The organism is Pseudomonas sp. MF6747 (genome assembly GCF_963890955.1).
Classification (GTDB): Bacteria; Pseudomonadota; Gammaproteobacteria; order Pseudomonadales; family Pseudomonadaceae; genus Aquipseudomonas.
In genome coordinates this window covers 57672-288357 of the sequence record NZ_CAWPSZ010000002.1, presented here as the reverse complement: position 1 = coordinate 288357, position 230686 = coordinate 57672, and the positions used below count along the sequence as shown (strand labels likewise).

Annotated in this window: 192 protein-coding genes, 3 tRNA genes and 4 pseudogenes (2 of these 199 only partly in view); 100 read left to right on the top strand and 99 right to left on the bottom strand. The window is 59.9% G+C overall.

Annotation, left to right across the window (positions count from 1 at the left end; translation table 11 throughout):
- From AACW30_RS03620 to hutC, 17 genes are all read right to left on the bottom strand, one after another.
- Positions 1-1559, bottom strand: the 5' portion of a protein-coding gene (locus AACW30_RS03620; protein ID WP_106577762.1) for a glucan biosynthesis protein G. 226 nt of this gene lie to the left of the window's left edge; 1559 of the gene's 1785 nt are visible here — the first part of the coding sequence; its start codon is at positions 1557-1559; the stop codon falls past the left edge of the window.
- A 267-nt stretch (positions 1560-1826) separates the two neighbouring features.
- Positions 1827-2264 (bottom strand): D-aminoacyl-tRNA deacylase, encoded by a 438-nt coding sequence (gene dtd / locus AACW30_RS03615; protein ID WP_078740275.1) that lies wholly within the window; start codon positions 2262-2264, stop codon positions 1827-1829.
- The gene (pip, locus tag AACW30_RS03610; protein ID WP_200624292.1) at positions 2261-3232 is read right to left on the bottom strand and encodes a prolyl aminopeptidase; all 972 of its coding nucleotides are present in this window, start codon (positions 3230-3232) and stop codon (positions 2261-2263) included. Before pip ends, dtd begins: the two co-directional genes overlap by 4 nt.
- Positions 3233-3336: 104 nt before the next feature.
- Positions 3337-4278, bottom strand: a complete 942-nt coding sequence (locus tag AACW30_RS03605) for an alpha/beta hydrolase (RefSeq protein WP_200624291.1) — start codon at positions 4276-4278, stop codon at positions 3337-3339.
- Between the two features lie 154 nt (positions 4279-4432).
- Positions 4433-5380, bottom strand: a complete 948-nt coding sequence (locus AACW30_RS03600; RefSeq protein ID WP_200624290.1) for a choline ABC transporter substrate-binding protein — start codon at positions 5378-5380, stop codon at positions 4433-4435.
- 243 nt (positions 5381-5623) lie between these two features.
- On the bottom strand, positions 5624-6424 hold the full coding sequence (gene hutG, locus AACW30_RS03595) for an N-formylglutamate deformylase (protein ID WP_200624289.1): 801 nt from the start codon (positions 6422-6424) through the stop codon (positions 5624-5626).
- Between the two features lie 12 nt (positions 6425-6436).
- Positions 6437-7642, bottom strand: a complete 1206-nt coding sequence (gene hutI / locus AACW30_RS03590; RefSeq protein ID WP_200624288.1) for an imidazolonepropionase — start codon at positions 7640-7642, stop codon at positions 6437-6439.
- Between the two features lie 15 nt (positions 7643-7657).
- The gene (locus AACW30_RS03585; RefSeq protein WP_200624287.1) at positions 7658-9067 is read right to left on the bottom strand and encodes an amino acid permease; all 1410 of its coding nucleotides are present in this window, start codon (positions 9065-9067) and stop codon (positions 7658-7660) included.
- 181 nt (positions 9068-9248) lie between these two features.
- A complete protein-coding gene (hutH, locus tag AACW30_RS03580; protein WP_106577493.1) occupies positions 9249-10787 on the bottom strand; it encodes a histidine ammonia-lyase in 1539 nt (512 codons plus the stop codon).
- A gap of 41 nt (positions 10788-10828) precedes the next feature.
- Entirely contained in the window at positions 10829-12352 is a 1524-nt protein-coding gene (locus AACW30_RS03575) for an HAL/PAL/TAL family ammonia-lyase (RefSeq protein ID WP_200624301.1), read from the bottom strand.
- Between the two features lie 143 nt (positions 12353-12495).
- On the bottom strand, positions 12496-13320 hold the full coding sequence (locus AACW30_RS03570; protein WP_106577492.1) for a quaternary amine ABC transporter ATP-binding protein: 825 nt from the start codon (positions 13318-13320) through the stop codon (positions 12496-12498).
- Positions 13317-14168 (bottom strand): ABC transporter permease, encoded by an 852-nt coding sequence (locus AACW30_RS03565; protein ID WP_058411854.1) that lies wholly within the window; start codon positions 14166-14168, stop codon positions 13317-13319. Before AACW30_RS03565 ends, AACW30_RS03570 begins: the two co-directional genes overlap by 4 nt.
- A gap of 72 nt (positions 14169-14240) precedes the next feature.
- Entirely contained in the window at positions 14241-15206 is a 966-nt protein-coding gene (locus AACW30_RS03560) for an ABC transporter substrate-binding protein (RefSeq protein WP_106577491.1), read from the bottom strand.
- A gap of 69 nt (positions 15207-15275) precedes the next feature.
- Complete coding sequence (locus AACW30_RS03555; RefSeq protein ID WP_200624286.1) at positions 15276-16733, bottom strand: purine-cytosine permease family protein; 1458 nt, start codon at positions 16731-16733, stop codon at positions 15276-15278.
- Between the two features lie 143 nt (positions 16734-16876).
- Positions 16877-18547: a urocanate hydratase gene (gene hutU / locus AACW30_RS03550; protein ID WP_200624285.1), complete on the bottom strand. Its 1671-nt coding sequence runs from the start codon at positions 18545-18547 to the stop codon at positions 16877-16879.
- Positions 18548-18951: 404 nt separating this feature from the next.
- Entirely contained in the window at positions 18952-19512 is a 561-nt protein-coding gene (locus AACW30_RS03545; RefSeq protein WP_106577489.1) for a HutD/Ves family protein, read from the bottom strand.
- Positions 19509-20219, bottom strand: a complete 711-nt coding sequence (gene hutC, locus AACW30_RS03540; protein WP_232000148.1) for a histidine utilization repressor — start codon at positions 20217-20219, stop codon at positions 19509-19511. The genes AACW30_RS03545 and hutC overlap by 4 nt, the downstream gene beginning before the upstream one ends.
- Positions 20220-20366: 147 nt before the next feature.
- Between hutC and AACW30_RS03535 the strand changes: the two genes are divergently transcribed.
- Positions 20367-21731 (top strand): formimidoylglutamate deiminase, encoded by a 1365-nt coding sequence (locus tag AACW30_RS03535; protein ID WP_200624284.1) that lies wholly within the window; start codon positions 20367-20369, stop codon positions 21729-21731.
- Positions 21732-21862: 131 nt separating this feature from the next.
- Here the strand turns inward: AACW30_RS03535 and AACW30_RS03530 are convergent, their stop codons facing one another.
- Positions 21863-22432 (bottom strand): lipocalin family protein, encoded by a 570-nt coding sequence (locus tag AACW30_RS03530; protein WP_106577487.1) that lies wholly within the window; start codon positions 22430-22432, stop codon positions 21863-21865.
- Positions 22433-22462: 30 nt separating this feature from the next.
- Entirely contained in the window at positions 22463-22717 is a 255-nt protein-coding gene (locus AACW30_RS03525; RefSeq protein ID WP_017849914.1) for a hypothetical protein, read from the bottom strand.
- Here AACW30_RS03525 and AACW30_RS03520 point away from each other — a divergent pair.
- Positions 22716-22883 (top strand): hypothetical protein, encoded by a 168-nt coding sequence (locus AACW30_RS03520; RefSeq protein ID WP_200624283.1) that lies wholly within the window; start codon positions 22716-22718, stop codon positions 22881-22883. The genes AACW30_RS03525 and AACW30_RS03520 overlap by 2 nt on opposite strands.
- Before the next feature lie 10 nt (positions 22884-22893).
- Here the strand turns inward: AACW30_RS03520 and AACW30_RS03515 are convergent, their stop codons facing one another.
- From AACW30_RS03515 to AACW30_RS03500, 4 genes are all read right to left on the bottom strand, one after another.
- Positions 22894-23904, bottom strand: a complete 1011-nt coding sequence (locus AACW30_RS03515) for a class 1 fructose-bisphosphatase (RefSeq protein WP_053253909.1) — start codon at positions 23902-23904, stop codon at positions 22894-22896.
- A 96-nt stretch (positions 23905-24000) separates the two neighbouring features.
- Positions 24001-25344 carry a DUF3999 domain-containing protein gene (locus tag AACW30_RS03510; RefSeq protein ID WP_200624300.1) on the bottom strand — a complete coding sequence of 448 codons (1344 nt, stop codon included), beginning with the start codon at positions 25342-25344 and terminating at the stop codon, positions 24001-24003.
- Positions 25344-28892, bottom strand: a complete 3549-nt coding sequence (locus AACW30_RS03505; RefSeq protein WP_200624282.1) for a DUF2339 domain-containing protein — start codon at positions 28890-28892, stop codon at positions 25344-25346. Before AACW30_RS03505 ends, AACW30_RS03510 begins: the two co-directional genes overlap by 1 nt.
- Positions 28893-29062: 170 nt before the next feature.
- Positions 29063-31513, bottom strand: coding sequence for a glycogen/starch/alpha-glucan phosphorylase (locus AACW30_RS03500; RefSeq protein ID WP_200624281.1), 2451 nt, complete (start codon positions 31511-31513; stop codon positions 29063-29065).
- Between the two features lie 236 nt (positions 31514-31749).
- On the opposite strand from AACW30_RS03500, the gene AACW30_RS03495 reads away from it, so the two are divergent.
- Entirely contained in the window at positions 31750-32184 is a 435-nt protein-coding gene (locus tag AACW30_RS03495) for a YkgJ family cysteine cluster protein (RefSeq protein ID WP_017529542.1), read from the top strand.
- A gap of 192 nt (positions 32185-32376) precedes the next feature.
- Here the strand turns inward: AACW30_RS03495 and typA are convergent, their stop codons facing one another.
- The gene (typA, locus tag AACW30_RS03490) at positions 32377-34197 is read right to left on the bottom strand and encodes a translational GTPase TypA (protein WP_003217997.1); all 1821 of its coding nucleotides are present in this window, start codon (positions 34195-34197) and stop codon (positions 32377-32379) included.
- 139 nt (positions 34198-34336) lie between these two features.
- A complete protein-coding gene (gene thiI, locus AACW30_RS03485) occupies positions 34337-35791 on the bottom strand; it encodes a tRNA uracil 4-sulfurtransferase ThiI (protein WP_106577484.1) in 1455 nt (484 codons plus the stop codon).
- 334 nt (positions 35792-36125) lie between these two features.
- On the opposite strand from thiI, the gene glnA reads away from it, so the two are divergent.
- From glnA to ntrC, 6 genes are all read left to right on the top strand, one after another.
- The gene (gene glnA, locus AACW30_RS03480; protein ID WP_034117297.1) at positions 36126-37532 is read left to right on the top strand and encodes a glutamate--ammonia ligase; all 1407 of its coding nucleotides are present in this window, start codon (positions 36126-36128) and stop codon (positions 37530-37532) included.
- Between the two features lie 276 nt (positions 37533-37808).
- Complete coding sequence (locus AACW30_RS03475) at positions 37809-38228, top strand: cupin domain-containing protein (protein WP_119738108.1); 420 nt, start codon at positions 37809-37811, stop codon at positions 38226-38228.
- Between the two features lie 128 nt (positions 38229-38356).
- A complete protein-coding gene (locus AACW30_RS03470) occupies positions 38357-38893 on the top strand; it encodes a chorismate mutase (protein WP_200624280.1) in 537 nt (178 codons plus the stop codon).
- Between the two features lie 129 nt (positions 38894-39022).
- A complete protein-coding gene (locus AACW30_RS03465) occupies positions 39023-39649 on the top strand; it encodes a hypothetical protein (RefSeq protein WP_169368016.1) in 627 nt (208 codons plus the stop codon).
- A 232-nt stretch (positions 39650-39881) separates the two neighbouring features.
- Positions 39882-40967, top strand: coding sequence for a nitrogen regulation protein NR(II) (gene glnL / locus AACW30_RS03460; protein ID WP_016979130.1), 1086 nt, complete (start codon positions 39882-39884; stop codon positions 40965-40967).
- Complete coding sequence (gene ntrC / locus AACW30_RS03455; RefSeq protein WP_016979129.1) at positions 40964-42400, top strand: nitrogen regulation protein NR(I); 1437 nt, start codon at positions 40964-40966, stop codon at positions 42398-42400. The genes glnL and ntrC overlap by 4 nt, the downstream gene beginning before the upstream one ends.
- Before the next feature lie 555 nt (positions 42401-42955).
- Here the strand turns inward: ntrC and AACW30_RS03450 are convergent.
- Positions 42956-43396, bottom strand: a complete 441-nt coding sequence (locus AACW30_RS03450; RefSeq protein WP_200624279.1) for a hypothetical protein — start codon at positions 43394-43396, stop codon at positions 42956-42958.
- On the opposite strand from AACW30_RS03450, the gene AACW30_RS03445 reads away from it, so the two are divergent.
- Complete coding sequence (locus AACW30_RS03445) at positions 43395-43850, top strand: tRNA (cytidine(34)-2'-O)-methyltransferase (RefSeq protein WP_003171120.1); 456 nt, start codon at positions 43395-43397, stop codon at positions 43848-43850. The two genes, AACW30_RS03450 and AACW30_RS03445, sit on opposite strands and share 2 nt — an antisense overlap.
- 124 nt (positions 43851-43974) lie before the next feature.
- On the opposite strand, the gene secB is transcribed toward AACW30_RS03445, so the two are convergent.
- The 3 genes from secB to AACW30_RS03430 are packed head-to-tail and all read right to left on the bottom strand — an operon-like array spanning position 43975 to position 45166.
- Entirely contained in the window at positions 43975-44454 is a 480-nt protein-coding gene (gene secB / locus AACW30_RS03440) for a protein-export chaperone SecB (protein ID WP_106577478.1), read from the bottom strand.
- A gap of 42 nt (positions 44455-44496) precedes the next feature.
- On the bottom strand, positions 44497-44751 hold the full coding sequence (grxC, locus tag AACW30_RS03435) for a glutaredoxin 3 (RefSeq protein WP_053253893.1): 255 nt from the start codon (positions 44749-44751) through the stop codon (positions 44497-44499).
- A gap of 1 nt (position 44752) precedes the next feature.
- Positions 44753-45166 (bottom strand): rhodanese-like domain-containing protein, encoded by a 414-nt coding sequence (locus AACW30_RS03430; protein ID WP_078740246.1) that lies wholly within the window; start codon positions 45164-45166, stop codon positions 44753-44755.
- Positions 45167-45317: 151 nt separating this feature from the next.
- On the opposite strand from AACW30_RS03430, the gene gpmI reads away from it, so the two are divergent.
- From gpmI to AACW30_RS03410, 4 genes are all read left to right on the top strand, one after another.
- On the top strand, positions 45318-46844 hold the full coding sequence (gene gpmI, locus AACW30_RS03425; protein ID WP_200624278.1) for a 2,3-bisphosphoglycerate-independent phosphoglycerate mutase: 1527 nt from the start codon (positions 45318-45320) through the stop codon (positions 46842-46844).
- A 258-nt stretch (positions 46845-47102) separates the two neighbouring features.
- Complete coding sequence (locus AACW30_RS03420) at positions 47103-48398, top strand: murein hydrolase activator EnvC family protein (protein ID WP_106577475.1); 1296 nt, start codon at positions 47103-47105, stop codon at positions 48396-48398.
- Between the two features lie 30 nt (positions 48399-48428).
- The gene (locus AACW30_RS03415; RefSeq protein WP_106577474.1) at positions 48429-49745 is read left to right on the top strand and encodes a S41 family peptidase; all 1317 of its coding nucleotides are present in this window, start codon (positions 48429-48431) and stop codon (positions 49743-49745) included.
- A gap of 1 nt (position 49746) precedes the next feature.
- A complete protein-coding gene (locus tag AACW30_RS03410) occupies positions 49747-50520 on the top strand; it encodes a divergent polysaccharide deacetylase family protein (RefSeq protein WP_119738116.1) in 774 nt (257 codons plus the stop codon).
- Between the two features lie 280 nt (positions 50521-50800).
- On the opposite strand, the gene AACW30_RS03405 is transcribed toward AACW30_RS03410, so the two are convergent.
- The 6 genes from AACW30_RS03405 to hisB form a co-directional block, all read right to left on the bottom strand.
- Entirely contained in the window at positions 50801-51556 is a 756-nt protein-coding gene (locus AACW30_RS03405) for a substrate-binding periplasmic protein (protein WP_200624277.1), read from the bottom strand.
- Positions 51557-51622: 66 nt separating this feature from the next.
- Positions 51623-52393, bottom strand: coding sequence for an imidazole glycerol phosphate synthase subunit HisF (gene hisF, locus AACW30_RS03400; protein WP_003171107.1), 771 nt, complete (start codon positions 52391-52393; stop codon positions 51623-51625).
- A gap of 9 nt (positions 52394-52402) precedes the next feature.
- Positions 52403-53140 carry a 1-(5-phosphoribosyl)-5-[(5-phosphoribosylamino)methylideneamino]imidazole-4-carboxamide isomerase gene (gene hisA / locus AACW30_RS03395; protein WP_057025453.1) on the bottom strand — a complete coding sequence of 246 codons (738 nt, stop codon included), beginning with the start codon at positions 53138-53140 and terminating at the stop codon, positions 52403-52405.
- A gap of 39 nt (positions 53141-53179) precedes the next feature.
- A complete protein-coding gene (locus AACW30_RS03390) occupies positions 53180-53437 on the bottom strand; it encodes a DUF2164 domain-containing protein (RefSeq protein ID WP_169368014.1) in 258 nt (85 codons plus the stop codon).
- Positions 53438-54076, bottom strand: a complete 639-nt coding sequence (gene hisH / locus AACW30_RS03385; protein WP_106577469.1) for an imidazole glycerol phosphate synthase subunit HisH — start codon at positions 54074-54076, stop codon at positions 53438-53440.
- Complete coding sequence (gene hisB / locus AACW30_RS03380) at positions 54076-54669, bottom strand: imidazoleglycerol-phosphate dehydratase HisB (RefSeq protein WP_003218037.1); 594 nt, start codon at positions 54667-54669, stop codon at positions 54076-54078. Before hisB ends, hisH begins: the two co-directional genes overlap by 1 nt.
- A 220-nt stretch (positions 54670-54889) precedes the next feature.
- Here hisB and AACW30_RS03375 point away from each other — a divergent pair, with 220 nt between their 5' ends.
- Entirely contained in the window at positions 54890-56146 is a 1257-nt protein-coding gene (locus AACW30_RS03375) for an MASE1 domain-containing protein (RefSeq protein ID WP_200624276.1), read from the top strand.
- 45 nt (positions 56147-56191) lie between these two features.
- A complete protein-coding gene (locus AACW30_RS03370; protein WP_119738120.1) occupies positions 56192-57529 on the top strand; it encodes an HdeD family acid-resistance protein in 1338 nt (445 codons plus the stop codon).
- Positions 57530-57589: 60 nt separating this feature from the next.
- On the opposite strand, the gene AACW30_RS03365 is transcribed toward AACW30_RS03370, so the two are convergent.
- Positions 57590-59251, bottom strand: a complete 1662-nt coding sequence (locus tag AACW30_RS03365) for an OFA family MFS transporter (RefSeq protein WP_106577466.1) — start codon at positions 59249-59251, stop codon at positions 57590-57592.
- A 326-nt stretch (positions 59252-59577) separates the two neighbouring features.
- Here AACW30_RS03365 and AACW30_RS03360 point away from each other — a divergent pair, with 326 nt between their 5' ends.
- From AACW30_RS03360 to AACW30_RS03345, 4 genes are all read left to right on the top strand, one after another.
- Positions 59578-61794, top strand: a complete 2217-nt coding sequence (locus AACW30_RS03360) for an AsmA family protein (protein ID WP_106577465.1) — start codon at positions 59578-59580, stop codon at positions 61792-61794.
- A complete protein-coding gene (gene mutY / locus AACW30_RS03355) occupies positions 61791-62858 on the top strand; it encodes an A/G-specific adenine glycosylase (RefSeq protein WP_106577464.1) in 1068 nt (355 codons plus the stop codon). The genes AACW30_RS03360 and mutY overlap by 4 nt, the downstream gene beginning before the upstream one ends.
- Positions 62855-63127: an oxidative damage protection protein gene (locus AACW30_RS03350; RefSeq protein ID WP_124416203.1), complete on the top strand. Its 273-nt coding sequence runs from the start codon at positions 62855-62857 to the stop codon at positions 63125-63127. The genes mutY and AACW30_RS03350 overlap by 4 nt, the downstream gene beginning before the upstream one ends.
- 103 nt (positions 63128-63230) lie before the next feature.
- Positions 63231-63306, top strand: a tRNA-Phe gene (locus tag AACW30_RS03345).
- A 146-nt stretch (positions 63307-63452) separates the two neighbouring features.
- Here the strand turns inward: AACW30_RS03345 and AACW30_RS03340 are convergent.
- Entirely contained in the window at positions 63453-65060 is a 1608-nt protein-coding gene (locus AACW30_RS03340) for an ArnT family glycosyltransferase (RefSeq protein ID WP_169368013.1), read from the bottom strand.
- A gap of 87 nt (positions 65061-65147) precedes the next feature.
- Positions 65148-66113, bottom strand: coding sequence for an arsenic resistance protein (locus AACW30_RS03335; protein WP_200624275.1), 966 nt, complete (start codon positions 66111-66113; stop codon positions 65148-65150).
- Positions 66114-66283: 170 nt separating this feature from the next.
- On the opposite strand from AACW30_RS03335, the gene AACW30_RS03330 reads away from it, so the two are divergent.
- Both AACW30_RS03330 and AACW30_RS03325 read left to right on the top strand, forming a co-directional pair.
- On the top strand, positions 66284-67192 hold the full coding sequence (locus AACW30_RS03330) for an alpha/beta hydrolase family protein (protein ID WP_200624274.1): 909 nt from the start codon (positions 66284-66286) through the stop codon (positions 67190-67192).
- 72 nt (positions 67193-67264) lie between these two features.
- Positions 67265-67678: a hypothetical protein gene (locus AACW30_RS03325; RefSeq protein WP_106577459.1), complete on the top strand. Its 414-nt coding sequence runs from the start codon at positions 67265-67267 to the stop codon at positions 67676-67678.
- A gap of 141 nt (positions 67679-67819) precedes the next feature.
- On the opposite strand, the gene gabP is transcribed toward AACW30_RS03325, so the two are convergent.
- On the bottom strand, positions 67820-69211 hold the full coding sequence (gene gabP / locus AACW30_RS03320; RefSeq protein ID WP_119738131.1) for a GABA permease: 1392 nt from the start codon (positions 69209-69211) through the stop codon (positions 67820-67822).
- 554 nt (positions 69212-69765) lie between these two features.
- Between gabP and AACW30_RS03315 the strand changes: the two genes are divergently transcribed.
- The 5 genes from AACW30_RS03315 (at position 69766) to AACW30_RS03295 (ending at position 73928) form a co-directional block, all read left to right on the top strand.
- A complete protein-coding gene (locus tag AACW30_RS03315; RefSeq protein WP_106577457.1) occupies positions 69766-70539 on the top strand; it encodes an ABC transporter ATP-binding protein in 774 nt (257 codons plus the stop codon).
- Positions 70540-70552: 13 nt separating this feature from the next.
- Positions 70553-71305, top strand: a complete 753-nt coding sequence (locus tag AACW30_RS03310; RefSeq protein ID WP_003187758.1) for an ABC transporter substrate-binding protein — start codon at positions 70553-70555, stop codon at positions 71303-71305.
- 73 nt (positions 71306-71378) lie between these two features.
- Positions 71379-72071 (top strand): ABC transporter permease, encoded by a 693-nt coding sequence (locus AACW30_RS03305; protein WP_119738133.1) that lies wholly within the window; start codon positions 71379-71381, stop codon positions 72069-72071.
- Positions 72071-72760, top strand: a complete 690-nt coding sequence (locus AACW30_RS03300; protein ID WP_106577455.1) for an ABC transporter permease — start codon at positions 72071-72073, stop codon at positions 72758-72760. Before AACW30_RS03305 ends, AACW30_RS03300 begins: the two co-directional genes overlap by 1 nt.
- Positions 72741-73928, top strand: coding sequence for a methyltransferase (locus AACW30_RS03295; RefSeq protein ID WP_200624273.1), 1188 nt, complete (start codon positions 72741-72743; stop codon positions 73926-73928). Before AACW30_RS03300 ends, AACW30_RS03295 begins: the two co-directional genes overlap by 20 nt.
- 240 nt (positions 73929-74168) lie before the next feature.
- On the opposite strand, the gene bcsQ (AACW30_RS03290) is transcribed toward AACW30_RS03295, so the two are convergent.
- Positions 74169-75074, bottom strand: coding sequence for a cellulose biosynthesis protein BcsQ (bcsQ, locus tag AACW30_RS03290; protein WP_106577453.1), 906 nt, complete (start codon positions 75072-75074; stop codon positions 74169-74171).
- 186 nt (positions 75075-75260) lie between these two features.
- Positions 75261-76142 carry a cellulose biosynthesis protein BcsQ gene (bcsQ, locus tag AACW30_RS03285; protein WP_442793503.1) on the bottom strand — a complete coding sequence of 294 codons (882 nt, stop codon included), beginning with the start codon at positions 76140-76142 and terminating at the stop codon, positions 75261-75263.
- 420 nt (positions 76143-76562) lie between these two features.
- Between bcsQ (AACW30_RS03285) and AACW30_RS03280 the strand changes: the two genes are divergently transcribed.
- The 13 genes from AACW30_RS03280 to AACW30_RS03220 all read left to right on the top strand — a co-directional run bounded on the left by AACW30_RS03280 (position 76563) and on the right by AACW30_RS03220 (position 91002).
- Positions 76563-76796 (top strand): DUF2790 domain-containing protein, encoded by a 234-nt coding sequence (locus tag AACW30_RS03280; RefSeq protein WP_179678381.1) that lies wholly within the window; start codon positions 76563-76565, stop codon positions 76794-76796.
- A gap of 127 nt (positions 76797-76923) precedes the next feature.
- A tRNA-Thr gene (locus tag AACW30_RS03275) sits at positions 76924-76999 on the top strand.
- 172 nt (positions 77000-77171) lie between these two features.
- Positions 77172-78494 (top strand): tyrosine-type recombinase/integrase, encoded by a 1323-nt coding sequence (locus AACW30_RS03270; RefSeq protein ID WP_054896623.1) that lies wholly within the window; start codon positions 77172-77174, stop codon positions 78492-78494.
- A 910-nt stretch (positions 78495-79404) separates the two neighbouring features.
- On the top strand, positions 79405-80385 hold the full coding sequence (locus tag AACW30_RS03265; protein WP_054896624.1) for an integrase domain-containing protein: 981 nt from the start codon (positions 79405-79407) through the stop codon (positions 80383-80385).
- On the top strand, positions 80382-80672 hold the full coding sequence (locus tag AACW30_RS03260) for a hypothetical protein (protein WP_054896625.1): 291 nt from the start codon (positions 80382-80384) through the stop codon (positions 80670-80672). The genes AACW30_RS03265 and AACW30_RS03260 overlap by 4 nt, the downstream gene beginning before the upstream one ends.
- Before the next feature lie 323 nt (positions 80673-80995).
- Positions 80996-81277, top strand: coding sequence for a hypothetical protein (locus tag AACW30_RS03255; RefSeq protein ID WP_054896626.1), 282 nt, complete (start codon positions 80996-80998; stop codon positions 81275-81277).
- Positions 81278-81322: 45 nt separating this feature from the next.
- Complete coding sequence (locus tag AACW30_RS03250; protein ID WP_054896627.1) at positions 81323-81895, top strand: restriction endonuclease subunit S; 573 nt, start codon at positions 81323-81325, stop codon at positions 81893-81895.
- Between the two features lie 3 nt (positions 81896-81898).
- Complete coding sequence (locus AACW30_RS03245; RefSeq protein WP_054896628.1) at positions 81899-83422, top strand: type I restriction-modification system subunit M; 1524 nt, start codon at positions 81899-81901, stop codon at positions 83420-83422.
- Entirely contained in the window at positions 83412-84638 is a 1227-nt protein-coding gene (locus AACW30_RS03240) for a restriction endonuclease subunit S (RefSeq protein WP_054896629.1), read from the top strand. Before AACW30_RS03245 ends, AACW30_RS03240 begins: the two co-directional genes overlap by 11 nt.
- Positions 84638-85474, top strand: coding sequence for an HAD family hydrolase (locus AACW30_RS03235; RefSeq protein ID WP_054896630.1), 837 nt, complete (start codon positions 84638-84640; stop codon positions 85472-85474). Before AACW30_RS03240 ends, AACW30_RS03235 begins: the two co-directional genes overlap by 1 nt.
- 33 nt (positions 85475-85507) lie before the next feature.
- The gene (locus AACW30_RS03230; protein ID WP_054896631.1) at positions 85508-88783 is read left to right on the top strand and encodes a type I restriction endonuclease subunit R; all 3276 of its coding nucleotides are present in this window, start codon (positions 85508-85510) and stop codon (positions 88781-88783) included.
- Positions 88780-89556: a M48 family metallopeptidase gene (locus AACW30_RS03225; RefSeq protein ID WP_054896632.1), complete on the top strand. Its 777-nt coding sequence runs from the start codon at positions 88780-88782 to the stop codon at positions 89554-89556. Before AACW30_RS03230 ends, AACW30_RS03225 begins: the two co-directional genes overlap by 4 nt.
- Positions 89557-89982: 426 nt before the next feature.
- A complete protein-coding gene (locus AACW30_RS03220; protein WP_325167554.1) occupies positions 89983-91002 on the top strand; it encodes an acyltransferase family protein in 1020 nt (339 codons plus the stop codon).
- Between the two features lie 351 nt (positions 91003-91353).
- Here AACW30_RS03220 and AACW30_RS03215 read toward each other — a convergent pair whose 3' ends face one another.
- The 3 genes from AACW30_RS03215 to AACW30_RS03205 are packed head-to-tail and all read right to left on the bottom strand — an operon-like array spanning position 91354 to position 92958.
- A complete protein-coding gene (locus tag AACW30_RS03215; protein WP_200624270.1) occupies positions 91354-92064 on the bottom strand; it encodes an SDR family NAD(P)-dependent oxidoreductase in 711 nt (236 codons plus the stop codon).
- A gap of 31 nt (positions 92065-92095) precedes the next feature.
- Positions 92096-92746 (bottom strand): DsbA family oxidoreductase, encoded by a 651-nt coding sequence (locus AACW30_RS03210; RefSeq protein ID WP_200624269.1) that lies wholly within the window; start codon positions 92744-92746, stop codon positions 92096-92098.
- Complete coding sequence (locus AACW30_RS03205; RefSeq protein ID WP_119738148.1) at positions 92743-92958, bottom strand: tautomerase family protein; 216 nt, start codon at positions 92956-92958, stop codon at positions 92743-92745. The genes AACW30_RS03210 and AACW30_RS03205 overlap by 4 nt, the downstream gene beginning before the upstream one ends.
- A gap of 198 nt (positions 92959-93156) precedes the next feature.
- Between AACW30_RS03205 and AACW30_RS03200 the strand changes: the two genes are divergently transcribed.
- A complete protein-coding gene (locus AACW30_RS03200; RefSeq protein WP_200624268.1) occupies positions 93157-95286 on the top strand; it encodes a M48 family metallopeptidase in 2130 nt (709 codons plus the stop codon).
- A gap of 73 nt (positions 95287-95359) precedes the next feature.
- Here the strand turns inward: AACW30_RS03200 and AACW30_RS03195 are convergent, their stop codons facing one another.
- A complete protein-coding gene (locus AACW30_RS03195) occupies positions 95360-96676 on the bottom strand; it encodes an OprD family porin (protein ID WP_200624267.1) in 1317 nt (438 codons plus the stop codon).
- Between the two features lie 414 nt (positions 96677-97090).
- On the opposite strand from AACW30_RS03195, the gene AACW30_RS03190 reads away from it, so the two are divergent.
- A complete protein-coding gene (locus AACW30_RS03190) occupies positions 97091-99178 on the top strand; it encodes a TonB-dependent receptor (RefSeq protein ID WP_200624266.1) in 2088 nt (695 codons plus the stop codon).
- Positions 99179-99261: 83 nt separating this feature from the next.
- Here the strand turns inward: AACW30_RS03190 and AACW30_RS03185 are convergent, their stop codons facing one another.
- From AACW30_RS03185 to AACW30_RS03175, 3 genes are all read right to left on the bottom strand, one after another.
- Positions 99262-99474, bottom strand: coding sequence for a hypothetical protein (locus AACW30_RS03185; RefSeq protein WP_106577435.1), 213 nt, complete (start codon positions 99472-99474; stop codon positions 99262-99264).
- 234 nt (positions 99475-99708) lie between these two features.
- Positions 99709-100815 carry an agmatine deiminase gene (gene aguA / locus AACW30_RS03180; RefSeq protein WP_200624265.1) on the bottom strand — a complete coding sequence of 369 codons (1107 nt, stop codon included), beginning with the start codon at positions 100813-100815 and terminating at the stop codon, positions 99709-99711.
- Positions 100816-100936: 121 nt separating this feature from the next.
- Positions 100937-103840: an aminotransferase gene (locus AACW30_RS03175; protein ID WP_200624264.1), complete on the bottom strand. Its 2904-nt coding sequence runs from the start codon at positions 103838-103840 to the stop codon at positions 100937-100939.
- Positions 103841-103991: 151 nt separating this feature from the next.
- Here AACW30_RS03175 and rfbB point away from each other — a divergent pair, with 151 nt between their 5' ends.
- The 4 genes from rfbB (at position 103992) to AACW30_RS03155 (ending at position 108808) form a co-directional block, all read left to right on the top strand.
- A complete protein-coding gene (rfbB, locus tag AACW30_RS03170) occupies positions 103992-105074 on the top strand; it encodes a dTDP-glucose 4,6-dehydratase (protein ID WP_106577432.1) in 1083 nt (360 codons plus the stop codon).
- 61 nt (positions 105075-105135) lie between these two features.
- Complete coding sequence (locus AACW30_RS03165) at positions 105136-106944, top strand: sensor histidine kinase (RefSeq protein ID WP_106577431.1); 1809 nt, start codon at positions 105136-105138, stop codon at positions 106942-106944.
- Positions 106941-108326 carry a sigma-54-dependent transcriptional regulator gene (locus AACW30_RS03160; RefSeq protein ID WP_119738161.1) on the top strand — a complete coding sequence of 462 codons (1386 nt, stop codon included), beginning with the start codon at positions 106941-106943 and terminating at the stop codon, positions 108324-108326. The genes AACW30_RS03165 and AACW30_RS03160 overlap by 4 nt, the downstream gene beginning before the upstream one ends.
- A gap of 26 nt (positions 108327-108352) precedes the next feature.
- A complete protein-coding gene (locus tag AACW30_RS03155; protein ID WP_200624263.1) occupies positions 108353-108808 on the top strand; it encodes a thioesterase domain-containing protein in 456 nt (151 codons plus the stop codon).
- 348 nt (positions 108809-109156) lie between these two features.
- On the opposite strand, the gene cysQ is transcribed toward AACW30_RS03155, so the two are convergent.
- Both cysQ and nudE read right to left on the bottom strand, forming a co-directional pair.
- The gene (gene cysQ, locus AACW30_RS03150; protein WP_200624262.1) at positions 109157-109993 is read right to left on the bottom strand and encodes a 3'(2'),5'-bisphosphate nucleotidase CysQ; all 837 of its coding nucleotides are present in this window, start codon (positions 109991-109993) and stop codon (positions 109157-109159) included.
- The gene (nudE, locus tag AACW30_RS03145; RefSeq protein WP_106577427.1) at positions 109990-110556 is read right to left on the bottom strand and encodes an ADP compounds hydrolase NudE; all 567 of its coding nucleotides are present in this window, start codon (positions 110554-110556) and stop codon (positions 109990-109992) included. Before nudE ends, cysQ begins: the two co-directional genes overlap by 4 nt.
- 87 nt (positions 110557-110643) lie before the next feature.
- Between nudE and yrfG the strand changes: the two genes are divergently transcribed.
- A complete protein-coding gene (yrfG, locus tag AACW30_RS03140; protein WP_106577426.1) occupies positions 110644-111306 on the top strand; it encodes a GMP/IMP nucleotidase in 663 nt (220 codons plus the stop codon).
- A gap of 139 nt (positions 111307-111445) precedes the next feature.
- Here the strand turns inward: yrfG and lysM are convergent, their stop codons facing one another.
- On the bottom strand, positions 111446-111886 hold the full coding sequence (gene lysM, locus AACW30_RS03135) for a peptidoglycan-binding protein LysM (protein WP_200624261.1): 441 nt from the start codon (positions 111884-111886) through the stop codon (positions 111446-111448).
- A gap of 131 nt (positions 111887-112017) precedes the next feature.
- Between lysM and AACW30_RS03130 the strand changes: the two are divergent.
- The 4 genes and pseudogenes from AACW30_RS03130 (at position 112018) to AACW30_RS03115 (ending at position 117069) form a co-directional block, all read left to right on the top strand.
- Positions 112018-112900: pseudogene (locus AACW30_RS03130) on the top strand (LysR family transcriptional regulator).
- A 97-nt stretch (positions 112901-112997) separates the two neighbouring features.
- A complete protein-coding gene (gene fdhD / locus AACW30_RS03125) occupies positions 112998-113837 on the top strand; it encodes a formate dehydrogenase accessory sulfurtransferase FdhD (protein WP_200624260.1) in 840 nt (279 codons plus the stop codon).
- Positions 113834-116182, top strand: a complete 2349-nt coding sequence (locus AACW30_RS03120; protein WP_200624259.1) for an FdhF/YdeP family oxidoreductase — start codon at positions 113834-113836, stop codon at positions 116180-116182. Before fdhD ends, AACW30_RS03120 begins: the two co-directional genes overlap by 4 nt.
- Positions 116183-116589: 407 nt before the next feature.
- On the top strand, positions 116590-117069 hold the full coding sequence (locus AACW30_RS03115; RefSeq protein WP_145159820.1) for a glycine zipper domain-containing protein: 480 nt from the start codon (positions 116590-116592) through the stop codon (positions 117067-117069).
- Positions 117070-117216: 147 nt separating this feature from the next.
- Here AACW30_RS03115 and AACW30_RS03110 read toward each other — a convergent pair whose 3' ends face one another.
- Both AACW30_RS03110 and AACW30_RS03105 read right to left on the bottom strand, forming a co-directional pair.
- Entirely contained in the window at positions 117217-117648 is a 432-nt protein-coding gene (locus AACW30_RS03110; RefSeq protein WP_106577420.1) for an acyl-CoA thioesterase, read from the bottom strand.
- 21 nt (positions 117649-117669) lie between these two features.
- Positions 117670-119607, bottom strand: coding sequence for a RecQ family ATP-dependent DNA helicase (locus AACW30_RS03105; protein ID WP_200624258.1), 1938 nt, complete (start codon positions 119605-119607; stop codon positions 117670-117672).
- A 293-nt stretch (positions 119608-119900) separates the two neighbouring features.
- On the opposite strand from AACW30_RS03105, the gene AACW30_RS03100 reads away from it, so the two are divergent.
- From AACW30_RS03100 to AACW30_RS03090, 3 genes are all read left to right on the top strand, one after another.
- Positions 119901-120089 (top strand): YhfG family protein, encoded by a 189-nt coding sequence (locus tag AACW30_RS03100; protein ID WP_106577418.1) that lies wholly within the window; start codon positions 119901-119903, stop codon positions 120087-120089.
- Between the two features lie 1164 nt (positions 120090-121253).
- Positions 121254-121610 carry a DUF1493 family protein gene (locus AACW30_RS03095; protein ID WP_119738185.1) on the top strand — a complete coding sequence of 119 codons (357 nt, stop codon included), beginning with the start codon at positions 121254-121256 and terminating at the stop codon, positions 121608-121610.
- Positions 121611-121770: 160 nt separating this feature from the next.
- Positions 121771-122634, top strand: coding sequence for a DMT family transporter (locus tag AACW30_RS03090; RefSeq protein WP_234452575.1), 864 nt, complete (start codon positions 121771-121773; stop codon positions 122632-122634).
- Between the two features lie 56 nt (positions 122635-122690).
- Here the strand turns inward: AACW30_RS03090 and AACW30_RS03085 are convergent, their stop codons facing one another.
- Complete coding sequence (locus AACW30_RS03085) at positions 122691-124232, bottom strand: phosphoenolpyruvate carboxykinase (protein ID WP_119738189.1); 1542 nt, start codon at positions 124230-124232, stop codon at positions 122691-122693.
- Positions 124233-124411: 179 nt separating this feature from the next.
- On the bottom strand, positions 124412-125314 hold the full coding sequence (gene hslO / locus AACW30_RS03080) for an Hsp33 family molecular chaperone HslO (protein WP_106577412.1): 903 nt from the start codon (positions 125312-125314) through the stop codon (positions 124412-124414).
- Between the two features lie 125 nt (positions 125315-125439).
- On the opposite strand from hslO, the gene AACW30_RS03075 reads away from it, so the two are divergent.
- A complete protein-coding gene (locus tag AACW30_RS03075; RefSeq protein ID WP_200624257.1) occupies positions 125440-126243 on the top strand; it encodes a phosphatase PAP2 family protein in 804 nt (267 codons plus the stop codon).
- A 136-nt stretch (positions 126244-126379) separates the two neighbouring features.
- Here the strand turns inward: AACW30_RS03075 and AACW30_RS03070 are convergent, their stop codons facing one another.
- Positions 126380-126787, bottom strand: coding sequence for an RNA-binding S4 domain-containing protein (locus AACW30_RS03070; protein ID WP_119738196.1), 408 nt, complete (start codon positions 126785-126787; stop codon positions 126380-126382).
- Positions 126788-126903: 116 nt separating this feature from the next.
- On the opposite strand from AACW30_RS03070, the gene rimA reads away from it, so the two are divergent.
- From rimA to rimK, 3 genes are read left to right on the top strand one after another with little or no spacing between them, the layout of a single operon-like run.
- Positions 126904-127683, top strand: a complete 780-nt coding sequence (gene rimA / locus AACW30_RS03065; protein WP_200624256.1) for a S6 modification regulatory phosphodiesterase RimA — start codon at positions 126904-126906, stop codon at positions 127681-127683.
- Between the two features lie 13 nt (positions 127684-127696).
- Positions 127697-128179 carry a retropepsin-like aspartic endopeptidase RimB gene (gene rimB, locus AACW30_RS03060; RefSeq protein WP_094950878.1) on the top strand — a complete coding sequence of 161 codons (483 nt, stop codon included), beginning with the start codon at positions 127697-127699 and terminating at the stop codon, positions 128177-128179.
- Complete coding sequence (gene rimK / locus AACW30_RS03055) at positions 128176-129081, top strand: 30S ribosomal protein S6--L-glutamate ligase (RefSeq protein WP_025855543.1); 906 nt, start codon at positions 128176-128178, stop codon at positions 129079-129081. Before rimB ends, rimK begins: the two co-directional genes overlap by 4 nt.
- A gap of 138 nt (positions 129082-129219) precedes the next feature.
- On the opposite strand, the gene AACW30_RS03050 is transcribed toward rimK, so the two are convergent.
- Together AACW30_RS03050 and ompR are read right to left on the bottom strand one after the other, a co-directional pair.
- Entirely contained in the window at positions 129220-130533 is a 1314-nt protein-coding gene (locus AACW30_RS03050) for an ATP-binding protein (protein ID WP_106577408.1), read from the bottom strand.
- A 116-nt stretch (positions 130534-130649) separates the two neighbouring features.
- Positions 130650-131390 (bottom strand): osmolarity response regulator transcription factor OmpR, encoded by a 741-nt coding sequence (ompR, locus tag AACW30_RS03045; RefSeq protein WP_053255745.1) that lies wholly within the window; start codon positions 131388-131390, stop codon positions 130650-130652.
- Between the two features lie 356 nt (positions 131391-131746).
- Here ompR and AACW30_RS03040 point away from each other — a divergent pair, with 356 nt between their 5' ends.
- The 8 genes and pseudogenes from AACW30_RS03040 to AACW30_RS03005 form a co-directional block, all read left to right on the top strand.
- On the top strand, positions 131747-134071 hold the full coding sequence (locus AACW30_RS03040; RefSeq protein WP_119738198.1) for a Tex family protein: 2325 nt from the start codon (positions 131747-131749) through the stop codon (positions 134069-134071).
- The gene (locus AACW30_RS03035; RefSeq protein WP_106577406.1) at positions 134071-134454 is read left to right on the top strand and encodes a PaaI family thioesterase; all 384 of its coding nucleotides are present in this window, start codon (positions 134071-134073) and stop codon (positions 134452-134454) included. Before AACW30_RS03040 ends, AACW30_RS03035 begins: the two co-directional genes overlap by 1 nt.
- A 214-nt stretch (positions 134455-134668) precedes the next feature.
- Entirely contained in the window at positions 134669-136252 is a 1584-nt protein-coding gene (gene gshA / locus AACW30_RS03030; protein WP_169367993.1) for a glutamate--cysteine ligase, read from the top strand.
- A gap of 252 nt (positions 136253-136504) precedes the next feature.
- On the top strand, positions 136505-137482 hold the full coding sequence (gene tauA, locus AACW30_RS03025) for a taurine ABC transporter substrate-binding protein (RefSeq protein WP_106577404.1): 978 nt from the start codon (positions 136505-136507) through the stop codon (positions 137480-137482).
- Positions 137483-137500: 18 nt separating this feature from the next.
- Positions 137501-138280 (top strand): taurine ABC transporter ATP-binding subunit, encoded by a 780-nt coding sequence (gene tauB / locus AACW30_RS03020; protein WP_119738202.1) that lies wholly within the window; start codon positions 137501-137503, stop codon positions 138278-138280.
- The gene (gene tauC, locus AACW30_RS03015; protein ID WP_106577403.1) at positions 138277-139113 is read left to right on the top strand and encodes a taurine ABC transporter permease TauC; all 837 of its coding nucleotides are present in this window, start codon (positions 138277-138279) and stop codon (positions 139111-139113) included. The genes tauB and tauC overlap by 4 nt, the downstream gene beginning before the upstream one ends.
- Before the next feature lie 11 nt (positions 139114-139124).
- Positions 139125-139961 carry a taurine dioxygenase gene (tauD, locus tag AACW30_RS03010; RefSeq protein WP_200624255.1) on the top strand — a complete coding sequence of 279 codons (837 nt, stop codon included), beginning with the start codon at positions 139125-139127 and terminating at the stop codon, positions 139959-139961.
- Between the two features lie 746 nt (positions 139962-140707).
- Positions 140708-140782 (top strand): annotated as a pseudogene (locus tag AACW30_RS03005) (hypothetical protein); the annotation flags it as partial.
- Between the two features lie 127 nt (positions 140783-140909).
- On the opposite strand, the gene mgrA reads toward AACW30_RS03005, so the two are convergent.
- From mgrA to epsC, 4 genes are all read right to left on the bottom strand, one after another.
- Positions 140910-141947 (bottom strand): L-glyceraldehyde 3-phosphate reductase, encoded by a 1038-nt coding sequence (gene mgrA, locus AACW30_RS03000; protein ID WP_106577401.1) that lies wholly within the window; start codon positions 141945-141947, stop codon positions 140910-140912.
- A 109-nt stretch (positions 141948-142056) separates the two neighbouring features.
- Complete coding sequence (locus AACW30_RS02995) at positions 142057-143406, bottom strand: OprD family outer membrane porin (protein WP_200624254.1); 1350 nt, start codon at positions 143404-143406, stop codon at positions 142057-142059.
- A 237-nt stretch (positions 143407-143643) separates the two neighbouring features.
- Complete coding sequence (betT, locus tag AACW30_RS02990; RefSeq protein ID WP_164487965.1) at positions 143644-145605, bottom strand: choline transporter BetT; 1962 nt, start codon at positions 145603-145605, stop codon at positions 143644-143646.
- 413 nt (positions 145606-146018) lie between these two features.
- Positions 146019-146945 carry a serine O-acetyltransferase EpsC gene (epsC, locus tag AACW30_RS02985; protein WP_200624253.1) on the bottom strand — a complete coding sequence of 309 codons (927 nt, stop codon included), beginning with the start codon at positions 146943-146945 and terminating at the stop codon, positions 146019-146021.
- Positions 146946-147111: 166 nt separating this feature from the next.
- Here epsC and AACW30_RS02980 point away from each other — a divergent pair, with 166 nt between their 5' ends.
- The 12 genes from AACW30_RS02980 to AACW30_RS02925 all read left to right on the top strand — a co-directional run bounded on the left by AACW30_RS02980 (position 147112) and on the right by AACW30_RS02925 (position 159134).
- A complete protein-coding gene (locus AACW30_RS02980; RefSeq protein ID WP_106577397.1) occupies positions 147112-148107 on the top strand; it encodes a D-cysteine desulfhydrase in 996 nt (331 codons plus the stop codon).
- A gap of 281 nt (positions 148108-148388) precedes the next feature.
- Positions 148389-149183: a cystine ABC transporter substrate-binding protein gene (gene tcyJ, locus AACW30_RS02975; protein WP_106577396.1), complete on the top strand. Its 795-nt coding sequence runs from the start codon at positions 148389-148391 to the stop codon at positions 149181-149183.
- Positions 149183-149848 carry a cystine ABC transporter permease gene (gene tcyL, locus AACW30_RS02970; protein WP_106577395.1) on the top strand — a complete coding sequence of 222 codons (666 nt, stop codon included), beginning with the start codon at positions 149183-149185 and terminating at the stop codon, positions 149846-149848. Before tcyJ ends, tcyL begins: the two co-directional genes overlap by 1 nt.
- Before the next feature lie 3 nt (positions 149849-149851).
- Positions 149852-150598 carry an L-cystine ABC transporter ATP-binding protein TcyN gene (tcyN, locus tag AACW30_RS02965; protein WP_106577394.1) on the top strand — a complete coding sequence of 249 codons (747 nt, stop codon included), beginning with the start codon at positions 149852-149854 and terminating at the stop codon, positions 150596-150598.
- A gap of 381 nt (positions 150599-150979) precedes the next feature.
- Entirely contained in the window at positions 150980-151765 is a 786-nt protein-coding gene (locus tag AACW30_RS02960) for a hypothetical protein (protein ID WP_124416174.1), read from the top strand.
- A 187-nt stretch (positions 151766-151952) separates the two neighbouring features.
- Positions 151953-153194: an SfnB family sulfur acquisition oxidoreductase gene (locus tag AACW30_RS02955; RefSeq protein WP_200624252.1), complete on the top strand. Its 1242-nt coding sequence runs from the start codon at positions 151953-151955 to the stop codon at positions 153192-153194.
- Between the two features lie 24 nt (positions 153195-153218).
- Complete coding sequence (locus tag AACW30_RS02950) at positions 153219-154412, top strand: SfnB family sulfur acquisition oxidoreductase (protein ID WP_200624251.1); 1194 nt, start codon at positions 153219-153221, stop codon at positions 154410-154412.
- Complete coding sequence (locus tag AACW30_RS02945) at positions 154412-155764, top strand: LLM class flavin-dependent oxidoreductase (protein ID WP_200624250.1); 1353 nt, start codon at positions 154412-154414, stop codon at positions 155762-155764. The genes AACW30_RS02950 and AACW30_RS02945 overlap by 1 nt, the downstream gene beginning before the upstream one ends.
- 142 nt (positions 155765-155906) lie before the next feature.
- Positions 155907-156722: a MetQ/NlpA family ABC transporter substrate-binding protein gene (locus AACW30_RS02940; RefSeq protein WP_200624249.1), complete on the top strand. Its 816-nt coding sequence runs from the start codon at positions 155907-155909 to the stop codon at positions 156720-156722.
- A complete protein-coding gene (locus tag AACW30_RS02935) occupies positions 156719-157834 on the top strand; it encodes a methionine ABC transporter ATP-binding protein (RefSeq protein ID WP_200624248.1) in 1116 nt (371 codons plus the stop codon). Before AACW30_RS02940 ends, AACW30_RS02935 begins: the two co-directional genes overlap by 4 nt.
- Positions 157824-158468, top strand: coding sequence for a methionine ABC transporter permease (locus AACW30_RS02930; RefSeq protein WP_056858169.1), 645 nt, complete (start codon positions 157824-157826; stop codon positions 158466-158468). Before AACW30_RS02935 ends, AACW30_RS02930 begins: the two co-directional genes overlap by 11 nt.
- A 39-nt stretch (positions 158469-158507) precedes the next feature.
- On the top strand, positions 158508-159134 hold the full coding sequence (locus tag AACW30_RS02925; RefSeq protein ID WP_106577387.1) for a class I SAM-dependent methyltransferase: 627 nt from the start codon (positions 158508-158510) through the stop codon (positions 159132-159134).
- A gap of 106 nt (positions 159135-159240) precedes the next feature.
- On the opposite strand, the gene AACW30_RS02920 is transcribed toward AACW30_RS02925, so the two are convergent.
- The 4 genes from AACW30_RS02920 to AACW30_RS02905 form a co-directional block, all read right to left on the bottom strand.
- Positions 159241-161436, bottom strand: coding sequence for a glycoside hydrolase (locus AACW30_RS02920; RefSeq protein WP_200624247.1), 2196 nt, complete (start codon positions 161434-161436; stop codon positions 159241-159243).
- Between the two features lie 116 nt (positions 161437-161552).
- A complete protein-coding gene (locus AACW30_RS02915; RefSeq protein ID WP_106577385.1) occupies positions 161553-164606 on the bottom strand; it encodes an efflux RND transporter permease subunit in 3054 nt (1017 codons plus the stop codon).
- Positions 164603-165673 carry an efflux RND transporter periplasmic adaptor subunit gene (locus AACW30_RS02910; RefSeq protein WP_200624246.1) on the bottom strand — a complete coding sequence of 357 codons (1071 nt, stop codon included), beginning with the start codon at positions 165671-165673 and terminating at the stop codon, positions 164603-164605. The genes AACW30_RS02915 and AACW30_RS02910 overlap by 4 nt, the downstream gene beginning before the upstream one ends.
- The gene (locus tag AACW30_RS02905; RefSeq protein ID WP_200624245.1) at positions 165670-166752 is read right to left on the bottom strand and encodes an efflux RND transporter periplasmic adaptor subunit; all 1083 of its coding nucleotides are present in this window, start codon (positions 166750-166752) and stop codon (positions 165670-165672) included. Before AACW30_RS02905 ends, AACW30_RS02910 begins: the two co-directional genes overlap by 4 nt.
- A gap of 121 nt (positions 166753-166873) precedes the next feature.
- Here AACW30_RS02905 and AACW30_RS02900 point away from each other — a divergent pair, with 121 nt between their 5' ends.
- Complete coding sequence (locus tag AACW30_RS02900) at positions 166874-168034, top strand: AAA family ATPase (RefSeq protein ID WP_200624244.1); 1161 nt, start codon at positions 166874-166876, stop codon at positions 168032-168034.
- Positions 168035-168962: 928 nt separating this feature from the next.
- Here the strand turns inward: AACW30_RS02900 and AACW30_RS02895 are convergent.
- From AACW30_RS02895 to AACW30_RS02845, 11 genes and pseudogenes are all read right to left on the bottom strand, one after another.
- The gene (locus AACW30_RS02895; RefSeq protein ID WP_200624243.1) at positions 168963-169814 is read right to left on the bottom strand and encodes a transporter substrate-binding domain-containing protein; all 852 of its coding nucleotides are present in this window, start codon (positions 169812-169814) and stop codon (positions 168963-168965) included.
- Complete coding sequence (locus AACW30_RS02890) at positions 169811-170587, bottom strand: amino acid ABC transporter ATP-binding protein (RefSeq protein WP_200624242.1); 777 nt, start codon at positions 170585-170587, stop codon at positions 169811-169813. The genes AACW30_RS02895 and AACW30_RS02890 overlap by 4 nt, the downstream gene beginning before the upstream one ends.
- Positions 170584-171243 carry an amino acid ABC transporter permease gene (locus AACW30_RS02885; protein ID WP_032884905.1) on the bottom strand — a complete coding sequence of 220 codons (660 nt, stop codon included), beginning with the start codon at positions 171241-171243 and terminating at the stop codon, positions 170584-170586. Before AACW30_RS02885 ends, AACW30_RS02890 begins: the two co-directional genes overlap by 4 nt.
- On the bottom strand, positions 171224-171889 hold the full coding sequence (locus AACW30_RS02880) for an amino acid ABC transporter permease (protein WP_106577379.1): 666 nt from the start codon (positions 171887-171889) through the stop codon (positions 171224-171226). The genes AACW30_RS02885 and AACW30_RS02880 overlap by 20 nt, the downstream gene beginning before the upstream one ends.
- Before the next feature lie 430 nt (positions 171890-172319).
- On the bottom strand, positions 172320-173102 hold the full coding sequence (locus AACW30_RS02875; RefSeq protein WP_200624241.1) for a MetQ/NlpA family ABC transporter substrate-binding protein: 783 nt from the start codon (positions 173100-173102) through the stop codon (positions 172320-172322).
- A gap of 124 nt (positions 173103-173226) precedes the next feature.
- Positions 173227-174168 (bottom strand): sigma 54-interacting transcriptional regulator, encoded by a 942-nt coding sequence (locus AACW30_RS02870; RefSeq protein ID WP_106577377.1) that lies wholly within the window; start codon positions 174166-174168, stop codon positions 173227-173229.
- A 49-nt stretch (positions 174169-174217) separates the two neighbouring features.
- Positions 174218-174799 carry an alpha/beta hydrolase gene (locus AACW30_RS02865; RefSeq protein WP_119738240.1) on the bottom strand — a complete coding sequence of 194 codons (582 nt, stop codon included), beginning with the start codon at positions 174797-174799 and terminating at the stop codon, positions 174218-174220.
- Positions 174800-175106: 307 nt separating this feature from the next.
- A complete protein-coding gene (locus AACW30_RS02860) occupies positions 175107-175508 on the bottom strand; it encodes an ExbD/TolR family protein (RefSeq protein ID WP_106577375.1) in 402 nt (133 codons plus the stop codon).
- A 1-nt stretch (position 175509) separates the two neighbouring features.
- A complete protein-coding gene (locus AACW30_RS02855) occupies positions 175510-176232 on the bottom strand; it encodes a MotA/TolQ/ExbB proton channel family protein (RefSeq protein ID WP_106577759.1) in 723 nt (240 codons plus the stop codon).
- A gap of 51 nt (positions 176233-176283) precedes the next feature.
- Complete coding sequence (locus tag AACW30_RS02850; RefSeq protein WP_200624240.1) at positions 176284-177105, bottom strand: energy transducer TonB; 822 nt, start codon at positions 177103-177105, stop codon at positions 176284-176286.
- Positions 177106-177501: 396 nt separating this feature from the next.
- Positions 177502-178354 (bottom strand): annotated as a pseudogene (locus AACW30_RS02845) (LysR family transcriptional regulator).
- 110 nt (positions 178355-178464) lie between these two features.
- Here AACW30_RS02845 and AACW30_RS02840 point away from each other — a divergent pair.
- The gene (locus tag AACW30_RS02840; protein WP_200624239.1) at positions 178465-179664 is read left to right on the top strand and encodes a CynX/NimT family MFS transporter; all 1200 of its coding nucleotides are present in this window, start codon (positions 178465-178467) and stop codon (positions 179662-179664) included.
- Here AACW30_RS02840 and AACW30_RS02835 read toward each other — a convergent pair.
- Positions 179635-181926, bottom strand: a complete 2292-nt coding sequence (locus AACW30_RS02835) for a TonB-dependent receptor (protein WP_442793502.1) — start codon at positions 181924-181926, stop codon at positions 179635-179637. The two genes, AACW30_RS02840 and AACW30_RS02835, sit on opposite strands and share 30 nt — an antisense overlap.
- A gap of 179 nt (positions 181927-182105) precedes the next feature.
- On the opposite strand from AACW30_RS02835, the gene AACW30_RS02830 reads away from it, so the two are divergent.
- Positions 182106-183050 (top strand): LysR family transcriptional regulator, encoded by a 945-nt coding sequence (locus AACW30_RS02830; RefSeq protein WP_200624237.1) that lies wholly within the window; start codon positions 182106-182108, stop codon positions 183048-183050.
- A 189-nt stretch (positions 183051-183239) separates the two neighbouring features.
- A complete protein-coding gene (locus AACW30_RS02825; RefSeq protein ID WP_200624236.1) occupies positions 183240-184847 on the top strand; it encodes an alkaline phosphatase family protein in 1608 nt (535 codons plus the stop codon).
- Positions 184848-184972: 125 nt separating this feature from the next.
- Here the strand turns inward: AACW30_RS02825 and AACW30_RS02820 are convergent, their stop codons facing one another.
- Positions 184973-185878 carry a TauD/TfdA dioxygenase family protein gene (locus tag AACW30_RS02820; RefSeq protein ID WP_106577368.1) on the bottom strand — a complete coding sequence of 302 codons (906 nt, stop codon included), beginning with the start codon at positions 185876-185878 and terminating at the stop codon, positions 184973-184975.
- A gap of 182 nt (positions 185879-186060) precedes the next feature.
- On the opposite strand from AACW30_RS02820, the gene AACW30_RS02815 reads away from it, so the two are divergent.
- The gene (locus AACW30_RS02815; protein WP_106577367.1) at positions 186061-186981 is read left to right on the top strand and encodes a LysR family transcriptional regulator; all 921 of its coding nucleotides are present in this window, start codon (positions 186061-186063) and stop codon (positions 186979-186981) included.
- 97 nt (positions 186982-187078) lie between these two features.
- On the opposite strand, the gene AACW30_RS02810 is transcribed toward AACW30_RS02815, so the two are convergent.
- A complete protein-coding gene (locus AACW30_RS02810) occupies positions 187079-188080 on the bottom strand; it encodes an ABC transporter substrate-binding protein (RefSeq protein WP_119738252.1) in 1002 nt (333 codons plus the stop codon).
- A 289-nt stretch (positions 188081-188369) separates the two neighbouring features.
- Here AACW30_RS02810 and AACW30_RS02805 point away from each other — a divergent pair, with 289 nt between their 5' ends.
- Genes AACW30_RS02805 through AACW30_RS02795 form a run of 3 tightly spaced genes read left to right on the top strand, consistent with a single transcriptional unit; the run spans position 188370 to position 192405 of the window.
- A complete protein-coding gene (locus AACW30_RS02805) occupies positions 188370-189968 on the top strand; it encodes an ABC transporter permease (protein WP_200624235.1) in 1599 nt (532 codons plus the stop codon).
- Positions 189965-190780 carry an ABC transporter ATP-binding protein gene (locus AACW30_RS02800; protein WP_106577364.1) on the top strand — a complete coding sequence of 272 codons (816 nt, stop codon included), beginning with the start codon at positions 189965-189967 and terminating at the stop codon, positions 190778-190780. The genes AACW30_RS02805 and AACW30_RS02800 overlap by 4 nt, the downstream gene beginning before the upstream one ends.
- Before the next feature lie 14 nt (positions 190781-190794).
- On the top strand, positions 190795-192405 hold the full coding sequence (locus AACW30_RS02795; protein ID WP_124416152.1) for an arylsulfatase: 1611 nt from the start codon (positions 190795-190797) through the stop codon (positions 192403-192405).
- On the opposite strand, the gene AACW30_RS02790 is transcribed toward AACW30_RS02795, so the two are convergent.
- A complete protein-coding gene (locus AACW30_RS02790; protein ID WP_200624234.1) occupies positions 192377-193456 on the bottom strand; it encodes a fatty acid desaturase in 1080 nt (359 codons plus the stop codon). The two genes, AACW30_RS02795 and AACW30_RS02790, sit on opposite strands and share 29 nt — an antisense overlap.
- Positions 193457-193557: 101 nt before the next feature.
- On the opposite strand from AACW30_RS02790, the gene AACW30_RS02785 reads away from it, so the two are divergent.
- A complete protein-coding gene (locus AACW30_RS02785; protein WP_106577361.1) occupies positions 193558-194562 on the top strand; it encodes an AraC family transcriptional regulator in 1005 nt (334 codons plus the stop codon).
- Between the two features lie 1136 nt (positions 194563-195698).
- Here AACW30_RS02785 and AACW30_RS02780 read toward each other — a convergent pair.
- Together AACW30_RS02780 and AACW30_RS02775 are read right to left on the bottom strand one after the other, a co-directional pair.
- Positions 195699-196064: a response regulator gene (locus AACW30_RS02780; protein WP_119738264.1), complete on the bottom strand. Its 366-nt coding sequence runs from the start codon at positions 196062-196064 to the stop codon at positions 195699-195701.
- Positions 196065-196102: 38 nt separating this feature from the next.
- Entirely contained in the window at positions 196103-196789 is a 687-nt protein-coding gene (locus tag AACW30_RS02775) for a Crp/Fnr family transcriptional regulator (protein ID WP_179610123.1), read from the bottom strand.
- An 83-nt stretch (positions 196790-196872) separates the two neighbouring features.
- On the opposite strand from AACW30_RS02775, the gene AACW30_RS02770 reads away from it, so the two are divergent.
- Positions 196873-197400 (top strand): Mpo1 family 2-hydroxy fatty acid dioxygenase, encoded by a 528-nt coding sequence (locus tag AACW30_RS02770; protein WP_200624233.1) that lies wholly within the window; start codon positions 196873-196875, stop codon positions 197398-197400.
- Positions 197401-197520: 120 nt separating this feature from the next.
- Here AACW30_RS02770 and AACW30_RS02765 read toward each other — a convergent pair whose 3' ends face one another.
- The 6 genes from AACW30_RS02765 to dibA all read right to left on the bottom strand — a co-directional run bounded on the left by AACW30_RS02765 (position 197521) and on the right by dibA (position 203892).
- Positions 197521-198501: a sulfate/molybdate ABC transporter ATP-binding protein gene (locus tag AACW30_RS02765; RefSeq protein WP_177042302.1), complete on the bottom strand. Its 981-nt coding sequence runs from the start codon at positions 198499-198501 to the stop codon at positions 197521-197523.
- 3 nt (positions 198502-198504) lie between these two features.
- A complete protein-coding gene (gene cysW / locus AACW30_RS02760) occupies positions 198505-199377 on the bottom strand; it encodes a sulfate ABC transporter permease subunit CysW (RefSeq protein WP_003218139.1) in 873 nt (290 codons plus the stop codon).
- Between the two features lie 13 nt (positions 199378-199390).
- Positions 199391-200209, bottom strand: coding sequence for a sulfate ABC transporter permease subunit CysT (gene cysT / locus AACW30_RS02755; protein WP_003218141.1), 819 nt, complete (start codon positions 200207-200209; stop codon positions 199391-199393).
- Between the two features lie 200 nt (positions 200210-200409).
- Positions 200410-201420 (bottom strand): sulfate ABC transporter substrate-binding protein, encoded by a 1011-nt coding sequence (locus AACW30_RS02750; RefSeq protein WP_106577355.1) that lies wholly within the window; start codon positions 201418-201420, stop codon positions 200410-200412.
- A gap of 75 nt (positions 201421-201495) precedes the next feature.
- Entirely contained in the window at positions 201496-201678 is a 183-nt protein-coding gene (gene oscA / locus AACW30_RS02745; RefSeq protein ID WP_003170956.1) for a sulfur starvation response protein OscA, read from the bottom strand.
- 303 nt (positions 201679-201981) lie between these two features.
- Positions 201982-203892, bottom strand: a complete 1911-nt coding sequence (gene dibA, locus AACW30_RS02740) for a phosphodiesterase DibA (protein WP_200624232.1) — start codon at positions 203890-203892, stop codon at positions 201982-201984.
- 165 nt (positions 203893-204057) lie between these two features.
- On the opposite strand from dibA, the gene desA reads away from it, so the two are divergent.
- Together desA and AACW30_RS02730 are read left to right on the top strand one after the other, a co-directional pair.
- Entirely contained in the window at positions 204058-205242 is a 1185-nt protein-coding gene (gene desA / locus AACW30_RS02735; protein WP_119738268.1) for a delta-9 fatty acid desaturase DesA, read from the top strand.
- A 326-nt stretch (positions 205243-205568) separates the two neighbouring features.
- Positions 205569-206570 (top strand): sensor domain-containing diguanylate cyclase, encoded by a 1002-nt coding sequence (locus AACW30_RS02730; RefSeq protein WP_106577352.1) that lies wholly within the window; start codon positions 205569-205571, stop codon positions 206568-206570.
- 53 nt (positions 206571-206623) lie between these two features.
- Here AACW30_RS02730 and AACW30_RS02725 read toward each other — a convergent pair whose 3' ends face one another.
- The 3 genes from AACW30_RS02725 to gabD form a co-directional block, all read right to left on the bottom strand.
- On the bottom strand, positions 206624-207826 hold the full coding sequence (locus AACW30_RS02725; protein WP_119738270.1) for an HDOD domain-containing protein: 1203 nt from the start codon (positions 207824-207826) through the stop codon (positions 206624-206626).
- A gap of 139 nt (positions 207827-207965) precedes the next feature.
- Positions 207966-209243, bottom strand: coding sequence for a 4-aminobutyrate--2-oxoglutarate transaminase (gene gabT / locus AACW30_RS02720; RefSeq protein WP_106577350.1), 1278 nt, complete (start codon positions 209241-209243; stop codon positions 207966-207968).
- A 180-nt stretch (positions 209244-209423) separates the two neighbouring features.
- The gene (gene gabD, locus AACW30_RS02715) at positions 209424-210866 is read right to left on the bottom strand and encodes an NADP-dependent succinate-semialdehyde dehydrogenase (protein ID WP_124416146.1); all 1443 of its coding nucleotides are present in this window, start codon (positions 210864-210866) and stop codon (positions 209424-209426) included.
- 371 nt (positions 210867-211237) lie between these two features.
- On the opposite strand from gabD, the gene AACW30_RS02710 reads away from it, so the two are divergent.
- From AACW30_RS02710 to AACW30_RS02670, 9 genes are all read left to right on the top strand, one after another.
- Positions 211238-211314: transfer RNA gene (locus AACW30_RS02710), tRNA-Arg, on the top strand.
- A 167-nt stretch (positions 211315-211481) separates the two neighbouring features.
- Positions 211482-212717, top strand: a complete 1236-nt coding sequence (locus tag AACW30_RS02705) for a tyrosine-type recombinase/integrase (RefSeq protein WP_200624231.1) — start codon at positions 211482-211484, stop codon at positions 212715-212717.
- Positions 212718-212999: 282 nt separating this feature from the next.
- Entirely contained in the window at positions 213000-213839 is an 840-nt protein-coding gene (locus AACW30_RS02700) for a hypothetical protein (protein WP_234452573.1), read from the top strand.
- Between the two features lie 100 nt (positions 213840-213939).
- On the top strand, positions 213940-214221 hold the full coding sequence (locus AACW30_RS02695; protein ID WP_200624230.1) for a helix-turn-helix transcriptional regulator: 282 nt from the start codon (positions 213940-213942) through the stop codon (positions 214219-214221).
- A complete protein-coding gene (locus tag AACW30_RS02690) occupies positions 214218-214523 on the top strand; it encodes a hypothetical protein (RefSeq protein ID WP_200624229.1) in 306 nt (101 codons plus the stop codon). The genes AACW30_RS02695 and AACW30_RS02690 overlap by 4 nt, the downstream gene beginning before the upstream one ends.
- Positions 214524-215052: 529 nt before the next feature.
- Positions 215053-215337, top strand: coding sequence for a hypothetical protein (locus tag AACW30_RS02685; RefSeq protein WP_003175982.1), 285 nt, complete (start codon positions 215053-215055; stop codon positions 215335-215337).
- The gene (locus tag AACW30_RS02680) at positions 215334-215606 is read left to right on the top strand and encodes a DUF3077 domain-containing protein (protein ID WP_200624227.1); all 273 of its coding nucleotides are present in this window, start codon (positions 215334-215336) and stop codon (positions 215604-215606) included. The genes AACW30_RS02685 and AACW30_RS02680 overlap by 4 nt, the downstream gene beginning before the upstream one ends.
- Positions 215603-218491 (top strand): DUF927 domain-containing protein, encoded by a 2889-nt coding sequence (locus AACW30_RS02675; RefSeq protein WP_200624226.1) that lies wholly within the window; start codon positions 215603-215605, stop codon positions 218489-218491. The genes AACW30_RS02680 and AACW30_RS02675 overlap by 4 nt, the downstream gene beginning before the upstream one ends.
- A gap of 90 nt (positions 218492-218581) precedes the next feature.
- Positions 218582-219439, top strand: coding sequence for a hypothetical protein (locus tag AACW30_RS02670; RefSeq protein ID WP_200624225.1), 858 nt, complete (start codon positions 218582-218584; stop codon positions 219437-219439).
- Positions 219440-219633: 194 nt separating this feature from the next.
- Here the strand turns inward: AACW30_RS02670 and AACW30_RS02665 are convergent, their stop codons facing one another.
- The 4 genes and pseudogenes from AACW30_RS02665 to AACW30_RS02650 form a co-directional block, all read right to left on the bottom strand.
- Positions 219634-223071, bottom strand: a complete 3438-nt coding sequence (locus AACW30_RS02665) for an NACHT domain-containing protein (RefSeq protein WP_200624224.1) — start codon at positions 223069-223071, stop codon at positions 219634-219636.
- 225 nt (positions 223072-223296) lie between these two features.
- Positions 223297-225942 (bottom strand): AAA family ATPase, encoded by a 2646-nt coding sequence (locus AACW30_RS02660; RefSeq protein WP_200624223.1) that lies wholly within the window; start codon positions 225940-225942, stop codon positions 223297-223299.
- Positions 225943-226620: 678 nt separating this feature from the next.
- Positions 226621-227169: a hypothetical protein gene (locus AACW30_RS02655; RefSeq protein WP_200624222.1), complete on the bottom strand. Its 549-nt coding sequence runs from the start codon at positions 227167-227169 to the stop codon at positions 226621-226623.
- Positions 227170-227248: 79 nt separating this feature from the next.
- Positions 227249-227320, bottom strand: a pseudogene (locus tag AACW30_RS02650) (TetR family transcriptional regulator); the annotation flags it as partial.
- 345 nt (positions 227321-227665) lie between these two features.
- On the opposite strand from AACW30_RS02650, the gene AACW30_RS02645 reads away from it, so the two are divergent.
- Positions 227666-227887: a hypothetical protein gene (locus AACW30_RS02645; protein WP_200624221.1), complete on the top strand. Its 222-nt coding sequence runs from the start codon at positions 227666-227668 to the stop codon at positions 227885-227887.
- A gap of 242 nt (positions 227888-228129) precedes the next feature.
- On the opposite strand, the gene AACW30_RS02640 is transcribed toward AACW30_RS02645, so the two are convergent.
- The 3 genes from AACW30_RS02640 to AACW30_RS02630 all read right to left on the bottom strand — a co-directional run.
- Positions 228130-228717, bottom strand: coding sequence for a hypothetical protein (locus AACW30_RS02640; protein ID WP_200624220.1), 588 nt, complete (start codon positions 228715-228717; stop codon positions 228130-228132).
- Positions 228714-229286: an RNA polymerase sigma factor gene (locus tag AACW30_RS02635; RefSeq protein ID WP_106577344.1), complete on the bottom strand. Its 573-nt coding sequence runs from the start codon at positions 229284-229286 to the stop codon at positions 228714-228716. The genes AACW30_RS02640 and AACW30_RS02635 overlap by 4 nt, the downstream gene beginning before the upstream one ends.
- Before the next feature lie 142 nt (positions 229287-229428).
- On the bottom strand, positions 229429-230686 hold the 3' portion of the coding sequence (locus AACW30_RS02630; protein WP_200624219.1) for a vWA domain-containing protein. Its footprint extends 383 nt past the window's final position; only the last 1258 of its 1641 coding nucleotides appear in the window; its start codon lies off the right edge, out of view — the gene reads right to left on this strand; the stop codon is at positions 229429-229431.

Below are 230686 nucleotides of genomic sequence, written 5' to 3'. Positions count from 1 at the left end.
GACGCTTTCTCAGGCTCCGGCTGCGGGATGTCCTGGACCAGGGCTGCACGCATTTCAGTCGGTTTGCCTGCGTCCTTGATCTTCATCCGCAGGGTCAAGCGCCAGCCTTTGGTGTGTTCGTTGTAACGCACGCTGTTTTCAACGATTTCGGCATTGTCGCCGACACTCACCTGGCTGCGCACCGCGGCGTCTGCCGGCAGGGCTTTGAGGGACGGGCCCTCGAAGTCAACCAGGTAGGCCACGCTGCCGTCCGGCTGACGGATCAGGTTGGACTGCTTCACGTCACCGGTGGAGCGCAAGGTTTGCTTGACCCAGGCGCTGTCGGCCGGGTGCAGGGCTTTCTCGTCCATGGTCCAGTGCAAGCGGTAGCTGATGTCCAGCGGCTCGCCGACTTTTGGCAGCTCGGCCGGGCTCCAGAACGCAACGATGTTGTCGTTGGTTTCATCGGCGGTCGGAATCTCTACCAAATCGACGGAACCCTTGCCCCAGTCGCCTTCAGGCTCGATCCAGGCGCTTGGGCGCTTGTCGTAGTTGTCGTCCAGGTCTTCGTAGTGGCTGAAGTCGCGGCCGCGTTGCAACAGGCCGAAACCACGCGGGTTTTCGATGGTGAAGTTGCTGACCGACAGATGTTTAGGGTTGTTCAGAGGGCGCCAGATCCACTCACCGTTGCCGGCATGGATCGACAGACCGCTGGAATCGTGCAGTTCACGACGGTAGTTGAGCACCTTCGACGGCTGGTTCGCACCAAACAGGAACATGCTGGTCAGCGGGGCAACGCCCAGTTTGCTGACCTTGTCGCGCAGGAACATCTGGGACTTGACGTCGACAACGGTGTCGGTGCCAGGGCGCAGGGTCAGGCGATAGGCGCCGGTGGCGCGTGGGGAGTCCAGCAAGGCGAAAATCACCAACTGCTTTTCACCCGGTTTTGGACGCTCGATCCAGAATTCGGTGAAACGCGGAAACTCTTCACCGGACGGCAATGCAGTGTCGATCGCCATGCCACGGGCCGACAGGCCATACGACTGGCCTTTGCCGACGACGCGGAAGTAGCTGGCGCCGAGCATGGTCATGATTTCGTCTTGCTTGTCAGGCGTGTTGATCGGGTACAGCACACGGAAACCGGCATAACCCAGCTGTTCAGTGGACTTGGGATCGTATTTCACGTCGCCGAAATCGAAACGCGTCGGGTCGTATTTGATTTCCTGAACGGTGTCGGCGGTGACTTCGTTGATTTTCACCGGCGTGTCGAAGTGCATGCCCTGGTGATAGAAGGACAGCTTGAACGGTGTGTTTTGATCGGCCCACTCGGCTTTTTCGTTACGGAAACGAATCTTCTGATAGTCGGCGAATTTCATTTCGCGAAATTCGTTCGGCAGATTGCTGCGCGGAGCTTCGTATTTCTGCCCGGCCAGCTCTTTTGCCTTGGCCGACACATCATCCAGACTGAATGCCCACAGTTGACCCGCGCCGAACAGGCAAAACAGGGCGGAGCCCGTCACCAGTGCGTTTCGTAACCGTTTGGCAGACAATTTTGGTGCATTACAGGGACTAACAATCACGAGCAACCCTCGCCGAAAACAGATCAAAAAACCAACGGCCAGCTATCTATATGCCAGGTTGGCGAGCATTGTTCCGACTCCCTTGGGTCAAAATGATTCCCCATTGGTTTGTCGGACAAGTCTCTACCTAAGTCAAAAATGGACCAAACAATGCTGATCCCCGTAGCGCGCGATTATCTAGTAGCCCGCGAAACAACGCATCAGGGACAACGAAGTATTTGTAGCGAAACCCTGCGTTTTTAGGCATTAACGTCGTTTTTAATACATTCATGTCTGTAAGAGGAAGGTCACAGGGCCATCATTGACCAAATGCACCTGCATATCCGCCCCAAAACGCCCTGACGCCACCTTGCCATGCAATTGTTGCGCTTGTAACAGCAAGTGATCAAAAAGCGCTGCTCCCAGCGCCGGAGGGGCCGCGGTGGAGAAGCTCGGCCGCAGGCCGCTTTTGGTATCCGCCGCCAGGGTGAACTGCGACACCAGCAGCAAACCACCGCCAATGTCCTTCAAGGACAGGTTCATCTTGCCCTCGTCATCACTGAATACCCGGTAGTTAAGCAGCTTGTGCAACAGTTTGTCGGCGCTCTCTGGGGTATCTGAAGGCTCAACGGCGACAAGCACCAGCAAACCCTGGTCAATTGCGCCTACGACCTCGCCCGCCACCTCGACGCGGGCGCCACGCACCCGTTGCAACAGGCCCTTCATGCTTCTTCTGGCGGCAGATCAAGCAGGCGCCGTGCCATTTCGCCGGTTGCACGCACCAATGCATCGGTGATGCCGGGCTCGGAAGCGGCATGCCCGGCCTCGCGGATCACCTGCAGCTCACTGTTGGGCCACGCCTGATGCAGCTCCCAGGCATTGTCCAGCGGGCAGATCATATCGTAGCGCCCGTGAATGATTACGCCAGGCAAGTGGGCGATCTTGTGCATGTCGCGAATCAGCTGGTTGGGCTCCAGGAAGGAGTTGTTGGTGAAGTAGTGGCACTCGATACGTGCGATCGACAGCGCGCGCTGCGGCTCGGAAAACCGCTCGACATGCTGCGGGCTCGGGCACAGGCCCAGCATGCGGCCTTCCCAGCCGGACCACGCCTTGGCAGCGTGCATCTGGGCGATCTGATCGTTGCCGGTCAGGCGTTTGTGGTACGCGGCGACCAGGTCGTGACGCTCATCCGCCGGGATCGGTGCCAGGTAGTCTTGCCAGTAATCCGGGAACATGCGGCTCGCGCCTTCCTGGTAAAACCAGTGAATGTCCTGGTCGCGAGCCAGGAAGATTCCGCGCAGGATCAGGCCATGCACGCGCTCGGGATGGGTTTGCGCGTAAGCCAGCGACAGGGTCGAGCCCCAGGAGCCGCCAAACAGCACCCACTTTTCGATGCCCAGGTGTTCGCGAATGCGCTCAAGGTCGGCGACCAGGTCCCAGGTGGTGTTGTTTTCCAGGGTGGCGCGAGGTGTGGAGCGTCCGCAGCCGCGCTGGTCGAAGGTGACAATGCGGTACAGGTTCGGATCAAAGTAGCAGCGGCTCTGGGCGTCGCAGCCGGAGCCTGGGCCACCGTGAATAAAGACGACGGGCAAGCCTTCGGGGGAGCCACTTTCATCGACGTACAGCGTGTGGGTGTCATCGACGGCCAGATCGTGCCGGGCGTAGGGTTTGATCTGCGGGTACCAAGTCTGCATTGCGCGCTCCGTAGGGTGTCGGGTTCATCCCTGAGGGGACGTCTATTATTTTTGCCGTCTGGCATCATAAACCCGAATTGTGCAATGAGCATGTCCTTGAGCACTTAGACCTGTGTCAGCCCTTCGCTCCCCAGGCAGCGCCGCACGTAGCCCAGCAGATAGTCGTAGAGCTGATCCACCTGCGCCACGTGGCCGCGCGCGCGCAAACAGCCGTGGACCAGGCCTTTGCCGGGGTACAACACAACCTCCACAGTCGCCGCCCGCAGGCGTTCGGCATACAGCATGCCGTCATCGCGCAGCGGGTCGAACTGGGCCACGGCGATCAGCGCCTTGGGTAAACCGCTGAAGTCCTTGGCCAGCAATGGCATGGCATAGGCCGAAGGCGTGTCTGCGCCCGGCAAGTAGAGCGCCAGGTAGCAGTCGGTGTCGGCGGTGCTGAGCAAGGGCGCATCCCTGCAGTCGCGGCGCGACGGCAGGTCCGCCGCGCCGCCCAAACCTGGGTAAATCAGCACTTGGGCGCGGGGCAGCGGTTGGCCGTCATCGCGCAAACCCAGGCACAACGCCGCGGCCAGATTGCCGCCCGCGCTGTCGCCCACCACCACCAGGCGCTGCAGGTTGATCACGTGCGGCCCCTGCCCGGCCTGGATGGCCTGCCACACTGCGCGGCAATCCTGGTACGCCGCCGGGAACGGGTGTTCCGGCGCCAGGCGGTAGTCGATGGCGATCACCAGTACTTCAAGCGTGCTGGCCAGTTCGAAGCAAATGAAGTCATGGGAATCCAGCCCGCCGACCACCCAGCCGCCGCCGTGCATATAAAGGAGGCATGGCCAGCCTTCGATTGGCGTGGGCGCCGAAGGGAGATAGCTGCGCACGCCGACTGCACCGAGGGCAAAGTCAGAGACTTGCAGCCCTTCTGGCTTCGGCGGGGTGAATGCCTGGCACATGCGGTCGTAGTTGCGGCGCAAACCTGCGAGCGACGAGTCGTCGCTGCTGAAAGATTCGGTTTTAGTGACGAAGGCCGCAAGCTGCGGAGAAATCGGATACATGCGCAAATATCCCTAATCGCTGTAGATCAAGTGCGGGAGCGGGCTTGCCTGCGACAGCGGTGTGTCAGCCACTTGTGAATGACCTGATACACCGCCATCGCGGGCAAGCCCGCTCCCACATTTGCCCTGTGTTGTTTGAGCTACCGTGCCTGGCTTAGGGTTTGAGGCTGGCCTTGACGGCCGCGACGCCATCGCCGCCATCAAACGCTGCTACCCCAGCCAGCCAGCGCTGCAAATCCTCCGGATGGTCGCGCAACCATTGCTTGGCCACGTCCTGCGGCGATTGGCGCTCCATGATCGGCACCATCAACTGACTTTCCTGCGCGGCGGTGAAGGTCAGGTTTTCCAACAGGCGGTTGGCGTTCGGGCAACGCTCGGTGAAATCCGGCGCCGTCACGGTGGACACCGTGGCCCGGCCTTCGTCAGCCCCAAATACATCCTCGCTGCCGGTGAGGTAAGCCATTTTCATGTTGATGTTCATCGGGTGCGGGGTCCAACCGACAAACACGACAAACTCCTTGCGGTTTACCGCACGCTGCACGGCCGCGAGCATGCCCGCTTCACCGGAGGCAACCAGCTTGAAGCCGCCCAGACCGAAGTGGTTGGTGTCGATCATTTTCTGGATATCGGTATTCGCGCCGCTGCCGGGCTCGATGCCGTAGATCTTGGCACCCAGCTTGTCCTTGAAACGCGCAATGTCGGCAAAGGTTTTCAGCCCGGCATCGGCCACGTATTGCGGCACCGCCAGAGTGGCCTGGGCGTCAGACAAGCTGGGCGTATCGAAGACCTTGACCTGCTTGGCGGCCAGGAATGGCGCGATGTTGTTGTCCATCGCCGGTTTCCAGTAGCCGAGGAAAATATCCAGGCGCTTGTCGCGGATGCCGGCAAAAATGATCTGTTGCACAGCGCTGGTCTGTTTGCTGTCGTAGCCCAGGCCATTGAGCAACACGTCGGCCATGCCGGAGGTGGCGACCACGTCAGTCCAACTGACCACGCCCATGCGCACGGTTTTGCAGGAGGCCGGTTCCGCAGCCATGGCGTGCGCACTGAGCAGTGCGGCGCCGGTGAGGGTCAACAGGCAACGGTTGAACAGTCTTTTCATGAAAAGAGGTCTCACTCGGCAGCGTTATTGTGGGAAGTGGCGTCTGACGCGCCCTATCCACAACATTACCCAGCGGGACTTCGGTGAAAGCGACCTGTGGCGACCGGCAATTGCACTGCGGCGACTGCGAGGCCTCATCGCAGGCAAGCCAGCTCCCACCTTTACACCGCATTCTCATGTTGGAACTCGGCCAAATGTGGGAGCGGGCTTGCTCGCGAAAGCTATTTCAGCAGTACCGAAAGTCTAACGGTAGTGCTTCTGTCCCCAGGCCAACACCCCTTCCAGCAACTGCTTCAACACCACCTGGGTCGGTTCAGCCAAGTCAGGGCGATACCGAAACGGCTCGACCTCTTCCATATACGTGCTCTGGCACAACTCCAGCTGCACCGCGTGGATGTCCTGCGCCGGGTCGCCGTAATGCCGGGTGATGTGCCCACCCTTGAAGCGCCCGTTGAGCACATGGGTGTACTGCGGATGCGCGGCGCAAATCGCCTCCAGCTGGCTGGCCAGCTCAGGATCACAGGCGGCGCCGTTGAAAGTGCCGAGGTTGAAGTCCGGCAGCTTGCCTTCAAACAGGTGCGGGATCACCGAGCGAATCGAGTGCGCATCAAACAGCAGCGCGTAGCCGAACTCGGCCTTGAGCCGCGCCAGTTCCTCTTGCAGGGCGCGGTGGTACGGCCCCCAAATCTTCTGCAGGTAGGTGGCGCGCTCCTCGGCGGAAGGCTCCAGGCCTTTGCGAAATAACGGCACGCCGTCGAACAGTGTCGCCGGGTACAGCCCGGTAGTGGCGCCGACATACAGCGGCTTGTCGTCCGATGGCCGGTTCAGGTCGATCACAAACCGTGAGTACTCTGCCGACAAGGTGCTGGCGCCCAGGTCTTCGGCAAAGTCATACAGCGTGGGAATGTGCCAGTCGGTGTCCGGCAGGCTTTGTGCCTCGGGGATCAATCCGGCTTCCACCGCGGGCGTCAGGCGCAGGCCCGCGTGAGGCATGCTGATCAGCAGCGGCACACGGCCTTGTTTGAAGTTCAGAACCTTATCCACAAAAAGTACTCCTCAAACAGTGACATCGACGCCGTGGCGCACGACGCGTTTATCCAGTTCGCCGCCCAGCCAGTAGGCCAGGTCGGCGGGGCGATCAATCTGCCAGGCGACAAAGTCGGCGACCTTGCCCACTTGCAGCGAACCGTGGGTGTCGCCCATGCCCAGCGCGGTAGCCGCGTGTTGCGTGGCGCCGGCCAAAGCTTCTTCCGGAGTCATGCGGAACAGCGTGCAGGCCATGTTCAGCATCAGGCGCACCGACAGCGCCGGCGAGGTGCCGGGGTTGAGGTCACTGGCGATGGCAATCTTCACGCCGTGCTTGCGCAGCGCATCCATCGGCGGCAGCTGGGTTTCACGCAGGAAGTAGAACGCGCCCGGCAGCAACACGGCGACGGTGCCCGACGCGGCCATGGCGATGGCGTCGTCTTCGGTCATGAATTCCAGATGGTCCGCCGACAGCGCGTGGTAACGCGCGGCCAGGCTTGAGCCATGCAACGAAGAGAGTTGCTCGGCGTGCAGCTTCACCGGCAGGCCAAGTTGCTGGGCGACCTTGAACACACGCTCCACCTGTTCCGGGGAAAACGCCAGGTATTCGCAGAAGGCGTCTACCGCGTCCACCAGCCCTTCGGCTGCCAGGGCCGGCAGCATCTCGTGGCAGATGTGGTCGATGTAATCGTCGGCGCGGCCCTTGTACTCCGGCGGCAACGCATGCGCCGCCAGGCACGTGGCGCGCACGCTGACCGGCAGTGCGTCGCCGAGGCGCCGTGCCACGCGCAACATCTTGCGCTCGTTGACCAGGTCCAGGCCGTAGCCGGATTTGATCTCCACCGTGGTCACGCCGTCACGCAGCAAACTGCGCAGGCGCTTGTGCGCGCTGGCAAACAGTTCATCTTCAGTGGCCGCGCGGGTGGCGCGCACCGTGCTGGCAATACCGCCGCCCTTGGCCGCGATGTCGGCGTAGCTCACGCCTTGAAGGCGCTGCTCGAATTCGCCGCTGCGATTGCCGCCGAACACCGTGTGGGTGTGGCAGTCGATCAGCCCGGGGGTGACCCACGCGCCTTGCAGGTCATGCACCTGGGTGTAATCCGCCGTCGGCGCCTGGCTGCGGGGGCCGATCCACTCGATGAGCGAATTGGCGGTGACCATGGCGGCATCCTCGATGATCGAGTACTTGCCGTCTGCCATGGTTGCGACGTGGCAGTGTTGCCAAAGCGTTTTCATCAACGCCTCCCTAAGTTAACGATGAGACAAAGCCGGGTCGTAATGAACCGTGGCCGCTTGCCCGGCAGCCGGTTTGACCCACAGCAGGTAAGCGACGACGAGCAGCACGATCCACACGGCGCCGACCAGCAAAGCGGCCTGGGTGTCCGGGAAGTAACCCAGTACGCCAAACACGAACAGCATGAACACGATGGCCGCTGCGGGCGCATAGGGCCAGAACGGCACCGGGAATTTCAGCTCGGCGACCTGCTCCCTGGTCATCGAGCGGCGCATCGCGACCTGAGTGAACAGAATCATCAGCCACACCCACACCGTGGCGAAGGTGGCAATCGAGGCGATCACCAGGAACACGTTTTCCGGGATCAGGTAATTGAGCACGACGCCGCCGAGCAACGCCGCGCCCATCACCAACACGGTCATCCACGGCACGCCCTGTTTGGACAGCTGGGCAAAGCCCTTGGGCGCCTGCCCCTGCTGGGCCAGGCCGTACATCATGCGGCCGGCGCCAAAGATGTCGCTGTTGATGGCCGAGACGGCCGCCGAGATCACCACGATATTAAGGATGGTCGCCGCCGAGCCGATGCCGAGGTTGCTGAAGATCTGCACGAACGGGCTGCCCTGGCTGCCGATCTGCGGCCACGGGTAGATCGCCATCAACACAAACAGCGTCAGCACGTAGAACAGCAGGATGCGCAACGGCACCGCGTTGATCGCCTTGGGGATCACGCGTTGCGGGTCCTTGGCTTCACCGGCGGTGATGCCGATGATTTCGATGCCGCCGAACGCAAACATCACCACCGCGAACGAGGCAATCAGGCCGCCAACGCCGTTGGGCATGAAGCCGCCATGGGCCCACAGGTTGCTGATGCCGCTGGCCTGGGTGTCGCCGGCCGAATGGATGCCAAACAGCATGATGCCCAAGCCACCGAGGATCATCGCCACAATGGCGCCGACCTTGAGCAGCGACAGCCAGAACTCCATCTCGCCAAACACTTTGACGTTGCACAGGTTCAGGCCGCCGATCAAAAACACAATGCCGAGCACCCACACCCAGCGCGCGACCTCGGGAAACCAGAAGCCCATGTAGATGCCGAACGCGGTGACGTCGGCGAGGCAGACAATGATCATTTCAAACGCATAGGTCCAGCCGAGGATAAACCCGGCCATTGGGCCCAGGTAGGTGCTGGCGTACTGGCCGAAGGAGCCTGCAACCGGATTGTGCACAGCCATCTCGCCGAGTGCGCGCATCACCATGAATACGGCGGCGCCGCCGATCAGGTAAGCGAGCAGCACGGCGGGGCCGGCCATCTGTATGGCGGAGGCAGAGCCATAGAACAGCCCGGTGCCGATCGCGGAACCGAGTGCCATGAAGCGAATATGTCGGGCGTTCAGCCCGCGTTTCAAACCCTTTTCTTGCTGGTGCATTTCTCTTCCCTAGTTATTGTTATCCCGAGAAAATTCAAAGCTATCGCAACTTAGATGTGGGAGCTGTCGAGCTTTAGCGAGGCTGCGAAAGCGGTGTGTCAGGCAACAAAAATGTTGCCTGTACCGACGCCTTCGCAGCCTCGCTGGGGCTCGACAACTCCCACATTGGACAGCGGCGAGCTTAGAGGCTCGGCAGCAACTTGGCCGGCACCAGCTCGTTCAGGCAGCGGCTGGCGAGCAGTTCGCTGGCGGCATTGATGTCCGGGGCGAAGAAGCGGTCCTTGTCGTAGAAGCCGACTTTGGCGCGCAGGATGCCACGGGCTTGCTCCAGCTTCGGCGAGGTTTTCAGGCCGTCGCGCAGGTCCAGGCCCTGGCACGCGGCCAGCCATTCCACTGCCAGGATGCCACGGGTGTTCTCAGCCATTTCCCACAGGCGTTTGCCCGCAGCCGGGGCCATGGACACGTGGTCTTCCTGGTTCGCCGAGGTCGGCAGGCTATCCACGCTGTGCGGATGGGACAGCGCCTTGTTCTCGCTGGCGAGGGCAGCAGCAGTCACCTGGGCGATCATGAAGCCGGAGTTGACCCCGCCATTGCCCACCAAAAACGGCGGCAATTGCGACATGTGTTTGTCCATCATCAACGAGATACGGCGCTCGCTCAGGGAGCCGATTTCGGCGATGGCCAACGCCATGTTGTCAGCCGCCATGGCCACCGGTTCGGCGTGGAAGTTGCCACCGGAAATCACGTCGCCTTCGGCGGCAAACACCAGCGGGTTATCCGACACGGCGTTGGCTTCCACCACCAGCACGTCGGCGGCCTGGCGGAACTGGGTCAGGCAGGCGCCCATGACTTGTGGCTGGCAGCGCAGGGAGTACGGGTCTTGCACCTTGTCGCAGTTCTGGTGCGACTGGGAGACCTGGCTGCTTTCGCCGAGCAGGTCGCGATAGGCCGCAGCCGAATCGATCTGCCCACGCTGGCCACGCGCGGCGTGAATACGCGCGTCGAACGGCGAGCGCGAGCCGAGCACGGCTTCCACGGTCAGGCCGCCGCACGCCAGTGCAGCGGCGAACAAGTCTTCACCCTCGAACAGGCCGCGCAGCGCATAGGCGGTGGACACCTGAGTGCCGTTGAGCAGGGCCAGGCCTTCTTTGGCGGCAAGGGTCAACGGCGTCAGGCCGGCGACTTTCAGTGCCTCGGTGGCTTCCAGCCATTCGCCTTTGTAGCGCGCCTTGCCTTCGCCCAGCAGCACCAGCGACATGTGCGCCAACGGCGCCAGATCGCCCGAAGCGCCGACCGAACCTTTGAGTGGGATGTGCGGGTACACCTCGGCGTTGATCAGTGCGATCAGTGCGTCGATCACCTGGCGGCGAATCCCGGAGAACCCACGGCTCAGGCTGTTGACCTTGAGCACCATGACCAGCCGCACCAGCGCGTCGCTGATCGGCTCACCAACGCCGGCGGCGTGGGACAGCACCAGCGAACGCTGGAGGTTTTCCAGGTCTTCGCTTGCGATGCGGGTCGAGGCCAGCAGGCCGAAACCAGTGTTGATGCCATAGGCGGTGCGATTCTCGGCGAGAATCTGCTCCACGCAGGCAACACTGGCTTCGATCTGCGCCGTGGCGCTGTCATCCAGACTGAGGGTTACCGGCTGCTGGTAGATGGCCCGCAGTTGGGCAAGGCTCAGTTGGCCTGGAATCAGATTTAGCGCAGTCACATTCATGCTCCTTTGAATTGTTCTTCTGAATATTTGTGAATAAGTAATCAGTGCAAATGGGGTAATACGTGGTGCAGCAAAGCGGTGTCCTTAAGCAACGCGGCAGCGCTGGCGATGTCCGGCGCCAGCCAGCGGTCTTGCTCGTAAGGTGGGACTTTTTCACGTAGCAGGCGCCAGGCGCTGTCGGTGCCCGCGCCGAAACGCTGGTCCTTGAGAAACTCGAAGGCCTGGGCCGCCAGCAGGTACTCGATGGCGAGAATCTGGGTAACGTTGGCCAGTAACTGGTGCAGCTTGAGCGCGGCGTTGGTGCCCATGCTCAGGTGGTCTTCCTGCAGGCCGGAGGTGACGAAATTGTCGAGCACCGCCGGTTGCGCCAGCTGGCGGTTCTGCCCGCACAGCGAGGCGGCGACGTATTGCACAATCATCATCCCGGAGTTGACCCCAGGGTTGCTGACCAGGAACGCCGGCAAGCCGCTGACGTGCGGGTTGATCAGGCGGTCCAGGCGGCGCTCGGCCACCGAGCCGATTTCCGCCATGGCGATGGCGAGCATGTCGGCCGCCAAGGCCACGGACTGCCCGTGCGGGTTGGCCTGGGACACCACGCGGTAGGTGTCCGGCGTGCCGAGCACCAGCGGGTTGTCAGTGGCGCTGTTGAGTTCGGTCTCGATCTGGCGGGTGGCGTGTTCGACCTGGTCGCGCGCTGCGCCGTGAATGTGCGGGATCGAGCGGATGCTCAAGGCGTCCTGGGTGCGAATGCCTTGGCTGCTGGCGATCACCTCACTGCCGTCGAGCAAGGCGCGCAGGTTGATGCCGACTTGCTGCATGCCCGGGTGCGGCTTGAGGGCGATGATGGCTTCGTCGAACGCGTCGATCTGGCCGCGCTGGGCTTCGAAACTCATGGCGCCGATCACGTCGGCCCATTGCAGCAAATGTTGTGCGTCGGCCAGGGCCAGGCAGCTCAGGCCGGTCATGCACGGCGTGCCATTGACCAGGCACAGGCCGTCTTTGGCGCCGAGTACCACCGGCTGCAAACCTTCTGCCTGTAATGCTTGTTGCGCTGTCACGATCTGACCGCGATAGCTCACCGTGCCGACACCGAGCAATGCCACGCCGACGTGGGCCATGTGAGTCAAGTAACCCACCGAACCCTGGGACGGCACCTGCGGCGTGATGCCGTGGTTGAGCAGCGCCAGCAGCGAATGCACCACCTGTGGGTGCAAGCCGGATTTGCCGTGGCTGTAGTTGATGATCGCCGCGCAAATAATCGCGCGGGTTTGCTCGTCACTCAGCACCGGGCCGACGCCGCAGGCGTGGCTCAGCAAGGTATTGCGCGACAGCTGGCTGAGCTGCTCGCCCTTGAGCGACACATTGCACAGCGCGCCCAGGCCGGTGTTCACGCCATAAGCGCGCTCGCCGCTGGTGACGATGCGCTGCACGATGGCCTGGGCATTGTCGATGCGCGCCCAGGCCTGGCCCGAAAGTTCGAGCTGCGCACCAAAGCGGGCGACGGCGACCACGTCCTGCCAGCGCAGGGGAGCGTCGGCGATGATGATTTTTGCTGCCTGGGACATCTTCATACCTTCTTCAATTCTTGTGCAGCCTTACCGGCCTCTTCGGGGGCAAGCCCCCTCCCACCTTTGAAGGTGTTCACAGTTCAACATGTGGGAGGGGGCTTGCCCCCGATAGGGCCCGCAGCCTCACCACACAATCGGGCTCAAACCACCGCAGCGCGGCGCTGAACAAACCGGTCCACATACTCATCCGCCGGCGAATGCAGAATCTCGCGCGGCGTGCCGACCTGGATCAGCTTGCCGTCCTTGAGGATCGCGATGCGGTTGCCGATGCGCACGGCTTCGTCGAGGTCGTGAGTGATGAACACGATGGTTTTGTGCAGGGTCTTTTGCAGCTCCAGCAACTGGTCCTGCATCTCGGCGCGGATCAACGGATCGAGGGCGCTGAAGGCTTCGTCCATCAGGATGATGTCGGTGTCGGCGGCCAAGGCGCGGGCCAGGCCCACACGCTGGCGCATGCCGCCGGACAGCTGGTGCGGGTATTTGTTTTCGTAGCCTTTGAGGCCCACGGTTTCGATCCAGTGCAGCGCGCGTTCGGCGCACACCTGCTTGGTTTCGCCACGCACTTTCAGGCCGTAGGCGACGTTGTCGAGCACGCTCTTGTGGGGCAGCAGGCCGAAGCTCTGGAACACCATGCTGATCTTGTGCCGACGGAATTGGCGCAGGGCTTCCATGTCCAGTTGCAGGATGTCTTCGCCGTCCACCAGGATCGCGCCGCTGGTAGGGTCGATCAGGCGGTTGAAGTGGCGCACCAGCGTGGATTTGCCGGAGCCCGACAGGCCCATGATCACGAAGATCTCGCCGGTGCCGATGCTCAGGGACAAGTCGTTGACACCGACCACGCAACCGGTCTCGGCCAGTACCTGGTCCTTGGTCTTGCCTTGGCCAACCATGGCCAGGGCGTCCTTGGAACGGTTGCCGAAAATCTTGAAGACGTTTTTAACTTCAATTTTGCTGACAGTAGTCATTTGCTCGCCTCATGCCGTGGACGACCATAGGCCTGGGTAATGCGGTCGATGACCACTGCGAGAATCACAATCGCCAGCCCGGCTTCGAGGCCACGACCAACGTTGAGGGTCTGGATGCCGACGAGCACGTCTTCACCCAAGCCACGCGCACCGATCATCGAGGCGATGACCACCATCGACAACGCCATCATGGTGGTCTGGTTGATACCGGCCATGATGCTTGGCAGCGCCAGCGGCAGTTGCACGCCGAACAGCTGCTGCCAGCGGTTGGCGCCAAAGGCGTTGATGGCTTCCATGACTTCGCCGTCGACTTGGCGAATGCCCAGGTCGGTGAGGCGAATCAGCGGCGGCGCGGCGTAGATTACCGTGGCGAAAATCGCCGGCACCTTACCCAGGCCGAACAGCATCAGCACCGGAATCAGGTACACGAAGCTCGGCATGGTTTGCATGATGTCCAGCAACGGCATCAGCACCGAGCGCAAGCGATTGCTGCGCGCCGACAAGATGCCCAGCGGAATGCCGATCAGCACCGAGATCACCGTGGCGACCATCATCAGCGCCAGGGTTTGCATCAGCTTGTCCCACAGGCCAACCGCGCCCACCAGGAACAGCAGGCCGACGATCACCGCGGTGGTCAGCACCTTGCGGGTAGCATGCCAGGCGATGCCGCCGACGATGGCCAGCATCAGCCACCAGGGCGCCGCGCGCAGCAACCCTTCCAGGTTGACGATGGCCCACAGCAAGGTGTCGGAGATGTGCCGGAACACATCGCCGTAGTTGGTGACCAGTGAGTCCACCCAACCGTTGACCCAGTCGGCGATGGAAAACGTAAAACTCTCAGGAAACATATCGTGCTCTCGATCCAGTGGGTTGTGGCCGGGTGTCCGACCAGCCCCTCAGGGTAGTCGGACACGCTTGACCTACAAGGCCGCGTCGATTTTCTTGGCTGCGTCGTCGCTCACCCATGCGTGCCAGACTTCAGGATGTTCCTTGAGGAAAATTTTCGCCAGTTTTGGCGACTCAATTCGCTCTTTGGCCATGCGGCCCAGGTTCTGGTTCAACAAGTCGATAGGCAAGTTGACCTTCTCCAGCACGGCCACCAGCTCTGGCGCTTGCTCGTGAAAGGTCTTGGACAAGCCGACCTTGATGCTCACGCTTTTATCCACACCGGGCTTTTCTTCCAGTTTGACCAGGTCGACCTGGCCCATCAGCGGCGTCGGCGACCAGTAGTAGAACAGGATCGGCTCGCCACGCTTGTAGCTCGACAGCACCGCCGCATCCAGCGCCGGGCCGGTGCCTGGGCGGAAGTTGGTGTAGGTGCTTTCCAGGCCGTAGCTTTTGAGCATTTCGCTGTTGTCCAGCTCACAGGTCCAGCCGGCCGGGCAGTTGTAGAAACGGCCTTTGGACGGTTCTTCCTGGTCCTTGAACACCGAGGCGTATTTGGCCAGGTCGGCGATGGTTTTCAGGTCCGGCGCCTTGGGTTCCAACTTGCGCTTGGCGTCGCCTTCAATCACGTAGCGCGGCACGTACCAACCTTCCACCGCGCCGACGACCGGCGCACCGACGCCAACGACTTTGCCGGCCTTCTCGGCCTTGTTCCAGACTTCGCTGCGGCCGACCCACTCTTCGGCAAACACTTGGATGTCGTTGCTGCTCAGGGCGTTTTCCATGGTGATGGAGTTACCCGGCAGGCTGTCGGTTTTGCAGTCGTAGCCTTTTTCCAGCACGGTTTGCAGGATGTCGGTGAGCAACATGCCGCTTTCCCAGTTCAGGCCCGCAAACTTCACCGGTTTGCCGGATTCGCACCAACCGGCCGCCTGGGCGCCGGCACTCGCCAACACGCTTGCAGAGAACAACGTGGCCAGCAGGGTCTTATTCATCTTCATTGTTGTGACGCTCCCAATCTTGAAATGGATTACGGCAGTCAGTAGGCATCCTGCCCTGTCCACGTCCCATCAGGCCTGTGCAGCCAGCCCATTTGTCGTTGGTATAGCGCCCTGCTCTACCGGCAGGATCAGTCGTTCAGGAATTGCGCTGTGCCACTTTTTCGCGGCCCAGTAATACAGCGCGGCGGGCACCACCAGGCCGATGATCCAGGAGATATCGGTGTCGCCAAGGCTGGCAACCAGGGGGCCGGTGTAGAAATGCGTGGAGATGAACGGCATCTGGATCAGCACGCCCAGCACGTAGATGCTGATGCCCATCCAGTTCCAGCGGCCGTAGCGACCATTGGGGTTGGAGAGTGCCGGGATGTCGTAACGCTCTTTGGTGATGCAGTAGAAATCCACCAGGTTGATCGCGCTCCACGGCGTGAAAAACGCCAGCAGAAACAGGATGAACGCGGAGAAATCCTTGAGGAACGAGTCCTTGCCCAGCAACGCCAGCGCGGCGGCAATCGACACCATCAGGAAGATGTACAGCAGGCGCACCGCACTCGAAATGTGCCGGCTGCCACGAAAGCCGCTGATGATCGTCGCGATGGACATGAAGCTGCCATAGGCATTGAGGGTGGTCACCGTGATCTTGCCGAAGGCGATGCTGAAATACAGCAGCGCCGCGACAATGCCGGTGCCGCCCAGGCCGACGATAAACGACACTTCGTGGTGGGCGAATTGCGCACCGGCCAGGGCCGCCGCGAACACACCGAACACCATCGACGCCTGCGCCCCGATCACCGAGCCCAGGCCAACCGCCCAGAAGGTTTTCGACGCCTGCGTGCTGCGCGGCAAGTAGCGGGAGTAGTCCGCCACATATGGGCCGAACGCAATCTGCCAGGACGCCGACAACGAAATCGCCAGCAGGAAACTGCTCAGCGAAAAATGCTTGTTGCCCAGCAGCGCACCGACATCGTTACCGGCGAGCAATTTGTAGAACAGGTAGATGAAGGCAACCACGCCAAGCACGCTGGCGACTCGACCAATACCGTGGATCACGCGGTAACCGAAGACGGTGAACACCATGATCAGCCCGGCGAACAGCACGATGCCGACCCAGTCTTCCACGTGCAGCAGCTGCGCCACCGCCTGCCCCGCCAGCAGCGAGCCGCTGGCCGAAAAACCGATGTACATCAGGCACACCAGCACCAGCGGGATCACCGCGCCATACACGCCAAACTGCACGCGGCTGGAAATCATCTGCGGCAAGCCCAGTTGCGGGCCTTGCGCCGCATGCAGCGCCATCACGCCGCCGCCCAGCAGTTGGCCGATCAACAGACCGATCAACGACCAGAACACATCGCCGCCCAGCACCACGGCCAAGGCCCCGGTGACAATCGCAGTGATTTGCAGGTTGGCACCCAGCCACAGGGTGAACTGACTCAATAGACGACCGTGTCTTTCCGCTTCCGGGATGTAGTCGATCGAACGCCTTTCGATCAACGGGGTGGTGCTTGCACGTGCGTCATTTGCAGCCATGTGTGTTCAACCTCTGATGGATTGTTTGTACTTGCAACGCAGATCAAATGTGGGAGCGGGCTTGCTCGCGAAAGGGGTGGGTCAGCTAACGATTACGGTGACTGGCGCACCGCATTCGCGAGCAAGCCCGCTCCCACATTGAGTTACTTGATCATCGGCAGATTGAGGCCCTGTTCCTTGGCGCAGTCGATGGCGATCTGGTAACCGGCATCGGCGTGACGCATCACCCCGGTGGCCGGGTCGTTGTGCAGTACGCGGGCAATGCGCTCAGCCGCTTCGTCGGTGCCGTCGCAGACGATCACCATGCCCGAATGCTGCGAGAAGCCCATGCCCACGCCGCCGCCGTGGTGCAGCGAGACCCAGGTTGCGCCGCTGGCGGTGTTGAGCAAGGCGTTGAGCAGTGGCCAGTCGGACACGGCGTCGGAGCCGTCCTGCATGGCTTCGGTTTCGCGGTTCGGGCTGGCTACCGAGCCGGAGTCGAGGTGGTCACGGCCGATCACCACCGGCGCCGACAGCTCGCCGCTGCGCACCATTTCGTTGAACGCCAGGCCCAGCTTGGCGCGCTGGCCCAGGCCAACCCAGCAGATGCGTGCCGGCAGGCCCTGGAAGCTGATGCGCTCGCGCGCCATGTCCAGCCAGTTGTGCAGGTGGGCGTCGTCGGGGATCAGCTCTTTGACTTTGGCGTCGGTCTTGTAGATGTCTTGCGGGTCGCCGGACAGTGCAGCCCAACGGAACGGGCCGATACCACGGCAGAACAGTGGGCGGATGTAGGCCGGTACGAAACCCGGGAAGGCGAAGGCATCTTCCACGCCTTCTTCCTGGGCCATCTGGCGAATGTTGTTGCCGTAGTCGAAGGTCGGGATGCCTTGCTTCTGGAACTCGAGCATGGCTCTGACGTGCACGGCCATCGACTGTTTGGCGGCCTTGATTACAGCAGCCGGTTCGGTCTTGGCGCGGGCGCGGTATTCGTCCCAGGTCCAGCCGGCCGGCAGGTAGCCGTTGAGCGGGTCGTGGGCGCTGGTCTGGTCGGTGACCATGTCCGGGCGCACGCCGCGCTTGACCAGTTCCGGCAGGATTTCCGCCGCGTTACCCAGCAGGGCGATGGAGATCGCCTTGCCTTCCTTGGTGTATTTGGCGATGCGCGCCAGGGCGTCGTCGAGGTCGGTGGCTTGCTCGTCGATATAGCGGCTGCTCAGGCGGAAGTCGATGCTGACCTGCTGGCACTCGATGTTCAGCGAGCAGGCGCCAGCCAGGGTTGCTGCCAATGGCTGCGCGCCGCCCATGCCGCCGAGGCCGGCGGTGAGAACCCAGCGGCCGGTCAGGTCGCTGTTGTAATGCTGACGACCGGCTTCGACGAAGGTTTCGTAGGTGCCTTGGACGATGCCCTGGCTGCCGATGTAGATCCAGCTGCCGGCGGTCATCTGGCCGTACATGGCCAGGCCCTTGGCATCCAGCTCGTTGAAGTGTTCCCAGCTGGCCCAGTGCGGCACCAGGTTGGAGTTGGCGATCAGCACGCGCGGGGCGTTGCTGTGGGTCTTGAACACGCCGACCGGCTTGCCGGATTGCACCAGCAGGGTCTCGTCGTCATTCAGGTTGGTGAGGCTTTCGACGATCTGGTCGTAGCACTCCCAGTTACGCGCGGCACGGCCGATACCGCCGTACACCACCAATTCTTTCGGGTTCTCGGCCACTTGCGGGTCGAGGTTGTTCATCAGCATGCGCAGCGGCGCTTCAGTCAGCCAGCTTTTGGCGGTGAGCTTGTTACCGCGAGCGGCACGGATTTCGACGTCACGGTACTTTGTAGGCTTGGTCACAACAGACTCCTCGGCGATCGATGCGCGAACATTGATGGTGCGAAGGAGAGTCTTACGCACACATCTTTACTTGTACATACAAGCATATGCAATCGAGCGGCCAACTTTGCGCGTGAGCTGTTGAGATTTTTTTGGAAGGCGTGTGTAAGCCTTGAAAATTAAGGCTTGGAGGTTTGGTGAAATTTCTTATAGAGGCGTTTTTCAGCGAGAGAGACTGTTCATAACAACACGGCATTGCGCCACGCTGGGGCATTCGGTAACAAATTGGTGCGGGACCTGGAAACACATGCTGTAAGCGCCACAGAAGCAAATGTGGGAGGGGGCTTGCCCCCGATTGCGGTGTATCAGCCAGCCCATCTGGTACTGATACACCCTAATCGGGGGCAAGCCCCCTCCCACTTTTTTTAACCGCGTGCGGTCAGTTCGATGACGCAGCAGCGGCCACTGACCGAGAGGTCCAACAGGCCGGTGTTACCGTCCACCTGCAGACAATCGTGATGCCCCAGCTTCTGGTCCAGCACCTTCACTTCATCCGCCACGCTGAACACCAGCACCGTCTGCGCCGTCGTGAAAAACCGCTGCACGCCATCAATCCACTGAAAGCGCGCCTGATAACGCTGCGGCGAATAAATCAGGTTGAAATCGCGGATCGGCCCGGTGATCAAGCGGCACGAAACCTCGCTTTCACCGCTGAACGCAAAGGGCTGCAGCGGCAATAAACCACGCTGCTCTTCGCCATCCACGGTCAGGACCATGCCTGCACCCTTGATCACAGTGATCACGCGCTGGTAGCCGGCGAAGGTAGAAAACCCACCCGACTCGGCGATATCGGCAATCGACAGGCGCCAGCCAAAGCCATCCAGGCCGGTGCCTGCGTCACGGGTGATTTCTTCGGTGCTGCCGCCGCCGTTTTTCCACGGCATGCGGATGTAATCGGTGGCGCGCCAGACTTTCACTGCACTCATTTACTGAAACGTCCTTCCAGGCTATGACGGGAACCGGGGTGGATCAAACGCGCGGCGGTCACCGGCTGGCGACCGGACCATGTACGTCGGCGAATCAGCAGGCACGGCTCGCTCGGCTCGATCTGCAGCAGCTTGCACTCCTCGGCATCGGCGAGGATCGCTTCAACCACATGCTCGCCTTCGGTCAGCGGTGCAACCTGGTTGAGGTAGGCGTACGGCGTTTGCTGGGTGAAATCCTGCTGCAAGTAATCCGGCGCGACGAGGGCATTGACGAAACGGTCTTCGATTTGCACCGGAATGTCGTTTTCGAAGTGCACGATCAGCGAGTGGAACACCCGCCCGCCTTCGCGCATTTCCAGGGCGACGGCGCGCTCGGAGCCTGCGGCCTCTTCGCACAAGTGGATGACCTGGCAGGTATGCCGGTGACCGCGGGAGGCGATCTCATCGGCAATGTTGTGTACTTCAAACAGCGCCGACTGGCTCTTGGGCTCGGCGACGAACGTGCCGACGCCTTGCATGCGCACCAGCAACCCTTCGGCGGTGAGTTCACGCAGGGCGCGGTTGATGGTCATGCGGCTGAAACCCAGCTGGCTGACCAGCTCGCTCTCGGACGGCACGCGGTAATGCGGCGGCCAGTTGCCGTTGAGGATCTGCTGGCTGATCATCTGTTTGACGCGGGCATACAAGGGCGCCGGACTTTCGTCCATGTGGGCAGCCAGCGAAGACTTGGCAGGCGGAGTCGGCACAGGGAATCCTTGCAGGGGGAAAAGATGCATAGATTGCCGGAGTTTACCGAGCAGGCAAACGTCTGTATATGTATATACAAATAAACACACGACCGGGGTGCCTTGATCATGTCCGCTTTCTTTGCCGAACGCGCGCTGCTGCCTAATGGATGGGCCAACGATGTACGCTTTGATGTCAGCGCCGATGGCGTACTGACCCACGTTGAGCCCAACGCCACGGCAGACGGCGCCGAGCGGCTCAGAGGCCCGGTATTGGCGGGCATGCCGAACCTGCATTCGCATGCATTCCAGCGCGCCATGGCGGGCCTGGCCGAAGTGGCCGGCAACCCTAATGACAGCTTCTGGACCTGGCGCGATCTGATGTACCGCATGGTCGGCAAGATCAACCCGGAGCAACTCCAGATCATCGCGCGCCAGCTGTATATCGAGATGCTCAAGGCCGGTTACACCTCGGTGGCCGAATTTCATTACGTGCATCACGACGTCAGCGGCCAGCCCTATGCCGATCGCACGGAGCTGTCGCGGCAGATCAGCCAGGCAGCCGCCAGCAGCGGGATTGGCCTGACGCTGGTGCCGGTGCTTTACACCCATTCCGGGTTTGGTGGCCAGGCGCCGAACGAAGGCCAGCGCCGATTTATCAACAGCACCGAAAACTACCTGGACCTGCAAGCGCGCCTCAAGCCGATTCTCGCCGCGCAACCGGCGCAGCAGTTGGGCCTGTGCTTTCACTCCTTGCGCGCTGTCACGCCGCAACAAATCAATGACGTCCTGGCCGCCAGCGACAAGACGTGCCCGGTGCATATCCACATCGCCGAGCAGCAAAAAGAGGTCGATGACTGCCTGGCCTGGAGCGGCAAGCGACCGTTGCAATGGCTGTATGACAATGTCGACGTCGATAAGCGCTGGTGCCTGGTGCACGCCACTCATGCTGATGCTGACGAAGTGGCGCGCATGGCCAAGAGCCGCGCGATTGCCGGTCTGTGCCTGACCACCGAAGCCAATCTGGGGGACGGGATTTTCCCCGCCGTCGATTTCCTCGCTCAAGGCGGGCGCATGGGCATTGGTTCCGACAGCCATGTGTCGTTGAGTGTGGTGGAAGAATTACGATGGCTGGAATACGGCCAGCGCCTGCGCGATCAACGGCGCAACCGCTTATACCGCAGTGACCAACCGATGGTCGGCCGCACGCTGTTTGATGCCGCGCTGGACGGCGGTGCCCAGGCGCTGGGCCAGCCGATTGGTCGATTGGAAGTGGGGAAACGCGCGGATTGGATTGTGCTGGACGGTGATGACCCGTACCTGGCCACGGCCAGCGAAGACGGCATTCTCAACCGCTGGCTGTTCGCCGGTGGTGACCGGCAAGTGCGTGATGTGCTGGTCAACGGCAAGTGGATGGTGCGCGATGGCCGCCATGCCGGTGAAGAAGAAAGCAGCCGGGCATTCACGCACGTGCTGAGAGATTTGCTGGGCTAACCAACAATGCAAAACCAATGTGGGAGCGGGCTTGCTCGCGAATGCGGTGTATCAGTCATTACCTCTGTCGACTGACACTGCGTATTCGCGAGCAAGCCCGCTCCCACATTTTTATCGGCGCTGGTACAGGTTTACTGCGAGGTCTTCGCCATCTGCCTGTCCGACGTGCGCCAGATCAATCGCGTGGTGTCATACCCTTGCTGGCGCGCCCTGCTCAGCAGGTCTTCGCGAGTGTCGGCGTTCACCGTCGGCGTACGTGACAATATCCACATGTAACGCCGGCTTGGGCTGCCGACGATGGCGGTCTTGTAGTCGTCGCTGACATACAGCACCCAGTAATCGCCCTTGGCGACGCCCGGCAGCAGCGCCGTGAACCAGTTATTGAATTCCACCCAAAGCTTGTCGGTCTTGCCCGGCACTTGCGGCGTGGCCGTGCCCTTGGCTTCTTCCCACTTCCATTCAGGTGTCAGGCAGCGGTTGAACACCGACATGTCGCCATCGGGCAGCAACGTGTAGCGGGCTTCGGACTGCGCGCAGTTGCGCTGGAAGTACATGGGCAATCGGGCCAACTCATACCAGGTGCCCTGGTAACGCTTGAGGTTGACGTTGCTTGCTGTCTTGGGTTGCAGATCATCGCCAGAATGGCTGGCGCAGCCTGCCAAAAACAGGCTGGCACAAAGGCACAAAACAAAACGCATCATTCTTCTTCTCCCGCAGGCTCGCGCCCCGGTTTACTTCAGGCCTTGCCCGGAAAACATCAAAACTTTGTCACCGGCATATTGAACGCTGATAAAGCTGTTTTTATCGCCCCAGGTGCAACTGGACATGCCCAGTGCGCCAGAACAATCGGTTGGCTTGCCCAGCAGCGACTCCACCTCAGCCTTGGCCATGCCAGCCGACAACTTCGCGTAGTTTTCTTGGTTGACCTTGCTGCAAGCGGCCAATAGCACGCAAAAAGCCAGCAGGGCGAGACGGCGTAACGACATGGAAAAACTCCTGGAGGGACGAAGCAGCTTGGGTATCTGCCAGAAGCTTAGAAGGGAAAAGAGGTGTCTGGTTCCCGATGAGCAAAAACAAAAAAGCCCCGAAAACGCTGAAACGTTTCGGGGCTTTCTCAAGAGTGAACAGCCTCACAACATCGCGGATAAGTGATCGCCGCGTCTTACTTCTTGTGGTAACCGGTCACACGCTCAACTTCTTCTTTGGAACCCAGGAACACCGCCACGCGCTGGTGCAGGCCTTCGGGCTGGATGTCGAGGATGCGCTGGTGGCCGTCGGTGGACGCGCCGCCCGCTTGCTCAACCAGGAAGGACATCGGGTTGGCTTCGTACATCAAACGCAGCTTGCCCGGCTTGGACGGCTCGCGGCTGTCACGCGGGTACATGAACAAGCCACCACGGGTCAGGATACGGTGCACGTCAGCCACCATCGCGGCGACCCAGCGCATGTTGAAGTTCTTCTTCAACGGGCCTTCCTCACCTGCCATCAACTCGCCGACGTAGCGAGTCACCGGCTCTTCCCAGTGACGCTGGTTGGACATGTTGATCGCGAATTCCTGGGTAGAGGCAGGAATAGTGATGTCTTCGTGGGTCAGCACGAAGCTGCCCATTTCGCGGTCCAGGGTGAAGCCTTTGACGCCATCGCCCAGGGTCAGCACCAGCATGGTCTGTGGGCCGTAGATCGCGTAGCCGGCAGCCACTTGCTCGGTGCCTGGCTGCAGGAAGGCCTTTTCGTTCAGCGCTTCGTTCTGGCTCAGGTATTCGTTCGGGCAACGCAGTACCGAGAAGATGGTGCCGACCGGAGCGTTGATGTCGATGTTGGACGAACCGTCCAGTGGGTCGAACACCAGCAGGTAGGCGCCTTTCGGGTATTTGCCCGGGATCTGGTAGGCATTGTCCATTTCTTCGGACGCCATGCCGGCCAGGTGACCGCCCCATTCGTTGGCTTCGAGCAGGATCTCGTTGGAAATCACGTCGAGCTTCTTCTGCACTTCGCCTTGGACGTTTTCAGTGCCCATGCTGCCCAGAACACCACCCAGTGCGCCTTTGGACACGGCGTGGCTGATTTCCTTGCAAGCACGCGCCACCACTTCGATAAGGAAGCGCAGATCGGCAGGCGTGTTGTTGCTGCGGGTCTGCTCGATCAAATAGCGACTCAGGGTAACGCGGGACATGTAAGGCTCCGGAGAATGGGGGGCTTAAAAACCCGCGCAGTTTAACGCGAGTCGAGGGTTATTTCCTCTAATCAGAGGATTTAACGCCAATAGAGTTCACGGTTTGGCCGCAGGCGCACGCAACAAACTGTAGGCCATCGCCCCCAGCGCCGCCACACCCAACAGGAGCACGGCCCACAGGCCGAGTTTCTTCCAATCGGTGCCCACTTCGGGCGATGCGGCAACGGTGGCGCTTTTAACCACAGCGTCACCGGTGACCCTGGCCTGGCCCAGCGTCTTGAGACGCTCGGCGCTGTAGTCGGGAATCAAAGTCGACAAGGGCAGGTTCGCCGCCTTGACCCCGCCATTGCCCAACGCCAGGGTAAACGGCGGCTCACCCCGCGCCAGAAACACCAACTGCGTGGCGCGCACGGCAAAACGCAGGGCTGGCGCCTCAACGCCCAGGCCACCGCCGCGCTCATCCACCTGCAATTTAAGCTCGCCGACGGCCACTCCCGGCAGTTGCAACTCATCCTGCACCACATCCTGGCCATTCTGGGTCAAGCGGTACAACACACCAGTGCTCAGCGGCTGCCAGGCTTGATTGGCATCACGGCGCCCCGCCAAGGTGACCGGCGCCAGCGTGTTCGGCTGCTTCAGCTCGATGCGCAAACGCTCGACATGCAGCCCCGTCGGCAACTGCCAGCTGTACTCGCCCGCCTTGAGCCGCGCGCCCGACAAGGGCTGCGACCACACCAACGGCATCGGCAGGCTACTGCTGGTGGCGCTCACCAGCTTGGCCGAGGTCAGCGTCGGCGCGACCTGGCCCTGCCACAGCAGGCGCAGGTAGCGCGCCGATTGCCCCGGCAAACTCACCTCATGTTGCTCGACACGCTCGTCGGCAAACGACAGACGTGCCACCTGGCCATCGCCCCACGACGCCCAGTGCTGCAAGTCGTCGCTGGCCTCAATGCTGAAACGCTGGAAGCCGTCCTGTTCGCGGCTCCAGTCCAGGCTCAGTTGCTGCAACGGCGCCTTGATCGCACTGGCGTCCAGCACCCAACCGCGCAGCACTTGCTTGCCCGCCCTGGACGGGCGCACTTCGAGCAACGTGCCTTCGGCCGTGGATTTCATCACCACATCCGGCACGCTTTCGCGCGTGTCGGCGGCGTACAGCGGGAACCACTTCACGTCGGTCACAGTGCGGCTTTCAGTGCGTTGCACAGATTGGCGTGACAGCGCATAGGCCTGAGGTTCACCGGCGGCATTAAACACGCGCACATCGCCGAGATCCGCCTGGCGCGCGCTCAGTTGCACAGACAGCGGCAACTCCAGGCGATACCAAGGGCCGTTGCCACTCACCGCCAGCGGCACTTGCGTGGTGAAGTCGGCAGGCGTTTCCTGCGCCCACACCGACGACGTCATACACACGCCCACCGCGATCACGCTCAACTTACCGATCAAGAGGATGCTCCTTCAGTTTCCAACACAGGTTCGGCACGCTTGGGCGGCAGCGGCGCAAAGTAACCCACCACCAGCAGCAACCCACCCACGCCGATAAACGACACGATCCGCGCCAGCCCGCCGCGGTTGCTCAGCTCGACGAAAAACAGCTTGGCGACCACCACCGCAATCAGCGCCGCACCGATCAACCACACTTCGCGACGATGGCGCAGATGGCCGCCGATCATCAGCCCGAGGGCGATGAGGGTCCAGACAATCGACAGGCCGGCCTGAACCAGCATCGACTCCAGCAACGCCTCCGGATGGAACGGCACGCCTGCCCAGTGGTGGGCAGCGCGCATCACCAGGGCCGTGAAAAAGGCAAACAACGAAACACCCGCAACACCTTGGGCGACCAGCTCGGCGCGTGGACCGCGCTGCGGCGCGATGCTGCGCGACCACAGGTAAATACCCAGCAACGCGAACAACAGGCCCAGGTCCAGGGGGCTGAGCAGCGGCACATATGGCAGCGGTTTGGCCGTGCCATCGCTGAAGATATTGGCCAACCAGAACCAGCCGAGCATCAACACCGCCAGCGGCAGCGCGGCGAGCACACGGTATTCACGTGGATACGCCGACACCGGCCATGGCCAGCGGCGTGGCGCAGCCGCCAACACCAGGTACAGACTTGGCAGGATCGCCCAACCCAGCCAGCGCCAGGCGTTGTACTCGCTCGACAGCAGCAACAGGCCGTAACGCAGCTCGAGCGCCAGCACGCCGATCAGCATCCAGCAGCCGAGTACGTGAGCGATGCTCAGCACGTTGCTCGGCACGTTGCTCGGCACGTTGCTCGGCACGTTGCTCGGCACCACCGCCGCCAAACGCCGTAGCGAAATGAAATGCACCACAAACACTGCCAACCATGCCAGCCAGCCGTACTGCGCCGCCGGGTGGTAATAATCATCGGCTGAGGCCAGCAACACCACGCCCGCCGCCGGCATCAGCAACGCGCATAGCATGCCCAGCGACGCCCAGCGCAAACGTTCGGCCAGCAGCGCCCAGATCGCCACGCTCACCGCCGCGATGCCGAGCAAATATGCGCCTTGCTGCGGCTGCGCGATAAACCGCAACACTTCACCGATCAGCGCCAGCGTCCACCAGGCCGCGCCCCACACCAGCAGCAGGTCAGACAGGCGTTGCAGTTTCAACACGGCAAACACCGGCGCATGCGGCTCACGCTGCAAGCGCCAGGCGCCGACCAAGGCAGCCAGGCCCAACACCATTGGCGTCCAGAAACCGCTGTGCGCCAAGGGGCGCAAGCCTTCGCTGCTCAACGGCCCGAGCAGCTGTGGCACCGCCAACAGGAACGAGGCGCCGCCGATCAGTTGCAGCAGTAACCCAAACACGAAGCTCACACGCTGTTGCAGGTACAGGCTCAGCCAGATGATCAGCAAACCGCTGGCCGCCCACACGCCGCTGGCGCTGTCCCACGGCAGTACAAACAGTACCGCGAGGTTGATCAGTACCAGACCGGCGAGCAGCACCACTGACAGACCGCGCAGCAGGCCGACGTCGCTGCGCACCTTGTCGTCGCGCACGGCCAGCAGCATGCCGCCAACCAACGCCAAACCGATCAGCGAGGCGGTCAACAAACCGCTCCAGCCCGCACTGAATACCGCCGTCCCGTCGCCGCCCTGCAGGCGCAGGAGGAACAACGCACCACCGAGCAATTGCACGGCAAACGCAGTGAACAGGAAGGTGCGCGAGCCGATGCGCAGGCCGACAAACAACGTCACAAGCCCCGCGATTGCCCAACTGATGGCGGTGCCCTGGGTCAGCAGCAGCAACGGTGCGAGCAGGTACAAAAAGCTCAGGCCCAGGCTCGCCAGCACGGGCTGGCCTTTGCGCTCCCAGTCCGCCGCCTGCTCGATTGACGCCCTGCGTAACTGATCGAAGCTGAACAACAGCGCAGCACCCAACAACAGCGCGCCCAGCGGTGCACCGTCAAGCAAGGTCAGTTCGCCTACGCGCAGTTCGCTGAGGAAGGTCAGCGCCGAACCCACTTGCAACAACAGGCCAAATGCACGTGCCAGCGGCCGCTGCTGACGCAAGCCGAGCCAGAAGATCCCGGCGCCCTCCACCGCCCAGGCCGCGGCCGTCCAGCGTGCGTCGAGGCCCAGCGGAATCGCCAAACTGGCAAAGATCACGCCCAACGCCAGGCAGGTTTCCGCCAGCAACAAAGCCCGCCCGCCACGCAGCCCTTGCGCCAGCCCCATGTACAGGATGCCAAGGCCCAGCGCACTGAATGCGGCGGCAAATTCCAGGTGCTGCACCAGCGCGAACTGCAAACCAAAGCCCACCAACGGCGGGCCGAACAGCATGCTGCCGTCGACATAATCACCCTTGGCCGCCGACCAGCGCAGCAGCGCACCCCGACTGTCGTCTTCGGGTGCGTCGCTCATCTCAAGCAATGTGCGCCGGGCGAACAACAGGCCGATGGCCAGGTACATCAGGAAAAACACGATCAGGAACGGCTCGGTGCTCCACAGCAGTTCCGGCGTGTAGGAACGCATGCCCCAAGCGAAACCGATGCCGAAGGTGCCGACAAAACCGATCAGGTTAAGCAAGCGCCAGGCCTTGAACCAGGCGATGGCGAGGATACCGGCGTTCAGCAATGCGAAGTAGCTGAACAACGCCACGTGATTGCCGGCGCCGGTTGACGTGAGAATCGGCGCGGCAAAACCACCCAACGCCGCCGCGCAAGCCAGGCCGAGGGCATCCTGGGTGATCGCCAGGATTGCAGAGAACACCGTGACCGCCACCAGCAGGCCCAGCGCGGCGCCCGGATCGATCAACGGGTGCAAGCGCATCGCGGCGAACACCGTCAGGTACAACACGGCAATGCCGGTTCCTTGCAGCATCAGGCCGTAATTGCTATTACGCAGCCGCAACCACCAACCCAAGCCCAACAGGCCGATGGCGGCAGCGGCAACCCCGGCGTAACGCAACTCGATCGGCACCACCACGCCTTCGGTGGCATAGCGCAGCAAAAAGGCCAAGCCCAGGAACAACAGCACCACGCCGACGCGCAGCACGGTGTTACCGCCAAACAGCCAATTGCGTGCGCCACTGATGGCGCGCTCGATCAGGTTGGGGCCGCGGGGCGCGGCAGGCGCTTTGGGAGTTGGCGCTGCGACCCAGGCGTCATCGGGCAGCGGCTGACTGGCTTGGGCGGCCACAGCCACGGGCGCCAGTTCGGCGGGTAGCTCCCAGACAAGTTCGGGCTTTGCAACGACAGGAGGGGGTTCAGGCACGGAGGGTTCGACAATCACGCTGTTCGTCGGCGCGGGCACCTCCAGTTGCCGCAGGCGCTCACCCAGCGCAATCAGCGCCTTCTGCGTGGTTTCCAACTGACGAGCCTGCTGGTCCGCCTGCGCCGACAGCTTCGCCAGGCGAATGGCCTGGCCAATGCCCAAGCCCAGCAGCGCACCGATACCCGCATCACTGAACGACTCATCGAGTGTCCAGCCGAGCACCAGGCCAATCAGCATGAAAATCCATTGCATGGTCGATATCCCTAAGCAGCCCGAGGCGGGCAAACCGGGGCCTAGTATATCGACGCGGGGCCAATGTGGGAGGGGGCTTGCCCCCGATAGCGGTGTGCCAGTCGACATATCTGCAAACTGGCAATCCGCTGTCGGGGGCAAGCCCCCTCTCACATTTAGTATTGCGGTGATTAGTCGAGCGCTTTCCAGATTTCGGTCGCGTACTCCCTGATGGTGCGGTCCGAGGAGAACCAGCCCATGCGCGCCGTGTTCAGCACCGCCGAGCGCCACCACGCCTTGGAGTCATGCCAATGCGCCTCGACCCGCGCCTGAGCGTCCCAGTAGGAGTCGAAGTCGGCACACACCAGGAAGCGGTCGTAGTCGATCAGCCCGTCGATCAGGCCCACATAGCGGCCGGGATCATCCGGCGAGAACACCCCGCCGCGAATCGCTTGCAACACGTCGTTGAGACGATGGGAGGCAGCAATTTCCGGCCCGGCGTTGAATTCGCCAGCGTGCTTGCGGGCTTCAACCTGCTGAGCACTGAGGCCAAAAATGAACATGTGATCGGCGCCCACGTGCTCGTGCATTTCCACGTTGGCGCCGTCCATGGTGCCGATGGTCAGCGCGCCATTGAGGCCGAACTTCATGTTGCTGGTGCCCGAGGCTTCAAAGCCGGCCGTGGAGATCTGCTCCGACAAATCCGCCGCCGGAATAATGCTTTCCGCCAGGCTGACGTTGTAGTTGGGCAGGAACACCACCTTGAGCAAACCGCGCACGGTCGGGTCGTTGTTCACGGTGCGGGCGATGTCGTTGGTCAACTTGATGATCAACTTGGCCTGGTGATAACTCGCCGCTGCCTTACCGGCGAAGATCTTCACCCGTGGCACCCAGTCGGTGCCAGGCTCGGCGCGGATCGCCTGGTACAACGCCACGGTGTGCAGCAGGTTGAGCAGTTGGCGTTTGTACTCGTGGATGCGTTTGACCTGCACGTCGAACATCGCCGCCGGGTTGACTGAAATACCCAGGCGCTCGTGGATGATCTCGGCCAGTGCACGTTTGCTGTGCAGGCGCTGGTCGGCGAAGGCTTTGCGGAAGGATTGCTTCTCGGCGAAGGTTTCCAGCTCCGTCAGGCGGGTTTCCATGGTGTCGAGAATATCCGGGCCCAGCGCCTCCACCAGCATCTCGGTGAGCTTGGGGTTGGCCTGGTACAGCCAGCGGCGGAAGGTGATGCCGTTGGTTTTGTTGTTGATGCGCTCCGGGTACAGCTTGTGCAGCTCGGAGAACACCGTGCTGCGCATCAGTTGGGTATGCAGGCCAGACACGCCGTTGACGCTATGCGAGCCGAGGAACGCCAGGTTACCCATGCGCACGCGGCGGCCGTTGTCTTCTTCGATCAGCGACACGGCGCGCAGCACGTCGAAGTCGTGAATGCCTTTGGCCCGCAGCGAGTCGATGTGCTGGGCGTTGATCAGGTAGATGATTTGCATGTGCCGCGGGAGCATGCGCTCCATCAAGCCTACAGGCCAGGTCTCCAGGGCTTCGGGCAGCAGGGTGTGGTTGGTGTAGGAAAGGGTTTCAACCGTCACGTCCCACGCCGCTTCCCACGGAATGTCATGCAGGTCGACCAGTTGGCGCATCAGCTCGGCGACGGCAATCGAGGGGTGAGTGTCGTTGAGCTGAATGGCGGCGTGCTCGCCCAGGCTCAATACCGAGCCGTGCATGTTTTTGTGGCGGCGCAGCAGATCCTGCAGCGAGGCAGAGACGAAGAAGTATTCTTGGCGCAGGCGCAGTTCCTGCCCTGCTTCGGTGCTGTCGGCCGGGTAGAGCACGCGGGAGATGCTTTCGGCGCGGGCGACTTCAGCGACGGCGCCCAGGTGGTCACCGGCGTTGAAACGCTCCAGGTGCAAGTCTTCCACGGCCCGTGCACGCCACAGGCGCAGGGTGTTGACGCTGGCGCCGCGCCAGCCGACGACGGGGGTGTCATAAGCCACCGCGCGCACGGTTTCATTCGGCGACCACACCTGGATCATCTTGCCGGAAGCGTCCGCCAGGGTTTCGACGCTGCCGCCAAAACCGATGGGGTAAATCACCTCGGCCCGTTCGAATTCCCACGGGTTGCCAAAGTCCAGCCAACGCTCAGTCTGTTCCTGTTGCCAGCCATCGACGATCGCCTGGCGGAACAAACCGTGCTCGTAACGAATGCCATAACCGTGGCCGGCAATGCCCAAGGTCGACATGCTTTCCATAAAGCATGCGGCCAGGCGGCCCAGGCCACCGTTGCCAAGCGCCGCGTCGGGCTCCAGCAGGCGGATGCGCTCCAGGTCCACACCGAGTTCGGACAGCGCTTCGCGCGCGATCTCCAGCACGCCGAGGTTGCTCAGGCTGTCGTAGAGCAAACGGCCGATAAGAAATTCCAGCGAAAGGTAATAAACCCGCTTCTGGCCTTTGCGGTAAATACGCCGCGTGTGGTCCATCCAGTGATCGACCATCTGGTCGCGGGCGGCCAGCGCAATGGCTTCGAACCAGTCGTGGTCGAAAGCGTGGTCGGGGTCCTTGCCCACCGCGTAGGTGAGTTTGGTCAAGACAGCATCGCGGAATGCGGCTACCTCTGCTTCTCGTGCAAGCGGTTCCTGAGACATCGGTGCGACCTCGGGCGAGATTGAAGGAGTTGCTAGAGCCTAGTCGGTCTGACAGACGGTAGACGCTCTGGTTCGGCAGTTTTTTAACTCATTCACCGTTGCGCAAAATTGATGCAGGGGTCGTGCCCAATCGGTGCGTGAGTAGCCTTCGGGCTGAAAACCGCAAAATATTGTTCAAAAAACCATCAATCCCGGTATGATCGCGCGCCCGGATATAGCCCCACCTTGGAACCCTGATGAAGCCTCAACTGATCGCCGCTGCGGAACTCGACCGTCTCGAGACCTGGCAGAAATATTCCGCCCACATGTGCGGTGGCTGCGTGTCCAGCTGCTGCACGCTGCCGGTTGAGGTGAAGATCAAGGACCTGATCCGCATTGGCATCGTCGATGAGTTCGAGCGCGGCGACCCGCCCAAGAACATCGCCAAGCGCTTGCAGAAAGAAGGCATCGTCGAGCGCTTCAATTCCAAATCCGAGATTTTTACCCTGCAGCGCATGAGCAATAACGATTGCCTGTACCTGGATCGTAAGACGCGCTTCTGCACTATTTATGACAAGCGCCCGGATACGTGCCGCAACCACCCGAAAATCGGGCCGCGGCCGGGGTATTGCGCGTACAAGCCCAAGGAAGTGGTGCGCGAGACGAAGTTCAAGACGCTCGATAAGTTCTGATTCGATTTTTGTGGGGCTGTTGAGGGCCCTATCGGAGGCAAGCCCCCTCCCACCTTTGATCTGTGAGCACATTCAAGTGTGGGAGGGGGCTCGCCCCCGATGAGGCCGGTATATTCACCACAAATTCTGCAGGCACAAAAAAACGCCCCCGGCCTTTCGACCGGGGGCGTTTTTCATTCAGCCTGAGTTAACTCAGTTCTTGGCTTTCTTGGCAGCGCGGGTACGCTCGCCTTCGTCCAGGATCTTCTTACGCAGGCGGATCGACTTAGGCGTGACTTCGCACAGCTCGTCGTCCTGGATGAATTCCAGGGCCTGTTCCAGGGTGAAGCGAACAGGTGGAACCAGAGCGATGGTTTCGTCTTTACCCGAAGCACGCATGTTGTCGAGCTTCTTGCCTTTGGTTGGGTTGACGCCCATGTCGTTGTCACGGCTGTTCAGACCAACGATCTGACCGTTGTAGATCTCTTGACCGTGTTCCACGAACAGCTTGCCACGCGCCTGCAGAGTTTCCAGGGAGTAGGTCAGTGCCTTACCGGTTTCTACCGATACCAGAACACCGTTCTGACGGCCGGACATGTCGCCGGACTTCATGGTGTCGTAGCGATCGAAGATCGAGGTCAGGATGCCAGCACCGTTGGTCAGGGTCAGGAACTGGTTACGGAAACCGATCAGACCACGAGCAGGGATGTTGTATTCCAGACGCACACGGCCTTTGCCATCCGGCACCATGTTGGTCAGGTCGCCCTTACGCAGGCCCATCTCTTCCATGACCTTGCCCTGGGATTCTTCAGGGGTGTCGATGGTGACGTTTTCAAACGGTTCCTGCTTCACGCCGTCAACCTGACGGATGATCACTTCTGGACGACCAACGCCCATTTCGAAGCCTTCGCGACGCATGGTTTCGATCAGTACCGAGAGGTGCAGCTCACCACGGCCGGAAACCTTGAACTTGTCAGCCGAGTCGCCTTCTTCAACGCGCAGAGCAACGTTGTACAGCAGCTCTTTGTCCAGACGTTCCTTGATGTTACGGGAAGTCACGAACTTGCCTTCTTTACCGCAGAAAGGCGAGTCGTTTACCTGGAAGGTCATGGAAACGGTTGGCTCGTCAACGGTCAGAGGCTTCATCGCCTCGACGTTGTCCGGCTGGCACAGGGTGTCGGAGATGAACAGCGAGTCCATACCGCTCACGCACACGATGTCACCGGCAAACGCTTCTTCAACGTCGATACGGTGCAGACCGTGGTGACCCATCAGCTTCAGGATACGGCCGTTGCGTTTCTTGCCGTCGGCGCCGATGGCGACAACCGGGGTGTTCGGCTTGACGCTACCACGAGCGATACGGCCAACACCGATAACACCCAGGAAGCTGTTGTAGTCCAGTGCCGAGATTTGCATCTGGAACGGACCTTCACGGTCAACTTTTGGCGCCGGTACGTTGTCGACGATCGACTGGTACAGCGGGGTCATGTCTTCAGCCATGTCGGTGTGTTCCAGACCGGCAATGCCGTTCAGGGCCGAGGCGTAGACGACTTTGAAGTCCAGCTGTTCTTCGGTAGCACCCAGGTTGTCGAACAGGTCGAAGATCTGGTCCAGAACCCAGTCCGGACGCGCGCCTGGACGGTCAACCTTGTTGATGCACACGATCGGACGCAGGCCGGCTTCGAACGCCTTCTTGGTCACGAAACGGGTTTGCGGCATAGGGCCGTCTTGAGCGTCAACCAGCAGCAGAACGGAGTCAACCATCGACATTACACGTTCAACTTCGCCGCCGAAGTCGGCGTGGCCCGGGGTGTCCACGATGTTGATGTGGTAGCCGTTCCAGTTGATAGCGGTGTTTTTAGCCAGGATGGTAATACCGCGCTCTTTTTCCTGGTCGTTGGAGTCCATCACGCGCTCGTCGTTGAGCTCGTTGCGCTCCAGGGTGCCGGATTGACGCAGGAGTTTGTCTACCAGGGTGGTTTTACCATGGTCAACGTGAGCAATGATGGCGATGTTACGTAGATTTTCGATCACTTGTGTATCTCGATCAGAGGATTCGGTGTGCTGACAGGTCGTGGCAGCGATTAACAGTAGAGTCAGGCCTTGCCGTTACAGCTTGACGGCAGAGTCGGGGGGCCGGTGACGCAGGCCACAGGCAAACAGCCCCGGGCTCTTAGCTCGGTCGATAAACGCGCACATTGGCATGCCCCTCACTGAGCAAATGGTGGGCATGCAGGCGACTCATCACGCCTTTGTCGCAATACAGCAGGTACTGACGGCTGTTATCCAGTTCCTTGAAACGCGCGTTCAATGCGTAGAACGGCAGCGTTTGCACGTCGATGCCAGCGATTTCCAGCGGTTCATCTTCGGCGGCATCCGGGTGACGGATATCGACGACAATCTGGCCGGCCAGGACTTCGCTGACTTCTTCGATTTGCACATCCTGGCCCAGTTCGTCGATTACGCGATCGATCGGGACCATTTTGGCGTTCTCGAGCGCACGCTCCAGAATCGCCATGTCGAACTGTTGTTCTTCGTACTCCACGCGGTTGCGCTTGGCGTGGGTCTTGGGGTTCACCGAGATGACCCCGCAATATTCAGGCATGTGTTTGGCAAACGCCGCCGTGCCGATTTCTTCGGCCTGGTCGATGATGTCCTGCTTGTGACTGGCAATCAGCGGGCGCAGCACCAGCTTCTCGGTCACGCAGTCGATCAGCGACAGGTTCGGCAGCGTCTGGCTGGAGACCTGGGAAATCGCTTCACCGGTCACCAGCGCGTCGATCTGCAACTGATCGGCAATCCGCGACGCAGCGCGCAACATCATACGCTTCAATACTACGCCCATATGACTGTTATCGACTTTGCCGAGAATTTCGCCCAGCACTTCCTCAAACGGCACGCTTACGAATAGCACGCGCTGGGAGCTGCCGTACTTCTTCCAGATAAAGTGCGCGACTTCCATCACGCCCAATTCGTGTGCACGCCCGCCCAGATTAAAGAAGCAGAAGTGGCTCATCAGGCCGCGGCGCATGATCTGGTAGGCCGCCACCGTGGAATCGAAACCGCCGGACATCAATACCAGGGTCTGTTCCAGGGCACCCAGCGGGTAGCCGCCGATGCTGTTGTGCTGGCTGTGGATCACAAACAACCGTTGGTCGCGAATTTCCATGCGCACTTCAATTTGCGGCGCTTTCAGGGAAATTCCGGCAGCACCGCACTCGCGACGCAGCTTGCTGCCGACGTATTTCTCGACGTCCATGGAGCTGAAGGTGTGCTTGCCGGCGCGCTTGCAGCGCACCGAAAAAATCTTGCCCTCAAGCTCGCTACCGTAGTGCTGCTTGCACTTTTCGGTGATGTCGTCGAAGTCGCCCAGCGGGTACTCATCCACCTGCAGGAAATGCGCGATGCCCGGCATGCAGCTCAGGCGCTCAGTCATGTCCTTCAAGGCTTTGGCGTCGGTGACACGGGTTTCCAGCTCGAGGTTGTCCCACACGCCGTTCACCACCACAGCCGGGTCCAGGTCACGGAGCACGGCACGGATGTTCTTGGCCAACTGACGGATGAAACGCGTCCGTACCGGTCGGCTTTTGATGGTGATCTCGGGGAACACTTTAACGATTAATTTCATGGAAACAGCGCGCGCCGGGCCTGCTGAAAAAGGGGGGCGCGGATTATAGCGGAAATCGCTCAAGGTTTAACCAGTTAATATGCATCAGACACAGCGCGCACCAAAACGGGTCATTTGCGCAAATTAACGCTACATTGCAGTGCGTTAATTATTCCGCTTCAGCGGATTGCACCTTTATAGGGGCCATTTTGAGGCAAAAAGGCCATGTTGGCGCACTGGCATGCAATTTGCTCTCTTGTGAGGCAGGTTGCCTTGGTCGAGTATTCGCGCCGGCATCACCCACATTCTAAGGGCTAACTCCACTACCCCAGCCCGAAGCCACCCGGAGGACACCATGTCGAAGTCGGTTCAACTCATCAAAGATCATGACGTTAAATGGATTGATCTGCGCTTCACGGACACTAAAGGTACTCAGCACCACGTGACCATGCCGGCTCGCGACGCGCTGGATGATGCTTTCTTCGAAGAAGGCAAAATGTTCGACGGTTCCTCCATTGCTGGCTGGAAAGGCATCGAAGCCTCCGACATGATCCTGATGCCGGATGACAGCACTGCCGTTCTCGACCCGTTCACCGAAGACCCAACCCTGATCATCGTCTGCGACGTGATCGAGCCTTCGACCATGCAAGGCTACGACCGCGACCCACGTGCGATCGCCAAGCGTGCCGAGGAATACCTGAAGTCGACCGGTATCGGCGACACCGTATTCGTAGGCCCAGAGCCAGAATTCTTCATCTTTGATTCGGTCAAGTTCAAGTCCGACATCTCCGGCTCCATGTTCAAGATCTTCTCCGAACAAGGTTCGTGGATGTCCGATCAGGACATCGAAGGCGGCAACAAAGGCCACCGTCCAGGTATCAAAGGTGGCTACTTCCCAGTTCCGCCGTTCGACCACGACCACGAAATCCGTACCTCCATGTGCAACGCCATGGAAGAAATGGGCCTGGTCATCGAAGTTCACCACCACGAAGTGGCGACTGCCGGCCAGAACGAAATCGGCGTGAAGTTCAACACCCTGGTTGCCAAGGCTGACGAAGTTCAGACCCTCAAGTACTGCGTACACAACGTGGCTGATGCCTACGGCCGTACCGCTACTTTCATGCCTAAGCCGCTGTACGGCGATAACGGTTCGGGTATGCACGTTCACCTGTCCATCGCTAAAGAAGGCAAGAACACCTTCGCTGGCGAAGGTTATGCCGGCCTGTCCGACACTGCCCTGTACTTCATCGGCGGCATCATCAAGCACGGTAAGGCCCTGAACGGTTTCACCAACCCGTCGACCAACTCCTACAAGCGTCTGGTCCCAGGTTTCGAAGCACCGGTAATGCTGGCTTACTCGGCACGTAACCGTTCCGCCTCGATCCGTATTCCTTACGTGTCCAGCCCTCGCGCTCGCCGTATCGAAGCGCGCTTCCCGGATCCGGCAGCCAACCCGTACCTGGCCTTCGCTGCCCTGGTAATGGCCGGCCTGGACGGTATCCAGAACAAGATCCACCCTGGCGACGCCGCCGACAAAAACTTGTACGACCTGCCGCCTGAAGAGGCCAAAGAGATCCCACAAGTGTGCGGCAGCCTGAAAGAAGCCCTGGAAGAGCTGGACAAGGGCCGTGCGTTCCTGACCAAAGGCGGCGTATTCAGCGACGACTTCATCGATGCCTACATCGAGCTGAAAAGCGAAGAAGAAATCAAAGTACGCACCTTCGTACACCCACTGGAATACGAGCTGTACTACAGCTGCTGATCCGGTAGCGCCGCTTAAAGCGGCGTGACAAAAAGGCCTCCTTCGGGAGGCTTTTTTTATGCCTGAAAAAATATCGAAGCTACCCGCGCGGCGCGGCAGAAGGCGGCGGTCGATGCCAATCAAGGCCATCGTGTTTCTGGCAGCGCCGCGGCACCTGCCACGCCCACCTCTTACATCACGCAGGCAGATAACTGCGCAGACTTACCGCCGCGCCCGACATCCATCCCGACCGCACGCCCGTAGCCTGAAGCACTACTCTGCTCAACGGATCAAATCATGGACAACCGCTCGCTCGCGCTCATCGCCTGCCTGTTCCTGCACGGGTGTGGCACCCCGCCCAACGCCCTTGCGCCAATCGAAAGGCAAATTCTGCTGCAAAGCAGCGCATCCTGGGACGGTACGCCTTATACCGGCTACCCCCAAAGCGCCCCGGAGCTGACGCTGCTGAAGCTCAAGATTGCGCCACACACCACCCTCGCCTGGCACACACACCCGATGCCCAACGCGGCTTACATACTCCGTGGAGAACTCACCGTGCAAAGCCGCGACAGCGGTCACGCTCAGGTTTTCAAACAAGGGCAGACACTCGCCGAGATGGTCAACATCGTCCATCGAGGCGTCACAGGGGATACACCGGTGGAATTACTGGTGTTTTATGCCGGCAGCCCGGGCATGCCGCTCTCCCACACCGATTGATGCCGCCCGGCGCCAATAACCGCCGGGCAACGGCGGCGCAAAAAATCTCATGCGTGCCGCGCGCCTTCAATAATTACGCGTTATCGTTGGCGACCTTCGAACACGCTCGTGCCTACAGGGGATCGCCTTTGAAACATCGACTCGTACTTGCCTTGCTGTTCGCCAGCGCCACGGCCAGCGCCGCGCCGCCGACACTCGAACCGCTGCTCAACAGCATCGCCGAGCGCCTGTCCATCGCCGACCAGGTCGCACTGAGCAAATGGGACAGCCACAAGACCGTGGAAGACCGACCTCGCGAACAGGCTGTGATCGCCAGCGCGAGAGCCCAGGCCCCCGACTACAAAGTCTCGCCCGAGGCGGCGGAGCAATTTTTCTCCGCGCAGATAGAGGCGAATAAACTGGTGCAATACACCCGACTGTCCGACTGGCAGTTTAAAGGCAAGGCGCCCGATACGCCGCGCCCGGACCTGACCGGCAAGATTCGCCCCCAACTGGACCAACTGCAAAAGCGCATGCTGCAACAATTAGCCGACTTCGGCCCCGAGCGCAGCAACCCGCAGTGCCCGCACTGGGTAGCCCTGGCCGTGCATCAACCGTTGAACGATCCCTTGGTGCAGATCGCAATGACCCGCGCCACAGCCGAATTGTGCGTCTACACGCCTTGAAGGATAAGGGCCTGCTTCATTGAAGGCCCTTTCCCGAACCTTGGTTAAATCGCGGAAATGTCTGATACATCCCAGGCCATCGACCCCCTACGATGCAGCGTCCTGCCGCCACTCGCCGATGTCTTCGCGATGAACCTTATCTGTAAGACCCTGTGTTCACTAACGCTCGCGCTCAGCCCAATCGCCGCAGCGCAAAAACCCACACCGCCTACGCCCCTCGACCTTGAGCCCACGGCGTGGACGGTAGAGGCGCCTTACCCGCAAAGCACGATTATCAATGCCCGCATCAATGGCACCGCCGCCCACGACGGCAATTCCAGCATGGCGATCCTGCATGTGGCCTGCTACAGCGCGCCCTTGCGCCCAATGATCTCGCTGCTCACCCACACCGACCAGTTGCATTTCAAACCCGGCATTTATGAAGGCCCGGATGCTCGCTCCACCGGGCCGCTCAGCCTCACCACCGGCGTGCTCCCACCCCGCACTTACCGCGTAAACGGCTATTACAGCGCCGAGCCCACGCAGCAGCACGGCGTGCTGTTCAAACTCACCATGCCCGCCAACCGCCAGGAGCTGCGCGAGTGGATCACCGACGACATGGGTGGCCAGCTCATCAGGATGACCATTCCCTCCGCGATTCCCGGTGATTCGCCACTGAGCGCCGAGTTCATCCTGCCCAAAGACAGCAAAGGCTTGCGCGAGGTCATCAAGCCCTGCCTGAACAATCGTAAAAGCACGCCTAAAAAACCTTCCTGAACAGACCTCGCAAAACTGCACTATATTGGTGCATAGCGCCGCACCCTTCCCACCCTGACAGCCCATTTTGGTTCGAATCTTCCCGAGTGAGCTGGCAGAACGCCACAGTTTCGCGCCTTAAACCCCTATTTCAGGGCTTTAACGCTTGTTTTCGGAGCCTTGGTTTGGTTTTTGCATTTTCCTTGTATCAGCGTGTGCCTCAAGCCCGCGCCTTGCTCCAAAAGAGGTCCTGATGACCATTAGCGATGCACTGCACCGTTTGTTACTCGACAACCTGACCACCGCGACCATTCTGCTCAATGACGACCTGCGTCTTGAGTACATGAACCCGGCGGCGGAGATGCTCCTGGCCATCAGCGGGCAGCGCAGCCATGGGCAGTTCATCAGCGAATTGTTCACCGAGTCGGCCGAAGCCTTGAGCTCGTTGCGCCAGGCGGTGGAGCAGGCACACCCGTTCACCAAGCGCGAAGCGATGCTCACCGCCCTCACCGGCCAGACCCTGACCGTCGACTACGCCGTGACCCCGATCCTGAGCAACGGCGCCACCTTGCTGCTGCTCGAAGTGCACCCGCGTGATCGCCTGCTGCGTATCACTAAAGAAGAAGCGCAGCTGTCCAAGCAGGAAACCAGCAAGATGCTGGTGCGCGGCCTGGCCCATGAGATCAAGAACCCGCTGGGCGGGATTCGCGGCGCCGCGCAATTGCTGGCCCGCGAGCTGCCGGACGAGAACCTCAAGGACTACACCAACGTCATCATCGAAGAAGCCGACCGCCTGCGTAACCTGGTGGACCGCATGCTCGGCTCCAACAAATTGCCGTCGCTGGCGATGACCAACGTGCACGAAGTGCTGGAGCGCGTTTGCCAGTTGGTCGAGGCCGAAAGCCAAGGCTGCATCACCCTGGTACGCGACTACGACCCAAGCATTCCGGACGTGTTGATCGACCGCGAACAGATGATCCAGGCCGTGCTCAATATCGTGCGCAACGCCATGCAGGCCATCAGCAGCCAGAACGAGCTGCGCCTGGGCCGCATCAGCCTGCGCACCCGTGCCCTGCGCCAGTTCACCATCGGCCATGTGCGCCATCGCCTGGTCACCAAGGTCGAGATCATCGACAACGGCCCGGGCATTCCTGCAGAACTGCAGGAAACCATCTTCTTTCCCATGGTCAGCGGCCGCCCGGACGGTACCGGGCTGGGCCTGGCCATTACCCAGAACATCATCAGCCAGCACCAGGGTTTGATCGAGTGTGAGAGCCATCCCGGCCACACCACCTTCTCGATCTTTCTGCCTCTGGAACAAGGAGCCCCATCGACATGAGCCGTAGTGAAACTGTCTGGATCGTCGATGACGACCGTTCTATCCGCTGGGTCCTCGAGAAAGCCTTGCAACAGGAAGGCATGACCACCCAGAGCTTCGACAGCGCCGACGGGGTGATGAGCCGCCTGGCGCGCCAGCAGCCGGACGTGATCATCTCCGACATCCGCATGCCCGGCGCCAGTGGCCTGGACTTGCTGGCGCGCATCCGCGAGCAGCACCCGCGCCTGCCGGTGATCATCATGACCGCGCACTCGGACCTGGACAGCGCTGTCGCGTCCTACCAGGGCGGCGCGTTTGAATACTTGCCCAAGCCGTTCGACGTGGACGAGGCGGTGGCGCTGGTCAAGCGCGCCAACCAGCACGCCCAAGAACAGCAGAGCCAGGAAGCCCCACCGGCCCTGACTCGCACCCCGGAAATCATTGGTGAAGCGCCGGCGATGCAGGAAGTGTTTCGCGCCATCGGGCGCTTGAGCCACTCCAACATCACCGTGCTGATCAACGGTGAGTCTGGCACCGGTAAAGAGCTTGTGGCCCATGCGTTGCACCGCCACAGCCCGCGGGCGGCTTCGCCGTTCATCGCGCTGAACATGGCGGCGATTCCCAAGGACTTGATGGAGTCCGAGCTGTTCGGCCATGAAAAAGGCGCGTTTACCGGCGCGGCCAACCTGCGTCGTGGGCGCTTTGAACAGGCGGACGGCGGCACGTTGTTCCTCGATGAAATCGGCGACATGCCGGCCGACACCCAAACCCGCTTGCTGCGCGTATTGGCCGACGGTGAGTTCTATCGCGTGGGCGGGCACACGCCGGTCAAGGTCGATGTGCGCATCATCGCAGCGACGCACCAGAACCTCGAAACCCTGGTGCACGCGGGCAAATTCCGTGAGGACTTGTTCCACCGTCTGAACGTTATCCGCATTCACATCCCACGCATGTCGGATCGCCGCGAAGACATTCCGACGCTGGCTCGCCACTTCCTCAGCCGCGCCGCTCAAGAGCTGGCCGTCGAGCCGAAGTTGCTTAAAAGCGAGACCGAGGAGTACCTGAAAAACCTGCCATGGCCGGGCAACGTACGTCAGCTGGAAAACACCTGCCGCTGGATCACGGTGATGGCATCGGGTCGCGAAGTGCATATCAGCGACCTGCCGCCGGAGCTGCTGAGCCTGCCGCAGGACTCGGCACCCGTGACCAACTGGGAACAGGCGCTGCGCCAGTGGGCTGATCAGGCCTTGGCACGCGGCCAGTCGAACCTGCTCGACAGCGCCGTACCGGCGTTCGAGCGGATCATGATCGAAACCGCCTTGAAGCACACCGCCGGCCGCCGCCGCGACGCCGCCGTGCTGCTGGGTTGGGGCCGTAATACCCTGACGCGCAAGATCAAGGAGCTGGGGATGAAGGTGGATGGCGGCGACGATGATGAGGGTGATGAAGGCTGATCACAGCCTTCTCATCCACTGAATATCAAATGTGGGGAGGGGGCTTGCCCCCGATTACGGTGTATCAGCCACACACTCGCTGACTGACACACTGCTATCGGGGGCAAGCCCCCTCCCACATTTTGATTGTCTGCACGTTTGGATCGCCACAAGGTTGCGTGACCGTGCACCGCTTCAATGCACCATGAACCGGCATCGGGCACGTATCTAACGCCTGAAACCTCAACCTCGTTGAAAAAATCTTGCACATCGAAAACGCCAAAGCCCCGTATTTCGGGGCTTTGCGCTTTCTGGCAATTTTTTTTGGCACCCATTGCAAGTTCTGGCACGCGCCCTGCAATAACCCTTGTACTACCCAGTTTCGGGGACCTTGGTACAGGCAGGCCGAGAATCCCCTCTTTACACCCGGGGTGCTTGATGCGGATAGCGTCGCGCCCCACACCCGTTTCGGGAACCTCGGTACAGGCAGGCCGGGGATTCCCTCTTTAATACCGAAGCCGTTGGCTTCACCCCGTTTTGGGAACCTTGGTACAGGCAGGCCGGGGATTCCCTCTTTTATTCCTCGCGCAGATGGATCTGCAACCGCCAACGGCCATCGGCCTTCTCTCCCTTCCACTCCCCGCGCAACGGCCGAGCCGCCACCAGGTTCAGCAGCAGGCCGCCATCAGTCTTGCGGATGCGCCAGTTCACGTCCTTGTCATTGACCTTGAGTTGCCCGCTGGCGGCTTTGCCCAGTGCGTCAAACAGCAGCGCCACGGTGCCGTCGATATGTTCGCCGTGCAGCTTGGGTTCACTGTTGAACCACACCATCAGGCCGTCCGCCGCGGTCTCGACGTGTTGCAGCTCGACCGGGTCCGGCGTGGTGAGGCGGCCGATCATCAGGCCGATCATCAACCCCACAATCGCCAATGAGCCCAAAACCCTGGGCAATAGCTTCGGTCTTGGGTCGTCTTCGGGGGTAGAATGCAGCGCATCTTTGCCTTCGGAGCCGTGCATGTTTCACGTCATCCTTTTTCAACCAGAAATTCCGCCGAATACCGGCAACGTTATCAGGCTGTGCGCCAACAGTGGCTGCCACCTGCATTTGATCGAGCCTCTGGGCTTCGACATGGACGACAAGCGCCTGCGCCGCGCCGGGCTGGACTACCACGAGTACGCCACGCTCAAGCGCCATGCGGACCTGGCCAGTTGCCTGGAAAGCCTGGGCCACCCGCGGCTGTTCGCGTTCACCACCAAGGGTTCGCGGCCGTTTCATGACGCCAGCTTTGCCGAAGGCGACGCCTTCCTGTTCGGCCCGGAAAGCCGTGGCCTGCCGGCCGAGGTGCTCGACGCCCTGCCCGACGGCCATCGCCTGCGCTTGCCGATGCGTGAGGGCTGCCGCAGCTTGAACCTGTCCAACACCGTGGCCGTCGCTGTGTACGAAGGCTGGCGCCAACTCGGTTTTAAATAACACACAAAACAAAATGTGGGAGGGGGCTTGCCCCCGATGGCAGAGTGTCAGTCGACAACTATGTGACTGATCCACCGCTATCGGGGGCAAGCCCCCTCCCACATTGGGTACTGCGTCGGGCCCATTACTGAACGGTCGACGAACCTTCTGTTTGCATGCGCTGCAGCTCTTGCGCGTACAAGGCATCGAAGTTCACCGGAGCCAGCATCAGCGCCGGGAACGAGCCACGGGTGACCAGGCTGTCCAGGGTCTCACGGGCATACGGGAACAGAATGTTCGGGCAGAACGCGCCCAGGGTGTGGCTCATCGAAGCCTCATCCAGGCCCTGGATCAGGAAGATGCCGGCCTGTTGCACTTCAGCGATGAAGGCCACTTCTTCGCCGTTTTTGACGGTGACCGACAGGGTCAGCACGACTTCGTGGAAGTCGCCTTCCAGTGCCTTTTGACGGGTGTTCAGGTCCAGCGCAACGCTTGGGGTCCATTCCTGGCGGAAGATGGCCGGGCTTTTCGGCGCTTCGAACGACAGGTCACGCACGTAGATCCGCTGCAGCGAGAATTGTGGGCCTTGGTCTTGCGCTGCTTCGGTGTTCTGTTGGTCAGTCATCGCAGATCCTTCTTGATCTTGGGGTCTTTTAGGGGTTAGGAGTCAGACGAGCAGCAGCGCATCAAGCTTACCGGCGCGCTCCAGGGCGAACAGGTCATCGCAACCACCGACATGCTTGTCGCCGATCCAGATCTGCGGCACGGACGTGCGTCCCGCTTTCTTGGTCATCTCGGCGCGCACCTGGGGCTTGCCATCGACCTTGATCTCTTCGAAGGCAACGCCCTTTTTCTCCAGCAGAGCCTTGGCTCGCATGCAGTAAGGGCAATAATCGCTGGAATAAACGACAACCTGGCTCATATCACTTCACCAGCGGCAGGTTATCGGCCTTCCAGCTGCCGATACCGCCGGACAGTTTGGCGGCGGTGAAACCGGTCTTGAGCATCTCGCGGGCGTGGGTGCCGGCGTGCTGGCCTTGGGCGTCGACCAGAATGATGGTCTTGGCTTTGTATTTTTCCAGCTCGGGCAAGCGTGCGATCAGCTTGTCCTGCGGAATGTTCAGGGCGCCGACGATATGGCCGGCGGCAAAATCCTTGGCCGGGCGAATATCCACGACAACGGCCTCATCCTTGTTGACCAGCGCGGTCAGCTCCGACGTGCTCAGGCTGCGGCCACCGCGGCTCATTTCATGAGCGATCAGCAGCGCCAGCAGGATGACGAAGGCACCCGCGAGCAGGTAGTGGGCAGTGGCAAATGCAATCAGGTGATCAACCATCAAGGAGGTTCCAGGGCGTTAAAATGGCGGTAAGTATACACAGCCGTCAGGGGGGGCCAACCCCCGTAAAGCGGTGACGTGGTCGGAACTTCGCTTTAAACTGCTACTCCCTTTTAGATTGCCTTCCTTTATTACCGCCGCGAGAGGATCTATGACTACTACGCCTAAACCTTTGGTCCTGATAATTCTCGATGGCTTCGGACACAGTGAAAGCCACCATGACAACGCCGTGTACTCGGCCAAGAAGCCGGTACTCGACCGCCTGACCGCCACAGTACCCAACGGATTGATCTCCGGTTCCGGTATGGACGTAGGCCTGCCGGACGGCCAGATGGGCAACTCGGAAGTCGGCCACATGAACCTCGGCGCCGGACGAGTGGTATACCAAGACTTCACACGCGTGACCAAATCGATCCGTGACGGCGAGTTCTTCGAGAACCCGGCCATTTGCGCGGCGGTGGATAAAGCAGTTGCGGCCGGCAAGGCCGTGCACTTCATGGGCCTGCTGTCCGACGGCGGTGTACACAGCCACCAGGACCACCTGGTCGCCATGGCCGAGCTGGCGTTCAAGCGCGGCGCCGACAAAATTTACCTGCACGCTTTCCTCGACGGCCGCGACACCCCGCCAAAAAGCGCCCAGTCGTCCATTGAACTGCTCGACGCCACCTTCGCCGCCCTCGGCAAAGGCCGCATCGCCAGCCTGGTCGGCCGTTACTTTGCCATGGACCGCGATAACCGCTGGGACCGCGTGGCCCAGGCCTACAACCTGATCGTCGACGGCCAGGCTGAATTCAACGCAGCTACCGCCCAGGAAGGCTTGCAAGCCGCCTACGCCCGAGGCGAGAGCGATGAATTCGTCAAAGCCACCACCATCGGCGAGCCAGTGAAAGTCGAAGACGGCGACGCCGTGGTGTTCATGAACTTCCGCGCCGACCGTGCCCGTGAGCTGAGCCATGTATTCGTCGATGCCGGCTTCAAGGACTTCGAGCGCTCACGTCAGCCAAAGGCCGAGTTCGTGATGCTCACCCAATACGCCGCCAACATCCCGGCCCCGTCAGCGTTCGCGCCGGGCAGCCTGGAAAACGTGTTGGGCGATTACCTGGCCAAGAACGGCAAGACCCAGCTGCGCATCGCCGAAACCGAAAAATACGCTCACGTCACTTTCTTCTTCTCCGGCGGGCGTGAAGAACCGTTCCCGGGCGAAGAACGCATCCTCATTCCATCGCCAAAAGTCGCCACCTACGACCTGCAGCCGGAAATGAGCGCGCCGGAAGTGACCGACAAGATCGTCGATGCCATCGAACACCAGCGTTACGACGTGATCGTGGTCAACTACGCCAACGGCGACATGGTTGGCCACAGCGGCAACCTGGAAGCGGCCGTAAAAGCCGTGGAATGCCTGGACCTGTGCGTCGGCCGCATCGTCGACGCCCTGGACAAAGTCGGCGGCGAAGCGCTGATCACCGCTGACCACGGTAACTGCGAGCAGATGTCGGATGAATCCACCGGCCAGGCCCACACCGCGCACACCACCGAGCCCGTGCCGTTCATTTATGTCGGCAAGCGCGACTTCAAAGTGCGGCACGGCGGCGTGCTGGCCGATGTGGCGCCGACCATGTTGATGCTGATGGGGCTGGAGAAGCCGAAGGAAATGACCGGCACTTCGATTCTGGTTTGATCCCCAGCATCACCGCAAAACAGTGTGGGAGGGGGCTTGCCCCCGATTACGGTGGGTCAGCTGACACCTAGGTGGCTTATACACCGCTATCGGGGGCAAGCCCCCTCCCACATTGGATCTCCTGTGTTTGGTAGATATCTTTTCGCCATACCACCGCCACTCGGCACCTATCTTGCCTTCCAGCCCGAATTGGGCGTTTTTTTTGCGGCGCTTGGCGGGCATACTAGGCCGTCCCTTTCCCTGGTGTCGCCCGCCTCTATGCTTCGCGCCTTGATTACCCTCGCTCTAGTCTGCCTGCTCCAACCGGCATTTGCCGATGAGCGCGCACAAACCCAACAACAGTTGGACGCTACGCGTCAGGACATTACCGAGCTGAAGAAACTGCTCGGCAAGCTCCAGGAAGAGAAATCCGGGGTGCAGAAAGACCTGCGCGGTACCGAAACCGAGATGGGCAAGCTCGAGAAGCAGGTCCAGGAGCTACAAAAAGAATTAAAGAAGAGCGAGTCGGAACTGGAGCGACTAGACGCTGAGAAAAAAAAACTCCAGAGCGCACGCGTTGAACAGCAACGCCTGATTGCGATCCAGGCCCGCGCCGCGTACCAGAGCGGCCGCCAGGAATACCTCAAGCTGCTGCTCAACCAGCAGAACCCGGAAAAATTCGCGCGCACCCTCACCTATTACGACTACCTGAGCAAGGCACGCCTGGCGCAATTGAAGGGCTTTAACGAAACCCTGCGCCAGCTGGCCAACGTCGAGCAGGAAATCGCCGACCAGCAGTCGCAACTGCTCGACCAGAAAACCGCCCTCGATACCCAGCGCGACCAGCTGGACAAGGTACGCAAAGAGCGCCAGCTAGCCCTGGCCAAGCTCAACGACGATGTGAAAGCCCGCGACGCCAAGCTGCAGGCCCGCGAGCAAGACCAGGCTGACCTGGGCAAAGTGCTCAAAACCATCGAGGAAACCCTGGCTCGCCAGGCACGTGAGGCCGAAGAAGCGCGGCAGAAAGCGCTGATCGCCCAGCAGGAAGCGGAAAAAAAGCGTCAGCGTGAAGCCGAACTGGCCGCCACCACCGACGCTCCGGCCCCACGCAAACCGGCGCACGCAGCGCCTGGCCCGCTGGTTTCCAGCGCCGGCGAGTCGTTCGGCGGACCTTTTGCTTCAGCGCGTGGAAAACTTCCATGGCCTGTTGATGGTCGACTACTGGCACGCTTCGGTGAAACCCGAGGTGACGATACCCGCGCCAAATGGGACGGGGTCATGATCAGCGCTGCCGCCGGCAGCCAGGTTCATGCCGTTCACGGTGGGCGCGTGGTGTTTGCCGATTGGCTGCGCGGTGCCGGTTTGTTGGTGATTCTTGACCACGGTAATGGCTATTTGAGTCTTTACGGCCACAATCAGACTTTACTCAAGTCGGCAGGTGATGTTGTAAAAGCCGGTGAATCCATCTCCACTGTCGGTAACAGTGGTGGCCAGGACACGCCGGCGCTGTACTTCGCTATTCGTCAGCAGGGCCGCCCGAGCGACCCTGCACAATGGTGCCGTTCCCAAGGATAGGGCCGCATCTACATTAGGAGTTCGTTCGACATGCTGCATTTGTCCCGCCTCACATCGCTGGCCCTGACGATCGCCCTGGTGATCGGCGCGCCTCTGGCTTTTGCCGACCAGGCCGCCGGGGCTGCACCCGCTGCCACGGCTGCGACCACCAAGGCCCCGCTGCCGCTGGACGAGCTGCGTACCTTTGCCGAGGTCATGGACCGGATCAAGGCAGCCTATGTCGAACCCGTAGACGATAAAACCCTGCTGGAAAATGCCATTAAAGGCATGCTCAGCAACCTCGACCCGCACTCCGCTTACCTGGGCCCGGAAGATTTTGCCGAGTTGCAGGAAAGCACCAGCGGCGAGTTCGGCGGCCTGGGCATCGAAGTCGGCTCCGAAGACGGCCAGATCAAAGTGGTCTCGCCGATTGACGACACCCCGGCGTCCAAGGCCGGCATCCAGGCCGGCGACCTGATCGTGAAGATCAACGGTCAGCCGACACGCGGCCAAACCATGACCGAAGCGGTCGACAAGATGCGTGGCAAGCTCGGCCAGAAAATCACCCTGACCCTGGTGCGCGACGGCGGCAACCCGTTTGACGTGACGCTGGCCCGCGCGACCATCACGGTCAAGAGCGTGAAGAGCCAACTGCTGGAGTCCGGCTACGGCTACATCCGCATCACCCAGTTCCAGGTCAAGACCGGCGACGAAGTGGCCAAGGCCTTGGCCAAGCTGCGCAAAGACAACGGCAAGAAACTCAACGGCATCGTGCTCGACCTGCGTAACAACCCAGGCGGCGTGTTGCAGTCTGCGGTGGAAGTGGTCGACCACTTCATCACCAAGGGCCTGATCGTTTACACCAAAGGCCGCATCGCCAACTCCGAGTTGCGCTTCTCGGCCACCGGCAATGACTTGAGCGAAGGCGTGCCATTGGCTGTATTGATCAACGGCGGCAGCGCCTCGGCGTCGGAAATCGTCGCCGGTGCCCTGCAAGACCAGAAACGCGGCGTGCTGATGGGCACCACCAGCTTCGGCAAAGGCTCGGTACAAACCGTATTGCCGCTGAACAATGACCGCGCATTGAAGATCACCACGGCGTTGTACTACACGCCGAACGGCCGTTCGATTCAGGCGCAGGGCATCGTCCCGGACATCGAAGTGCGTAAAGCCAAGATCACCAACGAGATCGACAGTGAATACTACAAAGAGGCCGACCTGCAAGGTCACCTGGGCAATGGCAACGGCGGTGCCGACCAGCCAACCGGCAGCGGCGCCAAAGCCAAGCCGATGCCGCAGGACGACGATTACCAACTGGCCCAGGCGCTGAGCCTGCTGAAAGGCCTGAGCATCACGCGCAGCCGTTGATATGCGTTTTGTTCTGATCATCGCCCTGCTGTGCAGCCTGGCAGGCGTCGCCCACGCGACGCCTGACGGCGAGCCACACAAAGCCTACCTGACCCTCATCATCGACGACCTGGGGCAAAACCTGCCCCGGGATCGTCGCGTGCTGGCCCTGCCCGGGCCGGTGACCACCGCGGTGATGCCGGACACGCCCCACGCCGCCGAATTCGCCCGCGAAGCGCACAAGGCCGGCAAGATTGTGATCCTGCACATGCCCATGGACCCGGCCACCGGCCCGTTCGCCTGGCACCCCGAGCTGCCGATCGAAGAACTTGGCAAACGCCTGGACGCCGCGTTCAAGGCCGTGCCCTACACCGCTGGCATCAACAACCATATGGGCAGCCGCATGACTGCCCAACGGGACGCCATGGCCTGGTTGATGGGCGAACTGCAGCGGCGTAACAAGTTCTTTGTCGACAGCCGCACCAGCGCGCAAACCGTCGCCGCCGCCGAAGCGCAAAAGATTGGTTTGGCGCATGTCTCGCGGGATGTGTTCCTCGATGACGAGCGCACCGAGGCGGCCATTACCACGCAGCTGCAAACCGCGATCAAGCTGGCACACAAGCAGGGCTCGGTGGTGATGATCGGCCACCCCTATCCGCAGACGCTGGCGGTGCTGGAGCGCGAGTTGCCCAAGCTCAAGGCTCAGGGCATCGACTGGATTGATATCAAGCTGATGATCAGCGTGCGCGGCAATCAGGCCATGGCCGGGCATGGCAAGAACGGTCAGTACCGTTAGATAAGGTGGCGACATTCCAGTGTGGGAGCGGGCTTGCTCGCGAAGGCGGTGGGTCAGTCAGCCGATTGAGTGGCTGACACTCCGCTTTCGCGAGCAAGCCCGCTCCCACATTTTTGACCGTGGTTTTCCCGCTGATTGCAGTGCGCCGCATGGGTGCATTTGAAATGCAGTATTCGCGGTGGGAGCTGGCTTGCCTGCGATAGCAGTCTTTCAATGACACCTATTTCAGCTGAACCACCGCTATCGCAGGCAAGCCAGCTCCCACAATAGTTCTTGCCAGTTAGAGGTAGCGCGCCATGATCTCGTCGACCACGCCGTCTTTGCGCAGCTGATCCAGCGCGGCCTGAAGCTTGGCGACCAGTTCGTCCGGCACATCCTTGTTCAGCGCGAGGTAGAGTTGCGCGCTGTTGAAGCGCAACACGGTCTTGAGCCCCGTCACGCCTACCTGACGCGCCAGGTAGCGCCCAGCCGGATCGCCCGTCGCCCATAGGTCGATCTGGCCATCCATGAGTTTTTGCGCGTTGTCCTGGTCGCGTAACACCACCAGTGGGTTGAGGCCCTGCTTCTCCAAGGTTTCGGCAATAGCGTCGCCCTTGTAGGCGCCAATCTTGTAGCGACGGGCGTGTTCAAGATCCGCCAGCTCTATCTTGCTGTCAGCCTTGGCCAGCATCACCCAATCGTCCGGGCCGATCGGGCCAACCCACTTGAACAGGGCTTCACGGTCCGGCAGGCGCGCCATCACGAATACGCCATAACCAGGTTTTTCCAGGGCGAGTTTGTAGATTCGCTCCCAAGGAAAACGCAGGGTCAGGTTGTAGGAAATTCCGGCACGCTTGAAGGTCTCGCGCACGATGTCCACGGCGATGCCTTCGATGTTCTCGTCCTTGGCGAAGTTCTTGCCGTTTTTTGCCATGTTGTACGGCGGGAAGTTTTCCGTCAGCAACACCAAAGAGGCGTCCGACGGTTCTTCGGCACGGGCCGAGCCTGCCAAAAGCATGGAAGAACTGGCGAGGGCGAGCAGCAGGTGTTTGAACATGAAAGTTACCGGAATCCATGGCAAGCGCAGAGAGTGCCGCGCGCTCGCCATGGTGTCCAGCAGCGTTTAGCGAACGACGATACCGCGCGCCGCCATGTAGGCCTTGGCCTCCGGAACGGTGTATTCGCCAAAATGGAAAATGCTTGCCGCCAGCACCGCACTGGCGTGGCCTTCGATCACGCCGTCGGCCAGGTGCTGCAGGTTGCCGACACCGCCGGACGCAATGACCGGAATGCCCAGCGCATCGCTGATGGCGCGGGTCACGCCGAGGTCGAAGCCGTTTTTCATGCCGTCCTGGTCCATGCTGGTCAGCAGGATTTCACCGGCGCCCAGGCCTTCCATCTTCATCGCCCACTCCACCGCGTCCAGCCCGGTAGGTTTGCGACCGCCGTGGGTGAAGATCTCCCAACGCGGGGTTTCGCCAGGCCCGGAGACTTTCTTGGCGTCGATGGCGACCACGATGCATTGCGAACCGAAGTGCTGCGCAGCTTCGCCGACAAACTCCGGGTTGAACACCGCGGCGGTGTTGATCGAGACCTTGTCGGCGCCGGCATTGAGCAGGTTGCGGATGTCTTGCACGGTGCGCACGCCACCGCCCACAGTCAGCGGGATAAACACCTGGCTGGCCATACGCTCCACGGTATGCAGCGTGGTGTCACGGCCATCGACGCTGGCGGTGATGTCGAGAAAGGTAATCTCGTCGGCACCTTGTTCATCGTAGCGACGGGCGATTTCCACCGGGTCGCCGGCGTCACGGATGTTCTCGAACTTGACGCCCTTGACCACGCGACCGTTGTCGACGTCCAGGCAAGGGATGATGCGTTTGGCCAGCGCCATGGTCAGTCCTCAGCCGTTGTAGGCATCGCAGTAAGCCTGGGCTTCGGCGACGTCCAGGGTCCCTTCATAAATCGCGCGGCCGGTGATGGCGCCGATGATGCCAGGCGCCTTGGCGTCCAGCAGCGACTTGATGTCGCCCAGGTTGTGGATACCACCGGAAGCGATCACTGGAATCTTGGTGGCGGCAGCCAACGCGGCGGTGAACGGCACGTTGCAGCCCTGCATCATGCCGTCTTTGGCGATGTCGGTATAAACGATGGCGGACACGCCGTCGGCCTCGAACTGCTTGGCCAGGTCGATCACTTGCACGGTGCTGATTTCAGCCCAGCCGTCGGTGGCGACGAAGCCGTCCTTGGCGTCCAGGCCGACAATCACCTTGCCCGGGAACGCGCGGCAGGCTTGGGCAACGAACGCCGGGTCTTTCACGGCCTTGGTGCCGATGATCACGTAGCTCACGCCAGCTTTGACGTAGTGCTCGATGGTTTCCAGGGAGCGAATGCCGCCGCCGATCTGGATCGGCAGGTTCGGGTAGCGCTTGGCAATGGCGGTCACCACCTCACCGTTGACCGGCTGGCCTTCGAAGGCGCCGTTCAAGTCCACCAGATGCAGACGACGGCAACCACCTTCTACCCATTTGGCAGCCATGCTCACCGGGTCATCGGAGAACACGGTGGAGTCTTCCATGCGGCCTTGGCGCAGGCGTACACAAGCGCCGTCCTTGAGATCGATAGCGGGGATAATCAGCATCTGGCAAACCTTATTCGATATTCAGCAATGCTTGGGAAATCAGGGTTTCTCAAGCGACCACAAGTCGCTTTCGATGCTTTCGAACCTTTCTTTAAGGAGCGTCTGCGTGTCGAAAATCGCCCTGTTGTAATAGTGCGGCGCTACTTCGGTGGTGAACAGTTCAAGAAGCTCGGCGACCTCGAACGAGCCCAACTTGAGCTCAAAGCGGTCTTCCATGAAGCGCTTGATCTTGAGCGTCGCCTCACGCTCCTGATCGGGCGTGAGGTTCAAGATCGGCACTTTCGGCTTCTTGGCCATTTACCACCGGCCATCCCACGCGGCGAAGTTCTGCAGCAATTGCAGGCCATGGGTATGGCTCTTCTCCGGGTGGAATTGCACGGCAAAACGCGAACCTTCGGCCAGCGCTGCGGCGAAGTCGACGCCGTAGTGCCCGCCACCGACCACCTGACGCGGGTTACCGGCGGCGATGTAGTAGCTGTGCACAAAGTAGAAACGCGCCATGTCCGGGATTTCGTGCCACAGCGGGTGGTCGACGGTGCGACGCACCTCGTTCCAGCCCATGTGCGGGACTTTCAAGTGCTCGCCGTCTTCGTGCAGGTCCTTGCCAAAGAACTTCACCTGGCCTGGAAACAGGCCGATGCAGTCAACGCCGGCGTTCTCTTCACTGCGCTCAAGCAAGGCTTGCATGCCCACGCAGATGCCGAGGAACGGGCGGTCCTGGCTGACTTCGCGCACCAGGCTGTCAAAGCCCAGGCGGCGGATCTCGGCCATGCAATCGCGAATCGCGCCAACCCCAGGAAATACCACCCGGTCGGCTTCGCGAATCACGTTGGCGTCACTGGTGATCAGCACCTTGCCGGCGCCTACGTGCTCGAGAGCCTTGGCCACCGAGTGCAGGTTACCCATGCCGTAATCGATAACCGCGACCGTCTGCATTACAGAACGCCCTTGGTCGAGGGCATTTGCCCGGCCATGCGGTCATCCAGCTCCACGGCCATGCGCAGCGCGCGGCCGAAAGCCTTGAACACGGTTTCGATCTGGTGGTGGGTGTTGGTGCCACGCAGGTTGTCGATGTGCAGACTGACGAGGGCGTGGTTGACGAAGCCCTGGAAGAATTCCTGGAACAGGTCAACGTCGAAGCCGCCCACGGTGGCGCGGGTGTAGGGCACGTGCATCTGCAGGCCTGGGCGGCCGGAGAAGTCGATGACTACGCGCGACAGCGCTTCGTCCAGCGGGACATAGGCGTGGCCGTAGCGACGGATGCCTTTTTTGTCGCCGATGGCTTTGGCAAAAGCCTGGCCCAACGTGATACCGACGTCTTCCACCGTGTGGTGGTCGTCGATATGCAGGTCGCCCTTGCTGACGATATCCAGGTCGATCAGCCCGTGACGGGCGATCTGGTCCAGCATGTGCTCAAGAAAAGGTACACCGATATCAAATCGGGCCTTTCCGGTGCCATCCAGGTTGATCGAGGCTTTGATCTGGGTTTCCAGAGTGTCGCGCTCGACGGACGCCTTACGTTCGGCCATCACCAGCTCCGCAAAATCATTGGGCGAAAAAGGCAGCCATTATAGGGGCGCGGGCGCTAAACAGAAACATCGAAGGGGATAAGACTGATGGAGTGTCGGCGATAGACATGTGCGTACAAGTGCGTGCTCCAGGATGGTGCGCGCGGCATATTAGCCAAATGCCAGCGCCGGCTTCGCTGTAACATGAGCGCTACGTTTGAAACCTGATGAATACTGAACAGTGACGATACCCAGAGTCTTACGGCGCAGCGGCATTCTCCTCCTGTGGGCGCTGACCTACTACGTCACCGGCATGGCCTCGCTGGCCTTTGATGACCCCGTCTCGAAGATGGCGATTATCTGGTTTCCGGCGGGCGTCTCGGTGTCGGCCTTCCTGAGCTCGCGCCGTGCTCACTGGCCGATGCTGTTCCTTGTGTTGTTGATCGCGCGAGTGCTGCTCGGTGCGCACGGCTGGGAGGAGTCACCGGCCGCCATCGCGCTGTCGGCTGAGGCGCTGGCAGGTTCGATTGCCATTGCCTGGCTGGTACGGCGCTTCGCGCGCCGTGGCGACGACCTGCACGCCATCGTGCTGTGGTTGCTGGCGACCGTGGCCATTTGTGGCGTACAGGCGCTGATCAGGAAGGGTTGGCTGATGCTGGCCGGGGAAACATCACCCCATACGCTGATGACCAACTGGATGTCTGGCGTTAACGGCGTGTTCTTTGCGACCGTCGTGGTCATGAACGTGCTGAACAGCAACCTGCGCGAATTTCCCACCAGCGCGCGGGAGAAACTCGCCGGCGCAGGGTGGCTGCTGCTGCTCGCATTGAATACCTGGTACGTCTTCGGGGCCGCGCCGCACTGGCTCACCAGCATGCTGGACACCGATGCCGGCGCCGCGGTGTATTTCATCCTGGCCTGTCTGCCGATCGCCCTCGCCCTTGCTGTTTGCGTGACCTGGCGCAGCCCTGGCGGCTCAATCGCGCTGCTGGTGCTGGGCAGCATCGTGGTCAATTACACCGATCAGAAGACCGGGCCGTTTTATGTGCCGGGCCTGCTCGAAGGCGAGCCTCTGCTGCTTGCGCAAAGCTACTTGTCCATTACCGCCCTGCTGGTGGTGGTGATACGCCTGATGACGCAATCGGCCAAGCCCTACGACCCGCAAACCGGGCGGCTGGGGGGCGACGGCGTGATGTACCAGTTGCATCCCGAAACAGGCGACATCCTCTGGGACGACAACCTTGATTCGCTACTGGATATCGGCACCCGGCCCCTGGGCACCATTGAGCAGGTGCTGGCGCGCGTGCACCCCGAAGACCGCGAAAAACTCAAACAGCACTGGTCGCCGGACACCCGTACCCACGCCTCATCGCTGGCCTTTCGCATCGACAAAGGTAACGGTGACTGGCTGACCCTTTACGACCAAAGCCCCGGCGCCATGCGCGATGCCAGGGGCCAAGTATTTGTCGGTAACTGGCAAAGCAGTCGTTATTCCTGAACCTTTGCCCTTTGCCGACCAGCGTCTACCTGTACGAGTACCTTCATGATTCAGATTGCTTTACTGCTGTTCGGCGTTGAATTCGTCCGATCCAAATTCTGGTTTCTCGGCCTGATCGGTATCGTATGGGGCGTGATGGGCGTTGGCGTGATGATCGACGGCCTGGATGGCGAGTTGTACTTTCCGCTGCGCGCGTTCGGCTTGCTGTTGCTGCTGGAAAGCATTGTCACCCTGAGCGTGGCCGCCAGCGGCGTAGGTACTCAGCGCGCCGTGCTGTATTTCAAGGGCGGGATTTGCTTTTTTGTCGCGGTATTGATCCTCGCCGACAAGGTCTATAGCAACCTGCTGCTGGCGATCATTTTTGGCTTTACCTATTTTGTGATCGGCCTGCTGACCATCACCTCGGCCTGGGTCGTCAGGTTCCCGCGCTGGCGATCATCGTTGATCAGCGGCGGCGCCCAAGTGGTATTCGCCGGGTTGCTGGTCAGCCCCTACCCCATCGCCAACAGTGCCACCGTGTCTTTTTTTCTTGGCGCGCTGATGATCGTCAGCGGCCTGAACACGGTACGCATTGCGCGTCGCGTCAGGCGATTGCGCCATGGCACCTCGACGTTCGAGCTGCTTGCGCCCAGGGATCTGCTATCGGATTTCAAGAAGCTGCCGCCGCAGGAACCGCCGCCGCAGCTTGAGCCGGAGCCTGCCTGCACCGATCCACTGGTGGTGCATATCTGGACGCCGGAAGGCACCGCCAGCGCAACCACCATTCCCCGCCCGATCATCAATCGCTACATCGCGGCCGTGGACGCACAAGGTGTGATTTCAACCGGGCACGCTGCCCTTGAACTGTCGCCGTCGGTGTACCTGAGCCTGTATCCGGTGGCAGACATCGATCGCTCACCGTCAGAGTTTTTCCGTATCCTCAAGGCCACCCGCAACAATGACGTGCCGGGGACCTTCCAGCCGGACTACGCCACCGAAGTGGCCAACTGGTGCGATTCGGACCGCAAGATCATTTTTCACCGGTACAGCCGCAAGGCGTTGATTGAGTTTTCCAATAACTATCGCCAACAGGCCACTTACAACCTGACCTACCGCAACTGCTCGAGCAGCGTGGCATTTGCCTTGGAAGCCTCGATGGATGGGGTATTGGCGGAACGCTCGCGACGCTGGCGGTCGGTGTTGCAGACCCTGCTCATGCCGGAACTGTGGATTGCCGCGCAAGTACGCAAGCGCGCCATGACCATGGCCTGGACACCCGGCCTGGTGATGGATTACGCACGAGCCTTGCGGGTGATCGTGCATCCGGTGCCGCGGCCATGGTTTCAACGCATCCCATGGCGCGGTCAATCAACCAAAGCCTTGCCTGACAAGAAGCAGGATTAGCCCGCGCTGGCTGCCCGAGGCCCGCTCACCTTGCGTGAGCGGGCACTGGGGAACGGTCTGTCAGTGGAACAATACCGCGGTCTTCTGCAGGGTCACCCACACACCCCACGCCAACGGAATACCCACCGCCAGCCACGCCACGATGGCCAATGGCACGCTGGCGGAAGAGGCCTTCCACTCCAGCGAGGTAGAGGCAGTGGCGCCTTTGTCATGGCCCAGCGCCTGTTCGGCAGCCAGTTCCGCGTCGGTCATGAAGTACTTGTCGGCCACCGGGCGCACCAGCAGGTTGCAGATGAAACCCAGCACCAGCAGGCCGGCGAGGATGTACAAGGTGATGTCGTACGCCGCGGCACGTTCAACGCCGATGCTCAGCTGATACTCACGCAGGTAGTTGACCAGCACCGGGCCCAACACGCCCGCCGCCGCCCAAGCGGTCAACAGGCGACCGTGGATTGCGCCGACCATCTGGGTGCCGAACAGGTCGGCCAGGTAGGCCGGAACGGTCGCAAAACCGCCGCCGTACATCGACAGGACGATGCAGAACGCCGCCACGAACAGCGCCACGTTGCCCAGGTGCCCCAGATTCGGGATCAGCGCGTAGAGGGCAAAGCCCAGGGCGAAGAACACGAAGTAGGTATTTTTACGGCCCAGGTAGTCGGAGAACGACGCCCAGAAGAACCGTCCACCGATGTTGAACAGGCTCAACAAGCCGGTGAAGCCTGCGGCGATGGCCGCGATGGACGCCAATTGCCCGGCATCCAGTTGGCCGAACGGCACATCCACACCCAGCAACTTGCCACCGAACACTTCCTGCAGCAGCGGCGACGCCATGCCGAGAATGCCGATACCGGCAGACACGTTCAGGCACAGCACCAGCCACACCAGGCGGAATTGCGGGGTTTTCCACGCCACGTTCACGTGAACGTGACGGTGGGTGATCATCGCATTGGCGGCTTTTTTTACCGGCGCGGTCCAGCCCTCAGGCTTCCAGCCGGTTGGCGGAACGCGGTAGGACAAGGCGCCGCCGATCATGAACACGAAGTAGATCACGGCCATGACCACGAAGCTCTGCCACACGCCAACGCTGGTCGGCGAAGCGAAGTGGCCCATCAGGGCGGCTGCCAACGGAGCACCAACCATCGCGCCGCCGCCGAAACCCATGATCGCCATGCCGGTAGCCATGCCGCGTTTGTCCGGGAACCATTTGATCAGGGTCGACACGGGCGAAATGTAGCCCAGGCCCAGGCCGATACCGCCGATCACGCCGGAGCCGATCCACATCAGCCAGATCTGGTGGGTATAGATGCCCAACGCCGAGATCAACAGACCGCCACACCAGCACAAGGCCGATACAACGCCGGCTTTACGTGGCCCGGCATGTTCCAGCCAGCCGCCCCAGATCGCTGCGGAGCAACCCAGGAAGATGAAGAACAGCGTGTAGATCCAGCCCAGCATGGAGATGGGCCAGTCGCATTGGGACGAGAACACTTGTGTGATGAAGCTCATGTCCGGCGCGCAGGCGACCGGTGCAGTGATACCCAGCGCCTTGGACAGCGGCAGCCAAAACACCGAGAACCCGTAGGCCATGCCGATGCAGAGGTGGATGGCCAGAGCGGCCGGTGGCACCAGCCAGCGGTTGAACCCTGGCTTGGCGATAATGCGTTCCTTGGACAGGAACGCAGGCTGTGCGGCATTACTACCCGCCGCAGTGCTTGTGCTCATTGGTGTTTCCCCCAGTTATTAGTATGTGTCCGTCAGGCGCTCTCTCCCTCGGCCTTGCACGCAGAGCGTTGGCCGTTGTTGTTGAGTAAAGCTCCTTTTGAGCGCGACGCTGTGTCGCAGACGACAGACGAACCCGCGCAGATTAGCACCAGTGGATGACAGAAAAACCAAACTGATATCACCTTTTTCACGCAACCTGCTCTGTTGGGCGGCAAAATCCGATTTTGCTGCGTCTAGATACAATGTAACGATGCATGAACTGACGCAGGCCGTCGGGCGTTATACTCTGCGGCTAAATTTTGAAATCGACATACAAGGACTCGCCCATGAAAGCGTTCGGCAAAATCCTGGGTCTGGTACTTCTCGGGCTGTTGCTGATCATTGTGGCCCTGGGCTTTGCCCTGACCCACCTCTTCGATCCCAACGATTACAAAGACGAGATCCGCCAGATTGCCCGCGACAAGGCCCACATCGAGCTGACGCTCAATGGCGATATCGGTTGGAGCCTGTTCCCCTGGCTGGGCCTGGAATTGCACGAAGCCAGCGTCGCGACCATGACCAACCCGACTCAGCCGTTTGCCGACCTGCAGATGCTCGGCTTGTCGGTGCGCGTGCTGCCGCTGCTGCGCCGTGAAGTGCAGATGAGCGATGTGCGTGTCGAAGGCCTGAACCTGCGCCTCAACCGTGACAAGCAAGGCCACGGCAACTGGGAGGACATCGGCAAGAACGTAACCGAGAAACCGGCCAATGCGCCGGTGCCTGCCCCCGAGCAAACGCCGGCCGAACCTGAACCGGAAAAGCCGCCAAAACCAATCCGTCTGGACATCGACAGCCTGACCATCAACAACGCCCGCGTTGAATACAACGATGAGCAGACCGGCAAGCAGTACAGCGCCGAGAGCATCCAGTTGAGCGCCGGTGCCGTGCACGAAGGCGCGAGCATTCCGCTCAAACTCACGGCATTTCTGGGCAGCAACCAGCCGCTGATGCGCGTCAAGACCGAGTTGAACGGCAACCTGCGCATCCAGCGTGCGCTCCAGCGCTACCAGTTCGAAGACATGAAGCTGAGCGGCGAAGCCACCGGCGAGCCACTGCTGGGCAAGACCGTAACGTTCTCCACCCAGGGCCAACTGCTGGTGGACCTGGCGGCCAACATTGCCGAATGGACCAACCTGAAACTCTCCGCCAACCAGCTGCGCGCCTTGGGTGAACTGAAGGTCAATGACCTGAACAAAACCCCACAGCTCAGCGGCGCCCTGTCCATTGCCCAGTTTGACCTGGCCAAGTTCCTCGACAGCGTCGGCCACCCGTTGCCGCCGATGGCGGCGGGCAGCCTCAGCAAGGTCGAACTGGTCAGCCGTCTCAAGGGCACGCCTACCAGCGCGGCACTGGAAGACTTGAACCTGAAACTCGACAGCAGCACCTTCACCGGCCGCATCGCTGTAGAGGATTTCGCCAAGCAATCCCTGCGCCTGCAGCTCAAAGGCGATACCTTCAACGCCGACAACTACCTGCCGGCCAAGTCCGAAACCGCCAAAGGTGCAGCGGCCGCACGCCAGGCCGAAGTGCAGAACAGCGAGGCCGGCGCCATGGCCGCCGGTGGCACCACACCGCTGCCGGACGCACCGACCAAAGGCGCGTGGAGCACCGACAAGCTGTTGCCACTCACGCGTCTGCGCACGCTGGACGTGGACGCCGACCTGGCCTTCGGTCAACTGACCCTGAGCAAGTTGCCGATCCAGAACGCGGCACTCAAAGCCTCCGGCGTCGATGGCCAGCTCAAGCTTGATACCCTCAGCGGCGGTCTCTACAACGGCACCTTCCAGGCCAACGGCACACTCGATGTGCGCCAGGACATCCCGGTGCTGGCGCTGCAAACCCACATCAAGCAAGTGCCGGTTGAGCGCATCCTGCAAGCTCAGGGGCAAAACCCGCCGGTAAAAGGCCAGATCACCCTCGACAGCAACCTCAACGGCCGTGGCAACAGCCAGAAGGCGCTGATCGACAGCCTTAACGGCACCGCCAGCTTTGTGATCAATAACGGCGCGCTGCTCAACGCCAACATTGAACAGCAGCTGTGCACCGGCATCGCACTGCTCAACCGCAAGACCTTGAGCACCACGCCACAAGGCAAGGACACGCCGTTCCAGGAACTGCGCGGCAACCTGACCTTGCGCAACGGCGTGGCCAGCAACCCGGACCTGAAAGTGCGTATCCCGGGCCTGACGGTCAACGGCAACGGTGACATCGACCTGCGCGTGCTGGGCATGGATTACCGCGTCGGCATTATCGTCGAAGGCGATACACGCGACGTGCCGGACCCGGCCTGCCAGGTCGGCTCCAACTTCCAGGGCATCGAAGTTCCGCTGCGCTGCCGTGGCCCGCTGGAACTGGGCGCCAAAGCCTGCCGCCTGGACAAGGACGGCTTGACTCAGGTTGCTGTCAAAGCCGCCGGCAACAAACTCAGTGAGAAGCTCGAAGAGAAACTCGACAAGGTCAACCCGCAGTTGAAAGACGCCCTTAAAGGCTTGTTCAAACGATGAGAAACGAGCAGTTTTCACAGGCGGTGCTGGACTGGTACGACCGCCACGGCCGCCATGACCTGCCCTGGCAACAGGGCATTACGCCTTACCGGGTGTGGGTCTCGGAGATCATGCTGCAACAGACCCAGGTCAGCACCGTGCTCAACTACTTCGACCGGTTCATGGCTTCCCTGCCGACGGTCGAAGCCCTGGCCGCCGCGCCGGAAGACGAAGTGCTGCACCTGTGGACCGGCCTGGGTTACTACACCCGCGCACGCAACCTGCAGAAGACTGCCAAAATCGTCGTCGCCCAATACGGTGGCGAGTTTCCCAAGGACGTCGAAAAGCTCACTGAACTGCCCGGCATTGGCTTATCCACTGCCGGTGCGATCGCGAGCCTGAGCATGGGCCTGCGGGCGCCCATCCTCGACGGCAACGTCAAGCGCGTATTGGCGCGCTTTACCGCGCAAGAGGGCTACCCCGGCGAGCCCAAGGTCGCCAAGCAGCTCTGGGCCACCGCAGAGCGCTTTACGCCGCACGATCGCGTCAACGCCTACACCCAGGCGATGATGGACATGGGCGCCACGCTCTGCACCCGCAGCAAACCCAGCTGCCTGCTGTGCCCGCTGGAAAAGGGCTGCGAGGCGCACATGCTCGGTCTGGAGACGCGCTACCCCATTCCCAAGCCGCGCAAGACCATCCCGCAAAAGCGCACGCTGATGCCGATGCTGGCTAACGCAGAGGGCGCGATTCTGCTTTACCGCCGCCCTTCGACGGGCCTGTGGGGCGGTTTGTGGAGTTTGCCCGAGCTGGACGACCTCCAAGACCTGGAACACCTGGCCAACCAGCACGCGCTCGCGCTGGGTACGCCGCATGAACTGCCGGGGCTGATCCACACCTTCAGCCATTTCCAGCTGGCCATCGAACCCTGGCTGGTCCAGGTGGAGGAATCCGCCCATCACGTGGCCGAGGCCGACTGGCTCTGGTATAACCTCGCCACCCCGCCGCGCCTGGGCCTTGCCGCCCCGGTAAAAAAACTGCTGAAGCGCGCGGCCGACGTATTGAACGCAGGAGTTCCGTCATGACCCGCACCATCATGTGCCGCAAGTACCACGAACAATTGCCTGCCCTGGAGCGTGCACCGTTCCCTGGCGCAAAAGGCCAGGACATCTTCGACAATGTCTCCGCCAAAGCCTGGGCCGACTGGCAAAAACACCAGACCCTGCTGATCAACGAAAAACGCCTGAACATGATGAACGCCGAAGACCGCAAATACCTGCAGGGCGAGATGGACAAGTTCTTTTCCGGCGAGGATTACGCCAAGGCCGACGGTTACGTGCCGCCTGCTCAATAATTGATCAAAAATCGGGGTCGGCACGTAAGCGACGGTAATAATTAAATATTTTTTGAAAACTTGCTTGACGACCCCCTGAAAAACCCGTTTAATGCGCCCCGTTGCCCAGATAGCTCAGTCGGTAGAGCAGGGGATTGAAAATCCCCGTGTCGGCGGTTCGATTCCGTCTCTGGGCACCACTAATTAGTTTCAGGTGGTGCAAACGTCATCTGAAACACACAAAAAACCCGCCAAGTGCGGGTTTTTTGTTGCCTGGATTTTATGTACACAACCCAGGGCGATCCACTATCGCCCCGAGCCTATGCAACGCCAGTAAGCCGCCCGCCTACTTCAGCAAAAACACCATCAGCGGATTATCGTTCAGCCGCCCTTCAAAGCTTGGCGCTTGCTGCTCCATCGACGTCCCTTTCAATAGCGCTGCCTCCTTGCGCGGCACAATCACCCAGGATGGCCGTGGCAACGTGGTTAATTGCTCAAGCTGATTACCAGCGACGAACAGCGGCTGTTCATCGTGATCCAGGTTCATCATGTAGCGCACCGCCCAGGTATCGCGCCCCAGATTGACGAACACCAAGGGGCCTGGCTCGGCCACACGCAGCGCTTCAACCTGGGTGACAAACTTGCGCGTATCAAATTGCAGATCCTTGGCGGGGTCTATCACCACCACCAACAGCAGCCATTGCGCCGCCAGTGCGACCACGCTAAGCCACACCAACCGCAATGGACGACGCCAGGCCATCAGCGCCGCCACTTGCAACACCAGCATCGCGCCAATCATCAGCGGTAACGAAACGTCCGGCCAGTAGCCGTGCTTTTGCCAGGCATGCCGACACACAAACAGTACTACCACGCACAACGCCGGTAGCACCGCGACAAGCCCTTCGTAGCAGCGGCGCACGCCAATCAGCCAATGTTGCGCCTGAAGCAGCCCATAGGCGGCGACAGCGGCAAACATCGGCACCATCGGCAAGATGTAATAAGCGCGCTTGAAGTGCGGCACCGAAAGCCCGAGCAAAATCATCAAGCCACAGGCGCCAAGCCGCACCACCAGCTCAATATCGTCATTGACCCAGCGCTCAGACCAGCGATGACGCAGCGCAATCATCGTGGCCAGCGCGAGCGGCACCACCGGGAAGTAGCGGTACAAACTGAGCTTGAAGTAGAAGTAAAACGGCTCGCCACTCTCATCGAGGCGCCCGCTGACCTGCATCCTGAACACCTCATCGGCAAAGGCGTCGCCCCCGCTGAACCGCGCCAGCTTCATCAACATCCACCAGCACGCCACCAGCAACACCAACCCCACAACACCGTGAATCAGCACCTGCTTGACGCGCTCCCCCGGCCGGCCGAGCGCCCAGTACACGCACACCACGCCACACACCTCGATCAATCCAAGCGGCCCACGAATCGCGAACGCCAGAATAAACAACGGGAACACGGCAAGCTGCCTTACCCGCGACCCCATGCGCTCGCCGCTGTGCAGCAGGTAGAAACTGCCCACACATAGCAATGCGATCATCAGGTCCAGGCACACCGAGCGCGACTTATCGAGCAATTGGGTGGTGAGCAGCGTCAGCAATACCGTCAGCCACGCCCAAGGTCGGCTAAATGGCACCAGCAAGCGATAGATCAGCGCAATCATGCCCGCCGAGGCAAGCGCCGTCGGCAGCACATTCGCGAGGTGGTTGGGCGCCCCGAACACGCGGGCGAACACGAAGCTGAAAAAGGTCGCGGTGCCCGGGTAGTCAGGGTAAGGCTGACCGTAGGTAGTAGGAAAAAGACTCGCGCCATTGCGAAACATTTCCTGCAGGAACAGTGCCCAACGCCCGTCAAACCCTTGGGGCTGCTCATCCCAGATGCCCAAGGTGAACAGCAATAAAGCGATCAGAAACAGGCCCAGGGACTCCAGGCGAAAACGGCTGCGGTGATCCATCGAATATCCTTTCAGTAGGCTGCTCCGACGCCATGGTGCCGACTCAGCCCCTGAATAGCGCCTGAACAAACCCGAACATTTATGGATTTATCGACCAGCGCGCCACACCAGTACCGGAATCAGCCGGATGTAGACTAGCTCGCCCATCAACTCAACGAGGGTTTGCAGAATCACCGCCGTTGCAGCCAGCCCGCGCACGTCTTCCGGCAAAGCCAGCGCAAGGGGCAAGACCACCAGAGAATTGCGGGTCGAGGCACTGAACGTGACCGCCCGCGCGGTCACAGCAGGCAACGCAAACAACCGCGCAGCCAACGCGCCCATCAACGGCGCCAGCAACAAGAAGCCCACGTACACCGGCATCAGCGGCAACAGCACACCGATATCGCGCACCACCGAGGTGATCTGCGAGCTGACGATCACAAACAGCACCAGCGCCATCGCGGGCACCGGCAGCCAGGCCCAGGCGTCGCTCCAGGCATTGATCACACTGGAGCGCCGCGCCAGGAATGTCGTCAGTACCGCCAGCATCATCGGCAGCACAATCAACAGCACAAACGCCTCCACGAACGGCTCTACTGCCACGACGACAGCGGATTGCGCGCCCAGCATGAACCCCAGATACACCGGCAGCAGTACCAGTTGCAGCAGTAACAGCACCGGTGTTGCCGCCAACATCAGCCGCGAATCGCCTTTACCGATGTGGGTAAACACCACCACGTAGTCGATGCACGGCGTCAGCAACACCAGCAATGCCCCGACCAACAGCGCCGGGCGCTCCACCAGGCCACGGGTCAACGCCCACACCAGCAAGGGCACCAGGATGAAGTTGGCCAACAGCAGCGCCGAGATAAAGCGCTTGTTGCCCAAGCCCTGGCGCAGGTCCAGAAACGGGATTTGCAGGAACATCGCGTACATCAGCACCGCGATGGCAGGCGTCACCAGTACGCCAAGACCGTGGGCTGCAAGCGGCGCAAGCACGCCGAATGCGGCCGCCAGCAGGACGGCGACGAAGTAGATGAGGATCTGATTGTGTTCGAGGGTGTCACGGGTCATGGACTGACTTTGGCTGATGAACAGATCGCAAGCCTAAGCACTCAGGGGGCCGAGGTCGAGCATCGCGATATTTGTTACGCCCCTGCCGCGCTAAATTTGTTAATTTCGGTTTCTTATAAAAGCGCGTGGCCCTACAGCCCACACCAAAAGCGCAAGGATCAAGCCGCCCTATGAACCTGCCCACTCGACCAGCCCCAGAAGCATTCCGTGAGCCCGCCACCGACGGCTATCCCATCGGCGGCTTCACCTGGCGCCATATCAGAACCGACCCGACACGCCCGGTTGTCATCATCAACGCCGCCACCTCCGTGCGCTGCCGGCACTACTCACGCTTCGCCGACTACCTGTTTGCCAACGGCTTGGACGTCATCACGTACGACTACCGAGGCATAGGCGAATCCCGCAGTGGCTCGCTGCGCGGCTTCAAGGCGACGTGGTCGGATTGGGGCGTGCTGGATTTCGAGGCGATGCTGCAGCGCGCGCAACGGGAGTTTCCAGGGCAGCCGATTGACGTGGTCGGTCATAGCTTTGGAGGCTGTGCGGCGGGGCTTGGCGCTTCCGGCGCGATGATCCGACGCATCGTCACCGTCGGCGCGCAGTTTGCGTACTGGCGCGACTATGAGGCCAGCGGGCGCTGGCGCATGTTTGCCAAGTGGCATGTGGTGATGCCGCTGGTAACTGCACTGTATGGCTACTTCCCCGGTAAACGCCTGGGCTGGCTGGAGGACACACCGGCCGGCGTGGTGCACGACTGGGGCACACCAACCCCCAGGTATGAGACGCGCCCCAGCGGGCGGGTGCTGAATGAGCTGCCGTTTGCCCGCGTGAAGGCGCAATTGCTGGCGATCAGCATCACCGATGACCCGTTTGGCACAGTGGCGGCCATTGAGCGTCTGCTGGGCTATTTTGAACACAGCGAGCGCACGCATCTGCGCATAGCACCTGAAGATATTGGCGAAAAAGCCGTCGGGCATTTCGCCTTTTTCCGCAGTGAATATCAGGACCGGCTGTGGCCGATTGCACTGGCGTGGCTGCAACACGGTGAGTTGATGCAAGGCGCCCCCGGTCTGCGCGTTTAGAATCCCTTGGGATTTACCCCCAACCTGCGCTTCAATACCCACCCACACCCAGTACCCAAGGACGTTGAGCCCATGGCCTCGCCGAACAAGCAGCAAAAACGTGCCCACCGGGCAAAGGCCAAGGCCAAGCAAAACCGTACCCAACGCAGTGTGGCGACCAAGCCGGATGCGTTCGCCGGCGATGACAGCCGCATCGACCTTGAGTCGGTGGATTTGACCGAGTTGTTTATGGAGATGCGCACCGCGGGCGAAACCAGCCAGCAGGCACTGTGTGCAGTATTCCTGGCGCATCCGTTGTTGGCGTTGGTGCTGGAGCAGGAAGGCGAAGAAGAGGCCACCGACTTCATTCTCGCGGCACTGATCGAGTACCGGCAGTGGGCGACGGACAGTGACGATGAGGCGGCAGCGCTGGCGTGGATCGAGTCGCCGGAGTTTCAGGCCGATTATGTGGCGGCGTCCCAAGCGCTCACCAACTCGCCAGACTGACACAAAACCAAATGTGGGAGCGGGCTTGCCCGCGAAAAGCGGTGGATCAGTCGCCAGATGTGCTGGCTGATCTACCGTAATCGCGGGCAAGCCCGCTCCCACATTTGCATTGCGGTGCAATGAGCACCGCATTTCATTCCATCAATTGAGTACGGCAGCGCCTACCCTCTGCGCCTTGCGACGGCTCGCCACAAACAACCCCGCCAGCACCACCAGCAAGCTCAAAATCCCGGTCGCAATAATCTCGACCCGGTGCGCTTCCTGGAACAGCATGATGGTCAGCGTACCGACGATGAACACCATTACCGCGTAGGTCAGGCCAGGGAACAGCCACATCTTGAATACAATCTTCTCGCCCGCAGCCGTGCGCTTCTGGCGCATGCGCAGTTGCGACACCGCGATCACCAGGTACACCAGCAACGCGATGGCGCCGGAGCTTGCCAACAGGAACTCGAACACCGCCGCCGGGGCGACGTAGTTGGCGAACACGGCCAGGAACGCCGCGCCAGTGGACAACAGCACCGCGCAGTAAGGCGTGCCGCTTTTATTGGTGCGCTTGGACATCGCTGGTGCATCACCGCGACGACCCAGGGAGAACAGCATGCGCGAGGCGGTGTACAACGCCGAATTCAGGCAGCTGGTCACGGCAACCAATACCACCAGGTCGACGATCAGCTTGGCGTTCGGAATGCCCATGCGTTCCAGCACAGTCTGGTAGGAACCTACGGCAGCCAGGGTCGGATCGTTCCATGGCACCAGCGACACAACAATGAAGATCGACAGCAGGTAGAACAAACCAATCCGCCAGATCACCGAGTTGGTGGCCTTGGTGATTTGCTGGCCAGGGTTCTTCGATTCGGCCGCAGCGATGGTGACAATCTCGGTGCCCATGAACGAGAACATGGTGGTCAGGATGGCCGCCAACACCGCGCCCATGCCATTAGGCATAAAGCCTTGGGTGTCGAACAGGTGGGACACACCGCTGACCTGACTGGTCGGCAGGAAGCCGAAAATCGCCGCCAGGCCAAGGATCACAAAGCCCACAATCGCCACGACTTTGATCAGCGCAAACCAGAACTCGAACTCACCGTAGTTCTTCACGCTGAACAAGTTGGTTGCCGTGAGCAGCAACGTGATGATCAAGGTAAAGGCCCAGATCGCCACATCGGGGAACCATGCATTAAGGATGGTCGCAGCGGCGTTGGCTTCCAACGGAATCACCAGCACCCAGAACCACCAGTACAACCAGCCAATGGTGAAACCGGCCCAGTGGCCAATCGCGCGGTCGGCATAGGTGGAGAACGAACCGGTATCCGGCGAGGCCACGGCCATTTCGGCGAGCATGCGCATCACCAATACCACCAGCGTACCCGCAGCGGCGTAAGCCAACAGTACGGCCGGGCCGGCGGCAGCAATCGCGTGGCCGGAGCCAACAAACAAACCGGCACCAATGACGCCGGCAATCGACAGCATGGTGACGTGACGCGGTTTGAGCCCCTGTTCGAGGTCATTGGAGCTTTGCGTACTACTCATTGACACACCTTTACGAGGAATTGCGAAAACGGTCCGCCCGGCCTGCGATCTTTCTCGTGAAAAGAAACCAACGGGGCGTTCTTTATTTTTTACGCAAGATTTGCGCCAAAATGTTACAGAGCCGCGATTGACGCGGGCTGTAGGACAATTCAACGTGAGCTGCAAGTCATTGAGAACAATGGCATTCCGCTATAGCGTTACCGTGCGACCCACATTCAAGACGCTCTGGCGCACCAAAAACACACACAAAAAGTGCGTGACGCCCCACAAAGGGGCTGATATGGACCGTTTGCCCGGTTAACCCTTCCAACACCCGCCCAAAGCTGGCACCATCGCGCCCTTTTTTACGCAAAGCCTGTGGATTTCTCGGGTTCAAACGTCTGTAGGTTGTTGATGGCGCGACACGCTGCTGCGCCGATGCGACACCCTGCCGCAGGCCACCCGTTAACCGTCCGCAGCGCTGTTGGCTGCCATCCGAACGCTATGCTAGCTTGGCGCCTCGCCAGGAAGGCGGCCCAACAGCAGGAATGCAATGAACACAATGAGGACCGCACATGGCCGAGGCCGCGCCCGCGCTTGAAATCCGCAACTTGCATAAACGCTATGGTGAGCTTGAGGTACTTAAAGGTATCTCGCTGACCGCCCGCGACGGCGACGTGATCTCGATCCTGGGTTCCTCCGGTTCCGGCAAGTCCACCTTCCTGCGCTGCATCAATCTGCTGGAAAACCCGCATCAGGGGCAGATCCTGGTCGCCGGCGAAGAGCTCAAGCTCAAGGCCGCGAAAAACGGCGAGCTGATGGCCGCCGACGGCAAACAGATCAACCGCCTGCGCAGCGAAATCGGTTTTGTGTTTCAAAACTTTAATCTGTGGCCGCACATGAGCATCCTCGACAACATCATCGAGGCGCCCCGCCGTGTGCTCGGCCAAAGCAAAGCCGAAGCCACAGAAGTGGCCGAAGCCTTGCTGGCCAAGGTCGGCATCGCTGACAAGCGCCACGCCTACCCTGCGCAACTGTCCGGTGGCCAGCAGCAACGGGCGGCCATTGCGCGCACCCTGGCGATGCAGCCCAAGGTCATCCTGTTCGACGAGCCGACATCGGCGCTTGACCCGGAAATGGTCCAGGAAGTACTTAATGTGATCCGCGCGCTGGCCGAAGAAGGCCGCACCATGCTGTTGGTCACCCATGAAATGGGCTTTGCCCGTCAGGTGTCCAGTGAAGTGGTGTTCCTGCACCAGGGCCTGGTCGAAGAGCAAGGATCGCCACAGCAGGTGTTTGAAAACCCGCTTTCGGCGCGCTGCAAACAATTCATGTCCAGCAACCGCTAACGGAGCAACATGCATGCAGAACTATAAAAAATTCCTTCTGGCCGCGGCCGTTTCGATGGCGTTCAGCGCCACGGCCATGGCAGAAACCTTGAAGATGGGGATCGAAGCGGCCTACCCGCCCTTCAACAATAAAGACGCCAGCGGCAACGTCGTCGGCTTCGACAAAGACATCGGCGACGCCCTGTGCGCGAAGATGAAAGTCGAGAAGTGCGAAGTGTATGTGTCCGACTGGGACGGCATCATCCCGGCCCTGAACGCCAAGAAGTTCGACTTCCTGGTGTCCTCGCTGTCGATCACCGATGAGCGCAAGCAGGCCGTCGACTTCACCGACCCGTACTACTCCAACAAGCTGCAATTCATCGCGCCTAAAGCGACTGCGGACTTTAAGACCGACGCCGCCTACCTGAAGGGCAAGGTCATCGGTGCACAGCGCGCGACGTTGGCCGGTACCTACCTGGAAGACAAGCTGCCGGACACCGAGGCCAAGCTTTACGACACCCAGGAAAACGCCTACCTCGACCTGACGTCCGGCCGCCTTGACGGCATCCTTGCCGACAAATACGTGCAGTACGAATGGCTCAAGAGCAAAGACGGTTCGGCCTATGAATTCAAGGGCGACCCCGTTGTAGAAAGCGACAAGATCGGGATCGCCGTGCGCAAGGGCGACCCGCTGCGCGAGCGCCTGAACAAAGCTTTGGCAGAGATCAAGGCAGACGGCACCTACAAAAAGATCAACGACAAGTACTTCCCGTTCAGCATCGAATGATCTGAACGGCCTGCCCGACGCGCTGCTTGAGCGCGTCGGCTTTTAGCAATGCCTGCCGCGATATGAAAACACCATGAATTTCGATCTCTACGGATTCGGCCCGGCGCTCGCCGCCGGCGCGCTGATGACCGTCAAACTGGCACTCACGGCTTTATGCCTGGGGCTGGTGCTGGGCCTTGCCGGCGCCTTGGCCAAGACGTCCCCGTACAAGCCGTTGCAATGGCTTGGCGGCGTTTACTCGACCATCGTTCGCGGCGTGCCGGAACTGTTGTGGGTGTTGCTGATTTATTTCGGCACGATCAATGCGATGCGCAGCCTGGGTGAAATGCTCGACATCCCAGACCTGTCGCTCAGCGCTTTCGCGGCCGGCGTGATCGCCTTGGGCCTGTGTTTCGGGGCCTATGCCACCGAGGTGTTACGTGGCGCGATCATCGCTATTCCCAAGGGCCATCGCGAAGCCGGTGTGGCATTGGGCCTGTCGAAGTTTCGCATCTTCACCCGTCTGATCATGCCGCAGATGTGGCGCATCGCCCTGCCGGGCCTGGGCAACTTGTTCCTGATCCTGATGAAAGACACCGCGCTGGTGACCGTCATTGGCCTGGAAGAAATCATGCGCCACGCCCAGATCGCGGTCACCGTCACCAAACAGCCGTTCACCTTCTATCTGGTTGCCGCGTTCATTTACCTGGGGCTGACGTCGCTGTCGATGGTCGCTATGCATGTGCTGGAAAAACGCGCCGCCCGCGGCTTCGTGAGGACGACGTAATGGAATGGGAAGTCATCTATAAGTGGCTGCCGAAGTTTATCCAGGGCGCCATTCTGACTCTGGAACTGGTGGGCATTGCCGTGATTCTCGGGCTGATCCTGGCGATCCCGCTGGGTATCGCTCGCTCGTCCAAGCGCTGGTATGTGCGTTCGCTGCCTTACGCGTATATCTTCTTTTTTCGCGGCACCCCGTTGCTGGTGCAGTTGTTCCTGGTCTATTACGGCCTGGCCCAATTCGACGCCGTGCGCGCAAGCTTCATGTGGACGTATCTGCGCGACCCTTTCTGGTGTGCCACGGCCACCATGACCCTGCACACGGCGGCTTATATCGCCGAGATATTGCGCGGCGCCATCCAGGCTATCCCGCCGGGCGAAATCGAAGCAGCGCGCGCGCTGGGCATGTCCAAGCCGAAAACGCTGTTCTATATCATCCTGCCGCGTGCGGCCCGCATCGGCCTGCCGGCCTACAGCAACGAAGTCATTTTGATGCTCAAGGCCAGCTCGCTCGCGAGCACGGTAACCTTGCTGGAGCTGACCGGCATGGCCAGGACCATCATTGCGCGCAACTACCTGACAGTTGAGATGTTCTTCACCGCCGGCGTGTTCTACCTGCTGATTTCCTACATCCTGGTACGCGGCTTCAAACTGCTCGAACGCTGGTTGCGCGTCGATGCTTGCCAGGGACGTTGAGGCGCGCTTCGCGGCGCTGGATGCGTTCCTGATCGAGCACCAAGGGCTGTGGCGACCACGGCCCTTTACGCATTCGCAATTACCCTGGGAACGCGAGTATCCCGAGCTTGCCCAGTGGTTACGCCAGCGCACTTTGGCCGATGCCGAAAGCTGTCACAACTGGCCTCACGACCTGCCGGCGCCTGCGCCTTTTCCACAGCTGGCCGAACAGGCGCTTCAGCTCAGTGCCGTGGACAGGTTACCGACACGGGCACTGGAGCCGGCGCGTCATCGACTGAATGTCGACGTGCCGGGTCGCAAATGGCAACAGATAGAAGCTTTCGGCGCAGCACTCAACTTTACCCACACGCCCGGCCATTGGCTGGACTGGTGCGCCGGCAAAGGCCACCTTGGCCGCCGCCTGCTGCAACCCGGCCAACAGCTGACATGCCTGGAACACGACCCGGCGCTGATCGCCTCCGGCCAGGCATTAAGCGACCACCACCGCTTGCCCGTCACCCATTGCCTGCAAGACGTGATGGCCCAAATGGCACTCAGCCCCGAACACACACCCGTCGCCCTGCATGCCTGCGGCGACCTGCACGTGCGCCTGCTGCAACTGGCCAGCGCGGCCGGTTGCAAGCAACTGGCACTGGCGCCCTGCTGTTACAACCGCATCAACGCCGACAGCTATCAAGCCGTATCCAGTGCCGCACGCGCATCGCAATTACGGCTATCGATTGATGACCTGGGCCTGCCGTTGAGCGAAACCGTCACTGCCGGCAACCGCGTACGCCAACAGCGGGATATCTCCATGGCCCGACGCCTGGGCTTCGATCAGTTACAGCGGCAATTGCGCGACTGCGATGACTATTTGCCCACGCCTTCCTTGCCCGCCCGCTGGCTGGATCAACCTTTCGCAGACTATTGCCAAGCACTGGCGAGCCTTAAAGGCTTATCCACAGGTGAACAGGATTGGCAGGCGCTGGAAGCGCAGGGCTGGCGCCGGCTGGCCGAGGTCAGAAACCTGGAGTTGGTGCGTGGGTTGTTTCGGCGCCCATTGGAGATGTGGCTGGTGCTGGACCGGGCACTTTTTCTGCTCGAACAGGGCTACAACGTTGAGATAGGCAGCTTCTGCGAAGCCACGCTGACCCCGCGCAATTTGATGGTGGTGGCTGAGCGCGATTAAAGGGCAAATTTTCCTACACGCGCCCTGTGGATAAGTCTGTTGATGAATTCTTTACGAGCGCTTTAACTATCAGCGCTACAGGCCAAAAGCCAAGCTGGTCATTTTTTGTTCACATTATAAAATGCACGCAAAACAGGCAGTTGCAGCGTGTTGAGAACGGCTCCACAAAATGGCTGTTTCGTGACACCCACGACCAACCGATTGTGCATAAGCATCGGGCGTAAAGCATATAAACCACGCTTAAGCCGTTCTTTTGGGCGCCTTCAACAACCGGCAAATTTCGTTGATATCGTCGCTGGCCAGGTGTTTCGCAACGTTATCCAACGGGTCGGCGGCAAACGCCAGCGCCTCGTTGATCGCCACGTCACGGTGAACCTCCAGCGGAGCCTTGCCGAGGTGCTGTTTGAAGGCCTCAACCATGTCCAGGCTGAATGCATTGCTCTCATCCACCTGATTGACCACCACATGCACGGCAGGCGGGCGCTCACCGGCAAGGTGCGGCGCAAGCAATACATCCAAGTGATCGAGCGTGCCAAGGCACGCGGCATCCGCCTGCACAATCACCAACACCACGTCGGCAACGTTCAGCGCTTGATGAAAGTAGACGTTGTTGCCAGCCGGCGTATCGATGATCACCGTTTGCCGCTCGCTCAGGCCCAGCGACAAGAGGCGTTGAGCCAGCCAGGTCGGCTCGTGCTTGAGCCAGCGCTCGAGATTTTCCTGCTGCTGGACATCGATATCGCCAAAGGTGAGCACTTGGCAACCGGCGAAACCAAGCTGTTGCAACGGGCTCCACTGCCCATGCTCCAGGCTGGTGCGGCCTATACCGGGGAGCGCCGCGCTGACGCCGAAGTGATGGTGCAAGGCGTTCTGCGGGTCCAGGTCCAGCGCTACCACCGATTCGCCGTGGCGCTGCAGGCCGCTGCTCAAGGCTGTGGCCAATGTGCTTCGGCCGACACCCCCATTCATCGACACCAGCGCGACGATTTTCGGGCGCAGTGCTGCCAGATCAATGGCTTGAGCGTGTGCGTGGGGGGATGGGTCGGAAGGCACGCTGCCGAAAAAGTGCATGCGCGCATTGATGCCCTGGGCATCGTGGGTGACGTTTTTGCCGAACAACGTCAAAAGCTCTTCACTCAGGCTCATGGCTTACTCCTCACGACGCAGCGTAAAGACGTGAAGGTCGGCAAGCAGGCACTTACCGCAGGTCTTATTATTGGCGTCTTAGTGACGCATTCTGTGACAGGTGCGGCGAAGTGTCATTATTTTGATGTTTTGACTGGTTGTTTTTTAGACAAACGGTAAATAGTCAAATTAATGGCCGTGCACGTTTTAACGCATTCGCGTGCTCAACGCACGACACAGCGCATTCACGTCCTGGCATCCGACGCTATCAAGCACCGGGTCGAGCGGGTCTCGACCGTAAGCCTGCGCCTCGCTGAACGAGGGATCGCGTTGAACCGTGCCCAACACGGCATCACCCAGGCGTAATTTGAAAACGCCCGCCATGTCCTGGCTGAACGCGTGAGCGCCGTCGACCTGATTGATCACGTAAAACCGTTGAGGCGGCGATTCACTTGCAAGGTAGGGCGCGAGTACTTCGTCCATCTTCGCCAATCGGCGAAACGAAGCCGCGTCCGGCTGAACCACCACCAGCACCGCATCCGCCACCGACATTGCCTGGCCGAGATACACCGTGTTGCCCGCAGGGACGTCGATGACCACCGTGTCCTGGCCATTGAGCCCGAGGCCGGCCAAACGCTTGCCGAGAAAATCGAGGTCCTGCCCCAGCCAACGATTCAGGCTTTGTTGCTGCACGGCGTCGGTTTCACCAAAGCTGACCAGCCGGCACCCGGCAAACCCTCGTTTGGGCAAGGCGTGCCAGGTTTGATTGAGCAAGCTGGTCGCCCCCAGGCCAGGTAGATCAAACCCCGGGCACAAGTGATGACGCAGCGCGTTTTGCGGGTCCAGGTCCAGCGCCAGCGCTGGATGCCCCTGGCGCTGCAAACCGCTGGCAAGCGCGGCGGCCAACGTGCTGCGCCCAACGCCGCCGGTAGCAGAAACCACCACCACGACCTTGGGCGCCGAGGCGTGCGAGTACACCTCGCCACGCGGGCCTTCGACTACGTGGGGCGGGTGAGCAGAAGCGGCCGTCCCTTGGTTCAATTGATCCAGCAAACGCTGCAAGGGCTCGGCCACCGAGGGCTCGCGCAAAGAGGGTTCAGCCAGCGCGGTGTAAAGTTTTGAAATGTGATCTGCACGCCCCACTGACTGCTCCTCCCGTTCTCATCGCTGATCAATTAAGGCGCGCATTGTGTGATATCACACTGATGGTGTCAGTATTTTGGTGTTTGTAACGAATTCCTTTCAGATGAGCGGCATGGCGCCATTTTTATGGCTGCAAGCCAATACCTAAATATTATGTTTTAAATCAACACACTAAGTATTATTTGTGTGTTTTTTGACCAGCTCGTGATTCATGACAACCGCTCTCAAACCTCTTTCGTATCAGCAAGTACATAAATCTCAGGCCAACACATAACGAGACAAAACCGAGTCTGCGAGACACAGCCCAGATACCTGCAAGGCATTCAATGACCTCACCCCACCATTGACGCCCCAGAGGACAGCACCATGAACCCGAACAACTGGAAACACTGCATTGCCTTAGGCCTGCTTGCCTTGACCCTCGGCACCCATGCCGAGGCAAGCCAAAAGCCGGACATCCAGCGCGTACTGTCAACCACCGAAGACGCCCGCTCGGGCTGCGGCGTGGTGAATGCGCGAATGACCTACCTGGATTCGAAGGGCCAGACACAGGTGTTGGACTACATGAAATTTACCGACACTTGCGGGGACGGAAATTGAGGCCGATTTGAGGCCCCGGAGACGACGAAAAAGCAGTGATCGCAAAAAAACCTTCGCCTCTGCAAAAATAGTCAGAATTCAGGGGTTTACAGATGCTTGCCAATCGCTATAATCGTCGCCCTAACACGCCGGTATAGCTCAGTTGGTAGAGCAACTGACTTGTAATCAGTAGGTCCCGGGTTCGACTCCTGGTGCCGGCACCATACAAGGTTCCAGAGAAGGCTTTCAAAATCTCTGGAACCCCCGAAAAACCCGCCTTCTGGCGGGTTTTTTCGTTTTGGCGTTCCGTCGGATTCCGCCAAAATCTTATGGATACCAGCCGTTTTAAGGATAAAGATAGGGGTAAGGTCATTCGATAAAGGGAGGAGTACCCTTATGTCGCGCACCACTGCCCCGCTCTCTGATTCGGCTTGCCGTTCAGCCAAGCCCACCGACCGCGCCTACAAGCTTTTCGACGGCGACGGCCTCTACCTTTTAGTCCAACCCAATGGCCGCAAAGGCTGGCGTTTCAGGTATGTAAAACCTGATGGTCGTGAAGGACTGACCTCGTTTGGCAACTACCCCGTGGTCGGCCTCGCCGATGCGCGCAAGAAGCGGCTGGAGGTCAAGCGGATGCTGGTGGATGGCATCGACCCCGTCGAGTCCAAACATCAAGCCAAAACGCAAGCCACAATCCGAGGCAGAACCTTTGAGGGCGCCGCCTTGGACTGGCACAAAGCGATGTCTGCCAAATGGGCTCCGGGCCATGCCAAGACGGTCCTGAGCCGCCTCAAAACCCATGTTTTTCCTCTAATCGGTGATCGCGCTATTGTCGACCTAGACACTCACGACTTGATGCAACCTCTGGAAGCAATCCAAAAGCGTGGCACGATTGACGTCGCGTTAAGGGTACAAAACTACCTGCAAAGCATCATGCGCGAGGCGAAACGTGCTCGACAGATCGCAGCAAACCCTGCCTCCGACCTTGAAGGTTTGATCAAAGCCCCGAGGGTAGTGCACCGCCCAGCTTTACCCTTATCGCGCCTGCCTGAATTGCAGGAGCGCATCGACAACTACAAAGGACGAACGCTGACTCGGCTGACAGTCATGCTCTCTCTACATGTGTTTGTCCGCTCGAGCGAACTACGCTTCGCCCGCTGGAGCGAGTTCGACCTCAAGCGCGGCACCTGGGAGATACCGGACACTCGACCCGCGCTGTACGGAGTACCCTTTTCAACAAGAGGTACGAAGATGGCCGGGGACATCCACCTTGTACCCTTATCGCCGCAAGCCGTGACCCTGCTTGAACAGATCCGCACCCTCACCGGCGAATTCGACCTGGTATTTGCGGGCGATGCCAACCCGTCGAAACCGATGTCTGAGAACACGGTGAACAGCGCGCTTCGAAATATGGGTTACGACACCAAAACCGAAATCTGTGGCCATGGCTTCCGCTCAATGGCATGTAGCGCACTGATTGAGTCAGGACTGTGGTCCGAGACCGCCATTGAAAGACAGATGAGCCACAAAGAACGCAACAACGTCCGCGCCGCTTACATCCACAAGGCCGAATTCATTGAGGAGCGCAGATTGATCATGAACTGGTGGAGCCGGTACCTTGAGACGAATCGACAGGAGCATGTCACCCCCCACGAATTCGCGAACCAGACCGGATCAAACGTCACTCGCTTAAAAGCAAAACGTGGCGCAACTGAGTAAGCGCTCGGTCTTTATATCTCAGTGATCCGCTTATCCACGCGGGTCCATCCAAACAGGGCTGCAAAGCCGCCCTGTTTGGATGGACCTCACTTAAAAAATCTAAAGCTCACGCAACTGTCTGTGGAAAACCACGGATTTCCACCGGTGGATAATTTCATCCACAGCCGCACAACTCCCGAAAATTCGAGCCTTGACCCGAATTATCCACAGGCGTAGAAAAGATCGGGCAAAGCGCTGTCGTTGACAGCAACCCAGGTAGCCAGAACCTTTAAGGCTACGCCACACCGTGGTGGTTCTCCCAAAGTGCGATTAGCGTCCGGCAGCTCGCACGGTCACAGCGATGTGATGGATGCCTACTTCTACCAGAGTGCCACTGCGGCAACTCATCCCCCTTCATAGCTGCCCTGCAGCAACCTATCCGCTTGGCCATTTCATTGCGCCAACCTGCGCCCGTCTCTTTCTTCCGGAAAGAGACGGGCGCTTCTACCACTGCTGCAGCCCAACTCGTACAAGGCTTTGCGGCATTCCCCCTCGTGACAATCGGCGTGACAAACACCGAAGTCACCGGCAACAGCGATGCAGATGATGGTGCCGCAGCCCACGGAATGGACTGCACCTGACTGACAGTCAGGCATGCATCGGTCATCTCGTCACTGACTTCACCCACTCAGGATCTCGCGGCGCCGGTCTCGTCAGCCAGTGCAGCCTCCACCCGCCCACTTCTTTGGAAGTGTTCAGGAGGTCAGATCATGAGATGCCCAAGCTCCCGGTCGTAAAGAGCCGCCAGTCCCGCGTTAGTGGACAACCCTCACAGGTCGCAGGGGCCTTGATCCCTGATAACACTCAACATTCTTGGTGGGATGACGTGGGGATAACGCTTCAGTCGATGGGCTCCGAGAGGAACAAGGCTATGCCACTTGTTGGAAGAAGGGATGGACGGAATTTTGGATGGGGGCGACAGCTGAGTTATGCCGGACGACAAGCGTTAAAGGATATGTTTGGCAAGGGGCACTATGCCACGGTCAAAGCCCACGCAGACCGCTGGGTAGCCTTCGCTGAATGGTGCCGATCCGAACTCGATCCAAGTATCAATGACGCCCGCAAGATCGACCAGCAAACGCTATTCGACTATGCCCAGCATCTGCGCCAACAGATTGAGCGAGGCGGCCTGAAAATCGCCACCGCACAGAACCGACTGTCTAGCGTGAACCGCACGCTGGAGGCGATTCGTAGTGATCGTTCGGTACGGGTCACCAGCCCCAGCCAAGCCCTCGGCTTGCACAGGTCTACAGTAAGAAGCGAGGCACCCAATGGACAAGATCGCGAGCACCTGAAAAAAGTCATCAAAGCGCTCAACGCCCTACAGCAGCAACGTGTCAGTGCCATCCTGCACCTTGCCCGCGAAACCGGCATGCGCCTGCGCGAAGCCATCCTGGCCGACCTGCCACGTTTGCATCGCGAAGCCGAGCGACTCGGCCGCATCAACATCCAAGACGGCACCAAGGGAGGTCGTTCAGGCGCATACGCACCACGATGGATAACAGTGACACAGAACGTACGGGACGCGCTGCAAGCCGCCCGTAACGCCTCGCCCATTGGCAGCAACAACCTGCTCGCCCAAGACGAAAGCTACAAGACCTTCCTGCAGCAAACCGTGAAACCGGCACGCGAGATCCTGCACGCATATGGTTTGAAAGGCTTCCACGAATTGCGCGCCGCCTACGCCTGCGAACGTTACAAACAACTTACTGGCCATGCAGCGCCGATCAACGACGGCACCTGCTTTCAGGAAAACGGTGAGCTCGACCATTCAGCACGCCAGCAGATCAGTCTGGAACTGGGCCATAACCGCACTGACGTGATCGCAGCGTACATAGGAGGATGGCGATGACTAAGTCCTTCGACATGAGGCTTTTCCTTGACGCCCTACTCACCGGTTCCCATACCACGCGGCAGCGCCACATAAGGCAGGCCCAAACAATGCAAAAGGCCATTCGGCAACGCTTCGGTCGAGACAATCCGTGGAATTGGCAGCTTAAGCATTTCCGGTGGTTTGAGGAGCAATACCTGAAGTCCCACAGCCCGGCGACGAGGTATTACTACCAGCTAACCGTGTGGTTGATTATAAAGCGGCTTGGTAAACCTGGGCTTGCACAAGAAAGAAGCAAGAAAAATTGAGACCGCTTGCCGGGGGATTGCAAACGGCGACGAGACGGACCTGAGCGCCTCAACAGCGCTAGGCGACACATTGGCTGCTGCATCAGACCGACGTATAGCGCAGTCCAGCCATCAAGGCTTCCACGCTAGTGTGATTGGCTATCTCAAAGCGGACCCACTTTCTATAGAGCGTCTACTGAGAAAAAATTATTGACAGCGCGAGCCAACGGAGAGATATTGCGCTCGCCATCTGCTCAGTACACCATGTACAGAGAAAAAATGAGGCGCGGCAGGTTGCACCCTGCCGCTATTGCAATAACTGACTCGTTAGGAGAGCTAGAGCTATGAAACTGTACCAAATTACCTATGACCTGCGTAAGAAACGTGATTACCAATCCCTGTATGAGCGCATTAAAGCCTACGGCACTTGGTGCCGGCCGCTGGAATCCTCCTGGATTATCGCGACGACCCAAACTGCAGCTCAGGTGCGGGATAACCTTAAAGCAGTAATGGATGCTGATGACGGATTGCTTGTAACCCGTCTTAAGGGCGACGCTGCTTGGTATGGGCTGGCGGCCGAGCAAGCCAAATGGCTGCAGAACCAGTACCAACGCTGCGAGGTCTGACCATTCTTGCTGCGCCAAGGATGGCGCTTTTCCCCAGAGCGATTTATGCCAACCCAGTTATTCAAGTTGAGCGAACTGGCTGATGTCCGCTCCGGATACACCTTCCGCGGTGCTCTGGAGCATGACCCGTCTGGCGATGTTCGCGTGCTGCAGATCAAGGATCTGCGCCAAAACGCAGCGATTGAACCCGATACGCTGATTGCCATTACCTGGGACGCTCGTATCGCTCCGCCTTTTCTTCAGCCAGGCGACATCACCGTGATTGCCCGTGGTGATAACAACAAAGCCGTACTCTATACAGGCGAGCAGTCGGTCGTAGCGACCAGCCAGTTTTTTATTGTCACAGCTAAACGATCAGGGGTATTGCCGGCATACCTGTGCTGGCTGATCAACCTGCCGCAAAGCCAACGCAGCCTTGAACGCAGCGGCAGTGCGATTCAAGCCATCGGCAAAGCGTCATTAATGGACATGCAGATACCCCTCCCTCCGCTCGCGACCCAGCAGAAACTGATTGCCCTGCAAGCGGTGTGGGATGAAGAGGATGAACTGATCGAGCGCCTGCAAACCAACAGAGAGCAAATGCTGCAAGGCATTTACCAGCACCTTATAAAGGCTTGAGCCATGAACGACAAAGTAAACCAGGACGATATCAACAAGGCGCTGTGGGCAGCCTGTGACATCTTTCGCGGGACCATCAGTGCGGACACGTACAAAGACTTCATCCTCACCATGCTGTTCCTCAAGTACATCAGCGACGTCTGGCAGGATCACTACGACAACTATAAAAAGGAATACGGTGACGAACCGGAGCTGATCGAGGAAATGCTCAAGAACGAGCGTTTCGTGTTGTCACGTGATGCCAGCTTCTACGCCCTCTACGAGCGTCGCCATGAGCCAGGTAACGGTGAGCGAATTGATCAGGCGTTGCACGCTATCGAGGAAGCCAACGGCACCAAACTTAAGGATGCTGGCAAGAGCGTGTTCCAGGACATCTCCTTCAACACGGACAAGCTCGGCGAAGAAAAGCAGAAGAACACCATCCTGCGCCACCTGCTGGAAAACTTCGCAGGGGCTGAACTCAATCTCAAGCCGTCCCGCGTCGGCAGCCTGGATGTGATTGGCAACGCCTACGAGTACCTGATCAAGAACTTCGCCGCCAGCGGCGGACAGAAGGCCGGTGAGTTCTACACACCGCCGGAAGTTTCGGAGCTGATCGCCGAGCTGCTGGACCCACAACCGGGCAATACCATCTGCGACCCAGCCTGCGGCTCGGCATCACTACTGATGAAGTGCGGCCGCAAAGTGCGTGAACACCACAACAGCAAGCAGTACGCTCTCTATGGTCAGGAAGCCATCGGCTCCACCTGGTCACTGGCAAAGATGAACATGTTTCTCCACGGTGAGGACAACCACAAGATCGAGTGGGGCGACACCCTGCGCAACCCCAAGCTGCTCGACCAGAATGGCCAACTGATGAAGTTCGATATCGTTACCGCCAATCCGCCGTTCTCGCTGGACAAGTGGGGCCATGAAGAAGCCGAGCACGATCAATTTGGTCGTTTCAAGCGCGGCATTCCGCCGAAAAGTAAAGGCGACTATGCCTTCATCCTGCATATGATCGAAACGCTAAAACCGAAGACCGGACGCATGGCTGTTGTGGTACCCCATGGTGCCCTGTTCCGTGGTGCAGCGGAGGGTAAAATCCGCCAGAAACTGATCGAAGAAAACCTGCTTGATACGGTAATAGGCCTTCCGGAAAAACTCTTCTACGGCACCGGCATTCCGGCGGCAATCCTGGTATTCAACAAAGCCAAGACCGACGAAAACGTACTGTTTATCGACTCCAGCCGTGACTTCAAAGCCGGTAAGAACCAGAACCTGCTGAGCGAGGAGCAAATCCAAAACATCCTCATCACCTACCGCCACCGCATCAACTCGGACAAATATAGCCACCGCGCCAGCCTGCAGGAAATACGCGATAACGACTACAACCTGAATATCCCGCGCTATGTGAACACTTTCGAGGAAGAGGCGGAAATCGATTTGCTGGCGGTACGTGCCGAGCGCGAGCAGCTAAAGGACAAGTTGGCGCAGCTGGAAATGGAGATGGATGGCTACTTGAAGGAGCTGGGTTATGGTGCCTGACGGGTGGAAGAGTGCTGTACTAGATGAACTATGTAAGAAGATTTCTGTAGGACTGGCAATTTCGGTCACTCCGTTCATGAGAGAACGAGGCGTTAAGTTAATACGAAATCAAAACATCAAAAGAAATGCATTCAACGAAAGCTCTGTAGTTTATATATCTCCGGAATTTGCTGCGGCGAACAAATCGAAAATGGTAAAGGCTGGCGACGTTGTCGCTGTTCGGACCGGATCAAATATTGGCGAAGCGTGTGTTATTCCCAGCAGCTTTGAGAACGCCCTAACATTTACAACATTGATTGCTCGGCCAGACCCTAGATATTTAAACTCTTTCTATTTGTCTGCGCATATCAATTCGGACATAGGCATATCTGAAGTTAATCGATTAATGGCCGGGGGCGGCAAGCCAAATCTTAACTCAGGAGAGTTGAAAAAATACGAGATCTTAGTTCCCTCGCTCGCAGAGCAAAGGGAAATCGCCAGAATCCTCTCCACTTGGGATCAGGCCATCGCCACAATCGAGCAACTGCTGGAAAACAGTCAACAGCAGAAAAAGGCGTTGATGCAGCAGTTGCTTGGCAATCCTGGAAGCTCTACACAAGGGTTGAAACCAAAGAATTTTAAACGAATTACCGATATCGCTGAGCGTATTCAAAGAAAATCTGATGGTGGCGGGCACCCGGTGCTGACCATCTCATCACTAGGTGGATTTGTCCGCCAGGACGAAAAATACAGCCGTTTCATGGCTGGTAAGAGCGTTGAGAACTATATCCTACTCAGGCAGGGAGAGTTTGCTTACAACAAAGGGAATTCGAAGACCTATGAATTTGGCTGCATATTTGATCTAGAGTCTTTCGAGACAGGTATGGTGCCGCATGTATACGTCTGCTTCAAGCTGAAACCGAACCTCAGCCATCGTTATTTCAAATATTTATTTGAGGCCGATTACTTGAAACCGCAACTTGGCCAACTGGTTAACACTGGGGTCCGCAATAATGGCCTGCTCAACATCAAGCCCAGTGAGTTTATGAACACTAAGATTCCAGTTCCTGCACTGCCGGAGCAGGAATATATCGCGAATGTATTGCATACCGCCAGCAAGCAGATCACTGCTCTGGAGCAGAAACTCGTCTGCGTTCAACGAGAGAAAAAAGCTCTGATGCAGCAACTGCTCACGGGAAAGTGCCGAGTGAAGATAGATGGACAGGAAGTCGCCTGATGGCCCGAAAGCATGTTCCGTTTGTAATTGCGTATGACTTTGACGGCACCCTATCGCCAGGCAATATGCAGGAGTACAACTTTGTGCCTGCATTGGGCATCAAGCCGGCAGAGTTTTGGCGCGCAGCCAAGTCTATGGCTCAGGAGCAGCAGGCAGACGAAATTCTGGCCTATATGCGGCTGATGATCGAAAAGGCGCAGGCAGCCCGGGTGCCGGTGCGCAAAAAAGATTTTGCCGATTTCGGTGCGCATATTCAGCTATTTCCAGGCGTGCAAGACTGGTTCAAACGCATCACTGAATATGGCCGGGCCAAGGGCGTAAAGGTCGAACACTTCATCATTTCGTCAGGGCTGCGCGAGATGATCGAGGGAACCCCAATCAACAAGCACTTCACCCGCGTCTATGCCTCGGGCTTTATGTACGACCATAACGACGTTGCGCACTGGCCAGCATTGGCGGTGAACTACACCACTAAAACCCAGTATCTGTTCCGTATTAACAAGGGCAGCTTGGATGTGCACGATAATTCGGTAATCAACAAATTCGTCGAGCCCGCCGAACGACCTGTACCGTTCAGCAATATGGTGTTCATCGGCGACGGCGAGACCGACATTCCCTCCATGCGCCTGGTCAAAAATCAGGGCGGTCATTCGATTGCCGTATACAGCAAGGGCAAACGCGGCGCTCGCGACAAGGCACTCCAGCTGGTCAAGGAAGGACGGACCAACCTAGCGACCACTGCCGATTACACCGATGGTTCCGCCATTGATCGCGCAGTGAAGGCGATGATTGATAAGGTGGTATCGGATCGCACAGTCGCAGAGGCGAATGGCTGATATGACAGGTAGCGGCTTGGAGAACTACTGCGGATGATACCAGGACCTAAATTCCAGGAAGAATACAGCGCGAAACTTCCAGCCCTGGCTCTGCTATGCAAACTCGGCTGGCAGTTCCTCTCGCCCGAGCAGGCACTGACAGCAAGGAGCGGCAAGAGCGATGAGGTGGTTTTGCGTGATGTACTGCGCGAGCAACTGAGTAAGCGACGCTTTTTGTTTAGCGGGAGTGAATACCCACTATCAGCCAAGGCCATTGACAATCTGATCAGTGAGATGTGCAGCCCGGCACTTAACGAAGGGCTACAGGCTGCCAACGAGCGACTGTACAACCATTTGCTGTATGGCATCTCCGTGACGGAGTTCGTGGAAGGCAAAAAAGCCAACCCGACCGTGGCGTTGATCGACTGGAACAATCCTGCGAATAACAGTTTCATTTTCACCGAAGAGTTTCGCGTACTGCGCAGCGGTGGTGCGGGATCGCGGAGGCCAGATATTGTTTGCTTCGTCAACGGTATTCCGCTGGTAGTGATCGAGGCCAAACGCCCCGATAGCAATGCGCAGAAAGGCCCTACCATCGACGAAGGCGTTTCTCAGAGTTTGCGCAACCAGCGTCACGACGAAATTCCAAAGCTGTTCGCCTATAACCAATTGTTACTATCGATCAATGGTAGCGACGGACGCTACGCCACATGCGGCACGCCAGCGAAATTCTGGGCGGCTTGGCGCGAGGAAGACATCACCACCGCAGAGTTGTATGCGCTGAAGAACCGCAAGCTGAATGCCGCGCAAAAGGCCTCTATTTTCAGCCATCGCCCTCCCAGTGATCTGGACTGGTATGACACCCTGATCACTGGTGGCGAACTAGCGCTGACCGGCCAGGATCAGTTGCTTATCAGCCTGCTTTCTCCTGCCCGGCTGCTGGAGATGACTCGCTACTTCACTCTGTTCGATAAGAAGGCTGGCAAGATCGTTGCTCGCTATCAGCAGGTATTTGGCATCAAACGGCTGATTGAGCGGATTACCCAGAAGCGCAAGGACGGTGGCCGCGAGGGCGGGGTGATCTGGCATACAACGGGCTCGGGCAAGTCATTTACCATGGTTTTTCTGAGCAAGGCGCTGATCCTGCATGACTCGCTCAAGCAGTGCCGTATCGTGGTGGTCACCGACCGGGTCGATCTAGAAAACCAACTGAGCAAGACTTTCGCCTCGGGCGGGGAACTGGCAGGCAAGAAGGATCGCGAGGGCGCCATGGCCACTTCCGGGACGCGCTTGGCCGAGCAAATCGGCAAGGGTAACGAGCGCATCATTTTCTCGCTTATCCAGAAGTTCAACAGCGCCACTAAGCTGCCGCAGTGCGTGAACACTAGTGCTGACGTCATCGTACTGATTGATGAAGGTCACCGCAGCCAAGGCGGTGAAAACCATATCCGCATGAAGCAGGCGCTACCCAATGCTGCTTTTGTGGCGTTTACCGGTACGCCGCTGCTCAAAGACGACAAGACTACAAATAAGTTTGGGCCCATCGTGCATGCCTACACCATGCAACGTGCGGTTGAGGATCAGGCGGTGACGCCGTTGCTCTACGAAGAGCGAATCCCCGATCTGGATGTGAATGCACGCGCCATCGACAGCTGGTTCGAGCGCATTACAGAAGGACTAAGTGAACAGCAGAAGGCCGACCTCAAGCGCAAGTTCGCCAAGAAGGGGCAGATCTACAGCGCCGATGACCGTATTCGTTTGATTGCGCTGGATATTGCTAACCACTTCGTGAAGAACATCGACGAGGGCCTCAAGGGGCAGTTGGCCTGTGACAGCAAGGCGTCGGCAATCAAGTACAAACAGTACCTGGATGAAGCGGATCTATTTGAAAGCGCCGTAGTGATGAGCCCGCCGGATAGCCGCGAGGGCAACACTGAGGTAAACGAAGCTGCTTCACCGGCGGTAACCCAGTGGTGGAAGAACAACGTTGGAAGCACTGATGAGCAGGCCTACACCAAGCAGTTGATCGAACGATTCGACAAAGATGACTCGCTCAAGCTTCTGATCGTAGTAGACAAGCTGCTGACTGGTTTCGATGAGCCGAAGAACACCGTTCTCTACATTGACAAGCCACTCAAGGAGCACAACCTGATTCAGGCCATTGCTCGGGTAAACCGCCTGCACCCCCTGAAGAAATTCGGCCTGCTGATCGACTATCGCGGCATTCTCTCAGAGTTGGATACCACGATTCAGAAGTATCAGGATCTGGCTTCGCGTACTCAGGGTGGCTATGACATAAATGACATTAGTGGCCTCTATAACCAGATGAGCAGTGAGTACAAACGGCTACCTCAATTGCACAAAAACCTCTGGGCGATTTTTTCCGATGTGAAAAATAAAGGTGATATCGAACAGTTGCGCCAGGTATTAGTGCCCAAGATTCAGGAGCGCGATGGCGAGCTGGTTGATGTGAATCTCAAAGTGCGCGACGACTTCTACGAGGCGCTAACCGAGTTCGCCAGCTGCCTGAAGGTTGCATTGCAATCAGCCTCTTTCTTTGAAGACACCAGCTTCAGCGATGTTGACCGCGCTCACTACAAGGAAACACTCAAGCAGTTCTCCAGCCTACGTCAGCTGGCCAAACAGGACGCCGGTGAAACGGTGAACTATGACCAGTACGCCGAACAGGTACGCAAGTTGCTGGATAAACATGTGGTTGGCGTGGAGGTTAAAGACCCAGGCGGTGTTTATGAAGTCGGCAAGATGGGGCAGCAAAAGCCTGAGCAGTGGAGTGAAGACAAGACACGCAACGAAACCGACATCATCAAGACCCGCGTAAGCAAGATGATTGAGCAGGAACTGCGTGACGACCCCTATGCTCAGGAAGCGTTTTCCAAGCTGCTGCGCCAGGCCATCGAGGACGCCGCAAAGTTGTTCGATCATCCACTCAAGCAGTACCTGCTATTCCACGAATTTGAGCAGCAGGTGCAGGCACGCAAGCTAGATGAACTGCCGGACGTCTTTACGGGTAACCGCCATGCCCAGTCTTACTTTGGTATTTTCAAAAAAAGTCTTCCGGAGACCCTAATCTCAGCCGATGAACAAATACAGGCGCACTGGGTGAAACTGGCTTTCAGTCTGGACGAAATGGTCATGACCTCTGTGGCAGAACATTCGATCAACCCACAGAACATCGAAAGCGATATCCGCAAGAAGCTGTTACCGCTGCTCTTCAAGGAGTGCAAGGCGGTGGGTGCTGGTATGGATCAGGCAAAGGCCATGGTTGAATGGGTGGTGCAAATCACGCGGGTAGGTTTGTCCGGTATATGAGCGTGCCCATCGTCACAAATGCCCCCCATGGTCCCGCTGCGCAATGCTGGCTGAGTTTTTACTATGCCGATGAGTTGATACAGGTTGAGCGGGCACAACGGGGACGCGAGGTTTCGCGCATTCTAATCAAGGTTGATCCCGATTGCCGCGTGCGGGTCAGTGCACCGGCCGGTGCTAGCGATGAACAGGTATTGGCTGCCCTGAAGCGACGCGGCCGTTGGATTTACCAGCAGCTTCGTGAGTTCCGTGCACACCTCACGCATGTTCGCCCGCGGCTGTACATCAGTGGAGAAAGCCACTACTACCTAGGCAAGCAATATGTGCTTAAGGTTGTAGAAACCCCTGATGAGCTGCAAAAGGTCCGTCTATTGCGTGGCAAACTGGAAGTGTCCGTACGGGTGAAGTCGGCAGGAAAGGTACGCGAGCTACTGCACGCCTGGTACAAGGCCCACGCCCGCGAGATTTTTGATCGACGGTTGGAGGCAATCTTGCAGCAAACCCTTTGGGTTTCTGGCAAGCCGCCATTACGCCTACTCAGCATGCAGACACAGTGGGGCAGTTGCTCTCCCGCCGGCCGCATCACGCTCAACCCCCATTTGGTTAAAGCATCCCGCGAGTGCATTGATTATGTGATTCTGCATGAGCTTTGCCATATCGCGGAACATAACCATAGCGATCGCTTTTACCGGCTAATGCAGCAGGTGATGCCGCAGTGGGAAAGGGTGAAAAAGCGGCTAGACGGTATGGCGGCGTCCTTACTAAACGGCGGTTGAGTTGATCGTACATGTGGATGCTAACTCTAGAATCCCGTTGGGGTAGAGGTTGGGATACTGACAGAACGCTAATTTATAAAACCATTACAAGTCATATAGATACAGAATGATTCGACTCCTGGTGCCGCACCATATAAGACGAAGCCCTCACAGCAATGTGAGGGCTTTGTTGTTTCTGGCGTAAGCATCAGTTCCCTCGGTTCACCCACAGCTGTTCACATCGACCGTGATGTCGTTCGTCTCTGCACTCATTTGCGCCCGCTCCCTCAGCTGAGGCCTCATCCCCTATCAATAGCTTTTGGTCCGGCTGAAAAACGACTTTGCCCTACCGAATGATTGATGGAGAATGCGCCACGGCAAGGAACGCTGCACTTGAGCGGCTCGTCATGCACACATTTCATCATTCAATTACCCACGGAGCGGTGCGTGATTAATCGCGACAATTCATTCGACCTGATCAGGCACCTAGCGGCGCTGGCAGTTCTTGTAAGCCACCACTACGTACTTTCCGGCCAGCAAGAACCCATGTTGCAGGGCTACAACTCGTTAGGGGCGATTGCCGTATTGGCATTCTTCGCCATATCCGGCTTCCTCATCACTCAAAGCTTTCTAAATACTCGCAGCTTCTACCACTACATGGAGAAGCGAATCGCGCGAATTTTTCCTGCCTTGATCGCCTGCGCATTTGTGATGGTGTACTTCTGCGGGCCTGCATTCAGCAAAAACGGTGTGGGCTATGCATTCAGCCTGGAGTCGTTGACAGACTTCTTGAAAGTGTCGGCGTTTGGCCGCGCAGACATAGGCGACATCACCCGCACCTTCATATTTAAAGATTCGTTCAACGGAAGCTTGTGGTCGCTGAAAATTGAGTTTGGTTGCTACGTGCTGCTCGCGCTGGCGCTGCTGGTAATGCGCAGGGCAGCCGTACCGCAGATCATCGCACTCGCCTTTTGCATAACCACCTACCTATGCAGCACGTCAGCGCACCCGATGGCGCCGAAGCTACTGGTGTACTCAACCGTCGGGATTGCATTCTTCGTAGGGTCTTCGCTGTATTTCTATCGAGCTGCATTCAGCAGCGTGAAAGCGAAACTATTGATCGGCATTCTGTCGGCGGCACTTGTTCTGGTCTCCCTGAACAGACCGTTGGTTATGGTGTTTGCAAGCATCGGAGTGAGTCTTCTGGTGCTGTCACTTGGGACGTTGTGCAAAGATCGAATCATTAAATCTCGATTCGATATTTCGTATGGGATGTATCTCTACGCCTTCCCCGTGCAGCAACTCATGATCAATACGACGGCGCTGAGTTTCTACGCTTCCATGCTGGCAACCGTGGCAGTTGTCATCGTGCTGGCCAGCCTGTCGTGGCTGTTTATCGAGAAGCCTGCGCTGAACTATGTGCATCGAAAATCCCGGCACCAAGAAAGCGCTACAACAATGGCATAGAGCAGTTTCACGTTGTGATGGTTTGAACTTCGCGGCCTGTTGCCTGGGGATTTCTGGCTTTCGACACGACTGACGCTCGGCTGCGAACTCAACGACCACGCTTGAGAATCCGATTTTGAGGCAGGCGCCAAAAGCGCCACGCCGTCGTTAAATCAACGAAGGTGATAGCTCTCACTCGATAGGGGCGTCTCACCAATAACTGCACTTCAGGCGTCACCTCTTGGTGATGGTAAAGGCGGTGAAGGTGCGAGTCGCCCTGCAATGCTGGGCAATAGGATGTGAATGTGGGGGCCGGGGTGGCGCTATCGCGGGCAAGCCCGGCTCCCACGGGGATCGACGTGGGGCTTTTTTTCAGTGCCCCGCGCTTTGGCCGCCGTCCACGTGCAGGATCTCCCCGGTGACGAACCCGGCGTTCTCCAGGTAGATGATTGCCTGGGCAATATCACTCGCTTCGCCCATGTGCCCGACCGGATGCAGGTTGCCCAATGCCGCGTGGGTTTCTTCACCGTGCATCGGCGTCTTGATGATCCCGGGGCTCACCGCGTTCACGCGAACGCCGCGTTTGGCGTATTCGATCGCCAGGGATTTGGTCGCTGCGCTCAAGCCGCCTTTGGTCAGCGAGGCCAGCACCGACGGCACACCGTCAATGGCGTGGTCCACCAGGCTGGTGGTGATGTTGACGATGTGCCCGGCGCCCTGTTTGAGCATTTCGGTGATCGCCAGCTGGGTGATGTAGAAGAACCCGTTGAGGTTCACGCCCAGCACATTTTTGTAGTCTTCGTGGGTGTAGCGGGTGAAGGGTTTGGCGACGAAGATACCGGCGTTGTTGACCAGGCTGTCGATGCGGCCAAAGCGCGCCACGCCTTCGCGGATTACGCGCTCGGCGGTGGCCGGGTCGGCGATATCGCCGGCCACGGTAAGAATTTCCGGATCCGTCGACGGCATGATCGACCGCGAAGTGGCAACCACACGGTAACCCAGCTGGCGGTAAGCCTCGACCGCAGCAGCGCCAAGGCCCTGGGATGCGCCGGTAATCACAACGACTTTTTTCGAATTGCTCATGATGAAACCTCTGTATGGAAAGTGAGATGGTTCAAGCAGCCACGGCGGACATTTCCCGCAGCATCTGTTCGTAATAACTGACTGATTGCGACCCGCAGACCAGCTGACGACCATTGAGGACCATGGCCGGCACGGCGTTGATGCCGCGCTCGCGGTAGAACGCTTCAAGCTCGCGCACTTCATTGGCGTAGTCGGCAGACGCCAGCACCCTTCGTGCGTCATCAATGTCCAGCCCGGCCTCGGCGGCTAAACGTGCGAGGGTTTCGTGATCGCTGAGGTTCTGACCGTCGGTGAAAAAACCGCGCAACAGCATCTTTTTCAACACGATCTGCCGCCCTAGCGGCAACGCCCACAGCAGCAGCCGATGCGCATCGAAGGTGTTGTAGAAGTGGCTGCGTTTTTCCAGGTCGAAGGTGAAACCGATGGCATCGCCGCGCTCCATCAACATCCTTTTGCCGCTGGCGACGTCTTCAGCGCTGCGCCCGTATTTGCGCATCATGTGGGCGACGGCGTTTTCGCCCTCGGCCGGCATGTCAGGGTTGAGTTCGAAGGGTTTAAAGGTCAGTTCAACCTTAACTTCGCCCGCCAGGTTGGCGATGGCTTGCTCCAACGCAGTAGCGCCCAGGGCGCACCACGGGCAGACCACATCGGAGATGAAGTCGATGGTGACGGGCGTGCTCATGACGGATTTTCCGCGAGCTGTTTACGGTATTGAGTGGTGGTGACGCCGGCGTAGCCCCAGTTATCGGTATCGACTTCTTCGATGACGATGTGGGTCAAGTCGGGTCGTTTGTTGAGCACGCGTTCGAGGGTTTCGGTGAATTCGGCAATGACCTGGGCTTTTTGCTCCGGGGTAACGCCGTCACGGGTAACGCGCAGGCTGACAAAGGGCATGGCAGTGGCTCCAGTGGCCGGCCATCGGGGTGATGGGCGGGCAGGGCTAATTTAGGCGTGCGCCTGGTGGGGATAAAGATGGGCTGGAGTACTTCATTAGTGACGCGGTGTAACGGATGTATTAGGTAATACCTTCAAGTATCGCGCCTGGCGTTTTTTTCGGTATAACCGACAGCTCTGCGCTGGGACCGGACTTCCATGAACGCCCTGAAACTGATCTGTCTGCTCGTCATTTTCCCGCTATTGCTCGCCGCCCTCGGTGTCTGGGAGCGCGAACGTGCTGCCGAGGCATCCACCAGCATCATCGTCTACAGCGCCAAGGTGAACGCCGCTAAACAGCAGTTGCAGGCGCTGGCAGCGCAAGATCCAGCGGCGCTGGTCGACCTGGGCAAAGAGAAAATCAGCGTGCAACTGGCGCTCTCGCGCCTGGATAACGTTGAAGCCGAGCTGCCGACTGCTCATCGCCTAAACCGCGCCCTGCGCGAGCTGGCACCGTGGGTGGTCGGCCTGGGGTTGCTCGCGGCATGCATCGGCCTGGCCGCGCTGGCCGGCACTCAGTGGGCAGGTCAACGCGCGCAGCAGTCGCGGGAGAAATTGCTGCAGGTGTTCTCCCTGGGCAGCCGGCTGTTGCCTTTTGGGCTGGTGAGCCACGTGGTGGCAATGGCCGCGACGTTGGCGTTGGTGCTGATTTATGAAGGCCTGGCGATGTGGCATGTGGGCCGCCTGGGCAGCGGCGAAGTGAAGTTGATGGCGACACTGGGCGTGTTGGCCGCTTTCAGTGTGTATTCAATCTGGTCGCTGCTTAAACAACTGCGCTACATGCTGGGGATGTTCAAGCCCGAACCTCTGCAGATGTTCGGGCAGGCCGTTACACCCCAGCAGGCACCCGAGTTATGGCGCCATGTGCGCGAACTGGCCGGCCAACTGGGTGCATTGGCGCCGGATCATATTGTGGTGAGCCTGGCCCAGGGCTTTTACGTGACCTCCAGCGAAGCCAGTGTAATGCCCGCCGAAACGCGATTGCGCGGGCGCACCTTGCATGTGCCGCTGCTGCACCTGGGCCTGCTGAGCCGTGAAGAAATCGGCGCGGTGATCGGCCACGAACTGGCGCACTTTGTGGGTGAAGACACCGAGTACAGCCTGCATTTTCTGCCGATCTACGACGGCGTCGACCGCAGCCTGCGGGCGCTGCTGGAAACCATGCAGGCCAGCGACCTGATCCAGGGTTGGCTCATGCGCCCTTCGTTCATGTTCGGCCTGTTTTTCATGCAGCGGTTCGATCACGCGGTAAATCACTGGAGCCGAGAACGCGAGTTGCTGGCAGATGCTGCCGGCGCCCGGTTAGTGGGGAATGCGGCGGCGGCCTCGGCGTTGTTGCGAATCTCGGTGCTGCATGCCCACATCGAGCAGGCGTTGCTGACGCTGTGTGACACGGCCACAGAGGATGACTTGCCGGGCGCGGTGCTGACCGCATTGCGCGACACACCCTTGCAGCTGCCGCCCGAAGCGCTGGACATTCACCAACCGCACCCGACCGACTCTCACCCATCAAATGGCGAACGCTTGCAAGCCTTACAAGTGCACGTGGAAGACGCCGTGCACAGCGCCACGCGCGCGGTGGATGTAGCTGCTGCGAATGCGCAAATCGATGCGTGTTTCAGTGCGCCGCTTAGCGTGCGAGTACAACTTTCGCACGACCTGAATGCGCTGGCAGAGACCGAAAACACTGCGCAAACCGAGCTGTTGGAAACCATGGTGACGTCCACTACAGGCGAATGCTCGCTGCATGAAGGCGGCCGGTGGCGCGGCACGCTGATGGCGGTGTTGGCAGTGCCGTTCGTGTTGCTGGGGTTGGCCATCATGAGTCGGCCCTGGCTTTCCCCGGAAAAATTCAAAGGCACCCCGCTATCGGCCGTGGGCGCCGGCGCGGCGATCGGTAGCATCGCGCTGATCTTTTTATGGATGGGCATCCGCCGCTTCAAGCGCGCACCGCGAACCGCGCTGCGCCTGACGCCGGAGCATTTTGTGTTCGCCAACCTGAAACACCCCTTGCCCATCGAACACATTGCCGATGTCAGGCTGCAGTTTGCCCACGGAGTCTGGGTCACGGTAGAACTGACGCCCGAAGCGCCATTACCCGAGCGATGTAAAACCGCATTCGGCGTACCCGGAGCGCGGGTCAACAAGAAGAAACGCCAAGTGCTACTGCAGATGGCCCAACTGTGCATCGATAACCAGAAAATCGAGCCTTACGAAGGGTTGACGATGATGCTCAACTACCTGAATGCCTCGCTCGCCCGCAAAATTTTGCAAAACCGCCAAGACTGAAGTGCAGGCATAAAAAAACCCCGAACCAGTCGGGGTTTTTGATCGCCTGAAATCAGGCGCGACGCCAAATCAATTAGAAAACGTTGATCGGGTAATCGGCGAACAGACGGATTTCGTTACCGCCTACGTTGTAGTTGCTGGCGTTGCTGGAGACGCGCAACCAGGACGCACGAGCGCGCAGGCTCAGGTCTTTGGCTGGGCCGCTCTGAACGATGTATTTGAACTGGTTGAAGATTTCACGCTCGGTGCCACTGCCGCGGTTGGAGCCGTCGTCAATGTTGGTGCCGCGCACGTAAGCAATGTTGTAGGTCAGGCCAGGCACGCCGAAGGCGCTGAAGTCCAGGCCGTAGCCTGCTTGCCAGGAGCGCTCGTCCTTACCGTTGAAGTCGGACCAGTAGGAGTTGGCCAGCAAGATGGTGTTGCCGCCATCGCCGATGCCGCCAGCGTTGCGGTAGCCGCCGTACAGATAACCGGTGTCGCCGGTGCTGCGCTGGTGAGCAACGGTGAAGCTGTGCGGGCCAACAGCCCAAGTAGCGCCCAGGCTCCAGATTTTGTTGTCGCGAGCGTCGGCGTCACCTTGGTTTTCAAGGGCGAAGCTCTTGTCCAGCTTGGTTTTGTAGCCGTTGAAGTCAAAGGTCAACGATTGCTTCTCTGGCAGGGCCAGTACGTAGTTGACGTTGACGTATTGCTTCTTCAGCACGTCTTGCATGTCGGAGGCGTACAGCGCGGCCGACAGGCTTTCGGTGAATTTGTAGCTACCACCGATGTAATCAATGCTTTTCAGGCGACCGCTGTCGGTGCCTTCGGCGCTCTTGCGCGCTTCCTTGGTGAAGTGACCAGCGTCCAGTTGCAGGCCGGCGATCTCTTTGGAAACGATCGAGGTACCTGTGTAGGTTTCCGACAACAGGCGGGAGTTGTCGTACTGCAGAACAGGGACTGCCGGGAACTGATCACCGTACTTCAGCACAGTGTTGGAAACCCGGAATTTGACGGCTGCGCCGCCCTTGGCCAGATCGTCGGCAGGTGCGCCGTTACGTGTCGTGCCATCCGCGCGCGTGGTGGCTGCGCCTTCTTTAAAGAAGTCGATACCGCCCGCGCCTGCGCGGCCTCGGCCACCATCCAGGCGAATGGCGTATTGGCCGATCACGTCAACACCCACACCGACGGTGCCTTGGGTGAAGCCGGATTCAAATTTACCGATGAAGCCCTGGCCCCACTCGGCTTTGTCTTGCTTGCCGTTTTTGTAGTCACGGCTGATGTAGGCGTTACGTGCTGCGATGTTCAGGTGGCTGTCGTCAACAAAACCCTTGGATTGCTCCTGGTCGTTTGCCATTGCCTGAGTAGCGCTCAAAATCCCCAGAGCGATCAGACCCATCCGTTGCTTCAACATTTCTTATATTCCTTATTACTGGTTGAGTACGCGCTGTGACACCAGGCTCCGTGTCGCTTTTCTGGTGTCGACTTTTTCCGGAAAAAACAAAGCCCGCGGACGACTGAACTGCCGCGGGCCTTTTTTTTTTATTGGATAAGTCATGGCGGTTAGCCACAGGCGTTGGGCGCAATCCTATGCGCGCGTTGAACTATGTGTCAATTTCGTGAATCGTCTGTATTTAGGCGAAATAATTCTAAGCAACGGCCTACAGCGCTTGTGTGAAAGCCAGAAAATCGCTTAAAGCCGCTAAAAAAACACATCAAGTAACACTTTCCAAAGCCTACATTTTTGGGAATGCATAACGTGCGCAAATGCAAAGCATTACCATTAACGCGTACATTCCTTCCCGAACTTTTTTGGATAGATTCCTCCATGCCAGTCTCTCGCCTGACGCCCGTTACCCTTGGGCTTTCTGCTCTGCTGTCTGCTGGTTTTGCCTGCGCCACCACGATTTTGCCGCAAACCTCGATCAGCACCGAAGTTGACGAAGACGACCCACGCGTCAAAGAGACCCACACCGCCACCCGCACTGCCACGTCAGTGCGTTATGTGCCGCAGGCCATCGATTCGGTAAAAACCGAAACCCTGCGCGCCTACGGCACCAACGATCTGGGCCAGGCGTTAAGCGGCATTCCCAACGTAAGCAGCGGCGCCGACACGCGCTTCGACAGCCTGCGCATTCGTGGTTTCGACGCAAGCAACGACTTCTACCTGGACGGCATTCGCGACGACAGCCAATACGTGCGCGACCTGCATAACATCGAACGCATTGAGGTGCTCAAAGGCCCGGCAGCCGTGCTGTACGGGCGCGGCGGTCAGGGCGGGATCGTCAACCGCGTGAGCAAATTGCCCACCGCGGGTCACCCCTCCAGCATCGAAGCCCAGGGCGGCAGCCATGATTTGCGCAGCCTGTATGCCGACCTCAGCACCGACCCCACAGACGACATCAGCCTGCGTCTGAACATGGGCAACCAGGACAACAACAGTTTTCGCGATGGCGTCAGTGGCAATCGCCAGCTGTTTGCGCCATCGATTAGCTGGCAACTGACGCCCGACCTCAATTGGTTGGTGCAATACGAATACAGCCGCTACAACCGCACGCCGGACCGCGGTATTCCCGGAGTCAACGGGCGCCCGGCAGACGTGAGCCGCAGCGCCACCTATTTTGATAGCCGCGATTACATCGACGACAAGTCTCAGTCGCTGCGCTCCAGGCTCGCTTATGAACTCAACGCCAACTGGCAACTGCGCCACACCTTGGGCGTGTTCAAGCTCGACAGCGATTTCGACAACACCTACCAGACCGGCTACGACCCGAAAACCAACAAGGTCACGCGCCAGCGCTGGCAGCAGGATTTGACCACCCGCAATGTATTCAACAACCTCGAGCTGGAAGGCGCTTTCGACACCTTCGGCCTGGAGCACCGCCTGCTCACCGGCCTGGAGCTGGGCAGCCAGCGCCGCGACCCGAAACTGTATACCGCCACCGCCGTCAATCGTGGCGGCCAAGCCGTGCCGAGCCTGGATCTCAACCAGCCCAACCGCCACCTGAGCCACAACGGGCCGATGAGTCTTTCAAGTTACAACCACACCGAAGTCGAAAGTCGCGCCGTGTACGTGCAGGACCAACTGCGCCTCAACGATCAATGGCAACTGCTGGCTGGCCTGCGCTATGACCATTTCGAAGTGGACACCACCAGCAAGGTGCTCAACACCCGGCAAGCTGTCGATAGCCGCAGCACCAGCCCGCGCGTCGGCCTGGTATGGACGCCGCTGGAACATCACTCGTTTTATGCCTCGTGGAGCAAAACCTTCTCCCCCGCGGGCGGTGGCCTGATCGGTATCACGCCCAATGCCGCTGGCAGCGTCAACGACCTGAGCCCTGAACTGACCAAACAGAAGGAAATCGGCGTGAAGAGTGATTGGCTCGATGACCGCCTGAGCACCACCCTCGCCGTGTACGAGCTTGAGCTTTATAACCGCCGCACCAGCGACCCGCTCGACCGCACCATCACCCTGCTCACAGGCATGCAACGCTCGCGCGGCGTGGAACTGACGGCCACCGGCAAGCTCGTCGGCAATTGGTATGTGCGTGGTGGCATCGGCCTGCAGGATGCCAAGGTCGAGAAGGACAATAATGGCTTTGAAGGCAAGCGCATCAGCGATGTGGCCAAGCGCAATGGCAGCTTGTTTATCACCTGGAAACCCGAGATGGGCTGGTACGCCGAAACCGGTCTGACCCTGGTGGGTGACCGTTACGCCGACAACCTCAACACCGTGGCGCTACCAGGTTATGGGCGATGGGACGCGTTGGCCGGGTTCCGCCAGAAGGAATGGGACGTACGCGCGGCGCTGAACAATATTGCCGATAAAAACTATTACGCTTCGGCCACCAGTGCGGCGCAGATCCAGCCGGGCGAGCCACGTAGCCTGGTTGTAACGGGCACCTACAGTTTCTAAAACCTCACACCCTGATGTGCGAGCGGGCTTGGCTGCGATGCCATCGCAGGCAAGCCCGCTGCCATCACTGATCTCAGTGCTGGTCAGTTTTTCAACAATTCACACAACGCGCGCACTTCATCCTCACTGAACAGCCCCGCCGGGTAACGTTCACTCATCACGCGGCGCAGGTCAGCTTGCCTGACCCGTCGCGAGCCGTTTGCCTTCAACCAGAGCGCCAACGCACGGATCGCATCACCGTTGACCCGCGTGGGGTGGAACGGGCGCGTGTAGATCAGGTTGATATCGGCATTCATTTCAGCGCTCTCTCCTACTGCGTGAGCGGCTAACTTACTCAAGGTTTGTGACAGAACTGCGCAGTCATCGCCTTGAGTCACTGTGACGACATCGATACAAGAGCTATGCCAATGTCCCGTATTTACAGGCATTCGGACACAAAAAAGCCCGCGGCCGTGCAGGGCCGCGGGCTTGCTATTAGCGCTACGAACGGGTAGCGCCGGGCTGTTGCTCAGACGCTGTTACAACTGCACTCAGTTTTTGTGCGGCGCCGGTTGTTGTTGGGTCAGGCAATGGATATTGCCGCCACCCAGTAACAGTTCGCGCCCCGGCACCATCACCACTTCGTGCTGCGGGAACAGGCTCTGCAGAATCCCCTTGGCCTGACTGTCCAACGGGTCGTCGAAGCTTGGCGCGATGATGCCGCCGTTGACGATCAGGAAGTTCACGTAGGAACCGGCCAACCGCACGCTTGGGTTACGTTCCTGGCTACCGTCCACCGGGTCGACGCCCGCGCACTCTTCTTCGGTGGCATACAGCGGCCCCGGGATCGGCATTTTGTGCACTATGAATGCGCGCCCGTGGGCGTCGGTGCTGCTTTGCAGCACGTCCATGGCAGCGTGGCAACGCGCGTAGTTCGGGTCTTGCGGGTCGTCGGTCCACGCCAGCAGCACTTCGCCTGGGCGCACATAGCAGCAGAAGTTATCCACATGACCATCGGTTTCGTCATTGAACAGCCCGTCCGGCAACCAGATGATCTTATCCACAGCCAGATTGGCGCTGAGCACCGCTTCGATGGCCGCGCGATCCAGGTGCGGATTGCGGTTGCGGTTTAACAGGCATTCTTCGGTGGTGATCAACGTGCCTTCGCCGTCCACATGGATCGAGCCACCTTCCAGCACGAAGCCTTCGGTGCGGTAGCGCGGCGCACGTTCGATCTCGAGAACCTTGCCGCCTACCTGCGAATCGCGGTTCCACGGCGCGTACAGGCCGCCATCGAAACCGCCCCAAGCATTGAAATCCCAGTTCACGCCGCGCACTTCGCCGCTGTTGTTGATCACGAAGGTTGGGCCGGTGTCGCGCACCCAAGCGTCATCGCTGGACATTTCCACCACGCGGATGTTCGGCACGTCCAACCGCGCGCGCGCGTTTTCGTATTGCCCGGCCGAGACGCCCACCGTCACCGGCTCAAAGCGTGCGATGGCCTTGGCCACCGCCACGTGCGCAGCCTGCGCGGGCTTACCCCCCAGGCGCCAGTTGTCCGGCCGCTCAGGCCAGATCATCCAGGTTTGAGTCTGTGGTGCCCATTCGGCGGGCATGTAGAAGCCATCGGCGCGAGGTGTGCTGTGCAGGGTGGTCATGGCGTTCAGGGCTCCGAATGGGGTGAAAGACCGACTTTATAACGGATAAAAATCGGCTTTAAAAGGTAAAAAAGATGACAATCACAAAACATCACGGCAAATAACCGATAACAATCGACTATTACAACTGCTCATCCAGCACCTTCGACAACATGTCGACGAAGAAGTCCACGCTGCGTTTGGACGTGACCATCGGCGGCTTGATCTTGAGGATATTGAGGTGGTCACCCGTAGGCTGCATGAAAATACCCAGTTCCCGTAACCGGTCACACAGTAACGCCGTTTCTTCGGTGGCCGGTTCAAGCGTATGGCGATCACGCACCAACTCCAGCCCCAGATAGAAGCCGGAGCCATGAACAGCGCCGACCAGTGGGTGACGATCGATCAACTGCTCCAAGCGCGCCTTGAAATGCCCGCCCACCACCTGGGCGTTTTCCCACAGCTTTTCTTCCTGCATCACGTCCAGCACGGCCATGCCGATCTGACAGCTGACCGGGCTGCCCCCCGACGACGAGAAGAAATACCCTTCGGCCTCCAACGCCTCGGCGATTTCGCGCCGGGTGATCACCGCGCCCAACGGCTGGCCGTTCCCCATGCCCTTGGCCATGGTGATGATGTCCGGCACCACGCCCTGCTCTTCAAAGCCCCAGAAAAAGTGGCCCATGCGCCCATACCCCACCTGCACCTCATCGGCGATGCACACGCCGCCCTGGGCGCGCACCCGCGCGTACACCTGCTGCAAATAACCCGGCGGCAGTGAAATGCCCCCCGCATTGCCGTAGACCGGCTCGCATATGAACCCTGCCAACTGGCGGTTACTCGCGGCGATTTTCGCCAGGTTGTGGTCCACGCTTCGCACGTAATCCGGCGCACTGTCCTGCCCACGGAACTCGCCGCGGTAGGTGTTCGGCGCGGTCACCGGGTGCACCCAGTCCGGGCGGCTGCTCAATGCCTGCGGGTTGTCGGCAATCGAGGTCGACACCGCATCCGCCGCCACCGACCAGCCGTGGTACGCCTCCAGCACGCTGAGCATGTCGCGCCCGCCGCTGTAGGCCCAGGCCAGGCGGATCGCCAGGTCATTGGCCTCGGTGCCGCTGTTGACCAGAAACACCCGGTCCATGCCCTCTGGCGCCAATGCCAGCAAACGCTCGGAAAACTCGGCAATCGCCGCATAGTGAAAGCGCGAGTTGGTGTTGAGCAGCGACCATTGCCGCGCCGCCACCGCCGCCATGCGCGGGTGGCCATGGCCCAGCACAGCGACATTGTTGAGCATGTCCAGGTAGGAACGGCCCTGCATGTCGATCAGGTGGTTGCGCCAGCCACGCTCGATGCGCGGTGGGTCGACGTAATAGTGCTTCTGCGAGCGAGCGAAACTGGCATCCCGACGCGCCAGCAGAGCTTCGGCGTCCAGCTCCGGCTCGGCATCACAGGCCAGCCCCAGCAACGCAGCCGGCGACGGGCAGAGGGCTTGCCACGCCGGCGCCCTGGACGGCGTGCAGAACAACGGCGGTTCGAGCTCGGCACGGCATAACTGTACGGTGAGCGGGGCGTGCACCTCACCGAGCAGTTGCCCCTTCACCACCACCGAACCCGGTTTCAACGCGGTTTTCGCGCCGCCTATGCGCAGGCTCAGTTGAGCGTCATGCAAGCACAGCAGACCGTCGTCGCCTTGGCGCAACGTACCGCCAAAGGGCGCTTCCAATACGGTGCCATGAGGCAGATGCAACTCCACGTGAAGCGGGAAAGTCTGCGGCTCGACGGCACTGTCGGCACGCGTTCGCGACAACCGATATTGCCCATACCGACTGGCCGCCAGCCCATGCACGGTCGCCGCTTCATCCAATAACCGGTGGTCTATGCCGGGCAACTCCCAATTGCCGGCCTCGAAATGCGGGCTGAGTACACCCAGGTCGATCAGCGCGAACTCACGCCCTACCAGGCCCGGCAGCAACGGTGCAAAGTCTTGGCCGGCCATCGGCGGCAACGCTTGTGCGACACAGCTCAGGATCGCCGCCTCCATCAGCGCAAACGGCACCGAGGTCGCCACATGAAAAATTTCCCACTCGTGCTCGGCATTTTTCAGCAGGTAAGTGTTGTCAGGATCAAGGCGTTGCTGCTGTTCGCTGCTGAGCACCAGCACCGCCGCGCGCGCCACAATCAGCGGCCACAACGCCTGTAACTCCTCGCGTAGCAATGGCGTCACCGCGTGGCAGGCCTGGACCGCCGGCAGGATGGCAAATGGGTCTCCATCGGCATGGTGCAACAGCGCCGCGCAAGTCACCGACAGGTCGGCAATGCGCCAGGTGTGCACCAGGTCGCCGAAATCAATCACGCCCTGGACCTGCCAATGCCGCTGGGCGTCGCGCTGCCAAACGACGTTGTCATCGGTGATGTCCAGGTGCACGGCTTGCCACGGCAGGTGATCGGCCAAAGGCTGAAGGCGCGTGTGTGCGTGGTTGGCCGCGCGCTCGATGGCGTCGCGGTGCGGCAGGTTATTCAGGTTGGCCAGCAGGTGCGTGATCAGTGCATGGGCGTGGCGCGGGTCCCACTGCAACGTGCGGTCCAGGCCCGGGTGCTCGAAATGCTCAAGTGCGCGGCTGACCTGTCCACACAGCTCACCAAAGCCTGCGATCACGTCACGGCCCAGGTGCGGCAGATGCGTCAGGGGCTGGCCGTCGATATAGTCCAGCAGCCGCAGGTGCACGGTTTGCCCGCCCACCGTGACGCTCAGCACGTCTTCCCCGGTCAGTGCGCGGTTCACCTTGGGCACGCGCACGTGCGCTTGCAGGTCATTGAGGGCGGCGTGCTGGGCCTGCAGTTCAATGGTGGCGTAGTCGCCCCGGCAGATCTTCAGAACGAAGCGGCCACGCTCGCTGTCAACTCGGTAATTGAGGTCTTGTTGGCTGCCCAGCGACTGCAACGCGCCCGTCAAACCGTAATGTTGCTCGAGCAATTGCGCGGCTTGATCGGCGCTTATTTGTGGGCAAGGCAAACTGGCACGATGGATCAACGTGGCGAGCAACATGGTGGCGACCTCTGCTTTTTCAGGCGCTTATATCGCCATTGTTCGGGGCTGTTAATCAACCCCTCATGCATACCGGGCTTGTGCCGTCCCGATTCACAACTCAAGCTATGCCAACTTCGCCAAGTCTTCGTCTAAGGAAAAGGCCCTCGACATGCGTATTCTCATCACCGGCGGTGCCGGTTTTATCGGTTCCGCCCTGGTTCGTCACCTGATTCAAAACACCGAGCACGACGTGCTCAACCTGGACAAACTCACCTACGCCGGCAACCTGGAATCGCTGACCAGCATTGCGTCCAATAGCCGCTATGAGTTCGTGCAGGCCGATATCATCGACCAGGCTGCGGTCAGCGCCGTGATTGCGCGCTTTAAGCCTGAGGCAATCATGCACCTGGCAGCCGAGTCGCATGTCGACCGCTCCATTGATGGCCCGTCGGATTTCATCCAGACCAACATCGTCGGCACTTACAGCCTGCTGGAAGCCACTCGCGCTTACTGGCAAACGCTGGAAGAGCCGGCCAAGAGCGCGTTTCGCTTTCACCACATCTCCACCGATGAGGTTTATGGCGACCTGCACGGCGTGGACGACCTGTTCACTGAAACCACGCCTTACGCGCCAAGCTCGCCGTACTCGGCCAGCAAGGCGGCGTCCGACCACCTGGTCCGCGCGTGGCAGCGCACTTACGGCCTGCCGGTGCTGCTGACCAACTGCTCGAACAACTACGGGCCGTTCCACTTCCCCGAAAAACTGATCCCGCTGGTCATCCTCAACGCCCTCGCCGGCAAGCAACTGCCGGTCTACGGTGATGGCCTGCAAGTGCGCGATTGGCTGTTCGTCGAAGATCACGCTCGCGCGCTGTTGAAAGTGGTTACCGAAGGTGTGGTCGGCGAGACCTACAATATCGGCGGCCACAACGAACAGAAGAATATCGACGTGGTACGCGGCATTTGTGGCCTACTCGAAGAACTGGCACCCAATCGCCCGGCGGGCGTGGAAAAATTCACCGACCTGATCACTTTCGTCAAGGATCGCCCGGGCCACGATCAGCGCTACGCGATCGATGCCAGCAAGATCGAGCACGACCTGGGTTGGGTGCCCGAAGAAACCTTCGAAACCGGCCTGCGCAAAACGGTGCAGTGGTACCTCGATAACCTCGACTGGTGCCGCCGCGTCCAGGACGGCAGCTATCAGGGTGAGCGCCTGGGTAACACCGAGCCAAAAGACCTGATCGCATAACAACAGCATCACGCACCACAGCTAGGCATAATGCGCCTGTCCCCACAGGCGCATGATTCCCATGACTCCACCCCTTCCGCGAAGACCCCGCTGGCGCAGCCTCGCCCTGTTGGCGTTGTGCCTGGCACCGCTGCTGTGGCCGCTGGAACACCTGGCCGAGCGCTATTACCGCAGCGAACTGGCCGGTCAAAACCGCCAGACCCTCGACCTCTACGTCGCCAACCTGCTCGGCACCCTGCACCGCTATGAAGTGCTGCCCCAGATTCTGGGGGACTTGCCGGCCCTGCGCACCGCGCTGGATGCGCCCGATGTCAGCACCAACCTGGTCAACGCCAACCTGTTGCTCAAGAACGTCGCCGCCCAGGCCGGGGTAGAAGTGATGTACCTGATGGACACCACCGGCAAAACGCTCGCCGCCTCCAATTGGGACAAGCAGGACAGCTTTGTCGGGCGCAATTTCTCGTTTCGCCCCTATTTCAGCGAAGCCATGGCCGGGCGCCTGGGCCGGTTTTTCGGCCTGGGCACCACGTCGGCCAAACGCGGCTACTTCTTCGCCGCCGCCGTGCGCGATGGCGACACGATCATCGGTGTGCTGGTGGTCAAGGTTGACCTGGACCATACCGAAAGCCTGTGGGGCAAAACCCCGGAACAACTGCTGGTGACGGACCACAACGGCGTGGTGATCCTTACATCGCGCCCGCAATGGCGATTCCGTGCGACACGGCCGCTGACCGCCGAAGAGCGCCAAGCCATCATCGCGATCCAGCCCTACCCGACGCGCGACCCCCAGCCGCTGGCCTTGAGTACGACGGCATGGCTGCGCCAATCCTCAGCCATTGCCGAAACCGGCTGGACGGTGGAAATTCTGGCGCCGCGCTCGCTGATCAATCGCCCGGTGCGCACGGTGGTAGCGGTCGGCGGCGCCACGTTGCTGGTACTGATGCTGCTGCTGGGCTTGATGATGCAGCGCCGTCGCCATTATCTGGAACGCATCGCGTTTGAAGCCAAGGCGCGCCGCGAACTGGAAGCCCGCGTGATCGAGCGCACCAGCGACCTTGAAGGCCTCAACCGGCGCCTGAAACAGGAAGTGCTTGAGCGCGAACACGCCCAGCAGGAACTGGTTCGCGCCCAGGACGACCTGGTGCAAGCCGGCAAACTGTCAGCGTTGGGGACCATGTCGGCGAGCATCAGCCACGAACTCAATCAACCGCTCGCGGCGATTCGCAGCTACGCAGAAAACGCCGAGATCCTGCTCGACCACGAGCGCACCAATGACGCTCGCGGCAACCTCAAACTGATCAGCGAACTGACCGGGCGCATGGCCTCGATCATCGCGCATCTGCGCGCGTTCGCCCGACGCGACCGCCACGCACCGGAAAGCGTGGCCCTGCAACCGGCGCTGGACGATGCACTGGCGTTGCTGGCCAAGCGGCGACGGTCGATGGAAGTGGAGCTGATCCGCGATTTGCCAGAAGCAACCCTGTGGGTACAAGCCGGCGAAACGCGTCTGCGCCAGGTACTCGGCAACTTGCTGGCCAACGCCCTCGATGCTCTCACCGAAAAAGGCCCGCCGCGCAAACTCTGGTTGAGTGCCCAAACCACCGAACAGGGCGTCAACCTGTACATTCGCGACAACGGTCCAGGCTTTTGCATGGAAGCCCTGGGCCGCGCCAGCGAGCCGTTCTACACCACCAAGACGCGCACCCAGGGCCTTGGGCTGGGGCTGGCAATTTGTGACACGTTGATGCGTGCCTTTGGTGGCGAATTGCTGTTTGCCAACCACAAGGAAGGCGGCGCGCTGTTAACCTTGAAATTGCGTGCCGGCTCGCCGGGCGTCAGTCTGCAACCGTCCGAGGACCGCAGTGTATGAGTATCGATAACCAGATTCAGGTGGTGTTGATCGACGACGATCCACACCTGCGTCAGGCCCTGTGCCAGACCCTGGACCTGGCCGGGCTGAACGTCCTGACCCTGGGCGAAGCCACCGGCCTCACTGCGCGCCTGTCGCGGGACTGGCCGGGCGTGGTGGTCAGCGACATCCGCATGCCCGGCATGGACGGCCTGGAGTTGCTCGCCGAACTGCACGGCCAGGACCCGGAATTGCCGGTGCTGTTGATCACTGGCCACGGCGACGTGCCGCTGGCGGTGCAAGCCATGCGAGCCGGCGCTTATGATTTCCTTGAAAAACCCTTCGCCAGCGATGCCCTGCTCGACAGCGTGCGTCGCGCCCTGGCCCTGCGCCGTCTGGTGCTGGACAACCGCAGCCTGCGCCTGGCCCTCAGTGACCGTCAGCAATTGAGCACGCGCCTGGTCGGGCATTCGCCGCAAATGCTGCGCCTGCGCGAGCAGATCGGCGCCCTGGCCGCGACCCGCGCCGACGTGCTGATCCTCGGCGAAACCGGCGCCGGCAAAGAGGTGGTGGCGCGCGCGCTGCACGACCTGTCCAGCCGACGCAGCGGGCCGTTTGTGGCGATCAACGCCGGCGCACTGGCCGAATCAGTGGTCGAGAGCGAGCTGTTCGGCCATGAGCCGGGAGCGTTTACCGGCGCGCAGAAACGCCGTATCGGCAAATTCGAGTTCGCCAATGGCGGCACGCTGTTTCTCGATGAAATCGAAAGCATGAGCCTGGACGTTCAGGTCAAGCTGTTGCGCCTGTTGCAGGAGCGCGTGGTGGAACGCCTGGGGGGCAATCAACTGATCCCGCTGGATATCCGCATCATCGCTGCCACCAAGGAAGACCTGCGCCAGGCTGCCGATCAGGGTCGCTTCCGCGCCGACTTGTATTACCGCCTCAATGTTGCACCGCTGCGCATTCCACCGTTGCGCGAGCGCGGCGAGGATGCCTTGATGCTGTTTCAACACTTCGCCGACGAGGCCAGCAGCCGTCACGGCCTGCCGCTTAACGAGCTGCAACCAGGCCAACGCGCGCTGCTGCTGCGTCATAGCTGGCCCGGCAATGTGCGCGAACTGCAGAACGCGGCAGAACGCTTTGCCCTGGGGCTCGAACTGGCACTGGACGCCACGGCGGACAACCCTGCCGCTGGCATCCTGACTTCTACGCCCGGCGGCCTGAGCGAACAGGTCGAGCAGTTCGAAAAAAGCCTGATCGCCGCCGAGCTGACCCGCCCCCACAGCTCGGTGCGCAGCCTCGCCGAAGCCTTGGGCATACCGCGCAAAACCCTGCACGACAAACTGCGCAAGCACGGCCTGAACTTCGCCGACAGCGCCAACCACAGCGCCGACGACGAATGACCCTGCCCACTCGCCAAGAGGCCGCCATGAGCCGCGACAGCCGTTACCTGGAATCCATCCTTCACCACGACATCCCGCTTACCCGGGAAATGGGCCTCAAGGTGCTTGACTGGCAACACGGCCAGTTGCAGCTGCACCTGCCCTTGCAAGCCAATATCAACCACAAGAGCACCATGTTTGGCGGCAGCCTGTATTGCGGCGCCGTGCTGGCGGGCTGGGGTTGGCTGCACCTGCAATTGCGCGAAGCAGGCATAGAAGACGGGCATATCGTGATTCAGGAAGGGCAGATCAGCTATCCGCTGCCAGTCACACGGGATGCGACGGTGGTGTGTCGAGCGCCGGAGGAGAAGGTGTGGAAGCGTTTTGTGGCGACGTATAACCGTTATGGTCGCGCGCGGCTGACGCTGGAGACGTGGATTGTGAATGAGGGGAGTGAGGAGCGCGCGGTGGCGTTTACTGGCCAGTACGTCTTGCACCGTTAACCGCCAAACCCCAAAAAAATATGAGCGCTGGATTGCCACGGTGTTTACACAACTTGCGAATGGTGACCCCATCCCCCGTGGCGAGCGGGCTTGCCCCGCGTTGGGCTGCGAAGCAGCCCTAAAACCTGAAACGGCGGTCGGTCAGCAGAGCGCGGTGTTCTTAGTGGGGCCGCTTCGCAGCGCAACGCGGGGCCAGCCCGCTCGCCACGAAAGCTCGTCTGTTACCTATTTTGCGTTTATCGGAAGGTCTGTTGAGGCGCCGCGATAGCGGCCTGACCGTCACAGCGTGAGTGGCTGCTCTACCGTAATCGCAGGCAAGCCAGCTCCCACATTGAATCTAGGCCAGGCTCAGGATCTCGCCAGGGTCAGCAAGCGCTCGCGCCATGCGGCCTTGGCCGGCAGCGCCAAAAAAAACGGGTTCAGCAGCGATTCCCGCGCCGGATAGCTGAACGGCTTACCACTCAACTCCAACACCTCGCCGCCCGCGCCTTCCAACACGCCTTGGGCCGCTGCGGTGTCCCACTGCGACGTCGGCGCCAAACGTGGATAGCAATCGGCACTGCCTTCGGCTAACAGACAGAATTTCAGCGAGCTGCCGATATTCGCCAGCTTCAACGCTCCCAGGCCTTCGCTCAAGCCGTGTAGCAGGCGCTCCTGTTCAGGGCTGCTGTGGCGACGGCTGGCAACCACGGTGAAGGCTTCACCCGCTGCCGGCGCCTGGCGTACCTGAATCTGCTTGGGTGCCTCGTTCACATCAGAGCGCCACGCCCCCAGCCCCGCGCCTCCGAAGTAGCAACGACCACTGGTCGGCATCGATACCACGCCAAACACCACGCGGCCTTGTTCGATCAAGGCGATATTGACGGTGAATTCTTCGCTGCCAGAGATAAATTCCTTGGTGCCATCCAGCGGGTCAACCAGCCACCAGCGCTGCCAGCCCGCACGCACACTCTGGTCGATATCCGCGTCTTCTTCGGACAACACCGGAATGCTCGGGTCGAGCGCGGTAAGGCCGGCGAGAATCAGATGGTGAGCGGCCAGGTCCGCTGCCGTCACCGGCGAGTCATCCGACTTGGAAGTAACCTCCACGTCGGCGCGCCAATACGGCAGGATCACTTCACCCGCCTGACGGGCCAGCTCAATCACAGGGGCAATAAACGGGTGACCTAAAAACAGTTCGCTCATGCGATAAACGCTCCACGCTGGGTCAACAGGTCTCGTACCAGATACAGCGCCGCCAGGGCGCGCCCCTCGCTGAACTGCTCGTTTTGCGCAAGCTGCGACAGCTCGCGCAGGTTAACCCGATCAACCCGCATCGGCTCAGGCTCATCGCCCTCCAGGCGCTCTTCGTACAGATCGGTGGCCAACACCACCTGAATTTTCTGGCTCATGTAGCCGGGCGACAACGACAGCTCGGTAATGTGCTCCAACTGACGCGCGCCATAACCGGCCTCTTCCTTGAGTTCACGGTTGGCCGCCGCCAGCACGTCTTCGCCGGGTTCGATCAGCCCCTTGGGCAACGACACCTCATATTCATCGGTGCCGCCGCAGTACTCCTCCACCAGCAACGCATGATCGTCGTCAATCATCGCCACGATCATCACCGCGCCGTAGCCGGCACCGCGGCCTACCAGGCGCTCGTAGGTCCGTTCAACGCCATTGGAAAAGCGCAATTGCACTTCCTCCACGCGGAACAAACGGCTACTGGCGACTATTTCGCGGGCGAGGACGGTGGGTTTCTGGCGCATAAGCGGCTCCTTGGCGTGATCGGGTTACTATACCGTGGCTTTTCCGATTGTCTGTGTCGGATATCTTTACTTACATGAGAACGCCCCATGCCCTCTTTGCCCTGGCACGCCATCGATACCGTCCTGCTGGACATGGACGGCACCTTGCTCGACCTGCATTTCGACAACCATTTCTGGATGGAGCACCTACCCCAACGCTACGCCGAGCTGCACGGCGTAAGCCGGGCCATGGCCGATAGGGAACTGCAGCCACTGTTCGAGCGTAACGCGGGACAGTTGCAATGGTATTGCCTGGACTTCTGGAGCACGGAACTGAATATTCCGGTGCGCGAACTCAAGCTGGAAACGGCCCACCTGATTGCCCTGCGCCCGGACGCGGATACCTTTCTGGCGGCGATCAAGCAGGCCGGCAAGCGCGTGATTCTGATCACCAACGCTCATCGTGACTCGCTGTCCTTGAAGTTGGAACGCATTGAACTGGCGCCGTATTTCGAGCGGTTGATCAGCTCCCATGACTATGGTTTTGCCAAGGAGAACCCGCAATTCTGGGATGCCCTGCAAGCGGACATCCAGTTCGACCCGGCGCGCAGCCTGTTTATTGATGACACCTTGCCGATCCTGCGCAGTGCCCGGGATTTTGGCGTGGGGCATCTGCTGGCAGTGAAAGAACCGGACAGCAAGAAGGGGCCAAAGGACACGGCAGAGTTTGCGGCGGTGGGGGATTACCGGGATCTGATCGCCGGGCTCTAATCAAAAGTGGGAGCGGGCTTGTGTGAGCGCCGGGCTTGCCCGCGATATAGGCACCTCGGTGTATCAATGACACCGAGGTGATGCTATCGCAGGCAAGCCAGCTCCCACACAAGCCGGCTCCCACCGTTGGGCCAGCGTATTACTCAGGAATGCGCAGTGTCTGCCCTGGGTAAATTTTGTCCACATCTTTGAGCAACGGCTTGTTGGCCTCAAAGATCTTTTGGTACTGGTTGGCGTTGCCGTACACCGCCAGGGAAATCGCGCTCAGCGTGTCGCCCTTTTTCACGACGACGAAACGGGCCGCTGTCACAGCCGGGCCGGTCACGGTGATCTGGTCTTCTACACTGCCAACACCTGCGATGTTGCCTGCAGCCAGGATGATTTTTTCTTTTTCTTCCTGAGAGGCAACTTCACCCTTCACGGTGACCTTGTCGCCATCAACGGTTGCGGTGATATTCGGGTTTCCGAGCCCGACATCGCTGATGTGCTTTTTCAACTCATCACTTGCGTTGGCGTTACCCGGCGTCAACAGGTCAATAAGTTTCTCGCCTGCTTCTTTAACAAAGCTAAAAATACTCATGGTGCGCTCTCCTTGGGTTTTTAAGTTCCAGATGCCAAAGACTAGACCAGTCCTGCTGCCTTGGGTTCCAGGCCGACCAAAGACCCAAACGCGCTAGAATCCCCCGCCATTGGAATAAGCCCGGAGCGAAGATGGACATCAAACAGCTGAAATTCCTCATCGCCCTCGACGAGACGCGCCACTTCGGTCAGGCGGCCGCGCGCTGCCATATCACCCAGCCGACCCTGTCGATGCGCTTGCGTAACCTGGAAGAAGAGCTGGACTTGCCGCTGGTCAATCGCGGCCAGCGCTTTGAAGGCTTTACCGCGCCGGGCGAGCGCGTGCTGGCGTGGGCGCGCACGGTGCTGGCGGCCTATGACGGCTTGCAGGCCGAAGCAGCGGCCTGTCGCGGCAATTTGGTCGGGACCTTGCGCCTGGGTGTGGTGCCGTTGTCGAGCTTCGATCCCTTGGCCTTGCAGCAACTGCATAAAGCGCATCCGAGCCTGCGCTTTGAACTGTCGGCATTGAGCTCCGAGCAAGTCCTCGAACAGCTGGCGAGCAACCGCCTGGACCTCGGCATGTCCTATCTGGAGCGCCTGGATAACGAGCGCTTCGACTCGCTGGCCTTGCGAAACCCGCATGGGTCTGCTCTACGACCAGCGTTTTTTCAGCTTCGGCGACAAGCCGTTGAGCTGGGAAGCGCTGATCGAACTGCCGCTGGGCATGCTCACCAGCGGCATGCATTTCCGTCAGTCCATCGACCACAATTTCCACAGCCGCGGGCTCAACCCGCAACCGCTGCTGCAAACCGATGCGGTGCATCAATTGTTACAAGCCGTGCACGGCGGCCTGTGCTGCGCGGTAATGCCATTGGACGGCGGCCTGGATGCACTGACTGAGCACCTGCGCCTGCAACCCATTGAAGACGCTCACACATTGGCTCGCCTTGGGCTGATCATGCGTCGCAGCGCACCGCGTTCGGCATTGGCGGAATCCTGTTTCACGCTGTTTCAAAAATCGCAACAAGAGCCTTGATCGACGCCATCTATCAATAGATCAGTACTGGCGATTAGACGCGACCCTTTGTCGCGCCTAGTCTAAACACTGATCAATCCGCCGGTGGTACTGCCACATGAACGCCAAGCGCCCGGTCTGCGCGGCGCCCGCCCTCGAAATACCCGCGCCCGCCTCCAGCCAGAGCTACCAGTTTTACAACCTCGAACACACAGAATTCGCCAGCACAGCGTTGGCGGAAGAAGTGGCGTTGGCGATTGCCTATAACGACATCAGCCAGGCGGTCATGTTGGTGACGCCAACGGACCTGGAAGATTTCATCGTCGGCTTCAGCATCGGCAGCGGCATTATCACCGACGTTAGCGACATATATGACTTGAAGTTCAGCGGTTCGGGCTCCGCCCAATACGCTCAGGTGCAAATTTCCAGCCGTGCATTCTGGAACCTCAAGCAGCAGCGCCGCCAATTGGCGGGCACCAGTGGCTGCGGTTTGTGCGGTGTCGAGGCGGTGGAGCAAGCCCTGCCAGACCTTAAAGTGCTGACCGGCGCGCCTTTGCCACCTGCCGAATGGCTCGACGGCCTGCGCCAGCGCATCAGCGCGTTCCAGCCGTTGGGCCAGTACAGCGGCGCAGTGCATGCGGCGGTGTTTATGAATAATCAGGGCGAATTGCTGATGGGCCGCGAAGACATCGGCCGGCATAACGCCCTGGATAAGTTGATCGGCGCCTTGATCCGCCAAAAGATTCCGACCGACGGCGGCCTGGCGATTGTCACCAGTCGCTGCAGCCTCGAATTAATCCAGAAAGTTCTGCGCGCGGGCATCCAGACCCTGGTCAGCCTGTCGTCGCCTACCGGCCTGGCCTTGCAATGGGCCCGCCGACACAACCTCAATCTCATCCACCTGCCGCAGAAAAGTGCGCCGCGGGTCTACAGCCCTGCGATGGAGAACCAGTCATGAGCCAGCACCACCAAGCCGACCAAACCCCGACTCCGCGCTACAAGCCCTACAAAGGCCCGGCTGGCGGCTGGGGCGCGCTGATCAGCGTGGCGCAGGCCTGGTTGACCAGCGACAACGCGCTGAAAAACCTGCGCATGATGCTCAAGACCAACCAGAACGGCGGCTTCGACTGCCCGGGCTGCGCCTGGGGCGATTCGCCGGAAAGCGGCATGGTCAAGTTCTGCGAAAACGGCGCCAAGGCGGTCAACTGGGAAGCCACCAAACGCCGCGTGGATGCCGCTTTTTTTGCCAAGCACAGCGTCACCGCACTGCTGGAGCAAAGCGACTATTGGCTCGAATACCAGGGCCGCCTGACCGAGCCAATGCGCTATGACGCCGAAACTGACCGCTACACGCCGATCAGCTGGGAAGCGGCGTTCGACCTGGTCGGCAAGCACCTCAACGCACTGCCAAGCCCGGACATGGCCGAGTTCTACACCTCGGGCCGCGCCAGCAACGAGGCGGCTTACCTGTATCAGTTGTTTGTGCGCGCCTACGGCACCAACAACTTCCCGGACTGCTCAAACATGTGCCACGAAGCCAGCGGCGTGGCCCTGGCGCAAAGCGTGGGGGTGGGCAAAGGCACCGTGACCTTTGACGATTTCGAACACGCCGATGCGATTTTCGTGTGGGGCCAGAACCCCGGCACCAATCACCCGCGTATGCTCGAACCGCTGCGTGAGGCAGTCAAACGCGGCGCCCAAGTGGTGTGCATCAACCCGCTGAAAGAGCGCGGCCTGGAACGTTTCCAGCACCCGCAACACCCGCTGGAAATGCTCACCAACGGCGACAAGCCGACCAACACCGCCTATTTCCGCCCGGCACTGGGCGGCGACATGGCCATCCTGCGCGGCATGGCCAAGTTCCTGCTGCTGTGGGAACGCCAGGCCCAGGCCGAAGGCAAAGAAGCCGTGTTCGATCACGACTTCCTCAACGAACACACCACCAACGTGCTGGAGTACCTGGGCCAGATCGACGACACCTCGTGGGATGAGATCGTCGAGCAGTCCGGCCTGACCCTGGTGGAGATCGAGCAAGCGGCGCGCATGTACGCCAAAGGCAAGAACGTGATCATGTGCTGGGCGATGGGCATCACCCAGCACCGCCACTCGGTGCCGACCATCCAGGAAATCGCCAACCTGATGCTGCTGCGCGGCAACATCGGCCGCCCAGGCGCCGGCTTGTGCCCGGTGCGCGGCCACAGCAACGTGCAGGGCGACCGCACCATGGGCATCAACGAGCGCCCACCGGTGGCATTCCTCGATTCCCTGGAACGACGCTTCCAGTTCCAGGTGCCGCGCCACAGTGGCCATAACGTCGTGGAAGCCATCCACGCGATGCTCGAAGGCCGCTCCAAAGTGTTTATCGGCCTGGGCGGCAACTTCGCCCAAGCCACGCCCGACAGCCCGCGCACCTTTGAAGCACTGCGCAGCTGCGACCTGACCGTGCAGATCAGCACCAAGCTCAACCGCAGCCATTTGATGCACGGTAAAGACGCGCTGATCCTGCCGTGCCTGGGCCGTACCGACATCGATATCCAGGCCGACGGCCCGCAAGCGGTGACGGTGGAAGACTCGTTCAGCATGGTTCACGGCTCCAACGGCCAACTGCAGCCACTGTCGAAGCTGATGAAATCCGAGCCTGCGATTCTTGCCGGCATTGCTGCCGCAACCCTGGGCAGCAAACCCGTGGACTGGAACTGGCTGGTCGCCGACTACGGGCGCATCCGCGACCTCATCGCCGACACCATCCCAGGCTTCAAGGACTTCAACGAGCGCATCAAACACCCGGGCGGTTTCTACCTGGGCAACTCCGCTGGCGCACGCCGCTGGAACACGCCCTCGGGCCGCGCCAATTTCCGCCCGAACGTGCTGCCCAAAGACCTGATCCACGAACGCACCCACGCCACAGGCCGGGTGCCGGACCTGATCATGCAGTCAATGCGCTCTCACGATCAGTACAACACCACCATTTACGGCCTGGACGACCGCTACCGTGGCGTGAAAGGTCAGCGTGACGTGCTGTTCGTGAATGAAGCCGACATCATCCGCCTGGGCTTCAAGCCCGGGCAGAAAGCCGACATCATTTCGCTGTGGGAAGACGGCCGTGAACGTCGAGTGAAGGGCTTTACGTTGCTGGCGTTTGATATTCCCGCAGGGCAGGCAGCCGCTTACTACCCGGAAGTGAACCCGCTGGTGCCACTGGAGAGCACAGGCGATGGCAGCCATACGCCGACGTCGAAGTTTGTGGCGATCCGTCTGGAAGCGGCGAGTGCGACCGGCCTGATCATGGCGCGCTCGGCCTGACCGAGACCCGTTGTGGCAAGCGCGCTTGTTGCGGCACCGGGCCCGTTGTGGCGAGCGGGCTTGCCCCGCGTTGGGCTGCGTAGCAGCCCCTGGTCCAGGCACTGCGTTCTGACTGAAAAAATGCGCTGACATTATCTGGGGCCCCTTCGCAGCCCAACGCGGGGCAAGCCCGCTCACCACAACAAGCCGCTCGCCACGACTACTGAAAACCCCAGGCACAAAAAAGGCCGCTTTTGCATAAAAGCGGCCGTTCCGAAGTAGCTAAAGACTCGCAAAATCCACTTAAGTTCCCCATACAAAACAGTAACTTAGAGAATTGTATACAACCTGTACCACTGGTCGGTTTTCGATTGTCAGCATCCCGATACAACCTCAGGATCGCGGCGTCATCCTCTTGAGGTCTCTCTATGAAGTTTTCCTCGATTCTCTTGTTGTCCCTTGGCCTGGTCAGTGGCGCAGCCATGGCCGGTGGCACCACCGAAGCCGGTGTGGGCGGCGCATTGGGCGGGGTTCTAGGTTCGGTTGTCGGCCAGCAGGTCGGCGGTAACACCGGTTCGGCCATCGGCGCAGCGCTGGGCGGCGCGGGCGGCAGTGCAGTCGGCGCTGACAAGCGCAGCCGTGGTGAAGCAGCCATTGGCGGCGCACTCGGCGCGGCAGGCGGCAACGTGGTAGGCCGCAGCATGGGTGGCAACACCGGCAGCCTGATCGGCGCAGCCGCAGGCGGCGGTGCAGGTGGCGCGCTGGGCAACTACATGGGCAACAAGAGCGATGACGACGACCGTCGCTATCGCGGTCGGGATAACCGTCGTTATGACCGTGATGACCATCGTGGCCGTGGCCATGCGTATGGGCATCGCAAGAACAAGCATCACTATCGTCACCGTTAAGCCAACGGTCCCAGGCACACGGAAACGCCCTGTGGGAGCCGGGCTTGCCCGCGATAGCGTAGTGTCGGAAGCGCATCCAACCCTGACGCACCGTTATCGCAGGCAAGCCAGCTCCCACATTGATTTTCGCTGATGACACAGGTTGTGTTACACCACCAACCGCTGCAACGCCTCGCGCAATCGCCCCGGAATCGTCACCGGCTGGTTCGACGCCCGGTCCACAAAGACATGCACAAAGCGCCCCGCCGCACAGGCATCCTCTTCGCCTGACTTGAACACCGCCAATTCATACTGCACCGAGCTGTTACCCAACTTGCCCACGCGCAGGCCAATCTCTATGCGATCGGGAAACGCGATCGACGCAAAGTAATCGCACGCCGAACTCACCACAAACCCCACCACTTCACCGTCGTGAATATCCAGCCCACCCTCTTCAATCAGGTAAGTATTCACCGCCGTGTCGAAGTAGCTGTAGTAGGTGACATTGTTCACGTGACCATACACATCGTTATCGTGCCAACGCGTGATGATCGGTTGGAAGTGACGGTAGTCAGCGCGTTGCGGCATAGAATCAGACATGTGCAGCTCTCATAAGTGGATTTACAGGTCGTTCAGATGGGCCTGGGCCCATTCACGCACCTCGGCGTAGGGATACGCCTCCAGCGCAGCGAAGCCCGGAATACCGCGCGCCTTCAACTTGGTAAACAGCGGCACGCTGATACCCCCCAGGAATCGTGTCAACCGCTCCGCGCCCGGCAATTGCCCGGTGTGCTCATGGTGCCTGTGGATAAAATCACCGCACAGTGCCATGAAGTTTTTATCCACAAGCGCTGGCAAACTCGGGGGTGGCGGTAAATGCGCCACATGGCCATGACATACCGAGCAATGCCCGCAGCGCAGCGGCGCGTTTTCATCGCCAAAGTAGTGGGCCAAACGCTGGCCCAGGCAATCCTCGGTGGCAAACAGATCGAGCATGGCATGGATCCGCGCCACCTCCGTCACCTCGTGCTGCTTGAAGCCTGTGTATAACTCCTCACTCAACACCCGTGGATCGAACTCGGTGTGCAGCAAGCTGTAAACCTCCGTCATCTGCTTACTTTCCAGCTCGATCAGGCCCTGCTCCTGGAAGTAATCGAGCGCTTTTACCACCCGGCTACGCTCGGCATTGTGCTGTTGGTACAGCGCGTCGAAATCCACGGTCGCCCAGGTTCTGGCGCGACTGCATACCTGAATGATCGACGCGACAAACTGCTGTCGCTCGCCGGAAAAACGCGCCAGCAACGCTTCGGGTTCGATCAGGTATTTGAAGCGGTACTCGGCGTAAAAAGCATAACGCGGCGCAATTACGCCCTTGAGCTCCAATTGCACCAGCAGCGTTTTCAATGGCAGCTCGCGGATGTTGCTGTGGTCCGACAGCGACCTCAACAAGAACTCCCACTGCCCCTCGCCGCGCGCCGCCTGCAACTCCTCCAGCACACGGAGAATGCCCGCCTGCTCCGGCGTGTCGCCGTACACGAAGTTTTCCAGCACATTGAGGCTGTCGCGGTTGGCCAGCACCAGGCAATCGGATGGCTGCCCGTCCCGCCCTGCACGGCCGATTTCCTGGCTGTAGTTCTCAATGGATTTAGGCAGGTCGAAGTGCACCACGTTGCGGATGTCACTTTTATCGATGCCCATGCCGAATGCGATGGTGGCGACGATGCAATTGGAGCGCCCACCCATAAAACGCTGCTGGATACCCTCGCGTTTGCCGTGGGGCAAACCGGCGTGATAAGCCTCGGCCTGAATGCCGTTGCGGTTCAGATGTTCGGCGATCTGCTCAGCGGTTTTCTGCAAGGTGACGTAGACGATACTCGGCTGATTGGCTCGCTCGCTCATCCATTCGACCAGGCGCCGACGTTTGTCATGCCCGCTCACCGGCTCCACCAGCAAGTTGAGATTGGGCCGGTAAAAGCCTGTGGTGATGACATCGTCCGGCGCAATGGCGAACTTCGCCTGCATGTCGGCAATCACCTTGGGCGTCGCCGTAGCCGTCAGCAGCAGCGCTTGTGGGATATTGAACTGACGCTGGTAGTCCGGCAGCTTCAAATAGTCCGGACGGAAGTTGTGGCCCCACTCGGAAATACAGTGCGCCTCGTCCACCACCAACAGCGAGATCTGCACGCTTTGCAGAAAGTTACGGAAGCGCTCGTTCTTCAAGCGCTCCACGGAAATCATCAGAATTTTCAGCTCGCCCGAACGCGCACGGGCCATCACATCATTGGCGTCCTCGCGGCTCTGCGCCGAATCAATACTGCCGGCGCAAATGCCATGGCGCTGCAGGAAACCCAGCTGGTCCTGCATCAACGCCAACAACGGCGATACCACCAGCGTCAGGTGCGGCAGCAGCACCGCCGACAGCTGATAACACAACGACTTGCCCGAGCCGGTGGGGAAAATAGCAGCGGCCGAACGACCGGCCAGTACGGCGCTGACCGCCTCTTCCTGGCCCAAACGAAACTGTGGATAACCAAAGACCTGTTGGAGGGTGTTGTGCATAAGCTGTCACTCCATTGACCGCTGAACGAGCGCAAAACATAGACCAGCGCGCTCAGCGAATCGAGAAAGGTCACAAGGAAAAAAGAGACAGGATGATACAGGGGTAGAGGATGGCCCAGGGCCGACGTGGGATGTTTCGCGCGGATTTGTCGGAGCACTAAGAACCAGATGTGGGAGCTGCATTTTAGATCCGCTCTACCTGCTGACTTAGCAGTTTTGCGTTTGATTTTATCCCGCCTGCGAACCGAAGCATTGCGCTACGATCAAGCCTTGCGACCCAAGAGTGCGCTGCAATGAGCGAACCGACGTTTGAGCAAAAACAGGATCACTACCGCAAGATCCGTCGCTCCAATTGGTTGGCCAGTCTGCGCCTGGAAAGATTCGACACCCAGCCGACCGACTTCGACAAACCTCTGCCGACCCGCGAAGCCGTGCTTGCCAAGTACCGCGCCGTCGCCTCCTATCCCACTGAGACTCACTGATCGTTCCTCACGCTCTGCGTGGGAACGATCCAAATGATTGAACCATATGTTTGTTGCTCGAAATAACGCTGACTTCTAAGGCCCGCTCCAAACTGCAACCGGCAGTCGAAATACAGCCATAACCAATCCAACCACTGAGCTAAACCTGTGGGAGCGGGCTTGCCCGCGATGGCGGCATGTCAGGCAATATTTCCATACCTGACACACCACCATCGCGGACAAGCCCGGGTCCCACATTGGGTGGGTGTTACCAAAAAATCACTGTCAAACCGCAAATGCCGGAAAGCTCTGTGGGAAGCAGACAAAGACGATGTAGCCCTCTTCCCAAACTGCTTAAAACAGCTATCTCACCCTCTACATAACCTCCCTTCACATGACCGAAACTAGTGACCTCTCCACTGTCCCGGCAAAAACCCGTGAATATCGAAAGGACTCAATACATCGGCCACTATGGCGTCACCTTCACAATGATTCGCTTCACTGTTGTGCCTGACAGTCGGCATGCCTTGGCTAACCTGTGCCTGCTTGAAGCGAAAACAGCTGCGCGGAAAGTGCGTGATCAGATACGCAGCTTGTACGAGAACATGTTGGACCGAGATTTACGCTGCGAGAGAGCAGTCGCGATTTCCCAACCGCTGAGACGGAGCCAGGCCGACCGGTTAAACGATCAAAATGTGTTCATCAAACAAATAATTTCCGGTGCGATTAAGGCCCCGGGGATAGCTATATCTACGGTAACGGCTGGCTTAGTTGGCGATACGATTTCCGGCAAGCTTCGCAGGTATCACGCAGGTGACATCATCATCGGATTGGACGCAAATGTGAGAGGAGGAATCGGACGTCAGCGGTCAACACTCTCAATGCATGTCTACTCAGACGAGTCTTGATCACATGGACCTTTACCTTCAATCCGCGATTTTTCTCCTTATCTATATGGTGGTGCATTACCAGATCACCGACCCCACGCTTAGAAAGCGCTTCGCCATCACCTGTCTCGCCACAGGTCTCATTTTGACGTTCCTGCTACCCTACGTAGCGGTGATCCTCAGAATGCCATTCCTACCGGTCTTCATATTCTTGTTAGGGTTGCTACTCTTCATCACCCGAAACACATTCCGCCGACAATGCAACCATCCCCCTCACCCACTTCTGCGTGCTCCCACCATGAACCTGGCCCCCAACTTCCCCGAAGACCCCGTCATGCGGCAGCTCCTGCAATTGCTGCACGAAGAAATCGGTCTGCCGAAGCACAAGACCCTTCGCCTTGAAACCTCGCTCAACTTCGACCTTGGCTGCGACCGCGCCGAGGCCAAGCAATTTATGGAAGCGCTGGAGCAGGATTTTGCAGTCGATCTGGGCGACTACGATGCCTACCGTTACTTCCAACCGCCGGTGTTCGATGTGTTCCTCAAACGCCGCGCCAAAGGCCGAGGCGACAAAGTGCCGCTGACCATCGGCATGCTCTACCTGGCTATCAAAACGCATAGCTGGGATACCCAGACCCTGGAAAACCTCAGTTGATCTGAACGACCCTGAGGATCAAATGTGGGAGCGGGCTTGCTCGCGAATGCGGTGTGTCAGGTAGAGTATCGCTCACTGACCCACCGCATGCGCGGGCAAGCCCGCTCCCACATTGGCGATGCGCTAACCTGGCGAATTGCCTACCTACCAAGGACCGTACATGGACGTATTAATGGGCCTGCTGGCCGCCCTGCTCTGGGGTGGCACGGACTTTCTTGTGGGTCTCAATGCCCGGGCCGTCGGCGTTAAACGCGCGGTGTACTTCGGCCAGGCCCTCGGTTTCCTGATCATGACTCTGCTGCTGGTCATCTTCCCGGCGTACCTGTTCAAATCCCTGAATAGCCCGTTGAGCGTCTGGCTCCTGGGCATCGCGGCCGCGCTGCTCACCGTCTCCGGTGCCCTCGCGCTGTCCAAGGCTTTCGCCCTGGGCAAAGCGGCCATCGTCGCGCCGCTGGTGACGTCGTACGGCGTGGTCACTACGCTGCTGTCCTGGGCCAGTGGTGAGCACATCAGCCTGATCCAACTTGGCTGCATCGGCGTGTGCGTCGTCGGCGTGATCCTCTCCAGCATCCACAAGGACAACGGCGTCCCGCACAACCACCCACGCCTGTCCATTGCCTACGCCATGCTCGCCGCCTTGCTGTATGGCACCAGCTTCTGGCTGCAAGGTCGCTACACGCTGCCGGCACTGGGACCGATCACCATGTTGTGGCTGGGTTACCTGGTAGGCCTGTGCGTGCTGGTGGTGATGGTATTGAAGATCAAGGACGGGCTGAAAATCCCACCGCTGAAAAACTGCGCGACATTGACCGGTGCGAGCTTGATGAACCTTGGGGGTTTCTCGGCGTTTTCGTGGGGGGCGATGGCGGGGTCGGTTTCAGTGGTGACGGTGATCAGTACATTGTCGGGTGGGATTGCGGCGGTGCTGGGATTTGTGTTTTTCAAGGAACGGTTGTCGGCAATGCAAGTGTTGGGCGTTGCATTAGTGCTGGCCGGCGCAGTGGTTTTGCACATCGCCGACTAACCTTTCGCGCATAAAAAAACCGCCCACTGGGGGCGGTTTTTAACAGCTTTTGAACCTTACAACTTCGGCCCGGCCGCCTTGATCGCGTCGCTCACTTCAAACTTCTTGAAGTTCTCGATGAACAGACCCGCCAGCGCTTTCGCCGCTTCGTCGTAGGCAGCTTTATCAGCCCAGGTGTTACGTGGGTTCAACAGGCCAGTCTCAACGCCCGGTACGGCCAATGGCACGTCGAGGTTGATGGTGTCCAGGTGTTCGGTCTCAGCACCGATCAACGCGCCGCTCTGGATCGCTGCGATCACGCCGCGAGTGGTCGGGATGTTGAAGCGTTTGCCGACGCCGTAGCCGCCGCCGGTCCAGCCGGTGTTGACCAGGTAGACCTTGGAGCCGAAGCCGCGCACGCGCTTGATCAAAAGCTCAGCGTATTCGCCGGCCGGGCGTGGGAAGAACGGCGCGCCGAAGCAGGTGGAGAAGGTCGACTTGATGCCGCTGCCCGAACCCATTTCGGTCGAGCCCACCAGCGCGGTGTAGCCGGACAGGAAGTGGTAGGCCGCTTGTTCTTCGCTGAGGATCGACACAGGCGGCAGCACGCCGGTCAGGTCGCAGGTCAGGAAGATTACCGCGTTTGGCTCACCGCCCAGGTTCTTCTCGGAACGCTTGGCAACGTGCTCCAGCGGGTACGCGGCGCGGCTGTTCTGGGTCAGGCTGACGTTGGTGTAGTCGGCGTGCTTGGCATCGTCGATCACCACGTTTTCGAGCACGGTGCCGTGCTTGATGGCTTTCCAGATAACCGGCTCGTTCTTCTCGGACAGGTCGATGCACTTGGCATAGCAACCGCCTTCGATGTTGAACACCACGCCTTCGCCCCAGCCGTGTTCGTCGTCACCGATCAGGTAACGGCTTTCGTCGGCGGACAGGGTGGTTTTACCAGTGCCCGACAGACCGAAGAACAGGGTCACGTCGCCTTCTTCGCCGATGTTGGCGGCGCAGTGCATTGGCAACACATCAGCAGCCGGCAGCAGGAAGTTCTGCACCGAGAACATGGCTTTTTTCATTTCACCGGCGTAACGCATGCCGGCGATCAGGACTTTTTTCTGTGCGAAGTTGAGGATCACGCAACCGTCGGAGTTAGTGCCGTCACGCTCTGGCACACATTCGAAATTGGCCACGTTAAGCACTTGCCACTCATCACGGCCGGCCGGGTTGTACTGAGCCGGGTTGATGAACAGGCAACGACCGAACAGGTTCTGCCAGGCAGTCTGGGTGGTCATTTTCACGGCCAGGTAGTGGTCTTCTGCAGCCCCTACGTGAACGTGGGAAACGAAATGCTCTTGCGCGTTGTTGAATGCTTCTACGCGGCTCCACAGCGCATCGAACTTGTCGGCTGGGAACTTGCGGTTGATCGGGCCCCAGGCGATGGCGTCCTGGGTGGAAGGCTCTTCAACGATGAAGCGGTCGACCGGAGAACGACCGGTGCGGTGACCGGTTTCTACGACCAGCGCGCCAGTATCGGCAAGCACGCCTTCACCGCGCTGCAGGGCTTCTTTGACCAGATCGTCAACACTCAGATCGGTGTATACGGCGTTATTGGCTTGCGTCATGAGGTTCCCCGTCGGCCTATGGCCGAGTGCTCCAAACGTTTTGTAGTAGAAAGTTGCGCACTACTACCGCGAAAAAAGTGGGCCGGATTATGCCAGAAAAGCCCAAAAAGAGTAGGGCCCTCCCGTCAGAACTGCGCTAATCCGGCGTTCGTCAGGTGATTTACCTGTGCTTAAACGTTTTAGTGGCGGGTGTCGGAAGGGGTGTCGATGCCTGCGCCGGCGAACAATTGGGCTACATCGGCCGCGTCGAACAGGTAACGCTGGTTGCAGAACTGGCAGTCGATCTCGATATTGCCACCGTGTTCCACCACCAGATTCTGCGCATCTTCCAGGCCCAGGCTGACCAAGGCATTCGCCGAGCGTTCACGCGAGCAGCTGCAACGGAAGCGCAGGCCCTGTTCGTCGAACAGGCGCACGGCCTCTTCGTGGTACAGGCGATGCAAAATGGTTTCGTTATCCAGGCCCAGCAGCTCTTCAGCGGTCAGGGTGCCCGCCAGGGCGGTCAGCTTGCGCCAGCTGTCAGTGCGCTCGTCGTCGTCCTTGATGCGGTCGGCCGGCAGTTGTTGCAGCAGCAGGCCACGGGCGCGCTTGCCGTCGGCATTCAGCCAAAACTTGGTGCCGACCTGCTGAGACATCACGAAATAGTTGGTGAAGCAGTCCGACAAGGTTTCGCCGTCGAGATCGACGATGCCCTGGTAGCGCTGGCCTTCCGTCGGGTCGACGGTGATCGCCAATACGCCGTTGGCCATCAAGTCGGACAGCGTGGCGTCCGGCGCGATCAGGTCGGCGTCGTAACGGGCCAGGCCACGAATTTCGCGCTCGCTGGAGCACTCGATCATCAGCATCGGCACCGGGCCTTCGGAACGCGCCTGCAAAATCAGCAGACCGTCGAACTTCATGGTGCCCACCAGCAGCGATGCCGCCGCCATCAGTTCACCGAGCAACTGCGCAACCGGCTCCGGATAGGGATGCTTGGCGAGGACTTCGGCATAGCTGCGCTCCAGCGAGACCAGTTCGCCGCGGGCATCGTTCTCGTCGAAGATGAAGCGTTGGGTGAAGTCGGTATCCGGTAGATCAGTCATAGGTCTGGGTATCTGAATTGATGACAAAATGATTACAAGGTTTATAAAATTAAACGCTTTAGCACCATATTGGTGCGGCTTTCTCCTGGAAACGGAGGGCTAAATAGAGCGAAGAGGAACAGTTTATGAACAATCCGGGTTTGTTCCAAGCCAAGTGGAACCTCCGGCGATGGGCTCTGTGCAATCTACTCGCTATCGGACTGCTGTGTTTTTGGCTGTGGCCCACAGGCCAGATGCTGTGTGTGATTTTCGACGAATGGCTGTTTCACCTGCTCAATGACCCGCTGGCGAGCCATTCGACATGGCTGCATGTGTGGGCCGTGGCCAGTTTGCGGCCATTTGACGCGGTGGTCGGCGTGATCTTGCTGTCGCTGTTGATTCGCGGAGATTGGGTGTTCAAGGCGATTGAAGTGCGCCAGGCATTCTTCGGTTTTTTCGGGATTCTGCTGCTGTTGCTGTTCATCCGCATGCTGTTTTCCAAACTCGCAGCGCAGATGGGCTGGCAGCACAGCAGCCCGTCGATGGTGATCAGCGGGGCGATTCATATGAGTGACTACTTCCCTGGGCTGGAAAAAACCTGGGAGCTGAAGGACCGTTCGAGCCAGAGCTTCCCCGGCGATCATGCATCGGTATTGCTGATCTGGGGCATGTTCATGACGGTGTTTGCCAAGCGCATCGGCCAAGTGCTGGTGATTTGGGGCTTGGCGCTGTTGTTCATGATGCCGCGGCTGGTGGCAGGCGCCCACTGGGGGCAAGACGATTATATCGGCGGGGTATTGCTGGCGCTGTTGGCGCTGGGCTGGGGGTATTACACGCCGTTTGCGGCGAAGGTGTCGAATGGGTTGCTGCGACTGACGGCGCCGATCTTCGGTTTGCTCGGTAAGCTGCCGGTGATCGGGCGGTTGAGCGTCATACGCACCGCGGCGTAACGCCACAGGCTTATTGTGAGAGCGGGCTTGCTCGCGAAAGCGCAGTGTCAGGTTAAGCATTTTTCACTGACCCACCGCCTTCGCGAGCAAGCCCGCTCCCACATTTGGGTCTGCGTATTGCTGGAGATTTGCGCCATCACTCGTCATTACCACTGCCGCGAAACTTGAACAAATCGCGACGCTGCTTCTTGCTCGGCTTGCCATCGGTAGTCATACCGGTAGCCCCGGCCTTGCGCATGGCGGCCGCATTTTCGCGTTTGGCGATACTGGCCTCGGTTTCGGTGTACAACGCCTGCGCTTCGGGCGCGCCGCGGCGCACAACGGATAAGGCTTGCACCACGACAGTCTTTTCATCAAACCCTGCCCGAATCTGCAGCTCATCACCGACGCGCGGCTCCTTGCCCGGCTTGCAGCGTTCGCCGCGATGGTGCACTTTGCCGCTTTCGATAGCGGCCTTCGCCAGGGCGCGGGTTTTAAAGAAGCGCGCTGCCCACAGCCACTTGTCCAAACGGACTTTTTCTTCCTCTTCCTGCTTTTGAGCCACTTGAATTCCTCGCTCTGAAAAATGTCGCAACTTTACCGTTGAAGCCCTTCGACGCATAAACCCCAACGCTCACCTAAGATACGCCAGGCACCACCCTGTTTTCGCGAGGATACGCTGTGACCGACTTCCCCATTTCACTCACCTCGCCAAACCAGCGTTGCGTGGGTTGCCAGCAAAGCGAACCCCTGGGTTTCGATTTCGCATTCGCCTATCAGCCTATCGTAGATCTTCGGGACCATTCGATCTTCGCCCACGAGGCGTTGGTGCGAGGCCCGCAAGGCGAAGGTGCGCTGTCGGTGCTGGGCCAGGTCAACTCAAGCAACCGTTACCGCTTTGACCAGCGGTGTCGTACCCAAGCGATTGCCGGGGCCACTGCCTTGGGTATGCAAACTCATCTTTCGATCAATTTCATGCCCAATGCGGTTTACCGGCCCGAGCTGTGTATTCGCAGCACGCTGGAGGCGGCCCGCGCGCACAACTTTCCGCTGAACCAGCTGATTTTTGAAACGCTGGAAAGCGAGCACGTAGATAACTATCGCCATTTGACCAATATTCTGCGTGAATACCGCGAATTCGGCTTCAAGACCGCCATCGACGATTTCGGTGCGGGCTATTCGGGGCTGAACCTGCTGGCCGATTTCCAACCTGACCTGATCAAACTCGACATGGCGCTGATTCGCGATGTCGACCAGGATCGTGTCCGTCAGGTAATCGTCCAGGGGATTGTCACAATCTGTGAGCAGTTGGGCGTTACTGTCATTGCCGAAGGCATCGAAAGTGCCGGCGAGCGCGACTTCCTGTCCGACTGCGGAATATTTCTGATGCAGGGTTACTGGTTCGCCAGGCCTGCATTCAAAGCCCTGGCCGAGGTTTCACCACAGGCCTGGGCGAACTGATCGGTTACCCATATTGAAGACATTTGACCATTTGACCGTTGTGGGTCTGCGTGAGTGGGTGGCACTTCCCGACTTGGGAGTGGCTGGCCTGCGCGCAAAGATCGACACCGGTGCCAGTACCTCGAGCCTGCACGCCACCGATATCGAGCCATTTGAGCGCGACGGTGAGAAGTGGGTGCGCTTTACCGCGCACCTGGGCAGCGTGGTGCAACTGCGTCACCGCCGCTGCGAGGCGCCGGTGGTGACGATGAAAACCATCAAGAGCTCCAACGGCCATGCGCAGGTGCGCTATGTGATCAGCACCACCCTCGCGCTGGGTGATCGGGTGTGGCGAGTGGAATTCACTCTCGCCTGTCGCAAGGCCATGCGTTACCGCCTGTTGCTGGGCTCCAAGGCGCTGATTGACGGCCACTTGGTGGTCAGTCCAGGCGTCAAGTACGTTCAAGACAAGCCGGTGTTCCCGGTCTCTACTATTTCTGCCCCAGGTGCTGCATGAAGATTGCTGTGCTGTCGCGAAACCCGCGTCTGTATTCCACCCGCCGCCTGGTCGAGGCCGGCACCGAACGTGGCCACGAAATGGTGGTGATCGACACGTTGCGTGCCTATATGAACATTGCCAGCCACAAGCCGCAGATCCATTACCGGGGCAAACCGCTGGAAGGCTTTGATGCAGTGATCCCGCGTATCGGTGCCTCGGTGACGTTTTATGGCTGCGCGGTGTTGCGCCAGTTTGAAATGATGGGCGTATTCCCCCTCAACGAATCGGTAGCCATTGCCCGCTCACGCGACAAACTGCGCTCATTGCAATTGCTCTCGCGGCGCGGTATCGGCCTGCCGGTGACCGGCTTTGCCCACTCCCCCGATGACATTCCCGACCTGATCGACATGGTCAACGGCGCACCGCTGGTGATCAAAGTGCTGGAAGGCACCCAAGGCATCGGCGTGGTGCTGTGCGAAACCGCGACCGCTGCTGAATCGGTGATCGAGGCATTCATGGGCCTCAAGCAGAACATCATGGTGCAGGAATACATCAAGGAAGCTGGCGGTGCGGACATCCGCTGCTTCGTGGTGGGTGACAAGGTGATTGCGGCAATGAAACGCCAGGCCAAGCCGGGAGAATTCCGCTCCAACCTGCACCGTGGCGGCAGTGCCAGCCTGATCAAGATCACCCCGGAAGAACGCATGACCGCGCTGCGGGCAGCCAAAGTGATGGGGCTGGCGGTAGCGGGTGTGGATATCCTGCGGTCAAACCATGGGCCGTTGGTGATGGAAGTGAACTCATCGCCGGGTCTGGAAGGGATTGAGACCACTACCGGGAAGGATGTAGCGGGGATCATCATTCAGCATTTGGAAAAGAATGGTGGGCCGAATATGACGCGGACCAAGGGTAAGGGCTGAACACGCTCAGTTTCAAACACCACAAAACGCTGTGGGAGCGGGCTTGCTCGCGAAGGCGTCGGATCAGTCAATACATCTGTCGACTGACACACTGCCTTCGCGAGCAAGCCCGCTCCCACATTTGATTTCTGTTGTGTCTCAGACCGCGTCTCTAGGCAACATCAGGCCAAGCGGCAACCGCACTCGCGCTTCCAGACCACCCTCCTCCCGGTTACGCAGCTCGACATTGCCGCCATGCATCGAGGCAATCCGCCGCACAATCGCCAACCCCAAGCCTGTGCCCTTGCCGCCCCGGGCACGGTCACCACGGGTGAACGGGTTGAAGATGCCTTCCAGCTCTGCCGGGTCGATCCCCGTGCCGCGGTCCATCACACTCAACACCACATAAGGCGCAGTGCTGTCGCCGGACACATAAGCCGCCACTTCCACATCGGAACCGGCATGGTGCAAGGCGTTGCCAATGAGGTTGTTGAGCAGGCGTTTCATCGATACCCGACGCAACGCAAACGGCTGAATAGGCTCCAGGCGCATGCGTACCTGTTCGCCGTTCTGGTTGTAGGGCGCCACCACCTCACGCACCAGGTCCGTCAGGTCGACTTCCTCGACCACCTCGTCGCGGCCATCGCGGATAAACGCCAGGAACTGGTCGAGAATCGCGTCCATGTCCTCGATGTCACGCACCATGTCATCCGTGAGGTCGTTGTGGTTGCCCATCAACTCCAGGGACAACCGCAACCGTGTCAACGGTGTGCGCAGGTCGTGGGACACGCCCGCCAGCATCAGCTCGCGTTCGCGGCCGGCCTGTTCAACGTCTTCCGCCATCTGGTTGAAGGCGCCGTACACTTCGGTCATCTCGCTGGGCGTATCGCTGACCGGCAGGCGCACACTGCGCCCCTGCCCCAGTTGGCGCGCGGCAAAGACCAGGCGTTTGAGTGGCTGGTTGAGCTGGCGCACGAAAATCCAGGCGGACGCCGTTGAAAGCAGGCCAATCGCCAGGAACCATCCCAGCACGTTCCAGATCTTCTGTCCCCGCAACGGGTGCGGGTACAGCGGCACTTTGATCCACGCGTCGCCCAGGCTCGGCGCCCTCACCCACAGCGCAGGCGAAACATGCATGCGCAATCGCACCTCGGTGTCGTCCCCCAGCTCAGCCTGCATCTGGCGCTGATAAATCTCGCTGTAAGGCCAATGCTGCTCGCCTTCAGGTACACCGGCGCCGTCGACTCGAATCAGCGTCGATGCCTTGGCGACCTTTTCACGGTTTTCGGGGTCGACGGCCCAATAGGCACGAAGCGTCAGGGCGACGCCGTGGCTGTACTGCCGATCCACCAGCACGTCTTCGTTCATCAACAGATAAACCAGCGTCAGTGCCTTGGAAAACAGAACGACGATCAGCACCAGCCAAAGGGTGCGTGAAAAGAAACTTTGCGGGAACCACAACGGGGTTTTCATAGGAAACGGCTGGACACCTTGCAGAAACGAGCGGCGCTCGCAGAATTGCAGACGCCGGGCATCCCGTTGACTCTCATGGAGTCAAACGCCGGATGCCCGCGCCTGCAAATCATCGGTCACTTGGTTGCGGTGCCATCCGGCACGAACACATAACCCACACCCCACACCGTCTGGATATAGCGCGGCTTGGACGGGTCCGGCTCGATCATGCGGCGCAGACGGGAAATCTGCACGTCGATGGAGCGCTCCAATGCATCCCACTCCCGGCCACGGGCCAGGTTCATCAGTTTGTCGCGCGTCAGCGGCTGGCGAGCGTTCATCACCAGCGCCTTGAGCACGGCGAACTCACCGGTGGTCAGCATGTGCACTTCTTCGCCACGCTTGAGCTCACGGGTGGCCAGCGACAGTTCATAGTCGCCAAAGGTGACGCTTTCGTCTTCGCTGCCTGGCGCGCCGGGTACCGGGGCTGCCTGACGGCGCAACACGGCTTTGACCCGGGCCATCAGCTCGTCCGGGTTGAACGGCTTGGCCAGGTAATCATCAGCGCCCAGCTCAAGGCCCTTGATGCGGCTCAACTCATCACCCTTGGCGGTAAGCATGATGATGGGGATCTGGTTGTTCGCACCGCGCAGGCGTTTGCAGGCGGTGAGGCCGTCTTCGCCGGGCAGCATCAGGTCGAGTACGACCAGATTGAACACTTCGCGCCCCAACAGGCGGTCCATCTGCTCGGTGTTTGGCACCGCGCGGGCACGGTAGCCCTTGGAGTTGAAAAAACGCTCCAGCAGGCTGCTCAGCCCCGGGTCGTCATCAACGATGAGAATTTTTTCGCCTTCAGCAGTTTGTGCAGTGCTGCTCATTAGATGCTCCTCTTATCTCGGCGCGCATTATGGCGTAGCTGCCGTTATACGCACCGTGTGCATTGTTAGCAGATTTTTCCTCTACCGCCAGCGAACCCGCCCCCTGCAACCTTCGGCGCAATCCCCCCCAGCTGCAGAACGCTGGTTATAATGCGCCGCCTTTGCGCTGAGCAATGTCAGACTTTACTGCTTGCTGCCTCGCTATTTTTTACCGCGATGGGCAGCAATTTTCCGATTTCGAGGGTCAACAGGCTGCCTTTTGACCCAGGTAGCGGCGCCAGTCGGGCCGCTCAACCAGCCTTGCAACGCCTTGTTTTCCGGGCGTGCGAGCTGCTTTCAGAATTTCAGGTGGTTTTATGGACAGCATCAACAGCCGCATCGCCGAGGAACTCGGCGTACGCCCACAACAGGTCGAAGCGGCCGTCGCTCTACTGGATGAAGGCTCCACGGTGCCTTTCATCGCCCGTTACCGTAAAGAAGTGACCGGCAGCCTCGACGACATCCAGCTGCGGCACCTGGAAGAGCGCTTGCGCTACCTGCGAGAACTCGACGAACGGCGCATCAGTATCCTCGCCAGCATTGAGGAACAAGGCAAGCTGACCCCGCAACTGGAACGCGACATCAAACTCGCCGACACCAAGACCCGCCTCGAAGACCTTTACCTGCCGTACAAACAGAAGCGCCGCACCAAGGGCCAGATCGCCCTGGAAGCCGGCCTGGGCGACTTGGCGGACGGCTTGTTCAACGACCCGTCGCTGACCCCGGAAACCGAAGCCGCGCGCTTCATCAACGCCGAAAAAGGCGTCGCCGACGTCAAGGCGGCCCTCGAAGGCGCCAAGTACATCCTCATGGAGCGTTTCGCCGAAGACGCCAACTTGCTGGAAAAACTGCGTAACTACCTTAAACAGGAAGCCACCCTCAGCGCCCGCGTCATCGCTGGCAAAGAAGAGGAAGGCGCCAAGTTCCGCGACTATTTCGAGCACGACGAACCGCTCAAGAGCATGCCGTCGCACCGCGCACTGGCCATTTTCCGAGGCCGCAACGAAGGCATTCTCAGCTCCGCGCTGAAGGTCGGCGACGAGCTGCCGGGCACCATGCACCCGTGCGAAGGCATGATTGGTCAGCAATTCGGCATCCAGAATCAGAACCGCCCGGCGGACAAGTGGCTCGGTGAAGTCGTGCGCTGGACCTGGAAGGTCAAGCTCTACACCCACCTGGAAACCGACCTGCTCGGTGAGCTGCGCGACGGCGCCGAAACCGAAGCGATCAATGTTTTCGCCCACAACCTGCACGACCTGCTGCTGGCCGCCCCGGCCGGCCCGCGCGCGACTCTGGGCCTCGACCCGGGCCTGCGCACCGGCTGCAAAGTGGCCGTGGTCGACGCCACGGGCAAGCTGCTGGACCACGCCACCGTGTATCCACATGTGCCGCACAACAAGTGGGACCAGACCCTCGCCATCCTGGCTGCCCTGTGCGCCAAGCACGCCGTGGACCTGATCGCCATCGGCAACGGCACCGCCAGCCGTGAAACCGACAAGCTGGCCGCCGAGCTGATCAAAAAATACCCAGCCATGAAGATGACCAAAGTCATGGTCTCCGAGGCCGGCGCGTCGGTGTACTCGGCGTCGGAACTGGCCTCCAAGGAATTCCCGGACCTCGACGTATCGATCCGTGGCGCCGTCTCCATTGCTCGCCGCCTGCAAGACCCGCTGGCCGAGCTGGTGAAGATCGACCCTAAATCCATCGGTGTCGGCCAGTACCAGCACGATGTGTCGCAGCTGAAACTGGCACGCGGTCTGGATGCGGTGGTGGAAGACTGCGTGAACAAGGTCGGCGTGGATGTGAACACTGCCTCGGTCGCGCTGCTGGCCCGTATTTCCGGCCTCAACTCAACGCTGGCGCAGAACATCGTCACCCACCGCGACGAGAACGGCGCGTTCAAAACCCGCGCGGCGCTGAAAAAGGTCGCACGCCTGGGCGAAAAAACCTTTGAACAGGCCGCCGGCTTCCTACGCGTAATGAACGGCGACAACCCGCTGGACGCTTCGGCGGTTCACCCGGAAGCCTACCCGCTGGTACAGCGCATTGCTGCCGAGACCGACCGCGACATCCGCTCGCTGATCGGCGACGCCGCGTTCCTCAAGCGCCTGGATCCAAAGAAGTACACCGACGAAACCTTCGGCGTGCCGACCATCACCGACATTCTGCAAGAGCTGGAAAAACCTGGCCGTGACCCGCGTCCCGAGTTCAAGACCGCCGAGTTCCAGGACGGCGTCGAAGACCTCAAGGACCTGCAACTGGGCATGATCCTCGAAGGCGTGGTCACCAACGTGACCAACTTCGGCGCGTTCGTGGACATCGGCGTGCATCAGGACGGTTTGGTGCATATCTCCGCGCTTTCGGAGAAGTTCATCAAAGACCCTCGCGAAGCGGTGAAAGCCGGTGACGTGGTCAAGGTCAAGGTCATGGAAGTCGACATTCCACGCAAACGCGTTGGCCTGTCGATGCGCATGAGCGACACCCCCGGCGAGAAAATTGACGGCGCCCGTGGCGCTCGCCCAGGCTCGGCGCCACGCCAGTCGCAGAACAACGCACCGCGCAAGGAAACTGCCACCGCAGCGCCAAGTAATAACGCCATGGCGTCGCTGTTTGCCAATGCCAAACAGTTGAAGAAACGCTGATGCAAATCCCGGCCGGTTTGACCCAGAGCGCGTTCAGCGAGCTGATCGGCTGTCGCCTGCAACGCCTGGACGAGGGCGTTGCCGAGGTGGCCCTGACCCTGGAGCCGCAGCTGCGCAACCGTGCAGGCAAGCTCCACGGCGGGGCGATTTTCAGCCTGGTGGACATCACCATGGGGCTGGCCTGTTCCAGCGCCCATGGTTTCGACCAGCAGAGCGCGACCATCGAATGCAAAATCAACTATATCCGTGCCGTGTCCGATGGCGACGTGCTGTGCACCAGCCGTGTTATCCACGCGGGTCGGCGCACATTGGTGGTCGAAGCGGAGGTGTATCAGGACGACAAACTGGTCGCAAAAGCACAAGGCACATTCGCTGTCCTATAGCTCCCCGCCCTCGATTTGAGTTAATTTCGGCGCTGCGACAACAGCGTCGGAATTTTCTTGCTGCGCTATAGCCCAATTCATGGAGTGAAGTAGGCTTTTTCAAAGCGGGTCAAATCGACTCAAAACCAGGCGATAACGCCAGTTTTAACTTCACCCTTGTAGACCGTCCTGCCCACCCCCATATTGGGGCGACTGACGCGTGAAGGAATCCAACTTGAGCGAACTTCTCAACCGCCGCCTGGCCTTGCTCGGCAAGCGCGAACACCTCTCCCTGCTAGAGCAGTGCTTGCACGGCATCGAGCGCGAATGCCTACGCGTCACCGGTGAGGGTCGCCTGGCACAAACGCCGCACCCCGAAGCCCTGGGCGCCGCGTTGACCAACGAATTGATCACCACCGACTACTCGGAATCGCTGCTGGAGTTTATTACCCCAGCCCTGCCCAACCCGGCCGATACCCTGAGCAGCCTGGACAAGATCCATCGCTTTGCCTACAGCAAACTCGGCAACGAGTACCTGTGGAGCCCTTCGATGCCGTGCCCGCTGCCGGCTGAGGAAGATATTCCGATTGCCTACTACGGCACCTCCAATATCGGTCAGCTCAAGTACGTTTACCGCAAGGGCCTGGCCCTGCGTTACGGCAAGACCATGCAGTGCATCGCCGGCATTCACTACAACTTTTCCCTGCCGGAGCAGTTGTGGCCCTTGCTCAAGGAGACTGAAGGTTTCGTCGGTACCGACCGCGACTACCAGTCCACGGCCTACATTGCATTGATCCGTAACTTCCGCCGCTACAGCTGGCTGCTGATGTACCTGTTCGGCGCCTCGCCGGCCCTGGACGCAGGTTTCCTGCGCGGTCGCTCGCACCAGTTGGAAGTGCTGGACGCCGACACGCTGTACCTGCCGTACGCCACCAGCTTGCGCATGAGCGACCTGGGTTACCAGAGCAACGCCCAGGCCGGCCTCACGCCGTGCTACAACGACCTGGCCAGCTACACCGACAGCCTGCGCGAAGCGGTGGCAACGCCCTACGCGCCTTATGTCGAAGTTGGCACCCATAAGGACGGTGAGTGGGTTCAGCTCAACACCAACATCCTGCAGATCGAAAACGAGTACTACTCCAACATTCGCCCCAAGCGCGTGACCTACACCGGCGAGCGCCCCATCCAGGCGCTGATGGCCCGTGGCATCCAGTACATCGAAGTGCGTTGCCTGGACATCAACCCGTTCCTGCCCTTGGGCATTGACTTGCCGGAGTCGCGCTTCCTCGACGCATTCCTGCTGTATTGCGCACTGAACGACAGCCCGCTGTTCGCCAACAACGAGTGCGGCAATGCCACCTCCAACTTCCTCAGCGTGGTCAAGGAAGGCCGCCGTCCGGGCCTGCAGTTGCAGCGTCAGGGCCAGCCTGTGGACATGAAGGAATGGGCCACCGAGCTGCTGGAGCACATTGCGCCGTTGGCAGCGTTGCTGGATCAGAGCCATGGCATGACCGAGCACAGCGAGGCGCTGGACGCTCAGCTGGCGAAGGTCAAGGATCCGTCCCTGACGCCATCAGCCCAGGTGTTGGCGGCGATGGCCGAACGCAAGGAAAGCTTTGCGCAGTTCTCGCTGCACCAGAGCGAGGTGCACGCCGAGCATTTCCGTAAAGAGCCGCTGCCGGCCGAAGAACAGGCGCGCTTTGAAGAACTGGCGCGCACGTCGCTGGCGCAACAGGCGGAACTGGAGCAGAACGAGGTCGGCGACTTCGATGTGTTCGTCGGGTCGTACCAGGCGAGCATCCTGGCAATCAGTAACTAACTGAAGCCGAACCCGGCTCGAAATGTGGGAGGGGGCTTGCCCCCGATAGCAAAGTGTCAGTCCCCCATCAGTGACTGATCCGCCGCCATCGGGGGCAAGCCTCCTCCCACATTTTTGCCCTCATCAAGCTCAAGATTTGCTTCAACCCTTCTTCACATAAGCTAATTCGAAAACGTTATTTATTTTCGGGTTCTTAGATCATTTAGTCTCCTCACACGCCGACCCTCGGCCGCCTGATTGAGGAGCTTCCCCTTGAAACTGCTTACCCCTCTGCGCCTCTTGGCCGCATTGTCCCTGGCCGGTGCCAGCCTGTTTGCCCAGGCGGCAGATGTCACCATCGCTTATCAAACCACCGTGGACCCGGCGAAAGTCGCCCAGGCCGACGGCGCGTACGAAAAAGCAACTAACGCCAAAATCGATTGGCGCAAATTCGACAATGGCGCCGACATCATCGCTGCCATCGCCTCCGGCGACGTGCAGATCGGCTACCTCGGTTCCAGCCCGCTGACCGCTGCCGTGACCCGCAAAGTCCCAGTGGAAACCTTCCTCGTCGCCACCCAGATCGGCGGCGCCGAAGCCTTGGTAGCGCGCAACGGTTCAGGGATCAACAGCCCGCAGGACCTGATCGGCAAAAAGATCGCTGTGCCGTTCGTGTCCACCGGCCACTACAGCCTGTTGGCCGCGCTGAAGCACTGGAACATCGACCCTTCGAAGGTGACCATCCTCAACCTCGCGCCGCCGGCCATCATCGCCGCCTGGAAGCGCGGTGACATCGACGCCACCTACGTGTGGGACCCCGCCCTGGGCGTGGCCAAGGAAAACGGCAAGGTGCTGATCACCTCCGGCGAACTGGCCAAGTTCGGCGCGCCGACCTTCGATGCGTGGATCGTGCGCAAAGACTTCGCCGAGAAGCACCCGGAAATCGTCACCGCCTTCGCCAAAGTCACGCTGGACGCCTACGCCGCGTACCGCAAAGACCCACAAGCGTGGCTCGCCGACACAGGCAACGTCGACAAGCTGGTCAAGCTTTCCGGCGCCAAGGCCAGTGACATCCCGCTGCTGCTGCAAGGCAACGTCTACCCGCTGGCCGCTGATCAGGTGACCCTGCTGGGCGCCCCAACCACCAAGGCTGTGACCGACACCGCCGCGTTTCTCAAGGAGCAAGGCAAGGTCGACGCCGTGCTGCCGGACTACGCCCCTTACGTCAGCGCCAAGTTCATCACTAACTGATTCAAGGAGTTCATTGCGATGGCCTTGCTACAACTGGAGCGCATCAGCGCACAGTACCCAGGCGCCACAGAACCGGTACTGTCTGATATTTCACTGGACCTTGGGCCCCAGCAATTGCTGGTAGCCCTCGGCCCGTCCGGCAGTGGCAAGACCTCGCTGTTGAACCTGATTGCCGGTTTCGTCGAACCCTCAGCCGGGCGCATCACCCTCGATGGCGTGCCGGTCAAAGGCCCCAGCGCCGAGCGCGGCGTAGTGTTCCAGGACGACGCCCTGCTGCCCTGGCAGGACGTGCTGGCCAACGTCGGCTTCGGCCTCGAACTGGCTGGCGTGCCCAAGGCACAACGCGAAGTACGCGCCCGGGAAATGCTCGCGCTGGTCGACCTCGCCGGCTTCGACAGGCGCCGTATCTGGCAACTCTCCGGCGGCCAGAAACAGCGCGTGGGCCTGGCCCGCGCGCTGGCAGCCGACCCGCGTGTGCTGCTGATGGACGAACCCTTTGGCGCCCTCGATGCCTTCACCCGCGAACAGATGCAGGAGTTGCTGCTGCAAGTCTGGCGGCGCACGGCCAAGCCGGTGTTCCTGATCACCCATGACATCGAAGAGGCGGTGTTCCTCGCCACCGATTTGATCCTGTTGGCGCCTAACCCGGGCCAGATCGTCGAGCGCCTGCACCTGGACTTCGGCCAGCGCTACGCCGCCGGTGAATCGGCGCGCGCGATCAAGTCCGACCCGCGCTTTATCGAAACCCGCGAGCACGTGCTGGGCAAAGTGTTCTCGCAACGGCAGGTGTCCGCATGAGCAGTTACGAACTCCCCGCCACCGCCGCCAAGCCGGTGGCTCACGCCGTTATTCCGGTGCGTCGCAGCCTGAGCACACGCTGGATCAGCGTGCTCACTTTGGTTGCCTTGTTGGCACTCTGGTGGGCGGTGACTGCCACCGGTTTGATCGAACCGCTGTTCCTGCCGCCACCGTCCGCCGTGCTGCAAAAAGGCTGGCTGCTGGCGACAACTGGCTACATGGATTCCACCCTGTGGCAGCACTTGGGCGCGAGCCTGCAGCGCATCGGCCTGGGCCTGGGTTTTGCGGTGCTGACCGCCGTGCCGGTGGGCATTGCCATCGGCGCCAACCGTATCGCGCGCGGCATTCTCGACCCGCTGATTGAGTTCTACCGGCCGATTCCACCGCTGGCTTATCTGCCACTGATCGTGATCTGGTGCGGCATCGGCGAGCTGTCCAAGGTGCTGCTGATTTATCTCGCGATCTTCGCGCCTATCGCCATCGCCACTGCCACCGGCGTGCGCACCGTCGACCCGGCCAAGCTGCGGGCCGCACAATCGTTGGGCGCCACCCGTGCCCAATTGATTCGCCACGTGATCCTGCCCAGCGCCCTGCCCGACATCCTCACCGGTGTGCGCATCGGCCTGGGCGTAGGCTGGTCGACCTTGGTTGCGGCCGAGTTGATCGCCGCCACCAGCGGCCTGGGTTTTATGGTGCAGTCGGCGGCGCAGTTCCTGGTCACCGATGTGGTGGTGCTGGGGATTCTGGTGATCGCCCTGATCGCTTTCGCCATGGAAATGGGCCTGCGTGCCCTGCAGCGTAAATGGGTGCCCTGGCATGGCCAGGCACATTGAGTGAGAAGAGCATGAGCAGCCTGACCGTTAAGCCTTTAAGCACCGCCCTGGGCGCCCAGATCAGTGGCGTCGATATCACCCAGCCGCTGAACCTGGAACAGCGCGACGCCATTGAGCAGGCGTTGCTCACCCACTCGGTGCTGTTCTTCCGTGGCCAAGCCGTTACCCCGCAGCAACAGGTGCGGTTCGCGGCAAATTTTGGCGACCTGCACATCCACCCGATTTACCCCAACGTGCCGGAGCAGCCCGAAGTGCTGATCCTGGATACCGCCGTGACCGACGTGCGTGACAACGCCGTGTGGCACACCGACGTGACCTTCCTGCCCACTCCGGCCCTCGGCGCGGTGCTCAGCGCCAAGCTGCTGCCGGCGTTTGGTGGCGATACGTTGTGGGCCAGTGGCATTGCGGCGTATGAGGCGCTGTCTGAGCCATTCAAGCGCCTGCTCGATGGCCTGACGGCGACTCATGACTTCACCAAGTCCTTCCCGCTGGAGCGCTTTGGCAACACCGCCGAAGACCTGGCGCGCTGGGAAGAAACCCGCAAGAAAAACCCGCCGCTGTCGCACCCGGTAGTGCGCACGCACCCGGTGAGTGGGCGCAAGTCGCTGTTTGTCAGCGATGGGTTTACCACCAGGATCAATGAGCTGGAGCCGGCTGAAAGCGAAGCCATTCTCAAGCTGTTGTTTGCTCATGCGACACGGCCAGAGTTCACCATCCGCTGGCGCTGGCAGGAGAACGACGTGGCCTTCTGGGACAACCGCGTGACCCAGCATTACGCGGTCGATGACTACCGGCCACAACGGCGAGTGATGCACCGCGCGACAATTCTGGGCGACGTGCCGTTCTAGTCGCCACACTGCACATAACATGTGGGAGGGGGCTTGCCCCCGATAGCTCTGGGTCAGTCAACGGGTCACGTGACTGATACCGCCATCGGGGGCAAGCCCCTTCCACATTGACCCGGTGCTATCAGGTTATTCAGCGGTCGATCATTACGGCCACAGCGGCGACTGATGCACCGCGCGACGATTCTTGGGGATGTGCCGTTCTAGTCGCCACACTGCACATAAAATGTGGGAGGAGGCTTGGCCCCGATAGCTTTGGGTCAGTCAACGGGTCACGTGACTGCCACCGCCATCGGGGGCAAGCCCCCTCCCACATTGACCCGGTGCTACCAGGTTATTCAGCGGTCGATGACTACCGGCCACAATGGCGAGTGATGCACCGCGCGCTGACTCTTGGGGATGTGCCGTTCTAGTCGCCACACTGCACATAAAATGTGGGAGGGGGCTTGCCCCCGATAGCTCTGGGTCAGTCAACGGGTCACGTGACTGCCACCGCCATCGGGGGCAAGCCCCCTCCCACACTGACCCGGTGCTATCAGGTTATTCAGCGGTCGATCATTACGGCCACAGCGGCGACTGATGCACCGCGCGACGATTCTTGGGGATGTGCCGTTCTAGTCGCCACACTGCACATAAAATGTGGGAGGGGGCTTGCCCCCGATAGCTCTGGGTCAGTCAACGGGTTACGCGACTGACACCGCCATCGGGGGCAAGCCCCCTCCCACATTGACCCGGTGCTATCAAGTTATTCAGCGGTCGATGACTACCGGCCACAACGGCGAGTGATGCACCGCGCGACAATTCTTGGGGATGTGCCGTTCTAGTCGCCACACTGCACATAAAATGTGGGAGGGGGCTTGCCCCCGATAGCTCTGGGTCAGTCAAAGGGTCACGTGACTGCCACCGCCATCGGGGGCAAGCCCCCTCCCACATTGACCCGGTGCTATCAGGTTATTCAGCGGTCGATGGTTTTTCCCACAGGTTGATCCCGCCTTCCTGGGCAAACCGATCGATTTCCGCCAGTTCCTCAGCACTGAAACTCAAGTTCTGCAGCGCCCCGACGTTTTCAATAATCTGCTCCGGCCGGCTTGCACCGATCAGCGCACTGGTCACCCGTGGGTCACGCAGGGTCCAGGCCAGCGCCAGTTGCGCCAGGCTCTGGCCACGACGCTTGGCAATTTCGTTCAGCGCACGCACGTGGGCGATGTTGGTTTCGGACAAGTGCTTGGCCTGCAGCGAACCACCCCCTGGGCGATTAACCCGCGCATCCGCCGGCACGCCATTGAGGTACTTGTCGGTGAGCAAACCCTGGGCCAGCGGCGTGAAGGCAATCACGCCGGTACCGAGTTCTTCGGTGGTGTCCAGCAGGTCTTTTTCCACCCAGCGGTTGAGCAGGTTGTAGGCCGGTTGGTGGATCAGCAGCGGCACTTTCCATTCCTGGAGCAGCGCAGCCATCTCGCGGGTTTTCACGCCGGAATAAGACGAGATACCGATGTACAACGCCTTGCCCTGTTGCACGGCGGTGGCGAGGGCGCTGGCGGTTTCTTCCAGTGGGGTGTCGGCATCAAAACGGTGGGAGTAGAAAATATCTACGTAGTCGACGCCCAGGCGTTGCAGGCTCTGGTCCAGGCTCGCCAATACGTATTTGCGCGAACCGCCGCCCTGACCGTAAGGGCCGGGCCACATGTCCCAGCCGGCCTTGCTGGAGATGATCAGTTCGTCGCGATAGTGCTTGAAGTCTTCGCGCAGCAAACGGCCGAAGTTGATCTCGGCGCTGCCATAGGGCGGGCCGTAGTTGTTGGCCAGGTCGAAGTGGTTGATCCCCAGGTCGAACGCGGTGCGCAGCAACGCGCGCTGGGTGTCGATCGGGGTGCTGTCGCCAAAGTTGTGCCACAGCCCCAGGGACAGTGCGGGCAGCACCAATCCACTGCGGCCTACGCGGCGATAAGGGATAGATTCATAGCGGTTTTCGGCAGCAATGTACGTCATCGAATCCTCTCTGGGCTTAGGGGCAAATAAGGCCTGGGAATAAGGTTATTCCCAGGCCTTTTAAGCCGCTGAATCGCTTAACTATGCCCGTCTCTTTTACAGCAATTTCCTACCAAAGTGGAACGACGTAGCTCACATAGAAGCGGTTTTCATCTTGCACAGTGGCGCCGGTAATGTCCGGGCTGGCGTGGGCATTTTTCCAGGTCACGCCCAGGCCCTTGAGAGTGCCGGTGGGTATTTGGTAGGCCACCGCGATGTTGCGTTCCCATTCGCTGGTGTCGCCCTGCGCTGTGCGGATGTCATCGCCGTGGGCATACGCGGCCGAGAATGTCAGGCCGGTGAGGCCCAGCTTGCCGAAGTCATATTTGTATTGCGCCAGCCAGGTACGCTCGCCGGCGTGCTGGAATTTGTTCAGCTGCATGTTGGTCAGCGCCGGCGTGTCCGCACCTGAACCTGGGCCTTGGCGTGCGTCACCACTGTTCAAGCCCGAATCCAGGTACGGGAAGTCGCTGTCACCGCTGTTTTTCTGGATACCGAGGCCGACCGTATGGCCGTCCAGGCTGTAGCTCTCCAGCAAGCTGGCGGTGGTCTGGTTGATGCGGCCTTTGCTGGTGCCGTCACCGTAGAGGCCGGCCCCGGCGAAGTCTTTGTCGCCATCGGCGTTGGCGCCCACACCCAGGCTGCGGAACACGCGCACGTCGGTGTCGATGGCGCCCACAGACAACGCATCATGCCGTTTGGCGCCGAGGAAGAACTGCTGGTAGTAATCCTCAAGGTTGGAATACCACAGGCTGACGGTGGTGTTCTGAATGCCGGTGTAGTCCGCACCGCCGAACAGGAAACGGTCACTCTCTTTGGTGCCACCGGCGGTGATCATGCCTTGGTCGCCGGTTTCGTTGCGGATCTTGGTCTTGAAGATATCGCCGCCGGTGAAGGTGAAATCGGTAAGGTCCTTGGACACCAGCTGCACACCGGTGTTGGTCTGCTGGTACAGGCGCCCGTCGGTGTTGGCCAGCACCGGGTTGTTGCCGTACAGCGTGCCCACGCGCAGCTCATCCTTGGCAAAGCGCATCTTGAATGTGGGGCTCAGTACACCAAACTGGTCGGCGGATTTGCCGTTGTCCAACGGGAACATGCTGCCGGGGTAGCGACCTTGGTGGTCCTTGTCATTGAGGTCACCACCAGAGTCCAGTTTCAAGCCATAGAAGGCCTGCAGATCGAGGCCAAAACCAACCGGCCCATCGGTGTAGCCCGACTTGAAGTTGAACTCGAAACCCTGGCCCCAATCACGAATGCTGTGGGCCTTGGCGTTGCTGTTCACCACATCACGCCCTTGCTGGTTGAGGTAGCGGTTGAGCAAGGTCACATCGGCGTGGCTGTCGTCGATAAAATCGGCGTGGGCGGACAGCATAAAGCTCGCCATGGCGACACCCACCACGGGGCTTATTAACGTCTTCATTGTTACCGGTCTCCGTCACTGTTCTGAAATGAAAGCGTCAAACGCTTCACACAATTACGCAGTGGCCAGATGACAGTTACGCGTCAAACCGGGGCTTGAACGAATGAAATTAAATTTAAGAAAGCCCCGTAGAACGGGGCTTTGCGGGGTTTTATGTGGGAGCGGGCTTGCCCACGATGCAGCCAGCTCGGTGTATCTCAACACCGAGCTGATGTGATCGCGGGCAAGCACAGGGGACTAGCGCACCAAATGCAGGAACTGCAGGTGACGCTCGTACTGGTCGAGGATGTCGTTGATGATCTGCTCCTTGGTGTAGCCCACCAAATCGTAGTCCTGGCTGCCCTCGCTCAGGTGCACTTCCGCGCGGTAATAGCGACGGTTATTGAGCTGCTTGGAGCCCATGCCGCCGCGCGCAAACGACGGCGTGAAATAGCCACGCATCTGCACTTGATACACGAACGGGTGCTCTTCACCGTGGCCGATTTCCAGGCTGACGCTGTCGTTCGACGGGTCGGGCTGGGTGACGACGCTGAGGCCTTTCTCGACAAACACCGCCGTCACTTCTTCGATCGCCGGGCGCACCGTGGTCTCAAGGAACCGGTACACCTCATCGCGCGACGGGAAATGCACCGCCTGGCTCAAGCGCTGGCGCCAACCGCCGGTGCCCTTGCGTGAGCCCGATACCGGCGCCAGCGAATGCAACTGGGCAATCTGCTTTTGCGATTCGAGGTAGAACGCCTTGTGCAGCCCCCACATCATCAGCAGCAGGATCAGCGAGAACGGCAACGAGGTCAGTACCACCGCCGATTTCAGCGAATCGATACTGCCGGCAAACAGCAAGGCACTGGTGACCAACGCAGTCATCGCGCCCCAGAACACGCGCAGCCATTTAGGCCCGTCTTCATCGGCGTTACCGCCTTTGGACGACAAGGTCGACAGCACCACGGTGCCGGAGTCGGCCGAGGTGACGAAGAACACGAAGCTGATGAACACCGTGACCGCGATGACCGTCTTGCTCCACGGGTAGGTTTCCAGCAGCAAGTAAAGGCTCATCGACGGGTCATCGATGGCCGACTGGCCGAGGGCGGTCAAGCCGTGGTTCAGCACTTGGTCGATGGCGCTGTTGCCGAAGATCGACATCCACGCCAGGGTGAAGCCCAGCGGGATCAGCAGCACGCCGAACACGAACTCGCGGATGGTACGGCCACGGGAAATACGCGCGATGAACAGGCCCACGAACGGCGACCATGCAATCCACCAGGCCCAGTAGAACACCGTCCAACCGCCCAGCCAGTCGCTGGGTTTGTCGTAGGCGTACACATCGAAACTCTTGGTCGGCAAGGCGCCGAGGTAGTCGCCGATGTTCTGGATCAGGGTGTTGAGCAAGTGCTGGGTGGGCCCGGCGAACAACACAAACAGCAGCAGCGCGCAGGCCAGCAGCATGTTGATGTCGGACATCACCCGCACGCCCTTGTCGACACCGGAGACGGCGACGAGGATCGCGGCGCCCATCATCAGCGTGATCAGGCCAACCTGAATCCATTGGGTGTGGGCAATGCCGAACAGGTAATCCAGCCCGGAATTGAGGTGCAACACGCCAAAGCCCATGTCGGCGCCCAGGCCGAACACGGTGGCGATGATGCCAAAGCCATCCACTGCGTAGCCGATGGGGCCGTTGATGCGTTTGCCGATCAGCGGGTACAGCGCCGAGCGCAGCGCCAGCGGCAGGTTATGCCGGTAGGCGAAATACGCCAGGGCCATGCCAACAAACGCGAAGACGCCCCAGCCGTGCAGGCCCCAGTGCAGAAACAGGATCTGCATGGCCTGGCGCGCGGCATCGGCGTTCATCGGCGCGCCTTGGGGCGGCTGCACCAGGTGCGTCAGCGGCTCGGACACGCAGAAGAAGAACAGCGTGATGCTGATCCCGGCGGCGAACAGCATGCCGGCCCAGGACAGGTAGCTGAATTCGGGCTCGTCGTGGTCGGCACCGAGTTTTATCTTGCCGTAGCCCGATAGCGCGGTGACCACCACGAAGACCAGATACAGCGTCATCGCGAGCATGTAGTACCAGCCGACCGTATTGGCCGCCCAGTTTTGCGCAGCCAGCAGCCAGGCACCGGCCTGTTGCGGGATAGCGATGACCGTGATGCCGAATAGCAGGATGAAACTGGCGGCAAAGTAGAAAACGGGCGCATTCATGCGCACCATGCCGCTGGATGGGGTGGACGATGCACTCATGAACGATGCACCCCGAGGGTGTGGGATGTGGCTGTAAATAACGGACTCAGCAAAGGTAAGCCTCCTGTTGTGAGCGGGCAGCGAACCACCGGTTTAACTTGAACGAACATTCAAGTTAAACATGAATAGGCGGTTTTGGACTAATCGCAGGGCTGAGTGGTAGGTCATTCCTACACTAGCTCAGGGATTGGTATGACGGGTGCGCGAGGTAAATCGTTCAGCGATTTCCGCGTTAAGTACGGCTCAAAAATGGAATGCGGTCAAAAATGTGGCAGCGGGCTTGCTCGCGAATGCACTGGGTCAGCAACATATCCAGTAACTGACACTCCGCCTTCGCGAGCAAGCCCGCTTCCACAGGGATTTGTACTGATTCTCTATTTCTGCGCCCCATCCTCATGCTGCAAATTCGCCTGCGTGATATTCGCCCCCGCCGGCACACTGCGGGTCAGCCACACGTTGCCGCCAATCGTCGAGCCCTTGCCGATGGTGATCCGCCCCAGAATCGTCGCCCCGGCGTAAATCACCACATCATCCTCAACGATCGGATGGCGTGGATGACCCTTTTGCAGCTGCCCGTCCTCATCTGCCGGGAAGCGCTTGGCGCCCAGCGTCACCGCTTGGTAGATGCGCACCCGCTCGCCGATGATCGCGGTTTCGCCGATCACCACGCCCGTCCCATGATCGATAAAGAAACTCGGGCCGATCTGCGCGCCCGGGTGAATGTCGATACCCGTGGCCGAGTGCGCGATCTCCGCGCTGATCCGCGCCAGCAGCGGCAGCCCGGCGCGGTACAGATGGTGTGCCAGGCGATGGTGAATCACCGCCAGAATCCCTGGATAGCACAACAGCACTTCATCCACACTGCGCGCGGCCGGGTCGCCGTGGTAGGCGGCCAGCACGTCGGTGTCCAGCAGGCTGCGCAGCGAAGGCAGGGCCAGGGCAAAATCCTGGATCAGGCGGATCGCCAGGGCATCGACCTCGCTGTCGTCCTGGCCGCCCTGGCGTGCGGCGTAGCGCAGCTCCAGGCGCGCCTGGCCGAGCAGGGCATTCAAGGCGACGTCGAGGGTGTGGCCGACGTAAAAGTCTTCACTCTCTTCACGCAAGTCCACCGGCCCCAGGCGCATCGGGAACAACGCGCCGCACAGCGATTCAAGAATCTGCGCCACGGCTTCGCGCGCCGGCAATTCGCGGCCGCCGTGCTCGCCACTCAAGCGGCCATTGCGCGTTCGCCACTGGTCCCGGGCGCTGCGCAGCTGGCTGACGATGGTCTGCAATTGCCAATGGCTGGAACGCTCACTCACGGTATTCACTCCTGACGAATTGCCCATCACTTTACGGTATGCACCCTGACGGCCCTTAAGAACCAATGGTGTGATGCTAAGAACTAACCGACATAAGCGATTGGCGGTTGCCCGATGAAAAGTGCCTGCCTATAGTCGCCCAATCACTTAGCCACTGTGCGTCGCCATGATCAAACAACAGCTCGACCGTTTTAACCGCCTGGACCTGCTGGGCGGTGCCACTGCCCTGGAAAAACTTGAGCGGCTGTCGGCCTGGCTGGGCAGGGACATTTACGTCAAGCGCGACGACACCACGCCATTGGCCATGGGCGGCAACAAGCTGCGCAAACTCGAATACCTGGCAGCCGACGCCCTCGCCCAGGGTGCCGACACCCTGGTGACCGCTGGCGCGATCCAGTCCAACCATGTGCGCCAAACTGCTGCGCTGGCCGCCAAGTTGGGCCTGGGTTGCGTGGCACTGCTGGAGAACCCGACCGGCACCGAAGACCCGAACTATCTGGGCAACGGCAATCGCCTGTTGCTGGAGCTGTTTGACGCCAAAGTAGAACGGGTCGAGAACCTCGACAACGTTGACGACCAACTCAATGCCCTCGCCGATCGCCTGCGCAGCAACGGCAAGAAGCCGTACCTGGTGCCTATCGGCGGTTCGAATGCACTCGGGGCGCTGGGTTACGTACGCGCCGGGCTGGAGTTAGCCGGGCAGATCGAAGCCAGCGGCATTGAGTTCGCTGCCGTGGTACTCGCCTCCGGCAGTGCGGGCACCCACAGTGGCCTCGCCCTGGCGTTGAGCGAAGTGCTGCCAACATTGCCCGTGGTGGGCATCACCGTGTCGCGCACCGAGCAAGCTCAGTTCCCGAAAGTGCAAGGCCTGGCCGAACGCACCGCCGAGTTGCTCGGCGTGGGCGTTCCGGACGCGTTCAAAGTGATCCTGTGGGACGAATATTTCGGCCCGCGCTACGGCGAACCGAACGCCGGCACCCTGGCTGCGGTCAAGTTACTGGCAAGCCAGGAAGGCCTGCTGCTGGACCCGGTGTATACGGGCAAGGCCATGGCCGGCCTGCTCGATGGTATTGGGCGGCAGCGGTTTGAGGACGGGCCGATTATTTTCCTGCACACCGGCGGAGCGCCGGCGTTGTTTGCGTATGACACCGCGTTTAATTGAATAAACGCAGATCAGAAGGTGGGAGCGGGCTTGCTCGCGAATACGGAGTGTCAGCCCATCCATTCGGCGGCTGATACAGCGCATTCGCGAGCAAGCTGGCTCCCACACTAAATGGATTACATATTCCAATAACGAATAACAAATTAAATTTATATTATTTTCAAGTCTTAGAAACTGGCTTTATAGTCGCGCCGAAGGCGAAGACGCGCTTCGCGCTTTAAGGCAGGATACGACTACTGCGTCACCTGCTTCGCTCAACATAAAAAACACAGGGGCTGTTCATGACTATTTCTGTATTGCGTCGCACGTTGCTGGTTGGCACATTGGGCTTGGCACTTGGGGCTGGTCTGATGGGCCAAGCCATCGCTGGTGAACAGCTGGACACCATCAAGAAGGCCGGCGAGATCAAGATCGGCCTGGAAGGCACCTACCCGCCGTTCAGCTTCGTCGATGAAAGCGGCAAGCTCAGCGGTTTCGAAGTCGAGCTGTCCGAAGCGCTGGCCAAAGAGCTGGGCGTCAAGGTCAAGCTGCAAGCCACACCGTGGGACGGCATCCTCGCGGCCCTGGAATCCAAGCGCCTGGACGCAGTGGTCAACCAGGTGACCATCTCCGAGGAGCGCAAGAAGAAGTACGACTTCTCCAAGCCCTACACCGTTTCCGGTATCCAGGCGCTGGTGCTGAAGAAAAACGTCGACGCCATCAAGACCGCCGACGACCTGGCCGGCAAGAAAGTCGGCGTAGGCCTGGGCACCAACTACGAACAATGGCTCAAGGACAACCAACCCAAAGCCATCATCAAGACCTACAACGATGACCCTACCAAGTTCCAGGACCTGCGCATCGGCCGCATCGACGCCATCCTGATCGACCGTCTGGCCGCTCTGGAATACGCCAAGAAAGCCCCGGACACTGCTGCCGCTGGCGATGCCTTCTCCCGTCAGGAAGCCGGCATTGCCCTGCGCAAAGGCGAGCCTGAACTGCTCGACGCCGTGAACAAGGCCCTCGACAAACTGCGTGCCGACGGCACCTTGAAGAAGCTGTCCGAGAAATACTTCAACGCTGACGTCACTCAATAATGGAAGCAGGTTTCCAACTCGCGCTGGACTCCGCGCCCTTTCTGCTCAAGGGCGCGTACTACACGGTGATTCTTAGCCTTGGCGGGATGTTTTTCGGCTTGCTGCTGGGCTTCGGCCTGGCCTTGATGCGTTTGTCGCGCTTCAAACTGGTCAGTTGGATCGCCCGCGTCTACGTGTCGTTCTTTCGCGGCACGCCCTTGCTGGTGCAGCTGTTCCTGATCTACTACGGCTTACCGCAAGTGGGCATCGAGCTGGACCCGATCCCGGCCGCCATGATTGGCTTTTCGCTGAACATGGCGGCTTACGCCTGTGAAATCCTGCGCGCCGCCATCAGCTCCATCGAGCGCGGCCAATGGGAAGCTGCAGCCAGTATCGGCATGACTCGCGCGCAGACCCTGCGCCGGGCCATCCTGCCGCAGGCCATGCGCACGGCCTTGCCGCCGTTGGGCAACAGCTTTATTTCGCTGGTAAAAGACACGGCGCTGGCCGCTACCATCCAGGTGCCCGAGCTGTTCCGCCAGGCCCAATTGGTGTCTGCGCGCACCTTCGAAATCTTCACCATGTATCTCTCCGCTGCCCTGATCTACTGGATTTTGGCAAGCATCCTGGCGCATTTTCAGAACCGCCTGGAAGACCGGGTCAACCGGCATGACCTGGAGTCTTGAAGCATGATCGTGGTTGAAAAACTGACCAAACAATTCAAGGGTCAGGTGGTACTCAACGGGATCGACCTTGAGGTCAAGGAAGGCGAAGTTGTCGCCATCATTGGGCCCAGTGGTTCCGGCAAGACCACCTTCCTGCGCTGCCTGAATTTCCTCGAAGAACCTACCAGCGGTCGCATCAAGGTGGGTGACATCGAGATCGACAGCAGCAAGCCGCTCAACCAGCAACAAGGCCTGGTGCGGCGCCTGCGCCAGCACGTGGGTTTTGTGTTCCAGAACTTCAACCTGTTCCCGCACCGCACCGCGCTGGAAAACGTCATCGAAGGCCCGATGGTGGTCAAGAAGATGCCGCGCGAAGCAGCCACCGAACTGGGCCGTACGCTGCTGGCCAGGGTCGGCCTGGCGGGCAAGGAAGGGGCTTACCCGCGGCGCTTGTCTGGCGGCCAGCAACAGCGCGTGGCAATTGCCCGTGCATTGGCCATGGAGCCGGAGGTGATTCTGTTTGACGAACCCACCTCGGCACTCGACCCAGAGTTGGTCGGTGAAGTACTGGCAACCATCCGCAGCCTGGCCGAAGAAAACCGCACCATGGTCATCGTCACCCACGAGATGAGCTTCGCCCGGGATGTGGCCAACCGGGTGATCTTCTTCGACAAGGGCGTGATCGTCGAACAGGGCGAAGCCAAGGCGCTGTTTGCCAACCCCAAGGAAGAACGGACCAAGCAGTTCCTGAGCAAGTTTTTAGCCCACTGACACCCCGAAAAACCTAGGTGGGAGCTGGCTTGCCTGCGATGCAGGCACCTCGGTGTGTCAGTCACACCGCAGCCATGCTATCGCAGGCAAGCCAGCTCCCACCTAAGCGCGTTCCTACATAAAATCCTCGCGATAACGAATAAAACGCACCGCCGCACCCACCTTAAAATCCCCCGCCTCGTCAGCTCTTTCTGAATCTGCTCCAACCCGCCGTTTAGCCCTTTGCCGCCATTGACGCCCGCCGGCCAACCCTCTTATCTAGGGCCCAGAGGATTGGATCCTATCCCGGCTATTCACTGAATCGTTCCTTTCGGCACCCTGCGCACACTCGCGCCACGGGCACCGGAACGATTGCTGCTGGCTGCATCAAGGAGATTACTTATGACGCGCACTGCACCCTCGGCCATGCTCACCGCCCCGACGCTGCCCCAGGCTAATCGATACGGTATCAACGCCCTCGCCGCCGCCCAACTGCAGGTGGATATCGCCCCCTACCCCGGCATGGAGGAAGGCGACTTGATCGAGCTGTTCTGGAACAACTGCTTTGCCGACTCCCGGCGCGTGAGCGCGTGCAAAATCGGCACCCCCACCCGCCTGCGCATCCCGCACAGCTTTGTGCAGGATGGCTCGGCGCAGATTCACTACCAGGTCATGCAGATCGGCCACGGCCCGGCCCGTTCGGCAGTCACGCACGTGCGGGTCAAGACCTGCCCACCCGGCGGCCAGCCGTCGCCTCGGTTCAGTGACGAAAACCAGAACCTTGCGCCCGTCAGCCTGCCCGACATGATCCGCCGCTACGGCATCAACGGTAGCCAGGTGCGACGCGGCATTCCGCTGAGCATCGAGCCGTACGCGCATATGACCACTGGCGACGCCATTACCCTGCGTTGGGGCGACGTGCGTCTGGACCTGCCGACGATCCAGCGCAAGGACGTCGGTCTGACAGTGCAGGTGTGGGTGCCCTCTGCGGTGATTGTCGAAGCGGGCGACGACTGCCGGCTGGACGTGACGTACTGCATTCTGGATCGCGTTGGCAATAATTCGCGCTGGGCACCCGCGCGCACGTTGAACATCGCCGCCTGCTCCTCGCAGGCGCCACCCCGCCCGGCCGGGGCCGCGTCGACCTATCAACCACGTCAGCCCGGTTCTCCCTGCGAACCTGGGTAACAGACCTTCTATGCATATTCCTAGAAGTTAGTTTATTTAAAGATTTAACACGCTTAGGGTATATGCACCGGACCACCGGACATCTCTGATTTTTCTGTTTTTATTTCATTGAATGCGAGGTCGGTATGGTCAGAATTACCCCGGTGCATAACGCCAGGGCATTACGTGCAGCCAAGGAGCGGCGCTGATGTCTAACTTGGCTCTAACACCCCCCCAGAGTGATCTGGACGTAGCCCCACTGCTGTTGCCGGCAGCTGTGCTGCGCGACGACGCACAAGCGTTGAGCGCAGCACACGAACTGGCTCAGGCCGCGCGCCTGCAAGCGGCCAAGCGCGACCAGCAGCGCAAGCTGCCCTGGGCGCAGCTTGAGCAGTTCACCCGCAGCGGGCTGGGCAGTATTTCCATTCCCCGTGAATACGGCGGCCCACAGGTATCGTTCGTGACCCTGGCCGAGGTGTTCGCGATCATCAGCGCGGCGGACCCGGCCCTCGGGCAGATCCCGCAAAACCACTTCGGCATCCTGTATCTGCTGCAGGGCACTGCCACCGAACGCCAGAAAAAGCAGCTGTTCCAGAGCGTCCTCGACGGCTGGCGCATCGGTAATGGCGGCCCGGAACGCGGCACCAAAAACACCCTGGAACTCAAAGCGCGGCTCACCGCCGAAGGTGACGGCTATGTGGTCAGCGGCCAGAAGTTCTACTCCACCGGCGCGCTGTTTGCCCATTGGGTGGCGGTGAAGGCGTTGAACGATGACGGCAAACAAGTCATGGCCTTTGTGCGCCGTGGCACGCAAGGGCTGCGCATCGTTGACGATTGGTCGGGCTTCGGCCAACGCACCACCGCCAGCGGCACCGTGCTGCTTGACCGGGTACCGGTGGACGCCGAACTGGTGATAGAGAACTGGCGCATCGGCGACAGCCCGAACATCCAGGGCGCTATCTCGCAATTGATCCAGGCGGCCATCGACGCCGGCATCGCCCGCGGCGCCCTCGATGACACCATCGCCTTCGTGCGTGAACGCTCGCGCCCATGGATCGACGCCAAGGTCGAACGCGCCAGCGATGACCTGTATGTGATCGCCGATATCGGCAAGCTGAACATCGAACTGCATGCCGCCCAAGCCCTGTTGCGCAAGGCCGGCAAGGTGCTGGACGAGGTCAGCGCTGCGCCGATCACCGCGCAATCCGCCGCGCGCGCGTCAATTGCCGTGGCCGAAGCGAAAGTGCTGACCACCGAAGTGTCGCTGCTGGTCAGCGAAAAGCTCTTCGAACTGGCCGGCAGTCGCGCCACCCTCGCCGAATTCAACCTCGACCGCCACTGGCGCAACGCCCGCGTGCACACCCTGCACGACCCGGTGCGCTGGAAGTATCACGCCATCGGCGCCTATCGCCTGAACGGCACGTTGCCGGCTCGTCATTCCTGGATCTGACCGACCAGACATCTGGAGAACATCATGACTTTCTCTACAAACGTCGCGGTTATCACCAGCGACGAACAAGCCCTTATTGTCGCCAGCGACCTGGCCGAAGACTTGGGTCGCGACAGCGCCCAGCGCGACCGTGAACGCCGCCTGCCCCTGCCCGAGCTGGACGTGTTTTCGCGCTCCGGCCTGTGGGGCATCAGCGTGCCGAAGGAACACGGTGGCGCGGGTGTGTCCAACGTCACCCTGGCCAAGGTCATTGCGCTGATTGCCCAGGCGGACGCCTCTCTGGGCCAGATCCCGCAAAACCATTTCTATGCCCTGGAAGTGCTGCGCGTGAATGGCAGCCCGGCCCAGCAGAAACGCCTGTACGCCGAAGTGCTCGCAGGCCGACGTTTCGGCAACGCCTTGGCGGAGCTGGGTACCAAAACTGCCCATGACCGGGTGACCAAAATCACCCGCGACGGCGACGGTTTTCGTATCACCGGCCGCAAGTTCTACTCCACCGGCGCCATCTACGCCCAACGCATCCCCACCTCGGTGGTGGATGAACACGGCGTGCAGCAACTGGCATTTGTGCCGCGCGACAGCGAAGGCCTGACGGTAATCGACGACTGGAGCGGCTTCGGCCAGCGCACCACCGGCAGCGGCTCCGTGGTGTTTGACAACGTGTGGGTCGCCGCCCAGGACGTGGTCCCGTTCCAGAGCGCTTTCGAGCGCCCGACCACGGTCGGCCCGCTGGCGCAGATCCTTCACGCTGCCATCGACACCGGCATCGCCCGCGCCGCCTTCGAGGATGCGCTGCATTTTGTGCGCACCAAGACCCGGCCGTGGATCGACTCCGGCAACGACAAGGCCACTGAAGACCCGCTCACCTTGAAAAGCTTCGGCCACCTGAGCATCCGCCTGCACGCCGCCGAGGCATTGCTGGAACGCTCCGGTGAGTTCCTCGACCGCGCCCAGGCCGACAGCACTGCCGAAACCGTCGCGGCAGCCTCCATCGCCGTCGCCGAAGTGCGCGCCTTGAGCACTGAAATTTCCCTGGCCGCCGGCAGCACCTTGTTCGAACTGGCCGGCAGCCAGGCGACCCTGGCCGAACATGGCCTTGACCGCCACTGGCGCAACGCCCGCGTACACACCCTGCACGACCCGGTGCGCTGGAAGTACTTTGCTGTGGGCAATTACTACCTCAACGATGAAAACCCGCCACTGCGGGGGACCATTTAATGGCGAAGAAAAAAATCCTGCTCAATGCCTTCAACATGAATTGCATCGGGCACATCAACCACGGCCTGTGGACGCATCCACGGGACACCTCGACGCAGTACAAGACCCTCCAATACTGGACCGACCTGGCGCAGACCCTGGAGCGCGGGCTGTTCGACGGCTTGTTCATCGCCGACATCGTCGGCGTGTACGACGTTTACCAGAACGCCATCGATGTGCCGCTCAAGGAGTCGATCCAGCTGCCGGTCAACGACCCGTTGCTGCTGGTCTCGGCCATGGCGGCCGTCACCCAAAACCTTGGCTTCGGCCTCACCGCCAACCTCACCTACGAGCCGCCGTATCTGTTCGCCCGACGCATGTCCACCCTCGACCACCTGAGCCGTGGCCGGGTCGGCTGGAACATCGTCACCGGCTACCTCGACAGCGCCGCCAAGGCCATGGGCCTGACCGAACAGGTCGAGCATGACCGGCGCTACGACCAGGCCGATGAATACCTGCAAGTGCTGTACAAACTCTGGGAAGGCAGCTGGGAAGACGACGCGGTCATCAACGACCCACAGCAACGGGTCTATGCGCAGCCCGGCAAGGTGCACAAGGTTGAGCACCACGGCGAGTTCTATCAGGTCGAGGGGTATCACCTTTGCGAGCCGTCGCCGCAACGCACGCCGGTGCTGTTCCAGGCCGGCAGCTCGGAGCGTGGCTTGCTGTTCGCCGGGCGCCATGCCGAATGCGTATTCATCAGCGGGCAGAACAAGGCCGCCACCAAAGTCCAGGTGGACAAGGTGCGCGCCAGTGCGGCGCTGGCGGGGCGCAACCCGGATGACATCAAGGTGTTCATGGGCCTCAACGTGATCGTGGGCGCCACCGAAGAACTGGCCTGGGCCAAGCACGCCGAGTACGTGAGCTATGCAAGCCCGGAAGCCGGAGTGGCGCACTTCTCGGCCTCTACGGCCATCGACTTTGCTCAATACGAAATCGATGAGCCGATCCAGTACGTGAAAAGCAACGCGATTCAGTCGGCCACCAAGAACCTGCAAAACAACGATTGGACGCGGCGCAAATTGCTTGAGCAGCACGCCCTGGGCGGGCGCTACATCACCTTGGTCGGCTCGCCCGAACAAGTGGCTGACGAGCTGGAATCGTGGATCAGCGAAACCGGGCTGGATGGCTTCAACCTGACGCGCATTGTCACGCCGGAAAGCTATGTCGATTTCATCGACCTGGTGGTGCCGGAACTGCAGAAGCGTGGGTCGTACAAGACCGCTTATGAGCAGGGAACGCTGCGCGAAAAAGTCTTTCAGGCCTCGGCGCGCCTACCCGAACAACACACCGGCTCTACCTACCGACACTGAACCAAACCTGTGGGAGCTGGCTTGCCTGCGATAGCAGCAGGTCAGCCAAAAATTTGTGCCTGGCAGACCCCTATCGCAGGCAAGCCAGCTTCCACCGTTGATCGCATCGTGCTTACAAACACCTGATGACTGGACACCCAATATGAAAAAGACACTGCTCACCCACCCAGTCAAAGCACTGGCCCTGGCCTTTGGTTTATTCAGCTCGGCGGTATTCGCCGCCGATGCACCGCTGAAAGTCGGCACCACCGCCGCCTTCGCGATTCCCCTGGAAGCTGCCGTCGCCGAAGCCGACAAGCAAGGCCTGAAGGTCGAACTGGTGGAGTTCACCGACTGGATCGCGCCCAACGTCAGCCTCGCCGCCGGCGACATCGACGTGAACTACTTCCAGCACATCCCGTTCCTGGAAAACGCCAAGGCTGCCGCCGGGTTCGACCTGGTGCCGTATGCGCCGGGCATCATCAATAACGTTGGCCTGTATTCCAAGAAGTACAAAAGCTTCAACGACCTGCCTCAGGGCGCCAGCGTGGCGATCGCCAACGACCCGATCAACAGCGGTCGCGGCCTGCAACTGCTGGCCAAGGCCGGTTTGATCACGCTCAAGCCGGGCGTGGGTTACAAGGCCACCGAAGAAGACATCATCGCCAATCCGAAGAAGATCAAGATCCTGCAAGTGGAAGCCGTGCAGCTGGTGCGCGCCTATGACGACGCCGATCTGGTGCAGGGCTACCCGGCCTACATCCGCCTGTCCAAGACCTTCGATGCCGAGTCGGCGCTGCTGTTCGACGGCCTCGATCACCCTGAATACGTGATCCAGTTTGTGATCCAGCCCAAAAGCAAAACCGACCCGCGCGTGGTCAAGTTCGTCGACATCTACCAGCATTCGCCGGTGGTACGCGCCGCGCTGGATAAATCCCTCGGCAAGCTCTACCAAGTCGGCTGGGAAGATAAAAAATGACCGCCGCCAACGCCCAACTGCGCGACGTGGGCACCGCGCCCAGGGACGCCAAGCAGACAGCGCTGCACCCGGACCTGAACCGTGCCCATGTGCGGTTCATCAACCTGGGCAAAACCTATGACGGCAGCGTGCATGCCTTGCAAGGCATTGACCTTGCGATCCAGCGCGGTGAGGTGTTCGGCATCATCGGCCGCAGCGGCGCCGGCAAATCCTCGCTGATCCGCACCATCAACCGCCTGGAGCAACCCAGCAGCGGGCGCGTGCTGATCGATCAGGTGGACATCGGCGAGTACGACGAAGACCGTCTGGTCGCGTTGCGTCGGCGCATCGGCATGATCTTCCAGCACTTCAACCTGATGTCGGCCAAAACGGTGTGGCAGAACGTCGAGCTGCCGCTGAAGGTCGCCGGCGTGCCCAAGCTGCAGCGCGAGCAAAAGGTGCGTGAGCTGCTTGAACTGGTGGGTTTGCAGGACAAGCACAAGGCTTATCCCGCGCAGCTGTCCGGCGGGCAGAAACAGCGCGTCGGCATTGCCCGTTCGCTGGTGCACGACCCACAGATTCTGCTGTGCGACGAAGCCACCTCGGCCCTCGACCCGGAAACCACCCAGTCGATTCTCGGCCTGCTGCGCGACATCAACAAACGCCTGGGCCTGACCATCGTGTTGATCACCCACGAGATGGCGGTGATCCGCGAAATCTGCGACCGCGTGGTGGTGCTTGAGCACGGTCGAATCGTGGAGCAAGGCCCGGTGTGGCAAGTATTCGGCAACCCGCAGCATGAGGTCAGCAAAACCCTGCTGGCGCCGCTGCAACACGGGCTGCCGGAAGAACTGCAAAACCGCCTGCAACCCACCCAGACATCGGCCGACGCCGCGTTGGTGCTGCGTTTGCAGTTCACCGGCAGCGCCACCGACGAACCCGACCTGGCCGCGCTGTTCGGCGCCCTTGGCGGACGCGTGCGCTTGCTGCAAGGCGGCGTGGAACGGATCCAGGGGCACGCCTTGGGGCAATTACTGCTGGCGGTCAATGGCTCGCCACACAACGCACAAGCACTGCGCACCCTGGCCGGGCGTTGGGCGCAACAGGTGGAGGTGCTGGGCTATGTGGTTTGATCGTTTATTGCAGGGCGCCATCGACACCCTATTGATGGTTGGCGTGTCGTCGTTGATCGCGCTGTTGGTGGGTATTCCGCTGGCGGTGTTTCTGGTCACCAGCGACAAGGGCGGCATCTATCAGGCACCGGCGCTGAACCGCGTGCTCGGCGCGTTCGTCAATCTGTTCCGCTCCATTCCGTTTCTGATCCTGATGGTGGCGCTGATCCCGTTTACCCGGCTGATCGTCGGCACCACCTATGGCGTGTGGGCGGCCGTTGTGCCGCTGACCATCGCCGCCACGCCGTTTTTCGCGCGGATCGCCGAGGTGAGCCTGCGCGAAGTGGACCACGGTTTGATCGAAGCCGCGCAGGCCATGGGCTGCCGCCGCTGGCACATCATCTGGCACGTGCTGTTGCCGGAAGCGCTGCCGGGGATTGTGGGCGGGTTCACGATCACGCTGGTGACCATGATCAACTCGTCAGCCATGGCGGGCGCCATCGGCGCAGGCGGCTTGGGTGACATTGCCTACCGCTACGGCTATCAGCGTTTCGATACGCAGATCATGCTCACCGTGATTGTGTTGCTGGTGGTTCTCGTCGCGGTGATTCAGTTGGGCGGCGATCGCCTGGCTCGGGTGCTGAACAAGCGGTGAGGTATAGTCGGGCGATCTCAGCGCCCGGTATTTCCCCCCATGACCCTCAAGCCCGACGACCTCAACCAGATCACTTCCATCACCCTCGGCCACTACAACAAGGTGGCCGAGGACTTCCGTGAAGGCACCCGCGATCACGATGTGAGCCAGAACATCGACGCGCTGCTGCGCCATATCCAGGGCACAGCGCCGTTTACCGTGCTGGATTTCGGCTGCGGGCCGGGGCGTGATCTGCAGACGTTTACGCGCATGGGCCATATTGCCGTGGGGCTCGATGGCTCCGAACGGTTTGCGCAAATGGCCCGCGAGGACAGTGGTTGTGAAGTGCTGCTGCAGGACTTTCTCAAGTTGGACCTGCCGACCGAACGCTTCGACGGGGTGTTTGCCAACGCGGTGTTGTTCCATATTCCCAAGCAGGAGCTGCCACGGGTGCTCAAGCAGTTGCAGGGTGCGCTGAAGCCTGGCGGCGTGCTGTTCAGTTCCAACCCGCGCGGTGAAAACCTGGAAGGCTGGAACGGGCCCAGGTATGGGTCTTATCACGACCTCGCGGCGTGGCAGGCACTGCTGACGGCGGCCGGGTTTGTGGAGTTGGAGCATTACTACCGGCCGGCCGGGTTGCCTCGGGAACAACAGCCGTGGTTGGCGAGTGTGTGGCGCAAACTGTAGATGTTCGTCGTCGGGCCCGGCCTCTAACGCAGGCAAGCCCGCTCCCCCATTTGGAATGCATTTCCATGTGGGAGCGGGCTTGCTCGCCAAGGCGTCAGCGGCCCCGCTAATCCACCTGATACACCCTAGGTTTTTCACCCTCGACCAACGCCGTCACACTCTTTCCCGCATACCCTTCTTTGTCCCCTGCAGCAAAATTCGCCACCAACCGCGTGCCATCGGCAAACGTGGTCTGCTGCACCTGCCGATCGGCCGTCAGCCAACGAAAATCGGTCATTGCCTGTGTCGCCAAGCGCTCATGCAACGGCCGAAAAAACCGGTCCTGGCGCTGTATCAACGGTATGCGCTGCTTCAGGGTCGCGGCACTCAGGTGATACAGCGGCGGCACGTTGTACAGCAGTTGGGCCAGCTCGTTCTCAGCCCGCACATTGCTCAGCTTCAGGCTGTCGAACAGCCAATGGTGAGTGGTGATGACCGAGCCGTGGAACACCGCCTGATACAACGGCAAGCGCATGGACGGGTCGAAATACACGGTGCGAAATGGCTCATTCAACGGCACCGTTTTGAAGAACACCGCCGGTTGCTCCGGCGGATACCAGTTGCCGACGTAATAAGGCGATTGTTTATCCTTGGTCATCGCGCGATCACCCCAGCCGAGCACCGGCGTCTGCATGCCGTGGGCAAACAGAATGCCTTGGGCAGTGACCGCATTGCCGTCTTCGGAACCGGCGGGCAGCTTGAGCACCGTGTTGAGCCAGCGTGACGCGTCGATATTGCCTTCAGCGTTTTGCGCCTGGGTCATTTCGGCGCCATTGCGGTAGCTGTCAAAGACCATGCTGGTCGCATAGGCATCCAGGAACCAGGCGTTGAAACCGGCCTTGGCTTGCACCGCTTTCACCCGCGCTTCCAGTAACGGCCGCACGCAGCGCGGGTCGGTGTAGTGACCGGATTGTTGAAAGCCGGTCTTGAGTTTGCCGTCTTCCAAGATGATGGCGCAGTCGCGATAGGCCTTGCTGCCCAGGTGGGCGGTGGTCCAGTCGGGGTTTTCGGTGGTGGACAAGGCCGTTTCATAGGAATCGTACGGCGCCATCAGGTAACCCGCCTTGACGCCCGCCTTAATCGCTTCGGGGTGCCAGAGGCCGCCTTCCCAGCCTTCGCCCAGGGTCAGCAGCAGGCGCTTCAACCCAGCATCTTGCAGCGCCTTGACGGTCTGGGCCGACAGCGTGCTGCCCCAGGTCTCGGGACTGTGGCTCAAGGCGCCGGCAAACGCTGTGGCCAGTTCACGGCGCAGTACGCCATAACCGTCAGCCAGCTTGAGCATGTCCGGCTCGTCGGTGGCCTGCCAGGTTTGCCGGGCCTTTTTGTTGATCGCCGCGTTGAGCCCACGCAGCAAAACCGTCTTTTGGTAGCGATCCAACGTGCCGGCCTGCGTCAGCACCTGCGTGGCCTCTTTGTCCAGCAAGCCCTTGAGTTCGTGGCCGCGCAGCACCTTCACCAGCAGCGGCCAGTCGCGCACATCCTCCGGCCCTAACAGGTCATTGCCCCACAGATAGACGTGGCTGGCACCCAGCAACTTTTCAGCCTCGGGGGTCTGACGCAGTTTGTCCGCCAGCGGTTCATAACGCCCCTGCGCCACCAGCCACTGGCGGTAGCGCTTGGCCCCGGCCAACGGGTCGGCATCGCCCAGGTGCAGGCGCAGGGTCATCGGCGCGGCGGGCTCAAGCCGGGTGAATTCATGCGCCATTGAAAGCGCCAGCCCGCCACCGTCTGCCTGCCATTGCAGGTGGTTGTTATAGGGGTTGGTGAGCAACCAGTTGAGCGTGAAACGGCCATGATCTAAGCCCCATAACGGCAGGCTGAGATCCTGCGTGGTATTAACCTCGCCTTGATCCAGCAAAAACGAGTTCCACACGGCGTTGCCGGCGGGCACGTAATGCCCTTCGGCCAAGGGCCAGATCAAGCCTTTGCCCATCGCCTCGGCGGGTTGGCGCAGCAGCGCCAATTGGCCCGGCTCGCGCGCGTTGATGGTCAGGGCAAGGTCGCGCTGCTCAAGGCGCGCGGTCAGCTGGTAGGCGCCGCTGTCCCACTGCCAAGTGGCTTGCCCGGCATCGGCCTGCACACCGGTGACCGCGTGCGCCGCCACACCGCTGGAAGCCTGCACTGCGGCCTCGCCCGCCGGGGTAACGCGCAGCGCCAGCGTGGCGGGGTCGAGTTCGACCCGCCAGAGGGCGTTTTCCAGCACGGTGCCAGCGAAGAGTCGGGGAGACAGCAACAGGCAAAAAATCAGCACTAAACGGCGCATGACACGGGCCTTCCAAAACGGAAACAGGCCCGGAGGGTAAAGCACTTAATGCCAGACAACTGTAGGGAAAGTGTTTCCAGGAGCCTTCCCACATCCTTGCAGGAAGGCGCCGAGGGTCAGGCCTGTTCTTTTTTCGGCTCGCGAATCTTGTACCAGGCCACATAAAGCGCTGGCAGGAACAACAGCGTCAGCAAGGTGGCGATGATGATCCCGCCAATCATCGCGTAGGCCATCGGTCCCCAAAACACTTCCCGCGCAATCGGGATCATGCCCAGGCTGGCTGCCGCAGCGGTCAGCAGGATAGGACGGCGCCGGTGCTCGGTGGCTTCCACCACGGCATCCCACGGCGTATAGCCGTCGCGCTCGTAGGCATCGATCTGCGTCACCAGAATCACCGAGTTGCGGATGATAATGCCGATCAGCGCCAGAATGCCGAGGATCGCCACAAAGCCCATCGGCGTGCCCGTGGGGATCAGCGCCAGCACCACGCCGATCAGCCCGAGCGGCGCGACGCTGGCGACCAGGAACATCTTCTGCACGCTGTGCAGCTGGATCATCAGGAACGTGGCCATCAGGAACAGCATCAACGGCACCACTTTGGCGATGGGGCCTTGGGCCTTGCCGCTTTCTTCGACGGTGCCGCCGGTGGCGACTTTGTAGCCTACCGGCAGGCCAGCGCTGAACGTGTCGATTTCGGGCTTGAGTTGCTTGACCAGGTCGGTCGGTTGCATCTCATCACGCACCGAAGCCTTGACGGTGATGGTTGGCTTGCGGTCGCGACGCCACACCAGCGGCTGCTCCAACTCATACCGCACGGTGGCGAAGGCCAGCAGCGGAATCGAGGTGCCATTGGGCGTGACAATCTGCAGGTTCTGCAAGGTTTCCGGGGTGCCGCGCTCGGCGTCTTCGGCGCGACCGACCACGTTGATCAGGTAGATATCGTCGTGCACTTGGGTCACCGATGCACCGCTGACCACGCTGTTCATCAATTGCGCCACGTCTTCCGACGACAGCCCCAATTGCCGCGCCTTGTCTTGGGCGATGTCCACGCGCAGCACTTTGCCCGGCTCGTTCCAGTCGTAAATGATCTCGCCCAGGTGGGTGTTTTTATCCAGCAAGGTCGCCAGTTCAATGGCGTGCTTGCGCACCTGATCGGTGTCCTTGCCAGACACGCGATACTGGATCGGCCGCCCGACCGGCGGGCCCATTTCCAGGGGCTGCACATAACTGCCGATGCCGACGAAGTCATCGCGCAGGCGTTTTTGCAGGCGCGCAATCAACGCGCCGCGCTCTTCCAGGCCTTTGCTGACGATCACCAACTGCGCGTAGTAGGGGTTTTCCAATTGCTGGTCGAGGGGCAGGTAGAAACGAATCGCACCCTGGCCGATATAGGTGCTCCAGCGCGCAATATCCGGATCATCCTTGATGATCGCCTCAAGGCGGTCGACCGCCTTGCGCGTTTCGTTGATCGAGGCGTTTTGCGGCAGGTTGAGGTCGACGAGAATTTCCGGGCGGTCCGATGACGGGAAAAACTGGTTCTGCACAAACTGCATGGAGAACACCGACGCCGCAAACAGCCCCACGGTGATGCCGATGGCCCACCAGCGGTTGCGCATGGCCCAGAGCATGCCGCCATTGAATGCGCGACCGATGCGCCCAGGCTCTTTGTTTTCGGGCTTAACGTTGGCGCTGAGGATATGCACGCCAATCACCGGCGCAAACAGCACCGCCACCACCCACGACACCAGCATCGCCACGGCAATCACCGCAAACAGCGTGAAGGTGTACTCGCCCGCCGAACTGGCGTTGAGGCCGATAGGCACAAAGCCGGCGACGGTCACCAGCGTGCCGGTGAGCATCGGGAACGCGGTCGAGGTATAGGCGTAGGTCGCCGCCTGTTCCTTGGTTTCGCCTTTTTCCAGGCGCGTGATCATCATCTCCACGGTGATCATCGCGTCATCCACCAATAGGCCGAGGGCGATGATCAACGCGCCCAGCGACACGCGCTGCATGGTGATGCCGCTGTATTCCATGAACACGAACACCAGCGCCAGCACCAACGGGATCGAGCACGCCACCACCAACCCGGCACGCATGCCGAGGCTGATAAAGCTCACCACCAGCACGATGATGACAGCTTCAAACAGCGCGCTGGTAAAGCCGCCGACAGCCTCCTCCACCACTTCTGCCTGGTCGGAGACTTTGTGCACGCCCACGCCCACCGGCAGGTCAGCCGTCAACTCATCCATGCGTGTGTGCAAGGCCTTGCCGAATGACTGGATATTGCCGCCCTTCTGCATGGCAATCGCCAAGCCAATCGCCGGCTTGCCATTGAAACGGAACATCGGCCGCGCCGGATCGACGTAGCCACGGCTAATGTCGGCAATGTCGGCCAAACGGTAAAAACGGTCATTGAGGCGCAGGTTGACGTTGGCCAGGTCCTTTTCGGAGGCAAACTGCCCCGAGGTGCGCACCGAAATCCGCTCCGGCCCGGCCTCGATTACCCCGGCCGGGGTCACCGCGTTCTGCGACTGCAGGCTCTGTACGACCTGGCGCTGGTCAATCCCCAATGCTGCCAGTTTGCGCGTGGAGAAGTTCAGGTAGATCACTTCGTCCTGCTGGCCGATCATCTCGACCTTGCCCAGGCCCGGCACCGAGCGGATTTCGGCGCGCACTTGCTCGACGTAATCACGCAGTTGGCGCATCGACAGGCCGTCACCGGTAAACGCGTAGACCGAACCGAACACGTCACCGAATTCATCGTTGAACGACGGCCCCTGCAAGCCCTGGGGGAAGGTGCCGCGAATGTCATCGATCTTCTTGCGCACCTGGTACCAGATATCCGGAATCGCCTTGGCGCTGGTGGTGTCTTTGAGGAACACGAACACCGTGGACTCGCCCGGTCGCGTGTAGCTCTTCACGTAGTCGAGGGAGTCGAGTTCTTCGAGTTTTTTCTCGATGCGGTCGGTAACCTGCTTGAGGGTTTCCTCCTGGGTCGCACCCGGCCAGCGGGTCTGGATCACCATGGTTTTGATGGTGAACGAAGGGTCTTCCTCGCGGCCAAGGTTCATGTAGGAGAACACGCCCATCAGCAGCGCGACGAACATCAGGTACCAGACGAAGGACTGATGCTTGAGGGCCCAGTCGGATAAGTTGAAGCTCCCTTTCATCGCGGGCTGTCCTCGTCGATTTTGACTTTTTGCCCAGGCTTCAGGCTGTTCACGCCAGCGGTGACGATGCGTTCGCCGGGTTTGACGCCGCCGTTGAGCAGCGCGCTGTTGGCGTCACGGCTGACCACCGTGATGTCGCGCGGCTGCACGGTCTGGCTTTGGGTGTCGAGCAGCCAGATGCGGGTCTTGCCGTCGACTTCTTGCAGGGCGCTCACCGGCAGTTGGATGCGGGGTGCGATGGCGGTGCTCAAGGTCACGCTGATAGCGGTGCCCAGGCGGAAGGCTGGCGGTGTTTCGGCCAGGGTCAATCGCGCACGCCGGGTGCGCGTGGCGCTTTGGGCCTGGGGTTCGATCTCACGCACGATGGCGGTGGTGTTGACGCTCGGGTCGAGTTGGCCAGCAACCACAAACACCACATCGGTAGGCAGGCGCTCAGCCAGACCGGCCGGCAGGTCGATTACCGCTTCCTTGATGTCCGGGCGCGCGAGGGTCACCACTTGCTGGCCGGCGCTGACGACCTGGCCAGCCTCGGCGTTCCAGGCGGTGACGATACCGGCGTGGTCGGTGCGCAGTTCGGCGTAGTTGAGCTGGTCCTTGGCCTGGTTGACCGAAGCCTTGGCCTGGTCGAGGGTGGCCTGGGTGGTTTTCAGGTCGGTCTGGGCCACGTCCAGTTGAGCCTGGGCGCCGACACCACGGTTGAACAGTTCCTGCTGGCGGCGGGCGTTGGCCTGGGCGTTGATGAACTGCGCCTGCACGCGGGCGAGGTCGCCTTGGGCGGCGCGCAATTGGTTTTGCTGATCGGTGGGATCGAGCACGGCAAGCAAGGCGCCCTTTTCCACTTCAGCCCCCACGTCCACCGCGCGGCGCGCGATACGGCCGGGTACGCGAAAGCCCAGGTTACTTTCATAGCGGGCCTGGATGGTGCCGGCGAAGCGGCCGAGGTTTTCCTGGTCTTCGGCTTTGACTTCCATCGACAACACCGGGCGCACGGGCTCGGGCGGCGGTTCTTTCTTGGAGCAGGCGGCCAACAACAGGCTGGCGGCGAGCAGAGCCGTCAGGCGCTTCATGGCTGGGCTCCTTGCTGGGCGATCTCGACCAGCATGCCGGGGTGCAACAATTGCCCGCCGGCCACCACGACTTTTTCGCCGCCTTTAAGCCCCTCGCCAATAATGACTTTGCCGGTGAGGTAACGCGCCACGCTGACCTTGTGCAATTGCGCCTTGCCGTCACCGTCAATCAGCCACACGGCGGGTTCGTTGAGGTCTTTGGTCAAGGCCGACCACGGCAGCTCGATGCTGGCCTTGGCCGGGCCATTGGCGGTGGCGCTAACCACCGAGCCCAACTGCATGCCCTTGGGCAGCGATTGCAGGGCGATTTTGACTTGCACGGTGCCGGTATTGGCCGCCACCGCCGGCGTGACCTCGCGAACCTTGCCCACGGCCTTGATGTTCGGGTTGTCCAGCAGGCTGACCGTGATCGGTGCATCCGGCGGCGGCTCTACCAGCAGCGATTCATAGACATTGAACACCGCATCACGATCGCCATCGGTGGCCAGGCTGAAAATCGGCACGGTGGCCTGCACAACCTGGCCGACTTCCGCCTGGCGCGCGGTAATCACACCGGGCGCATCGGCGATCAGCGAGGTATAGCCGAGTTGTTCACGGGCGTTGGCGAGCTGGGCTTGCGCGGCGGCCAGGGCGCTTTGGCTGCTGCGCAGCGCGGCCTGGGCGGCGTCGTATTCGCTGCGGCTGGTGTAGCCCTTGGGCAGCAGTTTTTCCTGGCGAACGAAGGCGGCGGCGGTTTGCTTGACGCGTGCCTGCTCAGCCACGACCTGGGCCTGCGCGGAATCGACGTTGGTCTGCAGGTCCTTGGGATCGAGCTTGGCCAGCACTTGCTTGGCGGTCACACGGTCACCCACGTCGACCATGCGCTGGATGATTTTGCCACCCACGCGAAAGGACAAATCGGTTTGCACACGGGCCTGGATATCGCCGGTCAGGGTGACTGCCGCGGCAAAATCCGCCGGCTGCACAGTCTGCACAAAAACCCGCGAATGCGCCTTGGGCTCGGTCTTTTCCTGACCACAGCCGCTCAGCAGCGCCAAGAGGCCAAGGCTGAGTAAAACTATCGAAGTGCGACCGCCCATGCAGGCTCCTTTTACGTGATGCCGACTTGCCAGTGTGTATGCGACTGTGAGCTTAGATCAGGGTTCCTTATCTGCATGGAGGATCCCATACTTCAATGGTTCCCACGTCGACTGAATACCTATGTTGAAAACCCTGGCGGTGGCCAATTACCGCTCGATCAATAAATTGGTGGTGCCCCTGGACCGGCTGAACCTGGTCACCGGCCCCAATGGCAGCGGCAAGTCCAACCTGTATCGCGCCTTGCGCCTGCTGGCGGAAACCGCCCAAGGCGGCGTCATCAATGCGCTGGCCCGTGAAGGCGGGCTGGATTCAACCTTCTGGGCCGGCCCGGAAACCATCAGCCGGCGCATGCGCAACGGCGAGGTGCCGGTGGAGCCTACCGTACGCCAACGCGTGAAACGCTTGCGCCTTGGGTTCGCCGGGGAAGATTTCAGTTATGCAATTTCCCTTGGGCTGCCGGAAACGACCTCGTCGTACTTTTCACTCGACCCAGAAGTGAAAAAGGAATGCATCTGGGCCGGCCACATTTATCGCCCCGCCAGCCTTTTGGTGCAACGCTGCGGACCGATGGTTCGGGCCCGAGACGGGCGCACCTGGAATGTCGTGGCCCAGCACACGCCCAATTACCACAGCCTGTTCGATCAGGTGGGCAGCCTGCGCGGCTCGCCGGAGGTGTTGCTGCTGCGCGAAAGCATCCGTGGCTGGCGCTTTTATGATCACTTTCGCAGCGACGTGGACGCGCCCGTTCGCCAACCGCAACTGGGCACGCGTACCCCGGTGTTGCATCACGACGGGCGCGATTTGGCGGCGGCATTGCAGACCATCCGCGAGATCGGCGACCCAGAGGCATTGCAGCGCGCGGTCAGCGATGCATTCCCCGGCGCGCGCCTGAATATCCAGCCGTTGCAGGGCGGGCGCTTTGCGATTGAGTTTTATCAGGAAGGCTTGCTGCGGCCATTGTCGGCGGCCGAGCTGTCGGACGGCACCTTGCGTTACCTGCTGTTGATCGCGGCGCTGCTCACGCCACGGCCGCCGACCATGATGGTACTGAACGAGCCGGAAACCAGCCTGCACCCGGATTTGCTGCCGGCGCTGGCGCGTTTGATTATCCAGGCATCCCAGCATTGCCAGGTGTGGGTGGTGTCGCATGCCAGCCGGTTGATTGCGGCGTTGCAGCAGGATGAAGGGTGTAATTCGATTGTGTTGGAGAAGGTGATGGGCGAGACACGGATTGTGGGGCAAGGGATGTTGGATGCGCCGGCGTGGCATTGGCCGGAATAAGTGGTGATTGCACGGGCCCCTTCGCGGGCAAGCCCGCTCCCACATTAGCCTGCATTCCAAGGTGGGAACTCGGTCATAGGTGGGAGCTGGCTTGCCTGCGATAGGGGTAGAAGGTGGCATTGGCCGGAATAAGTGGTGATTGCACCGGCCTCTTCGCGGGCAAGCCCGCTCCCACATTAGCCTGTATTTCACGGTTGGAACTCGGTCAAAGGTGGGAGCTGGCTTGCCTGCGATAGGGGTAGAAGGTGGCATTGGCCGGAGTAGGTGCAGTGACTGCACCGGCCTCTTCGCGGGCAAGCCCGCTCCCACATTAGCCTGCATTCCAAGGTTGGAACTCGGTCAAAGGTGGGAGCTGGCTTGCCTGCGATAGGGGTAGAAGGTGGCATTGGCCGGAGTAGGTGCAGTGGCTGCACTGGCCTCTTCGCGGGCAAGCCCGCTCCCACATTAGCCTGCATTCCAAGGTTGGAACTCGGTCAAAGGTGGGGGCTGGCTTGCCTGCGATAGCGGTACAACGTGGCATTGGCCGGAGTAGGTGCAGTGGCTGCACCGGCCTCTTCGCGGGCAAGGCCGCTCCCACATTAGCCTGCATTCCAAGGTGGGAACTCGGTCAAAGGTGGGAGCTGGCTTGCCTGCGATAGGGGTAGAAGGTGGCATTGGCCGGAGTAGGTGCAGTGACTGCACTGGCCTCTTCGCGGGCAAGCCTGCTCTCACATTAGCCTGTATTCAAGGGTTGGAACTCGGTCAAAGGTGGCAGCTGGCTTGCCTGCGATAGCGGTAGAACGTGGCATTGGCCGGAGTAGGTGCAGTGACTGCATAGGCCTCTTCGCGGGCAAGCCCGCTCCCACATTAGCCTGCATTCCAAGGTTGGAACTCGGTCAAAGGTGGGAGCTGGCTTGCCTGCGATAGCGGTGTGACAGTCAGCGCGGGATCAACCCTGCCACTTACCGCCCTCAACAATCACACTCTCAGGCTTGGTGTCATCGCTCAGCTCTTTACGCACATATTGGTCGTACAGCTTGAGCAGGAACTTCTCCTCACCCAACTTCGCCAACTCGGTATTCACCCAGTCGCGCAGTTCGATGTTGCCCTTCTTCACGGCTGGCGCAATCGGTGCTTCATCACCGAGTTTCTCTTCCAGCACGCGGTAGCCCGGGTTCTGCTTGGCCCAGCTGAACAGCACCAGGTTGTCTTGCGCGTACGCATCGCCACGCCCGGCGGACAGCGCCTGCAGGGACTCGGAGTTTTTCTCGAACTTGAGCAGTTTCCAGTCCGGGTGGTTTTTGGTCAGCCAGATATCGGCGGTGGTGCCGGTAGTGACGATGGTGGTGCGGGTGGCCAGGTCATCCAGGCTTTTCACCGAGCTGTCCTGCGGCACCAAAGCCTGTACCGCCACTTTCAGGTTGGGATTGGTGAAGTCCACCGCTTCCTTGCGCTCCGGCGTGACGGTCATGTTGGCAAGGATCAGGTCGACCTTGTCGCTCTGCAGGAACGGAATACGGCTGGCCGGTTCGACGGCGACAAACTCGACCTTGTTTTCATCGCCCAACAGGTCCTTGGCGAATTGGCGGCCGATGTCGGTATCAAAGCCGACGTAACGACCGGCTTCGTTCACAAAACCGAACGGCGGTTTGTCGGTGAATACGCCGACGATCAGCTTGTCCCGCGCTTTGATCTTGTCGATGTAGCTGGCAGCCGCGACGGGTTTGGCAGGCTCTTCAGCCTTTTTATCGCAGCCGGCCAGTAAGGCGACGGCAAACAGTGGCAGCAGTAGTTTTTTCATATCAGCTCCAATTCCTTGGTTTTCTTGGGCAGTGTTGAAACAAAGGAGAACTTCTCCAGGAACTGCTGCGCGCGTGCGGTTTGCGGGTTCGTAAAGAATTCTTCGGGGGTGTTGTGCTCAAGGATGCGACCGGCCTCCATGAACACCACGCGGTCGGCGACGGCGCGGGCGAAGGCCATTTCATGGGTGACGATCAACAAGGTCATGCCGTCGCGGGCCAGACCTTGAATCACTTCCAGCACTTCCTTGACCATTTCCGGGTCGAGGGCGGCGGTGACTTCGTCAAACAGCATCACTTGCGGGTTCATGCACAGCGAACGGACGATGGCGATGCGTTGCTGCTGACCACCTGACAGCTGGCGTGGGAAGGCGTCGCGCTTGTCGGCCAGGCCAACGCGTTCGAGTAATTTTTCCGCTTGGGCACGGGCTTCGCGAGGCGCGCGTTTTTGCACTTTCAGTGGGCCGAGCAGGATGTTGTCGAGCACGCTCATGTGTGGGAACAGGTGGTAACTCTGGAACACCATGCCCACGTCCTGACGCACCTGGCGCCAATCGGTATTTTTGTCCAGCAGCTCTCTGCCGGCAAAACGCAGGCTGCCGCTGTGCGCCACTTCCAGGCCGTTGAGGCAGCGCAGCAAGGTGCTTTTGCCGCAGCCGCTGGGGCCGAGGATCACCACCACCTCGCCGCTTTGCACGCTCAGGTCGATGCCCTTGAGCACCTGCTGCTCGCCGAAGAATTTGTTGAAAGCCTGGAACTCGATCAATGCGCTCATGCTTGGGCCCAGCGCCGTTCCAGCACCTTGGAGGCGGCTGACAACGGGTAGCAGATAAAGAAGAAAAACAGGAACAGCACGCCGTAGATCAGTACTGACTCATAGGTGCGTTCGATGATTTGCTGGCCAACCTTGATTACGTCCACCACGCCGATCAGCACCGCCAGTGAGCTGGTCTTGATGATGCGCGTGTAGACGTTGATGGTTGGCGGCGTCATGCGCTTGAGGGCCTGGGGCAGCAGCACGTAGCCGTACAGCTGCGGGTCGGACAGGCCAATCGACAACCCGGCCTCGCGCTGGCCACGCGGCAGCGAATGCAGCGCGCCACGGACCACTTCGCCGACCTCGCTGGCGCCCCACAATGACAGCACCAGCACCGCGCACCAGAAGCTCGGAATGCTCAGGCCGAAGAAAATCGGCAGGCCGAAAAACAGCAGGTACAACCACACCAGCACCGGGATCGCGCGAAACAGCTCCAGGTACACCCGCAGCACCGCGTTGATCAGCGTGTTATTGAGCGTGCGCAGCACGCCGTACAGCACGCCGCCGACGGTGCTGAAGGCAATGCTCAAAAATGAAATCGACAGCGTTTGCGCAGCGCCCTTGCCCAGTTGCGGCAACGACACCCACAACAACTCAAGACCCGAACTGGCCATGCTGGAGCCTCCTTTCCAGGCGGCTGAGCAGCAGCGACAGCGGCAAAAACAACAGCACGCAGATCAGCGTCAGCACGGCGAGCATTTCGTAGGTTTTGTAGTAGAGCGCGATGTAGCTCTTGGTGGTGTAGAGAATCTCCGGCACCGCCACGGCCGACACCACCGTGGTCTCCTTGAGCAGAAAGATGAAATTGGCGAACAGCGCCGGCAGGCTGAGGATGCCGGCTTGAGGCAGGATCACATGGCGCAGCAGCTGCCAGTCGGACAGGCCGATGGACTTGCCCGACTCGATCTGCGCCAGCGGCACTGCCTCCACACCGGCGCGCAGCACTTCGGTGAGGTAGGCGCCGCCGAGGAAGGTCATGGTGATGATCGCCGCCCAGAACCCGGAGATATTGAACCCCAGCGCCGGCAAGGCGAAGTACACAAAAAACAGTTGGATCAGCAGCGGCGTGTTGCGCGCCAGCTCCACATACAGCGCCACCAGGCGCGACAGGTACGGCGTGCGAAACACCAGCAGCGCGGCGTTGATCAGTGCCACCAGCAACGAGGTGGCAATGGCGATCAGGCCCACTTGCAGCGTCACCCCAACGGCGCTGAGAAACGCCGGCAAGGTGCTGAGGATAAAAGCGAAATCGAAGGTCATCTTGAGTCCATGACGCCGCAAGGGTAATGCAGCGGGCGCAGTCCGGTCCGGCGTGGGTAACGCCGGGTAGCGCGAACTTTAAAGGTATAAAAAGCAAAATTTAAATACCCAAATAGCATATTGATATCACCCAAAAAGATAACCGCCGGATTCGCGGGTTGTCCGGGTGACGGCTAGGGTTGGGGGGTCTGAGATTCGAGGGATTGAACCATGAACGAAGCGAAACCGATTGATCCGCAGGAGCTGGTGAAGTGGTTGATGGCGTTGCGCCGGGCGATCAATACACAAAACAGGTAAGCCTGCGCCAATCAAATGTGGGAGGGGGCTTGCCCCCTCCCACATTTGATTGGCATTCCAAACTTCAGGCATAAAAAACGCCGACGCTAAGTGAGCCGTCGGCGTTCAAACCTTGAAGGGGGTTTTGTTTACATCAGAACGCAGGCACTACCGCGCCTTTGTACTTGGAATCGATGAACGCTTTGACTTCAGGGCTGGTCAGGGCCTTGGCCAGCTTCTGGATAGCGTCGCTGTCCTTGTTGTCCGGGCGTGCCACCAGGAAGTTCACGTACGGCGACTTGGCGTCTTCGATGATCAGTGCGTCTTTGGCTGGGTTCAGGCCAGCTTCCAGCGCGTAGTTGGTGTTGATCAAGTCCAGGTCAACCTGGTCCAGCACGCGTGGCAGCAGCGCCGATTCCAGCTCTTTGAATTTCAGGTGTTTCGGGTTGCTGGCGATGTCTTTCGGCGTGGCCAGGGCGTTGCTTGGGTCTTTGAGGGTGATCACACCGGCTTTCTGCAGCAGCAACAGGGCGCGGCCGCTGTTGGAGCCTTCGTTCGGGATGGCCACGGTGGCGCCATCTTTCAACTCAGAAATGTTCTTGATCTTTTTCGAGTAACCGCCGAAAGGCTCAACGTGCACACCGATCACAGTGACCAGGTTGGTGCCCTTGCCCTTGTTGAAGTTTTCCAGGTACGGCAGGGTCTGGAAGTAGTTGGCGTCCAGACGCTTCTCGGCCACTTGCACGTTAGGTTGCACGTAGTCGGTGAATACTTTGATCTCCAGGTCCACGCCTTCTTTGGCCAGGGTCGGTTTGACCAGCTCAAGGATCTCGGCGTGCGGGATCGGCGTGGCGGCAATCACCAGTTTCTCGTTCGCCTGGGCGAAGCTTGCAGTCAGGGCAGCCGCCAGTGCGGTAAACAACAGAACCTTTTTCATGCAGTGTCCTTATCGAAATTCCGGGGCGTCTCTGACGACCGTTTTTATGGTGTGCCAGCGAAGTGCTATCGCGGCGTGGAGTGGACAATACCTAGATTTTTTATTCCCGAACAATATCTTTTATTCACTTTGATATTCCATTTTGCTCATGTAGCTGCTGTTCATTTAGAAAGCCGAGCAAGGTTTGCCGCTCGGCGGCGCTGGCACTCGCGAAGATCCGCTGCACCTGTTCCAGTGGCGAGCCCGCCACCGGCAGGTTGAGATGTTCGGGCAAAATCTCATCACCACTGCTCACCAGCAACGCAAAGTGAATAACGTTTTCCAGCTCGCGGGTATTGCCCGGCCAGCTGTGGAGTTCCAACACACGCTGGGCGGCATCACTGATCAGCGGCACCGGCAGGTCCAGACGCTGGCTGTAGATGCCGAGAAAATACTCGGCCAGGGACAGGATGTCGCCGACCCGCTCACGCAAAGCCGGCAGGTCGAGCCGGCCTTCACTCAAGTAATGGAACAGGCGCTCGTGAAACTTGCCCGCCGCCACCGCTTGGGCCAGGTCGATGCTGGTGGCGGCGACCAGGCGCACATCCACCGGACTGGGCTGGTGGGCGCCGACACGGGTGACTTCGTGATTTTCCAGGGCGGCGAGCAATTTCACCTGGATCGGCAACGGCAAGTCGCCGATCTCATCCAGGTACAAGGTGCCGCCGTTGGCCGACCCGAACCACCCGGCCCGGCTGCTCGCCGCGCCGCTGTGGCTGCCGGCCGCGTAGCCAAACAGTTCGGCATCGGCGTAAGTGGGGCTGATCGCGCCGCAGTTGACCGAGACAAACAACCCGGTGCGGTCGCTGCCACGGTGGATATGCCGCGCCAGGAGTTCCTTGCCGCTGCCGGTCTCACCGCGAATCAACACCGGCAAGGCGCGCGGCGCCAGGCTTTCCAGGTCCTCACGCAATTGACGCGAGCGCGGGTCGACAAACACCAGGGCCTTGGCACGGATGCTCAGCGGGCTTTTTTCGGCGTCGGGGAAGGTCAGCAAGGGCTGGCCGTAGGTTTCATGCAGACTCATGGCAGGCTCCCGCCCCAAATCCACTCAGGGACGGGGCGTTGAAAAATGTTCAGGCAGTACGCCGGGCGTGGTGCTCAAGGCGATTTTGCAGGCGATAGAGGTAGGCGAAGCCCTGCTCCCAGCGCTGGTGGCCGGACTTCACATTGATATGGCCGGCGCCGGACAGAATCCCGGCCTCCGCGCCCCAATTGCGCGCCAGTTCCAGGGCCCGCGGGGCGCTGACGGCGCTGTCGTTGTCGGAGCTGACCACTTGGCTGGGAAACGGCAGCAGGTCGCTCGGGATCGGTGCGAAGTTGCGCAAGGCCGGTGAGCAGGCCGGGCGTTCGACATCCGCCGGAGCCACCAGCAAAGCGCCACGAACCTGACGCAGAAAGTGCACCGGCGCAGTGGCGGCCCAATGCGCGACGGTGATGCAACCCAGGCTATGGGCGATCAGGATCACCGGCGTGCTGTCGGCGGCGATGGCCTCGGCGAGTGCGGCCACCCAGTCTTCGCGACGCGGCGTCAGCCAATCGGCCTGCTCCACCCGCGCGCTGTTGGGCAGGCTGTTCTGCCAATGGGTTTGCCAATGATCTTCTGGCGATCCTTGCCAGCCCGGCACGATCAGATAACGAATCGACTCGCTGTGCATGGGTGTGCCCTCCTGCAGCGTTTAACGTTGCTGACCAGTATAGGGACGGGGGTTATATTCGTTAAGGAATAAGAAGCTATTTATTAATAACCAAAAACTCAAAGACGAAAAGGATCAAAAGGTGGGAGCAGGCTGGCTCGCGAAGGCGGTATATCAGACAGCGCATCTGCTACTGACCCACCGTATTCGCGAGCAAGCCCGCTCCCACATAGACCTCATTTCGCATCGAGCTTCAGCGGAATTTCAGGCAAAAAAAAGGCCGCACCCTGCCAAGGAGACGGCCAAAAAATTGTCGAGGCATTTGAAATTAACGTGCAGTAATCACCGACAACTTGGTAATCCCCGCGCGTTCGATAGACGCCATGGCTCGCGCCACTTCGCCGTAGTTCACGCCATTGTCAGCCTGCAGTTGCACCCGCACATCGGGGTCCTTGGCCTTGGCCGCCTGCAGGTTGAACTCCAGCAGGTCCGGCTGGATTTCGTCCTTGTTGATAAACAGTTTGCCGGCGCCGTCGATACTCACCACCAGCGGGTCTTTCTGCTCAACCGGCGCCACGGCTTCGGTCTTGGGCAGGTTGATCGGGATCGCGTTGGTCAACAGCGGCGCAGTGACGATAAACACCACCAGCAGCACCAGCATCACGTCCACCAGCGGCGTCACGTTGATCTCGCTCAGCACCTCGTCACTGTCTTGCGTGGAAAAGGCCATCTCAGGACGCCTCCTTCACTTTCTGCGGGTTGCCGGCTGCGTTCTTGGTCAGCGCAGGGTGCAACAGCACGCGGAAAGAGTTTTTCTGCGCCAGGCTGTAGAAGTCGTGGGCAAAGTCGTCAAGGTCAGCAGCCGTCAGCTTCAAACGACGCAGGAAATAGTTGTAGACCAGCACCGCCGGCACCGCGACGGCGATACCGACACCGGTGGCCACCAGCGCCGCACCAATCGGGCCGGCCACGGTTTCCAGGCTGGCGGAGCCGGCGGCGCTGATGCCTTTCAACGCTTCCATGATCCCCCACACGGTGCCGAACAGGCCGATAAACGGCGAGGTGCTGCCGATACTGGCGACCACGGCCAGGCCGGTTTCCAGCGAGCGACGCTCACGCACGATCTGCTGACGCAGGGCGCGTTCGAGGCGGTCCTGATGGTTGATGGCCTGGCTCAGGTCCGCAGCGTGAGGCGCGTCACCCACCTGGATCGCGGCATAACCGGCCTGGGCCACACGCGCTGCGGCGCCGGGCTGGGTGTCGGCCAGTTCGGCGGCCGAGTCGAGACTCGACGCCGCCCAGAACTGTTTATGGAATTTGCGATCCTGGGCCTTGAGGCGACCGAACTGCACGCCCTTGAGCAAGGCGAAACCCCAGGTGGCGACTGAAAAGGCCACCAGCAGCCAGATCACCGCGCTTTCGATGGATTCAAGTGGAGATGCTAATGCCATGATGTTTTCCCTCTGTGCAGGTCGCGACGTGTCCAACACACCGCTGCCGAATAGTTAGTGAATCTTGAAATCGATCGGTACGCTGACCCAGCCGTCCTGGGCCACATCGCCCTGCTTGGCCGGCACGAAGCTCCAACGCTTCACCGCGGTCAGTGCGGCGTCATCGAGTTGCTGACGACCGCTGCTTTTCTGGATCTGGATCTCGCCCGGCTTGCCGCTGGCCAACACATGCACCCTGAGCAACACCGTGCCTTCCCAACCGCGACGCTGGGCCAGTGACGGGTACTCCGGCGCCGGGTTCTTCAGGTACGCGGCGTTTGCCGAAGCGGGTGTCACCGGTGCCGGCGACGGTGGCGCGGCTGGCGCGGGCGGTGCAGGTGGCGCCGGCGTCGGTGGCGCGGGCGGCTGCTCGACCGGTTTCGGTGCAGGCTTGGGCTCGGGCTTGGGCACCGGCTTGGGTTTAGGCTTGGGAATCGGTTTTGGCGGCGCCGGCTTGGCGGCCAATTCATCCACCACCGGCGGCGGTGGCTCGACCACAGGTGGCGGTGGCGGTGGCGGCACGGGCGGTGGTGGTTCAACCACCGGCGGCGCCGGCTGGGAAAATTCGATCGTCATCGGCGGGATTTCCGGCGGCACAATCGGCAACACCGGCGTCGGCTTCTGGCTCACCCAATAGATCACCGCGCCGTGCAGCGCCAACACCAGTAAGCCGAGCAGAAGCCCTTCGCGACGGCTCGAGAAGCGCTTCGGGATTTTCTGCAAACGCAATTGCCCCAACGGCGCGCGATGCGGCCGGCCAAGGTCGACCAACTCACCACCCGGTGCCTGGCGCCATTGCGCCTCGGGTGCACTGGCGGCGGTCTGGACATTGCCCATTGATTCACTCCCTACGGTTTTCACACAAAAAAACCGACAGGCCTGCCTTGGCGGCCGTCGAGGGCTGAATCATCGGGGCCAGACGCTTATCTCTTAAAGTAATCTTTAAAGTTATACATAGATCTAAATTGAATAACAGAAACATCCTGAAACGCCAAAGCCACGGCCTGCGCGGCCTGTGGCGAAGGCGCGGTTTTTCGATGCATTTCAGGCATAAAAAATATTCAGTAAAGGCATCGAATGCGGCGGGTGGGCTTGCCCCGCGCGGGGTTGCGCAGCAGACCCGCCGGGAAACAACGCGGTGTCAGGTAGACCGGTTGGGCAGGTTTTGAGGCAGCTACACAGCCCAACGCGGGGCAAGGCCGCTCGCCAGGAACATGGCGCTCAGCGACTGCTTTACGCTGGGCTGTTGGCGCATAACGCGAGCAATTGACGTTGCAACGTCTGCCCGGCTGCGCCCAACCCGCTGCGGCCATATAACGCCAGGCGCACGCCTTGCACCGCGGGCAAACCACTGTCCTCGCCGAGCACCACGTGCCCCGGTTGCACTACCCGGCGTGGTAACAGGCTGATACCGAGCCCCGCCGCCACTGCCGAACACACACTGGCCAGGCCGGCGCTGGAATAGCCGATGCGCCAGCGCCAGCCGCCCACTTCCAGGTGATGCAGCCATTTCATTGCGGTACAACCCACCCACCGGAAACGCCACCAAGGGCAACGGGTCGCGGCCCAGTGACGGCATGCTGCGGCTGTCGACCCAGCACAGGGGCTCCGGCCACGACGCCAGGCAGTCATCGCTGTCACCCATTTGCTTGACCAGCAACACGTCGAACTCACCTGCACGGTATTGACGCTGCAGCTCCGGGCCGAGGCCGCTGGTGACTTCCAGGCGCACGCGCGGGTAGGCCACCACAAACGACGACAGCAACGGCATCAGCCGTTCAGCGGCAAAGTCCTCTGGCACCCCCAGGCGCAGCACGCCGTCGCTTTGCTGAGTGATCAGCACGTCGGCAGCCTCTTCATGCAGCGCGAGGATGCGCCGCGCGTACGCCAGCAAGCGCTCACCCTCGGCGGTGGCCACCACGCGGCGTTGATCGCGGTCGAGCAACTGGCACGCCACGGCCTCTTCCAGGCGGCGGATCTGCTGGCTCACGGTGGACTGGGTCACGTGCAGGCGCTCGGCGGCGCGGGTGAAATTGCCGCAATCCACCACGGCGACAAAACTGCGTAACAACACGGGGTCGAACATGGCGCTTCACCATTGCGTTTGCCACTGATTGGCATGGTTATATTTAATTTCAGAATACCTCGCGAGCTGCCCATACTTCCTGCCTCTTTTGCACACCGAAAAGGTCCTGCATGCCGCTCAACCCTTCATTCATGAGCAGACTTGCCGGTTGGGGCCTGCTGGTAGTGCTTGGCCTGAACCTACGGCCGATCCTCAGTTCCATCAGCCCATTGCTCGGCGAGATTCGCCAGGCCACGGGCCTGAGTTTCCAAAGCAGCGCCCTGCTCACCAGCCTGCCGGTGGTGTGCATGGGCCTGGTGGCGCTGGTCGGCGTGCGCGTCGAGGCGCGACTGGGCGAGCGGCGCGGTATTGCCCTGGGCTTGATGATGATTCTGCTGGCGTGCCTGGCGCGCTGGTTGATGGCCCAGGCGTCGGCGTTACTGGTCACGGCCTTGCTCGGCGGCGCCGGTGTGGCGCTGATCCAGGCGTTGGTACCGGCGATGATCAAGCGGGAATTTCAGCACCGTGTGCCGGTGGCGATGGGCGTGTATTCGGCCTCGTTGATGGCCGGTGGCGGGCTGGCCGCGCTGCTCAGCCCGGTGGTGGCTACGCACTTCCAGCAATGGCAGGCGGGGTTGGGCGTGTGGCTGCTGCCGGCGCTGGGGGCGTTGCTGTTGTGGGCGTGGTTGCCTTTGGGTGCGCCGCGCAATCCTCACATGGCCCCCACGTTCAAAGGCCTGCGCAATCGTCGCGCGTGGCTGCTGGCGCTGTATTTCGGTTTGGTGAACTGCGGCTACATGAGCATGGTGGCGTGGCTGCCTGCGTACTATCAGCAACTGGGCTGGGGCGTGTTGCCGAGCGGTTCGCTGCTGGCCTTCATGACCATCTTCCAGGTGATCGCCGCGCTGTTGATGCCGGTGCTGGCGCAACGCGGAGTCGACCGTCGTCCGCTGCTGGGCATCAGCCTGTTGGCGCAAACCATCGGCTACCTCGGCCTGATCATCGCGCCGCTGGACTATCCGCACCTGTGGGTGGCGCTGTGCGGCTTCGGCCTGGGCGCGTGTTTCGCCCTGAGCCTGCTGCTGACCCTCGACCATCACCGCGACCCACGCCAAGCCGGGCAACTGGCCGCCTTCGTGCAAGGCGTGGGCTTTCTGATCAACGCGATTTCACCGTGGCTGACCGGCTGGCTGCGCCAACTCACCGGCGGCTTTGTCAGCGCCTGGGTGGTGCTGACGGTGACCGCGGTGGCGATGCTGCTGGTGACACGGGTGTTCAGCCCGGCCACCTATCGCAGCGCATCAGAAGTCGTAGCGCCCAGTCACGCCTAACGTGCGCGGTGTGCCCAGCAGGCCTTCGTAGCCGCCGTTGCCGCCGGTCCACAGGGTGGTGTAGTAGGTTTTGTCGAAGGCGTTTTTCAGCCACAACGACACGTCCCACTGCCCTTGCTGATAGTTGCCGCGCAGGCCGGTGGAGAGGTTCACCACGGCGTAGGCGGGGATCTGCCCGTAGTCGGAATCCTCGACGGTGCCCACTGCTTTGGAGCGGAACGCGTAGCTGGCAGTCACGTAGGGTTCGAAGCCGTTATCCAGGTTCCACTTGTACTCACCGTTGGCGTTGGCGATCCACTTGGACGCGCCGACCACCTGGTGGCCCATCAGGTCGCAGGACGCCGGCGCACCGGGGCGCAGGCTGACTTCCGGTGGGCACGGCGCATCCTTGTAAGACAGGTAACTCACATCGTTGAACGAGCCGTTGAGGTTCAGCGTCAGGCCCTTGAGCGGCACCAGCGTGCTTTCCACTTCAACCCCGCGCGAGCGCACGGAGCCAGCGTTGGTCAGGTACTGCACGCGGTTGTCCTGGTCGTAGGCGTTGGTCTGGTAGCCGTTGACCTGGGTCCAGAACAGGTTGGCATTGAGCTGCAGGCGGCGGTCCCACAGCGTGCTCTTGAAGCCCAGCTCGGCGTTGTTGGCGCGCTCGGTGCCGATCAACAGTGAGTCGGCCCCGGCGGTCGGCGCGGAGCCCACAGCCAGGTTGACCCCACCGGACTTCTCGCCATGAGACAAGGTCGCGTAGCCCAGCAGGTTCTCATTGAAGTGATAGCTGAGGTTCAGCAGCCCAGACGGCGTTGCGCTGTACTGGCTGAGGTCGCCCGAGTCGTACACCCCGGCACGCCCGCGCCGCGCCGTGGCTGCGGCGCCGGTCACCGCCGCGCCCCCCACTGGCGCATTGCGCGTGACCCAGGCACTTTTCTCTTCATAGGTGCCGCGCAGGCCGGCCGTGAAATCCAGGCGCTCGGTGAGGTGCCAGGTGCCTTGGGCGAACAGGGCAAAACTGTCGGTGCGGATATGCCCGTTGCCGACGCTGCTCACATTGTTCAACGCGCCGGCTGGCGTGCCGTTCCAGATATCCGCCTTGGGCCCGTAGTAGGCAAAGGATTTGTTATCCAGCGAATTGCCGAAGTAATAAGCGCCCAGCACGTAGTCGAAGAAGCCACCGGTAGGCGAGGCCAGGCGGAACTCCTGGGACCACTGTTTATCTTCCACCGACACCCCGGCGTTATACGCCGCCGGGACATTGAGGCCGTCATCGTTGCGCGGGGTGAAATTCCACCAGCGATACGAGCTGACCGAGGTCAGGGTTAAGTCGCTGGGCAGGGTCCAGTTGGCCTCCACAGACGTGCCGCCCTGGAACACGGTAACGTGCTGGTCGTTGTCCAGATTGACCTTGCGGTGAGTGCCATCCACCAGTGTCGCTCCCGCCGCCGTTGCCCGCGATTGATACAGGTTGGTGCCATTGATGGTCGGCCCGGTGCTGTACAGCACGCGGGTGCCGGCGCTGGAATCTTCCTCGTTGTAGTCGCCGATCCAGCGCAGGTTGAATGTCTCGCTGGGCTTGTACAGCAACTGCCCGCGAAAGCCCTGGCGTGAGCCGCCGTTGAGGTCGTGGCCGTTGTATTCGTTTTTGATATCGCCGTCGCTGCGCGTGCGATAAGCCGAAAAACGCCCGGCGAGGTCATCGGTGAGCGGGCCGGAAATAGTGCCCTTGGTCTGGAAATAACCGTCCTCGCCCAACGAGGTTTCAATGCTGCGTTCCGGAGTAAAACTTGGCGCGCGGGTGCTGATATTGATCACGCCTGCGGTGGTGTTTTTGCCGAACAGCGTGCCTTGCGGGCCACGCAACACTTCAAGCTGTTCGATGTCCATCAAATCGAACACCGCCATGCCCGGTCGGCCGAGGTACACGTTGTCGATGTACAGCCCCACGCTGCCTTCCAGGCCGTCGCTGGCCGGGTTGTTGCCCAAGCCGCGAATCGACACGCTGGACTGGCGCGCATGCATGTAGGCAACGTTGACGCTGGGCACCAGTTGCTGCAAATCCTGAATCCGATAGACCCGCTGACTCTCCAGCGCCTGGCCGCCAATCACACTCATGGGCGTGGGCACTTCCTGGGCGCTTTCGGTGCGCCGACGCGCGGTCACCGTGACCGTCTCAAGCTGGCCGCTGGCGTTTTCGCCCTTGCTTTCCGGTGCGGGCGTTTCGGCGGCCTGGGTCGGCGACCAACTGGTGCTACCGGCCAGTAACATGGCCATCGGCAAGGACTTCAACAGACTCATAAGCGGCTCCGGACCCCGGAAATATCCCTTATCGAATATTCCATTAGGTTATTTATTTATGTTTTTACGAACATTTACTGCATAAGAGATAGCCTTTATAAGGAGTCGACCTAATGCATAGCCAATGCATTTCCCGGATATTTTTGATGTGAAAAATGCATATCGATCTGCGCCAACTTCGCCACTTCATCGCCCTCGCTGAACAGCGCAGTTTTGTCGCGGCAGCGTTGGTCGTGAACCTCTCGCAGTCGGCCTTCAGCCGCAGCATCCAGGCGCTGGAACACAGCGCCGGGTGCCAACTCGTGGACCGTGGCCGCAAGGACCTGGCGCCCACCAAGCAAGGCCAGGTGCTGCTCGAACATGCGCGTCGGCTGGTCAGCGGCGCGCAGCAACTGGCCAACGAGATCAGCCAGTTCAATGGCCTTGAGGCCGGTGAATTGCGCTTCGGCTGCGGTCCGGCACCGGCGGCCGGGTTGATCCCGCGCGCCATCGGCAGTTTTATCGGGCGTTACCCCAAGGCGCGCGTGCAGTTCCAGGTGGATGACTGGCAAAGCCTGAGCAAGCGCCTGCTCAGCGAAGAGTTCGAATTTTTCGTCGCCGATACCCGCCACTTCGAAGCCAACCCGGACTATCACACCCACCGCCTGCGCCCGCGACGCTGGTATTTCTGCTGCCGCGCCGGGCACCCGTTGGCCATGCGCAGCAGCGTGAGCGCCGCCGAGCTGATGAGCTATCCACTGGCCGTGACCCTCCGCCCGCCGAACCTGCGCAAGGTCATTGTCGACCTCAGCGGCCGGCCGGATTACCTGCCCAATGTGGAATGCGAAAACGGCTACAGCCTGATGGGCGTGGTGCTGCGTTCGGACGCTATCGGCATCGTCAGCGCCAACAGCGATGTGCTGCACATGGCGCGGGGCGAGTTGGTGTGTTTGACGATTGATGGGCTGGCGGAAGACCTGGAGGAGCGATACACCCGCTATGGCATTGTCAGCCGCGCGGGGTATCGATTGTCGCCGCTGGCCGAAGCGATGATCGAGCAGATCAAGCAGATTGATGAGTTGGATGAGGATGTGTGTGCATTGGAGAATGTCGCTGTTTGAGTAAACGCCTTCGCGAGCGAGCCCGCTCCCACAGTTGAACGCATTCCAAATGTGGGAGCGGGCTTGCTCGCGAAGGCGTCAGCAGTAGCACCCATGCATTCGCTGCATAAAACCCAGTCCTCAAATGCACTTGCCAGTGCCCCTGCGAACAGCGAAAACCGTCACCTTTGTTCTGTTCGGTGAAGCCCCATGTCCCAACCCAACCCCGTGCGCAACGTGCTCTACATCATGTGCGACCAACTGCGCCGCGATTACCTGTCGTGCTACGGCCATGCGCATTTGCACACGCCGAATATCGACCGCCTCGCCGCTGCCGGCGTGCGCTTCAGCCGGGCCTACACCCAGGGCACCATTTGTGGGCCGTCGCGAATGTCGGCCTACACCGGGCGCTATGTCAGCAGCCATCAGGTGGCGTGGAACGCGGTGCCGCTGCCGCTGGAAGAGCTGACGATTGGCGATTACCTGCGCCCCCATGGCATCCGCACCGCCCTGGTCGGCAAGACCCACGCCACGCCGAATCTGGACGCCCTGCAACGTCTGAATATCGACCCCCACAGCGCGCAGGCCGAGCCGCTGAATGAGGTCGGGTTTGACGCGTACATGCGCCACGACGGCATTTACCCTGACAGCCCACTGTTCGAGGACAAACGCGAGTCCGCCCCGTACACCCATTACCTGCGTGAACAAGGCTACGACGGCAGCAACCCGTGGCATGAATGGGCCAATGCCGCCGCCGGTGAAAACGGTGAAATCCTCAGCGGCTGGCACATGCGTCACTCAGGCAAGCCTGCGCGCGTGGCGCAGGAGCATTCGGAAACGGTCTACACCACCGACCGCGCCATCGACTTTATCGCCGAACAAGGCGAGCAGCCGTGGTGCCTGCACCTGTCCTACATCAAGCCGCACTGGCCCTATATCGCTGCGGCGCCATACCACGCGCTGTATGGCGCCGAGCATGTCCAGGCGCCCATTCAACCTGAACACACCAGCGATCACCCGGTTTACCACGCCTTCCGCCAGCACCAGGAGAGCCTGAATTTCTCCCGTGATGAGGTGCGGTTGACGGTGATTCCCACCTACATGGGGCTGATCAAACAGGTCGACGATCAACTCGGGCGGCTGTTCGATTTTCTGCAAAGCAACGGCCGTTGGGACGACACGCTGATCGTGTTCACCAGCGATCACGGCGACTTTCTCGGCGACCACTTCCTCGGTGAAAAGGAGTTCTTGCTGGAGCCTGCGGTGGGCGTCCCGCTGATCGTGCGCGACCCGCGCGCCAGCGCCGACATCAGCCGTGGTTCAGTGGACGCACGCCTGGTGGAAACCATCGACGCCCTGCCGACCTTCCTCGACGCCCTGGGTTTGCCGGCGGCTGACCACCGCCTGGAGGGCCGTTCGCTGATCCCGCTGCTGCACGGCAAAGACATCACTTGGCGCAACTACGCCATCGCCGAATACGACTATGCGTTCCAGGCCCCGGCCCGCGAGCGTCTGGAACAGCCTATCGACCGTTGCCGCATGACCATGGTGCGCAGCGAGCGCTGGAAGTACCTGGCGTATGACGGCTTTCGCCCACAGCTGTTTGATCTTCACAATGACCCGCAGGAATTACACGACCTGGGTGCCGATCCGGCCTATGCGGCGGTGCGCGAAACGCACCTGGGCTATCTGTTCGACTGGCTGCGCGGGTTAAAGCGGCGCACCACCATCAGCCACGAGGAGATTGATCGGCGTGGCCAAGGGTTTCGGTATGGTGAGCCGGAGGCGGAAAAAGTGGTGCAGATAGGCGTCTGGTAAACACCACACACCAATGTGGGAGCGGGCTTGCTCGCGAATGCAGTCTGTCAGTTGATACATACATCGACTGACACTGCGCATTCGCGAGCAAGCCCGCTCCCACATTTTTGATCTCCAAACTTAGCCTAAAGCCCCTTTGTCGTCTGGCTACGCTGCCCCTGCACACCCACCGGCACGTCGCCCTTGAGCGTTACCCGGCGCACGATGCGTTCCTGGGTGCCGTAGTCATCCACCGCGTAATGCTGGGTGGCGCGGTTGTCCCAGATCGCCACGTCGCCGGCATTCCAGCGCCAGCGCACGGTGTTTTCCAGGCGGGTGACGTGGCTTTGCAGCAGGTTGAACAGCTGCGTCGAGTCCGCCTGAGAATAGCCTTTGAGGCGCTTGACGAAGTGCCCCAGCAGCAAGGTTTTCTCGCCGCTGACCGGGTGCACGCGCACCACCGGGTGTTCGGTCTCGTACACCGTGGAGGTGAACACCTTGCGGTATTCCTCAAGCTTTTCGACCGATACATCCGGCTTGCGCCCGGCGTAGTCGTACTCGTTACTGTGAATCGCCCACAGGGTGTCGGCGAGGGCGCGCAGCTCGACGCTGAGATCGTTGTAGGCGCTGGACGTGTTGGCCCACACGGTGTCGCCGCCGGATTTTGGCGCCAGCACCGACCGCAGGATCGAGGCTTTCGGGTAGGCGTCAACGAAGGTCACGTCAGTGTGCCAGGAGTTGGCGCGCTGGCCGCGCGTGCCATCCAGTTCCAGCAGGAACCGCGTGCCGTCGCGCACCGGCACGGTCGGGTGGGCAATCGGCTCACCGAGCAGGTGAGCGAAGGCTTCCTGGCTCTGGTCGTCGAGGTGGGTCTGCTCACGAAAGAAGATCACTTTGTACTGCACCAGCGCTTGCTGGATCGCGTCGACGGTGGCGGCATCCAGGTCACCGGACAGTTTGATGCCACGGATCTCGGCGCCGATGCGGCCAGCGACCGGGTGGATGTCCAGCGCCTGGGCGACGGGTTGAACAGCTAATGCGGCGTTGCTCATGGTGAAGACCCTCATGTGCCTGCTGATGGTGGGGATGCCTTCCGGCAACGCTCTATTGATATGCATTTTAGATCTAGCAAATGAATCAATGCTTCGTTGACGGAATAAGAGCTTGCATTTAAAACCTCAGCTCCCTCGGTCGCAAATGCCTTCGACCTATTTTTCAGATGCCGGGAAAGCATATGGATCTTCGCCAACTGCGCTACTTCATCGCCCTCAACGAACACCGCAGTTTCGTGCGTGCAGCGGACGCCATGGGCATCACCCAGCCCGCCTTCAGCCGCAGCATTCAAGGGCTGGAGCAAGAGTTCGGCTGTGTGCTGGTCGATCGCGGCAACAAGGATCTGCGCCCCACGCCCGAGGGCCAGGTGGTGCTGCAACACGCCTTGAGCCTGGTGCATGGCGCCGCCCTGCTGAGCAGTGAAGTGACGCGCATGACCAAACTCGACGCCGGTGACCTGCGCTTTGGCACCGGGCCGGCGCCGGCCGTGAAACTGGTGCCGGATGCGGTGGCGCGGTTTATCGGTGCGCACCCGAAAATCCGCACCAGTTTCCAGGTGGACAACTGGGAGAAACTCAGCCGCGCCCTGAGCCGTGAAGAGATCGAATTTTTTATCGCCGACATTCGCCAGTTCGAAGCCGACCCGAACTTCCAGACCCGCGCACTGACGCCCAAGCGCGGGGTGTTTTTTTGCCGACCGGGGCATCCGTTATTGGCCAAGGACAGCTTGTCGACCAACGACATGTTCGACTACCCGCTGGCCTCACCGTTGATCTCCCAGGGCATCCGAAAATTGCTGGCGAACCTGAGTGGGCGCATGGACTTTTCACCGAGCATTCAGACCGAGCATTTCCCGGCGCTGGTGAAGATCGTGCTGCAGTCCGATGCGATTGGGGTGGGCACGGAAGAGGCGTTTGCCGAAGACATCGCCCAGGGCTCGCTGGTGCTGCTGCACTGGCGCAACCTGCCGCAGAACCTGGAGACCATGAGCGCGCGCTGCGGGATTGTCAGCCGCACCGGGTCGCGGTTGTCGCCGGCGGCGAAGGCGATGATCGAGACGCTGGTGGAGGTGGACAGGCAGCAGGTGAGCGTGGCGGTTTGAAGGCCTCATCGCGGGCAAGCCCGCTCGCCCAGTTGGAAGGCGTTCCCCTGTGGGAGCGGGCTCGCCCGCGATAGCGATAACCCAGCCTCCACCAGGCTCAGCGCCCCGCCGCCGCCAGATTCGGCGCCACCCAATCGCTCACCTGAAACGGCTTGCGGATCAGCCGCTCTTTGGACGCCAAGTCCACCGCGTCCTGCAATTTGCCGAGGAACACCGGGTCCAGGGTCGAGGGGAAAATTTCGCTGAGTTTCTGGTCTTTCAGATCGTTGGTCAGAATCACCGGCGGGTAACTGGCCAGCCCCGACACCAGGTCGATGTAAGCCTGCTTGTTGTTGTCATCGGTCAACCACTGCACCGCCTGCTGCTGGGCCTTGAGCAAGGTGGCCACGGCTTGCGGGTGTTCATCCACAAACTTGGCACTGCCCACCAGCACCGCCTGCACGCTGCCGGCGCCACCGATGTCCTTGGTGGTCAGCGGTATCTCGGCCAGGCCCTTGGCTTGCAGCGCCGTGAGGCCTGAACCGCCCCAGGTGGCGTCAATCTGTTTGGCGGCCAGGGCGGCAATGGCGGCGCTGAAGTCCAGGTTGATGACTTTCAGGTCCTTCTCACTCAAACCCTGGCTGGCCAGCGCGGTGTCGAATGACAACTGGCTGGCCGTGCCACGGAACACGGCGACGCGCTTGCCCTTGAGGTCTTGCAAGGTCTTGATGCCGGAGCCTGGCACCACGGCGAGGTAATGCTTGACGCCGCGCGCCGAGGCACTGAGCAAGCGCGTGTCCAGGCCATTGGAGCGACCGATAATCGCCGCCAGGTCGCCCAGGTAAGCCAGGTCCACCTGGCCGTTGGCAAAGGCCTCATTGATCACCGGGCCTGCGCCCTTGAAATAATTCCATTGAATCTTGATGCCCTGGTCGGCAAAGGCCTTTTCAAAGATTTGCTGGCTTTGCAGTACATCGGTTACCCCGCCGCCGCTGTGCTGGCTGCCCGCACTGAGGTCGGGCACGGCGATGCGAATTTCCGTGAGATCGGCAGCCTGCACCAACCCGGCCAGGGCAGTGCCGGCGAACAGGCTGATCAGACGTTTGAAGGGCAGTTTCATAAGCGCAGCTCCTGGTGGGCGGACGGTCGCCTGGGGAGCAGAAAGTAGGCACAGGCCGATCAAAACTTTAAATACTATAAATTCACAATTTAATAGCTTTTGGGACTATGCGAGCTAAAACGCAGGCTCCAGAGGGATATGCATAAACAGCATCGAAAATATTCTTCGAATGCATTGGATGCGTGTCGGACAGAGGCTTTAAATGATTTTTCTTATCTCACAATCATCTTGTTTGCATTTTTCTAAGATCGAAATCACATAACACCCACGGCGACAACGGAGGTCCTCCATGGCCCGAATTTCACTTCTGAGCCTACCTCTGGCGGCCCCCGGCAAAGACGCCGCGCTGCGTTGGCCGAAGCTGAGCGACCGCCTCATACCCTGGCTGCTGCCGCTGGCACTGTTTGCGCTGTGGTGGCTGGCCAGCCGCAATCACTGGATGAGCCAGCAGATTCTGCCGCCGCCCTCGCTGGTCTGGAGCAGCGCAGTAGAACTGGCCGGCGGCGAGTTGTGGAGCCATCTGGCGATCAGCGTGCAGCGTTTGTTCTGGGGGCTGCTGGCCGGTGTCGGCGCAGGCGCGCTGCTGGGCGCGCTGTTGGGGTTCAGCGCCCGGGCGGAGCGCCTGATATTTCCAACCTTCAGCGCGCTGTCGCAAGTGCCGACCCTGGCATGGATTCCGCTGTTCATGGTGTTTTTCGGCATTGGCGAAACGCTGAAACTGGTGGTGCTGGTCAAGGCAATCGTCGTGCCCGTCACCCTGCATACCCTGGTCGGCGTGCGTGATGCCCAGCCCAACCTGCGTGAAGCCGCTCGCGTGCTGCGCCTGCCCCCGCACCTGTTGATCCGCCGCCTGATCCTGCCCGCCGCGCTGCCGGCATTCATGGCCGGTATACGCCTGGCCCTGGCGGCGGGCTGGACGTCGTTGCTGGCGGTGGAGTTGTTGGCGTCCAGTGAAGGCATCGGCTACCTGATGGTCTGGGCGCGCCAGTTGTTCATGCTCGACATCGTGTTCGTGTGCATCGTGGTCATCGGCGTGCTGGGCGTGGTGATGGATCGTGGCATCGGCTGGCTGGATCGCAAATGGGTGCACTGGCCGCACCCGGCCACCGCGCAGATTCGTCGCGGGCCGCGCTATCAAGGCTGGCAGCGCCTGCAACCGTGGTTACTGCCGCTGCTGTTGGTCGCGCTGTGGCAGATGGCGACGCTGCATGGCTGGGTGGACGCCAATATTCTGGTCAGCCCATGGGCGGTGCTGCAAACCACTGGCGCCGGCGTGCTGGATGGCAGCCTGTCCGGCGCCCTGGTCAAAAGCCTGGGCCGCACACTGGGCGGCCTGCTGCTGGGCGGCGGCCTGGGCTTTGCCATGGGCCTGTGGCTGGGGCTGTCGCGGCGCAGTGAGCGCGTACTCGGCCCGACCTTGGCCGCGCTGCGCCAGATCGCGATTTTTGCCTGGGTGCCGTTGCTTACCGCGTGGTTTGGCCTGGGCGAGTTGGCCAAGTCAGTATTTATCGCACTCGCCGCATTTTTCCCGCTGTTTATCGCCACCCAACGCAGCGTGCTCAACCTGTCGCCGCAACTGCGCGAAGCGGCGCAAGTGCTGCGCCTGAGCCTGTTGCAACGCCTGCGCCGTCTGGTGTTGCCGGGCGCGGCGGCGGGGATTTTCGCCGGCCTGCGCCTGAGCCTGATCTACGCCTGGCTCGGCACCATCGGCGCGGAATACTTCATGCCGTCCAATGGCGGCATCGGCAGCCTGATGATCGGCGCCCAACAGCTGCTGCGCATGGACGTGATCATGGGCGGCATGCTGCTGGTCGGCCTTACCGGCGCCACGCTCAATTTTATCGGCCAACGCATCGAAACCCGCGCCACCCGCTGGAGACACGCATGAACGCACCTATCGTCCGCTTCAACCATGTGGGCAAGTCCTTCGACGTCGACGGCTTCGAGCTGGAGGCTATTCGCGAATTCAACCTGGAGATTGCCGAGGGCGAATTCGTCGCGATTGTTGGCTCCAGCGGCTGCGGCAAATCCACCCTGCTGCGCCTGTTGGTGGGGCTCGACACGCAGTTTCGCGGCGACATCCAGGTCGACGGTAAGGCCGTAAACGGCATCGGCGGCGAGCGCGGCATTGTGTTCCAGGAGCACCGCCTGTTCCCCTGGCTGACCGTGGCGCAAAACATCGGCCTGGGCCTGGTCAACGAGCCGCTGAGCGAAGCTGAACGCAACCGGCGCATCAGCGACTTTATCGAGCTGGTGGGCCTGAGCGACTTCACCCGCGCCTATCCCCATCAGCTGTCCGGCGGCATGGCGCAGCGGGTGGCGATCGCCCGTGGCCTGGTCGCCAGCCCGCGCATCCTGCTGCTGGACGAGCCGTTCGGCGCCCTCGACGCGCTGACCCGCCAACAAATGCAGGACGAGCTGTTGGCGATCCGCGCGCGCGCCAAGATCACCACGGTGTTGGTGACCCACGACGTGGAAGAGGCGATTTTCCTCGCCGACCGCGTGGTGGTGATGGAGCCTCGGCCTGGGCGGATCAAGCAAATCGTCGATATCGCCCTGCCCCATCCGCGCCAGCGCAGCAGCTTCGAGTTCCACCAGCTGCGCGAAGAACTGCTGCATGAACTGATCAGCGATGACCACTATCAGCCGCCCGTGCGCGAACAGATTCGCGACCTGCCGCTGGCCTTTATTGCCTGCTGAAGAGGAGTGCCGTGATGCCGCAACGTCCCAATTTTCTCGTGATCCTGGCCGATGACATGGGTTTTTCCGACCTCGGTGCGTTCGGCGGGGAAATCTCTACGCCGCACCTGGATGCCCTGGCGCTCAAGGGTCTGCGCCTGACCGACTTCCACACCGCGCCGACCTGCTCCCCCACGCGTTCGATGCTGCTGACCGGCACCGACCATCACATCGCCGGCATCGGCACCATGGCCGAGGCGCTTACGCCGGAGCTGATCGGTAAACCGGGTTACGAGGGCTACCTCAACGACAGCGTCGTGGCGCTGCCGGAGCTGCTGCGCGAGGCCGGTTACCAGACCTTGATGAGCGGCAAATGGCACCTGGGCCTCACCGCCGAACGGGCGCCGCATGCGCGGGGTTTCGAGCGGTCGTTTTCACTGTTGCCCGGCGCGGCCAACCACTATGGTTTCGAGCCAACCTACGACGACGACACGCCAGGCCTGCTCAAGTCCACCCCGGCGCTGTACATCGAGGACGACACCTTCGTCGAGCAACTGCCCGAGGGGTTCTATTCCTCCGATGCGTTTGGCGACAAGCTGCTGCAGTACCTCAAGGAGCGCGACCAGGCGCGGCCGTTCTTCGCTTACCTGCCGTTTTCGGCGCCACATTGGCCGTTGCAGGCGCCGGCGGACATTGTCGAAAAATACCGTGGCCGCTACGACGCCGGTCCCGAAGCGCTGCGCCTGGAACGCCTGGAAAAGCTCAAGGCGCTGGGGTTGATCGACGCCGATGTCGAGCCCCACCCGCTGATCGAGCTGAACACCCAATGGGCGGCCTTGAGCGATGAACAGCGTCAGCTCTCGGCCCGCGCGATGGAAGTGTATGCGGCGATGGTGGAGCGCATGGACTGGAACATCGGCCGGGTGGTGGAGTACCTGCGCCGCCAGGGGCAACTGGACAATACCTTCATCGTGTTCATGTCCGATAACGGCGCCGAGGGCGCGCTGCTGGAAGCTTTCCCCAAGTTCGGGCCGCAGCTGCTGACCTATCTCAACCAGCATTACGACAACAGCCTGGAGAACATCGGCCGCGCCAACTCTTACGTCTGGTACGGGCCGTCATGGGCGCAGGTGGCGACCGCACCGTCGCGGCTGTTCAAGGCGTTTACCACCGAGGGCGGCATTCGGGTGCCGGCGCTGGTGCACTACCCGCCACTGGCGCTCAACGGGCGCATCAGCCATGGGTTTGGCACGGTGATGGACATTACGCCGACGATTCTGGACCTTGCCGGTGTACGCCACCCCGGCAAGCACTGGCGCGGCAAGCCGGTGGCGCCGTTGCGGGGCAAGTCATGGCTGGGCTTTTTGTCCGGCGAGACCGCCCAGGTGCACGACGAACATACCGTCACCGGCTGGGAGCTGTTCGGCCGCCGCGCGATTCGCCAGGGCCAGTGGAAAGCCGTGTACATCCCAGGCCCGGTAGGGCCGGCGACGTGGCAACTGTATGACCTGGGCCAGGATCCCGGAGAAATCCATGACCTGGCTTCAAGCCACCCGGACAAACTCGACACCCTGATCGGCCACTGGCAGCAGTACGTGGACGAAACTGGCGTGGTGCTCAGCGCGTCGCCGTTTCAGCCGGATTGAGCCCGGCCTGTGTGCGGGCCTGCGGTTCCAGGCGGTTGGCCCGCGCGAAGGTACCGAAATCGTTGAAGCGCACGCCCATCTCGCGCATCACCTTGTGCGCCACGCTGGCAGTCATCTGGCGAATGTAAAACGGCTCTTTCACCACAAAATGGTGGATGCCATGGGTGCTGCCGAAGTTGAAGCAAAACGCCTGCAGCGGCCACATCCACCAAGGGTTGAGCACCTGGGTTTGCTGGATCACGTTGCCCAGCTCCACATCACCGTAGTAGTGCATGTTGGAGCTGACAAAGTGCAGGCAGAAGGTGCGCAGCACGTTGGGGCCGATGATCACCACCGCGGCGATGTCGATCACCTGCATCACCTGCAAGGTGCCGGCTGACCAGGCGATCGGCGCGCCCATCAGGCTGGCGACACCATTGGCCGCATGAAAGCCCAAAAACACATACCACGCGCCCCAGTGCAGCAGCGCCAAGGGCGCGTACACCAACAGGGAGCGCTTGAGGATGTTGAATTTGTGCTTCCAGGTCCGGGCGCGCAGCATGCGGATGAACGCCGACATGAGGTTGTCACCCACCATCAACAACCGCGCGAGGCCCCACGGTTCGCCATTGGTGATGGCGCGTTCTTCCATATCGGTCTCGGTGCCGGACACCTTGTGGTGATTGAGGTGCAAATGCCGGCGTATCCACGGGTTGATGGTGCTCGGCCGCGCCAGCCATACCAGGCCCATCATCAGGTTGTGGGGCAGGCGTTGCTTGCGAAAGTACATGCTGTGGATCAGGTCATGTTCCAGCTCGTGGGTCAGCGAGGCGAGGAAGGCATTGAGCAGCAGGCAAACCCACCACGCCATGTGGCCGGTGATGTAGAGCGCCGCCGAGCCGAGCATGCCCAGCAAGGCAAACGCCAGAATGCCAGCGCCCAGGGCGTCCTGGTGCCGCAGCCAGGGGTGCTGTTGGCGTAATCTGGCCCCTTCGGCGAGCACCACGTCACGGATATGCGCTGAACGCTGTTGTGCGTTCATCTGCTGGGGACTTGCAGAAGTACCGTCCATGCTTCCATCCTCTTGGTTATTGATCGATGCATCCTGGCCCAAGCGGTGCGCCAGGGCATCAGCCCCACACGCCAACCTGTTGACCGCAAGCGCCAATCGTCATGCCCGAAGCCACTTCCCTCGCCAGCTGGACCCGCGCCCTGCGCAAGCAGCTCGACGCCCTGGACCTCGACAGCGCCGCGCTGTGCGCGCAAGCCGGGCTCGACCCGCAGCAGATGGACGACCCCAACGCCCGCTATCCGTTGTCGGCCACCACGCGGCTATGGGCACTGGCCGTGCAGGCCAGCGGCGACCCGGCCATCGGCTTGCGGGTGTCGCGATTTGTCAGCCCGACCACCTTTCATGCGCTGGGTTATGCGTTGGTGGCCAGCGGCAGCCTGCGCGAGGTGTTCGAGCGGATCGTGCGTTATCACCAAGTGGTCAGCGATGCGCTGACGCTGGAGCTTAGTCGAGAGGGCGAGCGCTATTGCTTTCGCCTGCTGCAACCCGCCGGCAGCCCGGCACCGGCGCTGGAAGCGATTGATGCGTTTGCAGCGATCTATGTGCGCACCTGCCGAAATCGGCTGGGCCGTGAATACGCGCCGCTGGCGGTATACCTGCAGCGCCCGGAGCCGGCCGACCCCACGCCGTGGCACACGGTGTTTCGCGCACCGGTGTTCTTTGGCGCCGAGGAAGACCGCCTGGAGTTTGCCGCGCGAGACTTCGACAGCCACTTGGATGACGCCAACCCGGAGTTGGCCGAACACAATGAAACCGTGCTCAAACGCACCCTCGCCCAGCTGCAACCGCTGACCTGGGAGCGCAAGGTGCGCGCGGCCATCGAGGCGCAATTGCCGGAGGGTGAACCGAGCGCCGAACGGATCGCCCAGGCGTTGCATTTGAGTTTGCGCAGCTTGCAACGGCATCTGGCCGATGAGGGCTGCCGGTTTGACGCGTTGCTCAATGAGTGTCGGGAAAATCTCGCGCTGCTGCACTTGCGGGACCCGCAGTGTTCATTGGCCGAGATCAGCCATTTGCTTGGGTTTGCCGATACCAGCAGTTTCAATCGCGCGTTCAAGCGCTGGACGGGAATGACACCGGGGCAGTTTCGGGATGGGTTGCGCTAGGTAGGGCCTCTTCGGGGGCAAGCCCCCTCCCACATTTTGATGTGTGAATGCAGGCAAAGCTGGGAGCGGGCTTGCCCGCGAAGGCGGTGGATCAGGCCATGCAATCCTGGCTCAATCAGCGCCTTCGGGGGCAAGCCCCCTCCCACATTTTGATATGTGAATGCAGTCAAAGGTGGGAGCGGGCTTGCTCGCGAAGGCGGTGGATCCGGCCATGCAACCCTGGATCAATCAGCGCCTTCGGGGGCAAGCCCCTCCCACATTTTCATGTGTGAATGCAGTCAAAAGTGGGAGCGGGCTTGCCCGCGAAGGCGGTGGATCAGGCCATGCAAATCCTGGATCAATCAGCGCCTTCGGGGGCAAGCCTCCTCCCACATTTTCATGTGTGAATGCAGTCAAAGGTGGGAGCGGGCTTGCCCGCGAAGGCGGTGGATCAGCCCGGGCAATCCTGGATCAATCAGCGCCTTCGGGGGCAAGCCCCCTCCCACATTTTGATGTGTGAATGCAGTCAAAGGTGGGAGCGGGCTTGCCCGCGAAGGCGGTGGATCAGGCCATTCAAAACCTAGATCAATCAGCGCCTTCGGGGGCAAGCCTCCTCCCACATTTTCATGTGTGAATGCAGTCAAAGGTGGGAGCGGGCTTGCTCGCGAAGGCGGTGGATCAGGCCATGCAAATCCTGGATCAATCAGCGCCTTGGGGGGCAAGCCCCCTCCCACATTTTGATGTGTGAATGCAGTCAAAGGTGGGAGCGGGCTTGCCCGCGAAGGCGGTGGATCAGGCCATGCAATCCTGGATCAATCAGCGCCTTCGGGGGCAAGCCTCCTCCCACATTTTCATGTGTGAATGCAGTCAAAGGTGGGAGCGGGCTTGCCCGCGAAGGCGGTGGATCAGGCTATGCAATCCTGGCTCAATCAGCGCCTTCGGGGGCAAGCCCCCTCCCACATTTTGATGTTTGAATGCAGTCAAAAGTGGGAGCGGGCTTGCTCGCGAAGGCGGTGGATCAGGCCATTCAAAACCTGGATCAATCAGCGCCTTCGGGGGCAAGCCCCCTCCCACATTTTGATGTGTGAATGCAGCCAAAAGTGGGAGCGGGCTTGCCCGCGAAGGCGGTGGATCAGGCCATGCACATCCTGGATCAATCAGCGCCCACGATCGCGGCGCAGTAACTTTCTTGCCCGCGCCGCCAGCGCCTTGGCATCAAACGGCTTGAGCAAATAATCATCTTCATGCAATTCCAACCCGCGCAGCCGGTCTTCAATCCCGCCCGGCGTGGTCAGGAACAACACCGGCGTCTCGCCCTTCAACCGAATAGCCTGCTGCAACTTCCAGGCGTTCAAGCCCGGCAACATCACATCCAGAATCACCAGCTCGTACTCGGTACTCTCCACGAAGCGCAAGGCCGCCATGCCATTGGCTGCGACCTCCACGGTGTAGCCGGCCTCGTTCAAACCTCGGGCCATCCGCTGTGCCTCTTCGGTTTCATGTTCCACTAACAGCACGCGCATAACACACCTCGATTGATCAGGCTTGCAGGCTAACACCCTCAGGTGTGCGCCGCCTCACGCAAGCGATGAGCATCGAGGATTTCAATTTCCCCATAGCCCAGGCGCACGACGCCTTGGGCTTGCAAGTCCTTGAGCAAGGCGTTGGTGGTCTGGCGTGACAGGCTCAACATCGCCGCCAGGTCTTCCTGGGGCAGTTGCAGCACACGTTTTGACTGCTCGGTATCGCCGTAACCTTCAACAATCATCAGTAAACGGTGCGCCAGCCGCACCGAGGCCGGCATCAGGCTCAGGTGCTCGATATTGATAAAACTCAGGCGCAGTTTCTGGCTCATCAGCAAGGCCAGGTCGCGCCAGTACGGCGGGGACTCGCCAAGGATGTTCAGCAACGCCTGCTGCGGCACCTGCAACAGCGTGCACGGCCCCACTGCGCAGGCATCGTGGGTGCGCGGCAAGCCGTCGAACAGGCAGATTTCGCCGAACCAATATGGCCGCTCTACCAGGCTCAATAGCGCTTCCTTGCCGTGTTCGTTCACCGCGCTGATGCGCAGCGTGCCGTCGAGCACGGCATACAGGCCACAAGGCGGGTCGCCGCGCTTGAACAGGTATTGCCCCGCCGCCAGCTGGCGCTGCCGGGCACTGGTCAGCAGGCTATGCTGAAAAGAGGCAGGCAAGTGACTGAACCAATGACCGCTGGCCAGCTGCGAGCGCCATTTCTCTGTGTCCATGCGAACTCCGAAGATTGTCGCCCAGCTGACAGTCAGTCACAGGCCGGCAAGGCATGATCAAGCATCCTACAGGAGGAACAACAATGAAAAGCCTCGTCGAGCACCTCAGTCAATACGCCGCCTACCACCGCGAGCCGCGCAACATCGCCAGCCACTTTGTCGGCATCCCGTTAATCGTCGTCGCCGTGGCGGTGCTGCTTTCACGTCCTGAATGGCCGGTCGGCAGCTTGTGGATATCTCCAGCGGTGATCCTCGCGTTGTTCTCGGCCGGGTTTTACCTGCGCCTGGAACTGGCGCTGGGCGTGCTGATGACGCTGCTGATGGGCTTGTCGGTCTGGGCCGGGCACGTGTTGGCGGCGCAGAGCACGCTGGTGTGGCTCAGCAGCGGCATAGGGATGTTTGTGGTGGGCTGGGTGATTCAGTTTATCGGCCACTATTACGAGGGCAGGAAGCCCGCGTTTGTGGACGACGTGTCGGGGCTGATCGTCGGGCCACTGTTTGTGGTCGCGGAGTTGGCGTTTTTGCTGGGGTTGCGGCATGACCTCAAGGAGCAGATTGAGGCGCGGTCCGGGCCGGTAGAACGCCGCGATCTAAAGCCGAGCAAGGTCTGAATGTGGGAGCTGGCTTGCCTGCGATGCAGGCACCTCGGTGTGTCAGTCACACCGCAGTGATGCTATCGCAGGCAAGCGGCTCCCACACAAGCCCGCTCCCGCATGGGTATTGCGGTGTCTTCAAGCTTTTTGCCAGACCTTGGGCTTGAAGAACAGGGTCTCGCCACGCGCCAGGCCCGTCAGGCTGTCGTGGTCCTTTACCACTTCAGCTTCGATCAGCTCGCTTTGGCCTTCGACCTTCAGCGTTACCCGAGTGGTAGCGCCCAACGGCCGAATATCACGCACTTCAGCCGCGTGGTGATCTTCCAGTTCATGGCGCGACAACGACACTTCATGCGGGCGGAACAGCACGTGCTTGTCTTCACCCAAATGCAGGCGGTTGGAATCACCCAGGAAGTGGTACACAAAATCGCTGGCCGGGTTCTCGTAGACTTCGCCCGGTGAGCCGATCTGCTCGATCACGCCCTTGTTCATCACCACGATGCGGTCCGCCACTTCCATGGCTTCTTCCTGGTCGTGGGTCACGAACACCGAGGTCAGGTTGATGTCTTCGTGCAGGCGCGCCAGCCAGCGGCGCAGCTCTTTACGGACCTTGGCATCCAGGGCGCCGAACGGTTCATCCAGCAGCAGCACTTTAGGTTCTACCGCCAACGCGCGAGCCAGGGCGATACGCTGGCGCTGGCCGCCGGAGAGTTGTTCCGGGTAGCGATCGGACAACCAGTCGAGTTGCACCATGTTCAGCAGCTCGTGGACTTTGACCGCGATCTGGCTTTCGGTCGGGCGCTGGTTTTTCGGTTTCATGCGCAGGCCGAACGCGACGTTGTCGAACACGGTCATGTGGCGGAACAGCGCGTAGTGCTGGAACACAAACCCCACGTTGCGATCACGCACGTCGTGGCCGGACACGTCTTCACCGTGGAACACGATGCTGCCGTCATCCGGAGTTTCCAGGCCGGCAATGATGCGCAGTAAGGTGGTCTTGCCGCAGCCGGACGGGCCCAGCAACGCCACCAGCTCGCCACTCTGGATGTCCAGATTGATGCTGTTCAGGGCCTTGAAGGCGTTGAAATTCTTGCTGACATTACGGACTTCAATCGACATGACTTATTCCTCACCGGCGCTTTTGCGCAGGCGGTTGATACGGTTCTCGCTCCACTGCTTGAGCAGCAGGATGAAGAGCGCCAGGATCAGCAACAGGCTCGCGACGGCAAACGCGGCAACGTGGTTGTATTCGTTGTAGAGGATCTCGACGTGCAGCGGCAGGGTGTTGGTCACGCCGCGAATGTGGCCGGACACCACCGACACCGCGCCGAACTCACCCATCGCCCGTGCGGTACACAGCACCACGCCGTAGATCAGGCCCCATTTGATGTTCGGCACGGTCACATGCCAGAACATCTGCCAGCCATTGGCACCGAGCAGGCGCGCGGCCTCTTCTTCCTGGGTGCCCTGCTCCTGCATCAGCGGGATCAGTTCACGGGCCACGAACGGCACCGTCACGAAGATGGTCGCCAGCACAATGCCCGGCAAGGCGAAGACGATCTGGATGTCGTGATCTTGCAGCCACGGGCCGAAGAAGCCCTGGGCGCCGAACATCAGCACGTAGACCAGACCGGCGATCACCGGCGACACCGAGAACGGCAGGTCGATCAGCGTGACCAGGATGCTCTTGCCACGGAACGAGTATTTGCTCACGCACCAGGCGGCGCTGACGCCGAACACCACGTTGAGCGGCACCGAAATCACCACGGCGATCACCGTCAGCTTCAGTGCCGACAGCGCATCGGGTTCCAGGATCGCGGTGAAGAACGCGCCAAGGCCGTTCTTCAAACCCTGGGACACCACGATAAACAGCGGCAGCAGCAGGAACAGGAAGAACACCAGCCAGCCGAGGCTGATCAGGATGCGTCGCGACACTGCGCTGCCACGACGGGCGGCGTTGGCCGAAGACGCGGCGGAAATAGACGATTGGGACATGTTCCGCGCCTCCTTATGGGTGTTCGATGCGCCGCTGCAGCAAGTTGATCAGCAGCAGCAAAACAAAGGAAACCACCAGCATCAGCACACCGATGGAGGTGGCGCCGTGGTAGTCGTACTGGTCGAGCTTGACCATGATCAGCAGCGGCAGGATTTCGGTTTTCATCGGCATGTTGCCCGCGATGAAAATCACCGAGCCGTATTCACCAACGCCTCGGGCGAAGGCCAGCGCGAAGCCGGTCAGCCAGGCGGGCAGCAACGCAGGCACGAGGATGTAGCGGAACACCTGCAATGGCTTGGCGCCCAGGCAGGCGGCGGCTTCTTCGATTTCCCGGGGGATATCGGCCAACACCGGCTGCACCGTGCGCACCACGAATGGCAGCGTGACGAAGGTCAGCGCCAGGGTGATGCCCAGCGGGGTGTAAGCGATTTTGAAGCCCAGGTCCGCGGCGAACTGGCCGACCAGGCCGGTGGGGGTGTAGAGCGCAGTCAGTGCGATACCGGCGACGGCGGTGGGCAGGGCGAAAGGCAGGTCGATCATCGCATCGATGATTTTGCGGCCGGGGAAGGTGTAGCGCACCAACACCCAGGCCAGCAGCGTGCCGATCACGCCGTTGATGATGGCGGCATACAGCGCCGTGCCGAAGCTCAGTTTCAACGCCGCCAGCACACGCGGTGCCGAGATGATGTTCCAGAACTGATCCCAAGTGAGTTGAGCGGCATGTACAAACATCGCCGCCAGGGGGATGAGTACGATCAGGCTGAGGTACACCACGGTGTAGCCCAGCGTCAGCCCGAAGCCGGGTATGACGGGGGAAATACGACGCGACATAAGAGTCCTTGGTTAAAGGGTAGAAACCACTGTAGGAGCGCACTCTCTGTGGGGGCTGGTTTTACTGTGGGAGCCGGGCTTGCCCGCGATGCAGGCACCTCGGTGTGTCAGACACACCGCGGTGCCTGCATCGCAGGCAAGCCAGCTCCTACAGAAGCCCAGCGCCTACAGAAAATCAGGCTCCTACAGTTTAATTTGGCTTACTGCGCCGAGTAGATCTGGTCGAACACGCCACCGTCATTGAAGAATTTCGGTTGGGCAGTTTTCCAGCCGCCGAAGTCTTTGTCGATAGTCACCAGGTCCAGTTTCGGGAACTGCTGGGCGTATTTGGCGGCGACTTTCTCATCGCGTGGGCGGTAGAAGTTTTTCGCCGCAATCTCCTGGCCAGCCGGGCTGTACAGGTGCTTGAGGTATTCGGTGGCGATTTCGGTGTTGCCCTTTTTCTCGGCGTTCTTGTCGACCACGGCCACTGGCGGCTCGGCGAGGATCGACAGCGAAGGTACAACGATGTCGAACTTGTCGGCGCCGCCGTCTTCTTTCAGCGCCAGGAACGCTTCGTTTTCCCAGGCCAGCAACACGTCACCCTGACCGTTGTTGACGAAGGTGATGGTCGAACCGCGAGCGCCGGTGTCGAGGATCGGCACGTGCTTGAACAGCTCCTTCACGTATTCCTGGGCCTTGGCTTCGCTGCCGCCGGCTTTCAGGCCATAGGCCCAGGCAGCGAGGAAGTTCCAGCGGGCGCCGCCGGAGGTTTTCGGGTTCGGGGTGATGACGGAAACGTCTTTCTTGATCAGGTCGCCCCAATCCTTGATGCCTTTAGGGTTGCCCTTGCGCACCAGAAACACGATGGTCGAGGTGTACGGGGTGCTGGCGTCCGGCAGGCGGGTTTGCCAGTTCTCCGGCAGGGTCTTGCCCAATTTGGCGATTTCGTCGATGTCGCCGGCCAGGGCCAGGGTCACCACATCGGCGCGCAGGCCGTCGATCACCGCACGGCCTTGCTTGCCCGAACCACCGTGTGATTGCTGGATCTTGACGTTGTCGCCGGGGTGGGACTGTTTCCAGAAGGTGGTGAACTCAGCGTTATAGTCCTGGTACAGCTCACGGGTCGGGTCATACGAGACGTTGAGCAACTCATAGTCTTTGGCAACAGCGGAACCGGCAAACACGGCACTGGCCAGTGCGGCCAGGGCGTAACGGCGAATCGACGACATAGAAGGCTCCTGAAATTCTGGGGTGTTGGCTTTTTCTTATAGTTGCGGGTCTAGCATGCGAATCGCCGTTGTTGCTCAGCTCGGTTTGTTACCCGGGTTCTGCAAACGGAATTTTTCCTTGCGTTCGATCTGGACCACTTGGGCGTTATGCACAGTGATTTCCACCGCGCCAAACCGCAGGTCGCGCAAGGCGCTCTGGATCTCACGCAAAATGGCTGCTTCGTCCTGGCCGTCGACGCTACGTAGAGATGCGCTCATGGTCTCGCTCCTGAAATGAATAGTGCCTGGCAGTGGCGGCACTGCTTGCGGCGTGAGGGCGATAGTAGATAAGCGCGGATATTCTTAAAAATACTATTTAAGAATGTTTATATAACCAGAAAGAATTTTCTGGCAGGACGTGGGGTTGCGAAGGTTTTGGTAATGAAAATACTGATACCCAGGCGCTGCTTAACCCTGTGGGAGCCGGGCTTGCCCGCGATGGCGGTGCGTCAGGTACGAAATATTTCGCCTGAAAGGCCCTCATCGCGGGCAAGCCCGGCTCCCACATTGACCGAGGTTTGCCTATCGGATAGCAGGTGCCCGCTGCCAATCAATCTCCTGTGCCGGCATCGGCCGCCCAAACCAGTACCCCTGCCCCATATCGCATGCCTGCTCCAACAAGAACCGCGCCTGTTCCACTTGCTCGATGCCTTCGGCGTGCACCTGCATGCCCATGCTTTTCGCCAGGGCGATCACCACGCGCACAATCGCCGCATCGTCCTCATCCCATGGCAGCCCGGCAACAAAACCCTGGTCGATCTTGAGCTTCTGCACCGGCAGGCGCTTGAGGCGCAGCAGTGACGAATAGCCGGTGCCAAAATCGTCGATGGCCAGGCGCAAGCCCAGCTCTCGCAGGCGGTGCAGCTGCTCAAGGGCAACTTCCGGATCATCCATTACCGCGCTTTCGGTGACCTCCAACTCAAGAAACGCCGGATCGAGGCCGGTGGCGTGCAGCACCTGGGCGACTTGCTCGTACAGCTCGCGCCGGGCAAACAGCCGGCTGGAGACATTCACCGCGATAAAACTCAACGGCGCGCCATCGTCCAGCCATTGGCACATCTGGCGGCAGGCCTGGTCCATGACCCAGGCGTCGATGTCGGCAATCAGCCCGGTACGTTCGGCGATGGGGATGAAATCGCCGGGTGGCACCAGACCGCGCTCCGGATGCTGCCAACGCACCAGCGCTTCGACGCCGATCAGGCGGCTGCCCTGCAGGTGGTGGACCGGCTGGTAATACACGCGCAGCTCGTGCTGGTCGAGGGCGCGGCGCAGTTCACTGGCGATTTCCACGCGGTTCTGTGCATGGGCGGTCAGCTCTTCGGTGTACAGCGCGTAGCTTTCGCGCCCGGCACTCTTGGCCTTGAACAGCGCGGAATCGGCATTGCGCAGCAACTGCTGGGCGCTCAGGGCATCGCTGGGGAACAGGCTGATACCGATGCTGGCGCTGATAAACAGTTGATGGCCGTCAAAGATGAACGGCTGCTTCATCGCATCGAGCATGCGCTGGGCCAGCGCGGCGGCCTGCACCACCTGTGGACAACTTTCGGCGAGCACGGCGAACTCGTCGCCGCCCAGGCGCGCCAGGGTCACGCCGGGGCCGAACAGGCCCTTGAGCCGCTCGCCGACCGCTTTGAGCAACTGGTCGCCGACGTTATGGCCGAGGCTGTCGTTGATGATCTTGAAGTGATCCAGGTCCAGCAACAGCAAGGCACAGCCGCGTTTGTGCACTTGCGCCGAGGCCAGCGCCTGCTCGGCGCGGTCGGTGAACAGCAAGCGGTTGGGCAGGTCTGTGAGCGGGTCGTGATGGGCCAGGTGCGCCAGTTCGTGCTCGGAATCCTTGATTGCGCTGATATCGGAAAACACCGCGACGTAATGGCTGACCTTGCCTTGGTCATCCTGGATGACGCGGATGGTTTGCCACTGTGGATAAATTTCGCCGCTTTTGCGCCGGTTCCAGATTTCGCCGCTCCATTCGCCAGTGCGTTCCAGGGTCTGGAACATCTGTTGATAAAAATTCGACGAATGGCGCCCGGACTTGAACAAGCTTGGTCGCTCGCCCATGACATCTTCGCGGCGATAGCCGGTGATCTCGATAAACGCCCGATTGACGTGCACGATCAGCCCCTGGGCGTCGGTGACCAGCACGCCTTCGCGGGTGCAATCGAACACGGCAGCCGCCTGGCGCAGGCGCTCGCGGTTTTCTTTCAGTGGCTGCTGCAGCTGGTGAGCACGGGCAAAACGGGCGCAAATCAGCGACAGGGTCAGCGCGCTGAGCCCCACCCAGACATAGCCGCGCACCTGCAGCCAGCGCTCCAATTCCCAAGGGTCATCGAGAAAGTCGATCAATAGATGATGGCTGAGCTGGAGCCACGCAATGGAAACCAGCAGGTATACCAGCCCCACACGCAGGGCACCTCGGTATGAAAACAGCATATGGTCAGTAATCCTTACCAAAAAACAAAATCGCCCTACAAAGGCTGCGGATTATAGAATAAGAAACATCCAGTCACTTCTATCTGAAAGGGCGGCTGGTTTTCTCTGTAGGCTTAGTGATAATGCGTGAGCTGCTTTTTTCTTTATCTGAGGGCCATACAGCCTATGTGGTACAACGGTTTTCTTGACTTGTCAGCCTGGCAACTGGTGGCAGTCACTCTGTTGATGACCCACGTGACCATCGTTGGGGTCACGGTTTATCTGCACCGCTATTCAGCCCATCGCTCCCTGGAGCTCAATGCCGGCCTGAAACACTTCTTCCGCTTCTGGCTGTGGCTGACCACGGCGCAGAACACCCGCGAGTGGACCGCCATCCACCGCAAACACCACGCCAAATGCGAAACCGTCGACGACCCGCACAGCCCGGTCGTCAAAGGCCTGTCCACCGTGTTGCGCAAAGGCGCCGAGCTGTACCGCGCCGAAGCCGAAAACCCGGAGACCCTGCGCATCTACGGCAAGAACTGCCCGGACGACTGGATCGAGCGCAAAATCTATACGCCTTACCCGCTGCTGGGCGTGGCGATCATGGGCGTCATCGACCTGCTGCTGTTCGGCACCATCGGCATCACCATCTGGGCGATCCAGATGATGTGGATTCCGTTCTGGGCTGCCGGCGTGATCAACGGCCTGGGGCATGCCGTGGGCTATCGCAACTTCGAATGCCGTGACGCGGCGACCAACCTGGTGCCGTGGGGCATCATCGTCGGCGGCGAAGAGCTGCACAACAATCACCACACCTACCCCAATTCGGCCAAGCTGTCGGTGAAGAAGTGGGAGTTCGACCTGGGTTGGGCGTGGATCAAAGTCTTCAGCTTCCTGCGCCTGGCCAAGGTGCAGCGCGTTGCCCCCATCGCCCACCGTGTCGAAGGCAAAGGCCATCTGGACATGGACACCGCCATGGCGATCCTCAACAACCGCTTCCAGATCATGGCCCAGTACCGCAAGTTGGTAATCGGCCCGCTGGTCAAGCAAGAGCTGGAAAAGGTCGATCACTCGGTGCGTCACCAGTTCCACCGGGCCAAACGCCTGCTGTCGCGTGAAACCAGCTTGCTCGATGACCGCCACCACGTGCGTATCCAGAGCCTGCTGGAACACAGCCATGCGCTCACCGTGATCTACGAGAAGCGCCTGGCGCTGCAGCAGATCTGGCTGAAAACCAGCTCCAATGGCCACGACATGCTGGCAGCGATCAAGGAATGGGTGCACGAGGCCGAGGCCAGCGGCATTCAGTCCCTGCGCGATTTTGCCCACCAACTGAAGACCTACTCGCTGCGTCCTGCAGCGGTCTAATCAGGCATTCACAGCCCGCTCGTACGAGCGGGCTGGCCGAAGGCGGCGGGGTTGGCCCTGGCAGGCGGGCTTGCTGTGGCAAACCTGCTCGCCACAGCAAGCCCCTCGCCACAAGGGGCACCCTCGCCGCCGTAAAACTAATCACTAAAACCAGCCTATTCACCACGAAAATCGGCCTACAACCGGTTTCTGACGTCATTTCTTAGTCAGGCTGTTCACGGAACTTCACCGCAATTCCCCTCTCTCAAAGAACACTTCGCCATCATGGTGACCCCTTGTAGTGACCGCTGCTCCATCCTGCGGCGCGCCCAGAGAGAGTTGTACCGATGGTCCACGAAAAGCCTTACTTGCCCGATGCCCCCACAGCTGAGCCTGCCCGCCCGGCTGCGGCGGCAACCTTGTTGGCGCTCATGCACGCCCAGGGTGAAGTCGAGCGGCTGAGTGAGCGCGAGCAACTGCTCAGCTCACTGCTGGTCAGCGTGAATGCCGTGCTGTGGGCCATCGACTGGGAAACGCGCCAAGTGCTGTACGTGAGCCCGGCCTACGAGCGAGTGTTTGGCCGTTCGGCCGGTCTGCTATTGGCCGACCACCGCGAATGGCGCAACAGCATTCACCCCGAAGACCTCGATTACGCTGAATACAGCCTCGCCCGCGTGTTGGAGCAAGGCGCCGTGGAGGACCGCGAGTACCGCATCATTACCGCCGACGGGCAGATTCGCTGGCTGAGCGACAAATGCTATATCAACCAGCAGGTCGAGCCCGGCAAGCCGGTGATCGTGGTCGGCATGGCCGAAGACATCACCGAAAAGAAACAAATGGAGTTGGAACTGCACCGACTCGCCACCACCGACGTACTGACCCAGAGCAGCAATCGCAGGCACTTTTTCGAATGCGCCAACCTGGCCTTCGACAGCGCTTGCGCTCAGGGCACACCGCTGGCGTTCCTGTTGCTGGACATTGACGACTTCAAAGAGGTCAACGACAGTTACGGCCACCTGGAGGGCGATCAGGTGTTGCGGCGTATCGCCGAGAGCGGTCGCAGCGTACTGCGCCGTGGCGACCTGTTCGGGCGCATCGGTGGCGAAGAATTCGCCGCGGTGCTGCCCGGTTGTGCGCCGCACATGGCGTTGCAAGTGGCCGAGCGGTTGGGCAAGGAAATCCAGGCGCTGAGTTTCAGCTATGAAGGGCGGCAATTCACCGTCACCGTCAGCCAGGGACTGGCCACCCTGCGCGAAGAAGATGCGTCTCTGGACGGCCTGTTTGCGCGCGCTGATGCGGCAATGTACGAGGCCAAACGCCAAGGCAAGAACCGCGTCATAGCGAGTTAACGCCGCTCAAACGATGGGAGCGGGCTGGCTCCCACACGCGGCCCCGTTGCTGGCTAGGCCTTGCGTACCCGAGTCAACTCCGACAACCCGACCCTCAGCAAGCGCGCCGTTTTGCTGCTGGCCAGCTCTTCCAACCCTTCACGCTCGGTCAAGCGCGCCATCTGCGCCGCCAGGTTCATCACCAGCGATTCTCGCGAATACACCCCACCTTCGAGTGAATAAATCGACGCGATCAACTGGCGTAGCTCCAACGGCAAGCGCCAACGTGTGCGCAATGCCGACCCATAGGCCGCACCGTAGGTATCCAGAGACTCGCCAATGGCTTCGTCATCCAACGCCCCGCCGCCCTGGCGCCAGTCTTCCAGGCAACGCAATAACGCCAAGTCGCCCAACCGGTGCAGGATGCCGGCGCTGTAGCAGCGCTCGTGGTCCAGCTCCAGCATGCGCGCCAGGCGGCGGGCATAGTCGGCGGTGTCTTGGGACAGTTGCCAGTGGCGCTCGGCATAGGCCACCAGCGCCGGGTCGCCCAGCACTACGTTGTGCTTGAGGGCCAGGCCCAGAATCAGGTTCATGCTCTGCCCGGCCGCCAGTGTGTGCAGCGCGGCCGACAGGGTTTGTACCGGCGTGCCGTGATGACCGGCGCTGTTGGCGGCGGCGATCAATACGGCCGTTATTTGCGGGTCCATGCGCACCTGGTCTTCCAGGCGTTCGAGGTCCAGGCCATCCGGCGTGAGGCTGTGCGCCACGGCGTTTTTTACATCAACCCGCAACGGCGCGCCGTCAGAGGCTTCGCGGCGGCGCTCCAGGAACACCGGCAACGTCATGCCCGGCGCCAGCGGCGCAATTTCGCAGTACACGCTTTCGCCTTCGTTGAGCAGCAGGTCTTGCAGGCGCTGGGTCAGGCCTTCCATGTTCAGTGGTTTGGTCAGGTACGCCGTCGGCGCCAGGGGCAAGGCTTCGCGCACGCTGGCGCTGTCATTGCGACTGCTCAACAGAATGAAGGGCAGCGAACGGCGCTTCTGGCGCACGCTGCGCAGCAGGCTCAGGCCATCGACGCCGGGCAACTCCCAATCCGCGAGAATCAGGTCGTAGGTTTTTTCTCGCAACAGCGTGGCTGCTTGCTGCCCATCAGCACACACATCCAGCCGTGCGTCGCAGCGCACATTCAACAGCACTTGCTTGAGCAGATCCCGCGACCAAGGGTCCGCCTCGGCAATCAACACTCGGGGTACAGCCGGTAAATCAACAGCAGTCATCCAGCACGCTCCATCGGCAATGCTGCAACCTTAGACAATCACGCTGCCTACGTACAATGAACAAGGCCTGAATGTGCTGCATCGGGCACAAAAAAACCCGCCGAGGCGGGTTTTTTCTGTCGGTCAAATCAGGTTCCGCTTACAGCTCGGAGAAACACTCTTCGATGATCGCCAAGCCTTTGTCCAACTGCTCGTCCGGCGAGGTCAGCGGGACCAGTACGCGCAACACGTTACCGTAGGTGCCGCAGGACAGCAGGATCAGGCCCTTGTCACGCGCCTTGGCCACCACGGAGGCGACGGCAGCAGCGTTCGGCTTGTGGCTGTCGCCACCTTCGAACAGCTCGACCGCAATCATCGCGCCCAGGGCACGCACTTCACCGATTACCGGGTATTTGGCTTGAATGGCTTTGAGGCCAGTCACCAGGCGCTCGCCGACAGCCTTGCAGCGGTCCAGCAAGTGCTCTTCTTCAAACACTTCCATCACCGCCAACGCAGCGGCGCACGCGATCGGGCTACCGGCATAGGTGCCGCCCAGGCCGCCTGGGGCGATGGCGTCCATGTATTCCGCCTTGCCGCACACACCGGCCAACGGGAAGCCGCCAGCAATGGATTTGGCGAAGGTGGTGAGGTCGGCGGCGACGCCCATCTGTTCCATGGCGAAGAACGTACCGGTACGGCCGGCACCGGTTTGCACTTCGTCGGCGATCAGCAGGATGCCGTGCTTGTCGCAAAGTTCGCGCAGGCGCTTCATGAAGGATTTAGGCGCGACGTAGAAACCGCCTTCGCCCTGCACCGGCTCGATGATGATGGCAGCGATATCACGCGGCTCGGCATCGTTTTTGAAGATGCGTTCGATGCTGGCGATGGCGTCGTCATCGCTCACACCGTGCAGTTCGTTCGGGAACAGCGCGCGGAACACGCCGCCTGGCATCAGGCCCATGCCGGCCGAGTAAGGCACGACTTTGCCGGTGAGGCCCAGGGTCATCATGGTGCGGCCGTGGTAAGCGCCGGTGAAGGCGATCACGCCGGCGCGCCCCGTGGCGGCACGCGCGATCTTCACGGCGTTTTCAACCGCTTCGGAACCGGTGGTGACCAGCAGGGTTTTCTTGGCGAAGTCGCCTGGCACCTTGGCGTTGATTTTTTCGCACAGTTCCACGTAAGGCTCGTAGGCCAGAACCTGGAAGCAGGTGTGGGTCAGCTTGTTCAGTTGCTCGGTCACGGCGGCGATGATTTTCGGGTGCACGTGGCCGGTGTTCAGCACAGCGATACCGCCGGCGAAGTCGATGAACTCACGACCTTCAACGTCGGTCACGGTGGCGTTCTTCGCGGATTCGGCGAAGATCGGGTGAATCTGGCCAACACCGCGCGGTACAGCGGCTTCGCGGCGTTTCATCAGGGATGCGTTGGTCTTGCTCATAAAGTCCTCATTCGCCACTCATCGGGTGGCGTGGTCCAAGGAATACGTGGCGGGGAGGCAACTACGGCAGCATGCGATGATCGACTGCCACAGCTTTCCCGGCCACTACGAATAACGGTGTGAAACACGCAAAGGGTCAGCGCTCTCGTGCCCTCTGCGTTTGCCGCAAGCTCTTGCCGGTCAGATGCCCAGGCAGAGGTATTTGATTTCCAGGTAATCCTCGATCCCGTACTTGGAGCCTTCACGGCCCAGGCCCGACGCCTTGATGCCGCCAAACGGCGCCACTTCGTTGGAGATCAACCCGGTGTTGACGCCGACCATGCCGTATTCCAGGGCTTCAGCCACACGGAACACACGGCCCAGGTCGCGGGCGTAGAAATAGGAAGCCAGGCCAAACTCGGTGTCGTTGGACATCGCGATCACTTCGGCTTCGTCTTTGAAGCGGAACAACGGCGCCAGCGGGCCGAAGGTTTCTTCCTTCGCCACGGCGGCATTTTTCGGCACGTCGACCAGAATGGTCGGCTCGAAGAAGTTGCCTTCCATCACCTTGCCACCGGCCAGCAGCTTGGCGCCTTTGCTCAGGGCATCAGCGATGTGCTCCTGAACCTTGGCCACGGCTTTTTCATCGATCAGCGGGCCGGTGGTAGTGCCTTCTTCAAGACCGTTGCCGATCTTGAGTTTGGCCACGGCCACTTTGAGTTTCTCGGCGAACGCGTCGTACACCGAATCCTGGATGTACAGGCGGTTGGCGCAGACGCAGGTCTGGCCGTTGTTGCGGTATTTGGAAATGATCGCGCCTTCGACGGCCTTATCCAGGTCCGCGTCGTCGAACACAATAAACGGCGCGTTGCCGCCCAGTTCCAGCGAGACCTTCTTGATGTCCTTGGCGCATTCGGCCATCAGCTGGCGACCGATTTCGGTGGAGCCGGTGAAGGACAATTTACGCACGATCGGGTTGCTGGTCAGCTCGCCGCCGATGTCGCCGGCACTGCCGGTGACCACGCTGAGCACGCCTTTAGGGATACCGGCACGGTGCGCCAGCTCAACCAGGGCCAGGGCCGAGAACGGCGTTTGCGAAGCCGGCTTGATCACCATGGTGCAACCGGCGGCCAGGGCCGGGCCGGCTTTACGGGTGATCATCGCGGCCGGGAAGTTCCACGGAGTAATTGCAGCGGTCACGCCAATCGGCTGCTTGATCACGATCAGGCGCTTGTCGGGCTGATGGCCGGGAATCACATCACCGTAGATGCGCTTGGCTTCTTCGGCGAACCACTCGATAAAGGAAGCGGCGTAGACGATTTCGCCCTTGGCTTCGGCCAGCGGCTTGCCTTGTTCCAGGGTCATCAGGCGACCGAGGTCGTCCTGGTTTTCGATCAGCAGCTCGAACCAACGGCGCAGCTTGTTGGCGCGCTCCTTGGCGGTCAGTGCACGCCAGGCCGGCAGCGCCTTGTCGGCGGCTTCGATGGCGCGGCGGGTTTCGGCGGCGCCCATCTTCGGCACGGTGCCGAGAATTTCGCCCGTGGCCGGGTTGTTGACCTTGATGGTTTGACCGTTGTCCGCATCGACCCAAGCGCCATCGATAAAGGCTTGTTGGCGGAACAACTGGGTATCTTTGAGCTGCATGTCGGCTTTCCTTAACAGCACCGCGCGCACGCGGAGCGAATTAGAGTTGTTGAAAGGCGCCTTGTGGGCTGCCGTCAGGGAAATCAGCCCCAGCGCGCGGCAAGAGTGAAAGAGCGCACGGGAGACAGAGCGTTTGAAATCTCAAACGAATCCTAGGATCAATGGGGGTACAGGGCAATAGTCTGTTCGAAAAAAAGAACGAAAACGGCGCATTTGCCGAATCTTTCTGATCAGCGTGATTCGGCCGCGTTCCACCCCATCGACCACCGGCGCCCAGCGCAGGGCCTCTGTGCAGCCAATTCCTACCCACAAACGGCCAAAGACCGGCATGGACGCCCAAGGACGACATGGGTATGATGTCGCCCGCACAAGCATCCGTAGCTCAGCTGGATAGAGTACTGCCCTCCGAAGGCAGGGGTCGTGGGTTCGAATCCCGCCGGGTGCACCATATAGCAGTCTCGGGCTGTCTCAGACAGTCTACGAAACACCCCAAGAAGCCCGCCCTGTGCGGGCTTTCTTGTTTCTGGCTATCCGTCCCTGTCTACCCCTATAACTTCCCGCCGTGTATGCCCACGTGTATGCTTTGAGATTCCTATAACTGGAGGCATACAGGAAGTGAAGCGCTCTGAAATCAAACGCCGCCCCTTAGCAGACACCACGCTTGCAGGCCTGGAGCCTGAGCACGCTACGTATAGGGAGCAGGACGGGAATGGTCTGTACTTCCGGGTAAAACCTAACGGGCAAAAATCGTGGGAGCTGCGCTATAAAAAGCCAGACGGTAAATGGTCTTGGTTAGGCCTCGGCGGATACCCGGAAATCAGTGGTTCTTTGGCGAGACAGAAAGCAGCCCAACTGCGGGAAGATGCATCGACCGGCAAAAATCCATTGGTGAGCAAACAAGCTCGGAGGGTTGCAGACCAGGTCGCTGCTAACAACACTTTTGAGGCGTTAGGCCGTGAGTGGTTTGAGGCCAGACGCAAAAGCTGGGAGTCAGGTACGTCTCGACGAGTGCTTGGCGCACTGGAGCTTCACGTGTTCCCCGTGTTCGGCAAACGCGTATACACAGAAATACTGCCCCTGGAGTGGATGGAGTTTCTACGCGGCATGGAGCAGAAGGGGATCATTGAGCAAATGGGCCGAGTTCGCGCCTTTTGCAAAGAGATCTATGACCTGGCCCGCGTAACAGGACGAGCCGTCCACAACCCCCTTGAAGGTCTCAGCAAATTCCTGCAGTCACGTAGCGCTGAAAACTATGCACACGTTTCGATTGAAGAACTGCCTGCGCTACTTCGAGCGATCAACTCCTACCCTCACGCAAAGGACGTTCGTATAGGGCTTCGCTTGCTTTCCTTATTAGCATCGCGTCCGAGCGAGATTCGAGAAGCACGCTGGTCAGAAATCGATCTCTCCAAAAAGTTATGGACGATCCCTGCCGAACGAATGAAGCGTCGACGCGAACATGTAGTGCCTCTCTCTCGACAGGCAGTCGAAGCACTCACGGAGTTACGGACACTGACAGGTGGGTACCCTCTACTATTTCCCGGCAGGAAAGACAGGACAATCCCCCGTAGCAACACCGTCTTTCTGATGGCACTCCGCAGACTGGGGTATGCCGGTCGGCAAACAGGCCACGGCTTTCGTCACATCGCGAGCACAATACTCAATGAGCAGGGTTTCGATGAGAATCACATTGAGGCCCAGCTCTCTCATGCAAAGGAGGGGATTGCCGGGGTCTATAACAAAGCGGTGTACCTGCCTCAGCGCAGAGTGATGATGCAGTGGTACTCCGATCACCTTGATGCCCTAGTGAGTGGAAATGTCGTGCAGGGGCAATTTGGAAAGACAGTATGAGAGCACATACCCAACCCCGCTCTAAAACCGGTGTAACGGGTGTTACTCGTGTAACGCCCATCGCCAAGTGCCCGAATTCATTGGCTTTCACACCCGTTACACAGTTCAGCAGCTTAACGTACATGCGATGTAACACTGCCCTTGCGTGTAACGCCAAAGTCTTTACACGCCTGCTGTGGGCAAGCGGTCTAAACCTGCGCCTACAAAACGGCTTTCGCTGGCTACTCGCTTTGAATGCAGGGCGCGGGACTCCCCGTTACACGGTGCCTGAGACAGTTGGCAATGAATGATCACCAACTCATTTTGCATTTGGCGTTAAGCCGAGGCTTGTTCAGTTATCTCTCTACGCAACCGCTCTATGACCTCTGCCGTGAGCAGGTCGCTGACGCCTGCCGTTTGATCGACCAATGCTTTCTGCGCATTCATGGTGACGATATCAACAAAGATCTTGCCAGCATGTGCATTCAGACGACGATCCATGAGGAGACAATTTTTCAGTATGCCTCCACCGACACTAGTGCACGCCTCGCGCATTGGGTCCGCCTGTACAGCAATTGCTACTCGGCATCAGAGCGTGATGCTCATTCTGCATACATCATGGCTTGTGCCGTAAAAGCGCTGGAAACGTTAGCCAACTGGATGCAGACAGCTGATCAAGAGGCTTGGTCTCATGCCTCTGAAGCTCCCACCGACTGGCCGAGGGCTCTCTACTGCCAGTTCGTCGAGATGCAGATCGATCCGGATGAGCGCATTCAAACACTTGATGATTACGCCCTCTATCTCAAACCGATCACATCCCTACACTGCCTGGCCGACGATGAACTAATACCCATCGCCGAACGAGCGATCAGAAATGCCATCCGCAAAAAAGGCGGCCTCATTAGCGGGATGGAGCGTAACGATGAGATTAGCGTTCGAGACGCCGCGATAGTTAAACAGGGACATCACTACCGCGCAGCGGGGATGCCCAAACGTAACGTCGCAACGAAGGTACATGCCTGGCTACAGCGTGAGGTCGCAAACCCTCCAAAACAAAGGCCTGAGTGGATTGCACTTGAGACCGAAAAATCCTTATCTCGCAAAAGAGTTGAGGCTATTCTCAAACGCTATTTCGTACTGTAAGCCAGAAATTTCAATCGGATTTCAATTGGAAGTGAACTGCTCACCTCCGACCTCGACCTAGATCATTGCTCTCAGTCCTAACCAGTCGAGAGCAAGACCTATGAAAGCCTCTACCACCGAACTCCCTGGCTTTAGCCCAACCATTCAAAACCCCATCTTTGACGCATCTTCGACATTGATCCGTATGCCCGAGGTCGAGCGGATCGTGGGCATGAAGCGTTCCACCATCTACAAACTCATGCAGCGCACAGATAGCGGCTTTCCCCTGCCTGTCAAACTGAGCAACAGCAACGCTCGCGGTGCACCCGTAGCTTGGGTTTTATCTGAAATCCAAACATGGGCACGAAGTCGCATAGAGGCTCGCGACCAGGTGGCAGCATGAAAAATCGAGTCGCCAATAAGGCCATTTTGCAGCCCTTTTCTGTACTCAGAACAGTCGGATTCACGCCTCGGTGGATGCAGCGCTTCGAACGCTACCGCACTGAGCAAAAACGCCTGAATCGGGACGTGATGGTGATGCGATGGGCAGACGGCATCTGGTGCACATTGTCAGTTCCCTGCCAAGCCCCCCGGGCAATCATCGTAGACGAAGGCCAACAAATAGACGCCTACGAAGATGCACGCGCTTGCCTCGATAGCGACTTCTTGCCCTTTGTTTCCCTGAGCTGGGAAATCCATGCCTGAAATGAAAACGCCCCCGGCGGCAACCGGAGGCGTTGAGGTAAATCTACATGCCTAATCAATTTATGCCGCATCAAAAAATTCCGCAAGCCATCAGCACAGTTGCACTTTCAAAAAACGAACGTTACTCTTCGCTTGTCGCTGCAAATTCAGCGACCGGGCGTAGGAACCCGATAACTAGTAGGCGCATCAGCGCCCAGATCACAACTGCCGGCGTTTTTTTTCGTCCGCAGTTACGTGTTATGGCGGCTGTGTGCGGGCAGGCTTCGGCCTGGCCGGGTGCCTACTATCCCGGTATTCCTACCCCGTGCACAGCTGCCACCCAATCCCGTAGGAAGGACGGTGGCGGCTCCAGTCTGAAAGTAGGAGCTCACCACATGCACGCCCTCAATCCCTCCAAAATTCGCGCCGCCGCTCATCGAGCTATGGCTCTCGCCGCTTTACACGCCAACTCCAGCCTCGCTACACGCCTTTCCCGTTACAACGCCCATATGTCCAAGGCTCGCGCCCTGGAAGCCGCAGGGGGTGCCCAATGAGCATGCTCCCAGGCTTCTCACTTCCCGAGGATCTGCTCTGCGTCAGCCAGGACGCCGAAGCCGGTATTCCCATCGATGCCATCACCTGCGCCCTCGACCGTGCCGACTCAGTTCTGATGCTGCTGGAAGATCATTTAGACGGAGATAAACCCGTACTCTCCAACCGCGTGCTGTCATCCGTCATTTGGGACGTGCGCGGAACCTTGGGCTTGATCAAAACACTCGCCTTGTACGGTGATGCCTCCTCTGTGCCAATGGGCCAGAAAGGCGGTGCTCTGTGACCCACTCCAGCACGCTTGGACGCTCCGAGTTTTCCCCTGCCAACGGTAACGGCCAGAACCTGTTTCGGGTGAATGCCGGTATCCCGCTGGAAGACGCACTTGGAGCCGTCTCCCAGATTATGCACCACGCCAATCAACTGATCCTCGACGCCGCCATCAGCGATGCGGGCGAGCGTTTTAGTTGGCCTGCGTTCTACCTCGGCGAGATGGCGAAGGCGCTGATCGACGACGTAAACGAAACGTTGCTTGAGTCGAGGACCGCACCATGACTCAGCGCACAGGCAACACCTCAAAACGCCCGAGCTTCGCTGACGTAAAAAGCGCTGCCCTGAAGAACATCGACCGCGTGCTTGCTCACTGGCTGCCGAACGGCAAACGCGTCGACGGCGGCAAGGAGTACACCGCACCAAACCCGACGCGCACGGACAAACGTGCAGGCTCACTCAAGGTCAATTTGAGCAAAGGCACCTGGGCGGATTTTGCCACCGGCGATAAGGGCGGCGACCTGATCGACCTGGTGCGCTACATCGACGGTGGCACCGATGTTGAAGCCTGCAAAAAGCTGGCGGATCTGCTCAGCGTTTCCGCAGGATCTGCAACCACCCAAAGCGCACCGGCCAAAAGCGCAACACCGGAGTGGATCGCGATTCAGCCGATCCCGGCCGAGGCCGTGAACAAGTGCCCGGCCAAACATCGGCAACACGGCGCCCCGTCCAAGGTGTGGATCTATCGCGATGTGCAGGGCCAGCCAGTCATGGCGCTGTATCGCTTCGACCTGGGCCCCGATGAAGACGGCAAACCGAGGAAGGTCTTTGCTCCGCTGACCTGGTGCAAGCGCTCCGATGGACAAACCACACAATGGCGTTGGCAAGGATTACCGGAGCCTCGGCCTCTGCTGCGCCTGGATGAGCTGGTACAGCGCGCCGATGCGCCCGTGGTGTTGTGTGAGGGAGAGAAAGCAGCTGATGCCGCTGCTGAGCTGATGCCGGGCTACGTTGCCACGTGCTGGCCGAACGGCTCCAACTCTTGGCACAAGGCTGACCTGGCACCACTATCAGGGCGCACGGTGGTGCTGTGGCCGGATAACGATGTGAGCGGCAAGGTCTGCATGGACGCCATCCAGCTCAAGTTGATTGAGCTGGGCGCCGCTTCAGTGCAACGAGTTGCGCTCGACGTGTTCAATCTTAAGCCCAGCAGCAAAGGCGGAAAGCCGACACTCGTCAAAGGTGGAAAATGGGCTGACGGAGACGATGCAGCAGACGCATTAGCCAAAGGCTGGACTGCTGGTCACGTAGCCGAGCTGGTGCGCAGCGGTGAGTTTTTCGGCGGTGCCGCTGAGCCAACTGAACCCCAAGAAAAGAAGGCCAAAGCGCCCGCCAAACGCCCCGCGAAATCGAAAAATGATCTGTTGCCGGGCGGCTTTCGCCTCACCGCTGAAGGGGTGTTCTATTCCGGCGATGATGGTGAGGCACGCCCCGTCAGTTCGCCTCTCGAAATCATCGCTCGCACTCGCGACGACAAGGGACACAACTGGGGCTTGTTGGTTGAGTTCGATGACCCGGACGGCGCTAAAAAACGTTGGAACATTCCAGCCCGAACCATGACCGGCGACTTCGGCAAGGACGTACTCGGTCCACTGGTAGATATGGGTTTGCGCCTTGCAGGAAGTCGATCCGGGCGTAACGCACGCAATGATCTGCAGAGTTATCTCGGCGGCTTCGACAGCGACCAGCGCGCACGCTTGGTAACGCGCTTGGGCTGGCATGACAAGGCGTTTCTATTGCCCGAACAACAGATTGGCTCGCACGTCGAACACCTGCATTTCTATGACGCAGGTGCCCAGCTGCCGCCGATCAGCGAAGCGGGTTCTCTGGAGCAATGGCAGCAGCAAATAGGCGCACTGTGCATTGGCAACCACCGCTTGGCGTTCGTTGTCTCTGTAGCATTTGCAGGGCCTCTGCTGAACCTGCTAGGTCATGAGTCGGGTGGCTTCCACCTGTATGGCGACAGCTCCGGGGGCAAGACCACTCACCTGCAAGTCGCTGCTTCGGTTTATGGCGGGCCGCGCCTAGTGCGTTCATGGCGCTCGACAGATAACGCCCTGGAGTCCATCGCAGCCGCCCATTCAGACGGGCTCCTGGTACTGGATGAAATCGGCATGTGTGACCCGCGCATTATTGGCGAGACGGTGTACATGCTCGGCAATGGCACTGGTAAAGCCCGGGCGAATGATCGAGGACAAGCGGGCCGACAGGTGCAGGAGTGGCGCTTGCTGTTTCTCTCGACCGGCGAGAAGACGTTGGCGCAGCACATGGCGGATGCCAACAAGGAGCTGAAAGCCGGTATGGAGGTGCGCATGCTTGCCGTCCCTGCCGATGCGAGCAAAGGTCTCGGCATGTTCGATGTGCTGAACGGATTTGAAGACGCAGCCGCCCTCTCCGATGCGCTCAAGGCCCGTGTAGCCAAATACTACGGCACACCCCTCAGCGCCTTCCTGCACGCACTGTGCGCGCCAGGAGAAATGCTCAGGTGGTCGGTGATCATTCGCCGCACGGTGGAGCAGTTCATCACCCAAAACCTGCCGGCGTCGGCCAGTGGTCAGGCGCAACGTGCCGCCCTCCGCTTTGGGCTCGCAGCAGCGGCCGGAGAGTTGGCTACCGCCTTCGGCGTCACCGGCTGGCCGGATGGCACGGCCACGACCGCTGCACGGGTTTGCCTGCATGCGTGGCTAGCCGAGCGTGGCGGCGCCGGAAATTTCGAGGGTGATGCGATCTTGACTCGACTGCGCCAGGTCATCGAGCGCTTTGGAGAAAGCCGCTTTACCCGCTGGGAATCTGCCGCCGCCAAGATCGACGAACACGGCCCACGCACGATTGACCGGTTGGGCTTTCGCAAGACGATGGAATACGGCATGGGCGATGCCCTGCACACCACCAACACCTACTACGTGCTGCCGGAAGCATGGCGCTCCGAAATCTTCCGAGGCATGAACCTGAGTGCGGTTAACAAAGAGCTCCTGCGACGAGGCGTTTTAGAGCCGGGAAAGGATGGCAAAGCTTCGACCGCAGTGCGACTACCTGGGCTGGGCTTGCAGCGTTGCTATGTGGTTATCGCAGTGCCAGAACAAGGTGATCACGGCGCCCAGGCGGCCTAAAACGGCAGCGCCATGAGGAATGCAGGCTCACTTTGGCCTGGCCCGCCAACGAAAAAAAACCAATCAACCTCTCGCCTTTAGGAACGCAACATGAACCAGCTAAAACAGCAACAAGCCGCTTTGATTCAAGAACTGGAAACACTGGAAGAAAGCCTGCCGAAACTGGAGGCCGAATGGCGCAACGCACCCAGCGGATTCAGTGCGAATGGCAACGTAATTGGGAGCCCGGAGGGTCGCGAGGCTATGGAGAAAGTTTCAAGCGTCGAAGCCCGGATACATGTGATTCCAGGCGAGCTCGCATCAATTAATCGGAAAATTAAGCACCTGGAGCAGCTTGAAAAAATTGATCAGATCAAAACTGATGCGATTCAAGCGATGACCGATGCAACAGCTGAAGTCGAAGCGCTGGAACGGAAAAAAACGCACTTGAGTGAGCGGTTTCAGACAATTCAATCAGAAGCCAATCAATCCCTGGAAAAGGCGCAACAAGCCGAGCGCGACGCTGCAACATACTACGCCAAAAGCCTGGCAAGCGGTGACGCCGAAGGGGAAAAATCAGCAAGCGGCGAAATGCAAAAGGCGGCTAAGCAATTGGCAACAACGGACGAGCAGGTCAGAAGGCAAGACCTTATCCTCAGTGCTCTCCAAGTCGAGCTTGATACTCTTGAGGCTCAAATCACGAATGCCCGCCAACGTGCAGATGAAGCCAAGACCGCAGTATTGAACGCGGTCGGGTTTGCCTTTAACGAGGAATGGAACGCTGCGACCGAGCAACTTCTCGCTGTAGGCGCCCGAATAATTGCCCTCAGCTACCTAAAAGGAGGAATGGGCGATGCCTTGTCTGGACTAGAGGTGCCTCGCTTCGGCCCTTTCCATTCAAGACTTAATCGTTCCGATTTGGCAGCTGCGGCCCGTAATATTTCCCTTGACGACCTAATCGCCGCGTAACCCCGAAATCAGCCCGCTCTCGCGGGCTGTTTACTCCACCCATCAGCACGACTGGACAGATGCGCAACTGCAGCGACCATGCCGTTATTCTGAATTTGTTCTGAACTGGTAGCCGTCTACACTCCAACCAGCTACACGTTAAGCCCCAGGATACAAAAAACCAAGCCAACATCACTTGTCAGCTTGGCTCAATACTAAATTTCGACGACATCGTCCTCGACATTGTTCGCATGTAAAGAATTACGCCTACTGGCCTTCACTTTCGTAATTAAAGCCGCACTCGGCCACCCAATCGTTTCTAAAACCTCCATGACTCTTTCGTCAGAAGCCAGCAAACTTGACAACCCCCCGACAGACTCTGTGCTATTAAAAAAAGAGCTGCGAAGGACAATTGATAACTTTATTTTCGGCTCATCTAATCCTGAAGCAATGGAAATTAACTCTGCAATCGGAGACATACTCTCCTCATCATAGCCTTTACGAAGGTAGACCCAAACATCATACAATATTAACCACGCCGCAAAGTTCACATCATCAACGCTATATTTACCATCTTTAATCCTGACCGCCAAATCTAGCCATTCATCAGGATCAAAGTACTTATTAAAACTTAACGGCAACAACTTCAGCGAACCTCTAAAAGCTTCGCCCCAATAAAAATCAAAGCTCTCCTCAAAAGCGACCTCTAACGACGGAACTAAGTAATTCGAGAAAACATCCGTTTTCCTGATCCCCTCCCAGTAAGAGTCATCGTACGATCCATTGGTGCCTACTAGACTTCTTCTCAACGAAGATATTGGAAAAGCCTGACTTCGACCGCGACGCATCAACCTCCTCTCATCTTCAAATTTTATCCCTAATTCTTCGAATTTCTGACGCTCATCCAGGGCATCATAAAACCTTTCCACACCTGTTGGTCGTGATAGGTTCTCACTAAGCCAAACTTTGATTGCAGGCGCCAAAAATGACCTAACTTGCTTCTTATTAGTATGGCTAGAACCGCGAAGTGCATTACCTAATGCTTTGATCATCGTAGGATGCATGGTAGTCGATGCACAGGCGATTGCCGCGAGGTGCAAGCCATGATCATGATGTGGACCAAAATTTCTAGAGAACATTAGAAACAGTTCTCGATCGAATAATTTTTCCGCTTGATTAGATGGATCAAGAAGCATCAAAACACCAAGACCAACAGTTGATGCCGCATTTGCCTCAGAGTTCTTAGTAGCCCATTCATTATAGACATACCTCAACTTACCCAATGGACCGCCACCAACAACAAAGTCAGACCTTGATAAAACCAGCGCATTAAACACAGCACAAGTTTCTTCGGACATACTTATATCAAGACCGGAGCAACCTCCATCTAAACCCGGATAACCCAAAGAATAGCTTATTAATGCCAGCCTTAGCCTATTGGAAGCTGAGGCTCTTTGAAACTGCGAATTAAATGCTGACAATGCATGAGAGAGATTAATAGCATCTTTTGTCACAAGCCCTTCGACAGACTGTTTCAAGTCAACAAAGTCTTCTATCTCCTGACATAAAGCGAGTGCATTATGCGTGACGGAAAATATATCCTCAGCACGAAGCTCCGCAGCTTCAATAGAATCTCTGAGAAGCCCCAAAAGTAGCAGTGCCGTATCTCTCGTACTAGCGGAACTAGGTTCATCCAAAAGCTTATCAATAAAAAATGCCTTGCCGGAAGAAGACTTTAGGCTTGCAACTAACAGACGAACTACTTCTCTCCATCGTGGATTTTGTAACGCACCATGCAACTCATCCCAAATTGACTGGGCTCCTCTAGTCTCGCCGAAAGCCAGGAGGTAAGTCGCACAAAGGTATTCTTGAAAGGTAAGGTGAATAAAGCTATATAATCCGTCACCGGCTTCAACAAGTAACCCAGCAGAGTTTTTTATGAAAGAAAGGAAAGCCTCAGCCTGATCTTCGGCATGATCATCAGCCTCCTTAATAGACTCATACTTTTTTATATGGTCAGTTAAAAACTCCAATAGCTCTTTATGCTCCGCAACTGAACGCCCTTGCGCGCGAACGCTCCTGGTATGCATCCAATAAGCAATTGATTCGACTCTAACTCGATTACGCTGCTCAATTCGCCCCTTTACTACTTCTTCATCGTTACGCTTTGCCTTATACCATGTATTCAGCAGTGTCTCTGTGCACTTCTGATAGAGCACTACTCGTTGATCAGGCAATACCGCATCAATTCTATGCACTAGAGCAACGATAGTGAGCAACAATGGATTTCTAGCTAAAGCCCTGATTGAGTCACTTTCAGGAGACACAATCACCCTGATTAGATCATTCGCGTTTCTATCCCTCTCGTTGACGTCCTCAACTCTTAAAGAATACCAATCGATAATAAAATTCTTCACTTCCTCAATCTTTAGCTTGGCAACTCGAAAGTGGTTATAAGATTCGTCGAATCGCGCCTCGGCCTCATATCCAACTATTCTAGAGGACAAAATAATTGTATTACCCGGAAAATTAGATGTAAACGATTCAACTCGATGCCTTACAATGTTCTTGAATTGGTATCCCGGCAACTCATCCAGCCCATCAAAAAGCACAACTGCCTGCCCAGTTTCTAGATAATACTCATAGAAAGCGGGGCTTAAACCACTCAAGTTAAAGTCAGCTTCCGCAACTTTTCTAACGTATTCAAGAATGGATAAATTCTTGTCAATCTTAAGCTCATCTGCATAGCGCCGCAAAGTCACAACTATAGTTAACCTGCCATCTGCAAAGTAACCGCATCGAGACTGCAGTCGCTCGCTTATCCCTGCCAATGCTAAAAAGGCTAACAATGTAGACTTGCCAGACCCCGGATCACCCAATATCACAGATCGAGATCCTGGTTCTAAAAGGCTAAGCGCTTCTATTCTCGGAGTTTGATCAGTCTCTTCACTAGCTCGTTCAGAAACCAAAGACAATGGAATGTAGATATCCTCAAGAGGAATTCGTCTAGAAGTTTCCTCTTTGTATACAGACATACCAACAAATTCAATCCGTCCATATCTGCGACGCATATTTTCATCATACTGAGCTCTTAGCTCATGGATAGTTTTTCGCCTTTCAACCCCTAAATTTACGTGCCCCGGATAATAATATAAACACAGGTGATGCGTCTGAAGAAACAGATCTTGAAGTTTTGAATGGCCAATATGATCTAACTCAAGCTTGTCTTTATATTTCACCTTCAACTTTTCAAACCATCCAACGTCGCCTCCTCCCTTACGCTGCGCTGGATTTTTGAAATCATCCGGAGTAACTAGAATCCACCTTACCAAATTCAGAGTTTCATTGCGTTCTAAAGCATTATCCAATGACTTAATAATTTCCTGGCGATGATCATTACTTAAAGGGGAAGAAAAAAATTTATATTGATACCCTATAGCACTGCTAGATTGTTTTGTTCGTGAAAAACCGTCCAGACCTTCAAAATCTCCAGAAGCATCATCAAAAAGGTTGAATTCTTCCCCCCTTCGTTTTGCATCATTAAATAGTAATAAGCCAACTATCCTCCCAAACTCTTTGCCCCCCTCAGTACCAGAGGCAAGAATTTTGCTTAATGCTGGAACCGCATTCACCCGCTGTCCTACTGCTGTCATTTCTTTATCTTCCTGATATTAATACGCACAATTACAAGCTCAAACAACTACGACGCCATTACTATTACTTTTTTGATTTCTGAAAAACGCCACTTCTAAATCGAAAGTGAGGTTTGGCCAGTTAAAGTTGGTGACATGTTGGCTGGGCAGTGTATAGGATGTTACTGGCAGCATTCATGACGGGCCTGTCCGCTACATCATGGAGGCTATTTTCACAATGTACTTTTAACGGTTACGTAGCCTCAAAGCATTCATCCCTTCCATTAAACCAACCAGTTGCTCAACCACCCCCTCATCAAAGTCTTCCCGGTCCTGCTCCTCGTGAGTTCCTTTGTTCAAGTACTGCCATAACAACGTCTGCTCAGGTATTCCGAGAATCTGCCCCAATCCATCCAGCAAAGGCTGCTTGTCAATATGTTCGAATGTGCCCGCGGCATTCAGTCTTGCGCGGAGACCATCGCACAAATTTCGCAATGAGGGCTGATCTCCCACACCAGCCAACTTGACACTGATTAAGCCTAAGTCGCATTGCCCCAACCATCGCCATATCTTGTTAGCGAGCATTTCTAACGCCTGTCTGCACGGCTGAAGAGCCCCACGATGGTCTCCTCGGTCAACAGCAGCCCTAGCGTTTATAAGATAGGCTTGTGGCGGTAGATCTCGCAGAACGCGCGGATGATGATCGCCGGTGTGATGACGAAACGTGTAAGACAACCACTGAGCTCTATCAACATGGTTCTGGATGTCCTTGATGAATTCATTGCTGTGGCAGGTCACGATGATCTGCGTATTGGCAAAGCGTCTACTCTGGAACAGGGCCTCCCTAATTCCCTGACGATGCTCATGGTCAATAGCATTGATCGCGTCATCGAAGATCACCGTAGGCGCCTGGATGTTGGAAGCCTTTGCCAACAAGATGGCCAATCCCAAACAGCGGACGTGCCCCTCACTCAGTACCTGCAGAGCATCAACACGCGCTTGCGGGGAGCCTTGAAAACTCAATTCGATACGACCGTCCCCACCAATGGGTAGGTGAAGTGCTGCCAGTTTGTCTTCCGGTGCATCACGGACGTTGAACTCGTTGTACAATTCCATGGCCAAATTGTTCAGACCTGCCAACAACGTTCCCGGTAGCTCCGATCGGTAATGCCTTAGCAGGCCCAAAAATTCATTGTAGGCGACTTGAATTCTTACCTCTGCTACAACTTGTGTCTCTTCCTCCGCAGCAGCAGCGATCAGTCCGGCGTTCTGCGCATCAAAGGCATCGATACGCTGACGGGCCCCCGCAATGGCTGCGATAGTTTGTTGGCGTCGGGTTGCCTGTTCAACTACTACGATGCGGGCAACGGAAAGTCGATCCCGCTCTGCAATCACTCGCGCACGCTGCTCCAAGTTTTGCTGAGTAACGGCATCCGCTTCCTCCAACAGCCGCGCGTAGTTAACTGCTTGTTGTGACAGCGAAACACCCCCGGCTACAGGGTTGTACCCTGGCCTCCACCATGCCGTATCGGGTCGAACACCTGGATTTGCCAAATAGCGAATAACTTCATGCTCACTGTCGACCGTAGCGCCGACGCGATGGGCAAAATTAGCGAAGTATGCGCTTAATGCATCTGAGGCAAGCCGCCGCTCATCAACAGCTGCTTGGAACCTCTGCTTGAGCTGAGTCAGCTCTCGCAGATGCTCAAGACCCTGTGCAGCCTTTAAAAAAGGATCAATGTGGACATGCTGCTCCCCAACAATTGCAGTCTCGCATGCTGGGCAACGATCAGGAGAAAGCGCTTGTAGCTCAAGAACTGCAGTGTAGAGGTCTTGATAGGTAGCGCCATCCTGCTGCAAGGCCAGTTGACCAGCAAGCTCCTCAACAAGTTCGTGAGACTCATCTGCTGCGCGAAATACTGTAAGAAGATCCTGCTGCCGAATACCCAGAAGGGCCGGCGCAGGTTGGTTCAGTATATCTATCAACGCCTGCAGTCTACCGGGGACGTCGTTAGAACCCACCGCCTGTTGCAACTGGGCATACGTCAACCCGGCTTGAAAAGCCTCCGCGTACTCCCGCTCAGCCAGATCAAGTGCAGAAATACTCTCAGCCTCACCAGCAAGTAGTTCGATGTCATGAGCGATCGCTTGACGTCTCCGTGTCAGCTCCTGACCTTGCACAGGCAGAAGCGACAACTGCCCATCAATTGACTCATTAAACTGACCTACGAACTCGTTGAAGTGGTCCATACCAAACAGCGCGGCTATTAGCTCTGTCTTTTGACCGGCAGGTTTCGCAGCGATCCTCGAGAAGGAATCAATACGGTTTTTCTCAATGAAGCAGAACCGATAAGCATCGGTATCCGCCTGAACGGCAACTCGCTGGCCTTGTGGGTCCAACGCCGTCAACTGAGGGGGTACAAACCGACCTTCATGGACATTACGTAGATACTGAGCAGCATCAATTCGCTTTTGCGCCCCCTCATCTACAGCTCCGAGCAGGGCAAACTCGAGCGCCTCGCAAAGGCTGGTCTTGCCGCTACCATTGGGACCATAAAACAAAACGATGCGCCGTGTGAGGTCAAACGCCTCAGCATTCCGAAAACCTCGGAACGGCCCAAGGGAGAGATGACATAACTTCTCCCAATGCCATCCTGCACCTGCTGCTATTTGTTCCAGCATAGGTTGGCCCGGATCACTAGCAAGGAACCGCTCGCGCGCCAGATCGACTAGATGTACCGACCGCTGGCTCCGATGACGTGTAGTTGCACTGACACTTTCAAAGTTGTCCAGGACCAGCCGTCCAAAACGACGCACGTCTTCTGGTACCTCTCCGTCAGGTCGATGAAGCCATTGAATGAAGTGCTGATAGTCGTGTTCTGCAGACGCCATCCCTACCTCCGCTGTAGTCGCATGACTGTGATCAGGCACAGCCCTTCTTCGCCTAGCATTACGTGTTCGTTGCTAATCGCCCCATCTTCAAGCGCCTCATCCGTGACTGGAAGTATTCAGCTCGAGACACAGTCTCTAGATGTAACACCTATATAGCTTATAACACCACCTTTTGATCGTTGCGCACAGAGGTGTGACCATCTAAATATCTATAAAAAATATAAAGATAAATAAATTTGCAATACCCGTAACATCTGTAACATCAGATTTTAGAACCCCTGGCCCCCGTGATGGATACACCTCCAGCGACATAAGGTCATGATCATGACAGAACCATCCATTGAAAGGGGCCCTTGGGCGTTTGACTAAATGCAGGGTTGGAAACCAGCGTGACCGTGTTGGTGTAAAGATGCACAGCTTGTTGAACAGTTGGACCAGGTGAACCTGGTTAACTCCAGTTCACCTGTGCATATGCCCTACTCTTTCAGCCATCTGCGAGTACCGTTACCAATACGGCAACGATGCCCTTTTTTCTTCAAACTCCTTTCAATTTCAACATTGAAATTTCAGTAAGCTGGTGTGGTTGCCGCTACCTCGATCCCGCGGGTTTCATGCCCCGTGTCCCTTGAATGTCGCCAGGGTCCCCGGCGTTAATCCTCTAGGAATGGAGAGGTCGACCTAGCTGATTTCAAGTGACTCGAAAGGACCTCCTGCAACCTCTCCAGAGGAAATGCAAACTTTGAACGGGGACCAAGAGTCTTCCAAGTACCATCCCTCCCCCGTAATGACGCCATCTGCGAGAGAAACTTGGATATCCCTAATCCCATCTAAAGACAAACGCTCAGTGCACCAGACCTCAGCTTCTCCTTTGAAAAGCCTAAGCCACAGCCCATTTGAAACCAGGGTGCTACCCAGCTCTGGGATGCTGATCAAATTCTCAATATCGCCACCGAAGTGTTTCAAAAGCAGTCCGTTACGAATGTCCACAATGTAACCCTGACCACCGGCAACTACGATCACGTGAAAACTCGACTCCACTTCCAACACACAGTTGAAGCGGCAAAAACCGGGTTGGAAGTTCCCCACCCAAGAAGGCATCCCTTCCGGCAAGAACCTGATAACGATCCCCTCACTGTGCTGCCCTTGGCCGGTTGCACTGAACTGGAGAGGTAGAGGGCCATCACCCGGCAGCCCAGCAAGAAGCTGATGTTGCGGCGTATCGGTCATAGATTTGCCTGGCTGTGAAGTTCATTTCCGTCGAATCATGACACTACCTACCCCTCCGTTACAGAGGCGTGACCTTCCAAAGGCGCGGGACCGCTTCGTTTACCAGCAACATATAGCGACGGAATAACTTGCCGTACATGTCCTTCAGGTAGCCTGCCCACAACACCTGGATGCTGACTTTAGCGTTACACGCACGGGCAGCGTTACATCGGATGTACGCTATGTCGCTCAACTGTGTAACAGGCGTGAAAGCCAATGAAACCGGACGTCTGGTGAAGGGCGTTACACTCGTAACACCGGTTACACCAGTTTTGGAGGGGGGCTGGATATGTGCTCTGATGCTGCCTTTCCAAATTGGCCCTACACCAAATTGTTGGCCTCTGGTGAGTCAAGATGAGCAGCGTGATTCCTGATCACCAGGTGGTAAGTACAGCTGATATGCAATGCCACTGGCTCGAGGTAGATTGACTACCTGACAACAGGGCGGGAGAACATCATGGAAGACACCCCTTTGCTTACGTCATTACTCAAGCGCATGAATGAAAACCAACTGGCCCTAGGGGCAGCTATCGAGGAGCTGTCAAACTGGGTTGAGCAAAGAGGATCTACAGAAGTGGCACAGAACATTCGAGGGGCACTGGATACCCTGGATGGAAATGCAGGATTCATCACCCTTGCGCTCGCCTCACTGGCGGCAGAAGGTCGAACGAAGAAGTAACTACTCAGCCGGATGGCGACACATCAGCAACCATTGGGTGTTGCTTTACCCTACGGGGATACCTCGAAAAGGTGGCCAGAAGGAAGCGCCGTGTATGCCCACGTGTATGCCTAACCGAAGCACCACCAAACATACCCAATGAATACGGGCCTCTTACTGCCCAGTTCAAACGACGCCGGGGCACCAGACACAGACGAAAAAGCCCCAGGTCGAAAGACCTGGGGCTTTTTTGTGGGTGTCGATTAACGCTTCTGCAACGCCTCCAACCGCGCCGGCAGGTCTTCCTTGGGAAAGCGCTTATGCAGCGCCAGCAACTGTTCATCGGCCGCTTTGGTTTCTCCAGCCCGGCGCAGATCCACAATCTCCTGCAACCCCTCCTCCAATGATGGCAACGCCACCGCACGCTTGCTGAGTTTCGCGGCCGGCTCATCCGCCATTGCACCGGCGACCTCAGCCTGAACCGGTGGTGCGGCAGCCATGCGGGTCATGGGCGCGGGCGCCGAATACGCTTGGACCACTGGGCGCGCTGCTTGCGGGTGGGGCGCGGAGAAGGTCGCGGTGGATATCTCCGGCGGCGGCACGGGTGAGCGCATCACCACGCCGATCATCAGCGCCACGCCGGCGACGGTGGCGAAAGCCATCTGCCAGCGCGGCTGGCGGCAGGCGTTCAGCCAGCGTTGCCACAGGCTCGGCGGCGGCGTCGGGGCTTCGCGGCGGGCGGTGTTGAGGATGAAGGCGTCGAGGGACGCGGGCGGCTCGCCTGTGCTGTGTTGACTAAAGTGTTGGAGCAACACGTCGTCGGGGTCCTGGGTGTGTCGGAGGTCAGTCATGCAGGTATCTCCTCGGCCAGCAGGCGGCGCAGTTTCTGCTGGGCGTAGCGCAGGCGGCTTTTGACGGTTTCCAGCGGGGCACCGGTGAGGGCGGCGATTTGCGGCACTTCGAGGTCGCCGTGCAGGCGCAGCAGGAAGACTTCGCGCTGGTCCTCGGGCAAGTCCTGCAACGCCGCGTCGAGGCGCGCCTGGTCGCGGCTCAGGCTCAGTTGCTGCTCGGGGCCGGCGCTGTCGTCGGGCTGGGCGTGCAGTTGTTCATCGTAGCTGTCGTGCAGCGGGTTGTGGATACCGTGCTTGCGCCAATGATCGATCAGGCGGTTGCGGGCAATCTGGAACAACCACGTACGAAAGCTCGCCCGACCTTGTGGCTGGGTGGTGCTGCGGATCAGGCTGAGCCAGGTTTCCTGGTACACCTCTTCGGCCAGCTCGACCTTGTTGCTCAGGGACACCAGGAACCGGTACAAACCTTGGCGATGGCGCGCGTACAAAAGCTCGAACGCGGCGCCGTCACCGGCTCGGTAGCGGGCCAGCAGCGCTTCGTCGCTGGGTGAATCATCGGGTACGGCCATGTAGTGGGCGAACTCCTTTCTTACAATCGAAATCGTTCTAAATGTGGGAGCGGGCTTGCTCGCGAATGCGCAGTGTCAGTTAACAGATATACCGACTGATCCACCGCTTTCGCGAGCAAGCCCGCTCCCACATTGAGTGTCGTTAATGCTTAAGACTCTGCGCCAGCTCCACCAGTTGCACGAACTCGTTGCGCAGCCCGAACGGGTCATCGCCTCGGGCCGAGCGGGCCAGTGCGGCGGTGTCCTGCAAACTCATGCTGCCAGTGTAGCGGCCATCGCCCTTGAGCTGTTGGGCGAAGGCAGCCACAGCTGCCGAGAAGCGCAGGTCGTCGCTGGCCTTGGTCGCTTGGTTGCCGATGGGCCGCTCAATCAATTGGCTGTCACCGCCCGCCGCAGGCTTGTAGCGCACGCGCAGCATCGCCAACTCGGCCGGTTTGTTTTCAGCCACTGGCGCAGCGGCGTAGCGCAACGGCTCCAGCCAGCCCTTCTGGCCCGTCGGGACAATTTCGTACAACGCCGTCACGGTATGCCCTGCGCCGATCTCGCCGGCATCCACCTTGTCGTTGTTGAAATCCTCACGTTTCAAGGCGCGGTTTTCATAGCCCAGCAGTCGGTACTCGCTGACCTGGGCCGGGTTGAATTCCACCTGCAATTTCACATCCCGCGCCACGACGGCCAGGGTTGAACTGAGCTGGTCGACGAGTACTTTTCGCGCTTCGCGCAGGTTGTCGATGTAGGCGTAGTTACCATCGCCCGCGTCGGCCAATTGCTCCATCAGGTGTTCGTTGTAGTTATCCACACCAAAGCCCAGGGTGGTCAGCGACACGCCGCTTTTACGCTGCTCGGCCGCCATCTGCTTGAGGCTGTCGAAGTCGCTGATGCCCACGTTGAAGTCACCGTCAGTGGCCAGCAGGATGCGGTTGATGCCTTTGTCGATAAAGCCTGCGCGGGCCATCTGGTAGGCCAGTTCGATGCCGGATGCGCCGGCCGTTGAGCCGCCCGCCGTGAGTTGGTCGATGGCATTGCGCAGCTTGGCTTTTTCGCGGCCAGACGTGGGTTCGAGCACTACGCGGGACTCACCGGCATACACCACCAGCGACACGCGGTCTTGGTCGCGGAGCTGGTCCACCAGTAACTTCAGGGTGCTTTTCACCAGGGGCAAGCCTTCGCGACGGTCCATGGAACCGGACACATCCACCAAAAAAACCAGGTTGGCCGGCGCCAGCTCCGCGACGGTGCGGTCGGACGCCTTGATGCCGATGCGCAGCAGCTGAGTGTGCGGGTTCCACGGTGTGGCGGCGATCTCTGTGGTCACGCCAAACGGCGAGCCGTCGGTGGGGCGTGCGTAGTCGTAGGGGAAGTAATTGACCATTTCCTCCAATCGCACAGCACCTTCAGGC

Excerpts from the sequence above, each read along its gene's own strand:
- dtd (WP_078740275.1), bottom strand. The coding sequence starts at position 2,264 with ATGAAGGGCCTGTTGCAACGGGTGCGTGGCGCCCGCGTCGAGGTGGCG.
- pip (WP_200624292.1), bottom strand. The coding sequence starts at position 3,232 with ATGCAGACTTGGTACCCGCAGATCAAACCCTACGCCCGGCACGATCTG.
- AACW30_RS03605 (WP_200624291.1), bottom strand. The coding sequence starts at position 4,278 with ATGTATCCGATTTCTCCGCAGCTTGCGGCCTTCGTCACTAAAACCGAA.
- AACW30_RS03600 (WP_200624290.1), bottom strand. The coding sequence starts at position 5,380 with ATGAAAAGACTGTTCAACCGTTGCCTGTTGACCCTCACCGGCGCCGCA.
- hutI (WP_200624288.1), bottom strand. The coding sequence starts at position 7,642 with ATGAAAACGCTTTGGCAACACTGCCACGTCGCAACCATGGCAGACGGC.
- AACW30_RS03585 (WP_200624287.1), bottom strand. The coding sequence starts at position 9,067 with ATGCACCAGCAAGAAAAGGGTTTGAAACGCGGGCTGAACGCCCGACAT.
- hutH (WP_106577493.1), bottom strand. The coding sequence starts at position 10,787 with ATGAATGTGACTGCGCTAAATCTGATTCCAGGCCAACTGAGCCTTGCC.
- AACW30_RS03575 (WP_200624301.1), bottom strand. The coding sequence starts at position 12,352 with ATGTCCCAGGCAGCAAAAATCATCATCGCCGACGCTCCCCTGCGCTGG.
- AACW30_RS03570 (WP_106577492.1), bottom strand. The coding sequence starts at position 13,320 with ATGACTACTGTCAGCAAAATTGAAGTTAAAAACGTCTTCAAGATTTTC.
- AACW30_RS03565 (WP_058411854.1), bottom strand. The coding sequence starts at position 14,168 with ATGTTTCCTGAGAGTTTTACGTTTTCCATCGCCGACTGGGTCAACGGT.
- AACW30_RS03560 (WP_106577491.1), bottom strand. The coding sequence starts at position 15,206 with ATGAAGATGAATAAGACCCTGCTGGCCACGTTGTTCTCTGCAAGCGTG.
- AACW30_RS03555 (WP_200624286.1), bottom strand. The coding sequence starts at position 16,733 with ATGGCTGCAAATGACGCACGTGCAAGCACCACCCCGTTGATCGAAAGG.
- AACW30_RS03545 (WP_106577489.1), bottom strand. The coding sequence starts at position 19,512 with ATGAGTGCAGTGAAAGTCTGGCGCGCCACCGATTACATCCGCATGCCG.
- hutC (WP_232000148.1), bottom strand. The coding sequence starts at position 20,219 with ATGGACGAAAGTCCGGCGCCCTTGTATGCCCGCGTCAAACAGATGATC.
- AACW30_RS03535 (WP_200624284.1), top strand. The coding sequence starts at position 20,367 with ATGTCCGCTTTCTTTGCCGAACGCGCGCTGCTGCCTAATGGATGGGCC.
- AACW30_RS03530 (WP_106577487.1), bottom strand. The coding sequence starts at position 22,432 with ATGATGCGTTTTGTTTTGTGCCTTTGTGCCAGCCTGTTTTTGGCAGGC.
- AACW30_RS03520 (WP_200624283.1), top strand. The coding sequence starts at position 22,716 with ATGGAAAAACTCCTGGAGGGACGAAGCAGCTTGGGTATCTGCCAGAAG.
- AACW30_RS03525 (WP_017849914.1), bottom strand. The coding sequence starts at position 22,717 with ATGTCGTTACGCCGTCTCGCCCTGCTGGCTTTTTGCGTGCTATTGGCC.
- AACW30_RS03515 (WP_053253909.1), bottom strand. The coding sequence starts at position 23,904 with ATGTCCCGCGTTACCCTGAGTCGCTATTTGATCGAGCAGACCCGCAGC.
- AACW30_RS03505 (WP_200624282.1), bottom strand. The coding sequence starts at position 28,892 with ATGCAATGGATTTTCATGCTGATTGGCCTGGTGCTCGGCTGGACACTC.
- AACW30_RS03500 (WP_200624281.1), bottom strand. The coding sequence starts at position 31,513 with ATGTCTCAGGAACCGCTTGCACGAGAAGCAGAGGTAGCCGCATTCCGC.
- AACW30_RS03495 (WP_017529542.1), top strand. The coding sequence starts at position 31,750 with ATGAAGCCTCAACTGATCGCCGCTGCGGAACTCGACCGTCTCGAGACC.
- thiI (WP_106577484.1), bottom strand. The coding sequence starts at position 35,791 with ATGAAATTAATCGTTAAAGTGTTCCCCGAGATCACCATCAAAAGCCGA.
- glnA (WP_034117297.1), top strand. The coding sequence starts at position 36,126 with ATGTCGAAGTCGGTTCAACTCATCAAAGATCATGACGTTAAATGGATT.
- AACW30_RS03475 (WP_119738108.1), top strand. The coding sequence starts at position 37,809 with ATGGACAACCGCTCGCTCGCGCTCATCGCCTGCCTGTTCCTGCACGGG.
- AACW30_RS03465 (WP_169368016.1), top strand. The coding sequence starts at position 39,023 with ATGAACCTTATCTGTAAGACCCTGTGTTCACTAACGCTCGCGCTCAGC.
- glnL (WP_016979130.1), top strand. The coding sequence starts at position 39,882 with ATGACCATTAGCGATGCACTGCACCGTTTGTTACTCGACAACCTGACC.
- ntrC (WP_016979129.1), top strand. The coding sequence starts at position 40,964 with ATGAGCCGTAGTGAAACTGTCTGGATCGTCGATGACGACCGTTCTATC.
- AACW30_RS03445 (WP_003171120.1), top strand. The coding sequence starts at position 43,395 with ATGTTTCACGTCATCCTTTTTCAACCAGAAATTCCGCCGAATACCGGC.
- AACW30_RS03450 (WP_200624279.1), bottom strand. The coding sequence starts at position 43,396 with ATGCACGGCTCCGAAGGCAAAGATGCGCTGCATTCTACCCCCGAAGAC.
- secB (WP_106577478.1), bottom strand. The coding sequence starts at position 44,454 with ATGACTGACCAACAGAACACCGAAGCAGCGCAAGACCAAGGCCCACAA.
- grxC (WP_053253893.1), bottom strand. The coding sequence starts at position 44,751 with ATGAGCCAGGTTGTCGTTTATTCCAGCGATTATTGCCCTTACTGCATG.
- AACW30_RS03430 (WP_078740246.1), bottom strand. The coding sequence starts at position 45,166 with ATGGTTGATCACCTGATTGCATTTGCCACTGCCCACTACCTGCTCGCG.
- gpmI (WP_200624278.1), top strand. The coding sequence starts at position 45,318 with ATGACTACTACGCCTAAACCTTTGGTCCTGATAATTCTCGATGGCTTC.
- AACW30_RS03420 (WP_106577475.1), top strand. The coding sequence starts at position 47,103 with ATGCTTCGCGCCTTGATTACCCTCGCTCTAGTCTGCCTGCTCCAACCG.
- AACW30_RS03415 (WP_106577474.1), top strand. The coding sequence starts at position 48,429 with ATGCTGCATTTGTCCCGCCTCACATCGCTGGCCCTGACGATCGCCCTG.
- AACW30_RS03410 (WP_119738116.1), top strand. The coding sequence starts at position 49,747 with ATGCGTTTTGTTCTGATCATCGCCCTGCTGTGCAGCCTGGCAGGCGTC.
- AACW30_RS03405 (WP_200624277.1), bottom strand. The coding sequence starts at position 51,556 with ATGTTCAAACACCTGCTGCTCGCCCTCGCCAGTTCTTCCATGCTTTTG.
- hisF (WP_003171107.1), bottom strand. The coding sequence starts at position 52,393 with ATGGCGCTGGCCAAACGCATCATCCCTTGCCTGGACGTCGACAACGGT.
- hisA (WP_057025453.1), bottom strand. The coding sequence starts at position 53,140 with ATGCTGATTATCCCCGCTATCGATCTCAAGGACGGCGCTTGTGTACGC.
- AACW30_RS03390 (WP_169368014.1), bottom strand. The coding sequence starts at position 53,437 with ATGGCCAAGAAGCCGAAAGTGCCGATCTTGAACCTCACGCCCGATCAG.
- hisH (WP_106577469.1), bottom strand. The coding sequence starts at position 54,076 with ATGCAGACGGTCGCGGTTATCGATTACGGCATGGGTAACCTGCACTCG.
- hisB (WP_003218037.1), bottom strand. The coding sequence starts at position 54,669 with ATGGCCGAACGTAAGGCGTCCGTCGAGCGCGACACTCTGGAAACCCAG.
- AACW30_RS03370 (WP_119738120.1), top strand. The coding sequence starts at position 56,192 with ATGATTCAGATTGCTTTACTGCTGTTCGGCGTTGAATTCGTCCGATCC.
- AACW30_RS03365 (WP_106577466.1), bottom strand. The coding sequence starts at position 59,251 with ATGAGCACAAGCACTGCGGCGGGTAGTAATGCCGCACAGCCTGCGTTC.
- AACW30_RS03360 (WP_106577465.1), top strand. The coding sequence starts at position 59,578 with ATGAAAGCGTTCGGCAAAATCCTGGGTCTGGTACTTCTCGGGCTGTTG.
- mutY (WP_106577464.1), top strand. The coding sequence starts at position 61,791 with ATGAGAAACGAGCAGTTTTCACAGGCGGTGCTGGACTGGTACGACCGC.
- AACW30_RS03350 (WP_124416203.1), top strand. The coding sequence starts at position 62,855 with ATGACCCGCACCATCATGTGCCGCAAGTACCACGAACAATTGCCTGCC.
- AACW30_RS03340 (WP_169368013.1), bottom strand. The coding sequence starts at position 65,060 with ATGGATCACCGCAGCCGTTTTCGCCTGGAGTCCCTGGGCCTGTTTCTG.
- AACW30_RS03335 (WP_200624275.1), bottom strand. The coding sequence starts at position 66,113 with ATGACCCGTGACACCCTCGAACACAATCAGATCCTCATCTACTTCGTC.
- AACW30_RS03330 (WP_200624274.1), top strand. The coding sequence starts at position 66,284 with ATGAACCTGCCCACTCGACCAGCCCCAGAAGCATTCCGTGAGCCCGCC.
- AACW30_RS03325 (WP_106577459.1), top strand. The coding sequence starts at position 67,265 with ATGGCCTCGCCGAACAAGCAGCAAAAACGTGCCCACCGGGCAAAGGCC.
- gabP (WP_119738131.1), bottom strand. The coding sequence starts at position 69,211 with ATGAGTAGTACGCAAAGCTCCAATGACCTCGAACAGGGGCTCAAACCG.
- AACW30_RS03315 (WP_106577457.1), top strand. The coding sequence starts at position 69,766 with ATGGCCGAGGCCGCGCCCGCGCTTGAAATCCGCAACTTGCATAAACGC.
- AACW30_RS03310 (WP_003187758.1), top strand. The coding sequence starts at position 70,553 with ATGCAGAACTATAAAAAATTCCTTCTGGCCGCGGCCGTTTCGATGGCG.
- AACW30_RS03305 (WP_119738133.1), top strand. The coding sequence starts at position 71,379 with ATGAATTTCGATCTCTACGGATTCGGCCCGGCGCTCGCCGCCGGCGCG.
- AACW30_RS03300 (WP_106577455.1), top strand. The coding sequence starts at position 72,071 with ATGGAATGGGAAGTCATCTATAAGTGGCTGCCGAAGTTTATCCAGGGC.
- AACW30_RS03295 (WP_200624273.1), top strand. The coding sequence starts at position 72,741 with ATGCTTGCCAGGGACGTTGAGGCGCGCTTCGCGGCGCTGGATGCGTTC.
- bcsQ (WP_106577453.1), bottom strand. The coding sequence starts at position 75,074 with ATGAGCCTGAGTGAAGAGCTTTTGACGTTGTTCGGCAAAAACGTCACC.
- AACW30_RS03280 (WP_179678381.1), top strand. The coding sequence starts at position 76,563 with ATGAACCCGAACAACTGGAAACACTGCATTGCCTTAGGCCTGCTTGCC.
- AACW30_RS03270 (WP_054896623.1), top strand. The coding sequence starts at position 77,172 with ATGTCGCGCACCACTGCCCCGCTCTCTGATTCGGCTTGCCGTTCAGCC.
- AACW30_RS03265 (WP_054896624.1), top strand. The coding sequence starts at position 79,405 with ATGCCACTTGTTGGAAGAAGGGATGGACGGAATTTTGGATGGGGGCGA.
- AACW30_RS03260 (WP_054896625.1), top strand. The coding sequence starts at position 80,382 with ATGACTAAGTCCTTCGACATGAGGCTTTTCCTTGACGCCCTACTCACC.
- AACW30_RS03255 (WP_054896626.1), top strand. The coding sequence starts at position 80,996 with ATGAAACTGTACCAAATTACCTATGACCTGCGTAAGAAACGTGATTAC.
- AACW30_RS03250 (WP_054896627.1), top strand. The coding sequence starts at position 81,323 with ATGCCAACCCAGTTATTCAAGTTGAGCGAACTGGCTGATGTCCGCTCC.
- AACW30_RS03245 (WP_054896628.1), top strand. The coding sequence starts at position 81,899 with ATGAACGACAAAGTAAACCAGGACGATATCAACAAGGCGCTGTGGGCA.
- AACW30_RS03240 (WP_054896629.1), top strand. The coding sequence starts at position 83,412 with ATGGTGCCTGACGGGTGGAAGAGTGCTGTACTAGATGAACTATGTAAG.
- AACW30_RS03235 (WP_054896630.1), top strand. The coding sequence starts at position 84,638 with ATGGCCCGAAAGCATGTTCCGTTTGTAATTGCGTATGACTTTGACGGC.
- AACW30_RS03230 (WP_054896631.1), top strand. The coding sequence starts at position 85,508 with ATGATACCAGGACCTAAATTCCAGGAAGAATACAGCGCGAAACTTCCA.
- AACW30_RS03225 (WP_054896632.1), top strand. The coding sequence starts at position 88,780 with ATGAGCGTGCCCATCGTCACAAATGCCCCCCATGGTCCCGCTGCGCAA.
- AACW30_RS03215 (WP_200624270.1), bottom strand. The coding sequence starts at position 92,064 with ATGAGCAATTCGAAAAAAGTCGTTGTGATTACCGGCGCATCCCAGGGC.
- AACW30_RS03210 (WP_200624269.1), bottom strand. The coding sequence starts at position 92,746 with ATGAGCACGCCCGTCACCATCGACTTCATCTCCGATGTGGTCTGCCCG.
- AACW30_RS03205 (WP_119738148.1), bottom strand. The coding sequence starts at position 92,958 with ATGCCCTTTGTCAGCCTGCGCGTTACCCGTGACGGCGTTACCCCGGAG.
- AACW30_RS03200 (WP_200624268.1), top strand. The coding sequence starts at position 93,157 with ATGAACGCCCTGAAACTGATCTGTCTGCTCGTCATTTTCCCGCTATTG.
- AACW30_RS03195 (WP_200624267.1), bottom strand. The coding sequence starts at position 96,676 with ATGTTGAAGCAACGGATGGGTCTGATCGCTCTGGGGATTTTGAGCGCT.
- AACW30_RS03190 (WP_200624266.1), top strand. The coding sequence starts at position 97,091 with ATGCCAGTCTCTCGCCTGACGCCCGTTACCCTTGGGCTTTCTGCTCTG.
- AACW30_RS03185 (WP_106577435.1), bottom strand. The coding sequence starts at position 99,474 with ATGAATGCCGATATCAACCTGATCTACACGCGCCCGTTCCACCCCACG.
- aguA (WP_200624265.1), bottom strand. The coding sequence starts at position 100,815 with ATGACCACCCTGCACAGCACACCTCGCGCCGATGGCTTCTACATGCCC.
- AACW30_RS03175 (WP_200624264.1), bottom strand. The coding sequence starts at position 103,840 with ATGTTGCTCGCCACGTTGATCCATCGTGCCAGTTTGCCTTGCCCACAA.
- rfbB (WP_106577432.1), top strand. The coding sequence starts at position 103,992 with ATGCGTATTCTCATCACCGGCGGTGCCGGTTTTATCGGTTCCGCCCTG.
- AACW30_RS03165 (WP_106577431.1), top strand. The coding sequence starts at position 105,136 with ATGACTCCACCCCTTCCGCGAAGACCCCGCTGGCGCAGCCTCGCCCTG.
- AACW30_RS03160 (WP_119738161.1), top strand. The coding sequence starts at position 106,941 with ATGAGTATCGATAACCAGATTCAGGTGGTGTTGATCGACGACGATCCA.
- AACW30_RS03155 (WP_200624263.1), top strand. The coding sequence starts at position 108,353 with ATGAGCCGCGACAGCCGTTACCTGGAATCCATCCTTCACCACGACATC.
- cysQ (WP_200624262.1), bottom strand. The coding sequence starts at position 109,993 with ATGAGCGAACTGTTTTTAGGTCACCCGTTTATTGCCCCTGTGATTGAG.
- nudE (WP_106577427.1), bottom strand. The coding sequence starts at position 110,556 with ATGCGCCAGAAACCCACCGTCCTCGCCCGCGAAATAGTCGCCAGTAGC.
- yrfG (WP_106577426.1), top strand. The coding sequence starts at position 110,644 with ATGCCCTCTTTGCCCTGGCACGCCATCGATACCGTCCTGCTGGACATG.
- lysM (WP_200624261.1), bottom strand. The coding sequence starts at position 111,886 with ATGAGTATTTTTAGCTTTGTTAAAGAAGCAGGCGAGAAACTTATTGAC.
- fdhD (WP_200624260.1), top strand. The coding sequence starts at position 112,998 with ATGAACGCCAAGCGCCCGGTCTGCGCGGCGCCCGCCCTCGAAATACCC.
- AACW30_RS03120 (WP_200624259.1), top strand. The coding sequence starts at position 113,834 with ATGAGCCAGCACCACCAAGCCGACCAAACCCCGACTCCGCGCTACAAG.
- AACW30_RS03115 (WP_145159820.1), top strand. The coding sequence starts at position 116,590 with ATGAAGTTTTCCTCGATTCTCTTGTTGTCCCTTGGCCTGGTCAGTGGC.
- AACW30_RS03110 (WP_106577420.1), bottom strand. The coding sequence starts at position 117,648 with ATGTCTGATTCTATGCCGCAACGCGCTGACTACCGTCACTTCCAACCG.
- AACW30_RS03105 (WP_200624258.1), bottom strand. The coding sequence starts at position 119,607 with ATGCACAACACCCTCCAACAGGTCTTTGGTTATCCACAGTTTCGTTTG.
- AACW30_RS03100 (WP_106577418.1), top strand. The coding sequence starts at position 119,901 with ATGAGCGAACCGACGTTTGAGCAAAAACAGGATCACTACCGCAAGATC.
- AACW30_RS03095 (WP_119738185.1), top strand. The coding sequence starts at position 121,254 with ATGAACCTGGCCCCCAACTTCCCCGAAGACCCCGTCATGCGGCAGCTC.
- AACW30_RS03090 (WP_234452575.1), top strand. The coding sequence starts at position 121,771 with ATGGACGTATTAATGGGCCTGCTGGCCGCCCTGCTCTGGGGTGGCACG.
- AACW30_RS03085 (WP_119738189.1), bottom strand. The coding sequence starts at position 124,232 with ATGACGCAAGCCAATAACGCCGTATACACCGATCTGAGTGTTGACGAT.
- hslO (WP_106577412.1), bottom strand. The coding sequence starts at position 125,314 with ATGACTGATCTACCGGATACCGACTTCACCCAACGCTTCATCTTCGAC.
- AACW30_RS03075 (WP_200624257.1), top strand. The coding sequence starts at position 125,440 with ATGAACAATCCGGGTTTGTTCCAAGCCAAGTGGAACCTCCGGCGATGG.
- rimK (WP_025855543.1), top strand. The coding sequence starts at position 128,176 with ATGAAGATTGCTGTGCTGTCGCGAAACCCGCGTCTGTATTCCACCCGC.
- AACW30_RS03050 (WP_106577408.1), bottom strand. The coding sequence starts at position 130,533 with ATGAAAACCCCGTTGTGGTTCCCGCAAAGTTTCTTTTCACGCACCCTT.
- ompR (WP_053255745.1), bottom strand. The coding sequence starts at position 131,390 with ATGAGCAGCACTGCACAAACTGCTGAAGGCGAAAAAATTCTCATCGTT.
- AACW30_RS03040 (WP_119738198.1), top strand. The coding sequence starts at position 131,747 with ATGGACAGCATCAACAGCCGCATCGCCGAGGAACTCGGCGTACGCCCA.
- AACW30_RS03035 (WP_106577406.1), top strand. The coding sequence starts at position 134,071 with ATGCAAATCCCGGCCGGTTTGACCCAGAGCGCGTTCAGCGAGCTGATC.
- tauB (WP_119738202.1), top strand. The coding sequence starts at position 137,501 with ATGGCCTTGCTACAACTGGAGCGCATCAGCGCACAGTACCCAGGCGCC.
- tauC (WP_106577403.1), top strand. The coding sequence starts at position 138,277 with ATGAGCAGTTACGAACTCCCCGCCACCGCCGCCAAGCCGGTGGCTCAC.
- tauD (WP_200624255.1), top strand. The coding sequence starts at position 139,125 with ATGAGCAGCCTGACCGTTAAGCCTTTAAGCACCGCCCTGGGCGCCCAG.
- mgrA (WP_106577401.1), bottom strand. The coding sequence starts at position 141,947 with ATGACGTACATTGCTGCCGAAAACCGCTATGAATCTATCCCTTATCGC.
- AACW30_RS02995 (WP_200624254.1), bottom strand. The coding sequence starts at position 143,406 with ATGAAGACGTTAATAAGCCCCGTGGTGGGTGTCGCCATGGCGAGCTTT.
- betT (WP_164487965.1), bottom strand. The coding sequence starts at position 145,605 with ATGAATGCGCCCGTTTTCTACTTTGCCGCCAGTTTCATCCTGCTATTC.
- AACW30_RS02980 (WP_106577397.1), top strand. The coding sequence starts at position 147,112 with ATGATCAAACAACAGCTCGACCGTTTTAACCGCCTGGACCTGCTGGGC.
- tcyJ (WP_106577396.1), top strand. The coding sequence starts at position 148,389 with ATGACTATTTCTGTATTGCGTCGCACGTTGCTGGTTGGCACATTGGGC.
- tcyL (WP_106577395.1), top strand. The coding sequence starts at position 149,183 with ATGGAAGCAGGTTTCCAACTCGCGCTGGACTCCGCGCCCTTTCTGCTC.
- tcyN (WP_106577394.1), top strand. The coding sequence starts at position 149,852 with ATGATCGTGGTTGAAAAACTGACCAAACAATTCAAGGGTCAGGTGGTA.
- AACW30_RS02960 (WP_124416174.1), top strand. The coding sequence starts at position 150,980 with ATGACGCGCACTGCACCCTCGGCCATGCTCACCGCCCCGACGCTGCCC.
- AACW30_RS02955 (WP_200624252.1), top strand. The coding sequence starts at position 151,953 with ATGTCTAACTTGGCTCTAACACCCCCCCAGAGTGATCTGGACGTAGCC.
- AACW30_RS02950 (WP_200624251.1), top strand. The coding sequence starts at position 153,219 with ATGACTTTCTCTACAAACGTCGCGGTTATCACCAGCGACGAACAAGCC.
- AACW30_RS02945 (WP_200624250.1), top strand. The coding sequence starts at position 154,412 with ATGGCGAAGAAAAAAATCCTGCTCAATGCCTTCAACATGAATTGCATC.
- AACW30_RS02940 (WP_200624249.1), top strand. The coding sequence starts at position 155,907 with ATGAAAAAGACACTGCTCACCCACCCAGTCAAAGCACTGGCCCTGGCC.
- AACW30_RS02935 (WP_200624248.1), top strand. The coding sequence starts at position 156,719 with ATGACCGCCGCCAACGCCCAACTGCGCGACGTGGGCACCGCGCCCAGG.
- AACW30_RS02930 (WP_056858169.1), top strand. The coding sequence starts at position 157,824 with ATGTGGTTTGATCGTTTATTGCAGGGCGCCATCGACACCCTATTGATG.
- AACW30_RS02925 (WP_106577387.1), top strand. The coding sequence starts at position 158,508 with ATGACCCTCAAGCCCGACGACCTCAACCAGATCACTTCCATCACCCTC.
- AACW30_RS02920 (WP_200624247.1), bottom strand. The coding sequence starts at position 161,436 with ATGCGCCGTTTAGTGCTGATTTTTTGCCTGTTGCTGTCTCCCCGACTC.
- AACW30_RS02915 (WP_106577385.1), bottom strand. The coding sequence starts at position 164,606 with ATGAAAGGGAGCTTCAACTTATCCGACTGGGCCCTCAAGCATCAGTCC.
- AACW30_RS02910 (WP_200624246.1), bottom strand. The coding sequence starts at position 165,673 with ATGAAGCGCCTGACGGCTCTGCTCGCCGCCAGCCTGTTGTTGGCCGCC.
- AACW30_RS02905 (WP_200624245.1), bottom strand. The coding sequence starts at position 166,752 with ATGGGCGGTCGCACTTCGATAGTTTTACTCAGCCTTGGCCTCTTGGCG.
- AACW30_RS02900 (WP_200624244.1), top strand. The coding sequence starts at position 166,874 with ATGTTGAAAACCCTGGCGGTGGCCAATTACCGCTCGATCAATAAATTG.
- AACW30_RS02895 (WP_200624243.1), bottom strand. The coding sequence starts at position 169,814 with ATGAAAAAACTACTGCTGCCACTGTTTGCCGTCGCCTTACTGGCCGGC.
- AACW30_RS02890 (WP_200624242.1), bottom strand. The coding sequence starts at position 170,587 with ATGAGCGCATTGATCGAGTTCCAGGCTTTCAACAAATTCTTCGGCGAG.
- AACW30_RS02885 (WP_032884905.1), bottom strand. The coding sequence starts at position 171,243 with ATGGCCAGTTCGGGTCTTGAGTTGTTGTGGGTGTCGTTGCCGCAACTG.
- AACW30_RS02880 (WP_106577379.1), bottom strand. The coding sequence starts at position 171,889 with ATGACCTTCGATTTCGCTTTTATCCTCAGCACCTTGCCGGCGTTTCTC.
- AACW30_RS02875 (WP_200624241.1), bottom strand. The coding sequence starts at position 173,102 with ATGAAAAAGGTTCTGTTGTTTACCGCACTGGCGGCTGCCCTGACTGCA.
- AACW30_RS02870 (WP_106577377.1), bottom strand. The coding sequence starts at position 174,168 with ATGAGTCTGCATGAAACCTACGGCCAGCCCTTGCTGACCTTCCCCGAC.
- AACW30_RS02865 (WP_119738240.1), bottom strand. The coding sequence starts at position 174,799 with ATGCACAGCGAGTCGATTCGTTATCTGATCGTGCCGGGCTGGCAAGGA.
- AACW30_RS02860 (WP_106577375.1), bottom strand. The coding sequence starts at position 175,508 with ATGGCCTTTTCCACGCAAGACAGTGACGAGGTGCTGAGCGAGATCAAC.
- AACW30_RS02850 (WP_200624240.1), bottom strand. The coding sequence starts at position 177,105 with ATGGGCAATGTCCAGACCGCCGCCAGTGCACCCGAGGCGCAATGGCGC.
- AACW30_RS02840 (WP_200624239.1), top strand. The coding sequence starts at position 178,465 with ATGCCGCTCAACCCTTCATTCATGAGCAGACTTGCCGGTTGGGGCCTG.
- AACW30_RS02835 (WP_442793502.1), bottom strand. The coding sequence starts at position 181,926 with ATGGCCATGTTACTGGCCGGTAGCACCAGTTGGTCGCCGACCCAGGCC.
- AACW30_RS02830 (WP_200624237.1), top strand. The coding sequence starts at position 182,106 with ATGCATATCGATCTGCGCCAACTTCGCCACTTCATCGCCCTCGCTGAA.
- AACW30_RS02825 (WP_200624236.1), top strand. The coding sequence starts at position 183,240 with ATGTCCCAACCCAACCCCGTGCGCAACGTGCTCTACATCATGTGCGAC.
- AACW30_RS02820 (WP_106577368.1), bottom strand. The coding sequence starts at position 185,878 with ATGAGCAACGCCGCATTAGCTGTTCAACCCGTCGCCCAGGCGCTGGAC.
- AACW30_RS02815 (WP_106577367.1), top strand. The coding sequence starts at position 186,061 with ATGGATCTTCGCCAACTGCGCTACTTCATCGCCCTCAACGAACACCGC.
- AACW30_RS02810 (WP_119738252.1), bottom strand. The coding sequence starts at position 188,080 with ATGAAACTGCCCTTCAAACGTCTGATCAGCCTGTTCGCCGGCACTGCC.
- AACW30_RS02805 (WP_200624235.1), top strand. The coding sequence starts at position 188,370 with ATGGCCCGAATTTCACTTCTGAGCCTACCTCTGGCGGCCCCCGGCAAA.
- AACW30_RS02800 (WP_106577364.1), top strand. The coding sequence starts at position 189,965 with ATGAACGCACCTATCGTCCGCTTCAACCATGTGGGCAAGTCCTTCGAC.
- AACW30_RS02795 (WP_124416152.1), top strand. The coding sequence starts at position 190,795 with ATGCCGCAACGTCCCAATTTTCTCGTGATCCTGGCCGATGACATGGGT.
- AACW30_RS02790 (WP_200624234.1), bottom strand. The coding sequence starts at position 193,456 with ATGGACGGTACTTCTGCAAGTCCCCAGCAGATGAACGCACAACAGCGT.
- AACW30_RS02785 (WP_106577361.1), top strand. The coding sequence starts at position 193,558 with ATGCCCGAAGCCACTTCCCTCGCCAGCTGGACCCGCGCCCTGCGCAAG.
- AACW30_RS02780 (WP_119738264.1), bottom strand. The coding sequence starts at position 196,064 with ATGCGCGTGCTGTTAGTGGAACATGAAACCGAAGAGGCACAGCGGATG.
- AACW30_RS02775 (WP_179610123.1), bottom strand. The coding sequence starts at position 196,789 with ATGGACACAGAGAAATGGCGCTCGCAGCTGGCCAGCGGTCATTGGTTC.
- AACW30_RS02770 (WP_200624233.1), top strand. The coding sequence starts at position 196,873 with ATGAAAAGCCTCGTCGAGCACCTCAGTCAATACGCCGCCTACCACCGC.
- AACW30_RS02765 (WP_177042302.1), bottom strand. The coding sequence starts at position 198,501 with ATGTCGATTGAAGTCCGTAATGTCAGCAAGAATTTCAACGCCTTCAAG.
- cysW (WP_003218139.1), bottom strand. The coding sequence starts at position 199,377 with ATGTCCCAATCGTCTATTTCCGCCGCGTCTTCGGCCAACGCCGCCCGT.
- cysT (WP_003218141.1), bottom strand. The coding sequence starts at position 200,209 with ATGTCGCGTCGTATTTCCCCCGTCATACCCGGCTTCGGGCTGACGCTG.
- AACW30_RS02750 (WP_106577355.1), bottom strand. The coding sequence starts at position 201,420 with ATGTCGTCGATTCGCCGTTACGCCCTGGCCGCACTGGCCAGTGCCGTG.
- oscA (WP_003170956.1), bottom strand. The coding sequence starts at position 201,678 with ATGAGCGCATCTCTACGTAGCGTCGACGGCCAGGACGAAGCAGCCATT.
- dibA (WP_200624232.1), bottom strand. The coding sequence starts at position 203,892 with ATGCTGTTTTCATACCGAGGTGCCCTGCGTGTGGGGCTGGTATACCTG.
- desA (WP_119738268.1), top strand. The coding sequence starts at position 204,058 with ATGTGGTACAACGGTTTTCTTGACTTGTCAGCCTGGCAACTGGTGGCA.
- AACW30_RS02730 (WP_106577352.1), top strand. The coding sequence starts at position 205,569 with ATGGTCCACGAAAAGCCTTACTTGCCCGATGCCCCCACAGCTGAGCCT.
- AACW30_RS02725 (WP_119738270.1), bottom strand. The coding sequence starts at position 207,826 with ATGACTGCTGTTGATTTACCGGCTGTACCCCGAGTGTTGATTGCCGAG.
- gabT (WP_106577350.1), bottom strand. The coding sequence starts at position 209,243 with ATGAGCAAGACCAACGCATCCCTGATGAAACGCCGCGAAGCCGCTGTA.
- gabD (WP_124416146.1), bottom strand. The coding sequence starts at position 210,866 with ATGCAGCTCAAAGATACCCAGTTGTTCCGCCAACAAGCCTTTATCGAT.
- AACW30_RS02700 (WP_234452573.1), top strand. The coding sequence starts at position 213,000 with ATGAATGATCACCAACTCATTTTGCATTTGGCGTTAAGCCGAGGCTTG.
- AACW30_RS02695 (WP_200624230.1), top strand. The coding sequence starts at position 213,940 with ATGAAAGCCTCTACCACCGAACTCCCTGGCTTTAGCCCAACCATTCAA.
- AACW30_RS02690 (WP_200624229.1), top strand. The coding sequence starts at position 214,218 with ATGAAAAATCGAGTCGCCAATAAGGCCATTTTGCAGCCCTTTTCTGTA.
- AACW30_RS02685 (WP_003175982.1), top strand. The coding sequence starts at position 215,053 with ATGAGCATGCTCCCAGGCTTCTCACTTCCCGAGGATCTGCTCTGCGTC.
- AACW30_RS02675 (WP_200624226.1), top strand. The coding sequence starts at position 215,603 with ATGACTCAGCGCACAGGCAACACCTCAAAACGCCCGAGCTTCGCTGAC.
- AACW30_RS02670 (WP_200624225.1), top strand. The coding sequence starts at position 218,582 with ATGAACCAGCTAAAACAGCAACAAGCCGCTTTGATTCAAGAACTGGAA.
- AACW30_RS02665 (WP_200624224.1), bottom strand. The coding sequence starts at position 223,071 with ATGACAGCAGTAGGACAGCGGGTGAATGCGGTTCCAGCATTAAGCAAA.
- AACW30_RS02660 (WP_200624223.1), bottom strand. The coding sequence starts at position 225,942 with ATGGCGTCTGCAGAACACGACTATCAGCACTTCATTCAATGGCTTCAT.
- AACW30_RS02655 (WP_200624222.1), bottom strand. The coding sequence starts at position 227,169 with ATGACCGATACGCCGCAACATCAGCTTCTTGCTGGGCTGCCGGGTGAT.
- AACW30_RS02645 (WP_200624221.1), top strand. The coding sequence starts at position 227,666 with ATGGAAGACACCCCTTTGCTTACGTCATTACTCAAGCGCATGAATGAA.
- AACW30_RS02640 (WP_200624220.1), bottom strand. The coding sequence starts at position 228,717 with ATGACTGACCTCCGACACACCCAGGACCCCGACGACGTGTTGCTCCAA.
- AACW30_RS02635 (WP_106577344.1), bottom strand. The coding sequence starts at position 229,286 with ATGGCCGTACCCGATGATTCACCCAGCGACGAAGCGCTGCTGGCCCGC.